This is a genomic window from Mucilaginibacter glaciei, from assembly GCF_014773245.1.
GTDB lineage: Bacteria > Bacteroidota > Bacteroidia > Sphingobacteriales > Sphingobacteriaceae > Mucilaginibacter > Mucilaginibacter glaciei.
The window spans coordinates 230,686-461,371 of the sequence record NZ_JACWMX010000004.1 but is presented as its reverse complement, the minus strand read 5'-3'; the positions used below and the strand labels follow the sequence as shown (position 1 = coordinate 461,371).

The following is a 230,686-nucleotide window of genomic DNA, read 5'->3' as shown; positions in this document are numbered from 1 at the left end:
CCTCTTGCTGGCATCGGGCTCATCGCCGTTGTTACTTGCTGCGGCTATCCATTACAGCAAAGGTGGCAAGAATATCATCACCGCCGACCCTTCTTACGACGACCTGCCCACCCAGGCTACCCGCTTTGAGGGCAAATGGGTGAAAGTGCCCCTGACTGCCGATTTTAAACTTGACCTGGATGCTATGGAAGCCAAGGTGGATGAAAACACCGGCCTGGTTTACATTTGTAACCCTAATAACCCTACCGCTACCATTGTAGATACCGAAAAGTTAAAGGCCTTTTGTGAGCGCGTATCAAAAAAAACAATGGTGTTTGTTGATGAGGCCTATATCGATTACCTGCCCGATCCTAAGGCATCCAGTATGATGGGTTGTGTGATAGCCGGGCAAAATGTAATTATAGCGCGCACCTTCTCTAAATTATACGGCTTCGCGGGCTTACGCTGCGGGTATATTGTTGGCCAGCCGGAAACGGTGAGGACTTTATCTAAATATACCTCTGCGGCCATGAGTTTATCTGCCTCCACAGTTGCAGCTGCCATTGCCGGTTACCAGGAAACAGAATTTTTGAAGGATGCTTTGAAAAAAACAAACGCTTCTAAAGACTACCTGTATTCGGTGTTGAAGAAGGAAGGATATACTTATATTCCTTCTTCAGCCAATTTTGTAATGTTCCCCTTGAAAATGGAAGGATCAAAATTTACCGGCGAGCTAATGAAACGCGGCGTAGGTGTGCGTAACTGGCGTTTTAACAACCAGGACTGGTGCCGTATCAGCATCGGCCGGATGGATGAGATGGAAGCCTTTGCAGCTGCCTTTAAAGAGATCTCTTAAATAATACCTTATCTATGAGCCTGTTGATTGTTTAATGGTTCGACAGGCTCAATATGACACCAATAGTCACCCTGAGCTTGTCGAAGGGCGCGCGGCGGGCTTGAAATACTAATGGTTCGACAGGCTGACCATGACATTATTAAAATAATAAGAATTAAAGAATACCAATACACAATGCGTAAATTATTACTTACATTATCTGCCGCTTTATTAATATCTACAGCCTTTGCGCAGCAAAAAGCCCCTAACCCGAGGCCGCTCACGTTAGACGAATACAAAAAAGCGAAAACCTACACAATTGCCGACCCGGATAAGGACACTTACGTAAAATTCGATAATGCTTATGTGCTCGACCGTTACGAGGGCCGTAAACCCTACTTTATTACCGGTAGCGATAACCTGAAAAAACGGATAGATCTTTATAAACTCATCGCTAAAGAGGGCCTGCAGGAAATTGGCACCATGGTGTTTTACACCAGCGAAACCGGTAAAAAATACCAGGCCTTAGTGCCCGATTTTACTGCCGAGGGCAAAGTATGGGAACAGTACTTTCAGGATATTGACGATATTAATAAGGTGGAGAAAAACTTCATCCTCAAGCTATCATATGTACTGTCAAAAGAACTGAGCTACCAGCAATATAAAGTGCTGAATGCGGGTAAGGATATGAAGGAAGAATCGGCTACTTATGGTAACGATATTTGTTTCCCGGGTGATGAATTGGTGGCGATGAGCAACGGGAGCAAAAAGTTTTTAAAAGATGTAAAGGCAGGCGACGAAGTGATCACTATCGATCCGGCTACCAAAACAGCCACCACCACCAAAGTAAAGGAACTGACCGTACACGCGGCTAAAAACTATGCGATCACTCAATTGGTGTTGATAGCTGCCAAAGAAAATAAATCAACCAACGCCATAAATGTAAACCTGCGTACCCAAGTATTGCAGGCCACCCCCAACCACCCCATGCTGACCAAACAAGGTAACCGCAAAATGGGCGAAGTAGCCATAGGCGAGCAGGTACTTTGCCTGAACGACAAAACCGGCCAATACGAAACTTATACCGTTTTGCAAAAGAACGAGCATGCGGGCGGCGTACAAAACGTTTACAATATTGTTGCCGAGCAAGGCAGCACGTTTGTAATGAACGGGGTAATGGTGATGCAGAAGTAGTCTTTTTAGTTTGTGCTACGTTAGGAATGAATGTGCTTTAGGTTTAGCCTGTGGATGTTCATTTCTTTTTTCTCTCAAAAAAGAAACGAACCAAAGAAAAAAGTCGCGGCTTGGTTCCGCCCTATTTAAGTTAGTGCTTTATCAATCTCACTGCCACCCGTGCGTTACGCTATGCCGCATTTTTCGCTCATCGTTCTGTCTGCGCTTTTGTTAATCAGCGTAATTCTTAAATCATTCAAATCAGCGGTTCAGAAATTGCGTTAGGGATTGTAGCGGATACCGGCCCGGAGCATAAGGCCTGCAGGCGTATGAGCGGAAAGCCCGGCCGCAGGCAACGCTCATAATTCAAAAGTTAAAATTAAAAAGTAAAAACTTAGTTGTATTACCTAATACCACCAGGTTTTGAATTTCACTTTAATCTACACACCGGATACGCTGCGCTAATCTCGCCGGAGCTTGATCAGCGTAATCCTTAAATCATTGAAATCAGCGGTTAAGACAATTTTCCTTACTTTTGCAGCCTGTTACAAACATCATGAGCGAAGAAAGATCACTGAATTTTATAGAGGAAATTGTTGAAGGGGATATTGCTGCCGGCAAGAATGGCGGCCGCGTTTTAACCCGTTTCCCGCCCGAGCCGAATGGTTACCTGCACATCGGGCATGCTAAATCGATATGCCTGAATTTTGGCCTGGCGCAAAAATACAATGGTAAAACAAACTTGCGCTTTGACGATACCAACCCTGTAAAAGAGGATGTAGAGTATGTAGACAGCATTAAGGAAGATGTAAAATGGTTGGGCTTTGAATGGGCCGAAGAACTGTACGCATCTGATTATTTTGATCAGTTATATGACCTGGCTGTCGAGTTGATCAAGCAGGACCTGGCTTATGTAGACGATAGCACGGCCGAAGAAATTGCCGTACAAAAAGGCACCCCTACCGAACCGGGCATAGCCAACCAATACCGCAGCCGCTCTGTTGAAGAGAACCTGAAGCTGTTTGCTGATATGAAAGCCGGTAAATACCCTGATGGTGCCAAAGTACTGCGTGCTAAGGTAGATTTGCAAGCGGCCAACATGCAGCTGCGCGACCCGCTAATGTACCGCATTAAGCATGCCCACCATCACCGTACCGGCGATGCCTGGTGCATTTACCCGATGTATGATTTTGCCCATGGCCAAAGCGATGCGATAGAGCAGATCACCCACTCGATCTGTACGGTGGAGTTCATTCCACATCGCCCCTTGTATGATTGGTTTATAGAGCGTTTAAACCTGTTCCCGAGTAAGCAATATGAGTTTGCCAGGCTAAACCTTAACTACACCGTAATGAGCAAGCGCAAGCTGCTGCAACTGGTAGAGGAAGGCCATGTTGATGGCTGGGACGACCCGCGCATGCCTACCATTAGCGGCCTGCGCCGCCGTGGTTACACGCCTGCCAGCATCCGCGAGTTTTGCGAACGTATTGGTGTAGCCAAGCGCGAAAATATGATTGATGTGGGCTTGCTGGAGTTTTGCATCCGCGAGGATTTGAACAAAACCGCCTGGCGCCGCATGGCTGTGCTTGACCCGGTTAAGCTGATCATCGATAACTACCCTGCTGGTCAGGAAGACATCTTCCACGGGGAGAATAACCCCGAGGTTGAAGGCGGCGACGGCAGCCGTGAGTTTCCGTTTAGCAATGAGCTTTGGATAGAGCGCGACGACTTTATGGAAGAGCCAACAAAAAAATATTTCCGCCTGGGTGTTGGCTTAATGGTGAGGTTAAAGAATGCCTACATTATTAAAGGCGAAAGCTTTACTAAAGATGCCGAAGGCAATATCACCGAGATCCATTGCTCATACATCCCCGAATCAAAAAGCGGTAACGATACCAGCGGTATCAATGTAAAAGGTACCATCCACTGGGTGAGTGTGGCCCATGCCAAAACTGCCGAAGTGCGTTTGTACGACCGCCTGTTCCAGGTAGAAGACCCAGGCAACGAGGACGGCGACTTTAAGGAATACATTAACCCCAACAGCCTGCACGTATTGCCGACTGCTTATATAGAACCCGATTTGGCCAACGCTAAAGCAGGCACACCTGTGCAGTTTATGCGCAAAGGCTACTTTACGCTGGATAAAGATGCAACCGCCAACAAACTGGTATTTAACCGCACGGTTACGCTGAAGGATGGGTGGGTGAAGAAAGGTTAAAAGCGAAGGCTGAAAGGTTAAAGCTGAAAGGCGAAAGGTTCTAAAACTTTTCGCCTTTTTTGTTTACAAAAATAGGTCATTGCGATCGATAGCGCGGCAATCTCAGCCGACAAGTCGCCGATTAATGCTTTGTTAAAATCAGCAGATAAGCTTCGGCCGAAAATGGGCAGAACATGGTCGACTGTGTGGCGAAGCGCGGGGCAAGATTACGTACCCGTGGTTCTGCCCGTTTTGCAGGGCAAGGCTGGTGCGGCAAAGAAGCCTCTCTGCTGAAAGCATTTTTTGTTATTTTTTGGTGCCTCAAAAAGTAAAAGCAATGAGCGAACTACCGTTCAATAGACCACAAACCCTTTAAAGGCTTACTGCTCTTACTCCCCCTTCAGGAAGCTGAGGGACTAATACTTCCTGTACACATTATACAACACATCCAGATCGCAGGGAGTTAATACCGGCGTATCATCTGTTTGTACAAAGTGGCGTTTAAATGCACTGATGGCCGATGGCAGGTCGCGGGTATCATATCCGATCAGTCGCAGGGCGGTGGTGCTGTCGAAGCCTTCGGGAGCAGGCAGCTGTACCACGTCGGGCCAGTAACCGAAGCCTTTTTGGGCCAGCAGCATCCATGGGAACAACTTACCCGGGTCCGGCTTGCGGGGCGGTGCAATATCGCCATGGCCAATAAAGTTTGCCGTAGGGATATTGTAAGCCCTTTTGAGCTGGGCCAGCAGCAGCAGTACGCTATTCATCTGCTTATCATTAAAAGGCTCGCGGCCGTTGTTGTCAATTTCGATACCGATAGAGCCGCTGTTCATATCGGTAACGCTCCCCCATTTGCTGATGCCTGCATGGTAAGCCCGCAGGTAGTCGTTCAGCATGTGTACTATCCGGCCATCCTTACCTACCACATAATGGGCACTTACCTGGGTACGCACCAGCGTAAAAGTACGGATGGTTTGCGCTAAAGAATCCTGCGCGGTATAGTGAATGATGACGTAGTTGGGCTTGCGTAAATTAAAGTTAACCGTGCCCACAAACTCGCTGGCAATGGCCTTGCCCAGGCTATCGGTAAGGGTAGCGGGCGTCTCTTGTTTGATCACCGCTACCAGGCTATCGGTTTGGTTGGCATACACCACCTTGGTAGCCGCATGCGGGTCGACGATCTTTTTAGCACAGGAAGCAAACACAGCTGCACAAAGCAGGGGGAACAGGAGGTAGCGAATTTTCATATTATATTGATCCTTTTGAAGCCTTTTTTTCATCACTATCTAATCTTCTTTCTATTTTCTTAACATCTTCAGATGCAGGTAATGCTTCGGGCCTAACACCTCTTTGAATAAGTATATCCCTTACAGCTTTGTTATTATCAACATGCTCTTTCGAAATCGAGTTGTTCGTATTCAAATCTTTTTCAATAACGTTATGACTGGTCAGTTCATTCGCGAAATCTTTAGCTTTAATTGTCAAAGTAGGCAAAAAATCTGCTAAAGGCTTGGCACCTGGCACACCCAGTTTTTTCTTCATGTCGTTAGTGCTAAAGCCACCAAATAACGCCTGGTCGCCCTTAGACCTTATGAGTGCAAACCCCGCACCATCAACGCCCGCTCATATAAAATGCCGGACAACTTCTTTTCAGACTTGGTTAACTTTTCGCGGGCGGATACACGCTCAACATCTATTAAACGTTGTTCAATTATTTCTTGCTTGCGGGTTTGTACTGCAAAGTAAGTTTGTGCAAATGCAATAGGCGGCTTAGACGGGTCACCATTCTGAGCAATTAGATAACAGGCGTATCTTGTCAAGGCTATATCTTCGACTTCCCTTTGAGCACCTTTTGCTATCGAGATCATTTTCGTGGCATCACGAAAATGATCTGATGCCATAGAACCGGCTATTTCACAAGCTTTTTTTGCTCTTTCAATTGCGTTGAAAAAGTTTTCCCATCGAGAATAACCCAAGATAATCTGTAAATCCCTTGCACTCCAATATTCTAACCCCTCATAGCTGTACTGCGCCTGTTCAAACTTTTCGAACAACTCTAAAATTGTTTCTTTTTTCACTTCAAATGTTTAATTCAGCAATATAGGGATTATTGAAAGCTTAAACTGCCTCTGTGGAAAAGTGTTGACGATAAACAGCGGCTAATACAAAACCAAGAATATGTTGAGGAAATGGAAATGGGAAGAAGGGTTTGGGGACAATGTAAGGCGATAAAATGACAATTGTTCTTCTTTCAATAGTTTAATAGGTTATTCTCACTATTTAGAAGACTCTTGAAATGTTCAATAAAAGAAAGATTGTTTTTGTTGTAGTCTTTATTAACTAAATTCACCGAATAAATAGCTTTAATCATTAGCCTATGTGGGTAGAAGAAATTACATTAGACAATATAAAGTGCTTTGATAAACAATATATTCGTCTTGGAACTACAAAAGAGTGTTTCCCTTGGATAACATTATTAGGGGAAAATGGCACTGGAAAAAGCACGGTACTTCAAGCGCTTGCGTTATTAATAGCAGGACCAGAAGGAGCGAAACAGTTATTAACACGACCTGAAGGATGGCTTAAGACAGAAAGTATCCCTGGAAAAATATCGATAAAAATTCATCAAAGCGAAAATGACCCCGCACAATTCGGAGCTCGAAAAGAAAGAAAACAATTTAGTTATACCTTTTACGTCACAGGGAACCAAAAATTAACAATTAATAATAAAGTATTTACAGAACCGGTGATTGCTGAAGATACTAACAATAGAATCCTTCCATGGCTGCGGGAAAACGCACTGTTACCCAAAGGGAAAGGTTGGTTCGGAGCTGGCTATGGCGCATTTAGAAGACTTACAAGAGAAAATAGGATACTTGTTCCAGCACTGCAAACGCCATTGCGATACACAAACTTTTTTACTCAATTTAGAGAAGATAGAGCTTTAGAAGCTTTTGAGACTTGGATGGTTTACCTTGATTATAGAATTTCAAAATCGAAAGATGATAAAATAGCTATTAGGCAAAAAGAATGGGGGATAAAAGCAATAAATAGCCTATTGCCAGAAGGCAATGAGTTTGACTCAATAGATGAAAATGGAAAAATCTGGTTCAAAGTTCAAGGCTCTAAAGTATCAACTGTTGCGCTATCGGATGGATTCCGTAGCATTTTGGCATTGGCGGGCGATTTAATTTGGAGGTTAATTGAAGCATTCCCTGAAAGCGACAATCCTTTGCATGAAGTTGGAATTGTACTTATTGATGAATTAGATATACACTTGCATCCAACTTGGCAGCGAACTATTGCTGGATGGCTTCGAGCAACTTTCCCGAAAATTCAATTTATAATGGCAACTCACAGTCCTTTAATTGTCGCTGGAGCGGGGGAAGATGCGATTACATATCGTTTCTTCCGAAAAAATAATAATATTGAAGTTGAACTGATTAAAAACATTCACGCTTGGAGTGTCGACAAGATTTTACAAAGCGAGGCTTTCGGATTAGTATCGACCTTTTCGCCTGAAACTCAAAAAAATATCGATAAATATTACTCACTTAAAAAGAAAAAAAAACTTAATGACGTTGAAAAAATCGAACTGCAAGCAACGATTCCATTTGTAAAAGAAGCTTATGCAGAATTGCCATCGGAAAATTCACTTGATTTGAAAATTGAAAAATTTTTGAGTGAGAAACTAAAATGATACACGTAAATAGGGCGGCTAAACCACCAATATTAAGTAAAAAAGAAGCTGTATGGGTTGCCGCTATTAATGGTGCATTACTAAAACCCCGTACACCGACTGTTAAACTCGAATTAGATAAAGCGATAAATAAATATCAGCATAATAAGATTAAAGACGCATTAGTATTGATGTTTCATGGAAAATGCGCTTATTGTGAATCCTACATAATCAATGTTGATTATGGCGATATCGAACACTTTAAGCCAAAAGGCAAGTTCCCTCTGGAAGCAGTAGTTTGGGAAAACCTTTTGCTTGCTTGCGCAAAATGTAATGGTGCTGGACAAAAAGGAGATGAATGGCCGTTATTAGCAGACGGAGGGCTTCTTATAAACCCTTGCACTGAAAACCCGGCGGATTTCTTTGAATTTGAATTCGATGTCTTGACAGATATAGCGTTGGTAAATCCGAAAAATGTTAGAGGAGAAACATCCGAGAAGATATTTGGTTTAAACAAACCAACATTAGTGAAAGATAGAAATATTGCGGTAAAAAGGTTGGTAGCATTAGCTTCATATTACCATACTGATGCACGCGCTAAAGCATATTTGGATGAAGCAGCGTTGGATAAGAGTGAATATTCAGCATTTGCGAAAATGATTATCAACACATTTGTAATCTAACATCTCTACCTTTATTTTTAAAACCACACCTACTATTGCTACGCGATTTAAAAAATTGGGTTCTTATCAGAAAGTCTATATTTCTATCATTTTAAACCAATAAAAATGCGTTTTTATAGGTAAAACCCGGTGTTCCGGTAAGCGTTCCGCAGAGTGTTCCGTTTTGCGGCCAACCGTTCCGCAGCGTTCCGTTTCAAGCGGAACAGCACACCGGAACATGCACAAACAAATTAGTACTGCCCAATACTTAACAAAACCAGCGTACAGGCGTAGTCGGTTTCTATACCGGCTTTGCGGGCCATTTGGCGCAACTCCTCGTTTTCGGTACCGGGGTTAAAAATGATACGCTTGGGTTTGGTATTCAGGATGTAATCGTACAGGGGCGGCTGGTTCATCGGCCCTACATATAGGGTGATGGTATCAATATCCGTGTGGATGGTTTCGGGCTTTTCTATGGGTACACCGGCCACCTCGCCGGCTTTAATCCCCACGTTCACAATGCTGTGTCCGCGGCCGGTTAAACGGGTGGCGGCAAGGTAAGCGTAACGGCTTGGGTCGGGCGTGGCGCCCAGTATCAGTGTTTTTTTATCGGCCATGGTTATACAACATGCAAGGTAGGGATTTGGTTTTCTTATTGGTGCGGGGAGTGAGGTGTGGGGAGCGGAGATGTTGTGCGGAGATGTTGTGCGGAGAGTAGAAAGGTGCGGGGAGCGGAGATTTTGGAAATAAGTGTTTTATCTGCGTTGTACCCGTACCTGGCTTCCCGCATCTGTCCTAAATACCCCAATACCGAATCCCCGCTCCTGAAATCCCACTCCTCCTTCCCCACGCTCCACGCACCACACACCCTGCACCCATCCTCAAAAAATAAAAATAATTTAAAATGTTTTCCAACGGCGGTCGTCTTACCTTTAAACACTTATAAAGTTGACAACCGTAACAATGCCCCAGGATAAAAACAGCCACATCATACAAACCATTGCGGCGTATGGTAAAAGCCTGTTGGGGTTTATTCGCAAGCGTGTAAAAAATGATGCCGACGCCGAAGACATTCTGCAGGATGTTTGGTACCAGTTCAGTAACGTGCTGAACGCGGGCCCGGTTGAGCAAACAAGCTCCTGGCTGTACAAAGTGGCGCGAAACCGCATCCTCGATAAACATAAAAAACATACCGAGACCCTGCTGGACGATATACTGCCCACCGATGAGGATGACGATGATGCGCCGGACTTCACCGCCATCCTGATGACGGAGGCCACTACGCCCGAGACCGAATACCTGCGCAACCTGTTTTGGGAACAGCTTTTTGTAGCGTTAGATGAACTGCCCGAAACCCAGCGACAGGTTTTTATATGGCAGGAACTGGAGGACAAATCTTTCGAGGAGATCTCCCAGCTCACCGGCGAGAACGTAAACACGCTGACATCGCGCAAGCGATACGCAGTATTGCACCTGCGCAAACGGCTGAAACAACTTTATAAAGAAATTACAGAATATTAAAAATAATTAAAGAAAATGAAAAAGATATTTTACGAAAAGCGGTTTTTCTTCATCCCTTTTGGGGTAGCCGCCATACTGGCCCTGGTAAGTTTTGTAGTCATGCAATTATGGAACAATCTGCTGCCCGACATCCTGCACGTGGGTACAATTACCTTTTGGCAGGCCATGGGCATCTTCATCCTCAGCAAGATCCTGTTTGGGTTTGGCGGCAAGGGTGGCCGCGGTGGTGGTGCGCCCTGGATGCGCCGCAAGCAAATGATGGAAGAAAAATTCAGGGACATGTCGCCCGAGGATAGGGCAAAGTTTAAAGAGCAATTGCAAGACCGTTGCGGCTGGGGCCGCCGTGGCCGCGATAACTGGCGCGATGCCTGGAAGGATGCCCCGGTTGCAGAGAAAGAAACGAGAGAAGGATAACCATTGTCAATTTGACCGATAGAGAGAAATCTTCTGCAAGCGGTAAGCAGACTTTACCGACCATAGAAGATTTCTCCTCGCTATCGCTCGTTCGAAATGACATTTTAAAAAGAGATCACCCTAAAACCCAATACTTATGGATGTGCTGATATTTAAAACAAGTGTGGCCAATGTGCAGGAAGCCAGCCGGGTAAATTACCTGTTGTCGGGATTATCGGATATCAAAAAATACAACTTCGACCTGGAGGATTGCGACAAGATCTTACGGGTAGTAAGCTCCGGTATCGAACCGCAAACCATTAACCACATGCTGGCCATTGCAGGTTTTACCTGCGAGGAATTGGCTTATTAAGAGCTGACTATTGGGCGTTGCCTGTGGCCGGGCTATCCGCTCATACGCCTGCAGGCCTTACGCTCCGGGCAGGTATCCGCTGCTATCCTTAACGCAATCTTCTGAACCGTTGATTTGATTGATTACGTTGATCCCGCTGATTCATAATCAACGCAATCCTTTAATCATTAAAATCAGCGGTCAAGATATCGTTTCGCCCCATCTGCACAATTCACCCCATCGATAGCTGCGGAGATGATCCCCCCTGCATAACCGGCGCCTTCGCCGCAGGGGAACAGTCCGGCAACCTGCGGGTGCTGAAAGGTATCCCTATCCCGGGGCACTTTAATGGGCGACGACGTGCGCGACTCTACACCCACCAATATCGCTTCGTTAGTATAATAACCTTTCATCTTTCGGCCAAAGGCGGGCAAAGCCTTTCGTAAGCGATTATGGATCCAGTCGGGTAATACTTCCTTCAGGTCTACACTTTTACAACCGGGCAGATACGAGTTTTCGGGCAGATCCATAGATACCCGTCCTTCCGCAAAATCAACCATGCGCTGGGCCGGGGCAACGAGGTTACCGCCACCTGCCTTAAAAGCAAGGTGCTCGGCCTGCTGCTGAAAGTTCAGCATCCTAAAAGGGTCGTTCAGATCTCCCTTCACATCTTCCATATTGATCTGCACCACCGTACCCGAGTTGGCGAAAGGGTTATTCCGTTTAGACGGGCTCCAGCCGTTTACCACGATCTCATCCTGCGCGGTAGCGCAGGGGGCGATGATACCACCGGGGCACATACAAAACGAGAATACGCCGCGGTCGTCTACCTGCTCCACCAGATTATAATAACTTGGCGGCAGGTCGGGGCCGCGGTATTCGCAATGGTATTGGGCGCGGTCAATAATTTCCTGCGGGTGCTCTATCCGTACGCCCAAGGCAAAGGGTTTGGCTTCTATCAAAATCCCCTGGTGATGTAGCATCCTGAAGACCTCGTGCGCCGAGTGGCCGGTAGCTAAGATCACTGCATCGGCCATTAGCTTTTCGCCGTTGGCTAATTGTACACCCTTAAGTTTGCCGAACTCAACCAGCAAGGCAGTAACTTTAGTGTCGAACAAAACCTCACCGCCGGCATTCAAAATGCTTTCGCGCATGGCGGTAATAATTTGCGGGAGCTTGTTAGTACCAATATGCGGACGGGCATCTACTAAAATATCTTCGGTAGCGCCGTGGGCCACAAAGGTTTGCAACACGCCGTTCACGTAGCCGCGCTTGGTTGAGCGGGTATATAATTTACCGTCGGAGTAAGTCCCTGCCCCACCCTCGCCAAAGCAATAGTTACTTTCGGGGTTCACCAGGCCTTGTTTGTTAATATTAGCCAGGTCGCGGCGGCGTTGTTTTACATCCTTGCCTCGCTCCAGTATCACGGGTTTTAAACCTTGTTCAATGCATTGCAGCGCGGCAAAGATCCCTGCCGGGCCTGCACCAACGATAAGCACCCGTTTGGCATCTTTTACGCTTTGGTATTGGGGCGTATAAATTTCTGTCTGTACCGGTTCATCTACAAAAACACGTACCTGCATGCGGTACAACACTTTGCGGCCTCGGGCATCTATAGAACGTTTCAGGATTTTTATCCCGTTGATTTTTTGCTTTGGAATGTTAGCTGCGGCAGAAGCTAAGGTAATTAACACCGCTTCATCTTCCTGCTGCCCGGGCGGGCACACAATTTCTATGTCTTTTGTCATGTTGTTGATGCCGGGTTTTTATCCCGGATGTTGCAAAGATAAGGAATCGGTAAGAAAATAACAGGTGCCGGTTAGCATCGTTGCACTACCGTACGGTGACTGTTCGTAAATGAACACCCAAACGGACTGATAAATTTCGTTTAACTGATTATAAGACACTTATAAAAATGGCAGCAGTTTGGCATGTGTAGGTCAAATGAACGCCACCATGACACCGAATACCGATACCCGCTTAAACACCCTTTGGGAAGGTTGCCTGCAAAACGACCGGAAACAACAGGAGCTATTATACCAGTTATTAGCGCCCAAAATGTTGGCGGTGTGCATGCGTTATGCCAAGGATAAGGATGAAGCGCAGGATATTTTGCAGGAAGGTTTTATCAAGATGTTCAAGAATATGCACAACTTCCGTGGTGAGGGTAGCCTGGAGGGATGGATTCGCAGGATAATGGTACATAGCGCTATCTCCCGTTACCGCAAGGCTAAAACCATGGTGCTGGTTGACGACTTTGCCGAACAAAACATCCCGACGATCAGCAGCTACAACAATAATGGTTTGGAAGCAAAGGATCTGTTGCGCCTGGTGCAGGCATTGCCTAATATTTACCGCTCGGTATTTAATCTATACGCTATCGAGGGTTACTCGCACCAGGAAATAGGCAGTAAATTAGGCATGACCGAACTGTTATCCCGCACTACGCTTTTCCGCGCAAGGACATTATTAAAAGAAAAACTGAATAGTTTGGCTGTAAGGGAAAGGCATTGCTTGGCGGGATAAGCCCCCTGCATGTGGGCCACAAGTGAGGACACTTGCGGCAGGGCTTAATACTAAAGCTAAAAGCTTTTAAAGTTTTAGCTTTAAGTTACGCTACGCTAAACTTAGACCAGGGAAGGCACGACATTTGAACTTTTAACGTTACACTTTTCAGGTCTGCATCATGGGCCTATTCAGGTATATTATCAAGGATAAAACCAAACCTTTAATTAGGATCATAGCTGTAATATTTAGAACAATTGTTTTTGTGTCAACTATGGAAAAGTCAATTATCTCATAAAGGATAAAGTCAACAATATAGAGTAGAATAGCAATCAGGAAAAGTGACAAATATTTCGTAAACCGATTACTAAACCTGTGATAAACTAAAGTCGCAACTCCAAGTAAAACAAACCATAAAAATAACAACAGTGAAAGATTTGTGTACGTACTAAATAGTTTTACAACAATACCTAATGCTCCACCAATTAAATACAAAAACAGGTCATTGATAAACAGGTACGCAAAAAAGTAAAGCATACTTGTAATAAGCATTGTAGTCAAAAAGCTATTTTTTATCTTCATTTTTTTCTACTGCTGGCATACGCGTACCGCGTGTGCATTATTACAATTGCTTAATTAATCCTTTAACGTCACACGCCACAGGCGTGCGCCAGTATTAACTTTAAACCACTCTCTATTCTCTAATAACTAATAACTACCGGTGCTTATTACTCATATAAAACACCATATCGCCGCCGGCCATGATCTGGTCGTGGTTAATGGATAGGCCGGTTAGCGGTTTACCGTTAAGGGTTATTTTTTGCACGTAAACATTTTTTTCGCTTTGATTTTTAACGGTGATGTTAAACGTTTTGCTATTGCCTACCTGCACTACCGCGCTATTAACGGCAGGGCTGCCAATCGCATACTCGGGCGAGCCGGGTGCCATCGGATAAAACCCTAACGAGCTAAAAATGTACCAGGCACTCATCTGCCCTGTATCGTCATTACCGCCCAAACCATCGGGTGTTGGTTTGTACATGCGCGGGAGGATCATCCGGATGCGCTCCTGCGTTTTCCAGGGTTTGTCTGTCCAGTTGTACAGGTACGCTACGTGGTGCGATGGCTCGTTACCATGCACATAGTTACCGATGATGCCATCGCGGGTAATATCTTCTGTTTCGGCAAAGTATTTATCCGGCAGGTTCATGGTAAATAATGAATCCAGATAACCTACAAAGCGCTTATTGCCGCCCATCAGCTTAATCAACCCTTCCGGGTCCTGCGGGGCAAATAGGGTATAGTTCCAGGAATTACCTTCAATAAACCCTTCGTTAATGGTGCTCAACGGATCAAACTTGGCGCGGAAGGTACCGTCAGCTTTTTTAGGGCGCATAAACCCAGCCTTAGGATCGTACACATTCTTATAATTTTCGCTGCGCTTGATGAATTCATTGTAGATCTCCGTATTCCCCAATTTCTTGGCCATCTGCGCTATCGCCCAATCATCATAAGCGTACTCTAACGTATTAGATACCGATACACCGGTCTTTTCGTCCGGCACATACCCTTTATCGATATACTCGCCGATACCCTCGTAGCTGCGGGTGCGGGCAGTAGTTACGGCAGCCATCAGCGCTTTGTTGGCGTCAAAAGGCGCATTGCCTTTCACCACGGCATCGGCTAAAACAGATACGCTGTGGTAACCGCTCATACACCAGTTCTCGTTAGCCGAGTTGCTCCATACCGGCAGCATCTTTTCCGGGCTTTGGTCAAAGTGTACCAGCATAGATTTGATCATGTCGGCATTACGCTGCGGCTGAATAATGTTAAACAACGGATGTAAAGCACGGTAAGTATCCCATAACGAGAAGGTAGTGTAGTTGGTAAAGCCTTCGGCTTTATGCACGTTTTGATCCAGCCCTTTGTACTGCCCGTCAACATCCATATAAATGGTGGGGTTGATCATGGTGTGATACATGGCAGTATAAAAATCCTGCTTGCGCTCGGTGCTGCCGGTTACGGTGATCTTGTCTAATTCAGACTCCCACTGTTGCTGGCCGTTTTTCTTTACTTTCTCAAAATCCCAACCGGGTACTTCTGCTTGCATATTGGCCATTGCGCCATCCATACTCACACCCGATAGTGCAAATTTGATCTTGATCTTTTCGCCCTCTTCAGTCTTAAAATCAAAGTAAGCACGAATCTGCTTGCCCGCTATCTCCGGGAAATCTTTCGACTGGTTAAACTTGCCCCAAAAACCGCCGTATGTTTGGCGTTTATTATATTTCTTAAAGCCGTGGTGTAAAAACTTCTTGTTAAAAGCCATGGCAAAGTACAGGTTACGGGTGCGCGCCCAGCCATTGGTTTGGCGGTAACCTACCAGGGTGCTATCGTTCAGCACCTTTACATAGGTCCAAACCGTTTTGTCGGGGTAGTTGTAGATCCCTGCCATCAGGTCTAAAATAATGTGTGACTGATCCGACTTTGGAAAAGTATACTGATGGAAACCAACACGTGTGCTGGTGGTCATTTCGGCGGTGATGTTGCTCTCGTCCAGCTTAACTTTATAGTAATTAGCCTGGCTTACCTCATTAGCGTGCGAAAACGCTGAGCGATAGCCGCTTCCCGGTTTATCTGCCGTGCCGGGGTTTAGTTTTAAAGTGCCAACGGTTGGCATGATCAGGAAATCGCCCAGATCGGAGTGGCCTGTCCCGCTAAAATGGGTGTGGCTAAAGCCTACGATGGTTTTATCCTCGTACTGGTAACCCGCGCAATACTCATAAACCTTCGGGTTATATTTTCCGTTAAGTTCGTAACTTGCGGTATCGGTTTCGGGGCTTAACTGCACCATCCCAAACGGGACTGTTGCGCCGGGGTATGTATGGCCCATCCGTTGTGTGCCGATGATGGGTTTAACATATTGCACTAAATTTTCATGCGGGGCTTGCTGAGCGGTGGCGTATAAGCCGGTACAGGTCAAAGCTATTGCTAATAGTTTTTTCATTTATAGGACGATAGTATAGAGGCGGTAAAAGAGGTTAACAGAAGCAAATATAAAATCATATACATGGTTGTCGGTATTTAATTACATTTACGTGGTTAAATGTTGCCATTATGGCGCAATTGTTACAGTTTGTAACATCGGTATGCGTTTTGTATCTAAATTGTAAATCACATCACACTAAAAAAATAAAATACAACTATGAAAAAATTATTTTCGGCAATATTGGTAGTAGTGGCAGCAATGTCACTAAGCTCATGCAGCTATAACAGCATGGTAAAGGGCGATGAAAACGTAAAAGGTAAATGGGGCGAAGTGCAAACGCAATACCAGCGCCGCAGCGATTTGATCCCTAACCTGGTATCGACTGTTAAAGGCGAGGCAAATTTTGAAAAAGGTACATTAACAGAAGTTACCGAAGCCCGCGCCAAAGCAACCTCTATCCAGGTTGACCCAACTAAATTAACACCGGAAACTATCCAGAAATACCAGGAAGCACAGGGCCAGTTAAGCACAGCCTTAGGCCGCTTGTTGGTAGCATCAGAAAATTATCCTACCCTAAGGGCTAATGATGCTTTTCGTGGCTTGCAGGTGCAATTAGAAGGTACTGAAAACCGTATCTCTGTTGCCCGCCGCGACTTTAACATTGCCGTACAGGATTATAACAGCAAGATCCGTTCGTTCCCGGCTAATATTACGGCTAAGATGTTCGGCTTTAGCGAAAAAGGCTATTTCCAATCGGAAGCAGGTTCTGACAAGGCACCCAAAGTTGCCTTTTAATTAGTGAATTAATGAGTTAGTGAATGAGTGATTTCTGAATCGCTTTTCACTAATTCTTTTAACAATCACTAACCCACCAATTCACTCCATCACTAATTAAACACATGGCAGTATTTAACGACGAAGAGCAGCAACGCATACAAAAGGCGGTGGCCGATGCCGAAAAGAATACATCGGGCGAGGTGCGGGTTTGTATTGAAAAAACCTGCAGCGACGAAGTGCTTGACCGCGCGGCCAAATACTTTACCCAGTTAGAAATGCATAAAACCAAACTGCGTAATGGCGTGTTGATCTACGTAGCTACGGTCGACCGTAAGTTTGCCATAATTGGTGATGCCGGGATCAATAAAGTGGTGCCAGCCGATTTTTGGGATATTACCAAAGAAAATATGCTGAACCACCTAAAGGTAGGTAACTTGGTTGATGGTATTGTTACTGGTGTGCAGCAGGCGGGCGAACAGTTAAAACAATATTTCCCGCATTTACTGGACGACAAGAACGAATTGCCCGATGATATTGCCTTCATGGATGGCCAATAAAACTACGATGCTGAAAAAACTCATATTATGCCTTGGTTTCCTGCTATGCTTTGCCGGGGTATTTGCGCAACAATATCCCGAAAGGCCTGCCAATAGCCCGGTTGCCGATTTTACCAATACCTTATCTGACGCCGATAAACAAAAGCTGGACGCAAAGATCAAGGCTTTTGAAGATACTACCTCCAACCAGATAGCGGTTGTTATCATTCAGTCGGTTGGTGACTATGATATTATCGAGTATGGTAACGGGCTGATCCGTAAATGGGGAATTGGTCAAAAGGATAAGAATAACGGTGTGCTGGTGCTGGTAGCCTTAGCCGACCGTAAAATGTCTGTACAAACCGGTTATGGTTTGGAAGGCGCCCTGCCGGATATCGTAACGCAACAGATCATCCAGAATGATATGAAGCCCCGCTTTAGGGAGAATGATTATTATGGCGGTTTAGATGCGGCTACAGACGATATCATTAAATACACCAAGGGCGAGTACAAATCGTCGGGCAAAAAGGCTACCGATCGCGGCGGTAAAAAAGATGGCAGCCCGATTGGGTTTATCGTAATTATCGTGGTGGTGGTTTTGATCATTATCTTCCGCAACCGCGGCGGAGGTGGCGGCGGCAAACAGATCATTGGCAGCCGTGGTGGTGCCAACCCGTTCTGGTGGTTACTTGCAGGCAACTTGCTTGGCGGTGGCGGCCGCAGCAGTGGTAGCGATTGGGGAGGTTTCTCTGGTGGTGGCGGTAGCAGCGGCGGCGGCGGCTGGGGAGGTTTCGGCGGTGGTTCGTCCGGCGGCGGGGGTAGCTCCGGCAGCTGGTAATATTAAAAAATCTATTTTAATTTATAAATCTCAGAATGCCTTTAATTATTATCTGATTAAAGGCATTCTTACTTAATATTATATCCATGGAGTGGAAAACCTGTTCATCAGAATATTTACATAAAGGCCTTTGGGCAACCCTGCGTGTCGACAAATGCGAAATGCCCGACGGCCGCAAAGTGCACGACTATTACGTTTTAGAGTACCCAAATTGGGCCAACGCGGTTGCCATTACCGCAGATAATAAAGTGCTGATGGTGCGCCAGTATCGGCATGCAGCCGGTATTGTTTCATTAGAAATCCCCGGCGGCGTAATTGAAGATGGCGAAGAGCCCGAAGCAGGCATGCGCCGTGAGTTACTGGAAGAAACAGGTTACGAATTCAGCCATATTGAACTGATCAGCACCGTATATGCCAACCCATCAACCGCCAATAATAAAACCTTTTGCTTTTTGGCTACCGGAGGCAAAAAGGTGCAGGAACAAAGTTTAGACGAGAATGAAAGCCTGGTGGTTGAGGAATATACAATAGCAGAAATAAAGCAATTACTGGCCGACAATAAAATTGCGCAGGCCCTGCACTGCACCGGGTTATTTTATGCTTTAATGAAGCTCGGCGAGTTGAAATAAGTATACCATGGATCAGGCAGCATCAAAACATGATAAGCACTTGACCCTTCTCTACTTTATCCCCCGGTTTTATTTTGATGTTTTTAACAGTTACATCTGCCGGAGATTTGATGATATTTTCCATTTTCATGGCCTCTAAGATGAACAGGTTATCTCCTTTTTTAACTTCGGCACCTTCCTCTACCAATACTTTGAGTACCATGCCCGGCATAGGTGCCTTTATTTCGCTGATTTTAGCGGCCATCAGGTTGCTTAGTCCCATCTTCTCCAACAGCAAATCGAACTGATCTTTGGCGGTAACCTTATAAACGGTGTTATTTACCTTTATTTCAGCTGTTTTCTCTTCCCTATTAAAGCTTACCACCTCAGCGTTGTAAGAGCCATTTTCATTTATAACATGGTAAAGCAGGTCGTTTAACTGCGCAATATCGGCGTTAACCACGTTGCTGTTCACCAGCAAAGCATTTGCCTGCCTGTCAATTCCAAAATCGTGCTTATTGTTAACCTTTACTGTATACATAATATTTCCAGATCAGAATTTATCAAATTTATGAGTTCACAAAAGTTTGTATCACAAAACTAATACCTATTTAGTAAATATATACTGGATCATATTTGCGCCCATTCTAAGTGCTTTTAAACGAGCGTCCTGGCTATCGCCTGCGTAGGTGCCATAATCCTCCCAACCGTTGCCCAAATCACACTCATAGGTATAAAAACATACCATTCGGCCTTTATAGATCAACCCGAAGCCTTGCGGGCGTTTGCCGTCGTGCTCGTGTATTTTTGGCAAACCAGCAGGAAAGTTAAATTTTTGATGATAGATAGCGTAATCCACCGGCAACTCCACAAAATCCAACTCAGGGAACACCTTTTTCATTTGCGGGCGAATGAATTTATCAAAGCCGTAATTATCGTCGATGTGCAAAAAGCCGCCGCCCGTTAAATACCTCCGCAGGTTTTTGGCCTCCACATCGCTAAATATCACGTTACCGTGCCCGGTCATGAATACAAAGGGATAATTAAATAGTTCCTCGCTGCCCACCTCAACCACCTCTTCATCGGGCTGGAAATTGGTTTTCAGGTTAACGTTACAGAATTTGATCAGGTTAGTCAATGCGGTGCGGTCGCCGTACCAATCGCCGCCACCGTTGTATTTCAGCCGGCCCATCTTATAACCCGGCGCAGTGAAGCTGCTGACGCATAACAGCAAGGCAAATGCAGCAGCAGCAAAAAAGGATGTTTTCATTTAGCGGTTTAAAAAGTTGGCCTCGAAGCAAGCTTCTAATGCGGCCGTTTCAGTACGCAAGCGGCTTTCACCTAAAGTTATGGCTTTATATCCGTTTTGCAAAGCGGCGCCTACTTCGGCAGGGGTAAAATCACCTTCGGGGCCTATCAATATTAAATAACGCCCGTTTAGTTCGATAGATTGCGACAGGCTTACTTTTTCGCCTTCATCGCAATGGGCAACGAATTTTTGCCCATCAAACGGTTGCTTTAAAAACTGTGCAAGATTAACGGGGGCATTTAGAACCGGGTGATAGGCCTTGATAGATTGCTTAATAGCCGAGGTAATGATCTTGTCCAGCCGTTCTACCTTAGCCTCCTTCCGTTCGGAGCGCTGGCAGATGATGAGCGAAATCTCATCGATCCCTATTTCGGTGGCCTTCTCCAAAAACCACTCTACCCTATCCAAATTTTTAGTTGGTGCTATCGCGATGTGCAGGTAGTGATTGCGCTTATTAAATTCTGTGGTGACAGACTTGATTTGCAGGATGGTGCGTTTGGGGTGAGCATCTTGTATTTCAGCTTGGTATAAGCCACCCTTGCCGTCAATCAGTGTAACGGCGTCGCCAACAGCCAAACGCAATACGCGCACCGCATGCTTGCTTTCCTCCTCGCTTAAAAAGTATTGGGGTAACGATGGGTTAATATCGGGCGTGTAAAAAAGCTGCATTTTGATTATTCTATTATACCAGATTGCAAAACCACCTCTATAGAATTATCAATGACTCGTCAGTCCAACGATTAGCATACTGAAACATAATACGCTAATAACAAGTATCCAAAAAATAGCTGTCGGTTTCCTTATTGCTAAAACGGCTATAACTATGGCGGCGATAAACCCTAAAAAAGCTTTTAAAACAAAATGTTGACTTAGCATACCAAAACCGCCGATAACTAAAAAAGCGATAATTATCAAACAAATAACTCGATATACTATAATATGTAACTTGCTAAAATCCATCAAAAAATGGCATGAGATACGTTGTTGCTGTTTCGATAGTCTCTATTAATTTTAATGTAAATCTACCGCGTCCTCTTCATTGATCAGCAACTCCAGCTTTACAGATTCAATGTTCTGATCAGATTTTTTTAGCACGGTAATGTTATAACCGTTGCTTTCCTTTTGCTCGCCTACATCAGGGATTTTACCAAAAATATGGCCTAACCAGCCGGATACGGTATCAAAGTCACCATCCTCGGGCAAATCATGTGGTAGGTGCTCGTTCACATCATAGATCGGCGCCAGGGCGTTCACCACAAATTCACGCTCGTTTATTTTCTCGACAATCGGCTTTTCCTCGTCAAACTCATCCTGGATCTCGCCTACCAATTCCTCAACAATATCTTCCAGCGTAACCATACCCGCCGTACCGCCAAACTCGTCAGATACGATAGCTATCTGGATACGTTTTTGCTGCAGCTCGGCCATCAGGTCATTGATCTTTTTGGTCTCCGGGATAAAATAAGGTTTACGGATAATATCTTTCAGTACGATCTCGCTGTTTCGGGCAAGTAAAGGCAGTATATCTTTGGCGTGTACAATACCTACAATCTTATCTATTACCTGCTCATATACCGGCATGCGCGAATAACCTTCCGTTATCAATATCTCTAATAATTCTTCTTTGGTCGTTTCCAGTTCGATACCCGATATTTTGGTACGCGGCACCATAATGTTTTTAACCACGCGTTCATTAAAATCAAACACGTTCTGGATTAGTTCGTGTTCATTAGAATCGAGCGCGCCGGTTTCCCTACCCTGTTCTAAAAGGTACTGCAATTCTTCTGAACTGTGATGTGCCTCGCCGCCTTCTAAAGTATTGATGCCAAATAAGCCCAGGATAAAATTGGCAAAGCCGTTAAGCAACCAAATGGCCGGTTTAAAAAATATGAAGAAGAACCGTAAAGGTACAGACACCGCCATAACTGTACCTGCCGATTTTTGGATGGCCAGTGACTTTGGAGCAAGTTCGCCAAAAACGATATGCAATACCGTAATAACAACGAACGAGAGAATATGGCTGGCCGTAATAAACCCCGGAGAAAGTTCAATATTAACGGACTGAAAGCCCCTCAACACAATATTGGTAACTACACCCTCGCCTACCACACCCAGGGCAAGTGAAGCAATGGTAATACCCAGCTGCGTTGCAGCCAGGTAACCATCCAAATTATGTAAAATGCCCCTTGCAACCTTGGCTACGCCGCTGCCGGCTTTTGCCCTTAACTCTATTTGCGAGCCTCGTACCCTAACCATTGCAAATTCTGCGGCCACAAAGAAACCGTTTAATAGCACCAAAAATATGGTCAGGAATATGTAGAAAACACTAATTTCGTAATGCGCGGGGTCCATTCAGTTTTTATTTGTTATCGGGGAAAGTTTTCTTGTACAGCTCTAAACTTTCGTTAATTACCTTGTGAGCGTAACGTACACCAAGCAAATGCTCAATGGTTACGTTCTTGTCCTCTAACTTTTTGTAATCTTTAAAGAAACGCACAATCTCGGTCATGGCATGCGGTGGTAATTCGGCAAGGTCGTTAATATAATTTACCGACATATCGTTCTTCGCAACCGCGATGATCTTATCATCCTGTTCACCGTTATCAACCATGTGCATTACGCCTACAACCTTTGCTTCGATGATCGACATTGGGAAAACGTCTATCGAACAAAGTACCAAGATATCCAAAGGGTCATTATCATCGCAATAAGTTTGCGGGATAAAGCCATAGTTAGCCGGATACATTACTGATGAAAATAAAACACGGTCAAGTTTTAACAAACCTGACTCTTTGTCAATTTCATATTTAGCCTTAGATCCCTTAGGGATCTCAATAATCGCGTTTACTACTTCGGGCATATTCTCTCCCGGAGATACCTGGTGCCAGGGGTGTTGTGTACTCATTTATTCAATTATATATTTTCTATTCTGTCGTTATTTACGCTTTTGCATTTCCCTTTTATAAAAGCTGCAATAAGCGGTATTGTTGTAATTACTATTAAACCTAACACAATGTATTGCAGGTTATGTTTCAACTGGGGGAACTGCAGGCCTAAAAAATAACCGGCCAGTGTTAACGTATTTACCCAGGCTATACTCCCAATTACGTTGTAAATAGTAAACTTTTTAAGATCAACCCGCACAACGCCTGCAAATATAGGGGCAAATGTCCTAACTATTGGGAAAAATCTACCTAAAATCAAAGCCATGCCACCGTATTTGGAATAAAACTCCTCGGCAACGGTCACATACTTCTTCTTAAAGAAAAAAGAATCGTTCCGGGTAAACAACATTGGCCCGGTACGGTAACCAAACCAATAGCCCATATAGTTGCCCAAAACGCCCGCTACTATTAGTGATATGACCAATACGTGGATGGGAGCATCTATCATACCGGCGGCACTTAAAACTCCGGCCAAAAACAAAAGATAGTCGCCGGGTAAAAAGAAACCAAAAAACAAGCCGGTCTCAGCAAACACTACAATAAGTAACAGATAAAATCCGCCCGTACTTAGTATAGATTGCGCATCGGTTAAATTTTGAAGGTATTCCCAAAAATTTTCCATTAAAACTATATCCGTAAAACTACAAATATTATATCAATTTGCAGTTAAGGCCTTATTATTAAATAAGAGCGGATATAATAGAGGGGTACACGCCAATTACGATAGTTGCCAAAGCTGCCGAACCCAAAACAAATTTATAGTAAGGCGGCACCTCAACTTCGGCACGGTCGGCACTACGGAAGTACATCGCGATAATGACCCTGAAATAGTAAAATATACTGATGATCGCGTTTACTACCGCGATAATCACCAGCCAAAATTTATATTGCGACAGCGCGCCCGTAAACATGTAAAACTTGCCAATGAAACCTGCGGTTAAGGGTATACCTGCCAATGAGAGCATGGCGACGGTCAATACCAATGCCAAAAAGGGATTACGCTTCGCCATGCCGTTAAAACCGTCAAAGTTATCGCTACCGGTTTGTTGCCTAACTAATATTAGGGCGCCAAAGGCAACTATCGAAGCTATGGAATAGGCGGTAGCATAAACAAAAATAGCATTGGCCGATCCTGCGCCTATCGCCACGATGGCGAACAATAAATAACCCGCGTGTGAGATGCTGGAAAAAGCCATCATCCGTTTAAAGCTTTGTTGATATAGTGCAGTAATGTTACCGATGAACAATGTGATGATAGTGATAACCATTAATACCGGCGCCCAAAAATCAGTCATCAGGATAAAGCTGGCCGAGAACAGGCGTAAAAATGCCGCGAAACCTGCCACCTTCACCACTGTAGACATGAACAGCGTGATCAACGATGGCGCACCTTCGTAAACATCGGGTGTCCAGAAGTGGAACGGGGCGGCACCTACTTTAAAGCACATCCCCACAATGATCAGCAAAATTCCCGTGAAAAAAATCGGGTCGATGTCTCTTGGGTGAAGGGCTACATAATCACGGATGTGATCCAGGTCAAATGAGCCTGACGCACCATAGATAAGGGTAATACCAAACAGTAAAAAGCCTGTAGAGAATGCCCCCATCAGGAAATATTTTAACGCTGCCTCGTTTGATGCAAAATCATTTTTGCGGATTCCGGCAAGGATGTATAAACTTACCGACATGATCTCTATCCCGATAAACATCATTACCAGGCTATGGTAAGAAACCATTACGATGATACCTGCCAATGCAAATAAAATGATCGCATAATACTCGGCAATGTGACTGCTTATCTTCTCAAAATACCCTTTAGATAACAGTAAGATCAATATGGTTGATACGATGCTAACAACAGAAAATGCGATAGAGAAGTTATTAAATAAAAGCATACCGTTGTAAATAGGCTCGGCATTATCGCCCCATTGCATCACGGCAGCAACAAGCGCAGCAAGTAAACCTAAAATGGTTACAGGTAAAAGTGCCTTTTGCATTTTATATAAACCCAGGTACAAAAGCACTATGGGTAAAACAGATATGATAATTAAAGTAGTCATTTGCTTATATCTGTATTTTAGAATTTTGAATTTATAAACTTCGCGCTTACTGTTTGCACTAAATTGGTCACTGCCGCCTCAGAGATATGCAGTAAAGGTTGCGGGTAAACACCAATAGCAATAATAAGCACGCAAATGATACCCAGAACCAATTTTTCTGAACCGTCTATATCAGCAAAAGCAACTGTTACGGCATTGGTTTCGCCCTGCATTACATTCTTGTACATCCGCAGCATATATACCGCACCGAATATGATGGTTAAACCAGCAACAGCGGCAAACCAAATATTATAATGGAATACACCTTTCAACAACAGGAATTCGCCCACAAAGCCGTTGGTTAACGGTAAAGCGACAGTGCCCAGTACGATGATCAAAAACGCGATAGAAAAGTTAGGTGCCACCTTAGCGATACCACCCATCTGACTAATATCGCGGGTGTTTAAACGACGACTGATGATGTCCCAGATAAAGAACATCCCCACTACGTTGATACCATGGCTCAGCATCTGGATCATAGCTCCCTGTACGCCCTGCGTTGTCCAGGCGAAGATACCGGCTGCGATTAACCCAACGTGGGCAATTGATGAATAAGCTACCAAACGCTTTCCGTCTTTTTGGTTAAATGCGATAAGTGACGCGTATACAATACCGATAACCGACAAGATCATTACCAGGTTTTGCCATTGCAAAAAGCCAACCGGCGCATTAGGGATCAACCAGCGGATAACGCCGTAGATACCCATCTTTAACATAATACCAGATAACATCATGGTACCGGCAGATGGTGCTTCCGTATAAGTATCGGGCTGCCAGGTATGGAACGGAAACAATGGCATTTTGATAGCAAATGCAATGAAAAACGCCCAGAACACCCAGTTTTGATGCGCAGCATCAAGGCTTAAATTATAGAATGCGTGGATATCATAAACCTTACCCGGCGTTTGCAGGTAAAGGAAAATGATCCCTAACAGCATAAACAACGACCCGGCAAAGGTGTAGATGAAAAACTTAATATTGATACGGATGCGGTTTTCACCGCCCCATAGAGTGCAGATAAAATAAATAGGGATCAAAGCGGCTTCCCAGCCTACGTAAAATAAGAAACCATCTAATGCAGTAAATACGGTTAATAAACCGGCCTGCATAAATAAGATTAAAGCATAAAATGCAGGGGCGTTTTTGTACTCGTGCTTGTAAGTGGTGAGTATAATGAGCGGCACCAGCACCGTGGTCAATAAAACCATCAGCATACTTATACCATCTATACCGGCGCTAAAATAAACCCCTACCGTTGGGATCCAGGGCACATCGATACTGTACTGGGTAGATGCATCTGCCACAAAACCCGATAAGAAAAATAAAGCAATAGCCAGTTCAACTACGGCAAAAAACAAGGCGACATGCTTTGCCACTTCGTTTTTGAATAACAACACCACAAGGGCTGCTATAATCGGTAAAAAAAGTAAAATACTAACCGTCATTTTATGGGGTAAAACGCTATCGTTTTATAGTCTTAAAAAGTTGTAAACCAAAATGCCAATGATGCCTAACACCATCATAAATATATAGAAGCCCACGTTACCTGTTTGCAGTAAACGTAAACCCTTACTTGTTTCTAAAGTGCCTTTACCAAGCCCATTCACAAAGCCATCGATACCTAATTGCTCAACCACTTTGTAGAAAAAGGTTGATAATGCATCCAAAGGCTTGCGAATGATCAGATCGTAAAGTTCATCCACATAAAACTTGTGGTAAGACAGGTTTGCCAGGGTAGGGCGCTCTTCTTCATCGCTTACCGGAACACCGGCTTTGCTTACATATTTGGTGTAAGCGTAACCCATTGCTATTAATGCGATACCAACAGAGATGCCCATTAGCATCCATTCGGTGCTGTGGCTTAACTCGTGCTCGCCTAATATTTTAAATGATGGTTCAAACACCGGGGCAAGGAATGCAGCCAATTCATGATGGCCGCCCATTACTGCAGGCACGCCTATTATACCGCCAACGGCAGATAAGATAGCTAACACGATCAAGGGGATGGTCATGTTTGCAGGCGACTCATGTAAATGGTGTTCCTGCTCATGCGTTCCGCGGAACTTGCCCCAAAATGTCAGGTACATCATCCGGAACATATAGAAAGAGGTCAACCCTGCAGTAATTACACCCACCACATAAAAGGTAGTGCTGTGTGCGAACGCAGCCGCTAAAATTTCGTCTTTTGAAAAGAAACCCGAGAATGGGGGGATACCTGCGATAGCAATGGTTCCTACCAGCATAGTAATGAAAGTGATTTTGATCTTACCTTTCAGACCACCCATTTTGCGCATATCCTGCTCTCCGCTCATAGCGTGGATAACAGAACCTGCACCCAGGAATAATAATGCCTTAAAGAACGCGTGGGTTAAAACGTGGAAGAATGCACCAGTGTAAGCGCCAACGCCTAAACCCAAAAACATATAACCCAATTGCGATACGGTTGAATAAGCCAGTACCTTTTTAATATCTGTTTGTGTCAGCGCAATCAGCGCAGCAAAGAATGCCGTAGCTAAACCTACAATGGCGATCACATGCATGGTATCGGGTGCCAGCGTGAACAAGATGTTTGAGCGGGCGATCATATAGATACCTGCAGTAACCATGGTAGCCGCATGTATCAATGCCGAAACTGGCGTGGGGCCGGCCATTGCATCGGGCAACCAGGTAAATAAAGGCAACTGTGCCGATTTACCTATAGCACCCACAAATAACAATAACGTGATCAGTACGATGGGTGCGCCTGCGGCAACGGCAGCAGGGGCTTTAGGAAAGATATCCGCGTAAGCAACGCTATTAAATGTGTTTACTAAAAGGAAAATACCTAACAGAAAACCCAGATCGCCGATACGGTTCATGATAAACGCCTTTTTAGCAGCGTCGGCATAGCTGGGATTCGTATACCAGAAACCGATGAGTAGATATGAGCATAAACCTACTCCCTCCCAGCCAATAAACATGATTACGTAGTTGCTACCCATAACCAGCAGCAGCATAAAGAATACGAACAGGTTAAGGTAAGTAAAAAACTTACCGAAGCCCTTATCATCATGCATATACCCTATCGAATATAAGTGAATCAGGAAGCCTACACCGGTAATGATGAGCAGCATGATAGAACTCAGCTGATCTACCAGGAAAGAGAATTGAATTTTAAAATCACCAACGCTTATCCAGTCGAACAGCGTAATGTTGATAGGCGCGCCGGTAGATTTGATCTGGAAAAAAGTAGCGATGCTTAAGCCAAATGCCACCAATACCAATAAACTACCGATAGCCCCGATAATACCTTTTGATAGGGTATTGCGCCCTAATCCGTTAATAACAAAACCGGCTAAGGGTAGTACAGGAATAAGCCAGATCAATTTGTCCATTTGTGTCCGTTAAACGTTATACGTTTTATGTTATACGTATTGATTGGGAAGCCCTCGCAATAACGCGTTGTTTTTAGTTCATCTATAAATCCGAAATCGAAAATCCGAAATCGAAAATCACATTACCATTTCAACCTATTCAATACGTTAATATCGATCGAGTTGGTGTTGCGGTATATCATTACTATAATAGCCAGCCCTACTGCAACTTCGGCAGCGGCCAATGCCATAATAAAAAATACAAATACTTGCCCGGCTGCATCGCCGCGATAAACAGAAAATGCAGTAAGCAGCAGATTAACCGAATTAAGCATCAGCTCTACCGACATGAATATAACGATAGCATTACGGCGTAATAAAACACCCATAACCCCTATCGAAAATATAAGCGCGCTTAATATAATATAATGATTAAGCGGCACCGCCTGAATGGCATTGGTTAAACTTTCCATATCAGTTGATAGCTTTTGTTTCTTTAGTATCTTTTGTTGCCAGCAATACCGCACCTACCATTGCCGATAGCAGCAATACAGACGATACCTCGAACGGCAATAAAAATTCATTAAATAATACCTTGCCCAGGTTTTTAACTAAACCAAGTCCGGGGTCTTTTAACACTACAGGATCTGATGTTCCTGTGATCTTTAAAGATGCCACCAAAGCCACTGCCAAAATTCCCCCGCCAAACACTGCAGCCATTTTTACCATAAAAGGTTTAACAGGTTCCGATTCCTTGTTAAGGTTGATGAGCATCAGCGTATACAGGAACAGCACCAGGATAGCCCCCATGTAAACAATAAAATTTACGATAGCCAGGAACTGGGCATTCAGCAATATGTAGTGAATAGTGAATGTAAAAAAGGTAAGTATAAGGTACAGGATACTGTGCACCGGGTTTTTTGCAGAAATAACCAGTATTGAAAAGAATATGGATAAAAACGCGATGAAGTAAAATGTAATCATGTTTATATTTTCAATATACTTTTGCCCCGCTTTAAGGTTGGGCAAAGGTATAAAACTTCTGTTATTGATTTAAAGGTGCTTCAACTAATTTGTCTTTACCGTAAATAAAATCCTTCCGCAGGTAATCTGATGGTACGATATCACCATCCAGATAGATCGCTTCCTTAGGGCATGCTTCTTCGCAAAGGCCGCAAAATATGCAGCGCAGCATATTAATTTCGTATACAGCAGCGTATTTTTCTTCTCTGTATAAATGCTCTTCACCTTTCTGGCGCTCGGCCGCGGTCATGGTTATAGCCTCTGCCGGGCATGATAAAGCGCAAAGCCCGCAAGCAGTACAACGCTCTTTGCCATTCTCATCACGTTTAAGCGAGTGCATTCCACGGAAATTTTCAGAAAACTCACGCTTCTCATCAGGATAGGCAATAGTAACCGGCTTTTTAAAAAAGTGGCTCATGGTGATGCTTAAGCCATGCACGATTGCAGGCAGGTAAGCACGCTCCCAAAAGTTGAGCGGTTTTACGGTTAATTGCTTCTTTTTATTACTTAACGATTCCATTTAATTCCTTTCTAACTTGCAAGAGTTATCCAAACACCGGTCACCACAATATTCGCGATAGCCAATGGTATTAATATTTTCCAGCCCAGGTCCATCAACTGATCGTAACGGAAACGCGGGATGGTCCAGCGTACCCACATAAAGAAGAAGATGAACAGGAATATCTTTGTAAAAAACACACCCGTACCAATCAACGGTCCTATTACAGGGCCAACATGCGCGGTAACCCAATCCATGCCCGGATAGTTATAACCACCCCAATATAGGGTTGCCATTACTGCCGATGAAATGAACATGTTGATATACTCGGCAAACAGGTAAAAACCCAGTTTCATTGACGAATACTCGGTATGGTAACCACCTACCAGTTCGGTCTCACACTCTGGTAAATCGAACGGTGTACGGTTAGTTTCGGCAAATGCACAAACCAAAAACAGGATAAAACCTACCGGTTGGTAGATCACGTTCCAATGCCAGCCGTGTTGCTGCTGAGCAATTTCGCCCAAGCTTAAAGTACCGGTAACCAATAACAGGGCGATGATAGAAAGCCCCATCGAAATTTCATAACTGATATTTTGTGATGCCGCACGGATAGCACCTAATAGCGAGTATTTGTTATTTGATGCCCAGCCGCCTATCATTACACCATAAACGCCTAACGATACCACGCCGAAGATGTATAAGATGCCCACGTTAATATCGGTAACCTGCAACGGTATAACTTTATCGCCAACGGTTAAATTTTGCCCCCAGGGTATAACCGCCGAACCGATACACGCAGTAAGGATAGCTAATGACGGGCCTACGATGAATAAAAATGGTGTAGCGTTAGTCGGGATGATCTCTTCCTTCATAAACATTTTGGCACCATCAGCCAGGGGCTGAAACATACCAAACGGGCCTGCACGGTTAGGACCAACCCTATCTTGAAAAAATGCCGCTATTTTACGCTCGGCGTAGGTAGAATACATGGCTACTACCAGGCTAATCCCAAATATAACCGCAACCAATGCGAATTTTATACCGATATCTACTAATTCCATTACAGGCGTGTCTCCCTTTCAAATTGTTCTTTATTCGCTTCCTGCAATACCAGGTTTTGTTTCACAACCGGAAGCGGCTTAAGCGTATCGTAGTGGTTAGAACTGATAACAGATTTATGAGATACTTTACGCGGACCTTCTATTACCCAGTCACTGGTTTTCTTCTTATCAAAACGGCAGGTGTTGCAGATAAATTCTTCTGCCTCGCCGTATTCATCTTTACGTGCCGTTACGCGAATAACATCCTCCCCTTTGTACCATAAGGTAACCTTACCGCAGCATTTAGGGTTTTCGCATTCGCGATGTGCTTCTACGGGTTTGGTAAACCAAACACGGTTTTTGAAGCGGAAGGTTCTATCAGTTAATGCGCCTACCGGGCAAACGTCAATCACGTTGCCGCTAAAGTCGTTATCAACAGCTTTTTGGATGTAAGTCGAGATCTCGGAGTGATCGCCGCGGTTCAAGATCCCGTGGATGCGGTGATCTGTAATCTGGTCGGCAACAAATACACAGCGGTAGCAAAGAATACAGCGTGTCATGTGTAGCTGGATCTTATCACCTATATCTATCCGCTCAAATGTGCGGCGGTCAAACTCATAGCGTGTTTTTGCTGCGCCATGCTCATACCCTAAGTCTTGCAAATGGCACTCACCGGCCTGGTCGCAAACCGGGCAATCCAACGGGTGGTTGATCAATAACATCTCCACTACACCTTTGCGCGCCTCAATAACTTCTGGCGAAGTGATATTTTTCACTTCCATACCATCCATAACGGTGGTACGGCAGCTGGCTATCAGTTTAGGCATAGGGCGCGGGTCTTTATCAGAACCTTTGGTTACCTGAACCAAACAGGTACGGCACTTTCCGCCGCTGCCTTCCAGCTTGGAATAATAGCACATAGCCGGCGGAACGATATCGCCACCTATCAGCCTTGCAGCGTTTAATATGGTCGTCCCGGCCTCTACTTCAATGGGAAATCCGTCTATTGTTACCTTCATTTGACTTTCGTCTTTTATATTTTATCGTCTGTTCAGACGCTCTATTATTTATGTCATTGCGAGCGTAGCGTGGCAATCTTAGCATCACCAAGTGTCCGATGAGATTGCCGCGCTATCGCTCGCAATGACACGGGTTCATCCGTTTTACTTTATACTGCTGCTTCTACTTTTGGCAATGGGTCTGCATAATGCGCAATACCGTAATTACGAGTAGTGGCGGATGCCGAATCAGTTACGTGCCACTCAAACTCATCCCTAAAGTGGCGGATGGCACTGGCCACCGGCCATGCTGCTGCGTCACCCAACGGGCAAATTGTATTTCCCTCAATTTTTTTAGATACATCAACCAAAAGGTCCATATCGCTCATTTTACCGTGGCCATATTCCAGGCGATGTAACACTTTTTCCATCCAGCCGGTACCTTCACGGCAAGGCGAACATTGTCCGCAGCTTTCATGGTGATAAAAACGGGCAAAGTTCCAGGTATTCCTAACAATACACTGGTCTTCGTCGTAAGCTATAAAACCACCCGATCCCATCATGGTGCCACTCACAAAACCACCATCTGATAATGATTCGTAGCTCATCAGGCGGCCTTCGCCGTTAATGGTTTTCAGGAACAGGTTAGCCGGTAAGATAGGTACGGATGAACCACCCGCAACAACCGCCTTTAAGCGTTTGCCGTTGGCAATGCCCCCGCAATATTCATCGCTGTACAAAAATTCTTCAACAGGTAAACCCAAGTCGATCTCATACACACCCGGATTTTTCAAATTACCGCCGGCCGAGATCAGTTTAGTACCCGTACTACGACCAATACCTAATTTAGCATACTCATCGCCGCCATCATTTATGATCGGCACAACTGCTGCGATAGATTCTACGTTGTTTACCACCGTTGGGCAACCGTATAAACCTGCAATAGCCGGGAACGGAGGTTTGATCCTCGGGTTACCGCGTTTACCTTCTAATGATTCTAACAAAGCAGTTTCTTCACCACAGATGTAAGCACCACCACCCGGTTGTACGTAAAGCTCGAGGCTGTAATCGGTACCTAAAATATTTTTACCTAAAAAGCCTTTTGCCTTCGCTTCGGCGATGGCTCTTTCCAGGATACGGATCTGCGGCATCATTTCGCCGCGTACGTAGATGTATGATGTTTTGGCACCCAACGCAAAGCTGGCTACGATCATCCCCTCTATTAATAAGTGGGGGATGTGCGTCATCAAATAACGGTCTTTAAAAGTGCCGGGTTCAGATTCGTCGGCGTTACAAACCAAGTAGCGTTCAACTCCCTCCGGCTTGGCCAGAAAGCTCCACTTCATCCCGGTAGGGAAACCTGCACCACCACGACCGCGCAAGCCCGATTTTTTAACCTCTTCCACCACTTCGTCGGGGGTTAAAGTCTTTAGGGCTTTTTCAACAGCAGCATAGCCGCCCTTTGAGCGGTAAACATCAAATGTGTTGATGCCGGGTACGTTAATATGTTCAAGTAAAAGTTTACGTCCCATTACTAATATATTTTGCCGTTTAGTTTATAAGCGGCTATATGATTTCTTATACAATTTGCAAAGATATTTACGGTAACTAAACCGATGATCAGGTTGTAATGCTCCGGTAATTGCAAAAATAAAAACAGGATCACCCCTGCTATCAGTGCCGCGTCCCAGCCTACCAACCTGTTTCTTTCGTTCATCTTAATTATTCGCCTTAGCAGTTAAATCACTTATCAAAGCATCAACCGACTCGTTAGTTAGCTTTTCATAAAAAGTATATTCGGGGCCAATTTGCAATACCGGGCCAAAGCCACATGCCGCCAAACATTCAACACCGCGCCAGCTAAATAAACCATCAGTGGTCACTTCGCCTTCCTTAACGCCCAATTTAGCTTCGATGTGATTCATTATAGGCGTAGCGCCAACAATTTCACACGGGCCGGTGCGGCAAACCTCTAACATATACTTGCCTTGCGGCTTTAAAAAGTACATGGTATAAAACGATGCCACCTCGTAAACTTCTATCGGCTGGATATCTAAGTACTCGGCAACCTTATCCATTGCCGGGGCACTTACCCAGCCTAATTCGGCCTGTACCAAATGCAGTATGGGCAGTAAAGCCGATTTTTGTTTCCCTTCCGGATAACGGCTAACCACATCAGCAAACTTGCTGATCAACTCCGGCGTAAAAGTTACCGGCATATCGGTGTTTTGAACACTAAGCATCTAATTCTCCTGCTATAACGTTTAAACTACTCATGTTAATAATCGCGTCTGACAACAGCATACCGCGGCTCATTGGCGCATACATCTGGTAATTGATGAAGCTTGGCCTGCGGAAATGCAAACGGTAAGGCGAGCGGCCACCATCATTGATCAGGTAAAAACCCAATTCGCCATTAGCACCTTCAACCGCGTGGTAAACTTCAGCATTAGGGGTATCAACCTCGCCCATCACAATTTTAAAGTGATAGATCAAAGCTTCCATATTGTTGTATACTTCCTCTTTTGGAGGCAGATAAAACGCCGGTACGTCCGCGTGGAAAATATCCGACGGTTCTTTTTCTATTTTGTTTAGCGCCTGCTCAATAATGCGCATGCTCTGCCACATTTCTTCGTTACGTACCAAAAAGCGATTGTAAACGTCGCCGTTCTCGCCTACCGGCACTTCAAAATCAAAATCTTCGTACGACGAGTATGGCTCCATAGCCCTTACATCATAATCAACACCGGTTGCGCGTAAAATAGGGCCGCTCCAGCTGTAGCTTAAAGCATCGGCCTGCGTAACTGCTGCTACACCTTTCGTGCGATCAACAAAGATACGGTTACGGTTAAACAGGGCTTCAAATTCTCTTAAAACCGGAGGGAACTTCACCAAAAACTTACGGATCTTATCGAAAGCGATCTTGTTAAAGTTACGCTCGAAACCGCCTATCCGGCCGATATTGGTTGTTAAGCGCGATCCGCAGATCTCCTCGTAAATTTCATAGATCTCTTCACGATACTCCATCATGTATAGAAAGCCGGTAAAAGCACCCGTATCAACACCCAATACGCCGTTACAGATAATATGATCGGCAATACGGGCAAGTTCCATAATAATAACACGCATGTAATCCACACGTTTTGGCATCTGGATGTTCAGCATCTTCTCTACCGTCATATGCCATCCCATGTTGTTAATGGGCGACGAGCAATAGTTCAACCTGTCGGTCAATGGTGTTATTTGATAAAATGGGCGGTGTTCGGCGATTTTTTCGAATGCGCGGTGAATGTAGCCTATGGTTGATACGCCGCTAACAATACGTTCGCCATCCATCTGCAAAACATTCTGGAACACACCGTGCGTTGCAGGGTGGGTTGGACCCAGGTTCAGCGTGGAATACTCCGTTTGCGGATCGTTATCGGTATATACGGGGTGGTTCTGCATTTATATTATCTCCCGAAAAAGTAATCTTTTTTATCAATACGGTTAGGATCTTCCAGCGGGAATTCCTTCCTCATCGGGAATACGGTCATGTCATCAACATTCAGTATCCTGCGCAGGTCGGGGTGTCCGTCAAATATCACCCCAAAAAAGTCGTACGTTTCGCGCTCCATCCAGTTAGCACCATCCCAAATGGTAGATGCGGTGGGGATATGGCAGTCTTCCAATGTCAGGAAAACCTTGATGCGGATACGGGTATTAGTAGTTAAGCTGTGCAGGTGATAAACTACACCTATCTGTTTTTCCTGATCAGGATAGTGTACCGCGGTTAAGTCTGTTAAAAAGATAAACTGCAGTGCTGCATCTGTTTTTAAAAAGGTAAGTACATCGGTAATAACCTCCTTATTGGTTTCTACAGTAAGCAAACCAAAATCGGCACCGGTCTCAACAACCTGTCCCGCAAATTTATCGGTTAGCTTTTGTAAAAGTATGTCGTTAGCTATCTTACCCATGCTTATTGTATACCGTATGAAGCAAGCAATGCCTGATATTTAGGCTCTTCCCTGCGGCGAAGTGTTTCTGTCTGTACTAATTTCTGGATCGCCATAAAGCCATCAATGATCGCTTCGGGGCGCGGCGGGCAACCGGGAACGTAAACATCCACCGGGATAACTTCGTCAATACCCTGCAATACCGAATAGGTATCAAAAATACCCCCGCTTGATGCACAAGCACCAACAGCCATTACCCAACGAGGCTCGGCCATTTGCAGGTAAACCTGGCGTAAAACCGGACCCATTTTTTTTGATATGGTGCCCATAACCATCAGAAGATCGGCCTGGCGTGGCGAAAAGCTTAAACGCTCGGCACCGAACCTGGAAAGATCGTAATGTGAACCCATGGTTGCCATAAATTCGATACCGCAGCATGATGTTGCGAATGGTAACGGCCATAAAGAGTGCGAGCGAGCCAAACCCACAGCCTGATCCAGCTTTGTGGCAAAAAATCCTGACCCTTCTAATCCCGCAGGAGCCTCAACTATTTGAATATCACTCATGAATTATTATCAAATAAATAAACCCATCAGCTTACGCCGATATGCAAATTTAAGTAAAATACCGTTGCAACAGGTATATGAAAAAAGCGAAGGAAGATATTTAGAATTAATCTAAACAGGATAAATTAATCCCAATTTAGGGCGCCCTTTTTAATGATATAAAAGAAACCGGCAAGTAAGGTACCCATAAATATGAACATCTCTATCATCCCATCCTTACCCAGATCACGGAAGTTTACCGCCCATGGGTACATGAAGATAACCTCGACATCAAACAACACGAAAAGGATAGCTACCAGGAAATACTTGATAGACATGGGCTGCCGTGCATTACCGATGACCTCGATACCCGACTCGAATGGGGTAAGCTTATCTTTAGTTACCCGTTTAGGGCCAATTTTGTGCGTTACAAACATAGTAGTAACAACAAAACCTAAAGCCACTATCATTTGGAAGATGATAGGCAGGTAATTAATGGGTAAACTTTGTAATTCCATATTGCAAATATACAAATGAGCGGATAATAAAAAAGGCCTCTTTTTCAAGAGGCCTTTTTAAATTTATATAGTCAAAGGTTATTTACCTTTTGCGCCACCTTTTTTGGCAAAGAACGCAGCAGCTTGTTTATTAGCAGGATCAAGTTCCCTTACTTTAGTAAAGTTTTCGGTTGCTTTGGCATCGTCCTTTTCCTTATATTGGTAAAACGCACCCAAATAGCTGTAAGCTTCAACCAACTGCGCTTTAGCTTTATCATCTGCTGGAGGGGTTGTGCCTACTAACTGAAGAAATTGTTCGTAGTATGGCTTAGCATATCCCTTGATATTATTCCTGTCTGCATCTTTGCTGTCGTTAACCCTTGCTCTGAATAAAACAACAGCCGGGATTGGCTTTCCAGATTTTTGACTGATGTAGCTAAATGCCGAATCTGCTTTAGTTAACAAAGTTGTGTCTGGCTTTTTAGAGTCAAAAGCAAAGTAGTAGCTTGTACCTTCTCTTAAATAATCATTCAAAGTTCCTTTGCGTGATTTAGTCAAATACTGACGATATGCATCACCTGCTTTTTCGTATTTCTTTTGAGCGTATAATGACTTACCAATTTCGGCATAAACATCTGCCTGGGTAGTATCCATAGTATAGGCAGTCTGTAAAGATTTAATACCTAATGAATCCTGGCCAGAAGCGATCTGTATACGGCCCAAGTAAAGGTAATCACGAGGAATTACACGTTTAGGATCAGCCTTAGTAATCCAAGTATTCATTGCAGTTAATGCTGTTGGATAATCTTTGTTTTCGTAAGCTGCATAAGCCTGGTAGCGGAAAACCCTTAAATTACCATTAGATGATTTTGCTAACGCGTTAGCCTCTTCCTGTAAAGCTTTGTAGTCACCTGCATAAGCCAGGAAGTCGGCATAACGTAAACGAGTTTCTAATGAATTATCTGTTAACGAAATATATTTACGGAACTGCTCAACACCTTCCTTCACTTTCGCTGATGCCATTTTAGGATCGCGCAGTGACCAACGGATGTCAGTTTCTGCCCACTCACGGTAAGCAGGGCCAAAGTTAGGGTCGATAGCTAAAGCTTCTTTAAATAACCTTTCAGAATCTTCGTAGTTATCAGCATATCTCCACAATACACCTGTTGCAACCTTAGCAGTAGCCAGTTTAGGGTCAAGCTCTAAAGCATTTTGGTAGTTACCCAAAGCTTCGGTGCTTTTTAACTGTGTACGGTAAGCGTCACCTAAAACAACCAATAACTCGGCATCTTTAGCGTTAAGCGCTTTACCTTTGTTAAGAATGGCAATGGCTGCGTTTGCATCTGCAGCAGCAACTTTACCATCGGTAGCGTTAAGTAAATAACCTTTACCAATGTAAACATATGGCTTGCTATCCTTACCTGCTAAGGTTACCGCCTGGTTAAAGTTGGTTGTGGCCGTGTTACGGTCCTTATCAACAAAGGCAGCTACGCCTAAACCTGCATAGTTAAGTGCAGATTTAGGGTTAACGGCAATACCTTTTTGAAAAACAGCCTTCGCCGAATCGGGATATTCCTGTAAAATGTAAACCCAACCTAAGTAAAAGAAATTCTCATCTTTTGTCCCTTGGGTAACCGTTAAATTTTTTAGCATTGATTTAGCTTTCTGGTACTGCTCGGCATCAATTGCTTTTTTGGCGTCGGCCAAACTTTGTGCAAAAACCGATGACCCAACTAATATCAGTGCTAATACTAACTTGCTTATCTTACTGATCATTTTCATCGTAGTTTTAGAATGTATGTTTAATTTAGTGTGTTATGTTTATTTCCCTCGAAGGGATAGTTTCAGGTAGTAAGCCCGATTTTAATAAGATCCGTTGCCCGCGTTCGCTGCTTAAAAAACCAGCGAAACCTGCGCCTAATCCTTTCTTCCCTGTGCAATCGATTATGTATAGAGAACGGCTTAACGGATACGTTTTTTGGACTAAAGTTGTTTGCGAAGGTTTAAAATATTCCTTCGGCGCCAGCTTACTGTTCTCATCCCTTACCCCTACAATTTTAACCTTATCAACGGCATCAGCATAATCCTTATCGGGGTCGTTCAGCCAGCTAAATCCTGTAATGCCAATCGCATCAGGATGGGTAGCTACATATTTTATAACTTCTTTGTTTGACTTAAGCGAATAGATGTTCTTCTGCTTAAAATCCTTATTACCTGATATTTGCCTCAAATACCTTACCAAACTCGAATTAGGGTTATCGAATACTATACTTTTATCAGTTTTAGCCTGACCGTTTAGCATTTTAACTATATCGCTAACTGTAATGGTGGTATCGTTTGATGCCTGGTTCACTATAAGCGCAATGGCATCGGTAGCAAATTTGGTAATAACAGGCGGCAATGTGCGCCGTTTAAAAATCCCAACTTCGACAGTGTCAAGCTCGCGGGCCAGTATAGCAACGCGTACACTATCGTTTAATAAGCTATTCAATACTAACGCTTCGGGCTTGTATTTTATTATAGGGTTCGCATCCGGATAAATGGCTCTAAAAACATAGGCCTGTTCGTCAACAATGGGCGAAAAGGAATCGTCAGCCGAAAAAGTCGCTGTACCGGCTAAAAATTTGTCGTCCTGCGATGCTTTTTTATCAGCCTGTTTACAGCCCTGAAATACGACAACAAACGCCGCACCCCACAATACTAATTTTAAATTAAGCTTCATCAACTTCATCCGGATCTTTCCTTAAATAGCGCGAAAAACGCAATACCGCATAAACCAATATCACGCCGCCAAAAATTTTTCTTTGGGTTGGGTCGCTCCCTATGGGGATATCTTTCCAAAAGATTAGGGCCAGGCCCATTATACAAAAGCAAACGAATGCGGCCCCTCCTAAAATAAGCAAAAACCGCCTTTTGGGCGATTTTTGCTCTTTGTTGTTATTTGATAACATGAATTGTTACTCTTGCGCCAGTGCAAACTGTACCGGTACGCTATATTGTACACGTACAGGGCGACCGTTTTGGATACCTGGTTTCCACTTAGGCGATGCCTTTAGTGCACGTACAGCTTCCTCATCGCAACCACTGCCAATACCTCTAACAACTTTAATATCTGTTAAAGAACCGTCTCTCTCTACAACGAAGGTACAGATAACACGTCCCTGAACGTTGTTCTCTCTCGCAATTGCCGGGTAACGGATAGCCTTACTTAAATAGGCACCAAACTTGGCATCACCACCAGGGAAACCTGGCGATTGCTCTACAGCAGTAAAGATCTGGTTAGGGTTTTCTTCAACCACTTGCTTAATGTCTGAGTTACCAACCGGCTCATCGATACGGATATCCGCATTCGGGTCACCTTTCTGGTCTTTCTGGCCAGGGTCAGCTACTTCAAGCTCTTTTACCGTTGGCGGATCTTTTTCGCGGATCTCGTTATCCGGTTTTACAACCAGAGGAGGGAAACGAACCTGATCTACCTTTGGTTTAGGCGGCTCTGGTGGCGGTGGTGGTGGTTTTACTTTGTTGTCCATTGGCGGCGGCGGCAAAACTACCTCGGTAATTTTGATCTTCTCGTCGGCCTTTGGAATGAACCCTTCAATTTTATTGATGATTGTTTTTAACGATATAATAAACACAAACACTACTATACCTATAAGCAGGGCCCTGTTGGTATGACGAGGGTTATCCTTTCTTAATTCGTAAGCACCATATGCTTTATTACGCCCGCTAAACACCACATCAATCCATTGCTGGTTTAATATGTCTAATTTTGATCCAAACATCTTTTAGGCGTTAATATTAATAATTAATTTAATGCGGTCTTTACCAATTAGTAAAGCCCATCTCTCTTTAACAATTCAACTTCCGGAGGTGTGATATCACCAATTGCGAAAGACTGAACAGCTGTGATCTTCATCTCATCAAGCGCATCAACCATGTTTTTGTAAACCGATTTATCGCTTGGTTTAATGATAACGATCATATACTTACCGCTTGCGGCCTGGATCTTTTTGCCTTGCTCGATCAACGCAGCACGTATTCCGTTTTTGCCGTAGGTATCTGGCGTAGGGGCCGATTTACCAGGCTCGCCAACAAACCATTCCAGTTTATTATTTGCGCCTAACAATATCGTCATGGTACGTGATGCCGGTACAGGTAACTGATCGGTTTGCTTTTCTTCTTTATCAGGCATGGTAACATCCATTGCCTTTGGTTTAGCCAGCGTAGTAGTCAGGATGAAGAAAGTGATAAGCAAGAACGCCAAATCAACCATTGCGGTTAAATCGATACGCGTGGAGGCTTTTTTACTTCTTACTTTCCCGCCTTTTTTCCCCCCGCCGGAGGAGGTGTCTAATTCTGCCATTTTTTATTATTTTTTAGGCGCAGCTCTAAGCGTCGTAATTAAACTAAATTTGTTAAGTTTTTGTTTCTGAAACACAGTGATCAAATCCTTGATCACCGGATACTCTTCCTTATTATCACCTTTAACCGCAATAAACAAAGCTTTGTTATGCAACGATGCACCAACTTTGCGCGCTTCCCTGATCCAGTCTGATAACTCATTGTTAGCAGTTGTATCATGCGGAATACCCGGTTGTTTAAAGTTCTTCCTTTGTTCAACATCTAAAGCAAGAAATGCTTTCAGCTGGCTGATCGGTACACCAAAAATATTGGTAACGATAAACTTTTTCTGCTCTTCGGGCGTAAAGGTGATATTGTATTTCTGACCCATCTGGATCAACGTTTGCTGACGGATATCTGCACCATCCACTGTGAAGAAAACCTTACCCTGACCAACGGTTAATAATAACACGTTCTCATCGGCAATTGGCACTTCATAGCTTGATGGCGGTATATCAACCGGAACCGGGTCTTGCGGCCTTGGCTTTGCGGTTAATATGAAGAAGGTAAGCAACAGGAAGGCTACATCGCACATAGCCGTCATGTCTATGTGGGTACTCTTTCTGGGAACTTTTACTCTTGCCATGTTGTAAAATTAAATTTATTAGTGTGAAAAAACAAATTAATCCCAAATTATATTTTGTTATAACGGGAAATCAAGCACTAATATTTTACTATCTGCTGTTTTTGTGTGATGCAGCGAATGTTTGCACGATGCTGAAACCTGTTTCGTCAATAGCGTAAGTCAATTTATCTATCTTAGAAGTAAACACGTTGTACATTACAATTGATACCGCTGATGTACCGATACCCAGTGCAGTATTAACCAATGCTTCAGAGATACTGTTTGATAATGCAGTTGGGTTAGCAGCACCACCAGAACCAAGCTCACCAAAGGCCTTGATCATACCCACAACCGTACCTAACAGACCGGTTAATGTACCGATTGATACCAATGTTGCGATAATAGTTAAGTTTTGCTCTAACATAGGCATTTCTAAAGCAGTTGCTTCTTCGATGTCTTTCTGGATAGCCAAAGTTTTTTGATCAACATCCATTGTCTGATCAATTTCCATTTCGCTGTATTTTTTCAAACCAGATTTGATAACGTTTGCTACCGAACCTTTTTGTTTGTCGCATTCTGCGCTTGCAGCTGCAATGTTACCAGCGTTTAAGAATGATTGGATTCTTTTTACAAATCCTTCAACATTACCTGTACCAGATGCTTTGCCAATTACAACCATTCTCTCGATTGAGAATACGATAACCATCAATACATATGACATGATAAGAGGTACAATTACCCCACCTTTGTGTACTGTACCGAATAAATCTGTTGGTTCGCCAGCTACCGGATCGCCACCTTTGTAGTGACTTGAATCGCCAAGGATGAATATGTAGATACAAATAGCCACCGCTATGCAAATCGGAATGGTTAAAGATGCAAATGCGCCTGATGCACTTGAGCTTTCTTTAGTTACAGGAGTAGTTGGTTTTGTTGGTGCGTTTGCCATTACTTTTAATTTTTAGTTTTCGTTTTGTTTATAATATAAGTTAATAAAAATGTGTGCGTATTAAGCGAATAACAAAAATAGAATATAAATGAAATAAAAAAACTATTTCTGCAATTCTTTATAATAAATTAATATACGGGCCGCAAGCGGTACAAATTGGTAATACATAACGTCACCACGCTTAAAAATTGTCTTTGCTACAGATAATTTTTTTACAATAAAACCCATTTTTTTTAATAATAGCAAGTTATAACACATAAAAACTATGTAACTAACCTGATATATACGTGTCTAATTGCAATTTCAATAATTTTAGCACACCACATCGGGCCGCAGTTGTTCTTCCCCAAAATTTACAAGCTAAAACCTAACACCTAAATATTTAGTTTGTTTGCAATAATCTCATTTTGGATTGTAAATGTTTTACAGCTAAGGTGTTTATCGAAATTTTATTGGGCAAACTATATCGCACTTTAGTGCTGTAACCCATAGCCGGTTGTATTTAACAGCTTTGCGCACTTGAAGGTTATTTATCCGCCGGCCTTTTTGGCCTTGTAGTTATCGGCTTGTAATAAGGTGAGCACCTTATCCCTAAAATCACCCTGGAGCAATATCTCGCCATCTTTAACAGATCCACCTACACCGCATTTGGTTTTTAGCTTTTTACCGATAGCCTCCAGGTCGGTAGTAGTACCCGAAAAGCCATTTACCCTTGTTACCAGTTTGTTTCCTTTAATACGGTCTAAAAATATCTTAAGGTTTTGTTGTTGTGGCGGCAGGGTTTGCATATCATTTCCAGCTTCCTCCTGGTACTCAAAGTCAGGGTCGGTAGAATACATTATGCCTGTATAGTTCTTCTTTGCCATTGGTATTAGTCTTTATAGTTCTCGCCAACGATGATCTTTAACGCAGCAGGCTGCACTTCAATATCGATAGCTATACCGGCCTCGCGCGGTTCGCCGTCCAGGTGGATAGGCCCCGGCTGGGTACGTGTAATAATAATATGTTTCCCTTTGATGATCTCAACAAATTGAGACCCGGGAGATGTTTTGGTAAACATCCGCACACCCATCTCCGGGAAACGATAAAGCGGGAAGGGTTTGATAATACAAACATCAAGCAAACCGTCCTGAACAGATGCCGTAGGCGATACGTGCGCATTGTTACCATATTGCGACGAATTGGCCAGGCTCAACATGAATGCCTCCCGCTGGTATTTAACCCCGTCAATATCTATCTGATATTGTTGCGCCTTATAGTTGGCAACTTCCTGCATTGATGATTTAAAGTAGCTGAAAAAACCACGTTTGTTGCTTCCTTTGGCAAATACATGGCTAATGTGGGCATCAAATCCCATCCCGGCCATATTAAAAAACCATTTGCCGTTCATCTTACCTGCATCTATCGTAATAATGCGTTCGCGGTTTAATGATTTTATTGCCCCCTCGGCGTTCATTGGTACATCTAAAAACCGGGAAAGGCCGTTGCCTGAGCCGTAAGGGATAACCCCAAGCACCGTATCTGTGCCTGCAATAGCCGATGCCACCTCGTTTATGGTACCGTCGCCGCCAACTGCTACAATAACGTCATAATCGGCAGCGCGTTCACGTGCCACATCGCGGGCATGTTTAATACCCGTGCTAAAAACAGTCTCGTACGAAAACTTCGAGTGATCGAGGTAGCTGTTGATTAACTCCGGCACTCCGTCTTTCTTCTTCCCTCCCGATACCGGGTTTATTATAAATAACGCTTTCCTTTTCAACTATATAGCTTTTCGTGGTCAAAAGTAAATGTATTTTCGGCTTTGTGAAAAATTGTTTTATTTTTACCGCCCGAAAGTGGACTGATTTATTGCCCAATAGCGGGCCAAATTGCAACCACGTAAAAAAGTGCTAAAAATTTACTTCTTTTACAACGTTTCAGATAAATCTGTACCTTTCTTTTAAACGTTTATAAATTAATATGCCATACTTATTTACCTCAGAATCCGTGTCGGAAGGGCACCCGGATAAAGTAGCTGATCAAATATCAGATGCGTTAATTGATAACTTTTTAGCTTTCGACCCCGAGTCGAAGGTTGCGTGCGAAACTTTAGTGACCACAGGCCAGGTAATTTTAGCCGGCGAGGTTAAATCAAAAGCTTATTTAGATGTACAGAAAATTGCCCGCGAGGTGATCAATAAAATTGGTTACACCAAAGGTGAGTATATGTTTGACGGCAGCTCATGCGGCGTGCTGTCGGCCATTCACGAGCAATCGCCTGATATTAACCAGGGTGTTGACCGGCAGGCAAAAGAAGAGCAGGGTGCAGGCGACCAGGGGATGATGTTTGGTTACGCTACCAGTGAAACCGATAACTACATGCCTTTGGCATTAGATATCGCGCATGCTTTGTTAGTAGAGCTTGCCGCCATCCGCCGTGAAAATACAGACATTAAATATCTACGCCCGGATGCAAAATCGCAGGTTACGTTAGAATACAGCGACGATAACGTGCCCACCCGGATCGATGCCATTGTGATATCGACACAGCACGATGATTTTGATGAAGAGGCAACCATGCTTAAAAAGATCAATGATGATATCATCAGCATATTGATACCGCGTATAAAAGCAAAATACCCAAAATACGCTCACTTTTTTGATAACGACATTAAGTATCACATTAACCCAACCGGTAAATTTGTTATTGGTGGCCCGCATGGTGATACCGGCTTAACCGGCCGTAAAATTATTGTTGATACTTACGGTGGTAAAGGTGCCCATGGTGGTGGTGCATTCTCGGGTAAAGACCCATCAAAGGTTGACCGCTCTGCCGCTTATGCTACCCGTCACATTGCTAAGAACCTGGTGGCAGCCGGTGTTTGCAGCGAGGTATTGGTACAGGTATCATACGCCATTGGTGTGGCACAGCCAATGGGTATTTACATAAACACCTACGGTACTGCTAAAGTTGGTTTAACAGACGGCGAAATTGCTAAAAAGGTAGAAACCATTTTTAACATGACCCCATACGCCATCGAAACCCGCTTAAAACTGCGCAACCCTATTTACAGCGAAACCGCAGCTTATGGCCACTTTGGCCGCCCGAGCGTAACCGTTAAGAAAACCTTCCCGGCTCACGATGGCAGCTTAATAGAGCGCGAAGTAGAATTATTTACCTGGGAAAAACTTGATTACGTTGATAAAGTAAAAACCGCTTTCGGTTTATAATAACCGAGTACACTAAAAATATCGAGGCGAGCCGTTTGGTTCGCCTTTTTTAATCGGCCATTTTTGCCCGCCTGACTATCCTAGTGGGTAACCAGGTAACGCTTTACCGCTTTTAGTGCAGGTTGTTCTACCAAATGCCATGACAGCAAACCTAAAGCAACTGTGAATGGAATGGTGATCAATAAACTCAGATAACTGGTTAATGACGGCATAAGGTGCGCTACGATCTGCTGCACCAAAAAACCGTAGATATAAATGCCGTACGAGTAGTCGCCGGGCAGCTTGATGCGTTTGGCCGGGCCCGAGATGCCGAATGCCAGTATGCTGTATAAAAAGGTGAGGTAAAAAAGCTTGTAAAACACCCGTTGCGAAAAAAACCAGGCTGCTATACAAACCAGTATTATAAAAAGTGCTGCCTTTGTATTTATGAGAATGTGCTGCCTGAACAGGTATGCAGCCATCCCTGCCACGAAAAATAAAAACTGCTGTACACCTTCCCAGCTGCCAAAAAACTGTACCAAACAAACATTATACCTAAACCTGAATGCTAACAGCAGCATTACCAGTAAAATCCATTTAAACTTAATTAACCGCGAAAGGCCTGCAATCAACACAAAAACATAACACTTGATCTCGGTAGGCAAGGTCCATAACGAGCCGTTAAGAACGGTGTTGTATAAATTAGTTTTGAATACGCTGGGCAGCATGAGCTCTAACTTCATTAACCCGATATTTTTGACTAAGTAACGCCAGCTTTGTTCCGATTTAAAATAACCCGTTAACGGCAGTGTTGTAAATAGCGGGCCCACTACCAAAACGCTGACCAGCATACAAATTATTAAGGCCGGCCAGATCCTGAAAACCCTCATCAGCCCAAATCTGAACAAGGTTTTTGAGCTGCAATAGCTCCCGGTGATGAAGATACCGCTCAGGAAAAAAAATATAGCTACGGCCAGGCTACCGCTGTAGTCGGTACCTAACACATACTTTACGGGTTCGGGGTAGCCATTGGTAGGGAACAGATAAAAAGAATGCCCGAAAATGACAAGCAGGGCAGCAACTAACCTTACCAGGTCAAAATTATTATTACTCCTGCCAAGGGCATCATTCAGGTTAATGGTCATACAATCCAACTAATATATTAAATCCGCGCTATGAGGGTAGGGTATTGGCAAAACTATTTAATTTTACCGCTTAACGGCAATCCACTATTTAATGACCGCCAAACATACTTCTCCGCTATTAGTCGCCTTTGCTTTTTTTAACATCTACATTATCTGGGGTTCAACATACCTGGCGGTTGCCTACGGTTTGCAGGGTTTCCCGCCATTTATACTGGTTGGGCTGCGCTACCTGTCGGCAGGGACACTCATGCTGACTTGGTGCAAAATTAAGGGCGAAAAATTCCCCGAATTTAAATTCATTTGGAAACAAGCACTGAGCGGCACATTGATGTTGGTAGGCGGTACCGGGATGATAGCATGGGCGGAGCAATACATCAGTTCGGGTCAGGCCGCGATATTAGTGGCTACCGAGCCATTGATGTTTTTATTGATAGACCGCAAACGCTGGGGCGAATATTTTTCTAACCGGTATATTTTGGCCGGGCTCGTAATCGGTTTTACCGGCATCTTCCTGTTTTTGAAACTGGGTGTGGCGGTAACCCATCCATCGCCTATGGCGACCATTGCCAGCGTAGTGGTATTATTCAGCGCGATGCTTTGGGTTTTTGGCTCGCTGATCATCAAAGATAACAAGGGCGATAGCAGCACTGTCATGAATGCAAGCATCCAGTTGTTAGCCGCCAGTTTTGTATGTGCTATTGTGGTGGCATGCAAAGGAGAATATGCGGGCTTTTCTTTCGGGAAAGTAAGCCTGCCGGCATGGGGCGGGCTGGTCTTCCTCATCGTGATGGGGTCATTAGTTGCCTACCTGTCTTTCATATGGCTTATCAGCATCAAACCACCGGCTATTATCAGCACCCATACGTATGTAAACCCGGTTGTTGCCGTATTTTTAGGCTGGCTTTTTATTAAGGAAAGTGTAAATACCGCCCAGCTCCTGAGCCTGTTTATAATACTGGCGGGTATCCTGCTGGTAAACGTGCCGGGTTATTTAAAGCGTAACGATACCGTGGAAAACAAGTAAACTTATTTAACCGGCACCTTTAACCCTAAAGCTTCCATATAACCCTTATTGGGTATACAGTTCACAAACTTGCTGCTCTTCAGGAAGTCGTAAAGAGCCTTTTTCATTTGCTCCCTGTCGGCAGCTGTTAAACTCACCTTACGGATGTCCTCAAAACTTGATCTCTCCTTTTCGGTATAGTCAATCACCTTATCATAATTGGCCGGTTGGTTAAAGCTCATGAAGCCCCGGGTATTGTCGAGCTTTTTGTATGGCCAGTAATGCCAGCCGATGTTATTCTTTTCGCAAACGATGCGGAAATCGCGCACCCATTCATCAGTATTTTCGCCGGTTTCGCCAACGTAGATTGGCACGTTATATTTAGTACGGAACGCGACATACTCTTCTATCACCTTTTCGGTTGGCTCTGTCCAATATTTATGGAATTGGTAAACCAGCTTAGGGTCAAACGGCGGCCCCAATGGCTTAAAGTTACTATCCCATTGCGCACTTCCTAAAAACAGGATATGGTTCTTATCCACCGTGCGGATAGCAGCTGTGATCTCTTTGTAAACAGGCTCCAGATGCGGGTTCAGATCATTCACATCAAAATAATGGGCGATGGGTTCGTTCAGCAGATCGTAACCTAATATAATAGGGTCCTTTGCATAATGTGCGGCGATCCGCTTCCAGATACCGGCCGTTAACTTGCGGCTTGCGGCACTTTTAAACAGGAAGGGAAAACCGTTGCCATCGTCAATATTATCGCCGGTTTGGCCGCCGGGTGCGCAGTGCATATCCAGCATTACGTAAAGGTTTGCCTTTTTACACCAACCAATCACCCTGTCCAGCAGTTGGAACCCGCGGTTAGGGTTGTTCTGGCCCATGTAATCCTCATTGGTGAACAACTTATAATGGAACGGTATGCGGATAGAATTGCAGCCCGATGCCTTTAAAAACCGGATATCCGCCTCGGTAACATAAATATCCTGAAATTTGCGCCAGAACAGTTTCATCTCTTCGGGGCCAACAATCTCTGTCAGTGCCTCGTTGATCAATCGCTGCGAGTTCACTTTTTTAAACTTAAACATATAACCCTCGGGTACAAGCCAGTTACCCAGGTTAGTACCCTTGATCAGGAAAGGTTTACCATCGGTACCGATGATGTTTTGCCCTTTAGTATTGATAAATTTAGCAGTTTGCGCAAAGGCGACTGTACAAGCAAACAAGGCCAGCGACAGGCTTAGTAATTTTTTCATTATTAATAAGATCTCTATTTATCAATCATTTTGTAAAAATGCACATAGTCTACATCCATCGCGGCGGGGAAGATAGTATTATCTACCCCCTTTGTACCGCCCCAGCTACCACCAACCGCCACATTAAGGATCAGGAAAAAATTCTGATCGTACGGGTAAGTAGCCGGGCCTTTGCCGTTATTGGTGTAGGTGTAGATCAGGTCGCCATCTATATAGCCCCGTAAGGCATAGGGTGTCCAGTCTACCCGGTATACATGAAAGTCTGTATTAAAACTGCTGATGACCTTTGCGCCACCCTGTCCGTTTGCGCCAAAATAGGTTTGGTTATGCACTGTAAAATGCACGTTGCCGGGATCAAACCCTACCATTTCCATAATATCGATCTCGCCGGAGTTTGGCCAGTTACCGTATTTGCTATCCTGTGGCATCATCCAGATAGCCGGCCATATGCCGGTACCTTTTGGCAGCCTTGCCTTAACTTCCACACGGCCGTATTTAGCAAGCTGCAACCCCTTAGATACTATGCGGGTTGATGTATACTCCATGCCACCCATAGTTTCCTTTTTTGCGGTAATGGTGAGTTTGCCATCGGCAACAACTGCGTTGGCCGGTGTATAATATTCGAGTTCGGCATTGCCCCAACCGCCGCCGCCATTTTCGTAGGTCCAGTTGGCGGTATTGGGCGCACCATTAACACTAAACTCATCCGCAAAATAGGGTGTGGTTTCAAAAGCCCAGCCTTTATCTTCCAGTACAGCTACGGGTGTAATTGTTGGCGCTTTGGTTGTATCGGTAGCTTGTTTAGAACAGGCGGAAAAGCAAAACGCAGCAACAAGGCATACCGAAGCAGTTTTAATATTTTTCATGATGGGTGTTAATTGGTGTTAAACTATAATTGGTGTATAGTCAAAACAAATGTAAACTATTAAGTTACATAATTTACAGGTTTACTTTGTACAGGTTTATTTATATCCGTAATTTGTGAGACACGGTTTATACCCGACCATGAAAACATCAGCCAGATCATTCAGATATATGCTTGCCTGCTTGGGGGCAATGCTCCTGCTGCAAACCAATACTTTTGCACAAAACATTAAGGTAGCTATTGCGGCCAACCTGCAGCCTGTTATTAAGGCCCTGCAGGCCGATTTTAAAAAGCAAACCAATATCAGTATAGATGCTATATCCGGCGCATCGGGCAACCTGGCTACGCAAATCAAAAACGGCGCACCCTTCGATGTATTTCTCTCTGCCGATGTCGCCTTCCCCGCCGGGCTGTATAAAGCCAAACTCGCTGCCCAGCCACCGGTTGTTTACGCGCAAGGCATATTGGTGATGTGCAGCACCAAAAAAACGGGAAACGCAAGCTGGGAAAAGATCATTACATCGGCCAAAGTTAAGCGCATTGCCATAGCTAACCCTGCCATTGCACCTTATGGCAAAGCAGCCGAAGAGGCACTTAAACACGAAGGCATTTATAATCAGGTTAAACCCAAACTCATAACCGGCGAAAGCATTAGCCAGGTAAATACCTACATTTCCACCGGTTCGGTAGAGGCAGGTTTTACCTCCCTATCATTCTTTAAAGAGAACAGCAGCAAATTTCCGTTGGTTGCCCAAACCATCGATCCTAAAATATACGCACCTATTGAGCAGGGCATGGTGATACTAAAACATGGCCAGAACAATGCCGATGCCGCTAAATTTTACCGGTATATCTTAAGCGCGCCGGCCAAAAAGATCTTGGTGCAATATGGCTATCATGTTCAATAAAACTCACCACATTTAAATGGACCTTACCCCCATTTGGCTCACCCTAAAATTAGCGGCTATCACCACCCTGATATTGTTAGCCCTTGGTTTGCCGCTGGCTTACCGGCTCTCTAAAAAGCGGTCGTTTTTTAAGATCGTTATCGAGGCCATTATTACTATGCCTTTGGTACTGCCGCCATCTGTTTTAGGGTTTTACCTGCTGCTGGCCTTTAGCCCGCAGCGCGGATTAGGCAAATGGCTCAGCGAGGTTTTTAACGTGCAATTCGTATTCTCATTCCAGGGGTTGGTGCTGGCATCTGTAATTTACAGCATGCCCTTTATGATCAGCCCTGTTAAATCAGCGTTTCAGCAACTGCCTTTATCGCTCTCGCAGGCATCATACACCCTGGGTAAATCGCAGTGGCAAACCTTACGTTATGTTTTGCTGCCCAACATCAAACCATCTTTGTTAACGGCTGCCGTTTTAACCTTTGCACATACCCTGGGCGAGTTTGGCGTAGTGCTGATGATAGGCGGTAACATCCCGGGCGTAACCCGTGTGGCATCTATTGCCGTTTATGACTCGGTGGAGCAGCAGGATTATCCATCGGCCAATTATTATTCGCTCATCCTGTTCGCCATTACTTTTGTGATGGTGATGGGTGTTTTCATCTACAATAAATACCAGGTAAAAACCCCATTGGCATGATAACGGTAAACATCCAAAAAAAGCTGAAGGCTTACAACGGGGTGCAGTTACTACACCTGCAAAAAGCATTTGTACCGGGCAGCATCACCCGTATAACGGGGCCATCGGGCGCGGGGAAGACCACATTCCTTAAAATGATAGCCGGGCTGATTAAGCCTGATAGCGGCATTATCAAAGCCTACGAAGTTTGGTTTGATGCTGATAAAAAGATCAACCTGCCACCACAACAGCGCAAAACTGGTTTTGTATTTCAGGATTATGCGCTGTTTCCTAACATGACGGTGAAACAACATCTGGAATACGCTACGGATGATGCCGCATGGATTGAACGTTTACTGGCTATCGGCGGCCTTGACACTTTTACAGCTCACAAACCAGAGTATCTTTCGGGCGGGCAGCAGCAACGGTTGGCTATTTTGCGGGCACTGGCCATTAAACCCCGGTTATTGCTGATGGACGAGCCCTTTTCGGCACTTGATATTAAAATGAAAGGCGGGTTGCTAACCGATCTGCAAAAGTTATTTAAAGAATTGCAGGCAACAGTGATCATTGTTAGCCACAACCCGCAGGAACTGGACGGGATAGCTGATGACGAACTGGTTATTGGCAGCGAGGTTTAGATCTTATCTTTCCAGGGAGCGAGTTTTGCGATGATCTGTTCTGTAGATGCATCAAAGCGGATCATTACCTGATCTTCCGGGTGGGCTTTGTAAACCCGGATATACTCTTCAAAAAACACCAGCGGGTCTTGCACAAGCATATCAGCTATGGCTTTGCGGCCACTGTACTGCTCTATCTTTTTGGCCATTTCGTAGCCCATAAAATAACCGGCTTCATCGTACGAAGTGCTAAATGCAATATTATACATACGGTCAAATGTGCGCGAGGCGGTGTCATTATAAGCTTTATAGATCATCGACTCTAATAATAAGAAATTCTCGCGCCTGCGGTTGTTATTCTTCTTTTCTTCGTCGCGCTGCATAATGGTTAGCATGCCCGATGTTTTTACATTGGCAAAGTCGCCCACCAGGTTAGCTGTACCTTCATTCCAGACATTGTAGGCCAGCCCGTATGATGCCTGGGCAAAATAGGGCATACTTTTATCCTTTACTTTTTTACGCAGCTTTTGCCCGGCATCCTGCATGCTGTGGTACAGCTCATGGGCAACCAGGTATTTCAGCCCCTCGTAGTCATTGCCAACTTTTTGCAGGGCTACATTAAAGGTATTGTCGCCACCGTTCACAAAACCCAGCGAACCGCCGCCCACCAGGAAACAAGCCCTAACTGTTGCCGTAATTTGCGGTGCCGTATAAGATTGAATGATGTTGGTAACATCAGTAATAAACGACTCTTGATTTGCTGCTATCTGCACCAGAAGTTTTTTAATTTCGGGTAATTTTGATTTAACCAGCTTCCAGTTGTACTTATCCTCTCCTTTAATAGTCCCTGTTTCTATAACCTCCCTTAAGGTTGCCTTAAATACATCTTCGCCTGCGCCGCTGTAACCTTTAACCTTAACAATCAACTGCTGGTTGCCGTGTGCTTTGGCTGCCGCATCCAGCTGCGCTTCGGTAACCTGGTTGCCCGAAAGTAAATTGGTTATTAACTGTGCGCTTTCAAAATCAAGCGCAACCTTTATTTTTTGACCGCTTTGCGCAAATACCGGCACAAGGGTTACCATTAAAGCAATTAAACAAACAAAACTGATCTTCATTTGAGGAAAATTTAGGTGAGCTAAATTTACCTAATATTCGTTTACGATAATAATTTATAGATGGTATTTTTGAGTATTTTTAACTGTCATTTAGCGCCGCCTCAAAATGAAAGTAATTAAAGAGAAACATTCGCTTTTAATGCGATGGACACATTGGGTAAACTTCCCGATACTTACCATCATGATCTGGAGCGGAATGCTCATCTACTGGTCGAGCGATACCTACTCCATCACCTTGTTCGGGCATACTTTTTATAAATTCTTTCCGCAGGGTTTTTATAACGCGCTTAACATTCCCGGCCGGCTGGCCGAAGGGATGGCCTTTCACTTTTTGTTTATGTGGCTTTTTGCCATTAATGGCGTTGTATACATTTTGTATACGCTTATCTCCGGCTCGTGGCGGGAGCTGGTGCCCCAACGCAAATCATTTAAAGAGGCCTGGCTGGTGCTGCTGCATGATCTGCACATCCGCAAAATGGCACCCCTTCAAAATAAATATAACGCCGCCCAGCGTATTGCCTATACCGCTATTATTGTGATGGGTTTTGGCTCGCTAATTACCGGGCTGGCTATTTATAAACCGGTGCAATTTAGTACGCTTACCTGGCTTTGTGGCGGCTACCACGCGGCGCGGATAGAACACTTTGTTTTGACCATTGGCTACGTGCTTTTCTTTATCATCCACATTGTGCAGGTAATACTGGCGGGCTGGAATAATTTCCGCTCGGTTATCTCCGGCTTCGAAGTGGTGAATACTAAACCTAAGCCTGCTATTGAACCCCAAAAAGATGGAGAATAAAAATAAGGTGAAAAAGGAACTAACGGTAGATCAGCAGATCAGCCGACGCAATTTTATCTCGTTCGGGGTATTTGGGGTGATGGCCTTTGCCGTTTATGAAGGCTGGCAATGGCTTTATCATACACCCAAAGAAGTTAGAGGGGTAACCGCCGGGGCTAAAGAACCTTTGCGCAGGGCCTTAAATAAAACCGAACTGGCCTTCCGTAATTTTTTTAGCAACAATCACCTCGTAAAAACCTATCCTAAAGAGCGGGCTGCTAAAAATGTGCGGGTAAACAGCAACATTGGCTTAAAAGGTAAGTTTATAATTGAAGACTGGAAGCTGAACGTTACTAAAGCCAATGGCGAAACTATGCAGGTAACCATTGACCAAATCAAAGCCCTGCCGAAAACCGAGATTGTTTATGATTTTAAATGTGTAGAGGGTTGGGACCAGATACAGCATTGGGGCGGTTTAAAAATGATAGATTTTATGGAGCACTTTAACCTGGTCGACCAAACCAAAATGAGCTACGTAGGTATGATGACGCCCGATAAAGGCTACCAGGTTGGGTTGGATATGCCCAGCGCCATCCACCCGCAAACCATACTGGCTTATGAAATGAACGGCCAGCCTATCCCCGGTAACCATGGTGCGCCATTAAGGCTAATCATCCCGGTAAAATACGGCATCAAAAATCTAAAACGGATTGGCAGCATCACTTTTAGTAACACCCGCCCGCCCGATTATTGGGCAAGGGAAGGTTATGATTATTATTCGGGGTTATAAAATTAACGGCATGCAGCCAATTCAATGCTGTACTAACAGCCAGTTTTTGGCATCATCTAACCGGGTAAATACTTTTTGAGCAACCTCCCTGGGGGCGATCTCAATTGTACGGTCGACAGATAGCTTGCTGAAAGTACTGTTAGAGTATACCCAGGCTATCTGTTTTAACCCTAACGAGGCTGCCAACGGGAACCATTCATCGGCAACCCAGTCAACAGCACTATCCCAGCTGCCTAATACATTTAAATTGCTGTTTAGCAATTTATCGCACTTGTGAAGTTCTATGGCCTCCAATATTTTCAAGGCACCCGTTTTTACTGTATGCAGCCCATGAAAACCATTCCATTCGGCAATTATAACATGCTCCTGCGCGTTATATTCAATTTCGATACCTGTATTTTTAAAAATTGCTGTGTTACGCTTACCCGGCTTTTTTGATATTGATGCACCAGCTAAAGGAAGTCGCATACTAAATGTTGACCCTTCACCTTCTACAGTTTCTACCCAAACACTCCCATTGTGGCTATTTGCGGTCTCGGCCACTTTTAGCAGACCGGTACCTAATTCGCGCGCAACTGCCTTTTTGGTAAAACTCAGGAATATCTTGTTTAACAGCGGTCTATTTATCCCTTGCCCAAAATCTTTTACAGAAAGCACCAGGTTTTTATCAATTACCTGCCTGTCTACAATTACCTTGCTGGCATTTGGCGAAAATTTAATTGCGTTATGCAACAGGTTATTTACAGCAGTAGCTATAGCCTTTTTATGGCCATAATAAATAAAATCCGCTTTCTTTTTTTGGATGATACAGTGTGTAGATTGCCGGTTAACATGCTGGCCGACTACGGTGTTAAGGAGGGCCATTATAGAAAACTCTTCCATTTCCTCTTCAGGCTCGTCAGGGTCGCCGTCAAAATTTACTTTGGCATTTACGGTTCTGATAATATCATCCAGCTCTAACGCGCAATTTTTGATGTGTACCAGGGCTTCGCTAATTTCTGTATTGCTTAATACCTTTTCGTCTAATAGGTTGGTTAACCCCAGCAGGCTGGCAACCGGTTTACGGATGTAATGAGAGTTCAGGAAAGAAACTTCAGACATCTGGATTATCTTTTCCCGGAGCTTTTCTTCAACCTTTTGTTTTGCGGTTATATCATTAAAATTAATGATAATGCCATCAGGCACCGGGTATATATCGATATTGAACCATTTCTGTATCGGCCAAAAGTATTCTGTAAACTCGACTGCCTTACGGGTTTCATTCACTTTTTCATAGTAATTATAAAAATCAGACCCTCTCAAGTCGGGGAATAATTGCCATAAATTTTTTCCGGCTGTGTATTCGCGTTTATAACCTATCAGTTTCTCGGCCGCCTTATTCCAATAGGTAATCATAGACTGGTAATTCAACTGCACAAAACCAATTTTAGTTTCTTCTAAAATTTGTTCCAGTTTAAATTCGGCAAAGTCTAACCGTCCCAGTAGCGCCTTTTTTTCGTCAATATTTTGCGCAATTACCAACCTGCTGTTTACCCCTTTAAAAGCAAAGGGGTATGACATTATTTCTACGTTGATTATCCTGCCGTTTTTGGCAATGTGCTTAAACTCCCGGTACCTTGTTTTAGTACCCCGTATATCGGGCAAAACCTTTACCAATAACGGGATATCTTCCGGTACGCGTAAGTCCATAATGGTCTTACTTAAAAATTCCTTTTTCGTATAGCCGTATTTTTTTAACGCGGTGTTATTTACCTCAACTATTTGAAGTGTATTTACATCAAACACCCACATGGCTTGCAGGCTCGAATAAAATAATATATCGAAATTATTCCCGCTCATTTCCTATCACACCAAATAATTATTATCAAATATCGTAATTAGTTGGATAAATTGTACGTGCCCCAAATTTTATTGGGATTGTTAACGCGACCTTTTTTTATCACGCTTAATATTCGCATATTGCGGATAATGCCTCCTGTTCAATTACCTCTTTCCAAACAACTCGCATACGCCTGCGGCATGGCCGGCTGGAGCACCATGACCAATATTATCATTGTGATGCTACCCTACTTTTACCTGCCGCCCAATAACGCAGGTTTACTACCCTTAATTCCGCAGTTGCTGGTGTTCGGTATCTTTAATATCATGTCTATCATAACCGCATCGGGCAGGTTGATCGATGCCTTTTTTGATCCGTTCATAGCGTCCCTAAGTGATAAAAGCAACCATAAACGCGGCAGGCGCATCCCGTTCATGCAGTGGGCCATTTTGCCGGCCGTTGTATTTTGTGCGCTTACATTTTACCCCATTGTACGCGGCGAGAGTATCTATAATGCCTGGTGGCTCACCGCTACGCTTATTTTCTTTTTTATGGGGGCTACCGCTTACATCATTCCCTACAACGCGCTGCTACCCGAGTTGACCAACACCGGGCAGGAACGGGTAAAGCTATCCTCGTTGCAGCAGGTAGGCTTTGTACTGGGCATCATCCTATCGGCTATGGTGAACAACTTTGCCGACCTGGTTGAAAAGTATGCACATATCAGCGACCGCGACACCGCCGTGCAATATACCATTTGGGGCATGGCCATATTCTCGGGCATTATCATGCTGATCCCAATTTTTGCTATCGACGAGAAGAAATATTCTAACAGCAAACCATCGCATTTGCCTTTGCTGCCCGCTATCCGTAAAACATTTCAGAACCGGAATTTTAAGTACTATCTCATATCCGATTTTTCGTATTACATGGCACTCAGCATTATTTCCAGCGGATTGCTGTTCTTTATTACCGTACTGCTCCATCTGCCCGAATCTATGGGAGGCGCCTTAATGGGGCTGATGGTGCTGGTATCGCTGGTTTTTTATCCGCTGGTGAATTACCTTTCTAAAAAGGTGGGTAAGAAACCTATCGTATTATTCTCTTTCGGGCTGCTGAGTTTAATTTTTGTGGCGATATTCTTTTTAGGAAAGCTCCCCATCAGCCCCAAGGCACAGATCTATATATTGGTGTTAAGCGCTTCGTTCCCGCTGGCATCTTTAGGGATACTGCCAAATGCTATCCTTGCGGAAATAGCCCAGAATGACGCCAAGCGCACCGGTGAAAACCGCGAGGGGATGTTTTTTGCAGTAAAGTACCTGTTTGTAAAAATGGGGCAAACTTTGGGGATAGCGCTGTTTGCATTCCTTACCGTTTACGGCAAAGACCCCGGCAATGACTACGGCCTGCGCCTGAACGGCATTTGCGGCTGCGTGCTTTGTTTATTGGCTATCGTATTTTTTAGCCGTTTTAAAGAGCGGAAGGCGGACAGGGGTTAAATAATATGTCATTGCGAACGTAGTGTGGCAATCTAACAGGACAATCGGATATGCTAGGATTGCCGCGTCGCTGGCGCCCCTTGCAATGACACAGAAAAATTAATAACTTACATTATTGGGCCTGGAGTATACCAGGTGCATTACGTTGATGTTACGCATAGCAAAGGCAGCTTCGCAGTAGCATAGATAGTAGTTCCACTTGCGGATAAAGGTATTATCAAAGCCCAGGGTTTTTGCACTGCCTAAGTTGAGGTTAAACTGATCGTACCACAGTTTTAATGTTTTGGCATAGTCGATGCCCAGGTCTTTCAGATCGACCATAGTCATATCACCCGTGCGGTTAATAGAGCCATTGATTGCCGCCACCGATGGCAATAATGAGCCGGGGAAAATATGCTTCTGAATCCAGTCGACACCCTTACGCAGGCTGTCATAACGCGAATCCGGCGAGGTAATTACCTGTATCGCCAGGATGCCGCTTTTCTTGAGCAATTCGTGGCATTTTTTAAAATATACATCCAGGAATTTATGGCCTACGGCTTCAAGCATCTCTACCGAAACGATCTTGTCATACTGGCCTTCCAGCGTGCGGTAATCGCGCAGTTCGATACTTACTTTGTGGCTTAAGCCGGCAGCTTCTACCCGTTCAACAGCCATTTTGTGCTGCTCTTCAGATATGGTTAAGGATGTTACCTTGCAGCCATACGTCTTCGCCATGTAAATGGCGTTGCCACCCCAGCCGCTGCCAATCTCCAAGACATGGTCGGTAGGTTTTAGGTGCAGCTGGCGGCAAAGGCGGTCGTATTTAGCGATCTGTGCTTCTTCTAATGATAACCCATCGCGGTAAAAATATGCACTGGAATAGGTCATGGTCGGGTCCAGGAAACTGGCAAAGAAATCGTTGTTCAGATCGTAATGCTCCGATATATTTTTACGGGAACCGTCGAGTGTATTAGCTCTTCTTGATTGCGAGAATTTGTTTAAAAATTTAAACAGGTTTAGCGCCAGGGCTTGTGTTTTACCCCCCGACACGCTTGGCGCGTTATCGATATTAAGCAATACCCATTTAATAACGTTGGTAATATTATCAGTGTCCCAAAGTCCATCGGTATAAGCCTCACCAAAGCCGATATCGCCAAACAGCATTACACGTTTGTAAAAAGCTTCATCGTTGATGATAATGTTTGCAGTAATGTTACCCTCGCCTGTGCCTATGTTTACTACCTCGCCGCTTGGCAGGATAAGGTTCAGGAAACCTTTATCCATTTTGTATAGAAAACCAAGAACAATGTTTTGATAAAAGCCGATGCTCTTTTTAGATATGGTAAGCGTGTTAAACATAGTGCAAGTATCGCTGTTGGGGGTTATTTACAAGATGTACGAATTATAATTGGTAAAAAGTTTTTTCTAAGATATATAATTTGACTTATATGGCCTAAATACTTCCTTTTGGAGTTCGATATTTTCTTCCTTTTTGTGAAAGGGGATTTTTTTTAACCACAGCTTTAAGGCCTGCCAGTGAATCATCCCCATCACTTTAAGGGTAATTAAAGGGAAGCTTACAAAGTACAATAACAGGTTAGTATCCGTTAGCGGCTTGCGTACGCCGGTTAAGGTGCTCATAAAAAAGCGTTGCCCCTGCTTGTCATAATCGTCAATTTTTACGTGTAGCTTTTCGCCGGGAATTTGCAGGTCGAAATCAAAATTGGTGTCCATCTCAATAAACGGCGACACGTAAAAGTACTTCTCTGTATTGAGTTTAAAGCCGCCCTGCTGCTGTGTACCCGCTCCTAAAAAATAGGGCTTCATTTCGCGGAAAGTATTGCAAACCTCTACTACCGAACAAATTACCTCATCCTTTTCATTATAACAAAAGTAAAACGATACCGGGTTGAATTGATACCCTAATGTACTTAGGTTGGTGAGCACCATAATGCGGCCCAGCGGCTCAGTTACCCCTTGCTCTTGCAGGTAACGGCGCAGGTGTTCGCGGGTATTTTTGGTAGTATCCGGGTTTTCGCGGGGCAGCTGCAAATGGTCTTTATCCCGAAAGTTAAACAGATTGAATTTATTGCGGCTCATTAATTTCAACCGCTTATCCAGCGTATCTATCTCATCCAGGTCCAAGTAAAACATAAAAATGTCGTAATGAAACCGGTGAACTTTCGGTGCCAAACGGTGGTGCATAACCCTCGCCTTATATAAACAGGAATTGATAGCAGCGTTTGCCATAGTTGAATATACGGATTATTCTGCCTTTTGGATCAACCCCGGGTACACCGGCTTGCCCAGTAAATGCGAACATAGGTTTACCGCGCTGGCAAAGGCATCTTCGTGAAAACCGTATTTAAAATAACTGCCGCAGAAATATATCGGGCCGGTCTCATTTATTTTATGCAATTCGGCCTGTGCGTTTATGGCGGGCACATCAAATAATGGGTGTTCGTAATCTATCTCGCGAATGATCTTCTTCGGGTCGATATTATTATGCGGATTGATGGATACGAAGTAGTTGGTTTTCTCAGATACCCCCTGCAGCCTGTTCATCCAGTAGATAGTGCTCGGCATTAGCTTTCCGTTCTGCATCTGGATGCGATAGTTCCAGCTTGCCCAGGCCAGTTTGGCTTTGGGCATAATACTTTCATCGGTATGCAGGGTGGCTTTGTTGTATTGGTATTTAAAATTAGCCAACAGGCGCTGCTCATCCGCCGTAGGAGTTTCCAGCATGGACAGTGCCTGGTCGCCGTGGCTGGCGATGATCACCCGGTCAAACACTTCAGCAGTACCGTCAGCAGCGTGCACGGTAACTTTACCATCCGCATTACGTGATACCTTTACCGCCTTGCGGCCGGTATGGATCTTATCACGGAAAGGTTTGATCAAGATCTCGCGGTACGACTGGCTGCCATCTACCGGGGTGTACCATTGGTGCTGGGTATCCAGCCCTAAAAAGCCGTGGTTTTTAAAGAAGCGAACCAGCGTAACCGCCGGGAAATCCAACATCTCTTCCATCGGGGTGCTCCACACGGCCGAACTCATGGGCACCAGGTATTTCCAAAGCATATCCTCGCCAAAGCCCATTTCCTTCACATACTGGCCGATAGAATAATTGGCGTATTTAGGGTCGTCTAGGATCTTAACGCTCTCTTTATTAAAGCGACCAATCTGGTTAAGCATTTTCAGGTAGCTTAGGCTAAAGATGTTTTTGCGTTGCGCGAATAAATGATTTACGCTGCTGCCGCTGTATTCCAGTTTGGTGGGTACGTGCTGTACACTGAACGACATATCTGTTTTTTTGGTAGGCGCGCCTATCTCATCAAATAAACGACACAGGTTGGGATAGGTTTGGTGGTTAAAAACCATAAAACCGGTATCGATAAACACGGGCTTGCCATCCTCTTCTACAGTAACGGTATTGGTGTGGCCGCCAACGTAATTATTTTGCTCGTAAAAGGTAAGATCGGTAGTTGGGTTTAAAAAATGACCGCAACCCATACCGGCAATACCGGTTCCTATAATGGCTGTTTTTTGCATGTTATTTGGTTACGGTATTTATAAACCGCTCAACAACGTAAGTGGATAGCTGGCCACCGGGGCCGTTTAAATTATAATCGAACCCGTGGGTAGCCCATGGTAATTTTAACCAAAAGTGTTTAACGTTATTTTCTGTTAGTTTTTTATCCAGTTTCATACTATGAATGGGCGATACCAGCACATCGTTTTCGCCGTGGATCAGCAGGGTAGGCGGGCTCTGTTTGCTTACAAACTCAATGGGCGAACTGGCAATGAATTTTTGCGGCACATCTTCATATGACCCGCCTATATAATTACGCATCACTAACCGCGAATCCATAATCAGCGGATTAGATGGCAGCGAATACCCCCACACCATATCTGCCGGGCCGTAAAAATCAACCACACCCTTTAAGCCGGGTTCGGGTTTCCAGTAGGCCGACAGTAACGCGATCTGCGCGCCTGCTGAGCGGCCAACCAGTACAAAGTTATTTGTATCGATATGCAGCGAATCGGCATGGGCCTTCAGGTAGGCAAACACCTTATGAATATCCTCAACGGGTGCAGGCGTTTGATACTTGGGCGCCATACGGTAATTAATAGCGGCTACTTGATATCCCTGCGCGGCTAAATGGCTGTTTAACTCGGGCAATTGTTGGGTATCGCCGCCACTCCACGATCCGCCGTGTACCACAATGATGCAGGGCCTTTTACCATCTTTAAATGAATGATAAAAATCGAGCGTAAGCGGTTCGGCTTTATCTGTATTGTAAGTCAACGTTTGATAATCTGCCTCGGGCGGGCCGCTAAACATTTTTAAAAAGCTGAAAGGCGCCTGTGTACTATCGCCATTGATATTGGCGCTGCCCTGCCCAAAAACAGCAACAAAGTTTTGCTTCACCGTTGCGGCTACTATGTAAGCCCGTACAATGGGCGATAAATAAAATATGATGGCTAATACGCCAAATAAAGTAGTAGCCATTTGATATTTATGCAGCCAGATACCTGCAATTAGCAGTATAGCCGTAATAGCAGCAAACACCAAAGGGAACTCGGTTACGCCGATAGCCAGCAGCCACAGGTAATAGGCCGGTGCCTTAAAAACCGCAAGAAGCGAAATAAGGAATAGAAGGATAAGTAGTATTAACCTGATCATGCCCCAGTTTTGTGAAATAAGTAATGGCTTACTATCCATTCGTTACCGTTGTTGTAATTCCAAAGTTCGGCACAAGCTAAGTAAAATAACCGCCAGTAAACCCACCATTTTACAGCCTGGTCTTTACCGTAAGTTTGCTCAAACAATGGCATAATTTCGGTTTTGTGGGCATCCATGTTTTGTAGCCAGGCTTCTGATGTTTTGGCGTAATGCGTACCGCTCACATGCCAGTGATCCTCTACCACCAGGTGATCGTTAAAGTACGACATCAGGTCGTCGCTCGGCATGATACCACCGGTAAAAAAATATTTACTCATCCAGTCGGTTTCGTCAATCACCTCAAACAAATAGGCGTATTCTTTATGGGTAAATATGTGGATGAACAGTTTGCCATCATCCTTAAGGCACGAAGCTACCTTTTTCATCAGCAGCTGATAATTGCGCATGTGCTCAAACATCTCTACCGATACTACGCGGTCAAATTTCTCGTCGATGGTAAAGGTGTTCATATCGGCGGTAAGCACGGTAAGGTTAGTGATACCCCGCTCCTTTGCCTGTTCGTCAATATGGATCTTTTGGGTACGCGAGTTAGATACTACCTTAAACTCGCTGCCCGGGAATTTAGCCGCCATATAAAGCGACAACGAACCCCAACCGCAGCCCAGTTCTAACACTTGCTGCCCATTCTTTAAACCGGCACGTTCGCAGGTTAGGGCAAGCATATCGTTTTCTGACGTATCAATATCGGTAACGCCTTTCTTCCAGTAACCGCTGGAGTATTTTAAGTTTTTACCCAGGCAATACTGGTAAAACCGTGTAGGTACCTCATAATGTTGCTGGTTGGCATCTACCGTGTTTACCGCTATGGGCGATGCCTTCAGTTTGGCTATCAGATCCATCAGGTGTGCCTGCTGTGCCTCAACGCCGCCCTTGTTCTCATCTATCAGGCGTTGTTTTAATAATTTGCGGATGCCTTGCCTTAATAAAAAATCAGGGACATTGTCTTGCTCTACCAGTTTATCGTACCACATTGGGGGTATAGGTTGTGTTATTAATTGTTATATAGAGGTATACGTTTTAGTTAACAATACAGATTTTAAGAAGAGAAATTTTCAGGTAATTATCCCATTACAAACGCAACCTCCGCCCTTACTTAGTTTTAAACCACGGGATAAACACACTGGTATTTTCCTGGTATTTTTTATACGCCTCGGGTTTAGAGCGCAGGGATTGCTGCTCGGTAGTAGGGATGCCGGTTACCTTTAGCAGCAGGTACAAAATAATAGCCGGACTGATGACGGCTAAAATACCATAAGGAGATGCCAGCGCGAATACGAAGTAAGACACCCACATGAGCCATTCAAAAAAATAATTGGGGTGACGCGAGTAATGCCAAAGGCCGGTATCGCAAACCTTGCCTTTATTAGTCGGGTCCTTTTTAAAGTTACTCAGCTGCTTATCGGCGGTGGCCTCGCCTACCACACTGATCGCCCAAAGCACTACGGCGGCATGTTCCAATACCGAGATCTGCGGATCGGGGTTCATCACGCTGATGAAAAAAGGTATGGCCAGCAACACGTTTGATATGGCCTGCATCTGAAAAAAACCAAACATCTTCTGCTCGGCATTAGCCCCCCATTCCTTGCGGATGTGTGCGTAGCGGGGCTCTTCTTCATACAAATGTTTTAATACGCGCGTGGCCAGGTGGGTGCCTAAGCGCAAACCGCCTAAAATAGCCATGCCGCAAATCAAATACTTGCGGGTTTCAAAACCGGGTGCGAAAATTAAAAGGATGATAGCGATGACCGGGAAATTGTACGACCAGAAAATATCGACTACCCCGGCATTCTTGATCTTGTACGACCAGAGCCAAACCAGGGCCATAATAACGCAACAGGCAATTACACTGTAAACTATTAAGCTGAGTAGTGAATGATTATCCATTACGGGCGGTAAAAAATTCTTTCAGCCCCTCGTTAGGTTTCAGGCGGAATAATTGGATTAAAACAAATGCCGTACTTGCAATGCTGCCCAACACAATTAATAAGACGAGCCAGACGATTTTAGAGAAGATGCCTTTTTCTTTATAACATACCCAAAGGTATATAACCGATACGTTGGCGTAGAAATCCCACAAGGTTGCACGCATCCAGGGGATAGACCCCAGGTAATCCCACTCTTTAAATAAGTTACTTTGAATGCTGGTACTGATCACCACATAACAAACCCAAGCAAAAAGAATGCTGAAGATAACTTTTAAAGCGGTGATCATTTATAAGAATAATATTTTATTTAGCCTGTTTTATAAACGTAAGGGCGTCGTCGGCATGTTCTTTACCCTGCAGCATTGCCGCATGTGAATATACAACTTTACCGGTTTTGTCAACCACAAAGGTTTCGCGGCCGCTCATAAACATTTTCTTCTTTACACCAAACATGTTGTAAACCTTGTTATCGGGGTCACTCAATAAAGTGAAAGGCAATTTATAATGATCAACAAACGCTTTGTGGCTGGCTACGGTACCCGAGTTAATGCCGATAACCTTTGCACCTGCTTTTGTAAACTCGTTAAAACTATCGCGGAACGCGCAGGCCTCTTTAGTGCAAACCATGCTCTCATCCTTAGGATAAAAATAAATTACAAGGGTGCTTTTACCTACTTCATTAGCCATATTAAATGTTTTACCATTTTGGTCTGTTAACGAAAACAGAGGGGCTTTCTCGCCGGTTTCTACGTGCTTTTGTGCTTGTGCGGTAAGCGCGAATAAAAATGATATAGCTAATACTACCAGCAGATATTTGATCATGGTGAACTTCATATCATCTATGTACGGTGAATTGGGGGTCTGCGATTTTTCCATTGCAATATTTATTAAGGACAGGTATGTCGTTGTACGTAACATTGTATAGTTTTGTTATACCTGAAACCCGACATGAAAACATTAAAGCAAATAGTTAGCCAAGTGAAACATATAGCAGGCGGCCCGGTGTCAACACAGGTTACCGACCTACTGTGGAAACTTATTTGTTATTCGCCAAAAATGCCCCTAAGACTGCGCCAGGAGCAATTTTTAAATAAAGCCGAACAATTTAAGGTTACCGTTTGTGACAAATATTTTACGAATACTAACCTGACAATTAATGCTTTTAAATGGGGCAGCGGCCCAAATAAGATACTAATTACTCACGGTTGGGGTTCAAAAGCGGCAGATTTTACAGAAATGATCACCGCGTTGCTCGAAAATACCGGCAACCAGGTGATCGCTTTTGACGCGCCCGGCTGCGGCAGTTCGGAAGGTGACCTATCCAGTATCCTGCTGATCGCGGAGGCTGCGGAGGCGGTGATCCAAAAAATAGGCACGCCCGATGTAGTGATAGGCCATTCGGCAGGGGCAATGGCTAACGTGGTAACTTTAGCAAAACTATCTGCACTACCCAGGTTATTGATCAGCATAACACCCATGATACTTTTGCATGAAAATTTTTTGAGAACAATGGAAACTGCGGGCGTATCACCTGAAAACCAACAGGGATTTTTAAAGAGTTTTAGTGAAAAATACGGAAGGTGGCCGGCCAGCTTTAACCTGACAGACCTTTATCAATTCTCTGCCGGATTAAATCACTGGCTCGCTTATGACCCACATGACATGACCCTGCCCGACGAATATCTGCAAAAGTTCCTGGCCGTGCATCCGGAGATCCGTACCCGTAATTACGAAGATGCCGGGCATGCCGCGATTATTAAAAATTCAGCGTTAATTAACGATGTTGTTGCCGAAATAAGTACGATTTTAGCTGAGAATAGTTAAAAAATGGATCAACTGAATTACGAAGACCAACTGTTTGATAAAGAGAACTATGCCGATAACGTGGTACGCGGCAGGGAGTTTCAAAGCTGCACTTTCCGCAACTGCGATTTTGCCAACAGCACATTTACCGGCAACAAATTCCTGGACTGCTCCTTCGACGGCTGCAATTTATCGATGATGAAGCTGGACCAGTCTACCTTGAACGATGTTGCTTTTAAGAATTGCAAGGTACTGGGCGTAAATTTTAGCAAATGCACGGATTTTTTGTTCAGCGTTGGTTTTGATAACTGCACGTTAGATTATTCGTCATTTATGGGCAAAAAGATGGTGAAGACCAAATTTGCCAACTCAAAACTAAAGGAAGTAACCTTTGCCGACGCCGTTTTAACCGGATCGACCTTCAATGACTGCGACCTGGATAACGCCATATTTAACCGTACCGATCTGGGTGCAGTTAACTTTGCCCGCGCTTTTAACTTCTCGATAGACCCGGAACTGAACAATGTGAAAAAGGCGATATTCTCCTCGCAGGGATTGGAAGGCCTGCTAACCAGGCACCAGTTAAAAGTTGTGTAAAGCAGTCATTCGCTCGGGCCCACCCGAGTGATTTATGATTACGCCGACCTGTATTATCCTTACGCTTGTTTGGAAAATCTTATCTAATAGACAGGTATCACCGTCGGATTTGGATATAACTCCTTCACTTTGCCGGCCATGCGCTTCACAAACATATAATTTGCTGTACCTCCAATAACGGCGCCTACTACCGGCACCAGCCGCTCGGCCGTGCGCACCCCGAAAGCAAGTAATAGCTTTTCGGCAATGCCTTCCATCATGGTTTTGCTCATGGCAACACCGGCTTCCACTTTGAAGGATGTTGCGACTAATCCCATAAAATCATCAAAACCAATTTTATAAGTGCCCTTGTTGTAATACATAATAGCCATGGTAACCCTAAATTGCTGGCTTATCAGGTTCACAAAATCTACCGGCATACCCACCACCATCGTGATGATACCACCGCTCCCCGCAATAGCGCCGCTTCCTGCTGCCAAGTAAGCACATTGGTTGATGAATTTATCAAGCCCCATCGTGTCAACCCCCTTTTTAATGCTGAGTTGATCAATCCGGTTAAAGATCTGTTTAAAGCCATCGTGTGATAACTTTTCTGTATACTGTTTTATATCGGTACGTGTTTTTTTGAATGGAAAGTTCATTGATTATAATTTAAATAACTTATTGCTATTTACGTGCCAGTTTTAAGTCGGCAGTTTAGTAACCTATTTGCCTCCACACTATTACTTTTCCTTTTTGTAATTTTGCTCTCCAAATAACATTTTGCCCCTTGAAAAATAACATTCTTATTGTAGACGATATCCATCCCATATTTATAGAGCAGGCCGAAGCTTTAGGTTACACTTGCGACTATCAGCCCACCATAAAACCCGAAGAGGCTTATGAGATATTGGCAGGGTATGCGGGGTTGGTTGTCCGCTCCAAATTCCAGGTGGATAAACATGTGTTGGACTTGGCGATTAACCTTCGCTTTATTTGCCGTGCCGGCGCCGGTATGGATAATATTGACGAAAATTATGCCCGTGCGAAAGGTGTAACCTTAATAAACGCCCCGGAAGGTAATATGGATGCAGTGGGTGAGCATGCTGTGGGTTTGCTGCTTAACATGATGAATAATATTAACACCGCCGATGCCGAGATACGTAATGGCAAGTGGTTGCGCGAAGCTAACCGCGGGCACGAACTGAAAGGCAAAACGGTTGGTATTGTCGGTTATGGTCATATGGGTAAAAGTTTCGCCAAAAAGCTCTCGGGCTTAGGTGTGCTGGTAATAGCTTACGACAAATATAAAACCGGTTTTAGCGACCAATATGCCCGCGAGGTAAGTATGGAAGAAATAGTACGCACTAGCGACGTGGTGAGCTTTCACATACCTTTAACTAAAGAAACCAATGGGTTGGTTGACGACGAATACCTGTTCCACTTTCGCAGGCCCATATTTCTGTTAAATACATCGCGCGGTAAAGTTGTAAAAACACAAGCGGTATTAAACGCAATTAAGCAGGGCAAAATATTAGGTGCAGGGCTGGATGTTCTGGAGGTAGAAAAATTCCCCGCTATAGCAGATCAGGCTTGGTTTGATGAATTACGCCAAAATGGCAAAGTGATACTCAGCCCGCATGTTGCCGGATGGACGTTCGACAGCTATCGTAAAATTAGCGAGGTGATGGCGCAAAAGCTTTTGGTTTTAGAGATTGGTGAGTAGTTGAGCGGGAATCGATTTTTATAAGGTAAACCTAATTATCAAGGAAATCCGACCAACAAAATTTGGATATTAAAACTTAATTCACTTATCTTCGTTTTTATACTAAACAAGACTATGCAGGCCCAGCCCACGTAGTCTTGTTCGTTTTTAAGGCCATTACGCTCTTCTATGAAAAAAGTAGGGGGGCGGTTTTTTTTGGCGTCAATTTATTATTAATACTAATTATAATTGTGTTATGGCAGAGGTATCTTACTACACCAAAGAAGGTTTAGAAAAACTAAAAGAAGAATTACAGTATTTGAAAACGACTGTGCGGTCTGATATATCAAAACAAATTGCCGAAGCTCGCGACAAGGGCGACTTATCTGAAAACGCTGAGTATGACGCAGCTAAAGAAGCGCAGGGATTACATGAAGCCAGGATCTCTCAAATGTCAGAGGTATTGGCTAACGCACGTTTGTTAGATGAATCAAAATTAGATATGTCTAAAGTGCTGGCTTTATCTATCGTGAAGATCAAGAATGTTAAAAGCGGTGCAACCATGAGCTATCAGTTGGTATCAGAAAGTGAAGCTGATATGAAAACAGGCAAAATCTCGGTAACATCACCTATAGCTAAAGGGCTGTTAGGTAAATCTGTAGGTGAGATAGCCGAAATCACTGTTCCTGCAGGTAAAATCGAATTCGAGATAATGGAGATCTCAAGATAATGAGGAGTTAGTGAATTAGTGATTTAGCGAATTAAATCACTAATTCACCAAATCACTAATTCAAAATTAAAACCAATGAGCATCTTTTCAAAAATAATATCCGGCGAAATACCCTCCCATAAAGTTGCCGAAACTAACGAGTTCCTAGCCTTTTTAGATATCAGCCCGCTTGCCGAGGGACATGTGTTGGTTATCCCTAAAAAAGAAGTTGATTATATTTTTGACTTGGATGATATCACTTACAACGAACTGCAAATCTTTACCAAGATTGTTGCTATCGGTGTAAAAAAGGCCATTCCCTGCAAAAAGGTTGGTGTTGCAATTATTGGGCTGGAAGTGCCTCATGCACACATTCACCTCATACCGATTAACCGTGTGGATGATATGAATTTTGCCCGCCCAAAACTATCGCCAAGCCAGGAAGAACTGACCGCTACGGCAGAGAAAATCAGAGAAGCGCTAAAGGTTGTTACACATGACGAAACGCCCTAAGGCATACGCATCTTTACCTTTTTGTATTCCCTTTGTATTCCGTAAATTAGTGTTTCCTTGGGTTACGCATGATTCTTTTTTACATGTTGCCTCAAGCGCACAAAAACGTAAGATATTGACAATTGCGCCCCCTGTAAGTTCATATTTTTCAGCAATTTTGTGCATATCAATTTCAGGACTGAAACTAAATTGACCTGAAAATGAATTTAGCCAAAGACGGTAGCGTTCCTCTGCTGTAGGTATGCCAAAGCGTATCATAATATCAAACGAACCTGTAAATACTTTATCTGTGTTTGCGCACAGGTTCGAAGCCAAAATCACGGCCCCTTCATAACGTTGTATTTCTTTCAACAGAAAATCTATTTGTTGATCTGCTGTTATATTGTTCCCTTCTGTGCTGAGTGTACGCTTGCCAAAGAGGGAGTCCGCCTCATCAAATAATAAAATGCCATTTTTTGTTTGCGCGGCATCAAATATCAGCGATAGGTTTTTTTCTGTGTCGCCAATATATTTGGATACGACCATCGAAAGGTCGACAAGATAAACATCCCTGCCTGATGATTTACCAATTAATGTGGCCATGAGTGTTTTACCCGTGCCGGGAGGCCCTAAAAATAATGCGCGAAAAGATTGTTGTTCGATAAGCCGGGAAGCCTGCTCTGCAATCATGTGATTAAACACCACATCGGGCCAGTCCATAATGGTAGTTATTCGTTGAGCCTCAAAGCGATTGTCTGTTTGGTTCATAGTTTTTTTTCAGTTAATGGGGGTCTTCATATATCCATTATCTCTTTCTTCTTTTTACTGCGCAGGCGTTTGGGTAGAAAGTCTAGTATCTCATTTTTTAAAGCTTCTATCATCCTGCGTTTTAAAAAGTTACGGTGCATTACTATACTTACCTCGCGTGCAGGTTCAGGGCTTTTAAAATAGCGCACGCGGTCAAGCTGCTTGTCGCTCAGGTCGGCAAGGGCCAGCTCCGGTAAAATGGTAGCGCCGTTATTCGTGTCTACCATTCGTTTCAAAGTTTCTACGCTACCAGTATTGTATTCAAAATGTTGATATCCTTTGGTGGCTTTGCGTCGCTGACAAATGTTTAGGACCTGCTCGCGCATGCAATGGCCCTCATTTAAAACCCAAATTTCTTCCATATCTATATCATCGGGGGTAATATTTTTCTTTTTAAACAGCTTACTGTTCTTTGATGCGTAGGCGACAAAATTTTCATAAAATACAGGGATCTCGGTTAGGTTGCTTTCATGTAGCGGGGTAGATAGTATGCCGCAATCCAGCACACCCATTTTAAGCTGTTGGATGATAAGCTCAGTAGTTTGCTCCCATACTACCAACTTTACGGCGGGATACTTTTCTATGAAACCGTGCATTATCTTAGGCAAAATGTAGGGCGCAACGGTAGGAATAATGCCAACCCTTAATTCGCCTGAAAGGTCTTTTTGCCTGTCGCTGATGATCTCCTTTATTTTTTCGCTTTCGGCAAGTAAAACACGTGCCTGGGCAATGATTTCAATTCCTATTTCGGTAGGGGTAACCGGCTGCTTGCTGCGGTCAAAAAGCTTAACGCCCAGCGTATCTTCCAGCTTTTGGATCTGCATACTTAGCGTAGGCTGGGTAATAAAACATTTTTCGGCAGCGGCCACAAAACTGCGGTGCGTATCAACGGCTACAACGTATTCCAGCTGGGTAAGGGTCATATTGTATAGATATTATCTATGCAAATATAGTAATAATTGATTTTATCTATTAAAATATTTCGATGATGTTTGATTACTAAAAGAAAACCAAACATCATGGAACCTATAAAAAAGAAACTCACTGCCGCATCCGGTAAGCCATATGCCGAGCATTAAATTCGCAAACAGTTTGTCCTCGCAGTTTTAGCGATATGGTAAGCAAATCCGGGCTTTTTTGCGCAAGGTTTGCAACTCGATCTTTCAGAAACCATGAAATACATGCCGGCTTAATAAGTAGCCCACTTTAGTAAATAGTAAGGGCCGCTTCGTTTGAAGTGGCCCTTGACATTTACTATTTTTTCTTCTTTTTAGGCGATGCCTTGATACAGTTGGGCACTTGCCTGCCTTTCTTTTTCTTCATCCCGGCTATTTTATAACCTGCCCAGCAGGGGCCTCTTTTGCCTTTGGTTGCCATAATAATTTGTTTTAGTTTGGGAACTTAAAACAAGTATCGGTCCAAATTATTCAACCGTTACCGATTTTGCCAGATTACGGGGCTGGTCGACGTTACAGCCACGCATAACCGCAATATGGTAAGATAATAATTGTAAAGGTATAGTAGCGAGCAGCGGTACAAATGTTTCGCCGGTTAACGGTATCTCAATTACATAATCTGCCATCTCTTTCACATCAACATCGCCTTCAGATACAATGGCGATAATCTTACCGCCACGGGCCTTAACCTCCTGTATGTTACTAACCACTTTTTCATACGATGAGTTTTTAGTGGCTATAAATATAACAGGCATCTCGGCGTCTATCAAAGCTATCGGACCATGCTTCATCTCCGCAGCAGGGTAACCTTCGGCATGGATATAAGAGATCTCTTTTAATTTAAGAGCACCCTCTAATGCAACCGGGAACGAGCTGCCACGCCCCAGGAATAAACAGTTTGTTGAATCTTTAAATCGCTCTGCAATCACTTTAACCTGGTCATTACATTTAAGCGCCTGCTCAATTAATTCAGGTATTTCGTTTAATTCGGTTAGATACTCCACAAATTTGCTTTGGGTAATAGTGCCGCGCTGCTGCGCTATATAAAAGGCCATAAGTGTTAATACCGTAACCTGCCCGGTAAAGGCCTTGGTTGATGCAACGCCAATTTCCGGCCCCGAGTGGGTATAAACACCGGCATGGGTTAAACGCGGTATGGACGCGCCTACAACATTACAAATACCAAATATGGTAGCGCCGCGTTCTTTAGCCAACTCAATTGCGGCCATTGTATCAGCTGTTTCGCCCGATTGGGAAATGGCTATTACCAGGTCCTTAGAAGTGATGATAGGATTACGATACCTGAACTCAGAAGCGTACTCCACCTCAACTGGTATGCGGGCATATTCTTCTATCAAATATTCGCCAACCAAACCGGCGTGCCATGATGTACCACATGCTACAATAATGATCCTGTCGATATTCTTAAGCTTTTCTACATACTCTTTTATACCGCCTAATTGTACAATGCCCTTGGTTGGGTAGATACGGCCGCGCAGGCAATCTCTTACAGAACGCGGCTGCTCGTATATCTCTTTGAGCATAAAGTGATCGTAGCCGCCTTTTTCAAGCATTTCCAGCTTTAATTCAAGTTCCTGAATATATGGCTCCTGAATAGTATTATCGATATTTTTGATGAGGAGGTCGTCCCGCTTGATATAGGCTATCTCGTTATCGTTAAGGTATATTACGTTTTTAGTGTACTCAACAATAGGTGTTGCGTCTGATGCAATAAAATATTCGCCCTTGCCTACGCCTATAACCATCGGGCTGCCCTTGCGCGCTGCTATCAGTTCATCGGGATGATCGGCACTCATGATCACTATAGCGTAAGCACCTACCACCCGGTTAAGCGCAAGCCTAACTGCTTCGTGCAGGTTTTTGCCTGTAGCTAATTGGATGTCTTCAATAAAATGGATAAGTACTTCGGTATCAGTATCGCTTTTAAAGGTATGGCCTTTTGCCACCAAAGCTTCTTTTAACACCGCGTAGTTTTCTATTATACCATTGTGGATGATGGTAAGCTTCCTATCACCTGATGAGTGCGGGTGTGAGTTGCGGTCGCTGGGTACACCGTGCGTGGCCCAACGCGTATGGCCCATGCCTGCCGAGCCTGACAAGTTAATGTCTTTAACAAAATTCTCCAGGTCGCTTACCTTGCCGGCCTTTTTGTAAACCTTCAAGCCGTTATCTGCCAAGGCGACACCGGCACTATCGTATCCGCGATACTCCAAGCGATGTAAACCCTTAATAATTATTGGATAAGCATCCCGGTAACCTATATATCCTACTATTCCACACATAAATATTCATTTAAATAATGTGGACAAAAATAACAGTAAAAGCATAAAATCAGTGCTTATCAACTTAATAAACACGGATGTTAAAGATGGCTTACTTATTAATTTTTGTGTAAATGATATTCAGCTTTATGCGGCTTGGGTTGTTTTTACCAAAAGAAATTAACCGTTCGGTATATTGCGCGGTTGGAGCAATATCTATACCGCTGGTGGTGCTTGATACCGGATTGACAGGGGCAATATAAGTGCCGTTATCAGTTATTTTGCCGCTTATTAAATCTTGAATAAAACCGGTAACAGTAAAGTGATACTCTCCCGTAGCGGAGTTATAATAGCCACCAAATGTTTGCCCTGCGTTTTGCCCGCGGGCATCCGCGGTCGAAGCATCCGGTATCCGGATGCGCTGTTTAGCCAAATCAGACGTGTACATGGTTAATCTTTGCGACGGCCTGTAGGGAATTGTTGTACCCGGTGCAGGTTTTATGATCAGCTCGGCACGATTAATTACCACGTTACCCACATTTGAAAAAGTGTTCTTAACGTTAGGAAAGGTTATCTTGGCCCTCAAACCAGCTCCACCTTGTAAATAGAATAATCCGGTTGTTGACGTATTATTAAGTGCAGCCTGTACCTTAGCGCTATAAGTATGCTTAATTTGAACGGCATGGGTATTTATTATAACCGGCATGCTGGTCATGGCGGTGTCAATTACCCCTGCATTGTTAACTTTGTAGTAAACCGAAATACGTAGAGAATCTAAATTGAAAGGAATGTTCCCCCCCGGTCCCGTAGTTGCATTTTTATCAAAAGTTAAATAGAGCCCTTTTACAGCATTTTGAAAGGCCGTAGTTGACAGGCGGAAGGCAGCGGCTTCGTCGCCAAGCAAATAGGTGTTAACAAACGCCTGGCTAATAGGGATACGCAATTGCGGTGCTACTTTAATAAGCGTATCAGACCGGCCCTTTAAAATATTAAGTATCTTTATAGTGTCGTGCGTCCGGGCGGTAAATGTCTTAGTTCCTATAACGGCGGCATCATAAGCCCAGGCCTTATTGTTGTAGTAAGCCGTACCGTTTGTTATTGGCTCGTTTAAGCGATGCACATCCAGCTTAAATTTCGAGGTGAGTGAATCGCCGTAGAAGCCATTAGTATAAGGCAACACTAAAATCGATGAATCAATTGTAATGGTTCCTGTGGGCAGTGTGTAAGCAATACCACTTGGCAGGGTGATGCCCGCGGCGATGTTACCCTCCGTAATACCCAATTCCGGATCTTTAAAGTAAGAAAGCACTGTTCTGGACAAGGTGGAACTTAATGCCCCGGTTGCAATAGTGTCTTCCGGCAAGGTAGTTACCAGTATATTGCTGTCAACCATTAAAGTGCCATTCAGTTGGCTACCGGCATCAACGCCTAAACCAATAGAATCCTGGTTTTTACAGCTGCTCAAAATAAAAAGACTTATTAACAGGGTTAATAAGCCTAATTTGGAAAATTTCATATATAGTTTTAAAAAGCTTTATGCAACATGCACCAATTCATCATTGGTAATTTCGTCGTAAAAATTGTAATAATTTTCGAAATCTGAAGTGGAAACGTATTCTAATACCGATTTATTGCTGTTTTTAACATTATTTAACACATCTTCATTAATATTTGCACTGCCTAATACAATGCCATCACTGTACTGAATTGCACCCGCGTACATTGCAGTGTTAGTGCCTTCTTTGTAAGCTTCGGTATGTGCTTCGGTCATATCACCCATTACGGCTTTGCGCGCAAAATCAGCATCCATTTTCTCGGTAAACTCATTATCATAAATGGAGTAAACTACTTTTGAGTTTTTAAAGGTAGGATCGTCTTTGTAGGTGGTTTTTAAATATGCCGGCACCAATGCGCTCATCCAGCCATGGCAGTGAATAACATCTGGCGCCCAGCCTAATTTTTTTACGGTTTCTAATGCACCTTTGCAAAAGAAAATCATGCGTTCATCATTATCGGCATAAAATTTACCGTCTTTGTCATTAAACACATGCTTGCGTTGAAAATACTCTTCGTTATCTAAAAAGTAAACCTGCATACGTGCTGCCGGAATAGAAGCAACTTTGATGATCAGCGGATTATCATTATCATTAATAATAATATTCATCCCCGATAAACGGATAACTTCATGCAAACGGTTCCTGCGCTCATTGATGTTACCGAAACGTGGCATTAAAATGCGTATTTCAAAACCTTTTTCCTGCATTGCTTGCGGAAGCTGGCGTGTTATTTCGGCAATTTTTGTGAGTTCCAGAAAAGGAGACATTTCATGAGTTATGAACAAAAGCTTAGATTTACCCATCACTAATCAGAATTTTAAAATGTAAAGAAGTCAAAAAATTTGAGTGTGCAAATATAAGCATTATAATATGAACTGGCAACCACATGTGCAAGCCCGTTTGGTTATTTTTAATCAAATAACCACCTTTGCGCCGGTTTTTAAATATCATTTACATTGAAGATTTTTACCACCCGTACAGATTTACAGCAGTATTTAGCTTCGCTGAACAGCAAAACTATTGGCTTTGTGCCCACTATGGGCGCATTGCACAGTGGCCATCTATCACTCATTGCGCAGGCAAAGCAGAATAATGATCTGGTGGTTTGCAGCATTTTCGTAAACCCAACCCAGTTTAACGATCCGAAAGATCTGGAGCGTTACCCCCGCCCTATCGAGGCCGATATAGACAAACTTACCACAGCCACATGCGATGTTTTGTTTAACCCGCCCGTAACCGAGGTTTATGATGACAATGAGCAATGGCATTTAAATATTGGCCAGCTGGAGTTTTTGCTGGAGGGCGAGTTTCGACCGGGGCATTACCAGGGGGTAACTCAGGTGGTATACAAGCTGCTCACTATTGTTAAACCAACTACGCTTTACCTTGGCCAAAAGGATTACCAGCAGTTTATGGTAGTAAGCCGCATGGTTGATCTGTTAAACCTCCCGGTGAAAATGGTGATGAGCCCTATTGAGCGCGAGCCGGAAGGCCTGGCCATGAGCTCGAGAAATATCCATTTATCTGCCGACGACAGATTGCACGCCCTGGTGCTTTCCCGCACATTGAACTGGGCAAAGGAAAATTTTGGAAGCAAAGCGATATTCGAACTGGAACAGGAGGCAATGGAACGTTTGCAAACAGAGCCTAGTGTAACACCCGAATACTTTGAACTGGCCGATGGAAAAACGCTTTTGCCGGCTAATGAAAATTCGCAAACCATTGTGGCGCTCACCGCTGCCAAAGTGGGCAAAACCCGGTTGATAGACAACATGATTATTAAATAACCGGCATCGTCTTCATAATGTCTGATATATTTTACGGACCATGGACTATTGACCATTGTCTGCGGACTAAATAATTCCCTACCTTTGCGTTATGATTATTGAGGTATTAAAATCAAAGCTTCACCGTGTTAAGGTAACACAGGCCGAATTAAACTACGTTGGCAGTATTACCATAGATGAAGACCTGATAGACGCGGCTAACATCATACCAAATGAAAAGGTGCAGATTGTAAACAATAACAATGGCGCCCGTTTTGAAACCTACGTAATAAGGGGCGAACGTGGCAGCGGCACGATATGCCTTAACGGCGCAACGGCAAGGCTTGCCCAGGTTGGCGATATTGTGATCATCATGTCGTACGCCTACATGGAAGCCGAAGAGGCCCGGGGTTACGAACCTATCCTGATCTTCCCGGATGCTAATAATAAGCTGATCAAATAAATTAACCGTTTATCGTATGAAATTGCTTTTTACCACTGCCCTTTTAGTTAGCAGCCTGCTTTGCTGTGCACAAAAACAAAATGTTTATTTATTAAAGAATAACGGCGAAATGGTTAACACGAAAGACAGCGCCGATTTTTTGCGCATAGTGCGCGAACCAGAAGAAGGCGAAGGTTTGTATGACGTGCTGGATTATTACCTTGATGGCAAGCAGAAACTAATTGGTAAATCCAGCCGGGTAGAGCCGGTTAAATTTGAGGGAACATGCCTAACATTCTTTAAAAATGGGAAACGTAAATCAATAACTAATTATCATTCCGGGAGGCTGATAAATGAACTTTTTGAATATTTCCCCAATGGCAAAGTACATGTGGTGAAAAAGTACCCTGCAGTAGTGAAATTTGGGAATGACGTTGATACTACTTCGCTTATTACAGAAGCTTACGACTCGTTAGGGGTAGCAAAAGTTGTTGAAGGTAAAGGTTACTATACGGGTTATAATGACGATTTTACGGAGGCAACAGAGGAAGGTCCTGTTGAAAACGGCAAAAGGACCGGCGACTGGAAAGGCGCTGACAAAAAGGACACCGTTACGTTTACAGAAAAATATGTTAATGGTGTGTTGATAACGGGCGTTGCTGTAAAAAACGGCAAAACGCTCAACTATACTAATGCCCGTGTCACAAGGGCTGCATTCGCTAAGGGAGATGCCGGGTTTGGGATGTTTCTCGCCAGGGCTATACGGTATCCGGCTGCCGCAAGAGAAAGGAATATTCAGGGAACGGTAATTTTGAAGTTTACAGTTAATAAAGATGGCTCCTTATCTAATATTAGAGTGATAAATTCAGTAGAAAAATCTTTAGATAACGAGGCTGCCAGGGCAATGGGTACTTCAGCAAAATGGGCTCCGGCTACAAAATATGGCATTCCGGTTAACATTGAATATACTGTGCCTATCCAGTTTGCGTTAGCAACTTATGGCAGGTAGTGAACAGCCATTTGGCCTTAGTGGGTTTGTGCTCCTATTATTTACGCTATGGATCTGATTAATCTCTTTAATACGCTCAATGCTATTCAGATCCTTCCGGCTGATTTACAGTTAAAGTTTCAGTCTATAGTTATCGAGGAAGCGGTCCCCAAAAAAGCACTGCTTTTAAAAGCCGGGATGGTATCACACCGGATCTATTTTATTAAGGCGGGTTTTGTACGGGCTTTTTATTACAAAGACGGCAACCCTTACACCAGTTGGTTTATGGGTAGCGGGGAGATCATTATATCTGTTTACAGTTTCTTCTCGCGCAAACCATCTTTTGAAAATATTGAAGTTTTAGAAGATTGCGTGTTGCAATCTATCAGTTGGGATCAGTTGCAGCAATTGTACCTTGCATTCCCCGCATTCAACATTACCGGGCGTTTAATTACCGAACTGTATTACATCCGCAGCGAAGAGCGCGCAATAGATCTGCAAACACTTACTGCTTCACAGCGCTATGCAAAACTATTGGCGCAATACCCAAATATTTCGCAGGTTGCCTCTTTAGGGCAAATAGCCACTTACTTGGGCGTTAAACAGGAAACCTTAAGCCGCATCAGGGCTAAATGATTATTTGACTAAAGTCAAAAGAATCCTTTCTTTTTCGGAACAACTTTACGGAAACAAAAACACAACGTTATGCTTACCGTAATTTTAATTTGCTTCGCCATTTGTTTCGTCATCGAAAAAATTGCACCAGGCTGGAAACTGCCGCAGGTCCCTACCTGGACTATCCGGGTGTTAGGGATAAACTTCATTCAATTAGCTGTAGTAACCATTGCCGGCCTAAGCTGGGAAAAATGGTTGTCGTCAGTATCCGTATTCCATTTGTCGCTTTACGTACCCGCCTGGGCCGGGGGGATCATGGCTTACGTTATAGCGACCTTTATATTTTATTGGTGGCACCGATGGCGCCACGAAAGCGACTTTTTATGGACGCGTTTCCATCAGATCCATCACAGCGCGCAGCGTATAGAGGTGATCACATCATTTTATAAACACCCGTTGGAGATGACGGTTAATTCCATCATCGGCAGCCTGCTGGTGTTCACCCTCTTAGGCTTAAGTGTGGAAGCCGGCGCGGTTTATACCTTATGCACCGCTTTGGGTGAATTCTTTTATCACACTAACATCAAAACCCCCAAGTGGGTAGGTTATATTTTTCAGCGGCCCGAGATGCACCGCATCCATCACGAATATAATAAACACACCAGTAACTACGGCGATATTGTTTGGTGGGATATGCTTTTTGGCACCTACAGCAATCCCAGGGAGTTTACAACCTCTTGCGGATTTGATACTGAAAAGGAATTACGACTGGCCGATATGCTTAAGTTTAAAGATGTACACAAAAGCTAATATTATGTTTTTACAAAAATAATGCAGAATACCTTGTAATTACTATCTTTGCACCCCGACGCTGAGGTCGGGATTTTTCGCCTTTCAGCGCATAGGATTTACGTTAAATGGACCATCCATTTTTAACTTTTGAATTTTAACTTTTTTGACTTAAAAAGAGCCCTATGCCATTAGACACTTCCATCAAATCCGTATTGATCATTGGTTCAGGACCTATTATTATAGGCCAGGCGTGTGAGTTTGATTATGCGGGTTCGCAAGCCGCACTTTCGCTTAAAGACGAGGGTATTTCCGTTTCCATTATCAACAGTAACCCCGCCACCATCATGACGGATAAGGTTATTGCCGATCATGTTTACCTGCTGCCCCTTAACTGCGCATCCATCGAGCAGATCTTACAAGAGCAAAAAATAGATGCCGTGCTGCCTACCATGGGCGGCCAAACTGCGCTAAACCTCTGTATTGAGGCCGACGAGCAGGGCATCTGGAAAAAATACGGTGTTAAAATAGTGGGGGTTGATATCGCCGCTATTGAAAAGACCGAGAACCGCGAAGCCTTCCGCCAGTTAATGGTTGATATAGGTGTGGGCGTAGCGCCATCAAAAATTGCCAACTCGTTTTTAGAAGGTAAAGAGGCCGCGCAGCTGATTGGTTTCCCGCTGGTTATCCGTCCAAGCTATACGCTGGGTGGTAAAGGCGCTGGCTTTGTGCATAAAAAAGAAGATTTTGACGCCGCTTTAAGCCGCGGCCTGCAGGCATCACCAACCCATGAGGTTTTGGTTGAGCAGGCAGTGTTAGGCTGGAAAGAATATGAACTGGAGTTGTTGCGTGATAGTAACGATAACGTGATCATCATCTGTTCGATAGAGAATTTCGACCCGATGGGGATCCATACCGGCGATTCGATAACCGTAGCACCGGCTATGACCCTGAGCGACCGCTGCTACCAGGAAATGCGTAACCAAGCCATCAAAATGATGCGTGCCATTGGTAATTTTGCAGGTGGCTGTAACGTGCAATTCTCAGTTAACCCTGCCGATGAAACCATTATCGCTATCGAGATTAACCCGCGGGTATCGCGCTCATCGGCATTAGCATCAAAGGCAACAGGTTACCCCATCGCTAAAATAGCTGCAAAGCTGGCCATAGGTTATAACCTGGATGAGATAGAAAACCAGATCACTAAAACCACATCAGCTTATTTTGAGCCGACGCTGGATTATGTGATTGTAAAGATCCCCCGCTGGAACTTTGATAAATTTAAAGGCGCTAACCGCGAGCTGGGTTTGACCATGAAATCGGTTGGCGAGGTAATGGGTATAGGCCGCAGCTTTATCGAAGCTTTACAGAAAGCCTGCCAGAGCCTGGAGATTGGCCGCGCCGGGCTTGGTGCCGATGGCCGCCAAAGCCGCAACCTGGACGAGATTATGCACAGCCTGGAGCACCCAAGCTGGGACAGGCTTTTCCATATTTATGATGCCATGAGCCTGGGCGTACCTATCGAGTCTATCCGTAAGGTAACCAAGATAGACCGCTGGTTCCTGAACCAGATCCAGGATGTGGTAAATATTGAAATTGAACTGCGCCGATACTCTTTAAATAATATCCCGGAGGATTTCTTCTTCACTTTGAAACAACGCGGTTTTTCTGACACACAGATAGCTTATGTTTTAGGTAACGTTACCGAACAGGATGTTTACCAGCGCCGCAAGGCCCTGGGCATTAAACGGGTGTACAAAATGGTGGATACCTGCGCTGCAGAATTCGCTGCCAAAACACCGTATTATTATTCTACCTACGAGGGTGAGAACGAATCTGTCGTATCTGATAGGAAGAAGATCGTCGTATTAGGATCGGGCCCTAACCGTATTGGCCAGGGCATTGAGTTTGATTACAGCTGCGTACATGGTTTATTGGCTGCTAAAGAGAGCGGCTATGAGGCCATCATGATCAACTGTAATCCGGAGACCGTATCGACCGATTTTAATATGGCCGATAAGCTGTACTTCGAGCCCGTTTTTTGGGAGCATGTGCGCGAGATCATCGATCTGGAAAAACCGGAAGGTGTGATTGTTCAGCTGGGCGGCCAAACCGCTTTGAAAATGGCCGAGAAGCTGCATCAGCATGGCATCAAAATTATCGGTACCTCATTCGACAATATGGATATTGCCGAAGACCGCGGCCGTTTTAGTGATCTGCTGAAAGAATTAGAGATTCCTTACCCTAAATATGGTGTAGCCGAAAGTGCCGAAGAGGCTATTGAGGTTGCACATGAGGTAGGTTATCCTGTTTTGGTGCGCCCAAGCTATGTGTTAGGCGGCCAGGGCATGAGCATTGTGATCAATGATGAAGACCTGGAGAAAGCGGTGGTCAATTTGTTGAAAAATTTACCCGGCAACCGGGTGCTGATAGATCATTTCCTTGATCGTGCGTCAGAAACAGAATCAGATTGTATCCATGATGGCGAGGACGTGCACATTATTGGTTTAATGGAACACATCGAGCCAGCGGGTATCCACTCAGGCGATTCATTCGCAGTATTGCCACCATTTGATCTGAGCGACAGCGTGATCAGCCAGATGGAAGAATATACTGCCAAGATAGCCCGCGCGTTAAACGTTCGCGGTTTATTAAACATCCAGTTCGCGGTAAAAGATGACAAGGTTTACGTGATAGAAGCTAACCCGCGCGCATCACGTACGGTGCCGTTTATAGCTAAAGCGTACGATGTGCCTTACATTAATATTGCGGCAAAAGTGATGTTAGGCGTTAACAAATTAAAAGACTTTACCATTGAGCGAAAGCTGAAGGGTTATGCGATAAAAGAGCCGGTATTTTCTTTCGATAAATTCCCGGAAGTAAATAAGGAGCTTGGCCCCGAAATGAAATCGACAGGGGAAGCCATCAGGTTTATACCTGACTTGCAGGATCCTTATTTCAGGCACCTGTACAAAGAAAAATCAATGTATTTGAGTAAGTAATTCGGCACTGGCACCAGTTTTGAATTGAAGATAGAGAGAGGGATTTTGTCGCCCCCTGAATTTGGGCGGCAATGATGGTTTAATTTAGTTCTATAGTATTGAAACTTAATTTAAAGAGTACCACCAACGTTATCAATCTGAATAATTTTGATGCAGAAGACATTGGTGATGTGTTATTGAAGATAGAGCGTTCTTTTGATATCAATTTTGCTGATACCGACCTCAAAGGCGTAAAAACCTTTGGCGCACTATGCGACCTGGTAGTTAACAAGATCAAACAACATCACGCAGACAGTTGCACCACGCAACAGGCGTTTTACAAATTGCGCAACGCCATTAATGCTAAAAACCCGGTAGACAGATCGGAGTTAAAACCGCAAACTAAACTTTGCGAGCTTTTCCCGAGAGATAACCGCATAGAGGTTGTTGCAGATATTGAAGCAGAGATGGGCTTTCACATGAACCTGCTGCAACCAAAGCAATGGATCATCTGGGCATTTGGTTCGTTATTGCTTGCTTCAATAGTGCTCACGTACTTTTTTGCTATCGCGGGGTACATAAGTGGTGGTATAGCTATTGTTGGCCTGATATTGGCCGGCAAATTTGGTAAAGAACTTAAAGTAAAAACACTTGGCGACCTGAGCGAAAAGATTGCGCGTGAGCATCATTTAAAATGTCGTCGCGACGCATCGACCGTTAACCGCACCGAAGTGAACCAAAAAGTGAAGGAACTTTTCGCCGATTACCTACATGTAGAGCCGTCGGTTTTAACCAAGCAGGCAAAATTTGCTTGATTAATTTTTAGCGATATTATTCTGAATAGCGATACATCAAAAATGTGTCGCTATTTTTTTTGATAAACTGAGAGTTATTTATCTATCATCAAACCCTGCACCTCAAAGGTTAACCGGCGGTTAGCATCCGGTTGCTGTTTGTGTTCCTTTGCTCCTTTAACAGTATCGCCTGCAAAGTGTTGTAAGTCGGTTGGATTAAGAACCCGCTGCGCTACACCTTCAATAATTACGGTACGGCCCGCAAGCTGTTTGGGCAGGGTTACATTATAGTTGGCAAAATGCGCGGCGATCACTTTGCCTGCTCCGGCATCCATTTCAAACCAGCCGCCTTTTTCTTTAGTAACTTTGATAATCTTGCCACTAACAGCAGTAGTCTGCCTGATCTTGCCCCCCATGGTACGTTCAAGCGTGCTGGCGGGTATAGGTGCAATAACACTTGGCTTAGTGCCGTATACCATTCCATGAGGCAGGGCAACCTTTTTTTGTGCGTAGCCCACCACTGTGCAGCTAAAACATATCATGAGCATTAAGGCACTTTTTATCGTTTGCATAGCGTTATAACACGCATAGCAGTTGTTGGTTTGCTGTTGTTTTATTTTCAACAGGTTTGCCTGCCAATAGCTTATTTTTAGATATTTGTTGAAACTATTGATTAAGCCCGGGCACATGTTATTAGCCAGATACCAACACGAATTTATTGAAGCCGGATGCGACGAAGCCGGGCGGGGTTGCCTTGCCGGGCCCGTATTTGCCGCCGCTGTAATTTTGCCCCACGATTTTGAACACCCGCTCTTAAATGATTCGAAGCAGTTAAATGAGGATGTGCGTTACCGGCTTAGGGAAGAGATTGAAAATAACGCCATCGCGCACGCTGTTGCATGGTGCGATAACCTTGAAATAGATAAGATCAACATCCTGAACGCCTCTTTTTTAGCTATGCACAGGGCTATAGAAAAACTCTTGTGCGTACCGCAGTTTCTTATCATTGATGGTAACCGTTTTAATAAATATGGCGCTACGCCACACGCTTGCATTATAGAAGGTGACGGTAAATATTTTAGCATCGCGGCAGCATCAATATTAGCCAAAACCTACCGTGATGATTATATGAAGCAAATAGCGCGGGAGCACCCTGAGTATAATTGGCACAGTAACAAGGGCTACCCCACTATTGCCCACCGCAAAATGGTTTTGGAGTTAGGCCACACGCCTTATCATCGTAAAACTTTTAGGGTAACCAGTCCGCAACTCCGCATTTTTGAGGATTAACTTTGCCATCCCTGCAAGGTTTAATACCTTTGGGCAACCAATTATTTACTCATCTTGAGGATCCTGATATTAACACACCGTGTGCCGTTTCCGCAGAATGGCGGTTACCCCATTGTTGTTGGCAATACGGTAAAAGGGCTGGTAAGCCTGGGGCACGATGTATCGTTAATATCCATCAACGTAAAAAAACGTAGTGGTAAAGTAACCGAAAGGGATGAATTGCTGGACAAGATCAGCTATACAGAGTACGATATCAACACCCGCCTTACCGTACTGGAAGCCATTAGCAACCTGTTTACCCGCAACCCTTATAATATTGATAAATATTACAATGCCGGTTTTGAAGCTTTGTTGATAAAAAACATCCAGACGCAGGATTACGACATTATCCAATTTGAAGGATTATTTTTAGTCCCTTACTTGTCGGCCATCCGCAGGGCGTCTAAAGCTAAACTTGTTTTCCGTGCACACAATATCGAGCACCAGGTTTGGCAAAAACTGGCCAAGCAAAAAAGCGACCCCATTAAACGCTGGTACCTCAATTTAATAGCCCGCCGCATTCAAGCGTATGAGTACGGCTTGCGCGATAAATTTGACGGGGTTGTGGTGTTTACTGTTCAGGACCGTAACACAATCGTAGAGCGGGGCTCACAAACCCCTATCACGGTATTACCTATTGGATTAGATCTTTCTAAATATCAGCCGGACGATACTAAAACCGAATTTCCAAGCCTGTTCTTTTTAGGGTCGCTGGATTGGCTGCCCAATAAAGAAGGGATTGAGTGGTTTATAGACAACTTCCATAAAGACCTGATAGATGGCCGCCTAAAGGTTAAATTTTATGTAGCAGGACATAATATCCCGGAGAGTTACGACGATTACGAAGTACCGGGCAAAGTATTTATACAGGGTGAGGTAGATGATGCGCTTGAATTTGTGAACAGCAAATCTATCATGATCGTCCCGCTGCTTTCTGGTGGGGGTATGCGGGTAAAGATTGTGGAAGGTATGGCCATGCAAAAATGTATCATCTCCACCTCTTTGGGTGCCGAGGGGATCAATTACTCAAACGGCACCAATATCCTGATTGCCAATAACACCGACGAGTTTTTTAGCGCAATTACAAAATGCATCAGCGATGAAAGTTTCAGCCGTGAAATTGGGCGCAATGCCCGTAAGTTGGTAGTGCAGCAACACGATATAGATAGCATTTCTAAAAGCCTGACGCTATTTTACAAGTCGATCATGTAAACTACGGTTTTATTACTTTTTAAGTTCTTCTCCTAAAGGAGAAGGGTTGGGAAGAGGCTTTATTTTACTATTTTTGCCCCCATACTAAACAACCATGAAAAATACTGCTTTAACCGACGTACATACGAAAATAGGCGCTAAAATGGTACCCTTTGCGGGTTACAATATGCCGGTGCAATATGTTGGCATTAATGCCGAACATGAAACCGTGCGTAAAGCGGTTGGTGTGTTTGATGTAAGCCACATGGGCGAGTTTATCCTGAAAGGTGATAAAGCACTAGACCTTATCCAACGTGTTACCAGTAACGATGCCTCGAAATTATACGATGGGAAAGTACAGTACTCCTGCCTGCCTAACGAGGATGGCGGCATAGTTGATGATTTGCTGGTTTACCGGATAGATGACAAAACCTATATGCTGGTTGTTAACGCATCAAACATAGAAAAGGACTGGAACTGGATCTCTAAATTCAATACCGAAGGTGTGGATATGAAAGATATATCTGACCGTACATCGTTATTGGCAGTGCAGGGCCCCAAAGCAGCTGATGCGTTGCAAAGCCTAACCGATATCGACCTGGCATCAATGGAGTATTACACTTTCACAAAGGGCAAGTTTGCGGGTATCGATAATGTAATCGTATCGGCAACGGGTTACACCGGTTCCGGTGGCTTCGAGATCTATTTTGATAACGAACACGCCGAATTTATTTGGGACGAAGTATTTAAAGCAGGCGAGCCTTTTGGCATTAAACCAATTGGTTTGGCAGCGCGCGATACTTTACGTTTAGAGATGGGCTTTTGCCTTTACGGGAACGATATTGATGATACCACATCGCCGTTAGAAGCCGGTTTAGGTTGGGTTACGAAGTTTAGTAAGGAATTTACCAACTCAGAAGCCTTACAAGCACAAAAGCAAGCTGGTGTGGAACGCAAACTGATCGGCTTTGAAATGATCGACCGTGGTATCCCTCGCCATGATTACGTTATTGTTGATGCGGAGGGTAATGCCATTGGTAAAGTAACATCAGGTACACAATCGCCATCTTTACAAAAAGCTATCGGCTTGGGCTATGTGAAAAATGAATTTGCCAAAGAAGGCAGCGAAATTTACATCAGCATCCGCGATACTAAAGTAAAGGCAAAAGTTGTTAAGCCACCGTTTTATAAATAGAATTTTCTCTTTCATTAGTCATCGAGTCATTTTACTTTGCAAACCGCCGAGGCTAATGACCTAATGACTCGATGACCCAATGACCCAATGAAAACTTTAGACGTTTGCCTTACCCCTGCGCTGATTCCCCTTTATGATGTAGAAAATTATATTGTGGTGGTAATTGATATTTTCCGCGCTACATCTTCTATCTGCTACGGCATTGAGAACGGCGCAGAAGCTATTATCCCGGTATCAGAAGTAGATGAGTGTGCCGCTTACCGCGAAAAAGGTTTAAACTACCTGTTAGCTGCCGAGCGTAACGGTGAAGTGGTTGATGGTTTTGACTTTGGCAATTCGCCATTCTCTTACACGCCCGAAAAGGTTGCGGGCAAAACCGTTGTGCTGACCACTACTAACGGCACGCACGCGCTGCATTTATCGCGTAGTGCAAAACGAATAGTAATCGGTTCTTTCCTGAATTTGACTGCACTTTGCAACTGGCTAAAAACCCAGAATGAAAACATTCTGCTGGTTTGCGCCGGCTGGAAAAATAACTTTAATCTGGAAGATACGCTGTATGCCGGTGCGGTTGTGGAGCAGTTGAAACCAAGTGGCTTTATTCTGGACGACCCTGCTATTGCCGCCAACGACTTATTCCAGCTGGGTAAAAACGATATTGGCCAATACCTTAGTAAAACATCGCACGGTGAACGGCTGAAAAAATTAGGGATCGAAAGAGACATTGCGTTTTGCTTAAAGATTGACATAACGACCGCTATCCCGGTTTTGGAAGGAGAGAAGTTGGTAAGATTAGTATAAATCCGTTTCAGACACAAGAGTACTGAATAGGTTTAACGCAATTTCGTAATCTATTGACAATCTTAATTTTAAAAATGTTCACAATGTTCATGTTGTGAACGTGAACACGCTACTTCAACTTCTCGTTATTTTGATGCCTGTCGGCATCGCGGATGCTTTTCTTTTGCATATTTTTTTCCAGAGCATCGGTCAGGTTGATACCCGTTTGATTGGCCAGGCAAATCAGCACAAACAGCACATCAGCCATTTCATCAGCAAGGTTAACGTCGAGGTCTGATTTTTTAAAGGACTGCTCGCCATATTGCCTTGCCATTATACGGGCTACCTCACCAACCTCTTCCATTAAAATGGCTGTATTTGTCAGTTCGTTAAAATAGCGAATGCCGGTAGTTTTGATCCAGTTATCAACGGCGTGCTGTGCTTCTTGTATATGCATGATAATAATTTAATTTCGCGCTAAGCCGCAAAGACGCTATTGACTTTCCTTTGCGACTTAGCGTGAATTTTTTTAATGATTTTCTTTATCCTTAGTATCCATGATGATAGTAACCGGCCCATCGTTTAGCAGGCTGATCTTCATATCTGCACCAAAAACTCCGGTAGCTATTTTCTTGCCTGTAAGCATTTCGAGTGTGCTAATCATCTTTTCATAAAGTGGGATAGCCTTTTCCGGCCGGGCAGCTTTGATAAATGAAGGCCTGTTCCCCTTTTTAGTTTGTGCAAAAAGTGTAAACTGCGAAATTAGCAAAATGTCCGCGCCAACATCGGCCAAGGCTTTATTCATCAAACCATTCTCATCGCCAAACACGCGCATGCCCACTATTTTTTGAGCCAGCCATTGCAGGTCGTCTTCTGTATCGGCATCCTCGATTCCTAATAGCACCAAAAAGCCAAGCTCGATTTGCCCTGTAATGTTACCATTAACCGTGCATGAGGCCTGGGTTACCCGTTGTAATATCGCCCGCATAATTTAATAGATTAAAGAAGTCAAGATATAAGAATCAAGACAATATTTAAATTCGTAAAAAGAGCCCCTATCTTGTTTCCTGATTCTAATAATCCTGGGGCTATTCTTAAGCCCTCGTATCGTTCCCGTTATAAATACTCAAATAACTATCGTAGCGGGATAGAGCGATATCTCCTGCCTCAATAGCTGCCAGCACTGCGCAACCTGGCTCATTAATATGCCTGCAGTTGTTAAAACGGCATTGGTTCATCAGTTCGCGCATCTCGGGGAAAAAGTGCCCAAGCTCTTGCTTCTCTATATCAATAACGCCTAATTCGCGTATACCGGGAGTGTCGATTATGTATCCGCCTTGTGGCAGGTCAAACATTTCGGCAAAGGTAGTGGTGTGCATACCCTTGTCGCTCCAGTCGGATACCATATGGGTACGCAGGTCGAGATCTGGCAATAAAGCGTTGATCAAACTTGATTTACCTACCCCGGAGTGGCCGGAAAAGAGCGTTACCTTATCTTTAAGCAGGTTTTGTACCACATCGATATTGGTGCCGTCTTTTGCCGAGACGGAGTAGCAGGGATATCCGATATTCTCGTAAATGGCCTGATAGTCGGCAAGGATCTCTAACCCTTCATCACTAAAAAGGTCAAGTTTATTAAAGATCAAACAAGCGCGAATACCATAAGCTTCAGCTGTAACCAGAAAGCGGTCGATAAAACCTAATGAAGTGCGCGGCGAAGCCAGTGTAACCACCAATAAGGCAAGATCGAGGTTTGCAGCGATGATCTGCGCCTGCTTAGACAGGTTGATAGATTTACGGATAATATAATTCTTCCGCTGAGTAAGATTAGTGATTACACCACTTTCCTGCTCAGGCTCCATTTCAAAATCCACAATATCGCCCACGGCTAAAGGGTTAGTTGTAGTAATGCCTTTGGTGCGAAATTTTCCCTTGATGCGGCAATCAATAGTTTGATCGCCGGATTTAACCTGGTACCAGCTTCCAGTTGATTTAGTGACGAGCCCCTGCATATGGGCGCAATTTAGGAAAGATAAACAGGCAATTAAAAAATAAATAGCCGCCTGCTTGTTTCTTAAAAAATAAACTACTTAATTTACCAACATTATATATGACAATTAACAACACCACAATTACAACAATTATTACCACCGGCATAAAACACGGGGGAAGATAATCGTATGGTGTAAAACATAAAACAAACCAAATGAAAGCCTTCCTCCGAAAAGAGGAAGGCTTTTTTATTAGCACAACAAATGAAAGTTTTAAAATTCGGCGGTACTTCCGTAGGTTCAGTAAGCAGTATCAAAACCTTGCTGGAAATATTAAAAAGTGAGCAAAACCAGGGCAACAGCCCGGTAGTGGTTTTAAGTGCCATGAGCGGCGTAACTAACCTGCTGCTTTCAATGGCTGAGAATGCAGCAAGCGGAAATGAGTTTACCGCGCAACTGGCCGACTTAGAGAAACGCCACTTTGATGTAGTGAAGGCTTTGCTTGACATTCAAAACCAAAACCCGGCCTACACCCGCTTAAAGATCCACTTTAATCAGCTGGAAGAATTGCTGCAAGGTGTACTGACCCTGCGCGAACTGACCCCTAAAACACGCGACCAGATTGTGAGTTATGGCGAACGCTGCTCTACCTTAATGATCAGTAAAATCGCTGCGCAACATTTTAAGAATGCTTTGTTTGTTGATGCATCTGAACTAATTAAAACCGATAGTGCCTTTGGCAACGCCAAAGTGAATATAGAATTGACCGAATTGCTGATAAAAAGTTTCCAACAGGAAAATAGCGACAAGCTTTTATTTGTGACGGGTTTTATTGCGGGTAATGATGCCGGGCAGATCACAACTCTTGGTCGTGGTGGCAGCGATTACACCGCCGCCATATTTGGCTCAGCATTAAATGCTGAAGAGATCCAGATATGGACGGACGTAAATGGTATGATGACAGCAGACCCGCGCATGGTGAAAAAGGCTTTCCCGTTGGAGGAGCTTTCGTATACTGAGGCGATGGAGCTTTCGTACTTCGGTGCTAAGGTAATTTATCCGCCAACCATGATACCGGCATTTTTGAAAAAGATCCCGATAGTGATCAAAAACACATTTGAGCCTGCGTTTGCGGGGACTGTAATCCGTCATGATTGTAAGGCGTCTAACTTGCCCATCAAAGGGATCTCGTCTATCAATAACATTAGTATCCTGAGTTTGGAAGGCAGCGGCATGGTGGGCAAATCGGGCTTTAGCGGCAGGTTGTTTTCATTACTTGCGCGCGAGCAGATCAATATCATCCTCATAACCCAATCATCATCAGAGCACAGCATCACATTTGCGGTGCAGCCGCATGATATAGAAAAGGCCAAATTACTCATCGAACAGGAGTTTGAGCTGGAACTGTTAGCCAATAAGCTGGAGCCATTAGTTGTGGAGCAAGGGCAGGCCATATTAGCTATAGTAGGCGAGAATATGAAGCAAACCCCAGGTGTGAGCGGTAAGTTGTTCCATGCATTGGGCCGTAATGGTGTAAATGTAAGGGCTATAGCGCAGGGCTCGTCCGAGTATAATATCTCGGTAATTATTTCTGCTACAGACCTTTCAAAAGCGCTCAATGCTGTGCACGATGCGTTCTTTATCGAACTGACTAAAACCCTTCATGCATTTTGCCTCGGTACGGGCAATATCGGCAAAACCCTGTTTAAGCAATTACAGGCAAACAGCGATTTCCTGCAAAAGAATAACGGCATCCAGGTAAAGATAGCAGGTATCAGCAATACCCGTAAAATGGTGTTTAACAGTGACGGTCTTTCTTTAGATAACTGGGAGGAAGAATTACAGGGATCTATGCAAACTGCCGATTTGCAGGAATTCATTAACAAAATGAAAGAAATGAACCTGCCCAATTGCGTGTTCATCGATAATACCGCCAGCCCGAAACCCATAGCGTTTTATGAGCAGGTTTTTAAAGCGAATATATCTGTAGTTACCTGCAATAAAATAGGGAACTCAGCAAGCTATAGTCAATACAAAAACTTTAGGGACACCGCCCGCCGCCATGGTGTCGACTTTTTTTATGAGACTAACGTTGGCGCTGGTTTGCCCATCATCCGCACTTTAAAAGATCTGATGAGCAGTGGCGACAGGGTACAACGCATCGAGGCTATCCTATCCGGAACGATCTCCTATATCTTTAACCACTTCAAAGGCGACGCTAATTTCCACGATGTGGTTAAAGAGGCGCAGGAAAAAGGCTACACCGAACCCGATCCGCGCGATGACTTAAGCGGAAAAGATTTTATGCGCAAGATGCTCATCCTTGCCCGCGATGCCGGCTACGAAATGGAAGAGGCCGATGTAGAAATAGAAAACATGCTACCCCAGGCTTGCCTCGACGCGCAAACTGTAGAGGAGTTTTACGCTGCCTTAAAGGCCGAAGATGCTTACTTCGCTAATTTAAAAGATAAAGCGCAGGCCGATAAAAAAGTATTGCGTTACATAGGTAAACTTGAAAATGGCAAAGCATCCATTACCCTTCAAAGTGTTGATGAAAGTCACCCTTTTTATATGCTGAGCGGAAGCGATAATATTATATCATTTACCACAGATAGGTATAAAGAACGCCCGTTAGTGGTTAAAGGCCCGGGGGCGGGTGCCGAGGTTACTGCCGCCGGTGTATTTGCCGATCTGATAAATATAGGTGCTAATTAATATGAAAGAGTCTATAAAAGTATTTGCCCCTGCCACTGTTGCCAACGTAGTTTGCGGTTTTGATGTGCTGGGTTTTGCTGTGAACGAGCCCGGCGATGAGGTGATGATGCGCCTAACGGATAAACACGGTATTACCATCAGTAAAATTACCGGAGATGATGGCCGGTTACCGCTCGACCCGAAGAAGAATACCGTAAGCGTCAGCGTGCAGCATTATCTGCAAAGCATCGATAGGGCCGATATTGGTTTGGATATCGAACTCCATAAAAAGATGCCTATTGGCAGCGGCCTGGGCAGCAGTTCGGCCAGTACGGTTGCCGGGTTATTTGCGATCAAAACCCTGTTGGGCGATGAAAGAGACCCTTCGGCACTTTTGCCATTTGCTATGAAAGGCGAAGAAATGGCCTGTGGGCATGGGCATGCTGATAACGTTGCGCCGGCATTATTAGGGGGCTTTGTACTGATCCGCAGTTATGAACCTTTAGATGTGGTGCGCCTGCCACACCCGCCGGGATTATGGTGTGCCATCGTTTTTCCGGATGTAGACGTGCCTACCCGCGAGGCCAGGCAGATCATCCGCAATAAGATCCTGATGAAGGACGCAGTTACCCAGTGGGGTAATATAGCAGGCCTGGTAAGCGGACTATTTATGCAGGATATTGACCTTATAGGCCGTAGTATGCAGGATGTTTTGGTAGAACCGGTACGTAGCATGCTCATCCCCGATTTTTACGAGATGCGTAAAATGGCCATGGACGTTGGCGCCGTAAGCTTCGGGATCTCCGGCTCGGGCCCTTCGGTGTTCGCCTTTACAAGAGATGAGGAAACCGCAAAACGTATTACTTCCAAATTACAGGCGCATCTAACGAGTATCAAAATAGGATCAAACGGATATGTATCGACCATAAATGATAAAGGGCCGAGGGTGTTGGGGTAAAAAAATATCTGAATCAGAATTTACAGGATTATTGAATTTTCAGAATCCCTGTTCTGATCAGATTATAATTCTGTTAATTGTTAAATTCTGTTAATTCTGATTCAGACAAATGAAATTCTACAGTACCAATAACACCGACCTGCGGGTTGGTTTCAAAGAGGCGGTTTTTAACAGTATGCCGCAGGATAAAGGCTTATATATGCCGGTGAGTATTCCCATTCTCGATGATAAATTTATCAATAACCTGGATCAGTACACGTTGCCGGAGATCGCTTTCCATGTAGCGCAAAACTTGTTGGGTGATGACATCCCGGCAGATGACCTGAAGGCCATTATCCACGATGCCATAAACTTTTATGCGCCGATTGAAAAATTGGAAGACAACGTTTATGTGCTGGAACTTTTCCACGGCCCCTCGTTAGCATTCAAAGATTTTGGCGCACGCTTCATGAGCCGTATAATGGGTTACTTTTTAGAAGAGGGCGAGAAGCAACTCGATGTTTTAGTGGCTACATCCGGCGATACAGGCGGTGCTGTGGCCCTGGGCTTTTTAGGTGTGCCAAATACCAGGGTAACTATTCTTTACCCTAAAGGCAAAGTGAGCCAAATTCAGGAACTCCAATTAACCACCAATGGCCAAAACATCCGCGCGGTAGAGGTTGATGGCACTTTCGACGATTGCCAGGCGTTGGTTAAACAGGCTTTTACAGATGAGGATCTGAATAAAAAATTCCGTCTCACCTCTGCCAATTCCATCAATATCGCCCGGCTGATCCCCCAAACATTTTACTATTTTAATGGCTATGCCCAATTGTTAAAAGCAGGTATAAATAAGGTTGTTTTCGCGGTGCCAAGCGGCAACTTTGGGAATATTGGAGCCGGTTTGCTGGCCTGGAAAATGGGCCTGCCCGTTGAGCAGTTCATCGCAGCTACAAACGCCAATGATACCGTACCCGAATTTTTGAAGACGGGTGTTTATCAGCCGAAACCATCCGTAGCCACACTCTCTAACGCGATGGACGTAGGTAATCCAAGCAACTGGGTTAGGATAGCCGATATGTTTAAAGATGATGCCAATGGGCTTAAAGACCTGGTGACAGGTTTCCGCTACGATGATGATGAAACACTGGAAGCCGTAAAGGCCGTTTCGGATCAATATAATTATGTGGTTTGCCCACATACAGCGATTGCCTGGAAGGCTTTGAAAGCATATCAGCAAAACCATAGCGCGCCGGATACTGCCGGGGTATTCCTGTCTACTGCGCACCCATGCAAATTCCCGGATGTGTTCATCAAAGAAATAGCCGATAAAGTTGACACTCCACCACAGGTAGCTGACCTGTCAAAAAAACAAAAACAAGCAGTAAGTTTAGGGAAGGATTTTGAAGGATTTAAAGGATATTTGCTGAACAATGTTTAGCAATATTAAAATGTTCAACAATAAGGGGTTGCAGTTGGTTTTGGGTATAGTGTTGATCGTATTAGCACTAACAGGATGCGGTAGAAAGAAATTCGACAGGCGCGAATGGGATGCCGGGGACGGCATTAGCTGGCCCAACCGTAATGGTATGTTAGATGACCTGTTGGCAACGCACAAGCTCAAGGGGATGAAATACAAAGAGGTGATCAACCTGCTGCGCTACCCGCAATGGAACAGCTATACCGACAAAAGCTTTCAGTACGAGATTAACCGGAAGATGGATAAGCTGGATACGGTATACTCCAAATACCTGGTGCTGTACTTGAATCAGGATTCGGTAGTATCTGATATTAAAGTTGTTGAAAAAGATAACTCTGACAAACTCGCTATAAAGCATAAACTGGAAAACGAACAAAAAAAGAAGAAGTGATTAATACGATAATATTTGACCTTGGGGCAGTTTTGATTGACTGGAACCCCGACTACATGTACAAAACCATTTTTGATGATGAGCAGGAGATGCGTGATTTTCTGAACAATATCACCACATCTGATTGGAACGAAGAGCAGGATGCCGGGCGTACCTTGCAAGAGGGTACGGATCTCTTAGTTAGTCAACATCCCGAGCATGAGGCGAACATTCGCGCATTCTACGGTCGCTGGGTAGAAATGCTGGGCGATGCTTTCCAGGGAACAGTAGAGATTTTTAAAGAATTGAAGGCAAGCGGAAAATATAAGATCTATGCGCTGACCAACTGGTCGGCAGAAACTTTCCCCTTAGCGCAGGAACGTTTTGATTTTCTGAATTGGTTTGATGGTATAGTAGTATCCGGTGCCGAAAAGATGCGTAAACCAACACCTGCATTTTATCACATCCTTTTGGATAGATACGATGTAAAGGCAGAGGAATCGTTATTTATTGATGATAACTATCGCAATATATTAGCTGCCGAAAAGCTGGGCATTAACAGTATCTATTTCACCTCGCCGGAGCAGCTGAAAGAAGAGTTAGAAAAGCGGAAAATATTGTAATTTTTGTCATGCTGAACTTATTTCAGCATCTCACACGCAAAGTATTAGACTCGCCTGGTCACCAGTCCATAGGGATGCCGAAATAAATTCGGCATGACACCAACCAACTAAACAGAAAAGGCGACGGGGAATACCCATCGCCTTTTCCGTTTATAAAGCTCTCTAAACCTATTACTTATTTGTGCCAAAAGGCAGATAAAACCCAAAGGTGATATTACGCCCCGGATTATAAACCCCATAAGTTGGATCTTCCTGGCTGTAACGGCCCGGCCTTAATCGGCTCAACGCATCATAATAACGTTTATTGCCCAAATTAGATGCCGAAGCATAAATTTTAAGCGGCTGCGATCCTATTTTGAATGTCGCACCAATCCCGGCGTTTATCAAAGTGTAACCATCTGCAGGTGTTTCAAATGTGGCATCAATGCGGCTTTGTTTAAAGTAGTTGTCAATACCAGCCGATATATAAAAATCTGATATCCCCTTTATCTTCGGCTCAAAACGCAAAGTATTGTGTAATACTCCTGCCGGGATCAATGGCAGCGGCCTGTCAAAACTTTCGTTTGTAGCGTGGGTATAGCTAAAGGTATTTTCAAAATGAATGAATGCTACTGGGTGCAGGGTTAAGTTACCTTCAAAACCGTAAAGATTGGCATTAACCTGTCCGTAACGATAAGCGTCATATGCACGCGGCAAGCCGGTTGCCTCATCAACTACCGTTATCTGCTCTTTGTTGGTGTTTGATGCATAAATAAAATCGTGGATATAATTCTCGTACAAACCAAAACTACCCGTTACCACGCCCGATCCGTATTCTAAAGTAGCATCAGCCTGATAACTTCTCTCCGGGCTTAAGTTGGCGTTTCCAATTTCGTAACGAGCTGTACCTTCATGCACACCATTAGAACCCAGTTCGGCAGGGTTTGGCGCACGGAATGCAGAACCCGCGTTGGCCTTAAAGCTCAGATCATCGTTGAAAACGTGGGTAAAACCTAAAGCCGCACTTACGTTAGCAAACTTGTTATCGAAGCCTGTAAATACCACATCGCCATTATCATTGTTTTGTGCCTTGCCTTTGTTTTTAATATAATCGAACCTTGCACCTGCACTAAAAGTATTTTGATCCCAGGTTTTCTTGGCATAAACAAATGCACCGGTACTCAACTCATCATAAGCAGGGATTAGCAGTTCCTCACCTAAATTTACACTGTGTCCCAAGCTGCTGCTTATACCAATAACCGGCCGCCAGCCATTGCTTTCGGGCAGGTAGTATTTAGCATCTAAAGAGTAGGTGTTCAGATCAAAAAATAAATTCGGGATAGTAGTTTCCGCTAATTCCCGGCGCTGGTTTTTCTGATAACCCAAGTCGAGTTTTAAAGAACTTGAACCGAAAATAAAATTGTTATTCAAAGCCAATTTATAATGGCGGATATCCTGACGCGGAAAATCTATCGTACGGCTTTTATTATTGGTGTAGAGTGGGTCGCCCGGCTCAGAATCATAAAAACCGATGTTGTTTTTAAAGTAAGAGAAATTCAAATGCGAATACCCCCAGCTTTTATTTACGCCTAATAAGCCGCTAAAATTAGTTTGGTTAAACCCGCTGTTAATGTAATACCCGGCAGGTGTATTAAACTCATGCGCATTTTGGTAGGTACCACGGCCGCGCCAAACAAAACCGTTTTCGTTACCACTCAGCATTACCGATGTATTGATGAGCCCGCTGTTGGTAGAGTAGTTACTTAATACTTCGCCCTTTATATTACCTTCGGCGGGAGTTGGCGGGTCAATCACATTGATCACGCCGCCTAACGCGTCAGATCCGTATTGTAATGAAGCTGCGCCGCGTAAAACTTCCACACGCTCGGCCTGGAACTGATCCATCTCAATACCATGCTCATCCCCCCATTGCTGGCCTTGCTGTTTAACCCCGTCATTTAATGTTACCACGCGGTTATAGCTTAAGCCACGAATAACAGGCTTAGATATAGCCTGGCTGGTGGTGATCTGGCTTACACCCGGCACGGCCCTTGCCAGTGCGTCGATCAAGTTGGTTGACGAACCCATTAACTGATCTTTGGTAACAACCGAGGCCGATGTGCTGTTGTAACGGCTACCCGCTGTAATTGGTGTACCTGTAATGACCACTTCATGAGTTTCAATGATGCTGGACTGCAGCTCGAAAATGATAGGTGTGGTTGACGAAAAATCGACCGTTTGAGTCAATGTTTTATAACTCAGGTATTGTACCTGTACCACGTACCGGCCACGCGCCGGGATAGCCCGGAAGGTGAACTCGCCTTTATTGTTAGTGGCGACAGATACGTGCAGATCGGGAATGCTGATCACGGCACCCGGCAGGGTCTCGTGAGTTTTAGCATCAATAACTTTACCTTTAAAATCAATGGCATTGGCAAATGCCGAAACTTGAAAAAACAAAAAAAACAGGCAACTAACTATTCGTAGTTTCATAATAAATAATTTAAAAATTCAGGAAAATGCCACACTAAGTGACGTTGAATGGATAATAAAAATTTATTATGCTGTTGGCGGGCCGCGCCCGGCTGCAAGAATGAGCGCAATACTTGTAAAATTGTATTGGAAGGTATGGAATACAAAATCAGCATAATCAACAGTGCAGTAACTGGCTGGGCTAACCAGTTCCATATTAACGTGGTGCATGCTATCGCAAACGGCACATTTTTCTGAAACGGTTGGCTGTGATGATTTTAAAGGGGAATGGCACACTGTAGTGTGCGCGCCTTTGTTAACAAAATGCTGGTGGGCATATACCATATACTGGCCGGCTATAAAGCTTAACAGCAATACCCAGGCGCAAATGATATGATAGGTGCTTTTTTTCAAACTAAGCTGATGCTTTTTGCAATACAACGTAAAAGTAATTAATAAAATATCAATTGCTTAGTTGATAAGTAACATTATTGTTAATAGGTCAGCGGCAAACCTGCAATACCATGCTTGCAACTGTTATATTTGCCGTTATGAAACCTACCGAAATTAATTTGAAATGGGCTGCGCTGCAAGAGCGGATAGCAACAGAGTTTGACAATGAAAAGCCGGATATCAAAGTGATCCTATTTTTAGTAGGTGTGCAGGAGTTGGGCCAGGGGCCGCGAAAATTCAGTAAGCGCCAAAAGGAAGAGTTGATGCATATTGCTAATTGCAAGCTATTTAGCCAAATGGGCTTTTATGAGTTGGAGGGATTGGATCAGGATGGTTGGCCGCATTGGAAGCTGGTAAACGTGGTGCCAAACTACACCATAATGGAGCAGGAGATGTTGCTAAAATCGCTGATCATTAACTATTTTGAAGACGAAATGGAATGGGATTTTAAATGATTACGATATGAAAAGACTTTTTACAATTTGTTGTCTACTGGCCGTAACGATAACCTCATTTGCTAAACCGCCAAAAAACCAATACGTGCGGGTTAAAACGAGTTACGGCGATTGTATTATCCGGTTGTATAATGAAACGCCTTTACACCGCGACAATTTTATAAAGCTGACAAAAAAAGGCTTTTACAACGGCACACTTTTCCATCGTGTTATCCAAAACTTTATGATCCAAGGCGGGGACCCGGACTCAAAGGATACCACCAAAACAAAACCGGGGGCCGAATTGGGCAATGGCGATGTGGGCTATACCGTGCCTGCCGAGTTTCGCGACAGTATATTTCATAAACGTGGTGTGTTAGCCGCTGCGCGTGATGATAACCCTAAAAAGGCATCGAGCGGTTGCCAATTCTATATTGTTGAAGGCAAACGCATTACCGATGCCCGCATGGATTCGTTAGAGAATGGCCGTTTGAAAGGTTACAAGATCCCGGCCTGGCAGCGCGAGTTTTACAAAACTGTTGGTGGCACCCCGCAATTAGATCATGGCTACACCGTGTATGGCGAGGTTGTTACCGGCATTGATATGGTAGATCATATTGCCGCCGTTAAGAAAGATGCACGTGACCGCCCTATTGAGAATGTACCAATGATGGTTGAGTTGCTGAAGAAAAAGGAATGCAAGCAACTGGATAAACTATTGGGACTGGCCAAAAAATAATATATAAGAATTATGAAGATCATCACTTATAATGTTAACGGCATCCGCTCTGCAATAAGCAAAGATTGGCTGGCGTGGTTACAGGCTACAGATGCTGATGTGGTTTGCCTGCAAGAGATCAAAGCTACGCCCGATGTGTTAAAGGATCTTGGCTTGGTAGATGCTATGGGTTACCAGCATTTTTGGTTCCCTGCCGAAAAGAAAGGGTATAGCGGTACGGCTATTTTCACCAAACGCTTACCTAACCACGTAGAATATGGTTGCGGCATCCCTGATTTTGACCGCGAGGGGCGGTGCATCCGTGTAGATTTTGATGAGGTATCGGTAATGAGTGTTTACTTTCCATCCGGCTCGAGCGGCGACGAAAGGCAGATCTTTAAATACCGTTTCCTGGACGAATTTGGCAAATACCTTACATTATTGAAAGTGCAACACCCAAAGTTGGTGGTATGCGGTGATTACAATATTTGCCACAAACCAATAGATATCCATAACCCTAAATCAAACGCCAATTCTTCGGGTTTTTTGCCGGAGGAGCGGGAATGGATGGAGACCTTCATAGAATCGGGATTTGTAGACACGTTCAGGCACGTAAATAAGGAACCGCACAATTACACGTGGTGGAGTTTCCGCGCCGGTGCAAGAGGCAAGAATTTAGGCTGGCGGATAGACTACAATATGGCCAGTAAAGAACTGGAAGATAACATTAAACGGGCAGCAATCTTATCTGAAGCCCGCCACTCCGACCATTGCCCCTTACTTCTGGAGCTGGAGTTTTAAAATGGTAAATTATCAGATACGCACCGATCTTAAAATTAACATAGTGAGGAACTTTTTGATAATCCAACAATAGAGTATGCTGTAAGCTTTTTAAATTTATCCCTTTACCCGTTCTACATAACTGCCGCTCGCGGTATCAACTTTAACTTTGTCGCCAATATTTACAAACAAGGGTACTTTAATTTCGGCGCCAGTTTCGACAGTTGCGTTTTTTAGTGCACTGGTTGATGTATCGCCCTTTACGGCAGGTTCTGTATAGGTTATTTCCAGCTCGGCCGAATTAGGCACCGAACCCATAATAGGTTCTTCGCTTTCAAAGGCAACAGTTACGTTAGCACCTTCTTTAAGGAATTTTACAGCCGGGCCGAATAATTTTTTAGGCACGTTGTGCTGATCGTACGTTTCGTTATCCATCACCACTAACGATTCGCCATCTTCATAAAGATACTGGTAGTTGCTGGTTTCAACACGGGCAATGTCAACCTCTTCATCCGTGCGGAAACGGTACTCAACCAATTTTCCACTCCTCACATTACGCATGCGGGCCTGATAAAATGCCCGCAGGTTGCCTGGTGTACGGTGTAAAAACTCTTCTACCTGCACCAATTCGCCGTTAAAGCGAAGGATATTTCCATTCTTTATGTCGGATGCTTTTGCCATGGGTTATTATAATTGAGGCACAAAAATAAATATTAGACATGAGATTGCGGACGGAGATTTGAAATTACATGTCTATTTTCCCGGCACTTATTTATAATCGGCAATACGTAGTTGCTCTTTACAGAAGCTGTATTCATGCTCCTGGTTGGAGCTAATGATGGTAAGGCGGTCGGCACTAAACTTTTCAACCAGGTTAAGGTACCAGTCGATGCCCTGGTTGTCAAGATTGGAAGTTGGCTCGTCAAGCATCAGCATCGGCGTATCGGCACAAAAGGCAAGTGCCAGTTTTAAACGCTGTTTCATCCCCGACGAAAAGTAACGGATCATTTTATCACCACTGCCTTTTAAATTCAGTATATCGGTAAGTGCTGCTTTATTGATGCCCGCTTTGTAGGTTTTAAATTTAAAATGAAAATCTACCATTTCATTCAAGGTGAATTCTTCTATCAATTCCAGGTAAGGTGCAGCAAGACTGAGGTAATTAAAAATGTCCTCAGGTTCGATATTTTTACCATCCATAAGATAGGAAAGCTTACCTGCCGACTGCACTAAGCTGCCGTTTAAAACCTGCAACAGAGTTGACTTACCTGAGCCGTTAGGCCCAAGAATGGCATAGCTACCATGTTGATTAAAGGTATAGGTTATCCCCTTGAAGATCCATTCCCGGTTAAAACGCCGGCCAATATTATCAAGCGTAATTTGCATTAGCTGCTGCCGAAACCCTTCATGATACCCCGCTGCGAATTTTGCACAAAGTTGATGATCTCGTCGCGTTCAACAGTTGGATTAAATTCGGCCTCTATAATATCCAAGGCTTTGGTCATGTTATATTTTTTCAGGAAGATAATCCGGTAGATCTCCTGGATCTCATTAATGGTAGTAGCCGAATATCCCCTGCGTCGTAAACCTACCGAGTTGATACCGATGTAGCTCAACGGCTCGCGGCCGGCCTTAGTAAAGGGAGGTACATCTTTACGCACTAACGACCCGCCAGAGATCATGCTGTGCGCACCGATCTCGACAAACTGGTGCACGGCAGACGTACCGCCTATAAAAGCATAATCGTAAACGTTGATGTGACCTGCTAACTGTACGCCGTTTGCAATGATCACATTATCGCCAATAACACAATCATGCGCTACGTGCACATAAGCCATCAGCAAGCAATTACTGCCTATGGTGGTGGTGTTTTTGTCTAAAGCGGTACCGCGGTTTAGGGTAACACATTCGCGGATAACCGTATTATCGCCTACTGTAACGGTACTTGGTTCGCCTTTGTATTTCAAATCCTGTGGCGGGGCTGATACCACCGCGCCGGGGAAAATACGGCAATTTTTGCCGATACGTGCGCCATCCATTATTACCGAGTTGGAACCCACCCAGGTGCCTTCGCCAATTTCAACATCCTTGTGGATAGTAACGAAGGGTTCGATAACCACGTTATCGGCTATCCGGGCCTGCGGATGGATGTATGCTAACGGCTGTATCATATTTTATTTGTATTTAACTATTTGTGCCATTAACTCGGCCTCAACAACAATTTTTTCTCCAACCATACCAATACCTTTCATCTGCGCTATACCACGGCGGATAGGGGCAATAAGGTCACAACGGAATATTAACGTATCGCCTGGCAAAACCTTGTCTTTAAAGCGCGCATTTTCTATTTTCAGGAATAAGGTTAACCAGTTTTCAGGATCGGGCACGGTGTTGAGTACCAAAATGCCGCCAGTTTGTGCCATGGCCTCTATCTGTAATACTCCCGGCATAACGGGTGCCCCTGGGAAGTGGCCTACAAAGAAAGGTTCGTTCATGGTAACAGCCTTTAAGCCCACCACATGGGTTTTGCTTAACTCCAATATTTTGTCTATCAACAACATTGGCGGGCGGTGCGGCAATATATTCATAATCTGAACGGTATCATAAACCGGTTTCATGTTGGGGTCATATACCTTTACATGTTTACGGCCGCGCTCTTTTTTGATCAGTGCTTTTATTTTTTTTGCAAACGCAACGTTTGCCGCGTGGCCCGGCCTTGCCGCCATAATATGGCCTTTAAGCGGCACGCCTACCAGGGCAAGGTCGCCTATCATATCCAATAATTTATGCCGGGCGGGCTCGTTCTGGTGCCTTAATTCAATATTGTTAAGGATGCCTTGCGGTGCTACGCTGATATCTTTACGATTGAATAGTTTAGCCAGATGAGCTAATTCTTCTTCGTCAACCTTTTTGTCAACTACAACAATCGCGTTGTTCAGGTCGCCGCCTTTGATTAGGTCGTGCTTTAATAAAGCCTCCAACTCATGCAGAAAGCAAAACGTACGGCTTGACGCGATCTCTTTTTTAAATTCACTAATGCTGGATATGGTGGAATGCTGGCTGCCCAAAACCTGTGAGTTATAATCCACCATGCAGGTAAAGCGGTAGTCGTCATCTAACGGCATAGCAACCATGTCAACCTTACGATCGGGCTCAGAGTAATGAATGTTGTACGGGATGTGATAATATTCCCTATCGGCATCCTGTTCGGTAAACCCTATTGCTTCAATGGCATCAATAAACTGGATAGAACTGCCATCCATTATGGGGGTTTCGGGCCCGTCCATATCTATCAGCACATTATCTATCTCCAAACCAACTAAAGCGGCTAACACATGTTCAACAGTGCTTACGCTGGCGCCATTTTGGGTGAGTGTAGTACCCCTTGACGTATCGGTCACATTATCACAATCAGCATCGATTACGGGCTGACCGGGCAAATCTATACGGCGAAATTTGTAGCCGTGTTTCTCTGCAGCAGGGTTAAACGTCATCGTGACTTTTTCGCCTGTGTGCAAGCCTGTACCAGAAATAGTTACAGGTGCCTTAATAGTTCTTTGTTTTACATTCATTGTATGCAGTTCATTGGTTCACTAGTTTAAAAGTTCATTGGTAACACTCAATTATTCAAATTAACGAACTATTGAACCAATGAGCATTGAACTATTGAACATCTTTTTTCAATTCTTTTATGATGGTTTCTAACTCTCTTACTCTCCGTTCCAATTCAGGCAGATGGCTTACTATTACGTTCGACCTCATATCGGCAGTATAACCTATGGCCGGGGAGCCGGCCCACCTTTTTCCTTCTTCGACTATTGAGCGGCTAACGCCTGCCTGTGCCTGCACTTGTGTGCCCTTAGCTAATGTAATATGTCCAACCACGCCAACCTGCCCGCCCAACATAACATTTTCGCCCAATTTGCTGCTGCCGGCAATCCCTGTTTGTGCAGCAATGACAGTATTTGCACCTACCTCAACGTTATGAGCTATTTGCACTAAATTATCAATTTTGACACCTTTGCGAATAATGGTTGACCCCATTGTGGCCCGGTCTATCGTGGCGTTAGATCCTACCTCAACATCGTCCTCAATAATTACATTGCCTATCTGTGCAATTTTATTATAAGTTCCATCGGGGTTGGGGGCAAACCCAAAACCATCGCTGCCAATAACCGCGCCCGAATGTATGATTACATTACTGCCTATCACACAATCAAAGTAAATAACTACACCAGGGAACAAGGTAACATTATCGCCCAACTTTACATTACCGGCGATATAGCAGTTTGGATATATTTTGCAGTTATTACCAATTTTTACGTCCTGGCTAATGTAGGCAAAAGCGCCTATGTATGCGTTGCTGCCAACTGTTGCTGATTCATGTACAAATGATGGCTGTTCGATGCCCTCTTTTTGCAGCTTAAAGGTATTGTAAGCTTCTAATAAAATGGTAAACGCGCTGTAGGCGTTCTCCACACGGATCAGTGTCGATTTTACAGGCGCGGCTAATTGCTGGTCGTTATTAATAATTACGATAGAGGCGTTGGTAACATATAAGTACTGTTCATATTTAGGGTTAGCTAGAAATGACAACGAACCCGCCTGTGCTTCTTCTATCTTGGCTAAATGGCTAACCTCCGCAAGCGGGTTGCCTTCTACTGTACCTTTAAGCATTAAGGCTATATCCTTTGCGGTAAATTGCATCGTACAAATTTAAATGTTAAAACCATAGCAACAAATCATTAATTAATGGTGAATGGCAGGTAATTTATATGTAATTTAATACCCTTCAAGACTGTACTTGTTTTTATTCAATACCAAACAACCTATAACAGTTCTTTGCTGTAACAAAGTATATGTTTTTTTACCGTTTTAGATAAAGCCTCCAGGTTCGAATTGTCGCTGGCCAGCGTGATATCTTTTATGCTACCGTTCTTCATTAATATATGGATATTACCATCGCCTTTATTATAAGCGTTGTTACGGATGCTATCGGTAAACACAAAGTATTCGGCTTCGTGGGCAGTTATTTTATATTTTTTCATGGCGTTAGCCCTTAAATTTTTCACCATCTCGTCATCAGGCCTTTCTGCAGTGATATCTACATGAAAAAGTTTCCGGTTGATGAGGTTGTGGCAAAGGGTCTTCAAAACAAAGTCGTCTGCATCAGCCCATATTTTAACCGCGGCCATCACATCGGTATCATCCAGCAACGCAAAGGTATCCAGGTGTTTACTATTGCTCATAAACTCGGCTTTACCAATTACATTTTCTAAAAAGTAAGCAAGGGCCGGCGTAACCGGGAATTTGCTGCCTGTCAAAGCCAGCTCGCGGCTGCGTTTAAAAATCTTGCATAAAAGCTGCTCGGCAGCGATAACGGTTTTATGAAGATACACCTGCCAGTACATCAGCCTGCGCGATATCAGGAATTTCTCTATCGAATAGATCCCCTTTTCCTCTACAGCTATGGCGTTATCCTTTACGTTAAGCATCTTAATGATCCGGTCAGAACTGATCACCCCTTCAGATACGCCGGTAAAAAAACTATCCCGGTTCAGGTAGTCCATGCGGTCCATATCCAGTTGGCTTGATACCAGTTGATGCAGGTAGTTTTTAGGGTGTGTGCCTTTAAATATACTAATGGCTGTAGTTAACCTTCCGCCAAATTCTTCGTTCAGTTTATCCATCAAGAGGATAGAAATATCCTCATGATCTATTTCTTCAACTATGGTTTGTTCCAACGCGTGCGAGAACGGCCCGTGGCCAACATCATGCAATAAAATGGCAATAGTTAATCCTTCTTTCTCTTCCGGAGTGATATCAACACCTTTATTGCAAAGTGTTTCTACTGCTGTGCCCATCAGGTGCATTGCCCCTAAGGCATGATGAAAACGGGTATGCAACGCCCCCGGGTACACCAGGTGTGTCATCCCCAATTGCTTAATATAACGCAGGCGCTGAAAATACGGGTGCTCTATCAGGTCAAACACCAGCTCCGACGGGATGCTGATGAACCCATATACCGGGTCGTTTATTATTTTCTTTTTGTTCAAAGTAGCTTTCGAGTATGCAAAAGTGTTGAATTATGACAAAACAAGCACCCTGTTAATGTTAATATATGTTAAACCTTTGTATATGTTTACAACAAAATATACTGCCTTAAGGTTATAAGGGGGTAAAATTAAATATATTATGCAGGATACCACAATATTATGGGCCGACGACGAAATTGATCTGCTTAAACCACATATACTGTTCTTAAGTGAAAAGGGCTACAAAGTCACAACCGTAACCAATGGTACCGATGCTGTCGAGGAATTTAAAAAGGGTTATTTCGACCTGGTGTTTTTAGACGAGAACATGCCGGGCCTTACCGGGCTGGAAACATTGCAGCAAATAAAAAATATAAATAACGATGTGCCCATTGTACTCATTACCAAAAATGAGGAAGAATATTTAATGGAGGATGCTATCGGATCTAAAATTGACGACTACCTGATTAAACCGGTACATCCCAAACAGATATTACTGACCATTAAAAAACTTACCGAGAATAAGAAACTGGTAGGTGCTAAAACAACCATGGCTTATCAGCAGGATTTTCGCAACCTGGGGATGAGCCTTAATGATAATTTAAGCTATCAGGAGTGGGTAGATGTTTACAAGAAATTAATTTACTGGGAGCTGGAGCTGGAAACCTTGCAGGACAGCGGTATGCACGAGATATTAACCATGCAAAAGGCCGAAGCGAACGTGCAGTTTTGCAAGTTTGTCGAGCGTAACTACCTGGGTTGGATAAAAGACCCGGAGAATGGCCCTACAAGCTCGCCACAGTTGTTTAAAAAGAAGGTGTTCCCCAAGCTGGATGGCAATGGCCCGGTTTTTTTTATACTGATAGATAACCTGAGGTATGATCAGTTCAAAATCATAAACCCCATCATATCAGAGTACTTTAGGTTAGAGGAAGAAGATACCTATTACAGTATTTTGCCAACAGCAACGCAATATGCACGTAACTCCATATTCTCTGGCCTGATGCCGCTTGAAATGGAAAGGCGCTATCCGCAAATGTGGCAAAATGACGAGGATGAGGGCGGGAAAAATCTTCATGAGTCGGATTTTGTGACCGACCAGTTAAAGCGTGTTTTACGTAAGGATATTAAGCATTCTTACCATAAAATATTAAATATTGACGAGGGCCGCGCGCTAAACGAATCTGTAAATAACCTAATGGGTAACGATCTAAATGTGGTGGTTTACAACTTTGTTGATATGCTGAGCCATGCCCGTACAGATATGCAAATGATACGTGAACTGGCCAGCGATGATGCAGCATACCGCTCATTAACCCTCTCTTGGTTTGAGCACTCGCCGTTGTTTGAGCTGCTTAAGTTTCTTGCGTCTAAACAAGCAAGGGTTATTATCACTACAGATCACGGTACTATCCGGGTGAAAAACCCCAGCAAGATCATTGGGGACCGTAACACAAATACCAACCTGCGTTACAAGCAAGGTAAAAACTTAAATTATAATGCTAAGGAGGTATTTCACGTACGTAACCCGCATGATGCTATGCTACCAAAACTGCACGTAAGTAGCAGCTTTGTATTTGCAAAGGGCGACAGCTATTTTGTATACCCTAATAACTACAATCATTTTGTGAATTTCTATAATGAGACCTTTCAGCACGGCGGTATCTCGTTAGAAGAAATGATCATCCCAATTGTAACTTACGGGCCTAAATAAGATCTTTGATTATATAAATCAGCGCGTCATTGCGAGGTATTAAGCACTCTCAAAGCTGTCCATATCAGATATGCTTGTCGGGAGATTGCTTCGTACCTCGCCATAACGCTTTAAAAAGTATCATGGATATCATCACCTCATCACCCGCAGACCTTCCCGGCGCGGCTACCAGCATCCTTGAATTCGCGAGGACTAACCGCATCCTGTTATTTTACGGTGAAATGGGCGCAGGTAAAACCACCCTAATTAAAACCATGTGCGCGCAGTTAGGCGTAAATGACTCGGTTACCAGCCCTACATTCTCAATCGTGAATGAATATAAAAGCGATAAAGGCCCTGTTTTTCATTTCGACTTTTACAGGTTAAGCAACCAGACGGAAGCACTCGATTTAGGTTACGAAGAATATTTTGACAGTGGCAATTATTGCTTTATTGAGTGGCCCGAAAAAATAGCAGGGCTCATACCCGACACATACACCGGCATTCGCATCGAAATTTTGGATGATACCACCCGGCAGATAACTGTTGAAAACATTTGAGCTTCAACAGCCGTTTTTTTCTTAACTTCATCATCCGGAAAATAGATATAACATGAGCGCAGGGAAATATAGCGGGTTTTCTGACGTTGCCAAACAGGCAATGATGCAACCCCAGGAATCAATGCTGGAAGTAAAGAGTAAGAAAAATAAACTTTATATAGGGATACCGAAAGAGGTGTCATTCCAGGAGAACCGCATTCCGTTAACGCCCCTTTCTGTAGCGTTGCTGGTTAACAACGGCCACGAAGTAATGCTGGAGAGCAACGCCGGGCAGGCCGCCAACTTTTCTGACAATAACTATAGCGAACAGGGCGCACAGATAGTTTATGATACCAAACGTGTTTACGAAGCCGATATCATCATTAAAATAGCGCCCCCTACTATGGACGAGATTGCGATGATGAAACCCGGGCAGTTACTCATTTCGGCCCTGCAAGTGTCAACCTTAAAGGCCGAGTGCCTGCACGCTTTACTTAATAAAAAGATCACGGCACTTTGTTTTGAGAACCTGGAAGACGAAGGCGGCTCATTGACTGTTGTGCGCGCCATGAGCGAAATTGTGGGTGCCACATCGATACTGATAGCGGCAGAATACCTGAGCAACATTTTTGAAGGCAAAGGCTTGATGCTGGGCGGCATAACCGGCGTGCCACCAACAGAAATTGTCATATTAGGTGCAGGCACAGTGGGCGAATATGCGGCGCGTACTGCCATATCTTTAGGGGCCGAGGTAAAGGTTTTTGATCCCTCTATTTACAAATTGCGCCGCCTGCAAAATAATATCGGCACTCGTGTATTTACATCGGTAGTGCAGCCCATCGTGTTAGAAAAGGCAATCACTACCTGCGACGTAGCCATAGGTGCCATGAGGGCAGACGATGGCCGAAGCCCACAAATTGTTTCAGAGACTACTGTAAGTAAGATGAAACCGAACTCGGTTATTATTGATGTGAGCATAGACCAGGGTGGTTGCTTTGAAACATCCGAAGTTACTAATCACACACATCCGGTTTTTCGCAAATACGATGTGATCCATTACTGTGTGCCTAATATTGCTTCGCGCGTGGCGCGTACCGCAACCTATGCACTTACCAATATCTTTGCACCGATACTGCTGGACATTGGCGAAATGGGCGGCTTAAAAAATGTGATCTGGCAAAAGGCGGGCATCCGCAAAGCCGTGTATATCTACAACGGCCACTTAACTAACAAACACATGGGCGAACGTTTTAACATCCCATGCAAAGACCTTGATCTTTTGGTAGTATCTAATCATTAAAAATGTGTGGCTGTGCCCGTAAAGGGCTTAAAGTCTAACCGTGTGGGCTGGAACTTTTCAGGCAATTCGCTGGTGTGGTGCAGGCTGCCGTAGTATAATACTTCCAGGTCAACCTTACCGTTGTCTTTAATGGTCACTTTAAATAGCATATCAAAATCTTCTTCAGACAAAGCCTCCAGCGGCCTATCGGCACCCAAAGCCTCTATTAGCGGCATTACTGTATTTGAATGTGCTACCACTAAAACTTTGGTACCCCTAAAATTGATAAGCAACGTTTTGGCGAACGCCTTAATACTATCTGTATAAACTTTTGGTAAAATGCGGGCTTGCACAGCTAAGGGCCTGGCAGTTTGGCCGCTGCGTTTGGTGTTAGTTGCATAAATCGTTTTGATATTATCGTGTTTAAGCTCTTTAGCAAGATCTATCGCGCGGGTTTGTCCGTCTTCAGAAAGACTTGGATCGAGGTTTTCGACACCAGGAGCGGCAGCCGCCTTTTCTGCATGTCTCACCACCCAAATAGTTGTTTTTTGAGCTAAGGCACTAAAATTGCTTAGTAATAAAACCAACAAGAATAGTGTAAAAAAAGGTAATGTACGCGTGACAATTTTCATACTATGGTGTTTAGGTTAAAGATATTGATAATTATACCAGGATTTTAAAATGAAATTATTCGACAAAAAATATTTAAAGCAATTATGGAAGGTAATAATTGCAACTTTTACCGGCTTTAGTGACGATAATGGGCTAAAGCTAAGTGCGTCATTAGCGTATTATACGGTGTTTTCGCTGGCACCACTTATTATATTGGTTATATCGCTTGCCGGACTGTTTTTCGGGCACGAAGCAGCAACAAACAGGCTTTATCCGCAAATTGCAAGTTATGTAGGCTCGTCGGCAGCTGCACAGATACAGGAAATGCTTAAAAATCTTGAGTTATCCGGCAAAACAACTATGGCCGTGATAATTGGTGTTGTTACCCTATTATTAGGTGCAAGCAGTATATTCATAGAGATACAAGATTCCCTTAACACTATTTGGCGGGTTAAAGCCAAACCTAAACGTGGCTGGGTAAAAATGCTTCAAAACCGCTTTTTATCATTTTCATTGATCATTAGCCTTGGCTTTTTGTTAATGGCAGCATTGGTTGTTAATTTTTTAATGACCGCGTTAAGTAACCAGATACAACATTTTTTACCTGCTGTAACAGGTCTGGTTTTAAAAGGTGTAAACCTGGGTATTACGCTAATCATTATATCTACTTTATTTGGCATTATCTTCAAGTTTTTACCTGATGTTAAGATAAAGTGGAAGGACGTTCGCTCGGGCGCATTATTTACTGCAATTATGTTTATGCTGGGCCAGTTTGTAATAGGCCTTTATATTCAATACATGGCCAAAAGCTCGGCTTATGGTGCTGCTGGTTCCCTTATCGTAATTTTGGTTTGGATTTATTATACAGCGGCCATATTATATATAGGTGCGGAGTTTACCCAAGTATATGCAGAAGCGATTGGCAGCCACATTGAGCCTGCAGAATATGCCGTACACGTACATCAAACAGAGGTGGAACGTACAGTTACCACGCTCCCGGCACAAAACCCCGAACTAAAGGGTAACCTCAAATGTGACGATAAAGACGGTTAAAATCAACATGCTTGATGCAACTGTCTGTCCGACAGGTTTTTTACTAAACTTCAAAAGGCTTTTTGTTGTATAATATTGTTAATTTTAGCTACCAATTAACACCTGTTGTTAGCACTTCAGCAATATTTTAAATCCAAACATATTTGGCTTGCCACCATATTATGTGGCATAGCTTTGTCGTCGTCTGCGCAGCACTTCGAAATTAATAATGCCCATAAAAGTGTAACTATCCCGTTTCGGCTGGTGCGCAATATGGTCGTGATTAAACTGACCATCAACGATAAAGGGCCGTTCAATTTTATTTTAGATACCGGTGTAGGGATCATGATCATTACTGATCCGCACCTAACCGACTCTATCCCGATGCCTAACAGGCGCACCATCAAATTAAGCGGCCTTGCCGAGGGAGACGACTATGAGGCTTTAGTAACGCCGGAATTGAACATACATATCCCCGGAATTAATAGCGTTGGAGTTGGCGCGGCAATTTTAAATCAGGATTACTTCAATCTTTCCGGTTTTGTAGGCATGCCTATTCACGGGCTTTTGGGGTACGATTTTTTTGCAGCCTTTGCCGTAAGGGTTAATTTTGAGGATAGTACCATAACCGTTTGTAAGCCTCAGGACCTGAAGAAAACGGGTAACATGTATAAAGTGCCTATCACTATTGAAGACAGGAAACCTTATATGGAAACTTCAATTACTTTCCCCGGCGGCAAAAAAATGAAGAACAAACTTATTATAGATTTAGGTGCCGGGCACCCGCTCTCGTTAGAAAATCTGATTGCTAAAAACGGGTTGCCGCCAAAGTTTATAGCTGCAAATTTAGGGGTGGCGCTTAACGGGCCTATATCCGGCTATATCAGTCGGATAGAAGAGATTAATATTGGTAAATATAGGGTTAAAAAGGTGATCACCTCGTTTCCGGATGTTGACTACGAAAAGCGGGGATTTGCCGTGTTGCGCGACGGAAATCTGGGCATCGGGATCTTAAAACGGTTTCATGTGGTGTTTGATTATACAAACAGTGTAATGTATGTAAAGCCCAACTCCGTTTATAAAACCCCGTACGAGTTTGATATGAGCGGAATGGAATATTACGCTGGTGGCGAAAATTACCAGCATTTAATCGTCAGCCGTGTTTCGCCTGGATCGCCCGCTGCCGAGATCGGATTAGAAAAAGATGATGAGATCGTATCCATTAACTTAAAGCCCGTTTCACAAATAGGGATAGAAGAAGTAGACGCTATTTTTAAATCGAAAGATGAGCGCGCTCTTCTATTAGAGATCTATCATGATAACCGATATGATAAAGTAGTACTCACCCTGAAACGACGTATATAGCGCTATGGTTTAAGCATATTTGTAACAAACCCATGCACGTTTTAAAAAGCCGCAATTATTATATATTTTTAGCCTTTACAACATTATTTTAAACTATTAACTATAATCAATGAACACATCTTTACGCGTAAGTGCCTACTTGCGTGTAGCTGCTGTTTCACTTGCTGTTTTTGCAAGTGCATGCGCTACTAAAAAGCAGGCCACCCAAACCGTTACCCTTAAAACCACCAACACCCCCGGTGGTACTACCGCAACCGCAACCGTAGGCGGGCCGGCAAAAAAAGAAGGTATCAAAAAATTTAGCGACCTGGTAGGCAAGGTAAAAGGCGATAACGGCCTTTTTAACACTTACAAAGTGGACGGTAAGTATTATTTTGAGATCCCGGACAGCTTGTTAAACCGCGAAATGCTGGTGATAACCCGTTTTGTGAAAACACCAACCGGCTTAAAGTCTTTCGGCCAGCAATATGGCGGCGAAGAAGTGAACGATCAGGTTTGGAAATGGGAACGCCATGATAAGCAGGTGTTTGTTCGTGTGCCAAGTTATTCGGTACGTGCTGATAGTACCAGCGACATGTATCAGTCTGTAAAGAATTCAAACCTTGATGCAGTACTGGCCTCGTTTGATATTAAAGCCTACAACAAAGATACCACAGGTGTTTTGGTTGATGTTACCGATATGTATAATGGCGATGTGGCCGCTATCAGCCTGCCTGATAACATTAAAAAACTTTATAAGGTTACGGCATTAGATGCCACCCGTTCTTACATAGATACCATCAGGAGTTTTCCGATCAATATCGAAACACGCACCCTTAAAACCTTCCGTTCAACCGAGTCGCCAACCGACAATACTAATGGTTCACTAACATTCGAGTTAAATACATCGATGCTGTTATTGCCTAAAACGCCCATGAAGGCGCGTTTAATGGACCAACGTGTTGGTTTCTTTGGACAGGGGCAAACGGATTACGGTACTGGCGCTCAAAAAGCAGAGGTAACCGCATACATACATCGCTGGAAACTGGAGCCTAAAGATGAAGCGGCTTACGCTCGTGGCGAATTAGTTGAGCCGAAAAAACAAATTGTTTACTACGTAGACCCGGCCACTCCCAAAAAATGGGTACCATATCTGATTGCAGGTATTAACGATTGGAACAAAGGTTTTGAAGCCGCTGGTTTTAAAAACGCTATTGTTGGTAAAGTTGCCCCAACCGCAAAGGAAGATCCGGAGTTTAGTACAGAAGATGCGCGTTACAGTGTGGTAAGATACTTTGCGTCTGACGTGCAAAATGCCTATGGCCCGCATATATCGGATCCGCGTACGGGCGAGATACTGGAAAGCCATGTTGGCTGGTATCATAATGTAATGAGTTTGCTGCACAACTGGTACTTTATTCAAACTGCAGCTATTAACCCTAAAGTGCGTATGGCGCAATTCTCTGATGAGCAAATGGGCGAATTGATCCGCTTTGTATCATCGCATGAAATTGGCCACACTTTAGGCTTACCGCACAACTTTGGTTCAAGCTACGCTTACAAGGTTGATTCATTACGTTCAAAAACCTTTACTGCAACACATGGTACCGCGCCATCTATTATGGATTACGCGCGTTTTAACTATATCGCACAACCCGGCGACGGCGTTACTAACCTTTACCCGCAAATTGGCGAGTATGATAAATGGGCCATCAAATGGGGATACTCTTACTTCCCGGGTAACAAAACAGCTAAACAGGAAAAGGAAATGTTAGACGTTTGGACTAAAAAGAACGCCGGCAACCCGTTATACTATTATGGCCGCCAGGGCACATCTATCGACCCGCGTTTGCAAAATGAAGATCTGGGTGACAATGCCATGAAGGCCAGTATGTATGGTATAGCTAACTTAAAAAGGATATTGCCAAACCTGGAGAAATGGAGCTACCAAAAAGGCGAAGATTTTGATGACGTACAAACGCTTTACAACGAAGTTATTGGCCAGTATAACCGTTACATAGGCCACGTTACCATGAACGTTGGTGGTATGAACGAGAATTTTAAAACTTACGATCAAACAGGCCCTGTTTACGGCTTTGTAAACAAAAGCCTGCAGCACGATGCGATTGACTTTTTAAATAAACAAGTATTCACAACACCCTACTGGCTAATTAACAATGCTGAATTAAGCCGTTTTGATAATGGTGTAGTGATTAACCGTATTAAAGCGGTGCAGGTTAACTCATTAAGCAACCTAGTTAATGCATCCAGAATGGCGCGTATGTTTGATAACGAAGCTAAGAATGGTGCCAAGGCCTATACAGTTGCCGAACTATTTACCGATTTACGCGGCGGTGTATTTGGCGCAGGTAAACCAGACCAATTTAAACGTAACCTGCAACGCGGTTATATCGATAACTTGAAGAATTTGCTCAATACTGATGCAAGCCCAAGCTTCCCGGGTGCAACAGCAGCCCAACTAGCAAATTCTGGCCTAACGCCTATCAATATCGCTTTGTCAGATATCCGCCCAATGGTGCGTGCCGAGCTGACCAAGATCAGCACAAGCTTGCCAAAAGGTGGCGACGCATTAACCGCTGCACACTATGCCGATTTGCGTTTACGTATCAAAGAAGCGTTAAACCCAACAAGGCCAATCGTTAACGTTGGCGCGGGCGCCCCCGGCCGTTTAACCGACGATTTGAATCACGAGTTTAATTACTAATCAACTGCGCTTAAGCGTTAAAGGCCTTCCGTATAACCGGAAGGCCTTTTTTATTTTAGAGGAGTAGTTAAATCTATTTTAACTGACTGATGTTTTCAAAAAATGCAGTTTGCAAATCAAGCAACGATTTTACATTTACCTTTTCACCATATACATCGAAGCATAAAAACTTTGAATGTTGCGGCTCATTTTTTTTAAAGCGTTCAAAGAAGTTAAAGGTTGCAAAAAAATAATGGCGGGTAGTAACCATACTTTTATCATTTGTTTGTGATGTGTTGAGCCGGAAGCCAATCGCATCTATCCAATTGTGCACTTTACTATGCAAAGATGTGCTGATATTATCCATAGGTTAACGTTTTTTATTGTTTAACGAAAGCATTCTTGCAAAAGTTGTGTATTCCTAAAAACCATCAACGATAACTCTGAAAACCTTATTTTTCAATAATCAATTGTAACAAAGAAATTATATTCCATTTAAGTTAATTTTCGTAACCAAATACAATTGCTACCGTACAAGCACCAACTTACTTATAAAACCATCATGATAAAATTTAGACTTTCACTTGCATTCTTACTTATCTGCGCGATAACGATCACATCTTGTGGAAAAAAAGGCGATCCCGGACCTGAAGGAGCTACTGGAGCAACAGGCGCCAAAGGTGATGCAGGAGCAACCGGGGCAACTGGTGCAACTGGCGCACAGGGCCCGCAAGGTGCCACCGGAGCCACCGGGGCAACGGGTGCTACAGGCGCAACCGGTCCTGCAGGTGCAAACGGAACAAATGGTAAAGACGGTACTAATGGAACCAATGGTGCAGATGGCGCTACAGGTGCAACCGGAGCCACGGGTGCTACCGGAGCTACAGGTGCAACCGGCGCTACGGGCGCAACTGGCGCGGCCGGTAAGGACGGCGAATCGGCAATTGTGCAAAGTTTTTTACTGAGCAACCGGAGTGTGGTTTTAACTGGCTTTAACACTTTTAATGTGCCGGCAATCACACAGGCGATAGTTAACCAGGGCATTGTTTTGGTCTACTTCCGGGCAACGGGCACCACTTCGGCCTATTACGCCTTGCCATATACAGAAAACGACCGGAGTTTAACACTTTCATCCTTCGGTGTTGGCTATATAAATATTAAAGCTAACTTTAATGGCGCAGGGTTAGATTTTAAAGTGGTGGTAATACCTGGTACATCTTTAACTAACCTGGGTTTTACCAATCCTAACCTCAACCTTAAAAATTATAGCCAGGTAGCTGCCGCACTGCATCTATCTAACTAACAGGCTGTAGTAAAATGCCGACAAGCTCTTTATTTAATAATAGATATGCCCTGCTTTGCGGGGCATACTTTTTTATGTTATGTAACAATCGCATGGCTTATCTATTATAATATGTAACAATAATATGATTTTTAAATATTTGAAATTTTTAAAGTGAACATTTGCACAATAAATGTGTACTGTGTGTGCATAACAGTCTGAATACCCTTAAAATAACACATGAAATATTTAATTTTACTTTTAACCCTTGTATCATTTAGCGTGCTGCAAACCAATGCGCAAACGCGCGTTGTTCAGGGTACTATTTTGGATACCACTAAGCTATCCCTCCCGGGTAGTAATATTAAGCTGACATCTGAAAAAGGCGATAGCGTGATCACCATTGCGGATGTGAACGGTAAATTCGCCTTCCCGGCTGTAAAGGGTACTAAAATAAACCTGGCTATTACTTCTATTGGCTATCAGGCTATCATTAAACATTATACTTTAGATGCAGCCACAACACCGGTTACCTTGCCTGTTATCACTTTAAAATCCGATACCCGCCAGTTGGCCACAGTAACTATTGTTGGCGTTAACCCGGTAGTTTTTAAGGAAGATACAGTACAATATAGTGTTGCAGCTTACAAGGTGCGCGAAAATGCACCTATTGAGGATGTGCTGAAAAAGATCCCGGGGCTTGATGTAGCTAAAGATGGTTCGATAACGGCGCAAGGCAAGGCTGTTACTAAAGTAAGGGTAAACGGAAAAGACTTTTTTGGCGGCGATGTATTAAGCGCCACAAAAAACCTGCCTGCCGATGTTATCGAGAGTGTACAGGTTGTTGATGATTACGGCGATCAGGCCGCATTAACTGGCGTACGCACCGGCGAGCCTAACAAAATATTAAACTTCACTATCCGTAAGGATAAAAATTACGGCTACTTTGGCCAGGCAACTGCCGGCGACGGAAGCGACTTGTTATCAAAAAACCCGGGCGTAACCAATGATAACCGTTATTTGGGTTTGGTGAACTTTTTTAAATTCAAAGGTGATCAGCAAATCTCTGTATTAGGAAGCCTAAACAATACCAACGTTAACACATTTAGCTTTGGCTCGGCAACGGGTGGTGCTGCAGGTGGCGGCGGTTTTGGTGGTGGTGGAGGTGGCGGCGGCCGTGGTAATGCACTGCGTGGCGGGTCAACCGGTTCAACTACAAATGCGAATGGTATAACTAATGCACATTCCTTAGGTTTAAACTTCAGGGATCAATGGGGCAAAACCCTATCTGTATATGGTAGCTACAGCTTTAGTGATAACACTACCTTTACCAATTCCACTACTTTACAAACCAACAACTTCTCTACTCCGAGTACCAGTAACCAGATCAGTCAGGAAACAAATAATCCGATCAATCATCGTTTTAACTTTAACCTGGAGTGGAAACCCGATACGCTTAACTATTTAAAAGTTACACCAACGTTTACTTATAGCGGCGCCGATGTTACCAGCTTTGATAATGTTACATCTACCCGTAGCGGAACTACTAACCTGGCTTATACCTCAAATTCTTTTAGTAATACTACATCACCCAATTACGGCATTACCGGCTTTTATAATCATAAATTTAAAGGCACAAGGCGTAATCTAAACATAGGCTTTAGCGGCAGTACATCGCCAAACTATCAGTATGATAACCCAACATATAATTATACAATAGGTGTACCTACCGCCCCAATTAACCAGGTGATATTTACAGATAGCCGTACAACTGCTTATGGAGCTAATGTATCTTACCTGGAGCCCATTGGCAAAGTATCGTTTTTGGAGTTAAGATATGATCTAAATCATTCTTTTACAACAAGTAACAAAGAAACCGACACGCTTTATACATCAAACCCTGATAGGTACCACCGTTACGATTTGTTGAGCAACAATTATAATTATACATTCACCACAAACCGTTTCGCGGTAAATTACAAGGTGATTGAAAAGAAATACAACTTTACTTTAGGCGTTGGCGCACAACCGGCAACTTTATCGGGTGTAAACTTAAAAACCAACCTATCTACCAGCATCTCAACCTTTAACATTATACCGACAGCATCATTCAATTATAACTTTTCCAGGAGCCAGTCGTTCCGCTTAAATTATAACGGTAGCAGCAACCAGCCAGCCTTTAACCAGTTACAACCGGTTATTGATTTCTCTAACGCGTTATACCCGGTACAGGGTAACCCTGATCTAAAACCCGAGTTTACTAACAACTTGTCTTTACAATACAATGCATTCAGCTTTCAGACAGGTAATATTTTCCTGATTCGCGCACAGTTTACACAAACCGATAACAAGATCGTTCAAAGCACTACCACCTATCCTTCAAGATTTTCGGCGGCAGCGTTGGCGGCTAACCCAAGCCTTGCACAATTGCAAAATACCAACTTAACAAGATACCTTAATTCAAGCGGCTATTACACAGCTACAGGTAACATACTTTACTCTAAACCATGGTCAGAACGTAAGTACACCGTGATTTTAGGTAGTGGTGTAGGCTATACCAACAATATAGGCTTCTCTGATAGTGTTAACACTAATAATGTTGAATCGCCACTTCTTAAGAACATTGCCAAGACATTTACTTTAGCCCCACAAGCACGGTTTAGAGTCAATATAACGGATGTGGTAGATGCCGAGATCAACACCAGCTTTGCCCTGAATAAAACGGTAAACTCGCAAAACGGCGCACTGTACAATCAGAATACAAATATTCGCGCCCTTAACTTAGGTGTTAACGGTAAAAACTATTTTTGGAAAGACTGGACTTTTAGCTACGATTACACCAAAACCCTTAACTACGGTTATTCGATCCCGATCAAAAACCCTAACATTTTAAATGCTTATGTGGAGCGCCGTTTCTTAAAAGATCACCGTGGTACTTTACGTTTAGCCGCTTACGATCTATTTAACGAGAACACCGGCTTCTCTACAACCACTAACGGTAGCATAGTTACCCAAACTAACGTTAACAGGCTTGGCCGTTACGCTCTCCTAACTTTCACCCTTCGATTACAGAAATTCTCTGGTAAAACCCCTGCAGCTCCTGAAAGAGGCTTTAGAGGTGATGGTGGTGGCAGGCCAGGTGGCGACGGTTTCGGCGGCCCAGGTGGCGGTGGCCCGGGTGGCCCCCCAATGTAAGGCAAAATTAAAACGGCCCTCCTTATTGCAAGGAGGGCCGTTCTTTTTGTAAAGAAAGTTTTATTTTAATTGTGTACCAGTACGGTGTTGATCACTCGTTCCAGTTCTTCCAGATCGAAAGGTTTGGCCAGGTAAGTTTCGGCACCGGCGTGGTCTGCCAGTAATTGTATATCGCTGTTAGCCGAGAAATAGATCACCGGGATATGTTTCCAATGCTCATCTTTCTTTAAACTTTGCGTTGCGATGATGCCCCCTGCGTCAGGTATCCAGTTATCCATCAGGATAACCACAGGGTCTATTCCCGAAACTTTTTCGATAATGTTATTGCAATCAGTAAAAGTAAATACCTCCCAGCCTTGCTCCTCCAAGATATAACTGCAGATAGAAAGGATGTCCTCATCATCGTCAAAAATGATGATCTTTTTTGCTTTATTATTCATTGGCTGTAGAGGTGTGAAAATAAAAAGAAGTTTTAAAAAAAGCAAATTTTTTAATTAGCACTTCAACCGCAACTTTGCTGTTGCATTAGCAATGCAATCCGGTTTAAAGGACTTAGTTTTTAATGGGATGTCTTGTATTGAGCGAGGCATTAAGCATGCTCTTAAGTTTTTTACCCAACGGCTTTTCTATGAAGGCAGTTATCAGGTAGGCCAGTAAAATGGCAGCCGGTATGGCAATTAGTAACGTAGCTATCCAAAATGGCAGGTGAAACCGCTTTTCTGCAAAACCGATTACGCCCCTAAATATATACGAGTGGATCAGATAAAGCGCAAAAGATATCTTCCCCAAAAAAACAGCCGGTGCAGATATGATAAACCGCAACTTCTCATTTATAAAAAGCACAAATAGCGTAAAGTATAGCAGCAATACACCAAAGTATTGTAATTGTGAAATATGATCTGGGTCCGAACCTGCAAACCTGTACACTGTAATTTGCGTAATGAGGCAAAAAACAAGCATGCTGTATCCGGCTGGTATGCTGATACTTTGGGTAGCTATTTTATAAAAGACTATCCCGCCGAAGAACAGGGCAAAGTGGTTCACCAACGGAAAATAAACGTTATAATTAGGGATGACAACCCTTACAACCAACGCATAGTTCACTAATATCAGTATGTTAAAAAGGCAACCTATGGTAATAATGTGCTTTAACCATTTAAGTTGATAGAGGGCAAGGATAAGGAGGTAAAAAAGCATCTCGATGATCATTGTCCAATAGGGCACATCAAGGTCTTTAATATGCAGGTAATATTGGAACATGGTTAGGTTGCCCAGGTAGTTGGCAACGCCTGCGTTGCTGTCATGCACAGCATTAAAATGGATCATTCTTAAAAACACCATTACGCCAAAGGTGATACTTACGCAAGCCCAATAGGTAGGATACAAGCGCGCCACACGATTGATCACAAACTCCCTGCCCGATGCCACATGGTTGATGCTCATGAAGATCACAAACCCGCTGATCAGGAAAAACAAGTCGACCCCGGTTACGCCGAGAGCAAAGAATTTGGTAGACACCTTGCCTTGCGTGTAGTGAAACAACATTACAAACATCGCAGCAAAGCCCCGTAAAGCATCCAGTTCCAGGTAACGTTTTGGGGAAGTTTTTGAAGGATCAGTTATCAACCGGCCCACCCTTCCCTGTCCAGGCTGCGGAAATGGATCGCCTCGGCCAGGTGTTCTAAAAGGATCTCCTCACTCCCGGCAAGGTCGGCTATGGTACGGGCCACTTTCAGGATCCGGTCATAGGCACGGGCCGAAAGCCCCAGTTTCTCCATCGCTTTTTTCAGTAAGTTTTGCCCTGCCGTAGTTATCTTACAGATCTCGCGCACCATTTGGGGGCTCATCTGCGCGTTGGCATGCAGATCGGGCTTATTGCCAAAACGATCGGCCTGGATATCACGCGCCTTGATCACGCGGTCGCGGATAAACTCACTTTTCTCGGCCAGCCGTTCTGATGAAAGCTCTGAAAAGTTTACCGGCGTAACTTCAACATGCAGGTCGATACGGTCAAGCAATGGGCCCGAGATCTTACTCAGGTATTTTTGAACTGTTCCCGGCGGGCAAATGCAATCTTTTTCGGGATGATTGTAGTAACCGCAGGGGCAAGGGTTCATGCTGGCAATCAGCATAAAACTGCTGGGATAGTCAACGGTGAATTTTGCGCGCGATATAGTTACCTTGCGCTCCTCTAAGGGTTGGCGCATTACCTCTAAGGCCGATCGTTTAAATTCCGGGAGCTCATCCAAAAATAAAACACCATTATGCGCCAGCGAGATCTCGCCCGGTTGTGGGTTACTACCTCCGCCTACTAAAGCAACATCGCTAATGGTATGGTGCGGCGACCGGAACGGCCTTGTGGTGACCAATGCATCGGCAGTAGATAGCTTACCGGCTACCGAATGGATTTTGGTGGTTTCTAAAGATTCATACAAACTCAGGGGTGGCAAAATGGACGGTAGCCGCCTGGCCAGCATGGTTTTGCCTGCACCTGGCGGGCCTATCAGTATCACGTTGTGGCCGCCTGCTGCGGCTATCTCCAAAGCACGTTTAATATTCTCCTGCCCCCGTACTTCACTAAAGTCGCTATCGTAAGCAGTGAGGCTATTGTAAAATTCTTCTCGGGTATCAACAATCTCTTTCTCTAAACTTGCTGTACCGTTAAAAAAATCGGCTACCTGTTTAATGTTCTCCACGCCGTAAACATCCAGGTCATTTACTATTGCGGCTTCGCGGGCATTTTGCTTAGGCAGTATAAAACCCTTATATTTTTCTTTACGGGCCTGTATGGCTATGGGTAACGCTCCTTTAATAGGCTGCAAACCGCCATCTAAAGATAACTCGCCCATGATGAGGTATTTGTCCAGTTCTTCAGATTCTATCTGCCCCGATGCGGCTAAAACTCCTGTGGCGATAGTAAGATCGTAGGATGAACCTTCCTTTTTAATATCAGCAGGGGCCATATTAACTACCACCTGTTGGCGGGGCATGCGGTAACCGCAATTCTTTAGGGCCGACTCGATACGGAAATAGCTTTCTTTAATAGCCACATCGGGCAGGCCAACTACAAAGTACTTGGTGCCGGGGGCGATATTCACTTCAACTGTTATGGTAATCGCCTCGATACCATATACCGCACTTCCAAAGGTTTTAACTAACACGTGTAGGTTTTATATATAGCGAAAGATATATAATTTATTTGAGCCTAACGCATGTTTTAATAACCCAAACAAAAGTCTGCTTTGCCCGGGTCTGAACCAGTTCCTGTACAACCCGAAATGTGGTAAACAAGCAACATTTAAAGTGGTTAAAAAAAACCATTAACAGTGTAAACCCATTGATTTTGCAATCATTTGACTTGTAGTCGTTTATGGTATAAAAACCTTGCAATATGTAAACCTTTGTAAACCCTTTTTACCAATAAATTTACTCACGATTGATTAAGATGATCATTTAAACTTATTCTTCAGGGCGGCCAGTTTGCTCAGCATATCCATCTCTGGTTCGGGAGCAGGTTTGTTAGCTGGCTTTTGGTTCAATGGCTTTTGCGCAGGCCTTTGCTCGCGGGGTTTGGCAGCAGTAGCCGGTTCGCGCTTCTCGTTTTCTTTCATCGATAGCGAGATCCGTTTACGGTTCACATCAACTTCAGTAACGGTAACCTCTACTTTTTGGTGCACCTTCAGCACTTCGTTAGGGTCTTTAATGAACCGGTTGGTTATCTGGCTTAAATGCACCAATCCATCCTGGTGTACGCCAATATCTACAAATGCCCCGAAAGCGGTAATGTTGGTTACAATCCCGGGCAGTTTCATGCCCGGCTTCAGATCATTTACCGAATTAACACCATCGGTAAAGCTAAACGCCTCAAACTGTTCACGCGGGTCGCGGCCGGGTTTGGCCAGCTCGGCAACAATATCATTCAGGGTAGGTAACCCTACCGAATCGGAGATGTATTTTTGCAGCGGGATAGATTTACGCAGGTTATTATCCTGCATCAAGTCCAACACACTGCACTTCAAATCTTTGGCCATTTGCTCAACCAGAGCATAACGCTCGGGGTGTACCGCGCTGGTATCTAATGGGTTTTGCGCTCCGCGGATGCGTAAAAAACCTGCTGCCTGCTCGTAGGCCTTGTCGCCCAGCCGGGCTACCTTTTTCAACTGGTCGCGGCGTTTAAAGGCGCCATTTTGGTTGCGGTAGTCTACAATGTTCTGTGCAAGTTGCGGACCCAAGCCCGACACATAGGCCAGGATCTGTTTAGAAGCAGTGTTCAGCTCCACTCCAACGGCATTCACGCAGCTGATCACCGTATCATCCAGCGAGGTTTGCAATTTATTCTGGTCTACATCGTGCTGGTACTGGCCTACACCGATAGATTTCGGGTCAATCTTCACCAGCTCCGCCAGCGGGTCCATCAAGCGCCTGCCGATAGAAACGGCGCCCCTTACGGTGATGTCTTTATCCGGGAACTCTTCACGCGCCACGTCCGAAGCTGAATATATAGACGCACCGCTTTCATTTACCATTACGATAGTCGCGCCTGGTAAATTCAGGTTGCGCACAAATACTTCTGTTTCGCGGCCTGCTGTGCCATTGCCTATCGCGATGGCTTCGATTTTGTAACGTCCAAACAAATACTGAACGGTTTTTTCGGCTTCCTTGGCCTGGCCCGCGCCGGTATGCGGGTAAATGGCGGTGTTCTCTAACAGCTGCCCCTGCTCATCCAAAATAACCAGTTTACAGCCTGTGCGGAAGCCTGGGTCGATAGCCATCATCCGTTTCTGCCTGAGCGGTGCACCTAATAATAACTGGCGGGCATTCTCGGCAAACACCCGGATGGCTTCTTCGTCGGCCTTCTTTTTAGTGAACAGGCGGATCTCTGTTTCCATCGAAGGCTTAAGTAAGCGTTTATAACCATCGCCAATGGCTAAAATAACCTGGGCTGCAGCGGCGTTGCGGGCGGTAACAAATTCCTTGTCCAGCAAGTTAAAGGCATCCTCTTCGGTGGGTTTAATGTCCAGGTAAAGGATCTCTTCCTTTTCGCCGCGGCGCATCGCCAGAATACGGTGTGATGGCGCTGATTTTACAGGCTCTGTCCACTCAAAATAATCTTTATACTTGATACCTTCCTGCTCTTTACCCGGTGCAACCTTCGATTCAAATACACCCTTTTCGGTAAACAGAGTACGCATTTTGGCGCGCGCTTCGGCATTTTCACTGATGAACTCCGCAATGATATCCCGCGCACCGGCCAGTGCTTCTTCCAGGCTCTTTACGCCTTTTTCTTCATCGATATATTTGCCGGCCTCCAATTCGGTATCGATGTTCTTTTGCGCCAAAAGGGTATCTGCTAATGGCTGCAAGCCTTTTTCGCGGGCGGCGGTAGCACGTGTTTTACGTTTAGGGCGGTAAGGCAGGTAAATATCCTCCAGCATCACCATGGTTTCGGCGGCGTTGATCTGCTTCTCCAGTTCGGGTGTTAGTTTGCCCATTTCGGTAAGCGACTTCAGGATGGCCTCGCGGCGTTTATCCAGGTCGCGTAGTTGTAGCACGCGGTCGCGGATGGCGGCTACCTGCACCTCGTCTAAACTACCGGTAACTTCTTTACGGTAACGGGATATGAAGGGAACGGTGGCGCCTTCGTCAAGCAAGGCAATAGTGGCATTAACTTGTTTGCTGCCAACAGCAAGTTCCTGCGCTATTTTAATATAATATGATTCCATTTTAAGTTTTTCACCGATTTTAGGTTGTTTTTTGATCGCACCTATTAATCGCGATTGCGAAGTTGAGGGTATTTGTGCAGAAATCAAAGATGATTAAACGCATGTTTTTTAATCAGCACTTTATGCGTAGCCGGGCGACAGCCTGTGCAGCCTTATGCGTTCAGAAATAAATTATCGCTGACTTGTGGGATAATGCCTTTCTCCAGCGCGGTATCAAATAATAGCTGAACGGCCTTTTTTCCCTCTACACCCAGGTCGATAGAAAATTCGTTTACATACAAGTCTATGTGCTTGTACATGACCTCTTCACTCATCTCCTGCGCATGGCTGCGGATGTAATCGAGACCCGATTTAGGGTTAGCAAAAGCAAACTCTATCGACCGGCGGATAACCCGGTTGATCTTTTGCTGAACGTCCGCCGGCAAGTTACGGTTAGCCACAATGCCACCAAGCGGGATGGCGCAGCCCGTGCGTTTTTCCCAGTAATCACCCAGGTCGATGATCTTGTGCAGGCCCTTGTCCTGGTAAGTAAAGCGGTTCTCATGGATGATAAGCCCTACATCAGCACGGCCCTCTATAACAGCGTTTTCGATATCCGAGAATACCAGCTCCTGTTTGTTGGTAGCTTCGGGGAAAGCCAGGCTTAACAAAAAGTTGGCTGTAGTATATTTACCAGGGATAGCTATTTGAATTGGTTTGGGGTGTGGGGTGAATGGTACCTGGTTCCTTTCCAAGTCTGCAATGGAATATCCGGCTTTCGAGATCAGTAACGGCCCTACACCAAAGCCAAGCGCACTGCCCGAATCCAGCAGGATATATTTATCAGCTGCGTAGGCAAAAGCATGATAACTTAGTTTGGTAATATCCAACTCGCCGCGAAACGCTTTTTGGTTAAGGGTTTCCACATCGTCATAAAATACATCAAAATCCAACCCTTCGGTGTCAATTTTATGGTGGATAAGGGCATCAAAAATAAAAGTATCGTTAGGGCAGGGCGAAAAGCCGATGGTTAAATTCATGTTTGTGGTATATAAGATCTGCCCAAACCTATCTTCTCAAAAGCAAACAGGTGAGCGGTAATGAGCGCAATAAAAAATAACAAGGGTAATATACGGTCGGTAAACTTAAGTGTTTTTATACAGGTAGCCAAAATTGCAAAACAAGGTACTAAGCCAACAAAAAGCAGCATGTTTATCCAAACCAATCCTTCCGAATCGTGAATTCCGCCAGAATATAGTTTAATTCCAATGTCGTTTATTGCTATAATCATGTACGTTACAAACACATGGAAATATGGATCGAACTTATCATTATTCAAGCTTATCAACCCCGTTGTTATAATTACAACAAATGGTATGCTTAAAATACCGACGGGGCAAAGTAGCGACTTATTAATATACTTAACAAAACTACAAGTATGGCAATACCCAAACCCATGCTTTTGTTAAATTTAAATTCACCCATTTCCCAATCCTTTCAACATTTCCACCGCAAAGTTATTCAGATTTTTTATGGCCAGCCCTATCTGCCAGTTATCCCTGTTACGTTTCTCTACGTAATTTGACACAGCCCTGATTTGCAAACATGGTACCCCGGCTTCTCTACAAGCGTAAAAAAAAGCAGCGCCCTCCATGCTTTCAATTTGAGGGTTTAATCTATCGCTCACTTTTTGGATGGAGTGCTCATTTCCGTGTACCGTGTTTACGGTAATCGCGTTGGCCTGTTGCAAAGGCTTTACAATATATATATCTGTTAATTTGGCGGTTGCGGCAAAAACACTTTCGCCAAAGCCCATTTGTTCTATTGGCAAAAAAGCTTCGTCATCCTCGGCACCTAATTCGGCCAGTGTATCAAGGGTTATTTCTACCAATTCGCCTAAGGCAATATTTTTGTCAAAGCTGCCGGCTATGCCCAGGTTAATGGCCAGGTCGTAATCGTTTGCAGCCAGTTCGCTACCTAATGCAAAAGCCGTGGCCACCATACCTACGCCGGTAATGAGTAGCGAGTGGTTAGTAATGAGCTGGGAGTAGTAAAGCCCTTTTCCTGAATCCGAAATTCGAAATTCGAAATCCGAAATTAAGGAAGACACCTCAAAAGCCGTCGCTACAACAAATAATATCCGCATAGAACACGTTTTTTTGACAGCTAAGATAAAACAACTGGCCTGTTTTTGTTTTGTATATTTGCACCATTAAATGCTATGATGATACATATAACACGCAAGGAACATTTTAACGCGGCACACAGGATGTACCGCGAAGAATGGAGCGCAGAGAAAAACGCTGAAGTTTTTGGAAAATGCGCCAACCCTAACTGGCACGGGCACAACTACAATTTATTTGTAACCGTAAAGGGCGAAGTGACCCATGCAACCGGCTATTTGATGGACCTTAAAGACCTGAAGGTAATCATTAACGAGTACGTTATTGAAAAGCTTGACCATAAGAACATTAATTTGGATGTTGAATTTATGAAGGGCAAAATGGCATCGACCGAGTTGCTTACCATTGAGATCTTTAACCAGTTAAAAGGCCCCATTGAAGCCTACCCGGGTGTGTTTTTACATTCGGTAAAATTGTACGAAACAGAAAACAACTCTGCCGAATACTTTGGCGGATAAACCCAGGCAATGAATAACGATAACAATATTCCCGACAGGGATGAGGGCACCAAAGGCTATCAAAAGATAGACCGCTACGACCCGGAATTGATCACTAACCTGTCGGCCAGTTACCTTGATGTTTTAACCCAGATAGGTGAGAACCCGCAACGCGAAGGTTTATTGAAAACACCCGAGCGGATAGCGAAGGCCATGCTGTACCTTACGCACGGGTATGATCTGGACGCAAAAGAGATCCTTAATTCGGCCATGTTTAAGGAAGAGTATAGCCAGATGGTAATTGTAAAGGACATTGAAGTTTACTCGATGTGCGAGCACCATATGCTGCCATTTTTTGGCAAGGCACATGTGGCTTATATTCCTAACGGCTATGTTGTTGGCCTAAGCAAAATACCACGTGTGGTGGATGTTTTTGCCCGCCGCCTGCAAGTGCAGGAAAGGCTGACCAACCAGATACGCGATTGCATCCAGGAAACACTTAACCCTATTGGCGTGGGTGTTGTGGTAGAGTGCCGCCACCTGTGCATGAGCATGCGCGGCGTACAAAAACAAAACTCGGTAACCACCACATCAGCATTTACGGGTGAGTTTTTAAAAGAAAAGACCCGGACAGAATTTTTGAATTTAATATCAGCTAAGCTGAGTTAGTTCATTGGCTCATCAGTTCATTTGTTTAAAAGTATGCAAACGCTTTTAATTAATTGACAAATGAACCAATGACCAGTGAACCAATAAACCATATAAACCATATAAAATGAAAGCATATATTTTCCCTGGGCAGGGCGCCCAGTTCCCGGGTATGGGTAAAGACCTTTATGAGCAAAGCGAGCAAGCACGCGGGCTTTTTGAAAAGGCAAACGATATTTTAGGTTTCCGCATTACTGATGTGATGTTTGACGGTACCGAAGAAGATCTGAAGCGAACCAATGTTACCCAACCGGCTATCTTTCTGCACTCGGTGATATTGGCTAATATTTTGGGCGATGATTTTAAACCGGACATGGTTGCAGGTCATTCGTTAGGCGAATTCTCGTCGTTAGTGGCGGCGGGTGCTTTGTCCTTTGAGGATGGTTTACGCCTGGTAGCTGCCCGTGCCAACGCCATGCAAAAGGCGTGCGAGATTCAACCCGGTACAATGGCTGCTATTTTAGCCTTAGATGATTTTACGGTTGAGGATATTTGCCAGCGTTTAACAGATGTGGTTGTGCCCGCAAATTACAATTGCCCGGGCCAATTGGTGATATCGGGCACGGTTGCGGGTATTGATGCAGCCTGTGAGAAAATGACCGACGCCGGCGCAAAGCGTGCTTTAAAACTAAATGTGGGTGGTGCATTCCACTCGCCGCTTATGGAAGCGGCAAGGGTGGAACTGGAAGCGGCCATTGTACAAACAGAGTTTAAAGAACCTGTTTGCCCCGTTTATCAAAACATAGATGCCAAACCCTATACAGATATTGAACAGATAAAAAACAATCTGATAGCCCAGCTTACCGGCCCCGTTAGGTGGACACAAACGGTAATGCACATGCTGGAAGACGGCGCGACCGAGTTTACCGAAGTTGGACCCGGCAAAGTTTTACAGGGACTTGTAAAAAAGGTTAACAGAGAGGTTACTACCGCAAGCGCAGTAATACAATAATTACAGGCTACCTGCAAAGTAAAAGGGTGGCTTTATTTTATTTACTAAATTCATAGCAGATTGACTACCGCCGGAAAAATACGTGTTTTGTTGCTACTGCTATTTGTCAGTTTATTATTCACGGCAATAATTGTTGAAAAAACGTACAGCCCGGCCAATAATTTGGCGCAAACAGCCCGCGTATTAGAAGATAACCTGCACAAGCGCGAAAGCCTGGTTTATAGTGCTATAAACGACAAACAATCATTTGATGCAATAAAGAACCTTACTTTTAAATCGCCGGACGCGCTTAACTACATCAGCAAATACACTACAGATAACCGCGTGTGGCTGCTGCTTTATAAGAACGACCGGTTGTACTTTTGGACAGGTATTAAAGCCCTGCCAAACCCTAATACCGTTAAAGAAGGTTGCTCTTTTGTGCGGTTCTCCAACGCTTATTTTGAGGTGATCAAAAAAACCCAGGGCGATCTGAAGGTGCTGTTCCTGATTCCGGTAAAAAACAATTATGCCTTTGAAAATAAATACCTGGAGAACAGTTTCTATGAAGGCATAAGCGATGACCGAAATATAGACATTGCGCAAATTGCTGATAAGGATGTGCAGGCCATCCATGATATCAATAACACCTACCTTTTTTCGCTGAAACTGATCAAGGGAAAGGTAAACAACCATTTCTTTTACTTCGAGATATTTATCTGGCTGCTAACAGTGCTCACCCTATGCATTCTAATACACAATATAGTTACTTACCTGGCTAACAAAAAAAACTGGGTTTACGTTTCGCTTCTTACGTTGGCGGCCTTCATCATCGCCTTCAGGTTCATCAACCTGCATTATGGCTGGCCGGCTTTTACGCAACAGCTGCCGCTGTTCGACCCGATCTTTTACGCCTCCAGCTATGTTTACCCATCTCTGGGCGATTTTTGCATTAATATACTGGCAATAAGCTGGTTTGTAAGCTTTATCTATACCCAGCGCACAAAACTCATTAACCGTGTACCCGGCAAAGCAGTTAGCTATCTGATATTCATGGCCGGGCTGGCGATATTATTCTTTTCATCAACAACCTTACTTAACCTTTTTTATGGCCTGGTTATTAATTCCAAGATCAACTTTGATGTAAACAATGTGCTTAACCTAACCTCGTTCAGCATGGTCGGGGTGCTCATGCTTTGCTTCAGTTTTATGATCTTCTTTTTAATGAGCGAGGTTGTATTGACCAGTTATAGTAAGCTGGATATACCGGCCCATCTGCAGGCTATGTTATTAATAGGGGTGATACTTTTGGTTACGGCTGTAATGGCATGGTTTGACACCTTCACCCTTTTCTACCTGTTTTGGGGGGCATTAGTATTGATGCGGGGCTATGCCTATGTTTTTAACGAGCAAAAGTTTACGGCATCGTCATTCCTTTTTATAGTGCTCATCTGCGCAGTTATAGCAGCAATAAAGCTTAATTATTTTGAATCGGTTAAGGAAAAAGAAACCCGTAAGGTACTGATACAACGGTTAGAGATCCCCGATGATATTACTGCTGATATCCTGTTCAAGAAAATAGAAAGACAGATTATCCGCGACCCTTATATTACCAAATATTTTATCACAAATGATCATGATAATGACTACCTGAAAGGCAGGCTGCAGAAACTATACTTTGACAGATATTTATCTAAATATGATTTTAAGGTACATGAATTTGACCCCGCCAACCGCCCCATCTCAAGCGACAAGAGTTACTCGTTAGAAAACTTTAAAGATCTTGTTGTATACAGTTCACTCAAAGTGTCTGACTATTTTTATCGCGAAAATGATTCATTCGGTGTTCAAAGCTACTTTGCCATACTGCCTGTTATTGATAATGGCAAAAACCTCGGCACTATCGTAATAGAACTGCGTTCGAAACCATTCCTGGCGGCGGGCACCTTCCCCGAATTGCTGATAGATAAAAACATCAAATCTGAGGCGGAATTTAAAGATTACTCCTACGCCTTCTATTCAGACAATAACCTGATAGGCCAAAGCGGCAGCTACATTTACAGCGTCGTTAACCGCGACTTTAAAGGGCACCTAAAAGAATACACGGTGCAAGCTAACCGCGGCGTTGATTCAACCGGGTTTGATAAATTTACCACCTATACCCATCTTTTATATGAGCCAAGCGCCCGCAATTTAATTGTAGTAAGTAAGCCCGAGAACCGCTTTTTATCGGTGCTTACCGCGCTTACGTTTTTCTTTGTGGTGTTACTTGCCTTTAGCGCCATTATTGTAGGTGTCCGCTTGCTTTGGATAAGAGTTAAGATTTTTAACATCAATAACGACCGTATTAGATGGAGCTTTAAGATCAACTTTGACAGGATCCTGTATAAAACCCGCATCCAGTTCTCCATGATCTTTGCTGTAGTGATCACGCTCATTCTGGTAGGTATCATCACCTTTATATCTATTAGCACCCAATATCAATCGCAACAGGATAAGCTGATCCGGACAAAAATAATACAGTTATCATCGGCATTAGAAATTGGCCCGCTTAAAGATTTTGTAAGTGGTGTTACCGAAGAGAACCGGGTAGCGTTCGACCTGTTATCAACTACCTACTCTACTGATATGACGCTGTTTGATCTGAATGGCGTACCATTGGTTTCTACGCAACCGAAAATTTATGAGGACGGGCTGCTTGACCGCCGGATGAATGCCCGTGCCTTTGTGGCCCTGAGTGCCCGGCACCAATCTGAAGTGGTGAATGAGGAACGAATAGGTAAATTAAACTATAAAGCGGCTTACGCGCCGTTGCGGAATGTTAAGCATGAAACTATCGCTTATTTGCAGTTGCCCTATTTCTCTAACGAGACGGATCAAATTGAGCGTGTAGGCTCTCTACTAAACATTATGATAAACGTTTATGCGCTGGTATTTATAGCTATCGGTCTGTTTGCGGTAATTATAGCCAGGCAAATAACTGCGCCGCTAAACTTTATCCAATACAACTTGAGTAGAACTATTTACGGTAAAAAGAACGAGCCGATAAAATGGGAGCGCGACGATGAAATTGGTGCGTTGGTAAAAGAATACAATAATATGATTGCCGCGTTGGAGCAAAGCGCCGTTAAGCTTGCACAAAGCGAGCGGGAGAGTGCCTGGCGCGAGATGGCAAAGCAGGTTGCCCATGAAATTAAAAACCCCCTCACCCCGCTTAAACTGGGCTTGCAGCTGCTTGATAAATCATGGAAGGACAAAGACCCTAAGTTTGATGCTAAGTTTGAGCGTTTCAGCAAATCATTTGTGGAGCAGATAGAAAGCTTATCCTCCATCGCTTCAGAGTTTTCGGCCTTTGCCAAAATGCCTGATACCCGTATAGAACGGATAGATATATTTGAAATGCTGAACCAGGCGGTTACCATATTTAAACATATGGATAACGTTACCATTCAGTTTGCCGTGCCCGAAACGCCCTTTTATATCAGTGCCGACCGCGACCAGCTTTTACGCTGTTTTAACAACCTGCTTAAAAATGCTATTGAGGCCACACCACAGGATACGCAATGCGTGATCGAGATCAACTCGTTGATCACCAGCAAAAATATTTTACTGACCATAAAGGACAACGGAAACGGCATCCCCGAGAATATGCGCGAAAAGATCTTTGAACCTAACTTTACCACCAAAAGCTCGGGCACGGGCCTTGGCCTTGCCTTTGTTAAAAACTCTATTGAAAATGCCAGCGGTAAGGTTTGGTTTGAGACAACTATCGGCATCGGCACAACTTTCTATCTCAGTTTCCCAGCCGCGGAGTTGACGGTGTAAATTATATAACACAAGCATTAAGAATTGCGCGTTGCCCGTTATCACTTTGTGATACGATCGCACAAAAAAGGCCTGCGGTGTTAACCGCGGGCCTTTAAATATCTCAACATTAATTTATTATTTAAGCGTAATTTCTGTTTTACCCATTGTAAAGCCATCGGTATAAAGTATCACTGTGTACGTTCCCTTTTGAAATGGCATGGGGTTAACCCAATCAATAATGTAGCCGCTGCCATCATCTTTAAAGTCGATAGCGGTTTTATAAGTGTACTGCAAATCCTGGCTGTCGGCATTAAAGGTACCTGTATCTGTTGGTGTGATTAGGTTGCCGGTTGGGTCAATAATGCGAACATAAACATCGTGCAGGCCTTTTTCTGCTACAGCGTTACTGGCAACAGTAAAGTTGATCTTTATTTTTGTAGCCTGCTTGGCTTTGGTTACATCACTTTCTTTACCACTGTTTTTAACCTTATAGGCAACAACACTTGCACTGCCAACCTTTAAAGCCGATGCTACTTTTACTTTCGTATCAAGCTCCTGGTTTTGTTTCTCTAAAGTGCTGGCTTTTTCGTTTACGGTAGCCAGGTTATTTTTTAACGTATCGCGCTCGGTAGCTAAAGTTACGTTTTGTTTTTTTAATTCTTCAATATCGGCGGTGTACTTGGTCACAAAGTAACGCAGCTGTTTGATATCCTCCTGTGCTTTGCCCAATTCGGCAACGGTGAGCTTACCTTTAGCCAATTCACTGCGCAACGTTCTGATCTTTGTGCGTAACGAATCATTTTTAGCCTGCATCGCTACCGACATTTTTGCACGGCCCGAGTTTACCTGCTCTATTTGTGCCTCCAGGCTGTCCAACTCAGTTTGCAAACGTGTTTTCTCATCGTTTTGATACACAATTTTGGTATCCGATTTATTTTTCTGTGTGTACAAGTAAACATCCGTACCTAATAAAGCAACCACAACCGCTATCAAAAAGTAAATAACGTTAGAATTTTTTTTGGGGGTAGGTTCTGCACTTTGGGGATTGTATTCCATATTTTAATAATTAAAGTTTAATTACAGTATTAACCGGTTGAGCCTGCTAACTAACTGTGGTATCTTTTTTTATTCTAAATAAATGTATGCAAAATTGAGCCAATAATGCAAAAAACTGAATGCACACTTAGCAATTACTGCTGCGGGCTAAAATAAGTACAATATGATTAAAACACAAAATGCCCCTAATTATTATACTAATAATAAAACTGCTGAACAATCAGTTTATATCTTTGCGGCTTTTAATCAAACATCTACTTAATGCGATTATACAAATATCTCCTGTCAATATTTTGTTTTACACTCCAGTTTATACCTGTTATTTCGCAAACAGTTACATCACAACCGGTTATACAAACCGAACCTAAGCGCGAGTTTAGGGGCGTTTGGATAGCATCGGTAGTAAACCTGGATTGGCCGCAAAATGCCCGGGCAACTGCCGAGCAGCAGAAAAAGGATCTTACCGATCAGCTTAACTCGCATCAGCAAACGGGAATTAATGCCATCATGTTCCAGGTAAGGCCGGCGGCCGACGCCCTTTATGCTAAGAGCCGCGAACCCTGGTCGAAATACCTGACCGGAACGCAGGGCCAGGCACCGACGCCTTTTTATGATCCGTTGGAGTTTGCAACAACCGAGGCACACAAACGCGGGATGGAACTGCATGCCTGGTTTAACCCTTACAGGGCCACGTTTGATGGGCGTTTTAATACACTCGCGGCTAATCACATCACCCGCTTACATCCAGACTGGTTTTTCATATATGAGGGAATAAAATTGTTTAACCCCGGCTTGCCCGAGGTGCGCGAGTACATTGTACAGGTAATTTTAGATGTGGTGAAGAATTATGATGTAGACGGCATTCACATGGACGATTATTTCTACCCGTACCCTGCTAAAGGGCAGGTAATTAACGATGCGGATGCCTATGCAAAATATGGAGAGGCATTTGATGACGTACGCGATTGGCGGCGTGATAATGTTGATAAGCTGGTACAAATGCTGGGAGATAGCATCCATAAATACAAACCCAATATGAAATTCGGCGTCAGCCCGTTTGGCATCTGGGCCAATATTCGCCAAAACCCTGAAGGTTCTGAAACCGCAGGTGGATCATCTTATTATGAAAACTTTGCCGATAGCCGTAAATGGATAAAGGAGGGTTGGATTGATTATATAAACCCGCAAATTTATTGGCAAATTAATCACCGGCAGGCAGCATTTGACAAACTACTTAACTGGTGGAGCTTAAATACTTATAACCGCCATTTGTACATCGGCCAGGCACCTTACCGATTTTATGAGCCACGCAGCCCGGCCTATAAAAACCCATCAGAGATACCTAATCAGCTGCGGTTAATAAGGGCTAACCCACGTGTGCAGGGCAGTGTATACTTCCGCTCGCTAAATCTCGTGGCCAATGCTAACCACCTGGCCGACTCCTTAAAAAAGGATTTTTACCGTTACCCGGCCCTGCCACCGCCGATGCTTTGGTTGGATTCTATCCCGCCTAATGCGCCGCAAAATTTTGCAGGGAGGATAGAGCGCAAAAGTATCATGCTAACCTGGGCACCGCCATTGCCCGCAAAAGATAATGAGCCTGTTTATGGTTATGTGGTGTACCGTTTCCAGGAAAGCGAAAAGTTTGACCTTGGCGATCCGAGAAACATTATCAGCATCCAATATAATACACAACCGGTTTACCTCGATACTAATGTGCTGCCGGGCAAAACCTATTTTTACGTGGTGACAGCACTGGATAGATTAAAAAACGAAAGTGAACGAACACCGACAATTGCAATTACTTCACCGTAAGGTTACTCGGCGATATTAATTAATCCGCGTTCAACGAGTTGATTGATATAAATATCCAGTTCCTTATCGCCCATGCCGTATATTTTTTGTGTGCGCCAAAATTCCCGGTAAATATCTGCTTTGGTGGTTATGCCGCTTTTGTAAATTTTTAGAAGCGCTCGATGGATTCCGTTCAAGCCCGAATCGTCGAAATCCAACCGGCTCAGGTGGGCCTGCATAGCAATAGGCAACTGTGGCATATTTCCCCAAAATGGCGTTTCATCTATCCAGCTTTGCAGACTTTTCGCATCACTCTTTACATATAAATCCCAAGCCTCTGTGGCTAAGGTAAAATCATATTCGCCTAATTGTACACGGGCGTTATCATAAAGGCCCTCTAATTGATCAGCATTCAGTTCGCCCATCCCGGCAAAGTCCTCAACTTCCGGTACCTCTACAGGGCATATCAGATATACGGCCCGTTCAGAAAGGTTGGTTTGTTGCTCCAGCAGCATCATCACCCCCAGCAGGTTTACCTGGCAATGCAGGTCGTACTCAAACCAAAGATTGATCTCGTCATAAGGTTCACTTAACTTTTCAAGCGGGATCAAAACGCTTTCCCGGTAATTCTCTTCGTTTTCATCAAACGCTACTTTAATAAACTCTAACCGCCTTTCCCAGAAACAGGCGGCAGATACATTGCGGGAAACAGGACCCTCGGACAGCACCTCCCGCCAAACCATTACATCCCCGTCCAGGCCGGTTTGCTCAAAAGCATCCAAAGTGGCATCGCCGTTTAGTACGTGCAGGATCTTACTCATTTAACAATGCTTTTAAACTATCTAAGGTATCAGCTTCTTCTTTGGGTTTATCGGTACGCCAGCGTAGTATCCGTGGGAAGCGCAAGGCAATACCCGATTTATGGCGCGATGATTTGTTGATTCCCTCAAAGCCAATCTCAAAAACCAGTTCGGGTTTTACGGTACGCACCGGGCCGAATTTCTCGAGCGTATTCCGCTTGACAAAGTAATCTACCTTATTGATCTCGGCATCTGTCAAGCCACTGTAGGCCTTGGCAAATGGTACCAGCTTATCGCCATCCCAAACGGCAAAGGTGTAATCAGTATACAAATCTGCCCGGCGACCGTGGCCTTTTTGCGCGTAAATCATCACAGCATCAACAGACAGCGGGTCTATTTTCCATTTCCACCAGTCGCCGCGCTTGCGGCCAACCTGGTAGCTGGCGTTTTTGCGCTTCAACATGATGCCTTCTGCAATCATCACCCGCGATTGTTCACGTATAGTTTCCAGTTCCTCCCAAGTTTTAAACGTTATCAACCGGGATAGATTAAACACTTCCGGAAATTTGGTTTGCTGATACAGGCCCTCCAGTGTTTCTCGTCGTTCCGATTGTGATTTGTAGCGGATGTCTTCGCCCGCATACTCCAAGCAATCGTAAACAATGGTAGCTACGGGGCTATCTGCCAGGATTTTTTTCGTCAGGTTTTTACGCCCGATGCGGGTTTGCAAAACGCTGAAAGACAGGGGCAAATCGTTTTGAAAGCTCAGGATCTCGCCATCCAGCACCGTTCCATCCGGCAGGGCATTTAAAAAGGGGTGCAACTCGGGGAATTTTTCGGTAGCCAGGTCTTCGCCACGGCTCCAGATGAAGATCTGCCCGCCGCGTTTGATCATTTGCGCGCGGATGCCATCCCATTTCCACTCCGCCTGCCACTCATCCGCAGGGCCTAATGCTGCGCCAACCTCTTCGGCATTTTTCCGTTTCTCTGATGTTTCCTGGATAGGGTAAGCCAGGAAGAAGGGGTAAGGGCGTGATATGTTATCTGCTGCGTTTTGTTCACGAATCAGTTGATCGTAGCTATAATCTTCGGGCATCCAGCTACCCATTATACGGTGGGTGAGTGCCGGTGCTTCAATGCCGGTTATATCTGCCAGTGCCTTAACAACGAGGCTTTGCGAAACCCCTATCCGGAAACTTCCCGTTAGCAGTTTATTAAACACAAAGCGTTCCTGGGCATCCAGCATGGCCCATGATTCTATGAGCCAAAGCTTACGCTCTTCTTCGGTACGGGTATATTGCTGGTTGATCTCCGCTATCCATTCCGTTAAGGTTTTACTGCTGCTGTTGGGGCTCTCGGGCATTAGAAGCGACATTGTTTCGGCAAGGTCACCAACTACATGATAACTCTCCTCGAACAGCCACTGAGGGATATTGGAAACCTCGATGGCATAAGTACGGATGAGTGTAGAATTGATTGGCCGTTTTGGTCGCCTGCCCGTAAAAAGGGCCAGCATGTGCATTTTATCACTATCAGGCACGCTGTTAAAGTAATCCTTTAAAATCCTGACCTTTTCGTTGGTTTTATTAGTTTCATCTAACGAAAGAAAGAGTTGAGCGAAAGCTTTCATGAAACAATCTCCTCCTTAACTTCATCACCGGATGGCGTAGTTTCTTTCTTTTCTTCACCCTCGGTAACCGGGGCTTCTTCTTCTTCGCCGCCGTAAAGCGTGTGAACCTCGCTGGCGTTAAAGCCGATTTCATTTAAGTAACGGGTAAACGATGCTGTGTAACCATGTGTAAGGTAAACAGATTCGCACCCGGTAGCATCAATAGCACTTACCAGTCCGTTCCAATCGGCATGATCAGACATTATAAAGCCCCGGTCGGCAGCCCTACGGCGTTTCGCCCCTCTAATAGCCATCCAGCCGCTACAATATCCAAAGCTGTAAGGCCCAAACTTGCGCATCCAGGGGGTGCCTACAGACGATGGTGGGGCGATGATAATGCCCTTACGTACCTCATCCTTAACTGATTCAAAGGTGATGCGCTCTGTTGGGTTTAATATCACACCGTTACGGCGGAGGGCCTCGTTCGTATTTTCGATAACGCCGTGTGTATACACCTTACCGATACTCAGATCAAGGTTTTGCAGTATACGCTGGGCCTTCCCTAACGAATAACCCACTATAACCGTAGCAACCCCATTTTGCACATTGGTACGCCACCAGTTATTTACCTCTGTAAAAATTTCGGACTGCGGTTTCCAGGAATACACCGGCATACCGAAGGTGCATTCTGATATAAAGTGCTGGCATTTAACGGGTTCGAAAGGGGTAGAGATGCCATCATCGTCGGTTTTATAATCGCCCGATACCACCCAAACTACGCCCTTGTATTCAACCCTGATCTGGGCCGAACCAATCACGTGCCCTGCCGGGAACATGGAGATCTTTACCCCATGCTTGGTTACGGTTTCGCCATACTCTATGGTGCGTAAGTTGATATCGCCCAGGCGATAAAGCATTACCTCGCGGGATAGATGATGAGCCAGGTAGTTCTTGTGACCTATGTAAGCATGGTCTGCATGGGCGTGGGTTATCACGGCATCGTCCACCGGTTTCCAGGGGTCGATGTAAAACCTGCCCTGCTCACAATAGATACCCCGGTCAGTAAATTCAAGCAGTGGTTTGGCCATAGTTTAATTACAACCTCTGACAAACGAATTGGTTTTAATCGAACAAAAACACCTCTAAAAATCTCTAATTTCTTCTATCTATTTCGATCTGTTTCAGATTATTTCAAAATATTTTAGTTAAAAAAAGCACTGCGAAATTTCGCAGCTCTCTTTAAAATCGATTGAATAGATTGTATTATTTTTTGATAACGCTCATTTTATTATCCATTGTGATGTAATCTGTCAAGATTTGGCCCGCTTCTTTTTTCAAGAAGTCGAGGTCTTCATTCTTTGGTTTGGTCTGGCCTTTTTTCAATGCCGGTAAACCCATGGCAGTGCGGCGAGCGTTGTTCTTCTCCAGGAATAATTTCTCGTCGTCGTCGCGTTTTTGTTTTAATGCAGCCTCGTTAAGTGTTACTGTTTTTTCGCCATCGCGTTTCTTAGCGTCGGCAATATCTGCTAATAAATATTTGTAACTATCACTGTTGCTCATCCGTTGCTCATGCAATTTTTTCAATTCGGGCAATACCGAAGTAAAGTCGCCTGCCTTGGTGAAATCTGTTTTAGCGATCACGTCATAAGGCATGGCCGATGGCTCGGTGTCTTCGCCATATTTATCTAAAGGAATAACTGAAGGGAAGGAAACATCGGGTATTACGCCTTTATGCTGTGTTGCACCGCCGCTGATACGGTAAAACTTAGCGATAGTTAAATTCAGCTGGCCAAATTTGTTCTGGCTGCCCGTAGCTACCGATTTATTTTTACCGGCGATAGATAATAAGCGATCTTTAATAGTTGGGTTAATTACCTTATCCAGGTCAATAGCGTTTTGTACAGAGCCCTTGCCATAAGTTTGGGTACCCACTATTAAGCCGCGGCCGTAATCCTGTATAGCTGCCGAGAAGATCTCTGATGCCGAAGCACTAAACCTATCAACCATTATAGCCAACGGGCCGCTGTAAGCAATGGCCGGGTCTTCGTCAGGGTCAACCTCTACCTGGTTACGGGCATCACGTACCTGCACAACCGGGCCGGTTTTGATGAACAGGCCGGTAAGTTCAATCGCTTCTATTAAAGACCCACCGCCGTTCTCACGCAAGTCAATAACTACACCGTCCACGTTTTCACGTTTCAGGGTATCTATAATCAGCCTTACGTCACGTGTGGTGCTTTTGTAGTTAGGGTTACCGGCTTTGTAATCGTTAAAATCAAGGTAAAAGGCCGGGATAGATATAATACCAATTTTAGTGATCTTGCCATTATTGTTGTAAGTGCGGATCTCTTTCTTGGCCGAGATATCCTTCAGTATGATCTTTTCGCGTGTCAGTTCTATAGTCCGTAATTTACCTGTGGCGGTATTTCCTTTGGATAACAGCTGCAAGCGTACTAATGTGCCTTTAGATCCACGGATCAAAGCGATTGCGTTTTCAATTCTCCAACCTACAATATCCTGGAAAGCGCCTGTTTTGCCTTGCGCTACACCGATGATACGATCATCGATATTTACCAATTTGCTTTTATCGGCAGGGCCGCCCGGTACGATCGATTTGATGGTAACGTACTCGCTTTCTGAAGCCAGCGTAGCACCGATACCTTCTAATGAGCGCGACATATCTATATTAAAGTTAGCCGCATTAGATGGGTTAAAGTAATTGGTATGCGGGTCGATAGCCTCAGTAAAGGCATCCATAAAGGCCTGGAAAACGTCTTGATTAGATAGCTTGTTGCTTTGCGAAAGGATGTTGGTATAACGTTTTTTAAGCGTTTCTTTGTTAGCGGCCAATGTTTTGCCGGTTAGCTGCAGGTTAAGCAAATCATACTTTACGCGTTGTGCCCAAAGCGTATGGATCTCATCTTCATTTGCCGGGTAAGGCAGACTGTCGCGATCATAAGTAAAGGTTTCGTTTTTAGTAAAGTCGAAGTCTTTGCTTAACTGTGCGATAGAAAATGTCACATATTCGTTGTAACGTTTTTGGAACACATTAAAAATGTAAAAGGCGTTATCCAGGTTACCGGCCTTAATATCATCGTCAAAAACCAGTTTGTATTTATCAAAATCTTTGATGTCGCTGGCCAAAAGGTAGCTGTGGTTCTCATCCAGTTTTTTTAAATAATGGTTATAAATGATAGTCGATATCGAATCATTTAACGGAACTTTTTTGTAGTTATAACCGGTAACCAGGGTGGCTACCTGCCTGCAAACTACACTCTGCTGCTCATCGGGTACAAGGTCTGTCCCGCCGGCTTTACGGATGTGTACAGGTTTAGAAGGCGCAGCATTACAAGCCAGCGCGGCAGCCATTATAGCCACTAAATATAATTTCTTGAACATATCTTTTACACTATTAAGATCGGACTGGGGATGAAACATCAATACTTGTGCCTTTTTTAGTTTTGCAATATAAAAAAAGAGACAGCTTAAAGGCCGTCCCACTATATACTGAATAACAATATTACAATAATGTTTGGTTTGTTTAATAATACGACGGGCATTTTACGCAATTGTTACAAAGTGCCTGTAAACAAGACTGCTTTAACTCCTATTGCCTATGTATAAATCATACATAAAACGGTTTAAACAAAGTATTTATTGTTGAGCACCGCCTGTAAGGCAGCTACCGGTTATGAAATTACTGTGCCTTATTTAAGGCTTCGATAGCTTCGGCGTAGCGCAATTCTGATTTAGGGAGCCAGATCTTATTGCTTTTTACAAACCGTACCTTGGCATCAATTAACCTTACATCGTCCATACGGCTGTTGCTGAAAGCCAGCTCGCGGGCTTCGGCCAGGTCTTGCTGTGCCTGTGCAAGGTCGCCCAGATCAGCTTTGATCATGCCCAGATTTACCAGATTAGTGATAGTATGCGGGTTATCGTTCATCTGTTTAGAAAGCTGGATACTTTGCAGGTAGTACCATTTAGCTTCAGACAGGCGGTTTTCCAATACATAGATCTTTGCCAGTTCGCTAAAATCATAACTGGCCAGGTCATATTGGCGAAAACGCATGTTATGCTGCGCCGACTTCATCACCGTACGCTCGGAAGCATCGAGGTTATAGGCGGTGCGTACCAGCGGCACTTTAGCAATTTTCTGTTTAGCAAATATTGCCGGCGAGGTACTAAGTTTAAACTTGAGCGGTTTAACCTGTGCAATGGGCAGCGCACGTTTGTGGTCTTTAAAGTCGCCGCGCCACCATTGTGCCGAAGCAGTAAGGTTAAGTGCGCAAAGGAGTACTAAAATGATATATCGCATCTAAATTTTCGTCGTGGTATAGTAAAATTAACTGGTATGCAAAAGTAAAGTTTATCCGGATGATTTACAAGAACTTAATTATTGCAATTTAACTGATTTGTGGCAGAATAAAAAATGATGATAGAGATTTAACATTGGTGGGAATAAAGGCGTAATTTTAAGGGGAGAGAAAGCCGAGTTAAATTTTCATTTGCTACCGCAAACGTCCACGCTTGTGATGCCTTTGATGCCATGCACCATGCGAAAATAATTACTTTTAATTTTACCTTAGCTGAAAAACACGCCGCCTATGCCGCAGTTATATGAAGAGTTTGTACACCTGGTGTTTATCGGCATTATCGCGTTGTTCCCGGTAGTTAACCCTATCGGTTCGGCTTTTATGGTGAGCCCTTATTTTGAAAACCTTGCCAATAAAGATAAGCGTACCGCCGTTACCCAGATCACATTTTACGCCTTTTTAGTTTGTACCGTTTCGCTTTTCGCGGGGCAATACATCCTAAGCTTATTTGGCATTTCTATCCCGGTAGTGCAGCTGGCCGGGGGCATCATGATCTGTAAAATGGGCTGGGAGTTCCTTTCATCAGATGCGCAACGCAGCTCGTCAGAAGACCTGGACAATAATCCCGAGGTATCGGCCTACAGCCACATTGCCAATAAGCTTTTTTATCCTATCACCTTCCCGGCTACCACCGGGGCGGGCACTATCTCCGTACTGTTTACCCTGAGCGCACACCGCGCCGATTTTGGTAGCGCCGACTATTATATGCACACCGGCGCCATCATGATCTCCATATTAGTATTGTGTTTGATGATCTTTTTCTTTTACCTCAATACCAAAACTATCATCCGTTACCTGGGCCCAAACGGCGAAAATATTGTTAACCGCATCTCGGCGTTCCTGATCTTTTGCGTAGGCTTACAAATAGGCATCAGCGGGTTAAAGGCGATATTTAAGATATAAGCGCGCAAACAACTCACCCCGCGGCACTCCGTGCCCGACCCTCTCTTCGCCTACGGCGGAAAGAGGGTGAGGCTACGTTTTCTTTTCTCATTTCTTAACCCTCTTTCCACTTGTGGAGAGAGGGTCGACCAGCGTAGCGTAGCCGGGGTGAGTGCAAACGCGCAAACAACTCACCCCGCGGCACTCCTTACGCGACCCTCTCTTCGCCTGAGGCGAAAAGAGGGTTAGGAAATAGAAGCGCATTCGGGTTGAGTTGCCTTGCAATTTCCCCGCCTAATCCTCAACCCTATTGCCTACCTTTGCTGCCGATGTAAGTTCTTTACTTTCCTTCATCAACCGGTATAGGTTTTGCTTAATTGTGAATTAATAGGGAATCGTGTGCAAATCACGAGCTGTCGCGCAACTGTAAGTAACACAAAAAGGTTTTTGCCAGCAATGCCCACTGTCCCAATAAAACAGGATGGGAAGGGCGGCAAAAATGTTACGAGTCAGGAGACCTGCCTTATACCGAATTGACAGTGCTTTCGCGGTTTGAAGCATTGGTCAGGTATGGTGCGTTTAATTTATTGCGAGGTTAAATTGCCTTTGCATGTACCTGCGCGCGCCTTTCTCTTTCCATCAAATCACACCCGTCGCATTGCGAAGTTGAGTTAAAGTGCTTTTAACCGATTTATTTATTTAATCATTAAAAGAAATGTTAACGCAAAACCTGGGCTACCCGCGTATTGGTGGCCAACGCGAGTTAAAGAAAGTCTGCGAGAATTACTGGGCAGGCAAAACGGGACTCAAAAATGTGCTCACCGTGGGCAAAAACATCCGTCATGAAAACTGGCAGACACAAAAGAATGCAGGGATAGACCTGATCCCATCTAACGATTTTTCTTATTACGATCATGTGCTTGATCATTCGCTGATGTTTGGCAATATCCCCAAACGCTACAACGAAGTGATCTTGAAGCAAGGCAACGAAGAACTTGACCTTTATTTTGCCATGGCCCGTGGTTATCAAAAAGATGTGCTGGATGTAGTAGCGATGGAAATGACCAAGTGGTTTGATACCAACTATCACTATATAGTACCTGAGTTTTATAAAGATCAGCAGTTCAGGCTGTTTTCTACTAAGGCCACCAATGAGTTTTATGAGGCCAAACAGTTAGGCATCATTACTAAACCTGTGCTGATAGGCCCGGTATCGTACCTGTTATTAGGCAAAGAAAAAGAGGCCGGCTTTGATAAAATAGATCTGATCAAAAACCTGCTGCCGGTTTATATGGAGATACTGAATAAATTAAAAGACCTGGGTGCCGAATGGATCCAGTTTGATGAGCCCTTCCTATCGCTCGATCTGACGGAGAAAGAACAGCAGGTTTACCGCGATACCTACCGGCAGTTGCGCAAGGCCTTCCCGAAACTGAAGTTTCTACTGACCACTTATTTTGAGCGCCTGGGCGATAACGCCGCGCTGGCCACATCACTACCGGTAGATGCCCTGCATATCGACCTGGTGCGCGCGCCGCAGCAGTTGAGCGGGGTGTTGGATCTGCTGCCGGAGAAAACTATTCTTTCATTAGGTGTGGTTGATGGCCGCAATATCTGGAAGAATGATTTTGTGCACTCGTTGGCTATCATCGCGCAGGCAACAGAAAAACTGGGCGATGACAGGGTTTGGATTACACCGTCCTGTTCGCTTATCCACTCGCCGATCGATTTGAATAATGAAAAGAACGAGGCTGTTTTGACGCCCGAAATCAAGCAATGGCTGGCCTTTGCCAAACAAAAGGTAAGCGAAGTAGTGCTGCTTAAAAATCTCGCGTCGGCAAATGCGGGTGTGGGCCATCATTATAAACTGGCCGAAAATAAGCATGCACATGCCGCCCGTAAAAGTTCGGTACTGATCCATAACCAAGCCGTGAAAAAACGCGTTGCAGCCATTACCGGTCAGGATGCCGAACGGAACAGTGCTTTTACCGCGCGTAAACTCAAACAACTGCAATTGTTGCAACTGCCGCTATATACGACTACCACAATAGGCTCGTTCCCGCAAACGGCCGAAGTACGCAGCTGGCGGGCTCAATTAAAAAAGGGTAATATTACCCAGGCAGATTACGATAAACATATTGCCGAGGAAACCGAAAAAGCCGTTAAATGGCAGGAAGAGATTGACCTGGATGTGTTGGTACACGGTGAGTTTGAGCGTAACGATATGGTAGAATACTTTGGCGAGCAGCTGGCCGGCTTCGCTTTTACACAAAATGGTTGGGTGCAAAGCTATGGCAGTCGCTGTGTTAAACCGCCCATTATTTATGGCGATGTATCGCGCCCTGTTGCAATGACCGTCAAATGGTCGGCCTACGCACAATCATTGACCCGCAAGTGGATGAAGGGGATGCTTACCGGCCCGGTAACCATACTACAATGGTCGTTTGTGCGGAATGATCAGCCCCGCTCTGAAACCTGTATGCAAATTGCGCTGGCCATAAGGGATGAAGTGGTGGACTTGGAAACTGCAGGTATCAAGATCATCCAGATAGATGAGCCCGCTATTCGCGAGGGCCTGCCGTTACGCAAAGCAGATTGGGCAACTTATTTGCATTGGGCAGTTAAGGCCTTCCGGATTTCGGCAAGTGGCGTGGCCGATGATACGCAGATCCATACGCACATGTGTTATTCGGAATTTAACGATATTATCCAAAGCATTGCCGATATGGATGCAGATGTGATCACGATAGAAACCTCGCGCTCGCAAATGGAGCTGCTGGATGTTTTTGCCGGGTTTAAATACCCTAATGACATTGGCCCCGGTGTATATGATATCCATTCGCCCCGTGTGCCTAACCGCAACGAGATGACACACCTGCTTAAAAAGGCACGCGCCGTTATCCCGGAAGCACAGCTTTGGGTAAACCCAGATTGCGGCTTAAAGACCCGCGGATGGGACGAGGCCAAAAAGGCTTTGATTGAAATGGTAGCTGCCGCTAAAGAAATGCGCGCTACGATTGCCGAGCCTGCAACTATTTAATAACCATGCCTCACCTAAGTCCTTTCGTTTAGAGCGGATTTAGGTGAGGCTTTATAAACATAAAATTATGACAGTAGAAGAAAAGATCCAGGCATCAGAAACCCGCATTTTTAAAGCGGTATTCCCCAACACAACCAACCATTACGATACCCTTTTTGGCGGCACCGCCATGCACATGATGGACGAGGTAGCCTTCATTACCGCCACCCGCTTTAGCAGGCAGGTAATGGTTACCGTAAGCAGCGATAAGATAGACTTTAAGAAAGCCATCCCGGCGGGTACAATTGTAGAACTGATTGGCCGCATCAGCCATGTAGGTAACACCAGCCTGAAGGTAAATGTAGAGATATACGTAGAGCAAATGTATGCCGAAGGCCGCGAGCTGGCTATACACGGCAGCTTCACCTTTGTAGCGATAGACGAGCACAAGAAACCGGTGCGGATAATTAAGTAGGCGGATTAAAGTTGATAGCCCAGCGCAAAGCGTAGGCTACAGCTGTTGGTATAATCCTTTAAAAATGACCATAACCGAACGGGTATTGTATCAGAACCGAACATGATCAGACTTTAGAATATGGTAAGTATTTGTTTTTTAGATGTTTATAAAAAAGGTGCTATTATTGAACATTGTTGGCATACATCGTCGTATTTGAACGTGTAAGTACCATTAACCAACGTTATTATGTTAAGAACTTATTTGAAACTCGCCTACAGAAACATTTTAAAGGACAAAGCCTACGCTGCGCTAAATATAGCGGGTTTAGCCATAGGCCTGGCAGCGAGTATCCTGATATTACTCTGGGTGCAAAATGAATTAAGTTACGATAAGTTCCATGCAAATGCCGGTCAAATTTATCGGGTAACCAGTAGCATTGGTGATTTTAAAGCAGCCATTACCCCATCAGGTATGCCAGCTGGATTAAAGGCGGATATCCCGGCGGTGAAAAATATTGTCCGCCTAAGCTCGGCCAATACCACCCTATTTGAAAAAGGAAGCCAAAAGTTTGAAGAGAAGCGAGTGTTTTATGCAGACCCGAGTTTTATGGATGTGTTTTCTTTCCCTCTTGTGCAAGGCGACCGCGCAACCGCTTTATCTAATGTAGATGGGGTTTTAATCACACAGGCGATGGCTTCAAAATATTTTGGTGATCAAAATCCCGTTGGTAGATTTTTAAGGAAGGATAATAAAGATAATATTGTAGTAACAGGTGTTTTTGCAAATATTCCTGCTAACTCAAACCTTCAATTTGACTTTATCCTGCCGATGGCGTCTTTAGCCAGAACAGATAATGGATTACAAAAAAACTCCTGGGATGATTTTAGTTTTTATAGCTTCTTGCAATTAGATAAAGACTTTAACCCTTCTGCTGCGAATTTACTGGGATTAGAGAAACATATCAATCAGATATTTCATAAACATAACCCCGGTATGAGCGCATTATTTGAATTGCAACCGCTAACCAAAATTCATCTCGCTCCCTCAAAATTAGGAGATTTTCCAGGTCAGGGGAATGCGCAATACGTTAATATTTTTTTTATAATTGCTATTTTAATAGTTGTGGTTGCCTGCATCAATTTCATGAATCTTGCTACCGCGCGGTCGGCTCGCAGGGCTAAAGAAATCGGCTTACGCAAGGTGGCAGGCGCTGTCCGCGGGCAGCTAATCGTTCAGTTTTTAAGCGAATCTGTGTTTATTTCTTTTATATCCTTACTATTTGCTTTAGCTATAGTCTCTTTATTCCTGCCTGTATTTAACCAGCTGGCCGATAGGAAACTGGCTATAGACCTATCGGATGCGAAATTTTGGATAAGTCTTTCGGGAATTGCCCTGCTAACCGGGCTCATTTCGGGTAGTTATCCTGCTTTATTCCTTTCAGGCTTTAACCCGGTCAAAGTGCTTAAGGGCAACATAAAATCTATGGGCGGTAATTTGCTGTTTCGCAATACATTGGTCGTTGTTCAATTTATGGTTTCTATTGTATTACTGGTTGGCACGGTGGTGATTTATAATCAGCTAAAGTTTATTAAAAACAGGAACCCCGGATTCGAAAAAGCGAATTTGTTATATATGCCTATAACAGGTGATACCTGGAGTAAACAGCAATCCTTAAAAGATGGGCTAAAACAAACTGTTCTTACCAGCGATTTTACAATTACGTCTGACCTTCCCACCAATCTTGCCAACGCTACCGGTGCAGATTGGGTAGGTAAAGACCCGCGTTTAAACATAGCCATACCGTGTATGGCTGTTAATGAAGATTTTACTCATGTATTTAAAATGAAGCTTTTGGCGGGCAGAAGTTTTTCTGGAACTGCTATCGCTGATTCTGCTAACTATATGGTTAATGAAAAAATGCTGAGCGTGATGGGTTTAAATGCGGCTACGGCAATAGGTAAATCTTTAACCGTACAAGGCGTTAAGGGTACTATTATCGGTGTTGTAAAAGATTTTAATTTTAAACCTATACAGCAGGCTATCGAGCCATTGGTGATGCCTTTTAATAAGATAGGCGGTTATGTAATAATACGCACACTGCCCGGTAAAACCACAGCGACTATACAGGCTTTAAAAAACATAAGCCAGAACCTAAATCCCGCATACCCTTTTAAATTTGATTTCCTTGACCAGGATATGGCAAACCTTTATAAAGAGAGCAACAAATGGGCAACATTTTTAACCTGTTTGCCATTCTGGGCATTTTTATATCCTGCCTGGGTTTGTATGGCCTATCTGCCTTTATGGCCGAGCAGCGTACCAAAGAGATTGGTGTACGTAAAGTATTGGGGGCCTCTGTTTTAAACCTTGTCTATTTACTTTCTTCTGGTATTACCAGATTAATTCTGATCGCCATTGTTATAGCCATACCCGTTTCCTGGTTTGCGGTAAATAGCTGGCTCGCAGGTTTTGCCTATCATATTCATGTAAGCTGGTTTTTATTTTTGACGGCTTCCCTGGCAGCTTTGGGCATCGCATGGATTACGGTAAGTTATGAATCTATAAAGGCGGCAATTGTAAACCCAATAAAAAGTTTGAAAACAGAATGATCGTTTTAAACAATTTCAACTCCGCCCGAATTCGCTATGCAAATGACACCCTCTTTTCTATCGCAGGCGAAGAGGATTGCGTGTGGGTGAATTGTGAGTAGTTTAACTCACCCCGGATTCGCTACGCTGACCGACCCTCTCTTCGCTAAAGCGAAAAGAGGGTAAAGAAATAAGCAGATAAAAAGAAAGAAGCTAAACCTTTTTTCGCCGCAGGTGAAGAAAGGGTCGTGTACGAAATGCCGCAAGGTGAGTAATCTGCAATATCCCTAATTCCTGTTGATGAGGAACGACAGTCCTGATGAAACGCCCAGTGTGGCATACCCGTAGCTTTGCTGAAACGAGAAATTATAATCGTCCTGCCCGCGGTAACCACCGCCAGCCATAATAGATACATCTTTAAGAAAAGGTAAGTGATAATAATATTTCAAACTTACATTAAGCCTTTTCTTGAGGTTAGTGGCATTGTAATCGTTGTATTTGTCGGCTATATAGGTAAAATCGAACTGGATGCGCTGCCAGTTGTTGAACAGGTAACTGTCAGACTTAATAGGGTCGGCATCGCGCTTGGCCAGGTTGTATAAAAACGTTCCATTAACGCGCACAAATCCATAATGGCCGGCCAAACCTTCGGCAGCGCCGGTGCCAAACAAACCAGAGTGCAGTTCCACACCGATGGTAGCATAACGGTTAATAATACGGTCGGGCTTATCGGTACGATGACCGGTGGTATAGTTAAACGAATAAAAGTTAGTGGAGAATTTGCCGCTATCGGCATTAAAGCTGCCGTCCGGCTTTAGGGTGGGGCCGCGCACGCCGTTAGAATGGTGGGTGTAACCCAGCGATAAGAACTTTGGATTGAAGGGGTCGTCATTTACCCTGGTGTACAAAATACCGCCCGGCATATAACTTGGCGATTTTACCGGTGCGCCCGGCGTAGCCAGCAGCCTGATCTTAATGCGCGTAAAGGCGTTGAAAAAAAACCTTGATTTCGGGGTGTTGAAAACTACAAAGTTAGCCACCACATCGGCTACCAATTGAGTTTTTTCCGGCTGAAAAAATTCCTGACCAAAGAACGAACTTTTTAAATTTTGCTGATAGATGCTGTTAAAGTCGCGGTTAAGGATCCTCTTGGCCATCGTTACTTTGTCGATAGTATCGCGTAGGTAAAGGGATGAATCAGCAGCTGCGCCAAAGCTCCTGCCGACGTTAAGACTTAAAATAAATACTATTATATATTGTGGGGACAGAAGTAAGCGTTTTGCCATATGCGTTGCAATACACGTTTGTGTAAATTTGGTATTAGTACAGTGTTAATACCGTATTGTTTTTGCTTAATTAGGCAAAATCCTATTCCAAAAGCATAGTTTACCTTGTCATTACACGTAAACCATCGTTTTACCTAACTAAATGCCTATCTTGCCGATCATATTTTTAACAATATTGTGACTTTTCAGGAATTCAATTTTAACGAACAATTACTTGAAGGCGTGTTAAGCATGGGTTATACCAATGCAACCCCTATACAAGAAATGGCCATCCCGGTTATCTTAAACGGCGATGATCTTATAGCCTGCGCGCAAACAGGCACCGGCAAAACAGCCTCATACCTGTTACCGGTTTTAAACTTCATTTGTAACACGCATAAACACCAGACAACCGCCTTGGTGCTTGCCCCAACCCGTGAACTGGCCCAGCAGATAGACCAGCAGGTAGAAGGCCTGGCCTATTTTACCGGCATCAGTTCGCAGGCTGTTTTTGGCGGCGGCGATGGCATGGCTTATGAGCAGCAGCGCCGAGGCATTCAAAACAATGTAAACATCATTATTGCCACACCCGGCAGGCTCATTGCACACTTAACATCGGGGGTGTTAAAGTTCAATGACGTTACCCATTTGGTGTTGGATGAAGCCGACCGAATGCTGGATATGGGTTTCTATGACGATATTATGCGTATTGTAGGTTACCTGCCAAAAAAACGCCAGACGCTGCTTTTCTCGGCTACCATGCCGGGCAGGATCCGCACGCTGGCTAAAAACATATTGAACGATCCTAAACAGATCAACATTGCTATATCGCAACCTGCCGCCGGGATAGACCAGCAGATTTACCGCGTGCACGATCAGCAGAAAACACCTTTGCTGCGGATGCTTTTAAAGGACGCTAATTATGCCAGTTCCATCATCTTTGCATCCCGTAAGGAGATCGTAAAATCTTTGTATAAAGAATTAAAACATGCGCATATCGATGCTGCAGCCTTCCACTCCGACTTGCAACAGGGCGAACGCGAAGAGATCTTGCTTCGTTTCAAGAACAAAAAACTGCCTGTTATAATAGGTACCGATGCTTTGTCGCGCGGTATTGATGTTGAAGGTATTGACCTGGTGGTGAACTATGACGTACCCGGAGACCCTGAAGATTATGTACACCGCATAGGCCGTACCGCACGTGCTGCTACAACCGGTACAGCCATTACTTTTGTGAATGACCGCGACCTGAAGAAATTAAAGAGCATCGAGCAGTTGATAGATAAACCTATTAATGAGAAAGATTTGCCTGAAGAATTGAAGGGTATTGAGCAGGTAAGGGAAGAGCGCCCGCACGGCGGCCCGCGGCATGACAGCAAACGCAGGCCTAACCGCTACAAAGGCAACAAACCGCGTCCGGCAGCAAATTAAACCTTGTAAAATAGTTGTGGTCTATTTGATTGTATAAGTCAATGCGTTACTTTTACACAAACCAAATTAAATAAACCCAATAATGACAACCAGACGTTCGTTCCTGAAAACCACCTCCATGCTATCTGCAGGGTTGCTGGTAGCCCCCAATTTGTTTGCACGCAACAAAAAGTATGTGGGCTTGCAGTTATACACCGTGCGCGATGCTATGGCTAAAGATCCCTCAGGTACACTTGCAAAAGTGGCCCAGGTAGGCTTTAACTCAGTTGAAAATGCTACCTACACCGGAACCCAGAAGTTTTACGGTATGGAGCCTGCCGAGTATGCAAAGGTTTTAAAGGATAACGGACTGATCAACCCAAGCGGCCATTATATGCTGGGCGAAGGTATGGCCACTGCAAAGGGTACTATCAGCAACGAATGGCAAAAGGCCGTTGACGATGCAGCTGCCGTTGGTATCAAGTACATGGTATGTGCTTACCTGTTAGACAGCGAGCGCGGTACTTTAACCCATTACAAACAAACTGCCGATAAATTAAACAAAGCGGGCGAGATCTGTAAAAAGGCCGGCATCCAGCTTTGCTACCATAACCACGATTTTGAATTTATAAAAGAAGACGGCAAACTGCCATACGAGGCATTGCTAAACTTTACCGATCCTAAACTGGTAAAAATGGAAATGGATATTTACTGGATGTACCGCGCCAAGCAAGACCCTATTGCCTTGTTTAACCGTTACCCTAACCGTTTCCCGCTTTGGCACGTAAAGGATATGGATAGCACACCTAAACAAATGTTTACCGAAGTTGGTAATGGTGTTATCCCGTTTAAGGATATTTTTAAACATGCTGGTACTGCCGGTTTACAATACTTTTTTAACGAACAAGATATTTGCCCTGGCGATCCGTTCGATAGCATCACCAAAAGCTACGGTTACATTAAAAAGAACCTGGTATAATTTATAACGCAATAATATTGGAGCCGCGCATTGCAAAATGCGCGGCTTTTTTGTTCACGTTCACGCACGTGAACATCGTGAACAAACATGAACACCTCATTATCAGCGGTATGCAAAATTGTGGTGTAGCAAATACTGACAAGTTCTTGTCAGTATCGTTGTAGTTTGCAGTTACCGTGTGACTATTATTATAAGGTCTCCGGCCGGCGGCAAGATGCCGCCAAATAGTCGTTACTCGGATGGACCCGAGCGACTGCTTGAGAACCTGATAAGTCAACAATTCAGGGTAACCATGGCTATTATGTATTATAGCAAGGGAACCTATAAAATTGGCTTTGATGATTTTATGGGCTTGGTAGCTACTTCATTTAAAGTGGAGGCTGGCGTAGCCATGAGCAAAACCATGATGGAAGGTATTGCGGAAAAGTTACTGCTTGCATTTGGTGTGCGTACTGCCGAGCGGCTGGTACCGGTAGTTGGCGCCGTAATTGGCGGCACAGCAAATTACATGTTTGTAAAACGTATGGCCGAAAAGGTAAAGGATTTATATCCTAACCCCACCGTGATTCCTATCGATTAAAAATTCATTTGTAAAATTGGTGCGGTTATGCTACTTTACCCTGAATGACGGTTAAAGAAGCTTTAATAGGATTTTATAAATTCAACAGCCTAAATCTTACAGACGATTTTGAATCGCATTGCGTGCGGGTTTACATCGGTTGTATTTTAGCACCAGTACCTAATATCAATGCCCGTAAAAAGTATCTGAAGTTTCATGACATGCACCACATCATGTCGGGCTATGGTATTGACAGGATAGGTGAGAGTGAAATAAGTGGATGGGAGTTAGGTTCGCGTAGTTGCCGCAAACCGCTAATTTCCGTGATGAATCTTTTTGCATTATCAACCGGCTTTATACTCAGCCCCAAAAAAGTAATAGCAGCCTTTTATAGAGGATGCCGGAGCAAGAATTTGTATTATATGAGCGACGGTATGCTTGAAGAAGATATTGATAAACTAAACCTTGCGGATGTTAAATTAAATCATTTGAAGATACGGCCAAAAGTGCGCTACAAATGGTTAAGGCAATTGGAATTTACAGGTTATGTAGCCGCCTCCATGGTGATACACATAGGGATGCTTGTTGCGGGAAAAATGCTGTTAACCGCAGAAGCCATTAAAAACAAACTTGTAAAACCTAAGGCTATCATTTAACGGTTAGCCGTTATATCATTTGTTAGTTTCACAAAATCTGCCACGCTCAGTCGCTCGGCGCGCAAGTCGAGGGTTTTATCGTCAACCATCTTTTCTTTGTTGATCAGGGATGAAAGCGCGTTCCGCAAAGTTTTACGGCGTTGGTTAAAACCTGCTTTAACAACCTGCCAAAACAGTTTCTCGTCGCAACCCAATTCCTGATTCTCATTTCGCGTTAAACGGATAACTGCCGATAGTACTTTTGGCGGCGGGTTAAATACGCCGGCCTTTACCGTGAAAAGGTATTCTACTTTATAGTAAGCTTGTAAAAACACGCTCAGGATGCCGTATTCTTTGCTACCCGGTTTTGAGGCGCAGCGCTCGGCAACTTCTTTTTGAAACATCCCTACTACCTCGGGCACCTGATGGCGGTTATCTAAAATCTTAAAAAGGATCTGGGATGAGATGTTGTACGGGAAATTACCGATAACTGCAAGGCTTTCGCCAAAAGTAGCTTTAAAGTCCAACTCTAAAAAATCGGCGTTCAGGAGGCGGTTGCCCAATGCCGGGTACTTTTTTTTCAGAAAAATAGTTGATTCGGTATCGATATCAATCAAAAAAGTTTCATAATCCGTTTTTTGTAGGAGAAAATCGGATAAAATGCCCATACCGGGGCCTACTTCCAGCACTTGCTTGTATTTGCCATCGGGCCGCAGGCTGTCAACAATTTTCGATGCGATGTTTTTATCAGTAAGAAAATGCTGACCCAAATGCTTTTTTGCCCTTACTAATGTCATTATCCATTTTTATTTAAGCAAATTAAGGCATATTTGTGCTTTAATCAGGAATGATAAACTGAAAATCTTTTTATTTGTACCTTAAGCTATAGCGTAAAAGCCTGTAGCACAAAGTGATTACAAGATCGGTGAATAAAATATCATCGGCAAAACCTTAGAATTATGAGCGATAAACCTAAAATAGGAATCAGTATAGGCGATATTAATGGGATAGGATTAGAGATCATTATCAAAACCCTGGCCGATGCTAAAATATATGAGTACTGTACCCCTATCGTGTACGGGCATACCAAAGTGGCGTCTTTTCATCGCCGGTCTACCGAGGTAGCGGAGCTTAATTTTAATGTAATCAACCATCCTGGTGAAGCGATGTTTCGCCGTGCCAATATGATTAACTGCTGGGAAGAAGATGTAAAGATAGAACCCGGAGAAGTAACTGCTGAAGGCGGCAAATATGCTTATATCTCTCTACAGCGCGCAACAGACGATCTTTTAAGCGGCGCTATCGATGGCCTGGTAACGGCCCCTATCAATAAAGATAATATCCAAAGCGAAGAGTTTACGTTTCCCGGCCATACAGAGTATTTGCAACATCGCGACAGCAAACCCGATTCGTTAATGTTTTTGGTGAGCGATACCTTACGTGTTGGTGTGGTAACCGGGCATATCCCTATCGCTAAAGTGGCGGAAAGTGTTACTACCGATAAGATCATCAGCAAATTGAAACTGATGAATGCCAGCCTGCAGGACGATTTTTGGGTGCGCAAACCCAAGATCGCTATACTTGGCCTAAACCCGCATGCAGGTGATAATGGCTTGATTGGTAACGAGGAGAAAGAAGTTATTATCCCCGCTATTGAAGAGGCCCGTAACAACGGCGTGCTCGCTTTTGGCCCGTACCCTGCCGATGGCTTTTTTGCTAACGGAACTTACATGCAGTTTGATGCTGTGCTGGCCATGTATCATGACCAGGGGCTTATCCCGTTCAAGCAGATCGCGTTTGAGTCGGGCGTAAATTACACCGCCGGGTTAAGCTTTGTACGCACTTCGCCGGATCATGGTACCGCCTATGATATCGCTGGTAAAAACCTGGCTTCAGAAGTATCTTTCCGTGAGGCGTTATTCAGTGCGATACATATAATCAGGCACCGAAAAGAAACCGCCGAATTAAATGAAAACCCGTTGGTGTTTGCTAAACTAAGCCGCGACAGGGATTAAATACCACTGTTAGGAATACTGTTTTAAAATAATTACCGTTAAGTTAAAACATTCATCTCTAAAATACATTTCCCTGTTTAATGAGTAATTTAATTAACCGCATCAGGTCAATTGATGCGTTTCGTGCGGTTACCATGTTCCTGATGATCTTTGTTAATGATCTTGACGGTGTGCCAAATACCCCTCAATGGCTCAAACATGCTGCAATAAATGCCGACGGTTTAGGGCTTGCCGATACCATATTCCCTGCATTTTTATTTATAGTGGGTTTATCTATCCCCTATGCTTTTGAGCACCGCCAAAAAAAAGAGGATGCCAAGATCCCGATGCGCATCATTACCCGGTCATTTGCGCTAATTTTTATTGGTTTTTTTCATGCCAATATGGAAACTTACGATGATGTGCACACTATTTTACCCAAACCTGTTTGGGATAGCCTGGCTACATTTAGCTTTTTCTTCATCTTTTTAGATTACAGCAAATGGACGTCTCTCACCTACCGCTATTTGCTACAAGGGTTGGGGGTTATATTGCTCATTACGATGTGTATCCTTTATAAAAGTACAGATCCAAACCATCCCTGGCTGCATTTAACCTGGTGGGGTATATTGGGGCTTATTGGCTGGGCTTACCTGCTTTGCGCTTTTATTTATCATTACAGCAACGGCGCATTATGGGTACAGGCAACGGCCTGGCTGTTCTTTATGTTTTTTAATATCGATTTCCATTTTGGGATGCTGGGCTTTTTAAGCGGTGTACAAAAGTATGTTTGGATAGCCGGCAACGGCGCTATGCAAGCCTTTACTATGGCCGGCGTTTTTGTGTCGGTGCTCTATATCCGCCTGCGGCAAAATAATGAGTTGAAGATGCTTTGGGTAGCTATGATATTGATGGCTATCATCCTGTTTAACCTTGGGTTTATTGTTCGCTACTTTAGCGGCGGTATTTCTAAGGCGCGCGATACCCCGTCATGGGTATTGATATGCACCGGTATAAGCCTTATCATTTACGCAGGGTTTGTTTTCCTGGTAGATATTAAACAGAAATATAGCTGGTTTAAGGTGATAGAACCAGCGGGTACGGGTACATTTATGTGTTATCTTATCCCATTCCTGGTATACCCGCTGTACCAAATTACAGACTTTGCCTATCCAGATTTTCTTGACCAGGGCACGGGCGGCCTCATCAGGTGTTTTCTGTTCTCGTTTGTAATTGTGTGGCTAACCGGGTTGTTGCAAAAGATCAACATCAGGTTAAAAATTTAATCAAAAGTGCAAGATTAAGTATGCATTTATGCTACCTTTAATGCGCCTTTGTGCTTTGACCTTTCGCCTTTGACGTCCCGCCAACAAGCAATGTTTATAACCTTAAAACCATTTAAAAAAAACACTTTCCACATTTAGGAAATTTACCTACATTTACGGGCTAATTGTTGCTCATTGAAATCGCTACGCACATATGCAATACCTTTTACCGGCTTAAAGCTGGGGAAGCATACTTTTGAATATGATGTTACAGACGAGTTTTTTAACGAGTTTGATTATTCGCTGGTAAAGAAAGCCGATTTAAAGTGTGTAATTGAATTGGAAAAGCAGGAAACGATGTTAATACTGGACTTTGACATCACCGGTACTATTACCGCCACTTGCGATAAGTGCTTGTCAGAGTATCAGCAGCCCATTGATATACAGGAGCAGCAAATTGCCCGGTTTACCGATGAGGAAATGGGCGAAGATGATGAGATTATTACACTCGGTAAAAACGATCACGAGATCAACGTTGCGGGGCTGATATATGAATACGTTAACGTGGCCCTGCCATTTATTGCCGAATGCAGTAATGAGGGTAACGGTAAACAGTGTGAAGAGGAAATGCTTGATAACTTGAGAAAGCTATCGGTAAATGATGAACAAGCAGAGCAGGCAGACCCGAGATGGGATGCACTCAAAAAATTAAAATAATAAAATACGCTAAGTTATGGCACATCCAAAACGGAAAATTTCAAAATCAAGAAGAGATAAACGCAGAACGCATTATAAAGCAGTAGCGCCTACTTTAACAACTTGCCAAACTACCGGCGCTGTACACTTGCCTCACAGAGCTTATACTGTTGATGGTAACGTATACTTCAATGGTAAAATTCTTATTGAGAAAGCTGTAGCATAAGTTAATTTTCTGCAATGAAGATTGGCTTAGATATTATGGGTGGCGATTATGCCCCCAAAGCAACTGTTTTAGGTGCAATTGAAGCTCAAAAAGTTTTAGCTGCAGGCCAAAAGCTTGTTCTTATTGGCGATAAAGATGTTGCAGTTTCTATTCTTCAGGAAAATAACGTAAGCCCTGATCTGTTCGAGTTTGTGCACACAACCGAAGTGATCACTATGGGCGAGCACCCCACAAAGGCTATTGTTCAAAAGCCCGATTCAAGCATTTCCGTTGGGTTTAAAATGTTGAAGGAAAATAGCATTCAGGCTTTTTCTTCGGCAGGTAATACCGGGGCTATGCTGGTTGGTTCTATGTTCAGCGTTAAAACTATACCGGGCGTAATACGCCCTTGTATGACCGCGATTGTACCCAAACTTAAAGGAGGTTTGGGTATTATTTTGGATGTAGGTGCCAATGCTGATTGCAAACCTGATGTATTGCTGCAATTTGGTATTTTAGGCAGCCTGCTGGCCGAGTCTGTTTACCATATTGATAATCCCCGTATTGCGCTGATGAATATTGGCGAAGAGGAAGAAAAAGGCAACCTGCTTTTACAGGCAACCTATCCTTTAATGCGCGATTCTAAATTATTCAACTTTGTGGGCAATATTGAGGGGCGCGACCTTTTTGAAGACAATAACGACGTGGTAGTTTGCGACGGCTTTACGGGTAACGTAATACTTAAACTTGCCGAATCATTTTACGTTATATCGCTCAAGAAAAAATTTAAAGACGAATTTTTTGACCGGTTCAATTACGAGCAGTATGGCGGCAGCCCAATTTTGGGTGTCAACGCCCCCGTTGTTGTTGGGCACGGTATCTCCAGTCCGGAAGCTATAAAGAATATGATCTTGTTGTCAAAAAACATCATCGAAACCAATCTTATAGATAAAATTAAACAGGCTTTTCAGTAAAAATATGAGTAAAATTCATGCTGCTATTACCGCTGTAAATGGTTACGTGCCCGACTATGTGCTAACTAACCACGAGCTGGAAACAATGGTTGATACTAATGACGAATGGATAACCAGCCGTACAGGGATCAAAGAGCGCAGGATACTGAAAGGCGAAGGCTTAGGCACATCAGACATGGCAGTACCCGCTGTTGAAGGATTGCTAAAAAAACGCGGCATAACTGCCGAAGAAATTGATTTGATCATTTTCTGTACCACCACGCCCGATCTGCCTTTCCCGGCAACGGCAAATATACTTGCACATAAAATTGGCGCTACAAAAGCATGGGGATATGATCTGCAAGCAGCTTGCTCCGGCTTTTTGTTCGGTTTAGCTACCGGCGCACAATTTATTGAGAGCGGCAAGCACACCAAGGTGTTAGTAGTAGGCGGCGACAAAATGTCGTCGATCATTAATTATGAAGACCGTGCTACCTGTATCATATTTGGCGATGGCTGCGGTTGCGCGTTGCTTGAACCTAATACCGATGGTTATGGTATTATGGATTCTGTTTTAAAGAGTGATGGCTCTGGGGCCCATTTATTATTCCAAAAATCGGGCGGTTCCGTTAGCCCTGCATCACATGAAACCGTTGCAGCAAAAGAACATTATGCTTATCAGGAAGGCCAGGCTGTATTTAAATTTGCCGTCACCAATATGGCCGATGTGGCTGCTGAAGTAATGGAGCGCAATAGCCTCACTTCAGACGATATTGCATGGCTGGTACCGCATCAGGCAAATAAACGAATTATTGATGCTACAGCAAGCCGTACAGGCCTTAGTGCCGACAAGGTAGTTGTAAATATTGAACGTTACGGCAATACCACCAACGGAACTATCCCGCTTTGTTTATGGGAGTGGGAAAGTAAATTCAAAAAAGGGGACAACCTTATTTTAGCAGCTTTTGGCGGCGGCTTTACATGGGGGTCTATTTATTTAAAGTGGGCGTATTAAATTAGACGTAAAATTGGGTGTGCTCACAGCATATTTAAATTAAAACATCTTAAAATTAAACGTGTTAAATAATTATATTCATTAAAAATCATTTGCACATTTGCATAGCAGCACATTTGCATATTTTATACATACTTTTATCCGAACCAATTATCGCTTACTATGGATATTAAACAAATTCAAGATCTTATACGCTTTGTTTCCAAATCTGGTGTAAATGAAGTTTCTATCGAACAAGAGAATTTTAAGATCACTATAAAAACCAATGATGCGCCAACGTATGTAAATGCGAGTATCCCTGCACCATTGGCAGCAGCACAGGCACCGCTGCCTGCGGCATTGCCCGCAAGCGCCCCTGCAACTACCGAGCCTGCGGCCGCTGTTGCAGATATTACCAACTACATCACTATTAAATCGCCAATGATCGGCACTTTCTACCGTTCAGCATCTCCGGAAAAACCGCTATTTGTTAACGTAGGCGATGAAATAAATACCGGTAGTGTATTGTGTATTATTGAAGCGATGAAATTGTTTAATGAGATCGAGTCTGAAGTATCTGGCCGGATCGTTAAGATATTGGTTGATAATGCATCGCCGGTTGAATATGACCAGCCTTTATTTTTAGTTGAACCTAAATAGTAGATGTGCCAATATGCAGATATGCGAATGTGCGGATAAATTGCATGTTCAAAAGCATCTGCACATCTGCACATTTATAATTTGCACATTGAAACTATGTTTAAGAAAATATTAATAGCTAACCGAGGTGAAATTGCCCTGCGAATCATTCGCACCTGTAAAGAAATGGGCATCAAAACCATAGCTGTATACTCAACCGCCGATCGTGATAGCCTCCATGTGCGTTTTGCCGATGAAGCTGTTTGTATAGGCCCCCCTCCAAGCCGTGACTCTTACCTCAATATCCCCAATATTATTTCGGCCGCCGAATTAACCAATGCGGATGCCATACACCCGGGATATGGTTTCTTGTCTGAGAATGCAAAATTCTCTGCCATTTGTGCCGAGTACGGTATCAAATTTATTGGCGCTACTGCCGATCAGATCAATCGTATGGGCGATAAAGCTTCGGCTAAAGAAACCATGAAAAAAGCCGGCGTGCCTATTGTACCCGGTTCTGAAGGTTTACTTTCCGATATTAAATCGGGTATTGCTATAGCCAATAAGATCGGTTACCCGATTATCCTTAAAGCAACTGCCGGCGGTGGTGGCCGCGGAATGCGGATAGTTTGGAAAGACGAAGAGTTTGAGAACGCCTGGGACAGTGCACGTGCCGAGTCTGGCGCAGCCTTTGGTAACGACGGACTGTATTTAGAAAAATATGTAGAAGATCCGCGCCACATCGAGATCCAGGTAGTCGGCGATCAATATGGCAAAGTTTGCCATTTGTCTGAACGTGATTGCTCTATACAACGCCGCCACCAAAAACTGGTAGAAGAAGCGCCATCGCCATTTATGACAGAAAAGCTGCGTAAACGCATGGGCGAAGCGGCTATAAAAGGTGCTAAAGCCGTAAAATACGAAGGTGCCGGTACAGTGGAGTTTTTGGTTGATAAGAACCGTAACTTCTACTTCATGGAAATGAACACCCGTATCCAGGTGGAACACCCGGTTACCGAAGAGGTGATCAACTTTGACCTGATAAAAGAACAGATAAAAGTTGCAGCGGGTATCCCTATCTCGGGCAAAAACTATGAGCCAACTATGCACGCCATTGAGTGTCGCATTAACGCTGAAGACCCAGCAAATAATTTCCGCCCATCCCCGGGAAGGATCACCAATTTCCATTCACCTGGAGGCCACGGTGTACGCGTAGATACACACGTATATAGCGGATACGCTATACCACCCAACTACGATTCAATGATAGCGAAGGTGATATGTATGGCTCAAACGCGCGAAGAGGCTTTAGCTACCATGGAGCGCGCCTTGAGTGAATTTGTTATTGAAGGTATCAAAACAACTATTCCATTCCATTTAAAATTATTAAAGGACCCTAACTTTAGGGCGGGTAATTTTACAACTAAGTTTATGGAAACGTTCGAATATTAAGATTTATAAAACTTTCACGGATATAAAAAACGTAAGTAGCATTCCTGCGTTGATACACAGGCTGATATTTAATATAAGCAATGAGCGACAACAAACTAATTAAGGCGATCAAAGAGAAAGGCCAAACCATGGAGGCCGAAATGTCATTTTTTGACCACCTTGAAGCTTTACGATGGCACCTCGTACGCTCTGCTATTGCTATTGTTATTTTTACCTGCTTAGCCTTTTATTTTTACGACTTTATATTTGACACCATTATTATGGGTCCAAGCAGACCCAGCTTTTGGACTTACCGCATGTTATGCGAGTTGGGTGCATGGTTACACCGCGACGGATTTTGTATTAATAAGATCAATATCGACTTGATTAATACAGATATGGCGGGACAATTTACCCTCCAAATTAATTCAGGATTATTAATTGGCATAACTGCTGGCTTCCCTTATTTACTGTGGGAATTATGGCGTTTTATTAAACCAGCACTGCATGAAAAAGAGCGCAAAGCAGCCAGCGGTTTTGTGCTTTATGCTACAGGCTTGTTCATATTAGGGGTAATGTTTGGTTATTTTATTATCACTCCCGAATCTATCAACTTCCTCTCAAACTTTACGGTTAGTTCCAAAATTCAGAATTTGTTCACTGTAGATTCTTATCTATCTTCTGTAGCAACTCTAACCCTGGCAACCGGTGTTGTTTTTGAGCTCCCTATTTTAGTATATGTACTGTCTTCATTGGGTATACTAACGCAGAAATTTATGCGCGAAACACGCCGGTATGCGGTAGTAGTAATCTTGGTTATTGCGGCTATCGTAACACCAACTCCAGATATGCTTACCATGACCATAGTAAGTATCCCTCTGTTTATTTTGTATGAAATAGGCATATTGGTAGCTGGTGTGGTAGAACGAAGAAAACTGGCCCGCGAGAACGCCGCAGTTTAAGGTTGTCTAACAAAATCTTTACCTTCGTCAACTCATAAAATTTATACATTTGAACTTGATGAAAAAGGGATTAAAAATAGCTATCGGTGCAGACCACGCCGGTTTCGATTACAAACAAGCCATATTAGGCATGTTCGGCGATGACATTTCTTTTAATGACTTTGGCACATACTCAACCGAATCTGCCGATTACCCCGATTTTTCGCACCCTGTAGCGTTAGCTGTAGAAAATGGCGACGTTGACTTTGGCATTTTGCTTTGCGGCAGTGCCAATGGTGTAGCCATGACGGCAAATAAGCACCAGGATATCCGTGCCGCTATTTGCTGGAAGCACGAACTGGCTATCCCTGCACGCACTCATAATGATGCCAATATCCTTTGCCTGCCGGCAAAACACATGAGCCTGGAAGAGGCAAAAAAAACGATCGAAACTTTCCTGACTGAAGAGTTTGAAGGCGGCCGCCATGAAAGGCGTGTCGTCAAAATAAGCTGTTAATAACCAATAAAAACTAATGAATAAATTACCCTTATGGATAACTGCGCTTGGCTTTGCAATGAACGCCTGCGCGCAGCAAAACCCAACTGCCGTTAAGTACGCTAATCTGATCACGGCTGATGATGCCCGGAAACACCTGAGCATTTTAGCATCTGACGAGTTTGAAGGCCGCGAAACCGGTAAGGCCGGCGCAGAAAAAGCCGCAAACTACATAGCTAATGAATTCAAGAAATTAGGTTTAGAAGCACCTAAAGGTTCTTACTTTTTTAATGTTCCATTGTCTCAAAACACATTAAAAATTACCGCCTTTAACGTAAACGGACAGAACTTTACTGCCTGGAAAGACTTTTTTGTACAGGGGTCTATGGTTGATAAAAGACTGACCGCTCCTAATGTTGTGTTTGTTGGTTATGGTACAGAAGAGGAACTTGCCAGAACAGACGTTGCAGGTAAAGTAGTAATAATGATCAACGAGGATAAACCCGTTGAAGGTAAAAAAACAAATACCAGCTACAGGTTATCAACCACGCGTAAAGAAATAGTCGCTGCCTTACGCGCTAAAAACCCGGCCCTTATACTGGCTGCCAATGGCGAATTAGGCGGAATGCTGAAGCGCTTTAATGGCAATGCACCTGTGGGACAGTTAGGGATTAAAAAAGATGATGCGGCAAGTACGCCGGTACCTTTATTTAACATCACCACAGAAGTAGCCGATGCTTTTGTAAAACCATCGGGCAAAACTTTCGATCAGTTGAAAGCTGCTGCTGCAACTGCTAAACAAACGCAGGTGATCCAAACTATAGCCAGCATTGCTTACAACACCGATAAGGTAGATGTTAAAGCGGTTGATGTGGTTGGCTTTATGCCTGGTTCTGACGCTAAATTAAAAAATGAGGTTTTGGTAATATCGGCCCATTATGATCATATTGGGTTAAATACCCGCCCGGGTGCTACCGACAAGGTAAATAACGGAGCTGATGATGATGGGTCTGGTACTACAGGTGTTTTAGAGATCGCGCGTGCCTTCTCTCAGGCTAAAAAAGATGGTCACGGCCCTAAACGCAGTGTGCTTTTCCTGGGGAATGTAGGCGAAGAAAAAGGCCTTTTAGGTTCTGAGTACTATACCGACCATCCTATTTACCCATTGGCTAATACTATTGCCGATCTGAATATAGATATGATTGGCCGCGTAGGCGATGAGTATAAAAACAGCCCGGATTCTGCTAATTATGTTTACCCTATAGGTTCAAACATGTTAAGCAGCGACTTGCATAAAATAGGCGATGATGCCAACAATACTTACACCAAACTAAAACTGGACTACAAGTATGACGACCTGAACGATCCTAACCAGTTTTACTATAGGTCAGATCATTACAACTTTGCCCGTTACGGCGTACCTATCATATTTTACTTTAACGGCGTACACCCAGATTATCACCAGCCCGGCGACGAAGTAAGCAAGATCAATTTCCCGTTGTTAGCTAAACGCGCGCAACTGGTATTCTACACAGGCTGGGAATTGGCTAACCGCGCTAACCGCCCGGTAGTTGATAAACCAATTGCAAAGGCAACAAGATAGTAGCATACAAAATAGACAAGAAAAGCGGCTCATGGCCGCTTTTCTTGTTCTTAAATTATGTTTCCTCGACCTTTTTCAAATTAAGGCTTCATTAATTCAGTATTAAAAATTGGTTTGTTTAATTTCGCATAAATGGGAAACACCGCTGCAGAATTTCTGGTAGCCTCGGAGCAAAAAGCTTTCGAGACAGATCATCGCCGTATTATTAATTATAATATTGGTAAGTATGATGCGGCTGTAGATAGGGGCCTGTCACGATTGATTAACCTGGATAACGCTAAGAAAAAGGGCCACGCCATTAAATGGAAGGTGATGGAAAACCTTGACAAATTTTTACCGGAGTTTGAATCGAATTTTCAAAAAAGCGGTGGTAAGGTTATCTGGGCCAATGATGCCGAAGAGGCGAACCGTGAGATCTTGAACATCATCACAAAAGCCGGTGCTAAAACAGTTATCAAGTCCAAATCAATGGCCACCGAAGAGATTCATTTAAATGATTTTTTAGAAAGCAACAACATTGAATCGTTGGAGAGCGACCTGGGCGAATACATTGTACAGTTGCTGGGCCAGCGCCCCTACCATATTGTAACGCCGGCCATGCACTTGTCAAAAGAAGACATAGCCAAGTTATTTAACGAGCGTTTCGGAACACCTTTAGATTTTACGCCCGAACAGCTAACCCAAAAAGCGCGCGAACTGCTGCGCGATAAATATTTAAAGGCCGATGTTGGCGTTACCGGCGCCAACTTTCTTATTGCCGATACCGGTAGCATCGCTATTAGCGAAAATGAAGGTAATGCAAGGCTAACAACTACTTTTCCAAAGATCCATATAGCCGTTGTAGGGATAGAGAAGATCATTCCATCAATGGCCGATCTCGATATGTTCTGGCCCATGCTGGCTACACATGGCACCGGGCAAAACCTAACTGTTTACAATACTATTTTAAGTGGCCCGCGCCAGCCTCATGAAACCGACGGTCCCGAAGAAATGTACGTGATACTACTTGACAACGGCCGGACGAACCTGTTAGCCCAAAAAGAACAGCGGCAAGGGCTGTACTGTATTCGCTGTGGCGCTTGTTTGAACGTTTGCCCAGTTTACAAGAATATAGGCGGCCATACTTATGAAACTACTTACAGCGGGCCCATAGGGTCGGTAATAACGCCGCATATGCGCGGCATGGAAGAGTTTAAACATTTGAGCTACGCATCAAGCCTGTGTGGGGCCTGTACCGAAGTTTGCCCCGTTAAAATAGATATCCATAAAATGCTGCTGCTTAACCGCCGCGATGCAGTTAACAGCGGTGTGGTTGCTACTAAAGAAAAATGGGGCTGGGCTGCCTGGAAAAATGGGATGCTTAAACGCACACTGACTGATTTTTTAAGCGGGAAAACTAAAAACTATTTTTTACGTACGTTCTTCAAAAGCACATGGGGACATTTTAAAGAAATGCCCGATGTTGCCCAAAAATCTTTCAGTCAACAAATGAAAGAGCGGGATAAATCCGCAGAATAAATATACCCAGATACATGCGCAAAATTATATTAAACCTGGCCGTGAGCCTCGACGGATTTATTGAAGGCCCTAACGGCGAGTACGACTGGTGCTTTAATGATCAGGATTACGGCATGGGCGAATTCCTGGAATCGGTAGATGCCATTTTTATAGGCCGAAAAAGCTATGATATGGTTAGTGCAGATACCAGTATGTTTCCGGTAGAAAAGGTTTATGTTTTTTCAGACTCACTTACCGACGAAAGCCACAACGCAAACGTTGAATTGGTAACATCGGCCCATTTTGATGAGGTAGTCGAGCGGGTAATGAACGCCGATGGTAAAAACATCTGGCTATTTGGCGGCGCACAACTGGTAACGGCACTGCTTAATAAAGGTTTAGTAAATACGCTGATCCTATCTATTCACCCCATTATATTAGGTGCAGGCAAACAATTGTTCAAAGATATTGCAGACCGAGTAGAACTTATTTTAACCGATCAGCAAAGTTTCCCGACAGGTTTGTTACAGGTAACTTATACCTTAAAACCTAAATTTGATATGGCGATGCTCGACTTACTTTAAGCAGCAAACAACCTTTTAATGCTTATCACCAAAACCAAACTCTTTATAGGTGTTCGGTAAATCGCTTTGGTTGCTAAAGGCAAAGGTAAAGTTAGTTGTGATGGTTTCGTAATCGGCATCTTTATTAGTCGACTCCTGAATATTTACACATCGGATCATATAAATACCCTCGCGGCTCAGCGTAAAATAAATTTGCCCAGCTGCATCTGTGTCTAATTTTTGCGGATACACATTACCCGATACCGTTTTAATATACAGATAAGCCGGGCTGTTTTTAAGTGGCTTGCCTTTATAATTGATTAAAGCGGTAATATCTTCGCCGTAACTTTTCTTGTAAGGGTTTTGCTTTAGTATAATCTCAAAATCGGTACCTAATACCTTTTCGTAAACATTACCGCCCGCGTTATCAACGGTAAACAATGTTTTTAAATAGCGGGTAGACTTTTCGGTATAATAAAGGCTGTTGCTGTTTTTTATTTTATCGGCAAGAGTTTCAAAACCCTGTTCAGTCAAATAGGTAACGAACTGGTCGCGGGGTATATCGTTACTTTCGGGCTTGCTATTCATTTCAACCAAGGCAAGTCCAGCATTATTTAGCGGGTAGCTTACCACGGGCAAAGCGTTATCTTTTGCCGTTGCAGTAAGGTCTGTTTTTTTAGAACCTTCGTAAATATTGAATTTTATAGTGTTGGCAACACTGTATTTATTTTCCCCTTCTTTTGCGAAATTCGTCCCGCTGATCACATGCAGATCAAGCTTATCACCTTTATGTAAATAAAAATTCTCAGGAAGCAAAAAGGTATCTGGTGCAAACGCCAAAAGCGCTATTACCGATAACATTACAGATGTCTTAACGTACAAATGTTTCATCATATGCCAAACATACAAAGTTTTAAAAACTTCTTAGCTTTACAGCAATGATTTTCGACAGGAAAACAATAGATAATGACGGTTTGCTGGATTTCTATAAGAAATTACTGCTACCCCGCCTTGTCGAAGAAAAAATGTTGATCCTGTTGCGCCAGGGGCGTATAGGCAAATGGTTTAGCGGTATTGGGCAAGAGGCAATAGCAGTTGGTGCGACAATGGCCATGAATGCCGAAGAATACATCCTGCCCATGCACCGTAACCTGGGCGTATTTACCGCCCGTAATATCCCTATCTCGCGCTTAATGGGGCAGTGGCAGGGCAAGGCATCGGGCTTTACCCACGGCCGAGATCGTTCCTTTCACTTTGGGACACAAGAGTATAAGATAATTGGGATGATATCGCATCTGGGGCCGCAAATGGCACTGGCAGACGGCATTGCCTTAGCTGATAAATTAAGCGGCACAAAGAAAGTTACATTGGTATTTACCGGCGAAGGTGCCACCAGTGAAGGCGATTTTCACGAGGCTTTAAATATAGCCGCCGTATGGGATTTACCCGTTATTTTCCTAATTGAGAATAATGGCTACGGCTTGTCCACACCGGTCGGTGAACAGTATCGTTGTGAATCATTGGTTGATAAAGCAGTTGGCTACGGCATAGAAGGCCGTAAAATTGATGGCAACAACATTTTAGAGGTTTACCATACTATTAGCGAGTTAGCTAAAGAACTGCGCGAAAAACCACGCCCGGTTTTAATTGAATGTATGACCTTTAGGATGCGCGGGCACGAAGAAGCATCGGGCACCAAGTACGTGCCACAGCATTTGTTTGAGGAATGGGGGACAAAAGACCCTTTAGATTGCTTTGAAAAATTCCTTTTAGATGAGCAGGTATTAAGGCCCGAGTGGGTGCCCTACCTGCGTGGAGAATTTGCTAAATTGATAGAGATAGAGATAGAAAAGGTTTTTAACGAGCCCGGCATCATACCACATCTAAGCACCGAAGTAGATAGCATGTACAGGCTATTTAAGATGCCGCAGCGCGAGTCGTCAAATGTGCTCACCAACAAACGCTATATTGATGCTATTAGCGATGCGCTGAGGCAAAGCATGCGTAAATATGATAAGCTGGTAATTATGGGACAGGACATTGCAGAATACGGCGGCGCATTTAAAATAACACAGGGTTTTATTGACGAATTTGGTAAAGAGCGTGTGCGCAATACGCCCATCTGCGAATCGGGAATTATAGGGGCTGCTATGGGCTTATCCATTAATGGCTACAAGGCCGTTGTTGAAATGCAATTTGCCGATTTTGTAAGCAGCGGCTTTAACCAGGTGGTTAACAACCTTGCAAAAACCTATTACCGCTGGGGCCAGGCGGTTGACGTGGTGATACGGATGCCCACAGGTGCAGGTACCGGGGCTGGCCCCTTCCACTCGCAAAGTAACGAAGCCTGGTTCACTAAAACGCCGGGGCTTAAAGTTGTCTACCCATCGTCGCCTGATGACGCTAAGGGGCTGCTAATGGCCGCTATTGAAGACCCCAACCCGGTGATTTATTTCGAGCATAAATATTTATACCGCAGCTTATCCGGCAATGTGCCAGACGATGATTACTACGTAGAAATTGGAAAAGCACAAATAGTAAGGCAGGGTACAAAGGCCAGTATTATCACATACGGCCTGGGCGTGCATTGGGCTGTTGAGTACGCCGAAAACCATCCTGAACATTCTATCGAAATCTTAGACCTGCGCAGCCTGCAACCCTGGGACAAGGAGGCTGTTGAAAAAACGGTGAAGAAGACATCAAAGGTAATGGTGCTGCATGAAGATACCCTGACCAGCGGCTTTGGTGGTGAGGTGGCCGCTTACATTGGCGAACATTGCTTTAAATACCTGGATGCTCCCGTAATGCGTTGCGCCAGTTTAGATACCGCCATACCGATGAATAAGGGTCTGGAAGATCAGTTTCTGGCAAAATCCAGATTGGAAGAAATGATGGATGTGCTATTGAAATTTTGAGATATCGAATTATCTCCAAAGTAAAAGCCTCCTTAAAGGAGGCTTTTACTTTATTTATTCTCGAGTTTACTTGCAGCCGGTTCATCGAGGAACCATTGCAGATCGGCACCCGTTATGAGCTGCGCAGGATAATTGGGAATGTCTTTAGCGTCCTCCAAAATATGCTTTACCGCTTCTGCCTTGCCTTCGCCGTAAACCAGGAACGCAATGTGATGTGCGTTATTGATCAATGGTGCAGTGAATGTGATCCTGTTCATCTTTACCTCGTCTATGTACAAAGCCTGCACCGACGCGGTTTCATCTGTCAGCACGGATGTGTGAGGGAATAAAGAAGCTGTGTGCGAGTTATCACCCAAGCCTAAAATTACCAGGTCGAAACTTGCGTTCTCGCCGTCAAAATAATTCATCACACTTAAAGTATAGGCTTTAGCCGCTTCTTCGGCACCCAAGCTGGTTTGCACCGGGAATACGTGCGACGGATCGATACCCAGCGGATCGAACAAGGTTTGTTTTGCCATCAGATAATTACTCTGCGAGTCTGTCAACGGCACATCGCGTTCGTCGCCAAAAAAGAAATAGATCTTTTCCCACTCAATTGTATCGCGGCACTCTTTTACCAGTAACTCATGCAGTTTCTTAGGCGAGCTGCCACCCGATAAGGCAACCGAAAAACGGTCGTTCTTTTCAATAGCTTCGGCAGCACATTGGGCAAAGTATCCGGCCAGGCTGTCCAGTACTTCGGTATCTGTATTAAATATGTTCAGTTTCATAAACTTCTACTTTTTACCGTTAACGGGCAAGGTAAACCAGTTGAAACCGTCGCGGGCAATTAGTGCTTCGGCAGCTTCAGGCCCCCATGAGTCGGCAGAATAATTAGGGAAATTCAGGCTCTTTTTATGTTGCCAGGTACTTAGTATAGGCATTACCAATTCCCACGCAGCCTCTACCTGGTCGCCACGCATAAACAAGGTCTGGTCGCCCAGCATCGTGTCTAAAATCAGTGTTTCGTAAGCTTCAGGTGCCTGATTGGTGTAGGTACCTTTGTAATCAAAAACCATGTCAACAGCATTAAGTACCATATCGATACCCGGGCGTTTAGCCTGTACCTGCAAGCGGATACTCATTTCGGGCTGGATACTGATGATCAGCCTGTTTTGCTGCCAGCTCTCGGCGGCCTCCGTCGGGAAGATCAAATGCGGTACATCCTTAAACTGAATGGTGATGACAGATGAAGATTGGTGCATCCGTTTGCCTGTACGCAGGTAAAACGGCACCCCTTGCCAGCGCCAGTTATCTACAAAGAATTTAATAGCTGCAAAAGTTTCGGTATTGGAGTTCGGATCAACCTTTGGCTCCTCGCGGTAACCCGGTACTTCCTTACCTTTCATCCATCCACTGCCATACTGACCACGAACGGCCGAGTTACGTACATCTTCCGGACTAAACCTGCGCATCGCCTTTAATACATCAACCTTGCGGTCGCGAACTTCGTCGGCATTAAAACTAACGGGGGGTTCCATGGCCACGTGGCAAAGCAATTGCAGCAAATGATTCTGGATCATATCGCGCATGGCGCCAGATCCATCGTAGTAATCGCCGCGCTCTTCTACGCCCAGCTGCTCGGTAACCGAGATCTGCACGTGTTCGATATAATTACGGTTCCACAATGGCTCCATAATGGAGTTGGCAAAGCGGAAAGCCATGATATTTTGTACTGTTTCTTTGCCCAGGTAATGATCTATCCGATAGATTTGACACTCATCAAAAATACCTTTCAATAACTCGTTCAGTTCTTTAGCGGTTTCCAGGTCGTGGCCAAATGGTTTCTCAATGATGATCCGAACGCGGTCTTTATCTTCGGCCAGTTTGGCTTTCGATATGTTTGACGCGATGATGGGAAAGAAGTTTGGTGCAACCGCCAGGTAAAACAACACGTTTGCCTTTAATTTCCATTCGGCGTTGTGCGCGTCTATGCGTTTGCCAAACTCTTTATAGGTTTCGGCATCGGTAGCATCAGATACCTGGTAATAAATACTTTTTTCAAATTCAGCCCATTTCGCAGCGTCGGCTTTACCACTACGCGAAAACTGGTCTATATCCGCATGCAGGTTTTTCCTGAATTGCTCATCTGTCAATTTGGTACGGCCTGTGCCGATAATGGAGAACTGTTTTGGCAACCAGCCATCCAAAAAAAGGTTATATAAAGCAGGAGCGATTTTGCGGGAATTTAAATCGCCGGTACCACCAAATATGATGAATATCGTAGGATCGGATTTTGTGTTTGTGCTCATGGTGATGTTTTGAAGAAGAGTTAAGAAACAAGAGCCGGGAAATTTAAGCCTGATATCCTGTTTCTTAGCTCTAAATTAATCTTTAGTAGGTGCCCATAGGGTGTGGAAGGTTCCTTCCTTGCCAATCAGCTCGTAAGTATGTGCGCCAAAATAATCGCGTTGTGCCTGGGTCAAGTTAGATGGCATACGCTCGCTGCGGAAGGCATCAAAATAACTTAAGGAGGCTGAGTAAGCCGGCATAGCAATACCCGCCGCTACAGCAGCAGATACTATTTTTCGGATACCCGGAATAGTGCCTTCAACCAACTTAGCTACGTCGCCGTCTAACAGTAAATGCTCCAGGTTTTTATCTTTACCGTAAGCACCGTAAATGTTTTCCAGGAATTTAGAGCGGATGATACAGCCGCCCCTCCATATCTTGGCGATCTCGTCTAACTTTAAGTCATATTTATATTCGGCAGACGCGTTTGAAAGCATTTGCATGCCTTGCGCATAACTGATGATCATGGTGAAATAAAAAGCCTGCTCTAAAGCCGATAAGATCTCCTCCTTGTTACCTTCAATAGCCTGGTGATCGTCGGTACTATAGATACCTGCCGCTTTGGTACGTAAGGCTTTGTATTTGGATAGATCGCGCATGGCTACCGCGGTATCAACCGTTGGGATAGGTGCCTGCAAATCCATAGCGCTTTGTGATGTCCATTTACCGGTACCCTTTGCGCGGGCCTCGTCTTTAATATCGTCTAACAGTAAATGATCAGTTCCGGGGGCCTTAAATTTAAAAATGTCTTTGGTAATATCCAGCAGGAAGGATTGTAAACGGCCTTCGTTCCATGTAGCGAATATTTCGCCCATGGCTGCGTTGTCCATTTTCAGTCCCTTTTTCATGAACTCGTAGGTTTCTGCCAGTAACTGCATTATGCCATACTCAATTCCATTATGCACCATCTTAACAAAGTGACCGGATGCACCGGGGCCAATGTAAGTTACACACGGTACGCCATCAACCTTAGCTGCAATAGCTTCAAATATCGGCTGCATCACGGCATAAGCATCTTTATCACCTCCCGGCATCATGCTCGGGCCACGGCGCGCGCCCTCTTCACCACCAGATACCCCCATCCCGAAGAAATGCAAGCCCTTAGCCTCCAATTCCTCTACACGGCGGTTAGTATCTGTAAAATGCGAGTTACCGCCATCTATCAAAATATCCCCTTTTTCTAAAAGCGGGGTTAGCTCTTCAATAACACTGTCAACAGGTTTTCCTGCCGGCACCAGCATCATAATAGCGCGTGGCGTAGTTAAGCTTTTTATAAATTCTTTAACATCCAAAAAGCCTTTTACCTGCAAGTCACCGCCTTCTTTATTCAATGAATCAACCTTGCCGGCGTCCTTATCATGTCCTGCCACTGCATAACCGTGATCGGCCATATTGAGTAATAAGCTACGGCCCATTACGCCTAAGCCAATCATGCCAAAAGCATATTTATCTGTTGTTGCGCTCATGTTATTTGAGATTTTCTTTCTTTAAATTTTCTAAAATTTTCTTTGTTTCTACAAACGAGGTATGTTGGTGGGCCTGCATGCCTAACTTATCGGCAGCAAGTGCAAACATCTTCCGGTCGTCAAAGTATACGCATTCTTGCGGGGTAGCAAGGGCTATGCCCATCGCAAGTTTAAATATCGCCGGGTCGGGCTTACGGATCTTTACTTCACAAGATGACACAAATGCGTCAAAAACCTCATGCAGCTTAAATTTTTTTACCCGGTAATCATTCAGTTCCTTACCCTCGTTATTAATGGCTATGATGCGGAAACCACAATCTTTTTTCCATTCCTTTAACCACGTCAGCATATCAGGCAATTCTTTCGATTGCTTGAACATGAAGTTTTTGAAGTCCTCGCGTGTAAAATCGCGCGGATGGTTAAAGATTACGGTATCGAGATACTCGTCAAGATCAACACCAGCCGCTTCGTATACATTAAATATAAATGTATGCAACTCGCTCAGCTCTTTATAGTCCAACCCAAACAGCCGGGCAGCTTCTTGCCGGGATTCATGCCCCCAACCATTGGTAAGCAGCACACCGCCAATATCAAAAAATAATACTTTTACAGATGTAGCTTCCACCGTATTATGATTTTGCCTTTTGGTCTTCTATCGCTTTCAGCAATTTTTCAAATGGTTTATTGAATTTCTCGATACCCTCATCTTCCAAATCCTGGGTGATCTTGTCCAGGTCGATGCCTAACGACTTCAGTTTAGCCAAAGTTTCGGTAGCCTGGTCTAAGCCTAACATTAATGTATCAGCTGCAATACCATGATCACGGAACGCCTCGATAGTTTCTAACGGAACGGTGTCAACTGTATCCGGGCCTATCAAAGCTTCAACATATTTGGTGTCTTTAAATGCAGGGTTTTTGCTGCCGGTACTTGCCCATAGCAAACGCTGTGGTTTAGCACCTTTAGCTTCTAACGCTTTCCAACGCTCTGTACTGAACACACGTTTGTAAATCTCGTATGCTTTCTTTGCTGACGCGATAGCTACTTCGCCAACTAAACCATTTTCGCCTTTTTCTTGCAATAATGGGTCAACAACTACGTCGATACGGCTTAAAAAGAAGCTGGCTACTGATGAAATGTGCTCGATGTTATGGCCTGCTGCCAGGTGATCTTCTAATCCTGAAATGTAAGCTTCGGTAACAGCTTCGTAACGCTCTAAACCAAAAAGTAAAGTAACGTTGATATTGATCCCTTTGGCGATAGACTCGCGAATAGCCTTTAAACCAGGTTTAGTACCCGGAATTTTGATCATCACGTTCTTGCGGTCAACTTGTTTCCAAAGCAGTTCGGCTTGTTTGGCTGTACCTTCGGCATCTAATGCCAAAAATGGCGATACCTCTAAACTTACATAACCGTCTGCACCTACAACACCTTCGTTGTACAGAGGATTAAAAAGATCTGCTGCGGCCTGTATATCTTTAATGGCTAACTTGAAAAATAATTCTTCTGTTGTGCCGCCGTCTTTGCCATATTTTGCAATGTCAGCATCGTAATCTGAACTGCTTGAAATCGCTTTTTCGAAAATAGCCGGGTTAGAGGTTACTCCGCGCACGCCGTCCTCGTCAATTAATTTTTGAAGGTTACCGCTGCTGATAATTTCGCGGTCGATGAAATCTAACCAGATGCTTTGGCCGAATTCGTGTATTTTTTTTACTTTATTTTCCATAGTACAATGTCTTTTTATATAATAAAGATCTTAATTAATTTATGCTGTTATGTAACGCTATTCTCCTAATTGTGTTGTAACGATGTAATTTAAGGCTATTCATTTTTAGCCATCAATATTTGCAGATCGTAACCCATAAAAAGGCCGCTTTCTATCACACCGGTTATTGCTTTAATGTCGCGCTCCATTGTTTTGCCAATGGCATCGAAACGGCAGTCCAGTATCAGGTTATTATTCTCTGTAATGATCGGGCCATCTTTTCCTACAGCCGGCCTTAATTTGATGCTGTTAGCACCCATTTTTTTCAATCCGGCCTCTACATGTAGTAACGCCTGCGGGAAAACTTCAATAGGTACAGGGAAGTTTGAGCCTATGATATCAACCTTTTTGCTTTCGTCAACTATGATGTAACTCAGCGGACTGCTGGCTATTAATAACTTTTCTTTAAACATAGCCCCACCACGGCCTTTGATCAGACTATTGTTAGGGTCAACCTCATCGGCACCGTCAAACAACCAGGTGGGCGTGTGCTCAAATAAGGTAGTCAGCGGTATGCCCAGCTTGCTGCAAAACATCGAGATCTCTAACGACGTAGGGATAGCCAACACGCTTAGCTTTTCGGTTTTGATCCTTTCGGCTATCGCTAAAAGCGCCATGTAAACCGTAGAGCCCGAGCCAACGCCCAGGATATCGCCATCCTTTACCATCGCGGCAATTTGTTGCGCTACCCTTTCTTTACCCGTGCGGTTTATAATGGTGCCAGACCATTCCAGATCGTTGATTAAACTCATTCTTCGAGAGATATGAGATATGAGATGGGAGATATGAGAAAAAAGATAAGCAATCGAAGCTCATCTCACGTCTCATATCTCAAATCTCACATCTACAACAATGCTTTCGCCTTTTTAACTACGTTTTCTACCGTGAAGCCAAAGTGCTTGTACAGGTCTTCTGCCGGGGCCGATTCACCAAAGGTGGTCATGCCTAACATATCGCCTTCGTCGGTGGTATATTTATGCCATCCCATTGGTGATGCCATTTCAACGGCTAAACGTTTGCGGCTCGCTTTAGGTAATACCGATTCTTTGTAAGCGGCATCCTGTTGCTCAAACAACTCCCATGATGGCATACTTACAACCCGTGTAGAGATCCCTTCGGCCTCTAACTTAGCCTGTGCTTCCATGATCAGGGCTACTTCAGATCCTGTCGCCATCAATATCAGGTCGATACCCTTGCTGGCTTCAGATAAAACGTATGCGCCTTTTTCTAAATTCTCTGCCTTGCCATATTTATCCTGATCTAAAATCGGTAAACCCTGGCGGGTAAAGATCAATACAGTAGGGCCACCTTTTTTCTCTATGGCAACCTTCCAGGCAAATGCAGTTTCGTTAGCATCTGCCGGGCGGATAACGGTAACATTAGGGATCACGCGCAGTGTTGCTAAATGCTCTACCGGTTGGTGCGTAGTACCGTCTTCGCCTAAACCAATGCTATCATGGGTGTAAACAAATATCGGGCTTATCTTCATGATGGCTGCCAAGCGGATCGGCGGGCGCATATAATCAGAGAATTGCAGGAATGTTGCGCCAAACGGTAACACGCCTTTGGTTAAGGCCATACCGTTTAATGCAGAACCCATTGCATGCTCGCGGATCCCGAAGTGGAAATTGCGGCCAGCCCTGTTCTCCGACGTAAATGAGGTAAACTCTTTTAAATTAGTTTCTGTAGATGGTGCCAGATCTGCCGCGCCACCAATTAAGTTTGGCAGGCTTGCTGCAACCGCATTCAGTACTTTACCAGATGCCTGGCGGGTTGCCATTTTAGGGTCGGATGCTTTAAATACCGGTAACTTATCTGCCCAGCCTTTAGGTAATTCGCCTGCAAAGGCAGCTTCGTATTCGGCAGCTAACTCAGGGAATTTCTCCTTGTATTTTGCGAAAAGCTCGTTCCATTTGGCTTCGGTTTTTTCACCACGTGCGCCTTTTTCGTTGTAGTATTTTAATACTTCGGCAGGCACCTCGAATGATTTTTCAAGGTCGAAACCAAAGAACTCTTTTACTAGTTTGATCTCATCAGCACCCAGCGGCGAACCGTGTGAGCCCGCAGTGCCCGATTTATTTGGGCTGCCATAAGCGATCAATGACCGAACACGGATCAATGATGGTTTCTGTGTTTCGGTTTTAGCGTTGATCAATGCCAACTCTAAAGCGTGGGTATCGTTAACATCTGCTACCTCCTGCACCTGCCAGCCGTATGCACGGAAACGCGCGGATACATCTTCATTAAAGGCAATATCCGTACTGCCTTCGATAGAAATGTGGTTATCATCATATAGATAGATCAGGTTGCCCAATTGCAAGTGGCCCGCTAATGAAGCCGCCTCAGATGTTACACCTTCCATCATGTCACCATCACTGCAGATGGTATAGATATTATAATTAAACAGGTCAAATCCCGGCTTGTTATAACGTGCAGCTAAATGCTTTTGAGCGATGGCAAAACCAACACCATTTGCAAAACCCTGGCCTAACGGGCCGGTAGTTACATCAACGCCCGGTGCCAATCCGTATTCGGGGTGGCCCGCCGTTTTGCTGTTTAACTGGCGAAATTGCTTGATATCATCTAAAGAAAGATCGTAACCTGTTAAATACAAGAAGCTGTATTGTAAGATACAAGCGTGACCTGCAGACAAGATAAACCTATCGCGGTTTGTAAAATCAGGGTTCTTTGGGTTATAATTTAAAAACTTTGTCCACAATACGTGGCCCATTGGTGCTAAAGCCATTGCCGTGCCCGGGTGGCCCGAATTTGCTTTTTGTACAGCATCAGCAGAAAGTATCCTTACGGTATCTATTGCTAATTTTTCCAGTTCTTGGTTCTGTTTCTCCATTGTATTTATTAAGAAAGGTAATTATTTTGATGGTGTGGCCATTGCTGTATGCGTAACCGGGTGCTTGTCTTCCTGCCACAAACGTGCCCCGCCTTTAATGCCATCGGCATTGGTTACTATTTTCATATTCTTATCCAACTTAAAATCGAGCAGATCGGAATTGCCGCCGCCTATATATAAAGTGTCGTAATTGAATACTGTTTTCAGGATCTTAAAAACCTTACGGATGCGTTTATTCCATTTTTTTTCACCTATCTCATCAAGTGCTTTATCGCCAATGAATGCATCATAGTCGCGCCCCTTTGAAACCGGGTGATGTGCTATCTCTAAATGTGGCAGCAGGTGCCCGTCCATTAGCAAAGCCGTCCCAAAACCGGTACCCAGGGTGATTACCATTTCCAGCCCCTTACCGCTCACCACGCCAAGGCCCTGCATGTCGGCATCATTAACCACTTGTGTTGGTTTACCTAAAGCAGCTTCCAACTGTTTACGAAAATCAATATCCTTCCAAAAGCTGTCGCCCAAATTAGGTGCGGTTTTAACCACCCCATTACGTACATAACCGGGGAAACCAACAGATACGTAATCGTACCCGGGGAATTTCTCTACTAACACTTTAATGGCTTTAATAACACTTTCGGGATTGGCAGGCTTTGGCGTTACAACTTTGTTGTAATCCATTTTAAGCTCGCCTTTATTGTTAAGGATTGTTGCTTTGATGCTGGAACCACCGATATCAATGGAAAGGATCTTTACTTGAGCAGGTATAGTTTTCATGCAGACGGTGATAAATGTTTTTGAACGTCCGTTCAGGTTTGTGGTGTAAATATCACATTTTTAATATTAAATAGATATTATTTAGCTATAATATTAAACACCCTATCAATTATGTTAAAGCAGCCAAATTAATGCAAGTTCGTTTGGCTGTGATGCAACAATGCAATAGTAACCCCTTTATAACAAAAAAGGTTTTTGATGATTAAAATGAGTTGTTTTTATGACATTGGCTAAACTTAAACGGAGTAAGCGAATTTATGTTATCGGCTAACAATCCCAATTCTATATCCGCAAGGCGTTCCTGCCAGTTTTTAAAGGGTAGCTTTTTCCTTTCCAAACAAAGGTACCTGTCGTTTTAACCGGCAGGGTTAAGTCCATCAGCCATTTGCCGTCAATATTAGCATAACTTACAATTACCTTTCCGTTGGGATGAGGGATCTGGCCGGATGCGGATTGCATTTGGCCAAGGTGCGGTTCTATTTTTATTTTGGCAAAGCCGGGCGCATAGCTATCTATCCCTAAAACGGTACGGTAGAATTCAATATTAGGACTGGCACCCCAGGCATGGCAATCCGACCGTACGTGCTCCAGGTCACTGATCTCGGCCCAGGTGGTCAGGCCCATTTTGATGTTGTTGCGCCAAACATCCATCCAGTTCATGTAGTCGTCACCCAAGCCGCCTTTAACCAAAGCTTGGTGCAAGTAGTATTTAAAGTAGATGGTGCACTGCGTTAAAGCGGTATCCTTTTCCAGCTTTTTAGCAAAGGGGGCCAATGCAGAGCCGCTTACCATACCGCTCAGAATGGCTAATGCGTTAGCATGTTGAGAAAAGCTTTGCTTGTCCCTTGTGTCTGCGTAAAGCTTTTTGCCGGCATCCCAATACTTTTTTTGGATGGTTGCCTTTAACTGCGCCGCTTTTTCACGGTACATTTGCGCGTAAACCGGCAAGCCTAATTGGGCCTCCAATTCGGCGGCTTGCCGGTATGTCCATAATAGCTGCATATCCAATATGGCCGAGTTGCCGTTTGCATCCTTTGGCGGCTGACCAAAGAACCACCCTGTGTTACCTACCCAATCTACAAATCGCCAGTAGGGCGGGTTTTTTAAGGAGCCGTCGGCCTGCTGATATTTGCTGAAGAAGGCCAGCACCTGCCGCACACCATCCATTTTGTTTTTTACAAAGTCGGCATCGTTGCGGTACATCCAATAATCATGCAGCATGGAAATATACCATAGCGAAAAGGTAGATATGATCTGCGGGGTGGATGACGGGTGCCTGCTCAAAGTGATACCCTCTGCCAGGCGGGAGTGATCCATTTGGTTAAGGGCACTACGGGCCAGCCGGTCGTCGCCGCTATTATAGTAAGATATCAGTGCCTGTATGCGCCCATCGCCAATGTATTGCAATTGTTCGTAATAAGGGCAATCGAAGTAGGTTTCAACCGCGCAGGAGCGGGCGGTTCGCCAGCCTATATCCAGCATCTGTTGCAGCTCGGGATTGGCGGTTTGCAGCATTGCGTTTTGTTTGAAGGGGTAGCCGGTAAAAGTGCCGTAAAGGTCTTCGATAACCAGCGGTTGCTCGTGCGTGGTGATGTTAACCAGTATATACCTGAAGGTACGGAATGCCAGCGTAGTAAAGGTTTGATTGGTAGTACCGTCGGCGGTGATGCTATCCTTACGGCCAACAAATTTATAGCCTTCCACCTCGTTACGGTTAGGTTTGACCATCTGGTAAGTGTTCCCCACATTCACCATCGGCGATTCGGCATAGGTAAGCGAGATCCCTGCCTTGTCGCCGCCACTCAGGTTGAGGGTAACGTAGGCATTGGTCAGGTAGGATTGATCCAACAGGATGGAAGCAGTTGTATTGGCCGAGATCGTAACCGCCTGCCTGGTTGCCGGGAAAGCTGCCGGCAATGTGATACCCTTCGCCCAACGCGTGGTAGCCAAACGTTGCCCTTTCAATTCCATTTGTGGTAATGATGATGGTACCAGCATCCACCCGGACGCATTGACTGTTCCTTTGGGGTTGCCATTATCTATCCGCGAAGCATTTAGCCAGCTGTTATCGTCAAAGTCATTTACCATCCACCCTTTTGTGGTTTGGTGCTGATCCACCATTTCGCCGGGCCCGGCCACGTAATAAGTAGAGTAGCCAATGCCCGTAAGGGGTTGATAAGCTTTGTTACGAATGCATTTCCAGGTCTTATTGGTATTTAGTATTTCCTCCGCTTCGGTGTCCCCTTGCAGAATAAAACCGGTCCGGTCAGAGATCTGGGCTTCGGCGCGTACATCACCCTCATTCCATACAATGGCCGCTATCGTATTTTTCCCTGCCGATAGGTAAGGTGCTATGTCAACCGTCTCGAAGTTCCAATAATAGAGGTCGCCACGGGCAGGGCCTAATGATACCAGGCGTTCGTTTACATAGAGCTTGTACCGGTTATCTGCCGATACGTGGATGATGAACCTGGCCGGCTTCGCCGCCAGATCAACACGTTTGCGGAAATTGTAAACCCCATATCCCTTAGCCGGTTCGTTGGGTGCGGCTATCCATTGGGCTTTCCAGGGGCTACTCAGAATAGCCGGATTGATGGTTTGTGATAGGGCAGGATTAACGATAAGAAAGCACAGCAGGCCTGTTGCCAACCCCAAAATGGGTTTACAAAGGTTTACATATTTCACTAACTTTATCATTTAAATAATTGACAATCAATTTATTATAAAAACAGTAGGTTTACACAAAGCAACATCCTTTTGAAACTTAATTGCTGACAGCGGCTTACTTCATAATCTCTTTCACTGTATAGTCTAATGCGGCTTTATCGGGTAGCGTTACGGCTGCAGGCTTCTCACCAAGAATCATGGTTTGAGCGGTAGTTGTATTATACTCCGGCCAGTTAGGCAAGACCGGGCCATTTGGGTTGCCTGTGCGGGCAAAATTCACCCAATAGCTTGAGATGGTTTCGGCCAGTTGCTGGTCTACCTGTTCAAAAGGGCGGTTCAAAAATTTGAGGTTATTGAATACATAACCCACCTCGCCGGTGTGGAACGCGCCATATTTTTTAAACGCTTCGGTAGCAGGCATGCGGCGGGTAAAGCGGTACAGGTAAACCTTGGTTTTACCTTTGGCACTTTGCTGATTTACCCAGCTGTAGTTTTGTACGCCAAACATTCCATCGCGCGACATCCTGATCTGGGATCTTTCAGCGTCGGCATCCGTAGCCCCGGGATAGAGTTTTAAAACCTGCGGGGCCTTATCGCCAAAGCGCTTATTGATACCTGCGGTGTAGTCGGCAGCATTTTTTACTGTGCCGATAAAAGCGTCGTCTTCGTTCCAACCGGTAAGTAAAGGTACCTGGTTCTCTTTATTCGATGCGAAAATATCCGCAGGCACTTCCGGTAAAAAGAGGCCATCAATTATAGGGCGGAAATTATTCTGTTTAAGCAGTTCTTCAGCCGGTAGCTTTCTTAAATCAGCAAGGGTAGCCGCATGCAGATCGGTTGCGGTTGATACCCCACCTTTTTCTGCTTCAGCTAAGGAAACCCCGCTTCCTTTTCCGGGTAACATATGCGCACCGCTTTCGGCTATTGCCTTATTAAAATAGCCTTTAGTTAAAGGTGAAGCCACTAAATAATTTACACTCATCGACCCGGCAGACTGCCCGGCTATGGTCACATTATTGGGGTTGCCGCCAAATGCTGCGATGTTTTTTTGCACCCACTTTAATGCCGCCAGTTGATCCATTAACCCGTAATTACCGGATGCATGGTTAGGCGACTCTTTAGTTAATTCCGGGTGTGCAAAGAATCCAAATATCCCAACACGATAGGCAACGCTCACCAATATCACCCCTTTGCGGGCTAGTGCTTCGCCATCATAAATAGGCACATTGGTGCCCCCGCTTACAAAGCCGCCGCCATAGATCCAAACGATAACCGGGCGTTTTTCTGCCGCTGTTTTAGCGCCTGTCCATACATTCAGGTAAAGGCAGTCTTCGCTTAGCGGCTCATCTTTGATCAGGAACTCCCGGGTATAAACGCCAAATTCGTTAGGCTTGGCCTGCATGGGGCTTTTGGCAAACTCGGTACAGGCCTTTACATCTGCCCAGGGCTTAACCGGTTGTGGTGCCTTCCAGCGCAAATCGCCAACGGGTGGGGCGGCAAAGGGGATGCCTTTAAATATATGTACCACGCCATCGCTGCTTTGTGTACCCGAGATTGGCCCCGCATCCGTTTTTACAACTTTAAACGACTGGGCATAAGTAAATAGCCCGATTGACAGGAGCGTGAGCAGCGACAGGAAGCGTTTCATATAATAGGTTTAATGTAAATATATGTGGTTTTATTTATGTTTTAACCAAAGAGAACCCAAAGAATAGAATATTGATTAACCACAGAGGGCACAAAGCATAGCACGCGTTCTACCACAGAGAATAATTAATAGCATCTGCTTTAACCACTAAGAGCACAAAGTTTATTAAATCTCTGTGCCCTTTGTGAAATCTCTGTGTTCTCTGTGGTAAAAATAACAGACTATCACATTACTGTTTCAACGACGTATTTAGCAATGCGAAAGCTGATTTTCGCCTGTTTTTAACTAAAAAAAGAACAAATCTTTAAAAATCTCTATAATTTATGTGTTTTTTTGACAGAAATTCTATAAAGCTTCGACAACTTTTAAAAAGTTGTCGAAGCTAAACTATCAAATTATGGCTTCGCCGATGCCTTTACATATTTAGCGGTGCGGGCATCTTTTATAACGCCTTTCCAGTTTAGGCCGTAACCAAAATCATACGTGTGGCCTTCGCTATCGGTAAAGCATTTCATATCATGCGGTACATCCTCAAACTGGGTTTCTACTATGTCCATATTTAATGGCATTTGCAATGGTAACAATGCCGATGGTTCTGCTTTGCCGGTCAGGATATCTAAGGTAGCCTGGCCCTGCACACCAAAGTCGGTCAGGATAGCGCTGGCTTGTTTTTCCAGTTCGGCAAAAACCATTGGGTTGCTCATATTCACAGATACGATGACCGGTTTGCCCTTCATTTTGGCGTAAGTATCGTTCACCATCGCCAGGTCGGTTACATTGGTCGATACTTCCGACTTACCCTTGTAACTGCGGTTAGTTGTTTTCTCCAAAGGGTCGCCACCGGCCAAACTTACCGCGCGGGCTTTATCGGCAGTGTACTTGCCGTATTGTAAAGACACCGGCAGATAGCCGTTTCCGCCATTCTTAACATCGTCGGCATCATACCCGCCGTGGCCTATCGGGCTGGCAATGAATACCAGTGCATAATCGGCTTCATCCGGATTGTCGGTCACCTTAAAGTATTTTTTAACGGTTTCTATATTTACCGGGTATTCGTTCTTTTCCGGATACGGTATACCCAGGAAATTTTTGCCTGCGGGGGTGAACCGTTTAGGCACGTACACCGTTTTGCCGCTTTGCAAAGGCAATACGCCGCCTTTGTTTTTTAGCATCACTATAGATTTTAATTGTGTTTGGTAACCCGCGGCCATAAATTCAGGCTTACCAACAGTGGCTTTGGTTTCCTCTCCATCCAGGTATGGATTTTCGAACAAACCCGTGCGGAAGATGCCCCTTAACAAACGCACCGCCGATTGTTCGAAACGCGCGCGCATAAACGCTTCGCCATGTTCTTTAACGCCCATCTGGTAGGCACCCATCACCGGGGCCAAATCGTTATTGCCACCAAACTGATCTACGCCCGCCATCAGGATCTTGTAATGGCGTTCGGCAATAGTCGCCTTTTCCATCCCCCATGATTTACCCGACAAAAAACTATTGATCACGGTCTCGTCGCCGGTTACCAGCCAGTCGGTACAAACCACACCGTCGTAATGGTACTTGTTGCGCAGCAGATCGGTAATGATGTATTTGTTGTAGTTGTTAGCCACGTTTTCGTGGTTTTTGGTATCCTGGTTAAAGCTGATGGTATAGTAAGGCATTACCGCAGCAGCCATCCCTGTTTTACCATTGAGTTTAAATGCACCCTGGGTAAACGGCACAAAATGCTGTGCAAAATTATTCCCCGGATAAACCGCGTATTTACCAAAACCGTAATGTGCATCGCGGCCACCTTCGCCAGCGCCGCCGCCCGGCCAGTGTTTTACCATGGCGTTAACACTGTTGTATCCCCAGCCATTAGCAATTTCCTTTGTACCTGCGGAGGTTTGGAAACCATCGATATATGCCCGTGCCATGTCGGCGGCCAGTTGCGGGTCTTCGCCAAAGGTGCCGCTTACGCGGTTCCAGCGTGGGTCGGTTGCGATATCTACCTGTGGCGACAAGGCGGTTGCGATACCCAGCGCACGGTATTCCTGCCCGGCTATGGTGCCGAAATTTTGTGTAACGGCAGGATCGAACGTGGCAGCTAACCCTAACGAACCCGGCCACATAGAAATGTTACCGCCTGCACCGGCGTTAAACTCGGCACTGGCCACGGTACCATGCCGAGGATCTGAACTATTATTATTAGGGATACCCAGGCCAATACCTTCTACATAGGCCTGCGCGTTGTTGTTCCATTTGGCGGCAACTTCGGGGCTTTGTACCGATGTGATGAGCACGTGGCGCACGTTATCCTCCTTTAAGAATTTCTTTTGCTGATCGGAAAGATCGGAAGCGGCCGCGCCGCTTTCGCCAAATGCCTTGCCGTTGTAAAACCCTGCAAAGGGGCCGCCCGGCATGGTTGGGATAGATTGGTGGCGGCTATACAGCATCAAGCCCCCAATTTGCTCCACGCTCATTTTTGAGGCCAGGTCTTTGGCCCGCACATCCACCGGCAAACGCCAGTCTTCATATTTATCCAGTTTGCCGTTCTTGTTCAGGTCTTTAAAGGCCAGCCCATCAGCGGTTATCACTTTAACCCCCGATGTTGCCGAGTAGCCGATGGTTTGGCCGCCTTTGTTGGTCACCTTCACCACATCGCCGCTCTTCGTTTCGGCCCATTTGGTTTGTGCCGATGCAACGGCAGGTACCAATGCCATCAGCAATAAATATTTACTTTTCATTATGCTTTGCATTTGAATTTACTTCTTCAACTCGTTAATGTGTACTTGCGGCACTAAAACTTTATTTACTTTCTCGGTAATAATATCTGTGGCGAGGTTAAATGTAACCGATTGGGTGTTTCTTGATGATGAACCAACCTTTACCGTGTAGGTACCGGCATCCGCCATCCAGGCTTGTTTATCTGTATAGAATGAAGCCAGATCTGTAGCGCGGATCCGGAAGCCAACCGTTTGCGATTCGCCGGGTGCCAGCAGTTTGGTTTTAACAAAGCCCTTTAATTCATCCTGTGGCTTATCCATTGTTTTAACCGGGGCACCCAGGTACAACTGTACCACCTCTTTACCAGCTACCGAACCGGTATTGGTGACTGTCACGTTGATATCCATACTGCCTGTAAAAGTTGGGGCACTTAGTTTTAAATTGCTGAATTTAAAGTTGGTGTATGATAAGCCATAGCCAAACTCAAAAGACGGCTTGATATCAAATGTATCGAAGAACCGGTAACCCACATAAACGCCTTCTTCATAAGTAACCTCGGTTGGTTTATCTGCAGGCAGGCCCGGGAAGTTTTTAGATGAGGCGATCTCGTTATAATCAACCGGGAAGGTAGTTGCCAGCTTACCCGATGGGTTTACCTTACCGCTAATGATATCGGCAATGGCGTTGCCTGCTTCCAGGCCCGGCTGCCACGCTAATAATATAGCATCTACATTGTCTTTCCAACTGGCGGTTTCAATAACGCCGCCAATGTTTAGCACCACGATCACCTTTTTTCCCTTGGCATGAAAAGCGTCGGCGATTACCCGGATAATTGCCTTTTCGGCATTGTTTAAATTAAAGTCACCCTCTATTTTACGGTCGGCGCCTTCGCCTGCGTTACGGCCAATGGTAATGATCGCAGCCGCTGCATCATCTGCTTGCTTCTCTACCATTCCATTCAGGTCCATTTCTGGTATCGGTGGGGGCAGCATAAAAATATTACGGGCTTTAGGCTGTTTTGCCTTGGCAGCCGTTAAGTATGCGGTATAGCTGTTTTTAAGATTTTCATTGACGTTGTACCCGGCATTGGTTAATCCCTGCACTAACGATACAGTGTACGCTTTATTCACATCGCCGCTGCCACTGCCGCCGGCAATTATATCATAAGAGGTGTTACCAAATACCGCAATGCTTTTGTTGGTGCTAACCGGCAGGGCCTTGTCGGTATTTTTTAATAAAATCATGCCTTCTGCTGCGGCCATACGTGCAACTGCAGCGTGTGCTGCCAAGTCGGGCGCGTCAGAATAGTTATACTTTTTAAATGATTGCGATTTTACAATCAGGTTCAGCATATGCTCAACATTGGTGTTCAGGTCGGCTAACGGCAATTTGCCACTTTTTACAGCTGCCACAATATCGTCCGACTGCTGCGGGCCGCCAGGCATCAGCAGATCATTCCCGGCGTGCATTTGTGCAACGGCATCCTTACCGCCAAACCAATCGGTCATCACCAGGCCTTTAAAGCCCCATTCGCCACGCAGGATGGTAGTCAGCAGGTCGCGTCTTTCTGATGTGTACACCCCCTGCAGTTTGTTGTATGACGACATTACTGTCCAAGGTTGTGCACCTTTGATACCAATCTCGAAACCTTTCAGATATAGCTCGCGCATGGCGCGTTCGCTTACCACGGTGTTGATGCTATTACGGTTAGTTTCCTGATTATTGGCTACAAAGTGTTTGATGGATGTACCCACACCATTGCTTTGAATACCATTAACGATGGCAGCAGTCATCCGGCCGGATACCAATGGGTCTTCTGAATAATACTCAAAATTACGGCCGCCAAGCGGGTTGCGGTGAATGTTTAAGCCCGGTGCCAATAAAACATCTACACCGTACTCGCGTACTTCGTTACCGAAGGCTACACCAACCTGGCGCACCAAAGCGGTATCCCATGACGATGCCAGTAACGTAGCTACCGGCCATGCAGTTGCATAATAAGTTTTTAAAGAATCTTTCCCACCACGTTTTGGGGAGATGCGTACGCCTGCGGGGCCATCGGCTACAGTGATAGACGGGATGCCTAAGCGGGGGATGGCATGTGTTCGGCCCGCGGCTCCCGGCACTTTTTCCGGTATATTATATGCGTCCGGATCTGAAGGGGGCAGTTTAAAGCCGCCAATGTCAATCCCTTCTTTCATTTGTTTTGGGGTAGGCGTTGGCATACCGGGCATTTTAAAACCCATACCTACTACCAGTTTGGCTTTTTCTTCCAAAGTCATGGCAGCCACTACTTGTTTGGCATTGTTAGCGTTTAGTTGCACTACGCGTTTTTTTGTTTGCGCGTAACTTGTTACCTGCAGCAGGCAGGTGATAATGACCATAGCGATAGCCGGGGCCGAGGGGTAATTTTTTTTCATAAACACTTTATGCATTAAGCGGTTTGTTCATAAAGCCTGTGGGCCTCATGCTATAATAATTGGTTTTGTGCAGACAGCGCCTGAATGGCTTTGTGTCAACAGTACACAATAGTATATACTTTTATTTTAAATAACAAGGTTTTAAGCATTTAGCTGATATTTATTTTTTATCAGCTATAATTGATAACCTTTACAACAGACCACAAACACATGCTATCAGATAAATTAAAAGAACAAACCAAAAGCAATCATCAGCAACTGGAAAAGGTGCTTGTAGGGAAATTAAGATCAATACGCTCAAAGGAAGAATATGCCGCTTTGTTAAAGTTGTTCTACAGTTATTTTGGCGGACTGGAAACAGAGATCAATAAAGTGATAGACCCAACGCTTTTACCGGATAGCACCGAGCGCCGGAAAACACAGTCGCTTGCCGACGATCTGGAATTTTTGGGCAGCACCACTCCTGAAAAGGCAACCGGTGATTCATTGCCGACACTGCATAGCCATTTACAGGCATTGGGCGCCCTGTATGTAATCGAAGGATCTACCCTTGGCGGTAAGATCATCAGTAAAATGATGCAGCAGCATTTGGGCTTAAATGGCGGGGGATTGTCATTCTTTACCAGCTACGGAGACCGCACCGAACAAATGTGGGATACCTTTAAAGAAACACTGAACTACCAGGCAACCAACCCCGAGCAGGAAGCCGTTGTGATAGCCGCCGCTAACCAAACCTTCCTGAAGTTTGGTGATTGGTTTGAAAAAAGCGCTACGTAAAAGGTTGCATTTGTTAGACCAGCTGTTCATAATTAAATAGCATCTCTCAATATCAGATACTTATAATATAGATTTTATCTATGTCCAATAGATATTTTGAATAAATCTGCATTCATTAAAACCATACCTTTGTTGCATAAACTTTAATAAAACAATCACTATGTTAACAATAGGACAACAATTCCCTCAATTTTCTAAAATAGCGGTAACAAACCTTGAAAAAGGCAAAGAGTTTGAAACAATAACATCAGACTATTTGGTTAATGACGATAACGTTTGGACGGTAATGTTCTGGTGGCCAAAAGATTTCACTTTCGTGTGCCCGACTGAAATTGCTGAGTTCAACAAAAACTTCGGTGAGTTTCGTGACCGCGAAACCCGCCTGATCGGCGCATCTACAGACAGCGAGTTTGTACACGCAGCCTGGAGACGTGACCACGACGATCTGCGTGACCTTAAATTCCCGATGCTGGCCGATACTTCAAAATCATTAGCAGAAGACCTGGGCATTTTAGAGCCAAACGAAAAGGTTGCTTATCGTGCTACTTTCATTATCGACCCGACAGGCATTATCCGCTGGGTATGTGTGAACGACCTGAGCGTTGGCCGTAATGTTAAAGAAGTTTTACGTGTACTGGATGGTTTACAAACCGATGAGCTTTGCCCTTGCAACTGGGAAAAAGGCCAGGAGACTTTAAACGCGTAAGTATCGATGTGCAGATTTCGAATTTGCAGATGTGCAAATTAGCAACATCTGCACATCTGAAATCTGCACATTTTCATATCTACATTCATGAACGAGAGTACCGAGATCATACAAGAACTGTTACAAGCCATCGGCGTGGACACCGCTTACCGCACATCAAGCCTTACCTTACTGGAAAAAGGCGAATCGCGCTACCTGCGCGACTTTAAACTGAACTTTACCAGCACGCTTACCTCCGCACACCTGGATAACAGGGAATGCGCCTTATTAGGCCTGAGCACTGCCATTAATAATACCAACGAGCCGCTAATAGGCTACTATACCAAATACGCCGAAGAGCAAGGTGCTACTGCCGCAGATATTGCTGAGGCTGTAGGCTGCGCGTCATTACTGGCATCAAACAATATTTTTTACCGTTTTCGTCATTTTACGCAAAAAGAGAAGTACACTCAAATACCAGCACGGATCCGCATGCAACTGATGATGAAGCCGGTAACGGGTAAAGAATTTTTTGAACTGATGAGTTTAGCCATATCGGCCGTTAACGGCTGCGAAATGTGCGTAAATGCACACGAAGATTCATTAATAAAATTAGGGGCAACCGAGGAAAGAATTTTTGATGCCGTGCGCATTGCATCGCTGGTTACAGCAACCGGGAAGGTTATTTTTTAACCTGCTGTAAAATATTACCAAGGTTGTGTAAAATAATATGATATAAAATTTGGCTTTGTTAAATTAAAACCATTAATTTTATAGCTTAAGATTACTACTAACCCCTGTTACATAATATCTACACCTAAACTTTTTGTGAACCCAGGGGGGATTACAAATTTAATTGTTGATTTTTTTGGAGAAAGCCGTTCCGCTATTATAGCAGAACGGCTTTTGCTTTTAGTGAGCGTCTGTAACCGCTTTTAATTTTTTAAACGGCTGCAGATACAGCAATGGTATAGAGAATAGCATGACCAAACCCGAGATCCAGTAAGCATCATCGTACGTTAAAAGCATAGTTTGCCTGATAACCGTGCCTTCAATAGCGCCATAGGCCATGTGTGTGGCATCCAGTACCGATTTACCTTTAGCTACAAAGCCTTGTGTTAGCATATGTAAGCGTTCGGTAAATGCAGGATTGTATGGGTTAACATGCTCTATTAATGTACTGCGGTGAAAACCCTGGCGGATGTGGATAATGGTAGTCAAAGCTGCGATACCAAATGAACCGCCTAATTGACGCATCATATTGTTTAAGCCCGATCCTTGTCCAATTTCCGGCCCTTTCAGGTCGGCCATTGCTAATGTGGTCAATGGCACAAATAATAAAGCCATCCCTACACCACGGATCAATAACGGAACCAACACATCTTTCTCTCCGGTTGCCAGGGTCGAATTGCTCAGCATCCAGGTAAATACAAAGAACAGGAACATACCGCCCGTAGCCATAAACTGCGCAGGAACGCCTTTATTCAGCATCTTACCAATAAACGGCATCATAAATATAGTACATAAACCACCGGGGAATAGTAATTCGCCTGTTTGCTGCGCGTTAAAGCCCAGCAGGTTTTGACAGAACACCGGGAATACGAATACGGAACCATATAATCCAAACCCAAGGATAAAGGAGGTAAACATCCCGACGGAAAAACTCCGGTGCCGCATGATACTAAAGTTTACAATCGGGTGGTCGGTACTTAATTCGCGCCATATAAACAGGATCACGCCTATCACAGCGGTTACAGTCAGTATCAGAATATAGGTTTTTGAAAACCAGTCTTCCGATTCACCTTTTTCTAATATAGTTTGTAAACTACCTACAGCTACAGCAAGCAAACCAATACCCCACCAGTCGATGGGCTTTTTCTCGGATTTGGGCGTCTCGTTGATAAACGTGTAAGTGAGGAATATAGCCAATACACCAACCGGGATATTTACATAGAATATCCACTGCCAGGTATAGGTTTCCGTGATCCAGCCGCCAATGGTAGGGCCAACCGTAGGCCCTACAACCGCACCTAAACCAAATAACGCGGTTGCTGTTCCAATTTGCTCACGCGGCCAGGTCTCTATCAAAATGGTTTGCCCGGTAGATATCAAGCCACCACCGGCAAGTCCCTGCAGGATACGGAATATCACCAATTCTTCCAGCGATGTAGCATTGCCGCAAAGGAAAGATGCTATTGTAAATACAATTATGGACGTAAGAAAGTATTGTTTACGGCCAAAGCGCCCGCCCAACCAGCCCGACATAGGCAGGATGATAACGTTTGCAACGGCATAACCGGTAACCACCCACGCTATGTCCTCAAGCGTTGCACCAAGGTAACCCTGTATTTTAGGTATAGCAACGTTTACAATAGTTGTATCGATCAGCTCAAGCAGCGATGCCATGATTACCGTAATGGTAATGATCCATTTTTTAAAGCCAGTTTCAGCCATTTTATTTAGTCTTTTGTAATTACCGAAACATCAACGCTCATACCCGGGCGCAGTTTCGCAAGTTCTTCTTTGCTGCCTGATAATTTAATTTTAACAGGGATGCGTTGTACAACCTTAACAAAGTTACCGGTGGCATTATCCGGCGGTAGTAAAGAGAATTTAGCACCTGTAGCAGGCGAAAAATTATAAACTGTACCTTCTACCTTAAGTTCAGGATAAGCATCAACCTTTAAGTCAACCTTTTGCCCGTTCTTAATCTTATCCAGTTGCGTTTCTTTAAAGTTAGCGGTAATGTAAAGGCTGTTATCGTTCACAACAGCGAACAAAGTTTGACCGGCCTGCACCAGCTGGCCTACCTGTACATTCTTTTTAGCAACAATGCCGCTCGCCGGCGATTTTACATTGGTATAGCTTAATTGCAATTTAGCGTAATCAATATCCACTTTCTTTTGGTCAATACCGGTATTAGTCACCTTTAACTGGCTGCGGCTGGTTGCAATTTGTTGTGCGGCAGCCTTGAATTGGTCTTTTGCAGCGTTATAGTTTGCGCGGGCAACATCCAGATCGGCTTTGGCTTGGTCAAACTGCTGCTGGGTAACAGATCCGTCCTTAACCAGGTTGGCATAACGGGCATAATCTTTCTCTACTTTCTCTAACCTTGCAGCTGCAGATGAAACCTGTGCCTTAGCACTTGCCGAGTTTGCAGCGGCAGTTGTTATTTGCGATTCGCCCACATTGGTATTCGCACTTGCGCCCACCTGTGCGGCCTGGGCCTGCTCTAATTTTACTTTGTAATCGCGGTCGTCAATCCTCACCAAAAGCTGGTTTGCGTTAACGTGAGTGTTCTCTTCAAACATAATGCTGTCAACGTAACCGCCAACGCGCGCTACAACCGGGCTAATGTCGCCATCTATCTGGGCATCATCTGTATCAACGTGCTTGCTGAAGTATATATATTCTTTTACACCAAAAATAATACCGCCTAACAAAACTATCCCAAGGATAATCGGCAGGACTCTGTTTGGTTTCTTTTTGGTTTCTGTTTCTTGTGTTGCCATTGCTGTATTTATTGTAATTATTTGTTAAGTTTTCCTGTTGATTTTATTAATGTGTAGTACGCTAAACCGGCATCGGCTTTTGCCAACTCCAAATTAATTTGCGCCTGGTAAAGCAAGGTTTGCGCATCTGCGCGGTCTGTGGCCGATGATATGTTGCTTTTGTATTTCGATTCCAGGATCCGGTTGTTTTCCTGTGCCTGGTTAATAGAGGTTTGCAGTAAGGTGATCTTATCCAGAGCGGCTTTATAATTTTGGTAGCTTTGATTTACATCATTCCTCACATTATCTGCAGTGATGCCTTTGTTAATGATCACCTCCTCGCGTTGCAGGCGGGCCTCATTTACCTTATTCTTGTTAGTCCATAGGTTACCAAAATTCCAGCCCAGCGTTAGGCCTAATGATATTGGGGTAATAAAATTACCGCTCTTAGGTATCGGGTTGGCCGATATGCCCACATAATAAGCACTGCCCGCTGCCGAAAGGGTAGGCGATAAGTTGGCCTTGATGCTTTTGATATTCGTTTCTGCAGCCTGGGTACGCAAATCTAATTGTTGCAATTCGGGGCGGTTAGCCATGGCCGTATCCAAATAGTTAGCTAACGGTGCGGCATCGTGGTTTGGCTCTACAATCTGTGCGATGGTTAGCTGGGTATTCTCAGGTAGGCCCAAAAGGATATTCATATTATAGTTAATGATGCGACGATTATTTTCCAGATCTATACCGTTCAGCTCGATGTTTGAGCGTTGCAGTTGGAAACGCAGCACATCGTTCTTGGTAACCAGCCCCTGGTCAAAAAAGCGCTGCGATTGTTTGATCTGTGCATCAATGGTAGCAATGTTGGCCTCAACAACCTTTTTGCTTTGCAGCACTTTATAAAGGTTATAGTATGAGTTGATAACCATGTACTTGATCTGATCTTTATCATTCACGGCATCTAAGCGGGCTACCTGGGTAAGCAGGTTGGTTGATTCGCGGGCGTAACGTAATTTGTTACCTGCCCATATCACCTGGTTTATTGATACCGTACCTAAATAGGCGTTAGCACTGGTCGGTAACACTAAGCTTTCCTGGCCAAATGCTAATTTGTTAGCCGGGATCTGCGCGCGGTTATAACCAAAGCTGGCAGATGCACTGGGCAATGCCTGGTCTTTAGCCTGCTCAAACCGGGATACGGCCTGGTCAATACGCGATTGCGAAAGCTTTAAGGTTTTACTGTTTTCCAATCCAAGCTTTACAGCTTCGTCAAGAGTGATGATTCGGTCCTGAGCGGCGGCGGGGGTTGTAAACAGCATAACTATGAGTAGCATAGCAATACTGCCCGCGGCCCCGACGGTTCTTTTGTTGAGATAAGGTTTCAAAGGGCTATTATTTATTGTTGTCATTTTAATTTTGTAAATAAGCTTTTAACAGTTTTTTCAGATAGGTTTTTAAACGCGGCTTCAATAGTTTTTCTTGGTTATCTTGCTCCATAACATCGTAACCAATTACGCGCGACGATATGTGGGGTGTATTGATCAAATAGTTTTTAGTACCGAAAATGGTTGCTACTAACAGCTGCTGATCAACATCTTTATTAAACTCGCCTGTTTTGATGCCGGTTGCGATGATATCCTGAAAAACAGTAACATTCTTCATAATGATTGTAGTGATCTGATCGGTCATATCTGTTTTCTTAGATTTCGAGATTTCCCTGTTAAGCATAATATGAAAACAGTTATTGTTCACCACCCGCTCTACATAACTATCTACATACATATCCAGTTTATCCCAGGTATTAGCAGTATCGTCATTGCCTATCGCTAATAATGAAGATTGAAACGTAGCAATCCGTCTTTCAAAAATGGCCAGGAATACGCCCTCTTTACTGCCGAAGTAATAATTAAGCATAGCCATATTCACACCGGCCTCGCCGGATATTAACCTGGTAGAAGCACCGTCGTAACCTAATTCCGCAAAAACTTTTTCAGCAACATCCAGGATATGATCCTTTTTATCTGTCTTATCTTTTTCCATTGTCTGATTCATTGCGGTGCAAAATTAATCAAACGATTGATTAATTTAAATTTTGATTGTCAGTAATTTGTAAGACATTGACTGATAAACAAAAAAATCAATCGATTGATTAAAAAAACTGATGAAATATTATTTTAGTGTGATATAATATTGTGGCTACCCGTATGGCGCAATACATCTTTACAATATATTTGCTGATATGAAGCGCTCCCTGCCCTTAATTCTTACCGGTATTCTGTTTTGCTATACGGCATTTGCCCAAACTGCGCCGCCTACAGACATAGGTACCATACAGCAAAACCTTAAAAAATTAAATGTTTTAGGCAGCGTACTTTATATAGCCGCACACCCGGACGATGAGAACACGCGCCTTTTAGCTTACCTGGCGCAAGAGAAACATTACCGCACCGGCTATTTGAGTTTGACCCGTGGCGACGGCGGGCAAAACCTGATAGGCACCGAGCAGGGCGAATTATTGGGACTGACCCGCACGCAGGAATTATTGGCCGCCCGCCGGATAGATGGTGCGGAGCAATTTTTTAGCCGCGTAAATGATTTTGGATTTTCTAAAACGCCAGAGGAGACTTTGAAGTTTTGGGACAAGGATAAAGTATTGGGTGACATGGTATGGGTGATCCGTCAGTTCAGGCCCGATGTGATGATCTGCCGCTTCCCTACAACGGGCGAGGGCGGCCACGGTAACCATACGGCATCGGCCATATTAGCGCAGGAAGCTTTCAGCGCAGCTGCTGACCCAAAAAAATACCCGGAGCAGTTAAAATATGTGCAGGTTTGGCAAGCCAAACGCCTGTTGTGGAACACCTTTAATTTTGGCAACACCAATACCACCTCGCCAGATCAGTTTAAGATCAATGTAGGCGGCTACAATTCGCTGTTAGGTAAAGGCTACGGAGAAATAGCTGCCGAAAGCCGCAGCAGCCATAAAACACAGGGCTTTGGCAGTGCCAAACAACGCGGCGATGCCTTTGAATACTTTAAAACCATTTTAGGCGATGCCCCTAAAACCGACCTAATGGACGGCGTAACCACCACATGGGCACGTGTGCCAAAAGGCGAGGCATTAACCGCAGAGATCAACGCAATCAGCAAAAACTTTAGCAGTGATGCACCTCAGGCCTCAGTACCAGCTTTGGTGGCGCTATTGAATAAGGTAGACCTAACCATCGGTACCGACAAAGCTTTACAGACCGTACGCTTAACCGCCACAGCCGCCGCAGATTACGAATACTGGCATAAGCAAAAGACTAAAGAATTGAAAGATCTGATTGCTGCTTGTGCGGGTTTGTGGTTTGAGGCTTATGCTAAAGAACCATCGTATGCATTAGGGGAGAAAATTGAAATTGTTGCTCAAATTTATACGCCTAATACTCTTCCCGTAAGCGCATTAGAAATTAATCCCGGAAATGGTATACTAAGAAAGGTTACTACCCCACACGGTTTGATTCTCGAATCGAATAAATTAACGAGTTATACTTTTGTTGATAAGGAAGCTCCTGTAGCCGATAAAATAACCCAACCTTACTGGATGGAATCACCGCATGGCATCGGCGCTTATAAAATTAACGACGACCTTAAAGTTGGCAACCCGGAAAACCCCGACGCTCCCAAAGTTACCTATACCTTCACGATTGCCGGTAAAGAGATCAGTTACGACCGTAAATTAGTTTACAAATATACTGACCCTGCCCGTGGCGAGGTTTATCAGCCGCTGGTTATAGCCCCGCCCGTAACTGCTGATATCCAGAATAAGGTTTATATCTATAATAACATTCAGACGCAAACCGTGCAGGTAAAGCTCAAAAGCTTTACAAATACATCGGGGAGCATCAGCCTGAAACCTGTTGAGGGGTGGAAGATCAGCCCCGCCAAGATTGATTTTACGGGAAAGAAAAAGGGCGATGAATGGTCTGTAGCATTCAGCGTTACGCCTGCCAATGGCAAAACCAATACCGCTGTTTTAGAAGCGGTGGTTTCGGCTAACGGGCAAACATCCTCGTTAGGCTTACAGCAGATCCGCTATCAGCACATCCCGACTATCACTTTATTCCCGCCGGCGCAAGCCAAACTGGTTAACCTTGATATTAAAACCGAAGGCAAGCGCATTGGCTACATAGCCGGTGCCGGCGACCTGGTGCCCGAGGCTTTACAACAGGTAGGTTACGAGGTGCACGTATTATCAGAAAACGAGGTGCTGAACACCGATCTATCCGGCTATGATGCCATCGTTACCGGTGTGCGGGCTTATAACGTGAACGAGCGTTTGTCGTACGAGCAGCCAAAACTGTTGGAGTATGTAAAAAATGGTGGCGTGTTAGTGGTACAATATAATAACAATAACGGACTGGTTACGCAGCAATTGGGCCCGTATCCGTTTAGGGTAGTGAATGAACGGGTTACTAATGAGGATGCACCGGTTACCATTTTTGATGCTACAAACCCTGTTTTAAATTACCCTAACAAAATAACCGCCGATGATTTTAAAGGCTGGGTACAGGAACGCAGCGTTTACATGGTCAACAACATCGACCCGCTATATAAGGCGCCTTTACAGATGAATGATCCCGGGCAATCGGCACAAAATGGCTCGCTCATTGTTGCCGATTACGGTAAAGGCCGCTATGTGTACACCTCACTGGTATTCTTTAGGGAATTGCCCGCCGGAGTACCGGGTGCTTACCGCCTTTTTATCAATTTGTTGAGCAAACCTAAAAAGTAATATTTGCATTAGGCATCAACCGTTTAATAATATAAATTTGCAACCACATATTTAATACTACATACTATGTCACATCATCACGAAGAAAAAGAAAATTACGATTACATATTTTACCTCATCGCTTTGGTTAGCGGCATGTTTGTAGGCGCAATTATTGAAAGAGGTTTTATCTGGATCCCGGTAGGTGGTGTGTTCGGTTTACTTACTGCAGCCATTTTCATTAAGTTTTTGGTGAAAGGCCGTGAAAACGTCTGAGGACAATAGTCTCCCGTCTTTTATACGTAACTGGAACCAGTTTTACGGCATGGTTGTCGTGTGGCTGGTTTTTTTAATTTTTGTATTTTGGCTCATTACCAAATCATTTGAATGAGCTTAACCGATTGGATAGTTTTAGGCGGCACCCTGCTGGCTATCGTGTTATACGGTGTTTTTAAAAGCGGCAGTAACAAAAACATCGATCAATATCTGGGCAGCCGCTCGTTACCGTGGTATCATGTGGGCCTATCGGTAATGGCCACCCAGGCAAGCGCCATTACCTTCCTTTCAGCACCCGGCCAGGCCTATGGCGATGGGATGCGCTTTGTACAGTTCTATTTCGGGTTGCCGCTGGCCATGATTGTGCTATGCGTAACTTTTGTGCCCATTTTCCATAAATTAAAAGTTTATACCGCGTATGAGTTTTTAGAGCAACGCTTTGATCTGAAAACCCGAACCTTAACCTCCCTGTTATTTTTGATCCAGCGGGGGCTGTCTACCGGTATCACCATCTATGCGCCATCAATCATTCTATCGGGTATCTTACATATTAACACTACTTACACCACGCTATTTATAGGCGGGCTGGTGTTATTCTATACGGTTTACGGCGGCTCAAAGGCGGTATCGTACACGCAACTGCTGCAAATGTCTATCATTTTTTCGGGCATGTTCCTGGCTGGTCTGTTTGTGGTCATGCTGATGCCTGCAGATGTCGGCTTTATCAAATCCATCAAAATAGCTGGCAACCTGGGCCGCATGAATATTATCGACTGGAAGTTTGACCCGGATAACCGATATAACATCTGGAGCGGCATTATCGGCGGCTTCTTTTTACAGCTATCCTACTTCGGTACAGATCAAAGCCAGGTTGGGCGATACCTAACCGGCAGCACCGTTGGCCAAAGCCGCCTGGGGCTGATCATGAACGGCCTGTTGAAGATCCCTATGCAGTTTTTGATCTTGCTGGTTGGCGTGCTGGTATTTAGCTTCTATCAATTTAACAGGCCGCCGGTATTCTTTAATAATTATGAGGTAGAGCAGGTGAAGAAAAGCACCTACGCCCCGCAATTTAATTACCTGGAGCGCCAGTACACCGAGGCGTTTAAACAGAAAAGGATCAAGGCTGATGAACTGTCTAAAGCCATCGACAGCAATAACCCGGAAAACGTCGCGCGCGCTAAGGACGCCTTAAAGTTGGCCAATGTGCAGTCGGGCATTATCCGGCAGGATGCCATAGCGGTAATTAAAAAGAATAATGAGAAGGCTAATGTGGATGATACCAATTACGTATTCCTCACTTTTGTTACGCATTACCTGCCAAAGGGATTAATAGGCTTATTAATCGCCATTATATTCCTGGCTTCTATGGGCTCGACGGCAAGTGGGCTCAACTCACTGGCATCAACCAGTGTGATAGATTTTTACAGGCGCATCATTAACCCCAACGCCGCTGATAAAAGCTACGTGGTCGCATCCCGATTGGCCACCATATTCTGGGGACTGGTTTGTATTGCTATGGCGCTTTATGCCAGCAAAATTGGCAACTTGTTAGAAGCCGTTAACCAGTTAGGGTCATACATTTACGGAACCATTTTGGGGGTATTTGTGGTGGCCTTTTACATTAAACGTATTAACGGCACATCGGTATTCATAGCTGCGGTAATTACCGAGGTGATCATCTGTGTGATGGGTTATTACAACGCTGTAGCCTATCTGTGGTTAAATGCTATCGGCTGTTTCGGGGTGATCATCATCGCGGGGATTTTTACAATCTTCAGTAAGCCAAACTTACCTGCACCTAAAACCGAAGCCTGATTAACTGCATTGCGTACTATGATAGAACCCTTCTTATCGCAAAAAAAATATACAAAAAAAGGAGGCGCAGTTTCTTGCGCCTCCATATATTGTAAATATACGCTCTTAGTTTTTTGCCTGCCCTATCACCGCTTCGTTTAAACGAACGTATTCATCATCATTGCTTTCCTTTGCTAAACGTACGCCTTCCTGCGCGGTTGCAATAGCCTCGGCCTTTTTACCCATTTTTAACTGAATGCGGGCCTTCCATAATTTGTACCAGGGGCCTTTAGGTTCCAGTTTTTCGGCTTCTAAGGCCCAGGTCATCGCTTTATTCAGGTCTTTATCGTTTTCATAATAATACTGTATAGCATTAAAATAGGGGCGTTTTTTAACGTCGCCCTGCATTAACTTCTCAATGTTGGCAGTAATTTGCAAATCATCATCAGTTTGCATATGGATAGGCACGCCGGTGTGGTCCCAAACGATATACAAGTCGGTGCTTTTAGTGGTCGAGTTTGCAAACTGCATGGTCAGCGATTCGCGTTTTTCTTTTACATCAATAGGTTTTACTTTAAAGCGCAGCAAATCATCTGATTGTTTGTAGCTGTAGGCACCCCATTGCTTTGCGGTTTTATTCAGAATAATGGTCCATTCCTTTTCGCCGGGGATGCTGAATAAAGCATACGTACCCATGGGTACCTTATTACCTTCAACAATTACATTTTCGCTAAAACTAATGGTGGTTGCAGCATTGGCACCGGTGCGCCAAACTTCGCCGTACGGGTTAATACCACCGAATATTTTGCGGCCCTTTACATTTGGGCGCGAGTAGGTGATCGTGATCTTCCCCAGGCCAAAATCCTGAATTATCGTTTGGGTAGAGCTTGCTTCGGGTATGCGGGGCTCCTGAGCGTATGTTTTTAAAGTGGCGCACGCCATTAACATTATGCACAGGTATATAAAGCGTTTTTTCATTGGTCGAATTTTACCACTAAGGTAATAATTGTTGAATGAATTTTTAATGAAATAGAAAAGCCGGGCTATCAACCCGGCTTCTATCGTTAACTACAGGTATGTTTACATATCTCTGATGATTTACATCCCTTACCGCATGTTTCTAAACAAGTTGGTTTTGAGCAGGTTTTAATACATTTTGTGCACTTATTCATTTTACTATTGCAGCAAGGTGTATTTGCTGATGAAACTGCGCATATAGAGAACATCATCATCATTGTGATGAAAATAAATTTTTTCATGATTTTTTAATTAGACTGTTTATTAAAGATTATACTTTACGGTAAATAAATACCGCCATAATGAACCTTAATTAAACTTTTGGAGGGTTCCAGCAAGACCGCGAATAATCTGTAATGCTGCCTGATGGATGAGATAAACTGTTTAATTCTAATGCTTGCGCCATTACCGGTTGGGTAATTATTGGATTAACCTCCCAACAGCAACAGAAATTGCAAGTTACCAAGTTAAAACAAACGCCCTTTGCACAACTGTTATTTTCATTATGCGGAATTTTATTCTTCGTACAGCATTGCGCGTCAGATCTGTTATTACCAATAAATGCTTTGCCTGGTGTTACCGAAACAGTTAGCACACATAACGCTAATAAAAAGCAGATCAATTTCATTGCTTAAAAAACGTTGAACATGGCTTTATATTATTAATCTGTAACAAAAAAGGCGTAAAAAATAAAAGCCCCCCAGACTTGCTCCGGGGGACTTTCAACCTAAACCTTATCACAATTAACCGGTAAGTTTACCGGTCCGTACTAATTAATACAAATACTATACCAATTGATACCATAAATTTAAACTTGTGCCAAAAAATGCTTTTGGCTCGTTTACAGGCATTAGTAATTTTTTTACTTTAGTGTCATTAAGACACATTTTTAAAAACTGCGCTGTTTTTTGTATTTCAAATACCACACTTTATGGATGCTTTGCCACACTTTTGCGTCGCAGGTAGGCATCCAGTAAAAACAACCCCAATACCACATCAAAAAACAAAAAGCCTTTAACAACCGGGGCGGTAAATAAATCGGGTACTTTGTTAATACTTACGCTATCCGGCAATTTCATGTTTGCTGTGGCATGCCAATCTGCACTGCCGAAGGCAAAGATTACTAACGCGGTAATGGTCAATATAAAGAAAGCGGCTATCCCCCAAATAATACGCCTGTTCACAGTTGCCTTTAATGGTTGCTGCGCATGCTCCGTACGGATTGTTTCCATCACCTTGTAAGTAAATGCCATTGACGGCTCATCAACTTCTATCGCTGCAAATTCGGCGTTCAGTTTTATCAGCCCTCTGTATTTATTGCCGTACGCCTCATCATCAGCTATCAATTTAGCAACGGCTTGCCGTTCTTCGGCTGTGCCGAAACCGTCAATATAGTCCCAAAGTTTCTCTTCTATGCTGCTCATATCAGTTCATTAACTTCATGTTTTAAATTACGCTCCAGCCTGTCTTTTAAACGCTGGCGCGCCCTGAATAGTTTTACCTTAACGGTATTGGCCTCCATGCCCGTGGCCTTTGCTATTTCCTCCAACGATTGTTCGCCCTGGTAAAATAGGGTGATGATAGTGGCATCATCGGGAAGTAACTGGCCTATCGCCTGGTTAAGATAATACGACCTTGATTTGTTCTCAACATTATTTTCGTCATAACTGCCCGGCTTGCTCTCTATTTGCAGAAAAGATTCTTCTTCATCTATAGACGCTGTATTAACCCGTTTCTTTCGCAAAAAGGTCATGGCCGTGGTATAGACAATGCTGTACAACCAGGTGCTAAATTTTGACTGCTGCTGAAACGAGCTTAAAGATCTGTACGCTTTTATAAAGCAATCCTGCGCAATTTCTTCTGCATCCTCGCGGCCTTTAGCAAAACGCAAAGCCAGGGTAAATACAAAACGCTGGTGGCGTTTTACCAGGTCGGCATAGGCCGATTGGTTGCCATCAAGCGTTTGCTGTATCAATTCTATATCGGTAAGCTTGCTTTGCATATTATACACACCCTCTGACGACACAAAGAGGGTTAAGGTTACAGGCGAAATTTACGATTTTAGAATTTAGATATTAATTGCCTCAATAAGGTATACACAGACCAGTATGCCATTGCCCAAATCGTAAATCTTAATTCTAAAATATTTTCCTATCAGGGTGTAACCTCTTCAAAAAACCTGTGGTCATAGCATACAAATACACCGTGGTGGTGTAGTTTAGAATCAAAATATTTACACTTAAACTTATATATTATGGACGAAAAAGTTTTAATCCCTATTTTAATATCACTTGGCTTATTTGCAATGGTATTTGGGATAGTTTATCTCAGGAACCGCGAACGCATGGCAATGATTGAACGCGGCATGGATCCCCGCAGCTACAAAGCACAACCCGCACCTTATCAAAACTTAAAATGGGGCTTATTACTTATCGGCTCGGGCTTTGGCTTGTTTTTAGCCTACTTGCTTGACTATACTTTGTTTAGCAGCAGCCGTAATGAAAATGAGGCGATTTACTTTGCACTGATAGCGATATTTGGGGGATTAGGCTTGGTGCTATCTTACCGGGTTGAGAAAAAAGAGCTTTACAACAATGATAGCAAACTATAATTGATTAAGCTTAAAATAAAAAGAGGCCTTCGCAGTGTGCAAAGGCCTCTTTTTATTTTAAAGATATTTTTCTTTAAGAATTTGCAGGTGGTGCAGTTCATGCCCGGCGCAAATATAAACTAACGCTTTAACAGATACCGGGTGATTGTTGGCCGTTCCCAAACGATCTAACTGCTGCAGGCTAAATGATCCGAACAAATAAAGAGTAGATTCGCGTACCGTCCTGAATTCGGCTGCAAGGCTTTGTATGCTCCGCGCATTAAAATCCGTATTATCTACATAAACATCCTGATCAAAGCCCGGCAGGACAGCGTTTTCTCTCGAAAAACACAAAGCGCGGAAAGCAAACACGCGCTCGGTATCTATCATATGGCCAAGCACTTGCTTAATAGTCCATTTACCATCGGCATAGGCGTAGCTGCCCTGCTCTTCCGTAAAGTTACTAAACAGGTTATACGTGGTTGTTTGCAGCTGCTCTAACAGTTCCATTACGTCGGCGCCTTGCGGCACTTTTGATACGTAGGTTTCGGCATATGCCTGGTACTCGTCAGGCTGTGGTCGGTTTATCATTGGTTAAACTTTTTAATACGATCCTAAATGTAGTCCCTTTACCCAGTTCACTATCCTTCACAAATATCTGCCCGTTATGGTAGTTTTGGATCATCCTTTTGGTGAGCGATAAGCCCAGCCCCCAGCCGCGTTTACGTGTAGTATACCCCGGCTGAAAAACGGTATCGAACTTTGAGCGGGGGATACCTTTACCTGTATCGGTAACATCAATATAAACCAGCTTTTTAGCCCTGCTGCCGCTAATTTCAACCTTGATACTACCGGTGCCATCAATAGCGTTAACAGCATTTTTTAAAAGGTTTTCTATCACCCAGTCAAATAACGGGATATTGAGGCCGGCAATCAGGCGCCTGTTACCGGTAAGTTCAAAGCTGATCTTGTTGCTTACACGCACCTTAAAATAATCCACAAAATCTTTTACAACCTCGTAAACCGAGTGTTCCTCCAATTTGGGTTTCGAACCTATTTTTGAGAAACGGTCGGCCACTATTTCCAGTCGCCGCACGTCGTTCTCCATCTCGGCCATCAGTGGGTCGTCTTCGGCATTAAACTTATCTTTTATCAGCTCTATCCATGCCATCAGCGATGATATGGGTGTACCCAACTGGTGGGCGGTCTCTTTAGCTAAACCCACCCAAACCTGGTTCTGCTCCGATTTCCTTGACGAACTGAATGCCGTATAAGCCACCATCAAAAATATGGCAATTACCGATAACTGGATGTATGGAAATATCTTAAGTTGCGTTAACAGATCCGAATCTTTATAATAAACCAGCGACGGAACGTTAAATAATACCAGTTTAATAGGTTCGTGCTGCTTTTTCATATAATCCAGCTCGTCCTTAAAATATTGCGGATCGTAGGTGATTTTTCTCAGTTTAAGCTCCTCGGGACTCATCTTGATATACGTTTTGGTGGTATCCAGGCCACGGAACGTGGTAATATCCCCTTTGTCATCTATAACGATGGCCGGTACTGCCGAGCTATCGCGAACGGCCAATACATAACTCAAAAAATCATTATCGTCTGATGCTGTGACCTGTTTCATACTCAGCGCCCAGATCTGCGCCCGGGTCCGCTCGGACCGGGCTATGTTTTTAACCAGGTAGCTGGTATAAAACAACGACCCGCTGGCAATAACAATCGCGAAGCTGAGCAGCAAATATTTCCATCGGCGTTTTTGTTGGTACGGGTTCATACTTTAGTCCGGAAGTCGGAAAGTCCGAAGTCGGGGCAAATTACGTAAAATGTTTTTTACTTGTGCTGGAAACCTGCTATGTAAGTATAAAGTAAGGTATTCTGCCAAAAAGCTTTCCAACTTCCCGACTTTCGGACTAAACCCTATCTTTGCTGTGCAATGTCAGATAAAAAAGTAAGAGTCCGTTTTGCGCCTAGCCCAACAGGTGGTTTACACCTGGGTGGTGTGCGTACCGTATTGTTTAACTACCTTTTTGCTAAAAAGCACAACGGTGATTTTGTTTTACGTATCGAGGATACCGACCAAACCCGCTACGTGGATGGTGCGGAGCAATATATTTTAGATTGTTTGAAATGGTGCGGCATTACGCCCGATGAGAGCCCGGTTGCCGGCGGCAAATACGCGCCGTACCGCCAAAGCGAGCGCAAGCCTATCTATCGTGAATACGCCGAAAAATTAGTGGCAGAAGGCCACGCTTATTACGCATTTGATACGCCCGAAGAACTGGACGCCAAACGTAAGGAATTGCCCAACTTTCAGTATGGCCATGCGCACCGGTACGAATTGCGCAACTCGTTAAATTTGCCTTTACATGAAGTTGAAGCTTTACTACATGCCAATACTCCGCACGTTATCCGCATAAAAATGCCGCAGGACGATACCATTAGCTTTAATGATATGATACGCGGCTATGTAAGCTTTGATACTAACCAGGTTGATGACAAGGTATTGCTTAAGGCTGATGGTATGCCCACCTACCACTTAGCCGTGGTAGTTGATGATTATCTGATGAAGATAACCCATGCCTTTCGAGGTGAAGAGTGGCTGCCGTCCGCCCCGGTACATTTGTTACTATGGGAATACTTAGGCTGGAAGGCCGATATGCCCGAGTGGGCCCACCTCCCACTGATCTTAAAACCCGACGGACACGGTAAATTAAGCAAACGAGATGGTGCGCGCCTGGGTTTCCCGGTTTATGCCATGAACTGGCTGGATAAAAAAACAGATGAACTAACCCCCGGTTTTCGTGAATTGGGCTTTTTGCCCGAGGCATTCCTGAACTTGCTGGCTATGCTGGGCTGGAATGATGGCAGCGACCAGGAGATCTTTTCGCTGGATGAGCTGATAGAAAAATTCTCTATCGAGCGCATCAGCAAGGCCGGTGCTAAATTCGATTTTGAAAAAGCTAAATGGTACAATGCCGAGTGGATCAAACGAACCGCTGCCGAAGATTTAAAAGTTAGGGTTTGGGAAGTGTTACGGTCAAACGGCGTTAATGTTACCAATGAGGCTTACTTGCTTAAAATAATTGATGTAGTGAAAGAGCGTTGCGTGGTACTGCCCGATTTTTATCAGCAGTCGGCTTATTTTTTTCAACAACCGGCACAGTATGATCTTGCTTCTGTTAAACCAAAGTGGACTGATCCTAAGACCGAATATTTTAATGCTTTAGTTACCGCTATAGCACAATTGGAAGTTTTTGAACCAGCTGCTTTAGAGACGCGTTTTAAGGCCCTGGCCGAAGAAAAAGCGATAAAAGTAGGCGATGTGATGCTGCCCTTCCGCATTATGCTGGTAGGTGGTAAATTTGGCCCGCATGTTTTTGATATAGCCGCACTGCTTGGCGAAAGCGAAACGATCATCCGGATTGAAAAAGCCCTGGAAGCTTTTACGGCTTAAGGTCGTTTTTAAAAATACAACATAGATTAAAGCAAAACGCCGGACAATTGATATTGCCCGGCGTTTGCTTTTGCCCGGTAGTTAAGCGGGCGGTTTTTAGTAGTTAAAGTAAAATTTTTATTCCAAAGTGATCTGTCTTTTAATGCTTTCTTCTAACGATATAAATGTTTCGGTACGCTGAATACCTTTCACACTCTGGATTTGCTCGTTCAATACTTCACGCAAATGGTTGGTATCGTGGCAAACAATCTTAGCGAAGATACTCCAGCTGCCGGTGGTATAATGCAGCTCAACAATCTCTGGGACCATCTTTAACTGTTTAACGGCTTCGTTATACTGCGAGCCCTTTTCCAGGAAAATACCCAGGAAGGCGGTAACATCATAACCCAGCTTTTGCGGGTTAACTTCCAGGCTGGCCCCTTTAATAACACCTAACTCCTCCAATTTCTTCATCCGCACGTGTATGGTTCCGCCGGAAACGATCAACTCTTTTGCTATTTCCGTATAGGGTGTAGTAGCATTTTTCATCAATATTGATAAAATCTGAATATCCAGATTATCAATTTCTAAATTTTGGGGTTTCCTGTGAGGCATAAATTTTAATATCTATATTGAAATACAAGTATAATTATAATTAAAATAAAAATAAAAATATTTTGTTGAAATATTTGCAAGAAAAGGTCAACTCTACGATATTTGTATAAAGCAAATGACAATTGCTCTATTGTTCTTTAAAAAACAAACATTGTTGGGTGGTGAAATTTTTGGCAGACACACCTCCTTGTCCCGGTGGCGGAGAATATGGAAAACCCGAAGCGGGCTAACCACTCTGTGAAGGTTCGAACCCTTCCCCAACAGCATTTCCGACTTGAGAAATCGGATCTATATCCTGTAGGATGGTGAAATTTTTGGCAGACACACCTCCTTGTCGCGGTGGCGGAGATATTGGGAAACTCTTAGCAATAAGAATAACCACTCTGTGGAGGTTCGACCCCTTCTCCTACAGCTCTTCTCATAATTTAGGTTTATAATTGGTTAGTAAAAGCCCCTGCCCATCAGGGGCTTTACTTTTTTAAAAGATTTTTAAACCGGTAAATTCAAAAAATTTTTATTGAACGTATTTACAGTAACATAATTAGCACACACGCGGTTTCTGCGCTGCTACCAGTGCACTCACTTGTGTGGCATGCAATTAACCATCCGGCTTGTCTAAATTAGCATCACATGTTTACCTAAATTACCTGCAGAAATTATTGCTTAGTCAAAAACTCATAATCTGTATATTCTTTTTAGCGGGCTTATCGGCATAAGTTCAATAGGGGATAGCGGGCTCTTCAAATCTATCTTGTAGCCCTTTATCCAGGCAAGCTTGTTAAAACCAGCTGTATCAATCGAGAAAAATTTACTGATCGTTCCATCTTTATTGCGCTTTTTTGATGTAGCAACAAATTCGTTTAGCCCTTTTAAAATCAAGTCTTCATCCGCAGCTTTAAAACCAGTTAGTATATCTATTACACCGCCAAAGCTTTCAAATTGTTTCATTTTTACAAATCGTTGCAGGCAATGTATATTCCAGTCAAGCTTTTCCCAATCCTCCAGTAAAATATTCTGCACACTGTTTGAATATTGATAAGGCATGCTGGTTTCATTATTTATCTTATTTCTCAATTTACTATACCGGATTATCAACGCCTCATTGTCTGAAAGCATGGCATAAGTTATTTGAGACATGCCGTTATCCATTACGCGCCAGTCGTAAACGTTACTCATATGTTCCGCCACCCGGGCCGCTTTATAAAAACAATCTTTAGCCTTTTCGAAGTCGCAATCCACATACATATTATATAAGGCAATCGCGACATAGTCGTATTCAAAAAACGGAATTATATGATACGGATCTTCGCCCTTATCAAGTTTACTGAAAGCTATTATTTGATTATTTAATAAATTATTAACAATAGCTTTCAAATTTTCTATGTTTTCCATTTACACTAATAACTATTTAATTTTAACACCACAATTTCGCCGGTTGTTTTATCAACTGCTGTCACGGTTTTTGTTATTTTAGAAACATTCTGTTGTAACGTATTTCCTAAAGATGTTAATCCTGGTGTGTCCGTCATTTTAATTATCATATTTGTTATCCATGCGTCGCTCATCTGTGCAGGCAGCGTTGTACTTATATTTCCAGGGTTTAATTTGATGTTTCCTGTTGATTTTATCTGCTTCGCCTCGTTAATAATAATATCTGTAGGACTTGAAAGACTGCGTTTTATATAAACACCGTCGAAGCCATTGTTACTACCAATTTTAGATTCGTATTTAACGTATCCCTCTTTCTGAAAAAGGATATCGGCAAGTTGTTCGGTTTTTGTGCCCAAAGCATCGCTGTTGGCGATGATGTCACTATTACTTATCACATTAGGCCCCTTTGAATAATACTTTTGAGCTTTTAACTTAAGTGTTACTGCAAGCAGGTAATCTTTCAGTATAACCTATCTTATTAAGGGAATTATAAACTTAAATCCAAATATCCTATCCGCACAATCAAATCCACAATTAAGTCTACCTTTTTGGCCGTCCATTTATTACTATTAAAATTAATTGGCTCTTTTGCCAATTAATTAATAAATAAAATACCATTATTTTGATAAACTCATTTATTATTATAATTTTAGCATATGGCTTTAAGGAAATTTAAATGCTTCTTTACATTTCTACTGCTCCTGGAGGTGGTTTCCTTAATATTTCTTCCTTTTTTTGAAACATCAGAAGTTTACGCATCAAATTCCTTTATTAATTACCGTAAAAAACAAACCAAGCGAAATATAAGTGCAGTTTTTACCATAAAAGCTCACGGATGCCCGCTTCAAAACCATAGAGACCGTTTCCAATCTATATTTAAGGAAGCTTCTTCCGCTTTAACATCAGGTTTTTTAACCCTGGATAGTGATTACCATCAGTATAACCTATCGGCCGAACGGCTGACCAAGCTGATGTTATTTCCGTACCACTCTTTTTGGTAGCAAGGCAAAGGCGTAGTGCTATAACTGCCCTTTCAACCCTAACCTTTAAAAAAGACTGTTTCGTTTATAAATCACTTATCACAAAAAACTAAAAAATGAAAAAAATTGTACCTTTCGGCATACTTGCAATAGTAGTTATCCTGGCATTGCTGTTCCCCGGTAATGTAGCTGCTGCTAAACCCGCAACAACCTATAATGGCGCCGACATTGCTTGGATGCTTATCTCGACTGCGCTGGTATTATTGATGACACCCGGCCTGGCTTTCTTTTATGGCGGTATGGTGCGTAAAAAGAACGTTATCTCCACCATGTTACAAAGCTTTGTATGTATGGGCCTCATCACTATCATTTGGGTAGTATTCGGCTTCAGCATGGCTTTTGGCGATGATGTTGGCGGCTTGGGTATCATAGGTAACCCTAAATCGTTCTTCATGATGCAAAACACATTGGGTGTAGCCTGGTTAGGCGGCACTATCCCGGTTATTCTTTTTGCGATGTTTCAATTAAAATTTGCGGTTATCACCCCCGCACTTATCACCGGTGCATTTGCAGAGCGTATTCGTTTTAACTCTTACCTTATCTTTATTACCCTTTTCATTGTAATTATCTATATCCCGCTTGCCCACGCCACCTGGCACCCGGAGGGCATCTTCTTTAAATACGGAGTGCTTGATTTTGCAGGTGGTACCGTTGTACACATGAGCGCAGGCTGGGCCGCATTGGCATCGGCATTATATCTTAAAAAACGTACCGGCGCCGAAGAGGTGCACACCCCGGCACGTATCAGTTACGTAATATTAGGTACCGGCTTACTTTGGTTCGGCTGGTTTGGTTTCAATGCAGGTTCGGCATTAGGATCGGGCGAATTAGCTGCAACCGCGTTAGCTACTACCACTACCGCATCCGCAGCAGCAGCCATGTCATGGATTTTCTTTGATATCCTGCGGGGTAAAAAACCATCTGCAATGGGTGCCTGTATCGGTGCCGTTGTAGGTTTGGTTGCCGTAACACCTGCTGCAGGCTATATTACTGTATCCAGCTCACTTATAGTAGGTATTGTTGCTGCTGTAGTCAGTAACCTGGTAGTGTTATGGAGAAGCAAAACGAATATTGACGATACGCTTGATGTATTCCCCTGCCACGGTGTAGGTGGTATGGTTGGTATGCTTATGACCGGTATCTTTGCGACCAAAGCGGTCAACGCCGCCGGTGCCGAGGGTTTGGCTTATGGCGAAACAGCCTTGTTTATCAAACACGTTGTTGCCCTGGTGGCCGTATCGGCGTTTGCCTTTGTGGGTGCATTTATCCTGCTAAAGGTTACTGACCTGATCAGCCCGTTACGTGTAACTCCTGAAGAAGAACTTGCCGGCTTGGATGTTTCCCAACACGACGAAGAACTATAAGAACTCAACTAAAACTAACTAACAAAGAAAAGGGGGTGCGAAAGCATCCCTTTTTTATTTAAAGCACTATCTCACCTATATTTTAGAACGAATAGAAGGACTTATACCAGCGATATGCAGAATTTACCGGCTGTAGAGATTTAGACTATTACCCTTCGTACAAAATGACCTCTCAATTTCTTAGATTTTTAATCCCAACCCGGCCTCATTGTTCAATATCCATTTGCCATTTTCAAAACCAGGAATTTGGTAAGGGTTGTTTGATACCAGGAACGGGCCATCCAGGTCGGCCCAATCGCATTGCGGGGCCAGGGCCGCGGCGGCCAGTGTAGCGCAACTGGTTTCGCTCATACAGCCAATCAGGATGCTTAAATTCAATGCTTTAGCTTTATCGATCATCAACTGTGCCTCGTGCATCCCGCCCGATTTCATGAGTTTGATATTGATGCCATGATAAACCCCGGCAGCTTTAGTCACGTCGGGCAGGCGTTGTACAGCTTCATCGCCTATAATAGGGATAGGGCTACGTTCGGTTAGCCAGGCGTTGCCTTCCACATCGGTTTTCAGCATGGGCTGCTCTATCAGCATAACACCTTGCTCCTTAAGCCAGTACACCATATCCAGGCTTTGCTGCCGGTCTGTCCAGCCCTGGTTGGCATCAACATAAAGCGGCACGTCGGTAACCGAGCGGATGGTTTGGATCAGCTGCTTATCGGTATCGCGGCCCAATTTTACTTTTATCACTTTTAAACCGGCAGTTTCTTTTACCTTTTGCAGGATAATCTCTTCCGTATCGATGCCGATAGTAAAACTCGTCACAGGCATCAGGCCGGGTTCACTGCCCTGCAGCTGCCAGCAGGGTTTGCCCTGCAATTTGCCATCCAGGTCATGCAGGGCAATATCAATAGCCGCCTTTATAGCAGGCTGCCTCGGCGCAACGCTATCCAGGTAATTAATGATTACGTCAAAATCAAAGGGATATTTGAACTGCCCGGCGTCTACCTTATTTAAAAAATCCGTTGCCGTTTGGTAGCTCTCGCCCATGTAAGGCACCATAGAGGCTTCACCGAAGCCGGTAAAGCCCTCATGCTCCAACTGCACCAGCATTACAGGGGTTGAGCTGCGCGAAAATTTGGCAATGGTAAAGGTATGCTTAAGCAGTAGTTCGTATGGTTGGTAAGTAAGCTGCATGTCAAATATCAAAGCTAAAGTTTTACAATTAAATTCCTGCTTATCTTTGCCGCTATGCCTGCAAAAATTTATTCCCCGTTCGAGAAGTTTAACTTCAGCAATAAACAGTGTTTTTTGAGCGGGCTGGCCTTAAACAGCGAGGAAGAAAAGATCCAGGTTTTCCCGCAATGGTTAATGAGCCTTTACGGCCTGGAAGACCAACCGTTTAAGTTACTTGACGAAACAATTGCTACCTATAAGGACCTCAAAATCCCCTGCTCGGCTACTATCAACGAGGAATATTTAGAACCGCTGGAGAAAGAAGTCGCAGCCGCGTTTGCTGCCGGTTACGAGGGCGTTATGGCTTTAGACGAGCTGAAAATTTACCAATGGGCAGGTAAACTATTGTACGGAATTATTTTTAACGAGATCCAGTCGGGCATCCGGTTAATGCATTCGCAAGGCGAGGAGTTTAATATTTCGCAATCCATCATCCACAAATTCAGCCATTTACACATGATGCTGCAAAGCATTAATCTGCCTTTGCACTTTGAAGGTTTTAAGCCCTTCAGCCTGTTTTTATTTAAGGTAGATAACAACGAGAAAGAATTTGGGTACCGCGATGAGATAAATACCCAAACCTTTGCCTTGCGGATAAAGGATTTTGGCCTGGTGATATGCCTGCAGGATAACCGCGCCAACAGCTTATACCACCGGGAGGTTTTTGAGAAGATAAAGGGCGATAGGCTGCACCCTATACAATTTGAAGAATTTTCGGCCAGGGTGTTCTATTCTAACTATCTGTTTAACCGCCTGCCCGAGTACAATATTTTACCGGTTGGCGAAGAAATTTATATAGAAGCCATGCCGCTACGCGGGATGAGCAGCAAACCACTATTTGACGACTGGGTGAATAAAACCTACGGCCAGGTGTTAGAAAACTTCTGGAAAAACTGGGGATTTCTGCTACTGGAGATCATCAAGAACCCCGAGCACCCTATGAGCTTTTTGTTTGCTAAAGACGGCGAAAAAATTATCGCTGTAACGATTGAATTGCCTCGCTAAACTTCCCGATAAAATCATGTACGATGCGCGGGTTCAGCGCAATGGTGATAATGATACCGCTTAACGCGCCAAATAAGTGGGCATCGTGGTTAACGTTATCCCTGGCATGTTTGGATGCGAAATGGCAATAGATGAGGTACAAGGCCCCAAAAACAAATGCCGGGAAATGAATACCGGGAATGATCAATAGCCCCATTTGCGCAAACGGATTGTACATAATAGCACTAAAAACTACTGCACTTATCGCCCCGGACGCCCCGAGACTGTTATACCAAATATCGTTTTTATGTTTTTGGATAGAGGGCAGGTCGCTTAGTATTAAGCTTATTACATACAACACTCCAAACTGCCAGTGCCCTAACACAGCCTCCAGCTGAAAGGCAAAAAAGTAATAGGATAGCATATTAAAGAACAGGTGGTTCCAGTCTTTGTGAATAAGGCCGCTGGTGATCACCGTATAAACCCGTTCGCCGCGAGATACGTTGTATGGATTGAGGATAAAACGGGCGTAAATATCCTCGTCGTTAAAAGCCCAAAGCGTTGTAGCGATGGTGAGCACAAATATGATGGATGCCACCGGGGCATATTGCAGGTATTCTAACATTATTTCAGATCGAGTTTAGCATCGGTTAATAAGCGGCCCACCGGGTAACGTAGGTATGTTTTTTCAAAGTACGGCGAATTGCGATAAACAAAGTTCAGCTGTTGCGCTGCACTCTTTGCCAATGCCGGGTTAGCAGCCTTTTCATCGTCCAGCTTTTGGCGCAGTGCAGGGTCTTTTTTCAACAGGTCGGCGGCAATATCTTCAAAAACATAATCAGAAAAATATTCCTTTTGGCCCAAAATCGAATCAAAAAAGTTCCAGGCGAAAAATGAATCGACACCCTGCGGTTCCAGCGTTTCAATTAGGTAACGGTTTATGGGTTGGTTTACGTACACCACGTAATCGCCCTCGTAAAATTTAATTTTGCTATCTACCGGGTTAAGCTTAACACCGGTATGTATGTAGTGCCCCTCAAACGGGCGCGTGCCCGTTTTATAATCGGCTATATAATACATTTGCAGGTTAAGGGTCGTATCATGGATCAACCTGCTCATAGCTACCTTATTCAGCTTAAACAGATCAATCACCTTACCCCATGCCTGCGGGATCACATAGGCTACCGGTTTTTCAGCCGTTGCGGTTGTTTTATACGTGTTAAAGAATTTGATAGTACGGGTGTAGGGTTTGTTCCTGTCGTAAAACAGGCGCTTTAATCCGCTTACTTCGCTAATTTTATAGCTCGCTTCGTAACCTTTAAAGCTGATGGTATCAACCTTATTTTCATCAAGTGCCCAGGCCAGGCCAAAAGTTTTTTGTTGGCTTACTTCTGCATCAACCCTTTTCTTTAACTCGCCTATTTGTTTGGCATCACGCTGGCAAATATTGATCAGCTCCTGCATAAAGTTGTAGGTAGCTTGCAGGCGTTTATCAAAGGGTTTCAGCATGTGCGTTTCGGTCATGTAGCTGATGATGTTATGCTGCGCCGCAAACCCGGTAGAAAAGCGCGGCGTTTCCATAAAACTCACAATACCCGAATCAGGTAGCCCGCCTTCGCCTGCGCCGTAAGGGATCATTTCATAACCGCTCTTTTTCATACCTTTGTATAAATCGGCAGTCATCACCTTTGTGGTATAATCTGCCAGCAGCGGGTTTTGCTTGTCCTTCTGAGTTTCAATCAGGGTCATTACGTACTGGTAGTCGGCACCGTCGCTTACGTGGTTATCCAGTAACACTTCGGGCATCCAGGTATTCAGGATCTGGGTAAAGGCAAGTGCATTCTTACTATCGGCCTTTATAAAATCGCGATTAAGGTCCAAGTTGCGGTAGTTGCCCCTAAAGCCATAAGCCCGCGGCCCGTTTTGATTCGCGCGGGATATGCCCCGGTTCATATTGCCATCTATATTATAAACAGCGATAAAACAGAGCACAACATCTTTAGGCAGGCGGTTGTTTTTAAGCAGATCACGCGCCAGCATCATACTTGCATCTATGCCTTCCGGTTCACCGGGGTGGATGCCGTTGTTAATGAGCAGCACCCGTTTGTTTTGCTTTTTGATGAGAGCAGGGTCGAAAACCTTATCCTTTGAAAGCACCACCAGCGTAAGCGGTTTGCCAATATCGGTAGAGCCGTAATTGACCAACCTCATTTGCGGCTGTTGTTTGGCCAGGTTTTGATAGTATTTAATTACCTCGGCGTAGGTAGCCGTATAGTTTTTATCCTTACTTAATTCAAATGGCGTAAGCTGTGCCGATGCGTTGATGCAGCAAAAAATGATAAGCAACAGTAAAAAATGTCTTTTCATATATGGTAGGGCAAATATAACCGCTTACTAATCAAGCGCGGCTATTTCTGCCTGTTGTTTTTTGGGGAGGCTGCCTAACACCAGGTTGTAAGAGTGATCTATCATGTCGCACAGCTGTTTATTGGTTAACGCTCCGTCGGTATGCACGGTATTCCAGTGTTTTTTATTCATGTGAAAGCCGGGCTTAACATCGTCATGCTGTTCGCGCAGTTCAACAGCGTGTTCGGGGTCGCATTTTACATTAAACCGGTTTTCGCCTAAGCTGGTCAGTAAAAAGATCTTATCGCCAACTTTAAAAACAAGCGTTTCCTCGCCAAACGGGAAACCCTCGCTTACGCCGGGTTTACCCAGGCAATAATCGCGTAGTTCTTCGATATTCAATTGTTGCCCCCCCGGATAGATTTTGAATACGATACCTCATTACCAAAGTTAACCCGCAGGCCAACCGTTATTTGCCTGTATTGGCTTAAGGCATTGTTTTTAAACTTACTTGAAGGGTCATCATAACCGTCTAAGCCTTCGCCAAACACAATGTTATGATTGTAGCCCAATATCAACCCAACAAAAGGCTGGTCATAAGCGCCGTACAGCCGTATCTCATAACCCGCGCGCAACGGGATCATAATATTTACCCCGCTATTATCACCGGGGAAAACATAATTAGGGTCGTCTAAACTGGTGCGTTGCACGGTTAAATTATTAGCTATTAAGCCGAGGCCCGTCCCTACGAAAAAGTTTTTAAGGAAATTCTTAAAAAAGCTGTCCTCGTAATCCATTACTTCGCCTGCGTAAATATCGGCGTGTAAAATAACAGCTTTGTAATTATTTGAATATTGGCGGCGGTATGGGTCACGGTCAACAGTTAGCCCACCGCCTGTTAATTTGCCAAATTGAATTTCGGCAGCCACTGGCACATAGGGGCTGTAGTTATAAATAAAATTCAGATTGTAGGCCTTTTCATCGTAATTGCGCTTCACATTGGTGTAGCCTTTAACACTGCTAAAGCCTACGCCTAACCCAAAAGTATTGTAAGTATATTGCGCATTGGCCGCAAAAGCGGTAAACACTGCTGCGGTAAGTAAAATGAACTTTTTCAATATGATATGTTTTAGGATATTTACAAATTGCGCACTGTAAAAACGGTAACGCACACAAAAATAAGATTTTCCTCTAATATAAGCTTTTATGGTTTTTAACACGCCGCTACGTTTTACTGCAACCGAAAGATTTTTACGATATGTAATCATTGATACGCAATCTGATCCATTGTCGCCGACATGCCCATCAACCGATAAACAAAAAGACCTGGGCCGCCTACTGGTAAAGGAGTTGTTAGAGATAGGTATTATCGATGCCCATTTAGACGAGCATGGCTATGTTTATGCCACCATCCCTGCTAATACCGCTAAGGCAGACGTACCGGTTATCTGTTTCTGCTCGCACATGGATACCTCGCCCGATTGTAGTGGCCGGGATGTAAAGCCCATCATTCATCAAAATTATACCGGTGCCGACCTGGTGCTACCAGATGACACGACGCAGGTACTGCGGATGAAGGACCACCCCGACCTAAAGAACCAAATCGGGAATGACATAATTACGGCTTCGGGTACTACCTTGCTGGGCGCCGATAATAAAGCCGGCGTTGCCGAGATAATGGATGCCTGTTACCAACTTATCAACCACCTTGAAATCAAGCACGGGGTAATCAAGATACTTTTTACGCCCGATGAAGAAATTGGGCGCGGGGTTGATAAAGCCGATGTGGCCAAAATTAGTGCTTTTGCCTGTTATACAATTGACGGGGAAAGCGCTGGCAATATGGAAAATGAAACTTTTAGCGCGGATGGGGCGAAGCTGATCATTAACGGCATCAGCGCACACCCGGGCTTTGCCAAGGGTAAAATGGAAAGCGCCATCAAAATTGCCGGATTGATTATCGCAGCCCTGCCGCACGAACTGTCACCGGAAGGTACCGAAGGCATGCAGGGATTTGTACACCCGGTTGATGTAAGCGGGCATGTAGAAACGGCTACGATTGATTTTATTATCCGCGATTTTGAAGAAGAACAACTGGTTGTGCATGCAGACGTGATCCGTACTGCTGCAGAAGGTGTGTTGCAGAATTTCTCAAATTCTACGTATACGCTTGATGTAAAACCGCAGTACCGTAATATGAAAAACATTTTGGCGCAGCACCCGCAAATTGTTGCTAACGGGATGGAGGCCATTAAACGCGCGGGCATGGAGCCTAAACTTTGCAGTATCCGTGGTGGTACCGATGGCTCACGATTATCATTTATGGGGCTACCAACTCCCAACATATTTGCCGGCGAGCATGCGTTTCACGGCAAGGAAGAATGGGTATCTGTACAAGATATGCACAAGGCTGTAGAAACCATTTTGCACCTGTGCATGGTTTGGGAAGAGGGGAGCATCACCTAAATCAATAAAGTTCTTGTCATTGCTGTAAGGAGCGTAGTGACGCGGCAATCTCAGCATATCCGCTTGTCCTCTGAGATTGCCGCGCTATCGCTCGCAATGACATGACACATTTATTAAACGCTCTTAATACAGCAAATTATCATACGGGTACCTTTCTGTATGAACTTTCTTAACGTACTCATACAAAAGGTCCCTGAATTCGTCAACGTTTTCTTTTTGTGTGGCCGATATGAATATGGCCGGGCTGTTGTTTTTGGCCATCCAGCTGTGCCTGAAATCGTCGAGCGTTAGCGGCTCTTCCGTTACATCCACATGGTGCTGCTCAGGCACAAAGGCATCTATCTTATTAAATACGGTAATAATGGTTTTGTCGATAGCACCAAGTTCCTTTAATGTTTCATTCACCGTACGGATCTGATCTTCAAAGTTTTGGTGCGAAATATCTACCACATGGATCAGTATGTCCGCCTCACGTACTTCATCCAGGGTCGATTTAAAGCACTCTACCAAATGGTGAGGCAACTTGCGGATAAAGCCAACCGTATCTGACAGCAGGAAGGGCACATTCTCAATCACCATCTTCCTCACGGTAGTATCTAACGTGGCAAATAGCTTATTCTCGGCAAATACCTCAGATTTGGAAAGCATATTCATGATGGTAGATTTACCCACGTTGGTATAACCTACTAAAGCCACACGAATGAGTTGCTGGCGGTTCTTGCGCTGCGTTTCATTCTGGCGGTCAATCAGTTTTAAACGTTCCTTAAGTAAGGATATCTTATTCAGGATCAAACGCCTGTCGGTCTCTATCTGGCTTTCACCGGGGCCACGCATACCAATACCACCCTTTTGGCGCTCCAAGTGAGTCCACAAACGGGTAAGGCGGGGCAGCAGGTACTGCAATTGTGCCAGCTCCACCTGCGTTTTTGCTTGCGCGGTTTGCGCCCGGCTGGCAAAAATATCAAGGATCAGGTTACTCCTGTCCAATATCTTAACCCCTAACTCACGCTCAATATTACGTAGCTGCGACGGCGACAGTTCATCGTCAAAAACAACAATGTCTATTTCTTCCGCAGTAACAAATTCTTTTATCTCTTCCAGTTTACCGGTACCTACAAATGTCGATCGTTCCGGCCGCTGCAATTTTTGGGTAAAGTTCTTCACCGTATCGCCACCTGCGGTAGCAACCAAAAATTTCAACTCCTCTAAATATTCCTTTTCTCGCTCTTCGGTTTCGTTGGGAGTAATTACCCCCACCAGCACAACACGCTCCTGCTTCACAGCAGTATCAAAAAACTTTGGCTTCATTTAAAAATGATTAACTATTAATATGCAAATGTAAGCATAAAGTATGCCGCGTTATAACCCGTTCAAAAGTGTGTTTGTTCAAATATATTTTACTTAACTTTACGTTATGACATTAGTAGAGCTAAAAAAATCGATCCACAAAAAAGTGGATGAATTAGATGATACCAATTTTTTAGAACTTGTAAACGCCATGATGGATAACAAAGACCAGATTTTCCAAATACCTGAAAACCATCTTACTGATATTAACCAAGGGATGCAAGACATTAAAAACGGAGATTTTTTAACCATCGACGACTTTGAAAAGCGATACGAGAGATGGCTTACAGATTAATAGTCTCTCGCGCGGCATACATTACAATTGATAAAATTGTTGATTTTAATAACACAAGAAACCAATCCAACAAATATTCACGCAAATTCCTTTTATCGCTTTTTAAGCAATTCAGAGTCATTCAAAAATTCCCCTTTATTGGTATTCAAACGGATCACGAAAACACATATTTGTTAATTTGGAATAGCTTTTATATTTACTACTTAATAAATGATGGGTTGATTCAAATCTTATCAGTTCATCACCAAAAAGAAAACGTACGTTAATCGTCACTGCTATTTTATCCACCAGTTATTCTCCAGGTTCAATTGTACACGGGCACGGGTGATCGAGGTGTACCACCATTTACATAGCTCCAGCTTGTCCATGCCGTACATGCTTTTTTCCAAAAACAAAAACACGTTATCCCACTCGCCGCCCTGGGCTTTATGGCAGGTAACGGCGTACCCATAAGTAGCCTTTAAACAACCCAAATACTCATCCTTGCGCATGGCCGAATGATATTCGCCCGAGTTCAAAGTTATTTTCTTATCGCTCATACGGTAACTAAAATCAACCATCAGCTCGCGGGTTTGGTCTTCGGTCAAATTTCCTTTGATATGGTTTACGGCATCTAAAGACAGCATCAGCGTAAATTCAATCTCTGTAGCTATCAGCCGTACTTTTACCTTCTGAAACCGCATCCCCGCTTTGTTGGTGATAGAACCCAGTTCGCGTACCTCTACAAAATCGCCGTTAGATAGCGGCACCGTGTAATTGTTTTGTGTTACTAAAAGCACCTCGCCAATTTGCAGCGGCATGTGCTCATCGCCAAAAAGCTCACGGCGCATAGCTCTGTTTATTTCCTGCACAGCGCGGTTACTGCGGGCAATGGCCAATGTTTCATTAGGGCCCGATGCTTTGTAGGCTTTAACATAAGCCTCAAAAAGAGCATCACGCGAGGGCTGCAATTTAACATTGTTCAGGCCGGCCGCAGGCAATTTGGGGAAACGCTCCCAGGTGGTTTGTTCGCTCAATTGCCGGATTGCAGCCGCCAATCTTAAAATATCGTTGCCGGCGGTTACCCGCTCAATTTTTTGTAAGGTGAACGATACGGCTACCCGGTTTTGCCCCGCAAGCCAGTTAGTATCTAAAGCCGGACTGATATTTTGGCCCACCGGGGGGAGCTGGCATGGGTCGCCCACAAAAATGATCTTGTTGTTCCCGGCAACGGTAAAAAAATCATCAAGCAGGTTACCTGATCCAAAATTGGTAAACGAGGCATCAGCCGACGCTTCGCTGGAGAGCATGGACGATTCATCAACAATATAAACCCGTTTATCCTCATCTGCCGAACGCACCAGGAATTCTAAACTCATCTGGTTTGCATCAGCAGACGCGTAGTTACCGGGCGTTAGGTGATCCATCCCGTCTACCTTGCTAAAATTATACAGTTCGCCGTGTACGGTCTTGGTTTCGAAACCGGTTTTACCTTTTAAAACGGTAGCCGCGCGACCTGTAGATGCCAGCATACAAAACTCCTGTTCGGTATCGGTAAGCATTTTGGCCAGCCGCTGCATCAGGAAGGTTTTACCGGTACCGGCATACCCCTTTAGCACGAAAACGTTGGCAGACGGATGCTCCAAAAACTTCTCGATAGCCTTGAAGGCTGCCTTTTGTTCTGTATTTAAAGTGATCCCGGCCGACATTGCGGCTAAGATATTGATTTATAACAAAACTAAAAATATTAGCAATAATTATTTTAACCCTTTAACAAATTCCTTCATCGCGGCACCGGGGTCTCGCTGCTTCATAAAATTTTCGCCAATTAAAAATCCGTTGAAGCCTGCTTGTTTCAATTGCTTAATGGTTTCGGTATCACTGATGGCACTTTCAGAGATTTTTAAAAATTCTGAGGGAATATGCGCTGCCAACTTAAAGGAGTTCTCTACCGTTACCGTAAAATCGGCCAGGTTGCGGTTATTTACGCCGATAGCATCCAGGTTAGGGTCGATGCTGCGTTCCAGCTCTTCCAGGTTGTGGACCTCTAATAGTACATTCAGCTCGAGGCTTTTAGCCAGTGCTGCCAGGTTTTTGATCTCGGAAGGGGTTAGGATTGCGGCGATCAGCAGGATGATATCCGCACCTAATGATTTGGCTTCTATCACCTGGTACTCATCTATCATAAAATCTTTACGCAGCACCGGGATGTTTACCGCACGCCTTGCCCTGGTTACGTCCATTTTGCGGCCCATAAAAAAGCCGTAATCTGTCAATACCGAACATGCCGAAGCACCAGCGGCTGCGTAATCTTTGGTCACGTCCTTCACCAGCGCATCATCGTTAATGATCCCCTTTGAGGGCGACTTCCGTTTAAACTCGGCAATAATACCGGTACGTTCAGGCGCTAACAGGAAATCTTTAAAAGAATATGTTTCCCTGTGGAAATATTCCGATTCTTCCAGCTGACTGTACGTTGTTCGTACCTTATCGCGTTCAACTTCAATTTTTTTATGAGCAACTATTTTATCGAGTATGTTCATGGTAGTTCAAATTTAAAATAACCCAATTTTGTAAGTACCTGTAAATTAAACAGATGGTTTTGTTCACGATGTTCATGTTGTTCACGTGAACATCGGTGAACAAAATTTATCTTAATCCTTTAACCAGTTTTGCATCATTTCCTTCCCGTACTCGGTCAGTACCGATTCCGGGTGAAATTGCACGCCGCGTACGTCGTATGTTTTATGCCTTAAAGCCATAACCGAGCCATCCTGCTCATCAATCGCCGTAATTTCCAAAACTTCGGGTAAGTCCTTTTCAACCACCCACGAGTGGTAGCGGCCCACCTTAAACGTTTCGGGCAGGCCGATGAAAAGTTGCTCGCCGGCATCTGTTACTTTTATCGGCGTAGCGATGCCGTGCATGGGCTGTGGCAGGTTATATAATTTACCACCAAACACTTCAGCAATGGCCTGCTGGCCTAAGCATACGCCAAACATGCTTTTTGTCGGTGCATATTTTTCGATCACCTCCAGCAGTAATCCTGCTTCGCTCGGGATGCCCGGCCCCGGCGAAAGGATAATGTGGCTGAACGCATCCACATCGGCAATATCGAATTTATCGTTACGCCATACCTCGCACTGCAAACCAATTTCGTTTACTAAATGCACCAAGTTATAAGTGAACGAGTCGTAATTATCTATGATTAATATCTTTTTCATTTATCTGAACCTTGATTTATGGGATCTAAGGATTACCCTAATCTCATTTATTAAGTAATCGCTAATCTCTACCTAAAGCGTCTCCGCCAGCTCTATCGCTTTGCGTAAAGCGGCAATTTTATTATCTACTTCTTTTAACTCGCTCTCGGCCACCGAGCCAGCTACGATGCCTGCCCCTGCCTGGTAGTGCAACGTATTATTCTTACTCAAAAATGAGCGGATCATAATGGCATGATTAAAATCGCCGTTAAAGCCAAAAAAACCGATGGCACCGCTGTAAAAGCTGCGCTTGCTTTTCTCGTTCTCGTCAATAATTTCCATTGCGCGATATTTAGGTGCACCACTCAAGGTACCAGCCGGGAAAGTATCTGCTACGATCTTAAATGAGGAGGTACCCTCTTTTAATTTACCGCTGACGTGCGATACCAAGTGGATGAGATGAGAGTAATATTGCACTTCCTTAAATGCCTTTACGCTTACTTGCTCGCAATGGCGGCTCAAGTCGTTGCGGGCCAGGTCAACCAACATCACGTGCTCGGCACTTTCTTTTGGGTCGGCCTCCAACTGGCGGGCCAGTTCGGCATCCTTTTCATCATCGCCGCTGCGTTTAAAGGTGCCCGCGATGGGGTAAATACCCGCGATGTTATTTTTAACGGTGATCTGTGCCTCTGGCGATGAGCCGAAGATCCGGAAATCGCCAAAATCAAAATAAAACAGGTAAGGCGATGGGTTGATAGATCGCAATGCCCGGTATACGTTAAATTCATCGCCCAAAAAGCTGCGCGAGAATGCCCTTGAGGGCACTATCTGGAAAACGTCGCCGCGGTAAATATGCTGCTTCATTTTCTCCACTATGGCAATGAACTCTTCGTTGGTCAGGTTTGATTTTTCGGTCTCGCTGCTCTTAAAGTTATACTCCGGGAAGTTTTTGTTCTTGATCAGGTCCGCTATTTTTTCCAGTCCGTTCGTTTCGGGCTGGCCGGCTACCTGGTTATGAAAAATATACAGCTCGTTCTTAAAATGATCTACGGCAATGATGTATTTGTAAATGTGATACTGCATCACCGGGATCTTACGGGTGGTATCATCAGATTTTTTAAGTTTAATGGTCTCGAAATGCTCAACCGCCTCATGGGTAAAATAACCAAATAACCCGTTCGATATGATCTTGCCGGCATTTTCATCAGCTTCAAAACGGCCCAAAAAGTTAGTGATCTCATCCGTCAGTTCAAAGGTGCCGGGGGCTTTAACTTCCGAAGTGCCATCCGGGAATTTCATGGTCAGCTGGTCGTCATCCAGTATAAAGCCACTCAACGGCGAGCAGCAAATATAGCTCAGGCTATTCTCCCGGCTATGGTAGTCGGAGCTTTCCAGCAGCAGCGAATTAGGGAACACGTCGCGCAGGCGCAGGTATATGGCTACCGGCGTAGTGGTATCGGCTAAAAGCTTCTTTTGGGTGGTAGTTATTTTAAAGGTATTCATTTTTCTATCAGGGCATTAAACAAAAAAAACCGGCGAATTGAGCGTTCGCCGGTTTCAAAATAGGTTTATATTTGGTTAGTGTACTTTATATCAAAAACTATTCCGGCTGCTATGTTTTGCATAGTGCCACCAATTGGTATTAAGAGTAGTTTTTTTCATATCGTGGCGACAAATTTATAAAGAAAATTGAATTAACAAATTTTTTGTCGACTTTTTTACTGGGTAATACCAAAAAACGGCCTATGGCTCTGTATAATAGCTACTACCACTACCAAAAACGCCAGTGAATAAAATATCGCGATGGTGCGGTGCTTGCCTACGGGCAGGGTAATCCGTTTAGATTTTGCATGGCCAATGGTTACTAAAACAATGGCAAAAATCATCATCGTGATGTGCTCAACCGTCCAGTAACGGGCCATCGGGTCTTTCATGGTCGTTTTCGCGAATACAACAAAGGGGCTTAGGAAATAAAGCACCAGGCCTATCAATAGCTGTGTATGGAACAGTATCATGGCTATTAAATTGGTTTTGCGGTTGGCTTCGGTGTATTGTTTTTTACCAAACCAGCCGGCAAAAGCGCTGATGATGGCCAGCAACACAACAATGATCACAAAATATCTGAAACCCGAGTGGAAGTACTTAAAAAAGCTATACGCGTTCATGTGCTTAATTTTTTTACCGCGAATATAATGATAAAAATATTTCGCCCTGTTTATTGTAACAAACTTATATAACTGCCACGGCTAAAACGTGAATAATATTGATTATTTATATATTTAAAGCAATTAACTTAAACTGACTAACTCAATGAAAAAACTTTTACTTTTTTGTTTTTCCCTGTTGACGTTTCACCTGAGCTATTCGCAGGAAACCTTTCCTGTAAATGGCGCGTGGGATATCCGCCCCGGGGCCTATGCATTTACCAACGCGACTATTGTAACCAGTGCCGATGCCAGTATCAAAAACGGAACCTTATTGGTTAAAGACCGTGTGATAGAGGCCGTAGGAGCCGATGTTAAAGTACCTAAAGGCTACGTAGTAGTAGACCTGAAGGGCAAATTCATTTACCCCGGCCTGATAGATGCCTACACCACCTACGGTATGCCCGAAGCCCCCCGCCAGGCTTTTGCTGCAGGTGGTTTTGGCGGTGGCCGTGCGTCTGTGCCGGTATCAACCAAACCCGGCGCTTATGGCTGGAATGAGGCCATTAAACCCGAAATGAATGCTAAAACCGTATTCCATGTTAACGCTTCGGCTGCCGAAGCTTTAAAAAAGAATGGTTTCAGCACCGTGCAATCGTTAATCCATGATGGCATTGCCCGTGGCACATCTATCACCGTTAGTTTGGGCGATGAGCGCGACAACTTTGTAATGCTGAATGACAATACAGCGGCCCATTACTCATTCAGTAAAGGTACGGCAGCAACCAACTATCCATCATCATTAATGGGCAGTATAGCCTTATTACGCCAAACTTATTACGATGCAAGCTGGTACAAAACGCAAAAAAACGAGTACAACATCTCGTTAGACGAATTTAACCGCACGCAAAACCTGCCGCAGATCTTTGAGGTGAGCGACCCGCAAAGCATTTTGCGCGCTACCAAGATCGCTAAAGAATTCGGCAAAACATACATTTACAAAACCGATGGTTTGGAGTATCAGCGGATAGCCGCCGTTAAGGCAACCGGTGCAAGTTTAATTATCCCGTTAACCTTCCCAGCCGCCTTTGATGTAGAGGACGCTTTGGATGCACGTACCATATCGTACGAGCAGCTAAAAGGGTGGGAATTGGCCCCAACCAACCCTGCCACATTAGAAAAAGCAGGTGTTAAATTTGCTATCACCTCTTACGGTATTGCTAACGCACGCGATTTCTGGACCAACATCCGCACCGCGATAACTTATGGTTTGACAGAAAAACAAGCCTTAAACGCCTTAACTACCGTGCCTGCAGAAATGCTTGGCGTGAGTGATAAGGTAGGTACGCTTGCTAAAGGCAAAATGGCCAGCTTCCTGATCACCTCCGACAGCCTGTTTAAGGCTGAGAATGTGATCTATGAGAACTGGGTAGAAGGACGCCAATATGTGGTATCGAAAATGGATGTAGCCG

At 44.1% G+C, this 230,686-nt stretch carries 216 protein-coding genes, 1 tRNA gene and 1 riboswitch (2 of these 218 running past the window's edge); of the genes, 96 read left to right on the top strand and 121 right to left on the bottom strand.

Features of this window, described 5'->3' with window-relative positions:
* The 3 genes from IDJ76_RS12055 to IDJ76_RS12045 all read left to right on the top strand — a co-directional run.
* A protein-coding gene (locus IDJ76_RS12055; protein WP_191163566.1) for a pyridoxal phosphate-dependent aminotransferase crosses the window boundary here: on the top strand, positions 1 to 835 show its 3' portion. Its footprint begins 332 nt before the window's first position; the window shows 835 of its 1,167 coding nt (coding positions 333-1,167); the start codon falls outside the window, past its left edge; it ends in the stop codon at positions 833 to 835.
* Between the two features lie 174 nt (positions 836 to 1,009).
* Positions 1,010 to 2,008, top strand: a complete 999-nt coding sequence (locus tag IDJ76_RS12050; RefSeq protein ID WP_191163565.1) for a Hint domain-containing protein — start codon at positions 1,010 to 1,012, stop codon at positions 2,006 to 2,008.
* Positions 2,009 to 2,543: 535 nt separating this feature from the next.
* Complete coding sequence (locus IDJ76_RS12045; RefSeq protein WP_191163564.1) at positions 2,544 to 4,205, top strand: glutamine--tRNA ligase/YqeY domain fusion protein; 1,662 nt, start codon at positions 2,544 to 2,546, stop codon at positions 4,203 to 4,205.
* Positions 4,206 to 4,600: 395 nt separating this feature from the next.
* Here the strand turns inward: IDJ76_RS12045 and IDJ76_RS12040 are convergent, their stop codons facing one another.
* From IDJ76_RS12040 to IDJ76_RS20805, 3 genes are read right to left on the bottom strand one after another with little or no spacing between them, the layout of a single operon-like run.
* On the bottom strand, positions 4,601 to 5,431 hold the full coding sequence (locus IDJ76_RS12040; protein WP_191163563.1) for an N-acetylmuramoyl-L-alanine amidase: 831 nt from the start codon (positions 5,429 to 5,431) through the stop codon (positions 4,601 to 4,603).
* A gap of 1 nt (position 5,432) precedes the next feature.
* On the bottom strand, positions 5,433 to 5,726 hold the full coding sequence (locus tag IDJ76_RS20810) for a hypothetical protein (RefSeq protein WP_224746295.1): 294 nt from the start codon (positions 5,724 to 5,726) through the stop codon (positions 5,433 to 5,435).
* Positions 5,727 to 5,773: 47 nt separating this feature from the next.
* Positions 5,774 to 6,262 (bottom strand): BRO family protein, encoded by a 489-nt coding sequence (locus tag IDJ76_RS20805; RefSeq protein ID WP_317173965.1) that lies wholly within the window; start codon positions 6,260 to 6,262, stop codon positions 5,774 to 5,776.
* 299 nt (positions 6,263 to 6,561) lie between these two features.
* Here IDJ76_RS20805 and IDJ76_RS12030 point away from each other — a divergent pair, with 299 nt between their 5' ends.
* Entirely contained in the window at positions 6,562 to 7,884 is a 1,323-nt protein-coding gene (locus IDJ76_RS12030; protein WP_191163562.1) for an AAA family ATPase, read from the top strand.
* On the top strand, positions 7,881 to 8,546 hold the full coding sequence (locus tag IDJ76_RS12025) for an HNH endonuclease family protein (RefSeq protein WP_191163561.1): 666 nt from the start codon (positions 7,881 to 7,883) through the stop codon (positions 8,544 to 8,546). The genes IDJ76_RS12030 and IDJ76_RS12025 overlap by 4 nt, the downstream gene beginning before the upstream one ends.
* A 230-nt stretch (positions 8,547 to 8,776) precedes the next feature.
* Here the strand turns inward: IDJ76_RS12025 and IDJ76_RS12020 are convergent, their stop codons facing one another.
* Positions 8,777 to 9,142, bottom strand: a complete 366-nt coding sequence (locus tag IDJ76_RS12020; protein WP_191163560.1) for a CoA-binding protein — start codon at positions 9,140 to 9,142, stop codon at positions 8,777 to 8,779.
* A 331-nt stretch (positions 9,143 to 9,473) separates the two neighbouring features.
* On the opposite strand from IDJ76_RS12020, the gene IDJ76_RS12015 reads away from it, so the two are divergent.
* The 3 genes from IDJ76_RS12015 (at position 9,474) to IDJ76_RS12005 (ending at position 10,812) form a co-directional block, all read left to right on the top strand.
* Entirely contained in the window at positions 9,474 to 10,046 is a 573-nt protein-coding gene (locus IDJ76_RS12015; protein WP_224746294.1) for an RNA polymerase sigma factor, read from the top strand.
* A 15-nt stretch (positions 10,047 to 10,061) separates the two neighbouring features.
* Positions 10,062 to 10,460: a hypothetical protein gene (locus tag IDJ76_RS12010; protein ID WP_191163559.1), complete on the top strand. Its 399-nt coding sequence runs from the start codon at positions 10,062 to 10,064 to the stop codon at positions 10,458 to 10,460.
* 136 nt (positions 10,461 to 10,596) lie between these two features.
* The gene (locus IDJ76_RS12005; RefSeq protein WP_191163558.1) at positions 10,597 to 10,812 is read left to right on the top strand and encodes a hypothetical protein; all 216 of its coding nucleotides are present in this window, start codon (positions 10,597 to 10,599) and stop codon (positions 10,810 to 10,812) included.
* A gap of 173 nt (positions 10,813 to 10,985) precedes the next feature.
* On the opposite strand, the gene IDJ76_RS12000 is transcribed toward IDJ76_RS12005, so the two are convergent.
* Positions 10,986 to 12,539: an NAD(P)/FAD-dependent oxidoreductase gene (locus tag IDJ76_RS12000; RefSeq protein ID WP_191163557.1), complete on the bottom strand. Its 1,554-nt coding sequence runs from the start codon at positions 12,537 to 12,539 to the stop codon at positions 10,986 to 10,988.
* A gap of 208 nt (positions 12,540 to 12,747) precedes the next feature.
* Between IDJ76_RS12000 and IDJ76_RS11995 the strand changes: the two genes are divergently transcribed.
* Positions 12,748 to 13,317 (top strand): RNA polymerase sigma factor, encoded by a 570-nt coding sequence (locus IDJ76_RS11995; protein WP_191163556.1) that lies wholly within the window; start codon positions 12,748 to 12,750, stop codon positions 13,315 to 13,317.
* 694 nt (positions 13,318 to 14,011) lie between these two features.
* Here the strand turns inward: IDJ76_RS11995 and IDJ76_RS11990 are convergent.
* Entirely contained in the window at positions 14,012 to 16,303 is a 2,292-nt protein-coding gene (locus IDJ76_RS11990; protein ID WP_191163555.1) for a GH92 family glycosyl hydrolase, read from the bottom strand.
* A gap of 198 nt (positions 16,304 to 16,501) precedes the next feature.
* Between IDJ76_RS11990 and IDJ76_RS11985 the strand changes: the two genes are divergently transcribed.
* From IDJ76_RS11985 to IDJ76_RS11970, 4 genes are all read left to right on the top strand, one after another.
* Positions 16,502 to 17,080, top strand: coding sequence for a LemA family protein (locus IDJ76_RS11985; protein WP_191163554.1), 579 nt, complete (start codon positions 16,502 to 16,504; stop codon positions 17,078 to 17,080).
* A 104-nt stretch (positions 17,081 to 17,184) separates the two neighbouring features.
* Positions 17,185 to 17,619 carry a TPM domain-containing protein gene (locus IDJ76_RS11980; RefSeq protein ID WP_191163553.1) on the top strand — a complete coding sequence of 145 codons (435 nt, stop codon included), beginning with the start codon at positions 17,185 to 17,187 and terminating at the stop codon, positions 17,617 to 17,619.
* On the top strand, positions 17,591 to 18,436 hold the full coding sequence (locus IDJ76_RS11975; protein ID WP_224746293.1) for a TPM domain-containing protein: 846 nt from the start codon (positions 17,591 to 17,593) through the stop codon (positions 18,434 to 18,436). Before IDJ76_RS11980 ends, IDJ76_RS11975 begins: the two co-directional genes overlap by 29 nt.
* Positions 18,437 to 18,522: 86 nt before the next feature.
* The gene (locus IDJ76_RS11970) at positions 18,523 to 19,065 is read left to right on the top strand and encodes an NUDIX hydrolase (RefSeq protein WP_191163552.1); all 543 of its coding nucleotides are present in this window, start codon (positions 18,523 to 18,525) and stop codon (positions 19,063 to 19,065) included.
* Positions 19,066 to 19,087: 22 nt separating this feature from the next.
* Here the strand turns inward: IDJ76_RS11970 and IDJ76_RS11965 are convergent, their stop codons facing one another.
* From IDJ76_RS11965 to IDJ76_RS11820, 30 genes are all read right to left on the bottom strand, one after another.
* Entirely contained in the window at positions 19,088 to 19,585 is a 498-nt protein-coding gene (locus tag IDJ76_RS11965; protein WP_191163551.1) for an acetyl-CoA carboxylase biotin carboxyl carrier protein subunit, read from the bottom strand.
* Between the two features lie 66 nt (positions 19,586 to 19,651).
* Positions 19,652 to 20,314: a DUF4159 domain-containing protein gene (locus IDJ76_RS11960; RefSeq protein WP_191163550.1), complete on the bottom strand. Its 663-nt coding sequence runs from the start codon at positions 20,312 to 20,314 to the stop codon at positions 19,652 to 19,654.
* Entirely contained in the window at positions 20,315 to 21,022 is a 708-nt protein-coding gene (locus tag IDJ76_RS11955; RefSeq protein ID WP_191163549.1) for a 16S rRNA (uracil(1498)-N(3))-methyltransferase, read from the bottom strand.
* Positions 21,023 to 21,364: 342 nt separating this feature from the next.
* On the bottom strand, positions 21,365 to 22,705 hold the full coding sequence (locus tag IDJ76_RS11950) for a hemolysin family protein (RefSeq protein WP_191163548.1): 1,341 nt from the start codon (positions 22,703 to 22,705) through the stop codon (positions 21,365 to 21,367).
* Between the two features lie 7 nt (positions 22,706 to 22,712).
* Positions 22,713 to 23,258: an inorganic diphosphatase gene (locus tag IDJ76_RS11945; RefSeq protein ID WP_191163547.1), complete on the bottom strand. Its 546-nt coding sequence runs from the start codon at positions 23,256 to 23,258 to the stop codon at positions 22,713 to 22,715.
* 8 nt (positions 23,259 to 23,266) lie between these two features.
* On the bottom strand, positions 23,267 to 23,920 hold the full coding sequence (locus tag IDJ76_RS11940) for a DedA family protein (RefSeq protein WP_191163546.1): 654 nt from the start codon (positions 23,918 to 23,920) through the stop codon (positions 23,267 to 23,269).
* A gap of 58 nt (positions 23,921 to 23,978) precedes the next feature.
* Positions 23,979 to 25,358, bottom strand: coding sequence for an NADH-quinone oxidoreductase subunit N (locus tag IDJ76_RS11935; RefSeq protein WP_191163545.1), 1,380 nt, complete (start codon positions 25,356 to 25,358; stop codon positions 23,979 to 23,981).
* Positions 25,359 to 25,375: 17 nt separating this feature from the next.
* On the bottom strand, positions 25,376 to 26,842 hold the full coding sequence (locus tag IDJ76_RS11930) for a complex I subunit 4 family protein (RefSeq protein WP_191163544.1): 1,467 nt from the start codon (positions 26,840 to 26,842) through the stop codon (positions 25,376 to 25,378).
* A 24-nt stretch (positions 26,843 to 26,866) separates the two neighbouring features.
* Positions 26,867 to 28,771, bottom strand: a complete 1,905-nt coding sequence (gene nuoL, locus IDJ76_RS11925) for an NADH-quinone oxidoreductase subunit L (RefSeq protein ID WP_191163543.1) — start codon at positions 28,769 to 28,771, stop codon at positions 26,867 to 26,869.
* Between the two features lie 122 nt (positions 28,772 to 28,893).
* Positions 28,894 to 29,223, bottom strand: a complete 330-nt coding sequence (nuoK, locus tag IDJ76_RS11920) for an NADH-quinone oxidoreductase subunit NuoK (RefSeq protein ID WP_191163542.1) — start codon at positions 29,221 to 29,223, stop codon at positions 28,894 to 28,896.
* A gap of 1 nt (position 29,224) precedes the next feature.
* Positions 29,225 to 29,734, bottom strand: coding sequence for an NADH-quinone oxidoreductase subunit J family protein (locus IDJ76_RS11915; RefSeq protein WP_191163541.1), 510 nt, complete (start codon positions 29,732 to 29,734; stop codon positions 29,225 to 29,227).
* A 61-nt stretch (positions 29,735 to 29,795) separates the two neighbouring features.
* Positions 29,796 to 30,293, bottom strand: a complete 498-nt coding sequence (locus IDJ76_RS11910) for a NuoI/complex I 23 kDa subunit family protein (protein WP_191163540.1) — start codon at positions 30,291 to 30,293, stop codon at positions 29,796 to 29,798.
* Between the two features lie 11 nt (positions 30,294 to 30,304).
* Positions 30,305 to 31,336 (bottom strand): NADH-quinone oxidoreductase subunit NuoH, encoded by a 1,032-nt coding sequence (gene nuoH, locus IDJ76_RS11905; RefSeq protein ID WP_191163539.1) that lies wholly within the window; start codon positions 31,334 to 31,336, stop codon positions 30,305 to 30,307.
* Positions 31,336 to 32,334 (bottom strand): 2Fe-2S iron-sulfur cluster-binding protein, encoded by a 999-nt coding sequence (locus tag IDJ76_RS11900; protein WP_191163538.1) that lies wholly within the window; start codon positions 32,332 to 32,334, stop codon positions 31,336 to 31,338. Before IDJ76_RS11900 ends, nuoH begins: the two co-directional genes overlap by 1 nt.
* Before the next feature lie 149 nt (positions 32,335 to 32,483).
* Positions 32,484 to 33,845 carry an NADH-quinone oxidoreductase subunit NuoF gene (gene nuoF / locus IDJ76_RS11895; protein ID WP_191163537.1) on the bottom strand — a complete coding sequence of 454 codons (1,362 nt, stop codon included), beginning with the start codon at positions 33,843 to 33,845 and terminating at the stop codon, positions 32,484 to 32,486.
* Positions 33,846 to 33,847: 2 nt separating this feature from the next.
* Positions 33,848 to 34,030, bottom strand: a complete 183-nt coding sequence (locus IDJ76_RS11890; protein ID WP_191163536.1) for a hypothetical protein — start codon at positions 34,028 to 34,030, stop codon at positions 33,848 to 33,850.
* A gap of 1 nt (position 34,031) precedes the next feature.
* Positions 34,032 to 34,532, bottom strand: a complete 501-nt coding sequence (locus tag IDJ76_RS11885; protein WP_394367925.1) for an NADH-quinone oxidoreductase subunit NuoE family protein — start codon at positions 34,530 to 34,532, stop codon at positions 34,032 to 34,034.
* 16 nt (positions 34,533 to 34,548) lie between these two features.
* Entirely contained in the window at positions 34,549 to 35,760 is a 1,212-nt protein-coding gene (locus IDJ76_RS11880; protein ID WP_191163534.1) for an NADH-quinone oxidoreductase subunit D, read from the bottom strand.
* A 5-nt stretch (positions 35,761 to 35,765) separates the two neighbouring features.
* The gene (locus tag IDJ76_RS11875) at positions 35,766 to 36,269 is read right to left on the bottom strand and encodes an NADH-quinone oxidoreductase subunit C (RefSeq protein ID WP_191163533.1); all 504 of its coding nucleotides are present in this window, start codon (positions 36,267 to 36,269) and stop codon (positions 35,766 to 35,768) included.
* Positions 36,270 to 36,271: 2 nt separating this feature from the next.
* Positions 36,272 to 36,814: an NADH-quinone oxidoreductase subunit B gene (locus IDJ76_RS11870; protein ID WP_191163532.1), complete on the bottom strand. Its 543-nt coding sequence runs from the start codon at positions 36,812 to 36,814 to the stop codon at positions 36,272 to 36,274.
* A 125-nt stretch (positions 36,815 to 36,939) separates the two neighbouring features.
* Positions 36,940 to 37,311: an NADH-quinone oxidoreductase subunit A gene (locus IDJ76_RS11865; RefSeq protein WP_191163531.1), complete on the bottom strand. Its 372-nt coding sequence runs from the start codon at positions 37,309 to 37,311 to the stop codon at positions 36,940 to 36,942.
* Between the two features lie 78 nt (positions 37,312 to 37,389).
* Positions 37,390 to 39,072 carry a tetratricopeptide repeat protein gene (locus IDJ76_RS11860; protein WP_191163530.1) on the bottom strand — a complete coding sequence of 561 codons (1,683 nt, stop codon included), beginning with the start codon at positions 39,070 to 39,072 and terminating at the stop codon, positions 37,390 to 37,392.
* A gap of 25 nt (positions 39,073 to 39,097) precedes the next feature.
* Entirely contained in the window at positions 39,098 to 40,012 is a 915-nt protein-coding gene (locus tag IDJ76_RS11855) for a PstS family phosphate ABC transporter substrate-binding protein (protein WP_191163529.1), read from the bottom strand.
* Positions 40,002 to 40,241 carry a hypothetical protein gene (locus IDJ76_RS11850; protein ID WP_191163528.1) on the bottom strand — a complete coding sequence of 80 codons (240 nt, stop codon included), beginning with the start codon at positions 40,239 to 40,241 and terminating at the stop codon, positions 40,002 to 40,004. The genes IDJ76_RS11855 and IDJ76_RS11850 overlap by 11 nt, the downstream gene beginning before the upstream one ends.
* A gap of 6 nt (positions 40,242 to 40,247) precedes the next feature.
* Entirely contained in the window at positions 40,248 to 41,072 is an 825-nt protein-coding gene (locus tag IDJ76_RS11845) for an energy transducer TonB (RefSeq protein ID WP_191163527.1), read from the bottom strand.
* Between the two features lie 47 nt (positions 41,073 to 41,119).
* Positions 41,120 to 41,653, bottom strand: coding sequence for an ExbD/TolR family protein (locus IDJ76_RS11840; protein WP_191163526.1), 534 nt, complete (start codon positions 41,651 to 41,653; stop codon positions 41,120 to 41,122).
* Positions 41,654 to 41,659: 6 nt separating this feature from the next.
* On the bottom strand, positions 41,660 to 42,277 hold the full coding sequence (locus IDJ76_RS11835) for an ExbD/TolR family protein (RefSeq protein ID WP_191163525.1): 618 nt from the start codon (positions 42,275 to 42,277) through the stop codon (positions 41,660 to 41,662).
* An 88-nt stretch (positions 42,278 to 42,365) separates the two neighbouring features.
* Entirely contained in the window at positions 42,366 to 43,205 is an 840-nt protein-coding gene (locus IDJ76_RS11830; RefSeq protein WP_191163524.1) for a MotA/TolQ/ExbB proton channel family protein, read from the bottom strand.
* A gap of 530 nt (positions 43,206 to 43,735) precedes the next feature.
* Entirely contained in the window at positions 43,736 to 44,071 is a 336-nt protein-coding gene (locus tag IDJ76_RS11825; protein WP_191163523.1) for a translation initiation factor, read from the bottom strand.
* A 5-nt stretch (positions 44,072 to 44,076) separates the two neighbouring features.
* Entirely contained in the window at positions 44,077 to 44,967 is an 891-nt protein-coding gene (locus tag IDJ76_RS11820; protein WP_191163522.1) for a diacylglycerol/lipid kinase family protein, read from the bottom strand.
* Between the two features lie 200 nt (positions 44,968 to 45,167).
* On the opposite strand from IDJ76_RS11820, the gene metK reads away from it, so the two are divergent.
* Complete coding sequence (gene metK, locus IDJ76_RS11815) at positions 45,168 to 46,418, top strand: methionine adenosyltransferase (RefSeq protein WP_191163521.1); 1,251 nt, start codon at positions 45,168 to 45,170, stop codon at positions 46,416 to 46,418.
* Positions 46,419 to 46,498: 80 nt separating this feature from the next.
* Here metK and IDJ76_RS11810 read toward each other — a convergent pair whose 3' ends face one another.
* Positions 46,499 to 47,542 carry an acyltransferase family protein gene (locus tag IDJ76_RS11810; RefSeq protein ID WP_191163520.1) on the bottom strand — a complete coding sequence of 348 codons (1,044 nt, stop codon included), beginning with the start codon at positions 47,540 to 47,542 and terminating at the stop codon, positions 46,499 to 46,501.
* 91 nt (positions 47,543 to 47,633) lie between these two features.
* Between IDJ76_RS11810 and IDJ76_RS11805 the strand changes: the two genes are divergently transcribed.
* Positions 47,634 to 48,566: an EamA family transporter gene (locus IDJ76_RS11805; RefSeq protein ID WP_191163519.1), complete on the top strand. Its 933-nt coding sequence runs from the start codon at positions 47,634 to 47,636 to the stop codon at positions 48,564 to 48,566.
* Between the two features lie 2 nt (positions 48,567 to 48,568).
* Here IDJ76_RS11805 and IDJ76_RS11800 read toward each other — a convergent pair whose 3' ends face one another.
* Complete coding sequence (locus IDJ76_RS11800; protein ID WP_191163518.1) at positions 48,569 to 49,804, bottom strand: glycoside hydrolase family 5 protein; 1,236 nt, start codon at positions 49,802 to 49,804, stop codon at positions 48,569 to 48,571.
* A 14-nt stretch (positions 49,805 to 49,818) separates the two neighbouring features.
* Positions 49,819 to 50,670, bottom strand: a complete 852-nt coding sequence (locus tag IDJ76_RS11795; RefSeq protein ID WP_191163517.1) for a glycoside hydrolase family 16 protein — start codon at positions 50,668 to 50,670, stop codon at positions 49,819 to 49,821.
* A gap of 139 nt (positions 50,671 to 50,809) precedes the next feature.
* On the opposite strand from IDJ76_RS11795, the gene modA reads away from it, so the two are divergent.
* The 3 genes from modA to IDJ76_RS11780 are packed head-to-tail and all read left to right on the top strand — an operon-like array spanning position 50,810 to position 52,885.
* Positions 50,810 to 51,577 carry a molybdate ABC transporter substrate-binding protein gene (gene modA, locus IDJ76_RS11790; protein ID WP_224746292.1) on the top strand — a complete coding sequence of 256 codons (768 nt, stop codon included), beginning with the start codon at positions 50,810 to 50,812 and terminating at the stop codon, positions 51,575 to 51,577.
* 16 nt (positions 51,578 to 51,593) lie between these two features.
* Positions 51,594 to 52,265, top strand: coding sequence for a molybdate ABC transporter permease subunit (gene modB, locus IDJ76_RS11785; RefSeq protein ID WP_191163516.1), 672 nt, complete (start codon positions 51,594 to 51,596; stop codon positions 52,263 to 52,265).
* Positions 52,262 to 52,885, top strand: coding sequence for an ATP-binding cassette domain-containing protein (locus IDJ76_RS11780; RefSeq protein ID WP_191163515.1), 624 nt, complete (start codon positions 52,262 to 52,264; stop codon positions 52,883 to 52,885). Before modB ends, IDJ76_RS11780 begins: the two co-directional genes overlap by 4 nt.
* Here IDJ76_RS11780 and IDJ76_RS11775 read toward each other — a convergent pair.
* Positions 52,882 to 53,979, bottom strand: a complete 1,098-nt coding sequence (locus IDJ76_RS11775; protein WP_191163514.1) for a DUF5700 domain-containing putative Zn-dependent protease — start codon at positions 53,977 to 53,979, stop codon at positions 52,882 to 52,884. The two genes, IDJ76_RS11780 and IDJ76_RS11775, sit on opposite strands and share 4 nt — an antisense overlap.
* 106 nt (positions 53,980 to 54,085) lie before the next feature.
* Here IDJ76_RS11775 and IDJ76_RS11770 point away from each other — a divergent pair, with 106 nt between their 5' ends.
* A complete protein-coding gene (locus IDJ76_RS11770; protein WP_191163513.1) occupies positions 54,086 to 54,778 on the top strand; it encodes a cytochrome b/b6 domain-containing protein in 693 nt (230 codons plus the stop codon).
* A complete protein-coding gene (locus tag IDJ76_RS11765) occupies positions 54,768 to 55,547 on the top strand; it encodes a molybdopterin-dependent oxidoreductase (protein WP_191163512.1) in 780 nt (259 codons plus the stop codon). Before IDJ76_RS11770 ends, IDJ76_RS11765 begins: the two co-directional genes overlap by 11 nt.
* A gap of 21 nt (positions 55,548 to 55,568) precedes the next feature.
* On the opposite strand, the gene IDJ76_RS11760 is transcribed toward IDJ76_RS11765, so the two are convergent.
* Positions 55,569 to 57,386, bottom strand: coding sequence for a PAS domain S-box protein (locus IDJ76_RS11760; RefSeq protein WP_191163511.1), 1,818 nt, complete (start codon positions 57,384 to 57,386; stop codon positions 55,569 to 55,571).
* A 129-nt stretch (positions 57,387 to 57,515) separates the two neighbouring features.
* Here IDJ76_RS11760 and IDJ76_RS11755 point away from each other — a divergent pair, with 129 nt between their 5' ends.
* Complete coding sequence (locus IDJ76_RS11755; RefSeq protein WP_191163510.1) at positions 57,516 to 58,865, top strand: MFS transporter; 1,350 nt, start codon at positions 57,516 to 57,518, stop codon at positions 58,863 to 58,865.
* Between the two features lie 99 nt (positions 58,866 to 58,964).
* Here the strand turns inward: IDJ76_RS11755 and IDJ76_RS11750 are convergent, their stop codons facing one another.
* The 8 genes from IDJ76_RS11750 to IDJ76_RS11715 all read right to left on the bottom strand — a co-directional run bounded on the left by IDJ76_RS11750 (position 58,965) and on the right by IDJ76_RS11715 (position 66,395).
* Positions 58,965 to 60,206, bottom strand: coding sequence for an SAM-dependent methyltransferase (locus IDJ76_RS11750; protein ID WP_191163509.1), 1,242 nt, complete (start codon positions 60,204 to 60,206; stop codon positions 58,965 to 58,967).
* Between the two features lie 66 nt (positions 60,207 to 60,272).
* The gene (locus IDJ76_RS11745; protein ID WP_191163508.1) at positions 60,273 to 61,097 is read right to left on the bottom strand and encodes a DUF1365 domain-containing protein; all 825 of its coding nucleotides are present in this window, start codon (positions 61,095 to 61,097) and stop codon (positions 60,273 to 60,275) included.
* 15 nt (positions 61,098 to 61,112) lie between these two features.
* Complete coding sequence (locus IDJ76_RS11740; RefSeq protein ID WP_191163507.1) at positions 61,113 to 62,399, bottom strand: NAD(P)/FAD-dependent oxidoreductase; 1,287 nt, start codon at positions 62,397 to 62,399, stop codon at positions 61,113 to 61,115.
* A gap of 1 nt (position 62,400) precedes the next feature.
* Positions 62,401 to 63,573 (bottom strand): alpha/beta hydrolase, encoded by a 1,173-nt coding sequence (locus tag IDJ76_RS11735; RefSeq protein WP_224746291.1) that lies wholly within the window; start codon positions 63,571 to 63,573, stop codon positions 62,401 to 62,403.
* Entirely contained in the window at positions 63,531 to 64,565 is a 1,035-nt protein-coding gene (locus tag IDJ76_RS11730; RefSeq protein ID WP_191163506.1) for an SAM-dependent methyltransferase, read from the bottom strand. The genes IDJ76_RS11735 and IDJ76_RS11730 overlap by 43 nt, the downstream gene beginning before the upstream one ends.
* A 118-nt stretch (positions 64,566 to 64,683) precedes the next feature.
* Complete coding sequence (locus IDJ76_RS11725; RefSeq protein WP_191163505.1) at positions 64,684 to 65,478, bottom strand: DUF1295 domain-containing protein; 795 nt, start codon at positions 65,476 to 65,478, stop codon at positions 64,684 to 64,686.
* Positions 65,471 to 65,806, bottom strand: a complete 336-nt coding sequence (locus tag IDJ76_RS11720) for a DUF1475 family protein (protein ID WP_191163504.1) — start codon at positions 65,804 to 65,806, stop codon at positions 65,471 to 65,473. Before IDJ76_RS11720 ends, IDJ76_RS11725 begins: the two co-directional genes overlap by 8 nt.
* A gap of 16 nt (positions 65,807 to 65,822) precedes the next feature.
* A complete protein-coding gene (locus tag IDJ76_RS11715; protein WP_224746290.1) occupies positions 65,823 to 66,395 on the bottom strand; it encodes a peroxiredoxin in 573 nt (190 codons plus the stop codon).
* A 72-nt stretch (positions 66,396 to 66,467) separates the two neighbouring features.
* Here IDJ76_RS11715 and IDJ76_RS11710 point away from each other — a divergent pair, with 72 nt between their 5' ends.
* Positions 66,468 to 67,343, top strand: a complete 876-nt coding sequence (locus tag IDJ76_RS11710) for an alpha/beta fold hydrolase (protein WP_191163503.1) — start codon at positions 66,468 to 66,470, stop codon at positions 67,341 to 67,343.
* 3 nt (positions 67,344 to 67,346) lie between these two features.
* On the top strand, positions 67,347 to 67,919 hold the full coding sequence (locus tag IDJ76_RS11705; protein ID WP_191163502.1) for a pentapeptide repeat-containing protein: 573 nt from the start codon (positions 67,347 to 67,349) through the stop codon (positions 67,917 to 67,919).
* Between the two features lie 83 nt (positions 67,920 to 68,002).
* Here the strand turns inward: IDJ76_RS11705 and IDJ76_RS11700 are convergent, their stop codons facing one another.
* On the bottom strand, positions 68,003 to 68,560 hold the full coding sequence (locus IDJ76_RS11700; RefSeq protein ID WP_191163501.1) for a hypothetical protein: 558 nt from the start codon (positions 68,558 to 68,560) through the stop codon (positions 68,003 to 68,005).
* 128 nt (positions 68,561 to 68,688) lie between these two features.
* Between IDJ76_RS11700 and IDJ76_RS11695 the strand changes: the two genes are divergently transcribed.
* The 3 genes from IDJ76_RS11695 to IDJ76_RS11685 all read left to right on the top strand — a co-directional run bounded on the left by IDJ76_RS11695 (position 68,689) and on the right by IDJ76_RS11685 (position 70,825).
* Positions 68,689 to 69,624 (top strand): NAD(P)-dependent oxidoreductase, encoded by a 936-nt coding sequence (locus IDJ76_RS11695; protein ID WP_191163500.1) that lies wholly within the window; start codon positions 68,689 to 68,691, stop codon positions 69,622 to 69,624.
* A gap of 235 nt (positions 69,625 to 69,859) precedes the next feature.
* On the top strand, positions 69,860 to 70,333 hold the full coding sequence (gene greA, locus IDJ76_RS11690) for a transcription elongation factor GreA (RefSeq protein WP_191163499.1): 474 nt from the start codon (positions 69,860 to 69,862) through the stop codon (positions 70,331 to 70,333).
* A 75-nt stretch (positions 70,334 to 70,408) separates the two neighbouring features.
* On the top strand, positions 70,409 to 70,825 hold the full coding sequence (locus IDJ76_RS11685) for an HIT family protein (RefSeq protein WP_191163498.1): 417 nt from the start codon (positions 70,409 to 70,411) through the stop codon (positions 70,823 to 70,825).
* On the opposite strand, the gene IDJ76_RS11680 is transcribed toward IDJ76_RS11685, so the two are convergent.
* The 6 genes from IDJ76_RS11680 to IDJ76_RS11660 all read right to left on the bottom strand — a co-directional run bounded on the left by IDJ76_RS11680 (position 70,793) and on the right by IDJ76_RS11660 (position 77,208).
* The gene (locus tag IDJ76_RS11680) at positions 70,793 to 71,572 is read right to left on the bottom strand and encodes an ATP-binding protein (RefSeq protein WP_191163497.1); all 780 of its coding nucleotides are present in this window, start codon (positions 71,570 to 71,572) and stop codon (positions 70,793 to 70,795) included. The genes IDJ76_RS11685 and IDJ76_RS11680 overlap by 33 nt on opposite strands.
* Before the next feature lie 26 nt (positions 71,573 to 71,598).
* Positions 71,599 to 72,534, bottom strand: a complete 936-nt coding sequence (locus IDJ76_RS11675; protein ID WP_191163496.1) for a hydrogen peroxide-inducible genes activator — start codon at positions 72,532 to 72,534, stop codon at positions 71,599 to 71,601.
* Positions 72,535 to 72,865: 331 nt separating this feature from the next.
* Positions 72,866 to 72,988, bottom strand: coding sequence for a hypothetical protein (locus IDJ76_RS20985; RefSeq protein ID WP_262892220.1), 123 nt, complete (start codon positions 72,986 to 72,988; stop codon positions 72,866 to 72,868).
* A gap of 46 nt (positions 72,989 to 73,034) precedes the next feature.
* Positions 73,035 to 74,870, bottom strand: a complete 1,836-nt coding sequence (gene glmS / locus IDJ76_RS11670) for a glutamine--fructose-6-phosphate transaminase (isomerizing) (RefSeq protein WP_191163495.1) — start codon at positions 74,868 to 74,870, stop codon at positions 73,035 to 73,037.
* Between the two features lie 91 nt (positions 74,871 to 74,961).
* Entirely contained in the window at positions 74,962 to 76,365 is a 1,404-nt protein-coding gene (locus IDJ76_RS11665) for a DUF4270 family protein (RefSeq protein ID WP_191163494.1), read from the bottom strand.
* Positions 76,366 to 76,383: 18 nt separating this feature from the next.
* Complete coding sequence (locus tag IDJ76_RS11660) at positions 76,384 to 77,208, bottom strand: glycogen/starch synthase (protein WP_191163493.1); 825 nt, start codon at positions 77,206 to 77,208, stop codon at positions 76,384 to 76,386.
* 153 nt (positions 77,209 to 77,361) lie between these two features.
* On the opposite strand from IDJ76_RS11660, the gene panC reads away from it, so the two are divergent.
* From panC to IDJ76_RS11625, 7 genes are all read left to right on the top strand, one after another.
* On the top strand, positions 77,362 to 78,192 hold the full coding sequence (gene panC, locus IDJ76_RS11655; RefSeq protein WP_191163492.1) for a pantoate--beta-alanine ligase: 831 nt from the start codon (positions 77,362 to 77,364) through the stop codon (positions 78,190 to 78,192).
* Between the two features lie 91 nt (positions 78,193 to 78,283).
* On the top strand, positions 78,284 to 78,634 hold the full coding sequence (gene panD / locus IDJ76_RS11650) for an aspartate 1-decarboxylase (protein WP_191163491.1): 351 nt from the start codon (positions 78,284 to 78,286) through the stop codon (positions 78,632 to 78,634).
* A gap of 16 nt (positions 78,635 to 78,650) precedes the next feature.
* A complete protein-coding gene (locus tag IDJ76_RS11645) occupies positions 78,651 to 79,622 on the top strand; it encodes an energy transducer TonB (RefSeq protein WP_191163490.1) in 972 nt (323 codons plus the stop codon).
* A 48-nt stretch (positions 79,623 to 79,670) separates the two neighbouring features.
* Positions 79,671 to 80,237, top strand: a complete 567-nt coding sequence (locus IDJ76_RS11640) for a Crp/Fnr family transcriptional regulator (protein WP_191163489.1) — start codon at positions 79,671 to 79,673, stop codon at positions 80,235 to 80,237.
* A 69-nt stretch (positions 80,238 to 80,306) separates the two neighbouring features.
* Complete coding sequence (locus IDJ76_RS11635) at positions 80,307 to 81,026, top strand: sterol desaturase family protein (protein ID WP_191163488.1); 720 nt, start codon at positions 80,307 to 80,309, stop codon at positions 81,024 to 81,026.
* 164 nt (positions 81,027 to 81,190) lie between these two features.
* The gene (gene carB, locus IDJ76_RS11630; protein ID WP_191163487.1) at positions 81,191 to 84,007 is read left to right on the top strand and encodes a carbamoyl-phosphate synthase large subunit; all 2,817 of its coding nucleotides are present in this window, start codon (positions 81,191 to 81,193) and stop codon (positions 84,005 to 84,007) included.
* Positions 84,008 to 84,105: 98 nt separating this feature from the next.
* Positions 84,106 to 84,801 (top strand): hypothetical protein, encoded by a 696-nt coding sequence (locus IDJ76_RS11625; protein WP_191163486.1) that lies wholly within the window; start codon positions 84,106 to 84,108, stop codon positions 84,799 to 84,801.
* 74 nt (positions 84,802 to 84,875) lie between these two features.
* On the opposite strand, the gene IDJ76_RS11620 is transcribed toward IDJ76_RS11625, so the two are convergent.
* Positions 84,876 to 85,352, bottom strand: a complete 477-nt coding sequence (locus IDJ76_RS11620; RefSeq protein ID WP_191163485.1) for a DUF4920 domain-containing protein — start codon at positions 85,350 to 85,352, stop codon at positions 84,876 to 84,878.
* A gap of 115 nt (positions 85,353 to 85,467) precedes the next feature.
* On the opposite strand from IDJ76_RS11620, the gene IDJ76_RS11615 reads away from it, so the two are divergent.
* The 4 genes from IDJ76_RS11615 (at position 85,468) to IDJ76_RS11600 (ending at position 89,296) form a co-directional block, all read left to right on the top strand.
* Positions 85,468 to 86,070 (top strand): ribonuclease HII, encoded by a 603-nt coding sequence (locus tag IDJ76_RS11615; RefSeq protein ID WP_191163484.1) that lies wholly within the window; start codon positions 85,468 to 85,470, stop codon positions 86,068 to 86,070.
* Between the two features lie 54 nt (positions 86,071 to 86,124).
* Entirely contained in the window at positions 86,125 to 87,321 is a 1,197-nt protein-coding gene (locus tag IDJ76_RS11610) for a glycosyltransferase family 4 protein (protein WP_191163483.1), read from the top strand.
* A gap of 94 nt (positions 87,322 to 87,415) precedes the next feature.
* Positions 87,416 to 88,495 carry a glycine cleavage system aminomethyltransferase GcvT gene (gcvT, locus tag IDJ76_RS11605; protein ID WP_191163482.1) on the top strand — a complete coding sequence of 360 codons (1,080 nt, stop codon included), beginning with the start codon at positions 87,416 to 87,418 and terminating at the stop codon, positions 88,493 to 88,495.
* An 87-nt stretch (positions 88,496 to 88,582) separates the two neighbouring features.
* Positions 88,583 to 89,296, top strand: a complete 714-nt coding sequence (locus IDJ76_RS11600) for a 2-phosphosulfolactate phosphatase (RefSeq protein WP_191163481.1) — start codon at positions 88,583 to 88,585, stop codon at positions 89,294 to 89,296.
* Between the two features lie 109 nt (positions 89,297 to 89,405).
* On the opposite strand, the gene IDJ76_RS11595 is transcribed toward IDJ76_RS11600, so the two are convergent.
* The 3 genes from IDJ76_RS11595 to rsgA form a co-directional block, all read right to left on the bottom strand.
* Positions 89,406 to 89,732: a nucleotide pyrophosphohydrolase gene (locus IDJ76_RS11595; RefSeq protein ID WP_191163480.1), complete on the bottom strand. Its 327-nt coding sequence runs from the start codon at positions 89,730 to 89,732 to the stop codon at positions 89,406 to 89,408.
* A 72-nt stretch (positions 89,733 to 89,804) separates the two neighbouring features.
* Positions 89,805 to 90,263, bottom strand: a complete 459-nt coding sequence (dtd, locus tag IDJ76_RS11590; RefSeq protein ID WP_191163479.1) for a D-aminoacyl-tRNA deacylase — start codon at positions 90,261 to 90,263, stop codon at positions 89,805 to 89,807.
* 106 nt (positions 90,264 to 90,369) lie between these two features.
* Complete coding sequence (rsgA, locus tag IDJ76_RS11585) at positions 90,370 to 91,287, bottom strand: ribosome small subunit-dependent GTPase A (protein WP_191163478.1); 918 nt, start codon at positions 91,285 to 91,287, stop codon at positions 90,370 to 90,372.
* Between the two features lie 243 nt (positions 91,288 to 91,530).
* On the opposite strand from rsgA, the gene thrA reads away from it, so the two are divergent.
* From thrA to IDJ76_RS11560, 5 genes are all read left to right on the top strand, one after another.
* The gene (gene thrA / locus IDJ76_RS11580; RefSeq protein ID WP_191163477.1) at positions 91,531 to 93,981 is read left to right on the top strand and encodes a bifunctional aspartate kinase/homoserine dehydrogenase I; all 2,451 of its coding nucleotides are present in this window, start codon (positions 91,531 to 91,533) and stop codon (positions 93,979 to 93,981) included.
* 1 nt (position 93,982) lies between these two features.
* A complete protein-coding gene (locus tag IDJ76_RS11575) occupies positions 93,983 to 94,918 on the top strand; it encodes a homoserine kinase (protein WP_191163476.1) in 936 nt (311 codons plus the stop codon).
* 109 nt (positions 94,919 to 95,027) lie between these two features.
* Complete coding sequence (thrC, locus tag IDJ76_RS11570; RefSeq protein ID WP_191163475.1) at positions 95,028 to 96,338, top strand: threonine synthase; 1,311 nt, start codon at positions 95,028 to 95,030, stop codon at positions 96,336 to 96,338.
* 10 nt (positions 96,339 to 96,348) lie between these two features.
* A complete protein-coding gene (locus IDJ76_RS11565) occupies positions 96,349 to 96,768 on the top strand; it encodes a hypothetical protein (RefSeq protein WP_191163474.1) in 420 nt (139 codons plus the stop codon).
* Complete coding sequence (locus IDJ76_RS11560; protein ID WP_191163473.1) at positions 96,765 to 97,370, top strand: HAD family hydrolase; 606 nt, start codon at positions 96,765 to 96,767, stop codon at positions 97,368 to 97,370. Before IDJ76_RS11565 ends, IDJ76_RS11560 begins: the two co-directional genes overlap by 4 nt.
* Before the next feature lie 171 nt (positions 97,371 to 97,541).
* Here the strand turns inward: IDJ76_RS11560 and IDJ76_RS11555 are convergent, their stop codons facing one another.
* Together IDJ76_RS11555 and IDJ76_RS11550 are read right to left on the bottom strand one after the other, a co-directional pair.
* Positions 97,542 to 99,842 (bottom strand): TonB-dependent receptor, encoded by a 2,301-nt coding sequence (locus IDJ76_RS11555; RefSeq protein ID WP_191163472.1) that lies wholly within the window; start codon positions 99,840 to 99,842, stop codon positions 97,542 to 97,544.
* A gap of 66 nt (positions 99,843 to 99,908) precedes the next feature.
* Positions 99,909 to 100,235 carry a hypothetical protein gene (locus IDJ76_RS11550; RefSeq protein WP_191163471.1) on the bottom strand — a complete coding sequence of 109 codons (327 nt, stop codon included), beginning with the start codon at positions 100,233 to 100,235 and terminating at the stop codon, positions 99,909 to 99,911.
* A 137-nt stretch (positions 100,236 to 100,372) separates the two neighbouring features.
* Between IDJ76_RS11550 and IDJ76_RS11545 the strand changes: the two genes are divergently transcribed.
* Genes IDJ76_RS11545 through IDJ76_RS11535 form a run of 3 tightly spaced genes read left to right on the top strand, consistent with a single transcriptional unit; the run spans position 100,373 to position 102,227 of the window.
* The gene (locus IDJ76_RS11545) at positions 100,373 to 100,729 is read left to right on the top strand and encodes a hypothetical protein (protein WP_191163470.1); all 357 of its coding nucleotides are present in this window, start codon (positions 100,373 to 100,375) and stop codon (positions 100,727 to 100,729) included.
* Between the two features lie 7 nt (positions 100,730 to 100,736).
* Positions 100,737 to 101,447 carry a peptidylprolyl isomerase gene (locus tag IDJ76_RS11540; protein WP_191163469.1) on the top strand — a complete coding sequence of 237 codons (711 nt, stop codon included), beginning with the start codon at positions 100,737 to 100,739 and terminating at the stop codon, positions 101,445 to 101,447.
* Positions 101,448 to 101,459: 12 nt separating this feature from the next.
* A complete protein-coding gene (locus IDJ76_RS11535) occupies positions 101,460 to 102,227 on the top strand; it encodes an exodeoxyribonuclease III (RefSeq protein ID WP_191163468.1) in 768 nt (255 codons plus the stop codon).
* A 96-nt stretch (positions 102,228 to 102,323) separates the two neighbouring features.
* Here IDJ76_RS11535 and efp read toward each other — a convergent pair whose 3' ends face one another.
* The 6 genes from efp to IDJ76_RS11505 all read right to left on the bottom strand — a co-directional run bounded on the left by efp (position 102,324) and on the right by IDJ76_RS11505 (position 108,262).
* The gene (gene efp / locus IDJ76_RS11530; RefSeq protein WP_191163467.1) at positions 102,324 to 102,887 is read right to left on the bottom strand and encodes an elongation factor P; all 564 of its coding nucleotides are present in this window, start codon (positions 102,885 to 102,887) and stop codon (positions 102,324 to 102,326) included.
* 87 nt (positions 102,888 to 102,974) lie between these two features.
* On the bottom strand, positions 102,975 to 103,592 hold the full coding sequence (locus tag IDJ76_RS11525) for an ABC transporter ATP-binding protein (protein WP_191163466.1): 618 nt from the start codon (positions 103,590 to 103,592) through the stop codon (positions 102,975 to 102,977).
* Positions 103,592 to 104,377, bottom strand: a complete 786-nt coding sequence (gene lpxA, locus IDJ76_RS11520) for an acyl-ACP--UDP-N-acetylglucosamine O-acyltransferase (RefSeq protein ID WP_191163465.1) — start codon at positions 104,375 to 104,377, stop codon at positions 103,592 to 103,594. The genes IDJ76_RS11525 and lpxA overlap by 1 nt, the downstream gene beginning before the upstream one ends.
* Positions 104,378 to 104,380: 3 nt before the next feature.
* Positions 104,381 to 105,778 (bottom strand): bifunctional UDP-3-O-[3-hydroxymyristoyl] N-acetylglucosamine deacetylase/3-hydroxyacyl-ACP dehydratase, encoded by a 1,398-nt coding sequence (locus IDJ76_RS11515; protein WP_191163464.1) that lies wholly within the window; start codon positions 105,776 to 105,778, stop codon positions 104,381 to 104,383.
* Positions 105,779 to 105,869: 91 nt separating this feature from the next.
* A complete protein-coding gene (lpxD, locus tag IDJ76_RS11510; RefSeq protein ID WP_191163463.1) occupies positions 105,870 to 106,913 on the bottom strand; it encodes a UDP-3-O-(3-hydroxymyristoyl)glucosamine N-acyltransferase in 1,044 nt (347 codons plus the stop codon).
* 122 nt (positions 106,914 to 107,035) lie between these two features.
* Positions 107,036 to 108,262, bottom strand: coding sequence for an HD domain-containing protein (locus tag IDJ76_RS11505; RefSeq protein ID WP_191163462.1), 1,227 nt, complete (start codon positions 108,260 to 108,262; stop codon positions 107,036 to 107,038).
* A 139-nt stretch (positions 108,263 to 108,401) separates the two neighbouring features.
* Here IDJ76_RS11505 and porX point away from each other — a divergent pair, with 139 nt between their 5' ends.
* The 3 genes from porX (at position 108,402) to IDJ76_RS11490 (ending at position 111,773) form a co-directional block, all read left to right on the top strand.
* A complete protein-coding gene (gene porX, locus IDJ76_RS11500) occupies positions 108,402 to 109,955 on the top strand; it encodes a T9SS response regulator signal transducer PorX (RefSeq protein WP_191163461.1) in 1,554 nt (517 codons plus the stop codon).
* Positions 109,956 to 110,077: 122 nt separating this feature from the next.
* Complete coding sequence (gene tsaE, locus IDJ76_RS11495; protein WP_191163460.1) at positions 110,078 to 110,494, top strand: tRNA (adenosine(37)-N6)-threonylcarbamoyltransferase complex ATPase subunit type 1 TsaE; 417 nt, start codon at positions 110,078 to 110,080, stop codon at positions 110,492 to 110,494.
* Between the two features lie 52 nt (positions 110,495 to 110,546).
* Positions 110,547 to 111,773, top strand: coding sequence for an alanine dehydrogenase (locus IDJ76_RS11490; RefSeq protein ID WP_191163459.1), 1,227 nt, complete (start codon positions 110,547 to 110,549; stop codon positions 111,771 to 111,773).
* On the opposite strand, the gene IDJ76_RS11485 is transcribed toward IDJ76_RS11490, so the two are convergent.
* A complete protein-coding gene (locus IDJ76_RS11485) occupies positions 111,770 to 112,384 on the bottom strand; it encodes a phosphoglycerate mutase family protein (protein WP_191163458.1) in 615 nt (204 codons plus the stop codon). The two genes, IDJ76_RS11490 and IDJ76_RS11485, sit on opposite strands and share 4 nt — an antisense overlap.
* A 49-nt stretch (positions 112,385 to 112,433) precedes the next feature.
* Between IDJ76_RS11485 and IDJ76_RS11480 the strand changes: the two genes are divergently transcribed.
* From IDJ76_RS11480 to IDJ76_RS11470, 3 genes are all read left to right on the top strand, one after another.
* Positions 112,434 to 113,417, top strand: a complete 984-nt coding sequence (locus IDJ76_RS11480) for a YihY/virulence factor BrkB family protein (protein ID WP_191163457.1) — start codon at positions 112,434 to 112,436, stop codon at positions 113,415 to 113,417.
* 105 nt (positions 113,418 to 113,522) lie between these two features.
* Entirely contained in the window at positions 113,523 to 114,761 is a 1,239-nt protein-coding gene (locus IDJ76_RS11475; RefSeq protein ID WP_191163456.1) for an aspartyl protease family protein, read from the top strand.
* A gap of 109 nt (positions 114,762 to 114,870) precedes the next feature.
* Positions 114,871 to 117,465: a zinc-dependent metalloprotease gene (locus IDJ76_RS11470; protein WP_191163455.1), complete on the top strand. Its 2,595-nt coding sequence runs from the start codon at positions 114,871 to 114,873 to the stop codon at positions 117,463 to 117,465.
* A 73-nt stretch (positions 117,466 to 117,538) separates the two neighbouring features.
* Here IDJ76_RS11470 and IDJ76_RS11465 read toward each other — a convergent pair whose 3' ends face one another.
* On the bottom strand, positions 117,539 to 117,811 hold the full coding sequence (locus tag IDJ76_RS11465) for a hypothetical protein (protein ID WP_191163454.1): 273 nt from the start codon (positions 117,809 to 117,811) through the stop codon (positions 117,539 to 117,541).
* A gap of 195 nt (positions 117,812 to 118,006) precedes the next feature.
* Here IDJ76_RS11465 and IDJ76_RS11460 point away from each other — a divergent pair, with 195 nt between their 5' ends.
* Both IDJ76_RS11460 and IDJ76_RS11455 read left to right on the top strand, forming a co-directional pair.
* A complete protein-coding gene (locus IDJ76_RS11460) occupies positions 118,007 to 118,747 on the top strand; it encodes a hypothetical protein (RefSeq protein ID WP_191163453.1) in 741 nt (246 codons plus the stop codon).
* Between the two features lie 219 nt (positions 118,748 to 118,966).
* Positions 118,967 to 121,921: an outer membrane beta-barrel protein gene (locus tag IDJ76_RS11455; RefSeq protein WP_191163452.1), complete on the top strand. Its 2,955-nt coding sequence runs from the start codon at positions 118,967 to 118,969 to the stop codon at positions 121,919 to 121,921.
* 65 nt (positions 121,922 to 121,986) lie between these two features.
* On the opposite strand, the gene IDJ76_RS11450 is transcribed toward IDJ76_RS11455, so the two are convergent.
* The 7 genes from IDJ76_RS11450 to mqnB all read right to left on the bottom strand — a co-directional run bounded on the left by IDJ76_RS11450 (position 121,987) and on the right by mqnB (position 129,769).
* On the bottom strand, positions 121,987 to 122,361 hold the full coding sequence (locus IDJ76_RS11450; RefSeq protein WP_191163451.1) for a response regulator: 375 nt from the start codon (positions 122,359 to 122,361) through the stop codon (positions 121,987 to 121,989).
* Between the two features lie 112 nt (positions 122,362 to 122,473).
* A complete protein-coding gene (locus IDJ76_RS11445) occupies positions 122,474 to 123,547 on the bottom strand; it encodes an acyltransferase family protein (protein ID WP_191163450.1) in 1,074 nt (357 codons plus the stop codon).
* Positions 123,544 to 125,082, bottom strand: a complete 1,539-nt coding sequence (locus IDJ76_RS11440) for a YifB family Mg chelatase-like AAA ATPase (protein ID WP_191163449.1) — start codon at positions 125,080 to 125,082, stop codon at positions 123,544 to 123,546. The genes IDJ76_RS11445 and IDJ76_RS11440 overlap by 4 nt, the downstream gene beginning before the upstream one ends.
* A gap of 288 nt (positions 125,083 to 125,370) precedes the next feature.
* Positions 125,371 to 127,644 (bottom strand): Tex family protein, encoded by a 2,274-nt coding sequence (locus IDJ76_RS11435; RefSeq protein ID WP_191163448.1) that lies wholly within the window; start codon positions 127,642 to 127,644, stop codon positions 125,371 to 125,373.
* Between the two features lie 152 nt (positions 127,645 to 127,796).
* Positions 127,797 to 128,663, bottom strand: coding sequence for a menaquinone biosynthesis family protein (locus tag IDJ76_RS11430; RefSeq protein WP_191163447.1), 867 nt, complete (start codon positions 128,661 to 128,663; stop codon positions 127,797 to 127,799).
* Positions 128,660 to 128,914, bottom strand: coding sequence for a hypothetical protein (locus tag IDJ76_RS11425; protein WP_191163446.1), 255 nt, complete (start codon positions 128,912 to 128,914; stop codon positions 128,660 to 128,662). Before IDJ76_RS11425 ends, IDJ76_RS11430 begins: the two co-directional genes overlap by 4 nt.
* 186 nt (positions 128,915 to 129,100) lie before the next feature.
* Complete coding sequence (gene mqnB / locus IDJ76_RS11420; RefSeq protein ID WP_191163445.1) at positions 129,101 to 129,769, bottom strand: futalosine hydrolase; 669 nt, start codon at positions 129,767 to 129,769, stop codon at positions 129,101 to 129,103.
* A gap of 78 nt (positions 129,770 to 129,847) precedes the next feature.
* On the opposite strand from mqnB, the gene IDJ76_RS11415 reads away from it, so the two are divergent.
* From IDJ76_RS11415 to IDJ76_RS11400, 4 genes are all read left to right on the top strand, one after another.
* Positions 129,848 to 130,264 (top strand): 6-pyruvoyl trahydropterin synthase family protein, encoded by a 417-nt coding sequence (locus IDJ76_RS11415; RefSeq protein ID WP_191163648.1) that lies wholly within the window; start codon positions 129,848 to 129,850, stop codon positions 130,262 to 130,264.
* A gap of 9 nt (positions 130,265 to 130,273) precedes the next feature.
* On the top strand, positions 130,274 to 130,912 hold the full coding sequence (folE, locus tag IDJ76_RS11410) for a GTP cyclohydrolase I FolE (RefSeq protein ID WP_191163444.1): 639 nt from the start codon (positions 130,274 to 130,276) through the stop codon (positions 130,910 to 130,912).
* 106 nt (positions 130,913 to 131,018) lie between these two features.
* Positions 131,019 to 131,903: an ACP S-malonyltransferase gene (gene fabD / locus IDJ76_RS11405; RefSeq protein WP_191163443.1), complete on the top strand. Its 885-nt coding sequence runs from the start codon at positions 131,019 to 131,021 to the stop codon at positions 131,901 to 131,903.
* Between the two features lie 60 nt (positions 131,904 to 131,963).
* Positions 131,964 to 135,707 carry an ATP-binding protein gene (locus IDJ76_RS11400; RefSeq protein WP_191163442.1) on the top strand — a complete coding sequence of 1,248 codons (3,744 nt, stop codon included), beginning with the start codon at positions 131,964 to 131,966 and terminating at the stop codon, positions 135,705 to 135,707.
* A gap of 117 nt (positions 135,708 to 135,824) precedes the next feature.
* Here the strand turns inward: IDJ76_RS11400 and IDJ76_RS11395 are convergent, their stop codons facing one another.
* Positions 135,825 to 136,745, bottom strand: a complete 921-nt coding sequence (locus IDJ76_RS11395) for a hypothetical protein (protein WP_191163441.1) — start codon at positions 136,743 to 136,745, stop codon at positions 135,825 to 135,827.
* A 261-nt stretch (positions 136,746 to 137,006) separates the two neighbouring features.
* Between IDJ76_RS11395 and IDJ76_RS11390 the strand changes: the two genes are divergently transcribed.
* Positions 137,007 to 138,560 (top strand): glycoside hydrolase family 10 protein, encoded by a 1,554-nt coding sequence (locus IDJ76_RS11390; protein WP_191163440.1) that lies wholly within the window; start codon positions 137,007 to 137,009, stop codon positions 138,558 to 138,560.
* A gap of 2 nt (positions 138,561 to 138,562) precedes the next feature.
* Here IDJ76_RS11390 and IDJ76_RS11385 read toward each other — a convergent pair whose 3' ends face one another.
* The 5 genes from IDJ76_RS11385 to IDJ76_RS11365 all read right to left on the bottom strand — a co-directional run bounded on the left by IDJ76_RS11385 (position 138,563) and on the right by IDJ76_RS11365 (position 145,266).
* Positions 138,563 to 139,360 (bottom strand): DUF1835 domain-containing protein, encoded by a 798-nt coding sequence (locus tag IDJ76_RS11385; protein ID WP_191163439.1) that lies wholly within the window; start codon positions 139,358 to 139,360, stop codon positions 138,563 to 138,565.
* On the bottom strand, positions 139,353 to 140,969 hold the full coding sequence (locus IDJ76_RS11380) for an ATP-dependent DNA ligase (RefSeq protein ID WP_191163438.1): 1,617 nt from the start codon (positions 140,967 to 140,969) through the stop codon (positions 139,353 to 139,355). Before IDJ76_RS11380 ends, IDJ76_RS11385 begins: the two co-directional genes overlap by 8 nt.
* Positions 140,966 to 142,036 (bottom strand): ligase-associated DNA damage response exonuclease, encoded by a 1,071-nt coding sequence (locus tag IDJ76_RS11375; protein ID WP_191163437.1) that lies wholly within the window; start codon positions 142,034 to 142,036, stop codon positions 140,966 to 140,968. Before IDJ76_RS11375 ends, IDJ76_RS11380 begins: the two co-directional genes overlap by 4 nt.
* 175 nt (positions 142,037 to 142,211) lie before the next feature.
* Entirely contained in the window at positions 142,212 to 144,347 is a 2,136-nt protein-coding gene (locus tag IDJ76_RS11370; protein WP_191163436.1) for a carboxy terminal-processing peptidase, read from the bottom strand.
* A 298-nt stretch (positions 144,348 to 144,645) separates the two neighbouring features.
* Complete coding sequence (locus IDJ76_RS11365; protein WP_191163435.1) at positions 144,646 to 145,266, bottom strand: tetratricopeptide repeat protein; 621 nt, start codon at positions 145,264 to 145,266, stop codon at positions 144,646 to 144,648.
* Between the two features lie 289 nt (positions 145,267 to 145,555).
* Here IDJ76_RS11365 and IDJ76_RS11360 point away from each other — a divergent pair, with 289 nt between their 5' ends.
* The 5 genes from IDJ76_RS11360 to IDJ76_RS20800 all read left to right on the top strand — a co-directional run bounded on the left by IDJ76_RS11360 (position 145,556) and on the right by IDJ76_RS20800 (position 152,291).
* Complete coding sequence (locus tag IDJ76_RS11360; RefSeq protein WP_191163434.1) at positions 145,556 to 146,227, top strand: MarC family protein; 672 nt, start codon at positions 145,556 to 145,558, stop codon at positions 146,225 to 146,227.
* 326 nt (positions 146,228 to 146,553) lie between these two features.
* Positions 146,554 to 146,747: riboswitch (cobalamin riboswitch) on the top strand.
* 174 nt (positions 146,748 to 146,921) lie between these two features.
* The gene (gene metE / locus IDJ76_RS11355; RefSeq protein WP_191163433.1) at positions 146,922 to 149,246 is read left to right on the top strand and encodes a 5-methyltetrahydropteroyltriglutamate--homocysteine S-methyltransferase; all 2,325 of its coding nucleotides are present in this window, start codon (positions 146,922 to 146,924) and stop codon (positions 149,244 to 149,246) included.
* A gap of 67 nt (positions 149,247 to 149,313) precedes the next feature.
* On the top strand, positions 149,314 to 149,700 hold the full coding sequence (locus IDJ76_RS11350) for an acyl-CoA thioesterase (RefSeq protein ID WP_191163432.1): 387 nt from the start codon (positions 149,314 to 149,316) through the stop codon (positions 149,698 to 149,700).
* Positions 149,701 to 149,928: 228 nt separating this feature from the next.
* Positions 149,929 to 152,046: an ABC transporter permease gene (locus IDJ76_RS11345; protein WP_224746289.1), complete on the top strand. Its 2,118-nt coding sequence runs from the start codon at positions 149,929 to 149,931 to the stop codon at positions 152,044 to 152,046.
* Entirely contained in the window at positions 151,986 to 152,291 is a 306-nt protein-coding gene (locus IDJ76_RS20800; RefSeq protein ID WP_224746288.1) for an ABC transporter permease, read from the top strand. The genes IDJ76_RS11345 and IDJ76_RS20800 overlap by 61 nt, the downstream gene beginning before the upstream one ends.
* Positions 152,292 to 152,557: 266 nt before the next feature.
* Here the strand turns inward: IDJ76_RS20800 and IDJ76_RS11340 are convergent, their stop codons facing one another.
* Positions 152,558 to 153,556 (bottom strand): hypothetical protein, encoded by a 999-nt coding sequence (locus IDJ76_RS11340; protein ID WP_191163431.1) that lies wholly within the window; start codon positions 153,554 to 153,556, stop codon positions 152,558 to 152,560.
* Positions 153,557 to 153,733: 177 nt separating this feature from the next.
* Here IDJ76_RS11340 and IDJ76_RS11335 point away from each other — a divergent pair, with 177 nt between their 5' ends.
* From IDJ76_RS11335 to IDJ76_RS11320, 4 genes are all read left to right on the top strand, one after another.
* The gene (locus IDJ76_RS11335) at positions 153,734 to 154,966 is read left to right on the top strand and encodes a DEAD/DEAH box helicase (RefSeq protein ID WP_191163430.1); all 1,233 of its coding nucleotides are present in this window, start codon (positions 153,734 to 153,736) and stop codon (positions 154,964 to 154,966) included.
* Between the two features lie 82 nt (positions 154,967 to 155,048).
* Positions 155,049 to 155,924, top strand: coding sequence for a sugar phosphate isomerase/epimerase family protein (locus IDJ76_RS11330; protein ID WP_191163429.1), 876 nt, complete (start codon positions 155,049 to 155,051; stop codon positions 155,922 to 155,924).
* Positions 155,925 to 156,102: 178 nt separating this feature from the next.
* On the top strand, positions 156,103 to 156,504 hold the full coding sequence (locus IDJ76_RS11325) for a hypothetical protein (RefSeq protein WP_191163428.1): 402 nt from the start codon (positions 156,103 to 156,105) through the stop codon (positions 156,502 to 156,504).
* A gap of 44 nt (positions 156,505 to 156,548) precedes the next feature.
* Entirely contained in the window at positions 156,549 to 157,139 is a 591-nt protein-coding gene (locus tag IDJ76_RS11320) for a hypothetical protein (protein ID WP_191163427.1), read from the top strand.
* On the opposite strand, the gene rsmA is transcribed toward IDJ76_RS11320, so the two are convergent.
* On the bottom strand, positions 157,136 to 157,915 hold the full coding sequence (gene rsmA, locus IDJ76_RS11315; RefSeq protein WP_191163426.1) for a 16S rRNA (adenine(1518)-N(6)/adenine(1519)-N(6))-dimethyltransferase RsmA: 780 nt from the start codon (positions 157,913 to 157,915) through the stop codon (positions 157,136 to 157,138). The two genes, IDJ76_RS11320 and rsmA, sit on opposite strands and share 4 nt — an antisense overlap.
* A 162-nt stretch (positions 157,916 to 158,077) precedes the next feature.
* Here rsmA and pdxA point away from each other — a divergent pair, with 162 nt between their 5' ends.
* From pdxA to IDJ76_RS11250, 13 genes are all read left to right on the top strand, one after another.
* On the top strand, positions 158,078 to 159,133 hold the full coding sequence (gene pdxA / locus IDJ76_RS11310; protein ID WP_191163425.1) for a 4-hydroxythreonine-4-phosphate dehydrogenase PdxA: 1,056 nt from the start codon (positions 158,078 to 158,080) through the stop codon (positions 159,131 to 159,133).
* Positions 159,134 to 159,213: 80 nt separating this feature from the next.
* Positions 159,214 to 160,398 carry a DUF5009 domain-containing protein gene (locus IDJ76_RS11305; RefSeq protein WP_191163424.1) on the top strand — a complete coding sequence of 395 codons (1,185 nt, stop codon included), beginning with the start codon at positions 159,214 to 159,216 and terminating at the stop codon, positions 160,396 to 160,398.
* Between the two features lie 174 nt (positions 160,399 to 160,572).
* Complete coding sequence (locus IDJ76_RS11300) at positions 160,573 to 161,094, top strand: YceD family protein (protein WP_191163423.1); 522 nt, start codon at positions 160,573 to 160,575, stop codon at positions 161,092 to 161,094.
* A 16-nt stretch (positions 161,095 to 161,110) separates the two neighbouring features.
* Positions 161,111 to 161,299 (top strand): 50S ribosomal protein L32, encoded by a 189-nt coding sequence (gene rpmF / locus IDJ76_RS11295; protein WP_191163422.1) that lies wholly within the window; start codon positions 161,111 to 161,113, stop codon positions 161,297 to 161,299.
* A gap of 14 nt (positions 161,300 to 161,313) precedes the next feature.
* Positions 161,314 to 162,252 carry a phosphate acyltransferase PlsX gene (plsX, locus tag IDJ76_RS11290; RefSeq protein ID WP_191163421.1) on the top strand — a complete coding sequence of 313 codons (939 nt, stop codon included), beginning with the start codon at positions 161,314 to 161,316 and terminating at the stop codon, positions 162,250 to 162,252.
* Positions 162,253 to 162,256: 4 nt separating this feature from the next.
* Positions 162,257 to 163,246 carry a beta-ketoacyl-ACP synthase III gene (locus IDJ76_RS11285; RefSeq protein ID WP_191163420.1) on the top strand — a complete coding sequence of 330 codons (990 nt, stop codon included), beginning with the start codon at positions 162,257 to 162,259 and terminating at the stop codon, positions 163,244 to 163,246.
* Between the two features lie 162 nt (positions 163,247 to 163,408).
* Entirely contained in the window at positions 163,409 to 163,885 is a 477-nt protein-coding gene (gene accB, locus IDJ76_RS11280; protein ID WP_191163419.1) for an acetyl-CoA carboxylase biotin carboxyl carrier protein, read from the top strand.
* A gap of 96 nt (positions 163,886 to 163,981) precedes the next feature.
* Positions 163,982 to 165,316 (top strand): acetyl-CoA carboxylase biotin carboxylase subunit, encoded by a 1,335-nt coding sequence (gene accC / locus IDJ76_RS11275; protein WP_191163418.1) that lies wholly within the window; start codon positions 163,982 to 163,984, stop codon positions 165,314 to 165,316.
* An 80-nt stretch (positions 165,317 to 165,396) separates the two neighbouring features.
* Complete coding sequence (gene tatC / locus IDJ76_RS11270) at positions 165,397 to 166,257, top strand: twin-arginine translocase subunit TatC (protein WP_191163417.1); 861 nt, start codon at positions 165,397 to 165,399, stop codon at positions 166,255 to 166,257.
* A 58-nt stretch (positions 166,258 to 166,315) separates the two neighbouring features.
* The gene (locus IDJ76_RS11265) at positions 166,316 to 166,753 is read left to right on the top strand and encodes an RpiB/LacA/LacB family sugar-phosphate isomerase (RefSeq protein ID WP_191163416.1); all 438 of its coding nucleotides are present in this window, start codon (positions 166,316 to 166,318) and stop codon (positions 166,751 to 166,753) included.
* 16 nt (positions 166,754 to 166,769) lie between these two features.
* Positions 166,770 to 168,335 carry a M28 family peptidase gene (locus IDJ76_RS11260; RefSeq protein WP_191163415.1) on the top strand — a complete coding sequence of 522 codons (1,566 nt, stop codon included), beginning with the start codon at positions 166,770 to 166,772 and terminating at the stop codon, positions 168,333 to 168,335.
* A 132-nt stretch (positions 168,336 to 168,467) separates the two neighbouring features.
* Entirely contained in the window at positions 168,468 to 169,853 is a 1,386-nt protein-coding gene (locus IDJ76_RS11255; RefSeq protein ID WP_191163414.1) for a LutB/LldF family L-lactate oxidation iron-sulfur protein, read from the top strand.
* Between the two features lie 14 nt (positions 169,854 to 169,867).
* On the top strand, positions 169,868 to 170,416 hold the full coding sequence (locus tag IDJ76_RS11250; protein ID WP_191163413.1) for a dihydrofolate reductase family protein: 549 nt from the start codon (positions 169,868 to 169,870) through the stop codon (positions 170,414 to 170,416).
* 15 nt (positions 170,417 to 170,431) lie between these two features.
* Here the strand turns inward: IDJ76_RS11250 and IDJ76_RS11245 are convergent, their stop codons facing one another.
* Entirely contained in the window at positions 170,432 to 171,256 is an 825-nt protein-coding gene (locus tag IDJ76_RS11245) for a DUF4198 domain-containing protein (RefSeq protein ID WP_191163412.1), read from the bottom strand.
* Positions 171,257 to 171,333: 77 nt separating this feature from the next.
* Between IDJ76_RS11245 and IDJ76_RS11240 the strand changes: the two genes are divergently transcribed.
* Positions 171,334 to 173,310 carry an alpha-ketoacid dehydrogenase subunit alpha/beta gene (locus IDJ76_RS11240; RefSeq protein ID WP_191163411.1) on the top strand — a complete coding sequence of 659 codons (1,977 nt, stop codon included), beginning with the start codon at positions 171,334 to 171,336 and terminating at the stop codon, positions 173,308 to 173,310.
* Positions 173,311 to 173,360: 50 nt separating this feature from the next.
* Here IDJ76_RS11240 and pgl read toward each other — a convergent pair whose 3' ends face one another.
* The 12 genes from pgl to IDJ76_RS11180 all read right to left on the bottom strand — a co-directional run bounded on the left by pgl (position 173,361) and on the right by IDJ76_RS11180 (position 191,939).
* Positions 173,361 to 174,080, bottom strand: coding sequence for a 6-phosphogluconolactonase (gene pgl / locus IDJ76_RS11235; RefSeq protein ID WP_191163410.1), 720 nt, complete (start codon positions 174,078 to 174,080; stop codon positions 173,361 to 173,363).
* A 6-nt stretch (positions 174,081 to 174,086) separates the two neighbouring features.
* Positions 174,087 to 175,601 carry a glucose-6-phosphate dehydrogenase gene (zwf, locus tag IDJ76_RS11230; protein WP_191163409.1) on the bottom strand — a complete coding sequence of 505 codons (1,515 nt, stop codon included), beginning with the start codon at positions 175,599 to 175,601 and terminating at the stop codon, positions 174,087 to 174,089.
* A gap of 75 nt (positions 175,602 to 175,676) precedes the next feature.
* Positions 175,677 to 177,107, bottom strand: a complete 1,431-nt coding sequence (gene gndA / locus IDJ76_RS11225; protein ID WP_191163408.1) for an NADP-dependent phosphogluconate dehydrogenase — start codon at positions 177,105 to 177,107, stop codon at positions 175,677 to 175,679.
* A 1-nt stretch (position 177,108) separates the two neighbouring features.
* Positions 177,109 to 177,732, bottom strand: a complete 624-nt coding sequence (locus IDJ76_RS11220) for an HAD family hydrolase (RefSeq protein WP_191163407.1) — start codon at positions 177,730 to 177,732, stop codon at positions 177,109 to 177,111.
* A 4-nt stretch (positions 177,733 to 177,736) separates the two neighbouring features.
* Positions 177,737 to 178,831, bottom strand: coding sequence for a transaldolase (gene tal / locus IDJ76_RS11215; RefSeq protein ID WP_191163406.1), 1,095 nt, complete (start codon positions 178,829 to 178,831; stop codon positions 177,737 to 177,739).
* A gap of 95 nt (positions 178,832 to 178,926) precedes the next feature.
* Positions 178,927 to 179,622 (bottom strand): ribose 5-phosphate isomerase A, encoded by a 696-nt coding sequence (gene rpiA, locus IDJ76_RS11210; RefSeq protein ID WP_191163405.1) that lies wholly within the window; start codon positions 179,620 to 179,622, stop codon positions 178,927 to 178,929.
* A 92-nt stretch (positions 179,623 to 179,714) separates the two neighbouring features.
* Positions 179,715 to 181,721, bottom strand: coding sequence for a transketolase (gene tkt / locus IDJ76_RS11205; RefSeq protein WP_191163404.1), 2,007 nt, complete (start codon positions 181,719 to 181,721; stop codon positions 179,715 to 179,717).
* A 21-nt stretch (positions 181,722 to 181,742) separates the two neighbouring features.
* The gene (locus IDJ76_RS11200; RefSeq protein ID WP_191163403.1) at positions 181,743 to 182,498 is read right to left on the bottom strand and encodes an ROK family protein; all 756 of its coding nucleotides are present in this window, start codon (positions 182,496 to 182,498) and stop codon (positions 181,743 to 181,745) included.
* A gap of 282 nt (positions 182,499 to 182,780) precedes the next feature.
* The gene (locus IDJ76_RS11195) at positions 182,781 to 185,195 is read right to left on the bottom strand and encodes an alpha-L-rhamnosidase-related protein (RefSeq protein ID WP_191163402.1); all 2,415 of its coding nucleotides are present in this window, start codon (positions 185,193 to 185,195) and stop codon (positions 182,781 to 182,783) included.
* Between the two features lie 85 nt (positions 185,196 to 185,280).
* Positions 185,281 to 186,813: a carboxylesterase/lipase family protein gene (locus tag IDJ76_RS11190; RefSeq protein WP_191163401.1), complete on the bottom strand. Its 1,533-nt coding sequence runs from the start codon at positions 186,811 to 186,813 to the stop codon at positions 185,281 to 185,283.
* A gap of 395 nt (positions 186,814 to 187,208) precedes the next feature.
* Positions 187,209 to 189,539, bottom strand: coding sequence for a glycoside hydrolase family 3 protein (locus IDJ76_RS11185; RefSeq protein WP_191163400.1), 2,331 nt, complete (start codon positions 189,537 to 189,539; stop codon positions 187,209 to 187,211).
* Positions 189,540 to 189,557: 18 nt separating this feature from the next.
* Positions 189,558 to 191,939, bottom strand: coding sequence for a glycoside hydrolase family 3 C-terminal domain-containing protein (locus IDJ76_RS11180; RefSeq protein ID WP_191163399.1), 2,382 nt, complete (start codon positions 191,937 to 191,939; stop codon positions 189,558 to 189,560).
* Positions 191,940 to 192,149: 210 nt separating this feature from the next.
* On the opposite strand from IDJ76_RS11180, the gene IDJ76_RS11175 reads away from it, so the two are divergent.
* The 3 genes from IDJ76_RS11175 (at position 192,150) to IDJ76_RS11165 (ending at position 194,094) form a co-directional block, all read left to right on the top strand.
* Complete coding sequence (locus IDJ76_RS11175) at positions 192,150 to 192,716, top strand: biliverdin-producing heme oxygenase (protein WP_191163398.1); 567 nt, start codon at positions 192,150 to 192,152, stop codon at positions 192,714 to 192,716.
* Positions 192,717 to 192,876: 160 nt separating this feature from the next.
* Positions 192,877 to 193,422 (top strand): peroxiredoxin, encoded by a 546-nt coding sequence (locus tag IDJ76_RS11170; RefSeq protein ID WP_191163397.1) that lies wholly within the window; start codon positions 192,877 to 192,879, stop codon positions 193,420 to 193,422.
* Between the two features lie 87 nt (positions 193,423 to 193,509).
* Entirely contained in the window at positions 193,510 to 194,094 is a 585-nt protein-coding gene (locus IDJ76_RS11165) for a carboxymuconolactone decarboxylase family protein (protein WP_191163396.1), read from the top strand.
* Between the two features lie 219 nt (positions 194,095 to 194,313).
* Here IDJ76_RS11165 and IDJ76_RS11160 read toward each other — a convergent pair whose 3' ends face one another.
* The 4 genes from IDJ76_RS11160 to IDJ76_RS11145 are packed head-to-tail and all read right to left on the bottom strand — an operon-like array spanning position 194,314 to position 198,926.
* On the bottom strand, positions 194,314 to 195,855 hold the full coding sequence (locus IDJ76_RS11160; protein WP_191163395.1) for a DHA2 family efflux MFS transporter permease subunit: 1,542 nt from the start codon (positions 195,853 to 195,855) through the stop codon (positions 194,314 to 194,316).
* A gap of 5 nt (positions 195,856 to 195,860) precedes the next feature.
* The gene (locus IDJ76_RS11155; RefSeq protein WP_191163394.1) at positions 195,861 to 196,913 is read right to left on the bottom strand and encodes an HlyD family secretion protein; all 1,053 of its coding nucleotides are present in this window, start codon (positions 196,911 to 196,913) and stop codon (positions 195,861 to 195,863) included.
* Between the two features lie 17 nt (positions 196,914 to 196,930).
* Positions 196,931 to 198,271, bottom strand: coding sequence for a TolC family protein (locus IDJ76_RS11150; RefSeq protein ID WP_224746287.1), 1,341 nt, complete (start codon positions 198,269 to 198,271; stop codon positions 196,931 to 196,933).
* 25 nt (positions 198,272 to 198,296) lie between these two features.
* Positions 198,297 to 198,926 carry a TetR/AcrR family transcriptional regulator gene (locus IDJ76_RS11145; RefSeq protein WP_191163392.1) on the bottom strand — a complete coding sequence of 210 codons (630 nt, stop codon included), beginning with the start codon at positions 198,924 to 198,926 and terminating at the stop codon, positions 198,297 to 198,299.
* A gap of 199 nt (positions 198,927 to 199,125) precedes the next feature.
* Here IDJ76_RS11145 and IDJ76_RS11140 point away from each other — a divergent pair, with 199 nt between their 5' ends.
* The 3 genes from IDJ76_RS11140 to IDJ76_RS11130 all read left to right on the top strand — a co-directional run bounded on the left by IDJ76_RS11140 (position 199,126) and on the right by IDJ76_RS11130 (position 203,736).
* A complete protein-coding gene (locus tag IDJ76_RS11140) occupies positions 199,126 to 201,663 on the top strand; it encodes a PIG-L family deacetylase (RefSeq protein WP_191163391.1) in 2,538 nt (845 codons plus the stop codon).
* Positions 201,664 to 201,729: 66 nt separating this feature from the next.
* A complete protein-coding gene (locus IDJ76_RS11135; protein ID WP_191163390.1) occupies positions 201,730 to 201,918 on the top strand; it encodes a hypothetical protein in 189 nt (62 codons plus the stop codon).
* A gap of 111 nt (positions 201,919 to 202,029) precedes the next feature.
* On the top strand, positions 202,030 to 203,736 hold the full coding sequence (locus IDJ76_RS11130) for a sodium:solute symporter (protein ID WP_191163389.1): 1,707 nt from the start codon (positions 202,030 to 202,032) through the stop codon (positions 203,734 to 203,736).
* Between the two features lie 105 nt (positions 203,737 to 203,841).
* Here IDJ76_RS11130 and IDJ76_RS11125 read toward each other — a convergent pair whose 3' ends face one another.
* The 3 genes from IDJ76_RS11125 to IDJ76_RS11115 form a co-directional block, all read right to left on the bottom strand.
* The gene (locus IDJ76_RS11125; protein ID WP_191163388.1) at positions 203,842 to 204,693 is read right to left on the bottom strand and encodes a DUF2911 domain-containing protein; all 852 of its coding nucleotides are present in this window, start codon (positions 204,691 to 204,693) and stop codon (positions 203,842 to 203,844) included.
* A gap of 968 nt (positions 204,694 to 205,661) precedes the next feature.
* Positions 205,662 to 206,156, bottom strand: coding sequence for an anti-sigma factor (locus IDJ76_RS11120; protein WP_191163387.1), 495 nt, complete (start codon positions 206,154 to 206,156; stop codon positions 205,662 to 205,664).
* Positions 206,153 to 206,734, bottom strand: coding sequence for an RNA polymerase sigma factor (locus IDJ76_RS11115; RefSeq protein WP_191163386.1), 582 nt, complete (start codon positions 206,732 to 206,734; stop codon positions 206,153 to 206,155). The genes IDJ76_RS11120 and IDJ76_RS11115 overlap by 4 nt, the downstream gene beginning before the upstream one ends.
* Before the next feature lie 252 nt (positions 206,735 to 206,986).
* Here IDJ76_RS11115 and IDJ76_RS11110 point away from each other — a divergent pair, with 252 nt between their 5' ends.
* Positions 206,987 to 207,343, top strand: coding sequence for a DUF6249 domain-containing protein (locus tag IDJ76_RS11110; protein ID WP_191163385.1), 357 nt, complete (start codon positions 206,987 to 206,989; stop codon positions 207,341 to 207,343).
* A gap of 57 nt (positions 207,344 to 207,400) precedes the next feature.
* Here the strand turns inward: IDJ76_RS11110 and IDJ76_RS11105 are convergent, their stop codons facing one another.
* The gene (locus IDJ76_RS11105; protein ID WP_191163384.1) at positions 207,401 to 207,913 is read right to left on the bottom strand and encodes a DinB family protein; all 513 of its coding nucleotides are present in this window, start codon (positions 207,911 to 207,913) and stop codon (positions 207,401 to 207,403) included.
* Positions 207,891 to 209,111 (bottom strand): sensor histidine kinase, encoded by a 1,221-nt coding sequence (locus tag IDJ76_RS11100; protein WP_191163383.1) that lies wholly within the window; start codon positions 209,109 to 209,111, stop codon positions 207,891 to 207,893. The genes IDJ76_RS11105 and IDJ76_RS11100 overlap by 23 nt, the downstream gene beginning before the upstream one ends.
* A 159-nt stretch (positions 209,112 to 209,270) precedes the next feature.
* Between IDJ76_RS11100 and gltX the strand changes: the two genes are divergently transcribed.
* Entirely contained in the window at positions 209,271 to 210,791 is a 1,521-nt protein-coding gene (gltX, locus tag IDJ76_RS11095; RefSeq protein WP_191163382.1) for a glutamate--tRNA ligase, read from the top strand.
* Between the two features lie 117 nt (positions 210,792 to 210,908).
* On the opposite strand, the gene IDJ76_RS11090 is transcribed toward gltX, so the two are convergent.
* Positions 210,909 to 211,385: an Lrp/AsnC ligand binding domain-containing protein gene (locus IDJ76_RS11090; protein WP_067188338.1), complete on the bottom strand. Its 477-nt coding sequence runs from the start codon at positions 211,383 to 211,385 to the stop codon at positions 210,909 to 210,911.
* 152 nt (positions 211,386 to 211,537) lie between these two features.
* Between IDJ76_RS11090 and IDJ76_RS11085 the strand changes: the two genes are divergently transcribed.
* Positions 211,538 to 211,649, top strand: a tRNA-Asp gene (locus IDJ76_RS11085).
* 411 nt (positions 211,650 to 212,060) lie between these two features.
* Here the strand turns inward: IDJ76_RS11085 and IDJ76_RS11080 are convergent.
* Both IDJ76_RS11080 and IDJ76_RS11075 read right to left on the bottom strand, forming a co-directional pair.
* The gene (locus IDJ76_RS11080; RefSeq protein ID WP_191163381.1) at positions 212,061 to 212,777 is read right to left on the bottom strand and encodes an immunity 49 family protein; all 717 of its coding nucleotides are present in this window, start codon (positions 212,775 to 212,777) and stop codon (positions 212,061 to 212,063) included.
* A gap of 5 nt (positions 212,778 to 212,782) precedes the next feature.
* Complete coding sequence (locus IDJ76_RS11075; RefSeq protein WP_191163380.1) at positions 212,783 to 213,211, bottom strand: hypothetical protein; 429 nt, start codon at positions 213,209 to 213,211, stop codon at positions 212,783 to 212,785.
* 261 nt (positions 213,212 to 213,472) lie between these two features.
* On the opposite strand from IDJ76_RS11075, the gene IDJ76_RS11070 reads away from it, so the two are divergent.
* Positions 213,473 to 213,817, top strand: a complete 345-nt coding sequence (locus tag IDJ76_RS11070; protein ID WP_191163379.1) for a hypothetical protein — start codon at positions 213,473 to 213,475, stop codon at positions 213,815 to 213,817.
* Positions 213,818 to 213,912: 95 nt separating this feature from the next.
* Positions 213,913 to 215,220 (top strand): ammonium transporter, encoded by a 1,308-nt coding sequence (gene amt, locus IDJ76_RS11065; RefSeq protein ID WP_191163378.1) that lies wholly within the window; start codon positions 213,913 to 213,915, stop codon positions 215,218 to 215,220.
* 180 nt (positions 215,221 to 215,400) lie between these two features.
* Here the strand turns inward: amt and IDJ76_RS11060 are convergent, their stop codons facing one another.
* Positions 215,401 to 216,411 (bottom strand): dipeptide epimerase, encoded by a 1,011-nt coding sequence (locus IDJ76_RS11060; RefSeq protein ID WP_191163377.1) that lies wholly within the window; start codon positions 216,409 to 216,411, stop codon positions 215,401 to 215,403.
* A gap of 54 nt (positions 216,412 to 216,465) precedes the next feature.
* Here IDJ76_RS11060 and IDJ76_RS11055 point away from each other — a divergent pair, with 54 nt between their 5' ends.
* Positions 216,466 to 217,455 (top strand): hypothetical protein, encoded by a 990-nt coding sequence (locus IDJ76_RS11055; RefSeq protein WP_191163376.1) that lies wholly within the window; start codon positions 216,466 to 216,468, stop codon positions 217,453 to 217,455.
* Here IDJ76_RS11055 and IDJ76_RS11050 read toward each other — a convergent pair.
* From IDJ76_RS11050 to IDJ76_RS11035, 4 genes are read right to left on the bottom strand one after another with little or no spacing between them, the layout of a single operon-like run.
* Positions 217,424 to 218,059 (bottom strand): rhomboid family intramembrane serine protease, encoded by a 636-nt coding sequence (locus tag IDJ76_RS11050; RefSeq protein WP_191163375.1) that lies wholly within the window; start codon positions 218,057 to 218,059, stop codon positions 217,424 to 217,426. The genes IDJ76_RS11055 and IDJ76_RS11050 overlap by 32 nt on opposite strands.
* Complete coding sequence (locus IDJ76_RS11045; RefSeq protein WP_191163374.1) at positions 218,059 to 219,801, bottom strand: M14 family zinc carboxypeptidase; 1,743 nt, start codon at positions 219,799 to 219,801, stop codon at positions 218,059 to 218,061. The genes IDJ76_RS11050 and IDJ76_RS11045 overlap by 1 nt, the downstream gene beginning before the upstream one ends.
* A 27-nt stretch (positions 219,802 to 219,828) precedes the next feature.
* On the bottom strand, positions 219,829 to 220,182 hold the full coding sequence (locus tag IDJ76_RS11040; RefSeq protein WP_191163373.1) for an MmcQ/YjbR family DNA-binding protein: 354 nt from the start codon (positions 220,180 to 220,182) through the stop codon (positions 219,829 to 219,831).
* Positions 220,179 to 220,898, bottom strand: a complete 720-nt coding sequence (locus tag IDJ76_RS11035) for a hypothetical protein (protein ID WP_191163372.1) — start codon at positions 220,896 to 220,898, stop codon at positions 220,179 to 220,181. Before IDJ76_RS11035 ends, IDJ76_RS11040 begins: the two co-directional genes overlap by 4 nt.
* An 88-nt stretch (positions 220,899 to 220,986) precedes the next feature.
* On the opposite strand from IDJ76_RS11035, the gene pepT reads away from it, so the two are divergent.
* Positions 220,987 to 222,246: a peptidase T gene (gene pepT / locus IDJ76_RS11030; protein ID WP_191163371.1), complete on the top strand. Its 1,260-nt coding sequence runs from the start codon at positions 220,987 to 220,989 to the stop codon at positions 222,244 to 222,246.
* A gap of 123 nt (positions 222,247 to 222,369) precedes the next feature.
* Here the strand turns inward: pepT and hflX are convergent, their stop codons facing one another.
* Positions 222,370 to 223,554 carry a GTPase HflX gene (hflX, locus tag IDJ76_RS11025; RefSeq protein WP_191163370.1) on the bottom strand — a complete coding sequence of 395 codons (1,185 nt, stop codon included), beginning with the start codon at positions 223,552 to 223,554 and terminating at the stop codon, positions 222,370 to 222,372.
* A gap of 106 nt (positions 223,555 to 223,660) precedes the next feature.
* Here hflX and IDJ76_RS11020 point away from each other — a divergent pair, with 106 nt between their 5' ends.
* Positions 223,661 to 223,888, top strand: coding sequence for a hypothetical protein (locus IDJ76_RS11020; protein ID WP_191163369.1), 228 nt, complete (start codon positions 223,661 to 223,663; stop codon positions 223,886 to 223,888).
* Between the two features lie 275 nt (positions 223,889 to 224,163).
* Here IDJ76_RS11020 and IDJ76_RS11015 read toward each other — a convergent pair whose 3' ends face one another.
* The 5 genes from IDJ76_RS11015 to IDJ76_RS10995 form a co-directional block, all read right to left on the bottom strand.
* Complete coding sequence (locus IDJ76_RS11015) at positions 224,164 to 225,576, bottom strand: ATP-dependent DNA helicase (protein ID WP_191163368.1); 1,413 nt, start codon at positions 225,574 to 225,576, stop codon at positions 224,164 to 224,166.
* Positions 225,577 to 225,624: 48 nt separating this feature from the next.
* On the bottom strand, positions 225,625 to 226,410 hold the full coding sequence (gene trpC / locus IDJ76_RS11010; RefSeq protein WP_191163367.1) for an indole-3-glycerol phosphate synthase TrpC: 786 nt from the start codon (positions 226,408 to 226,410) through the stop codon (positions 225,625 to 225,627).
* A gap of 111 nt (positions 226,411 to 226,521) precedes the next feature.
* Positions 226,522 to 227,091 carry an anthranilate synthase component II gene (locus IDJ76_RS11005; protein ID WP_191163366.1) on the bottom strand — a complete coding sequence of 190 codons (570 nt, stop codon included), beginning with the start codon at positions 227,089 to 227,091 and terminating at the stop codon, positions 226,522 to 226,524.
* Between the two features lie 72 nt (positions 227,092 to 227,163).
* A complete protein-coding gene (locus tag IDJ76_RS11000; RefSeq protein ID WP_191163365.1) occupies positions 227,164 to 228,573 on the bottom strand; it encodes an anthranilate synthase component I family protein in 1,410 nt (469 codons plus the stop codon).
* Between the two features lie 215 nt (positions 228,574 to 228,788).
* Positions 228,789 to 229,235: a cytochrome B gene (locus IDJ76_RS10995; protein ID WP_191163364.1), complete on the bottom strand. Its 447-nt coding sequence runs from the start codon at positions 229,233 to 229,235 to the stop codon at positions 228,789 to 228,791.
* A gap of 145 nt (positions 229,236 to 229,380) precedes the next feature.
* Here IDJ76_RS10995 and IDJ76_RS10990 point away from each other — a divergent pair, with 145 nt between their 5' ends.
* Positions 229,381 to 230,686, top strand: partial view of an amidohydrolase family protein gene (locus tag IDJ76_RS10990; protein WP_191163363.1) — the 5' end (the start) only. The gene runs 1,781 nt beyond the window's last position; only the first 1,306 of its 3,087 coding nucleotides appear in the window; it begins with the start codon at positions 229,381 to 229,383; its stop codon lies off the right edge, out of view.

Coding starts and splice junctions, on each gene's coding strand:
- IDJ76_RS12050 (WP_191163565.1), top strand. CDS start 1,010: ATGCGTAAATTATTACTTACATTATCTGCCGCTTTATTAATATCTACA.
- IDJ76_RS12045 (WP_191163564.1), top strand. CDS start 2,544: ATGAGCGAAGAAAGATCACTGAATTTTATAGAGGAAATTGTTGAAGGG.
- IDJ76_RS12040 (WP_191163563.1), bottom strand. CDS start 5,431: ATGAAAATTCGCTACCTCCTGTTCCCCCTGCTTTGTGCAGCTGTGTTT.
- IDJ76_RS20810 (WP_224746295.1), bottom strand. CDS start 5,726: ATGAAGAAAAAACTGGGTGTGCCAGGTGCCAAGCCTTTAGCAGATTTT.
- IDJ76_RS12030 (WP_191163562.1), top strand. CDS start 6,562: ATGTGGGTAGAAGAAATTACATTAGACAATATAAAGTGCTTTGATAAA.
- IDJ76_RS12025 (WP_191163561.1), top strand. CDS start 7,881: ATGATACACGTAAATAGGGCGGCTAAACCACCAATATTAAGTAAAAAA.
- IDJ76_RS12020 (WP_191163560.1), bottom strand. CDS start 9,142: ATGGCCGATAAAAAAACACTGATACTGGGCGCCACGCCCGACCCAAGC.
- IDJ76_RS12010 (WP_191163559.1), top strand. CDS start 10,062: ATGAAAAAGATATTTTACGAAAAGCGGTTTTTCTTCATCCCTTTTGGG.
- IDJ76_RS12005 (WP_191163558.1), top strand. CDS start 10,597: ATGGATGTGCTGATATTTAAAACAAGTGTGGCCAATGTGCAGGAAGCC.
- IDJ76_RS12000 (WP_191163557.1), bottom strand. CDS start 12,539: ATGACAAAAGACATAGAAATTGTGTGCCCGCCCGGGCAGCAGGAAGAT.
- IDJ76_RS11995 (WP_191163556.1), top strand. CDS start 12,748: ATGACACCGAATACCGATACCCGCTTAAACACCCTTTGGGAAGGTTGC.
- IDJ76_RS11990 (WP_191163555.1), bottom strand. CDS start 16,303: ATGAAAAAACTATTAGCAATAGCTTTGACCTGTACCGGCTTATACGCC.
- IDJ76_RS11985 (WP_191163554.1), top strand. CDS start 16,502: ATGAAAAAATTATTTTCGGCAATATTGGTAGTAGTGGCAGCAATGTCA.
- IDJ76_RS11980 (WP_191163553.1), top strand. CDS start 17,185: ATGGCAGTATTTAACGACGAAGAGCAGCAACGCATACAAAAGGCGGTG.
- IDJ76_RS11975 (WP_224746293.1), top strand. CDS start 17,591: ATGATATTGCCTTCATGGATGGCCAATAAAACTACGATGCTGAAAAAA.
- IDJ76_RS11970 (WP_191163552.1), top strand. CDS start 18,523: ATGGAGTGGAAAACCTGTTCATCAGAATATTTACATAAAGGCCTTTGG.
- IDJ76_RS11965 (WP_191163551.1), bottom strand. CDS start 19,585: ATGTATACAGTAAAGGTTAACAATAAGCACGATTTTGGAATTGACAGG.
- IDJ76_RS11960 (WP_191163550.1), bottom strand. CDS start 20,314: ATGAAAACATCCTTTTTTGCTGCTGCTGCATTTGCCTTGCTGTTATGC.
- IDJ76_RS11955 (WP_191163549.1), bottom strand. CDS start 21,022: ATGCAGCTTTTTTACACGCCCGATATTAACCCATCGTTACCCCAATAC.
- IDJ76_RS11950 (WP_191163548.1), bottom strand. CDS start 22,705: ATGGACCCCGCGCATTACGAAATTAGTGTTTTCTACATATTCCTGACC.
- IDJ76_RS11945 (WP_191163547.1), bottom strand. CDS start 23,258: ATGAGTACACAACACCCCTGGCACCAGGTATCTCCGGGAGAGAATATG.
- IDJ76_RS11940 (WP_191163546.1), bottom strand. CDS start 23,920: ATGGAAAATTTTTGGGAATACCTTCAAAATTTAACCGATGCGCAATCT.
- IDJ76_RS11935 (WP_191163545.1), bottom strand. CDS start 25,358: ATGACTACTTTAATTATCATATCTGTTTTACCCATAGTGCTTTTGTAC.
- IDJ76_RS11930 (WP_191163544.1), bottom strand. CDS start 26,842: ATGACGGTTAGTATTTTACTTTTTTTACCGATTATAGCAGCCCTTGTG.
- nuoL (WP_191163543.1), bottom strand. CDS start 28,771: ATGGACAAATTGATCTGGCTTATTCCTGTACTACCCTTAGCCGGTTTT.
- nuoK (WP_191163542.1), bottom strand. CDS start 29,223: ATGGAAAGTTTAACCAATGCCATTCAGGCGGTGCCGCTTAATCATTAT.
- IDJ76_RS11915 (WP_191163541.1), bottom strand. CDS start 29,734: ATGATTACATTTTACTTCATCGCGTTTTTATCCATATTCTTTTCAATA.
- IDJ76_RS11910 (WP_191163540.1), bottom strand. CDS start 30,293: ATGGAATCGTTAAGTAATAAAAAGAAGCAATTAACCGTAAAACCGCTC.
- nuoH (WP_191163539.1), bottom strand. CDS start 31,336: ATGGAATTAGTAGATATCGGTATAAAATTCGCATTGGTTGCGGTTATA.
- IDJ76_RS11900 (WP_191163538.1), bottom strand. CDS start 32,334: ATGAAGGTAACAATAGACGGATTTCCCATTGAAGTAGAGGCCGGGACG.
- nuoF (WP_191163537.1), bottom strand. CDS start 33,845: ATGGGACGTAAACTTTTACTTGAACATATTAACGTACCCGGCATCAAC.
- IDJ76_RS11890 (WP_191163536.1), bottom strand. CDS start 34,030: ATGAACGAAAGAAACAGGTTGGTAGGCTGGGACGCGGCACTGATAGCA.
- IDJ76_RS11885 (WP_394367925.1), bottom strand. CDS start 34,532: ATGCCGGTAACTTTTACGCCGGAGTTGATCAGCAAGTTTGCTGATGTG.
- IDJ76_RS11880 (WP_191163534.1), bottom strand. CDS start 35,760: ATGCAGAACCACCCCGTATATACCGATAACGATCCGCAAACGGAGTAT.
- IDJ76_RS11875 (WP_191163533.1), bottom strand. CDS start 36,269: ATGGGTAAGATAGCTAACGACATACTTTTACAAAAGCTAACCGATAAA.
- IDJ76_RS11870 (WP_191163532.1), bottom strand. CDS start 36,814: ATGAGTGATATTCAAATAGTTGAGGCTCCTGCGGGATTAGAAGGGTCA.
- IDJ76_RS11865 (WP_191163531.1), bottom strand. CDS start 37,311: ATGGAATTACAAAGTTTACCCATTAATTACCTGCCTATCATCTTCCAA.
- IDJ76_RS11860 (WP_191163530.1), bottom strand. CDS start 39,072: ATGAAAATGATCAGTAAGATAAGCAAGTTAGTATTAGCACTGATATTA.
- IDJ76_RS11855 (WP_191163529.1), bottom strand. CDS start 40,012: ATGAAGCTTAATTTAAAATTAGTATTGTGGGGTGCGGCGTTTGTTGTC.
- IDJ76_RS11850 (WP_191163528.1), bottom strand. CDS start 40,241: ATGTTATCAAATAACAACAAAGAGCAAAAATCGCCCAAAAGGCGGTTT.
- IDJ76_RS11845 (WP_191163527.1), bottom strand. CDS start 41,072: ATGTTTGGATCAAAATTAGACATATTAAACCAGCAATGGATTGATGTG.
- IDJ76_RS11840 (WP_191163526.1), bottom strand. CDS start 41,653: ATGGCAGAATTAGACACCTCCTCCGGCGGGGGGAAAAAAGGCGGGAAA.
- IDJ76_RS11835 (WP_191163525.1), bottom strand. CDS start 42,277: ATGGCAAGAGTAAAAGTTCCCAGAAAGAGTACCCACATAGACATGACG.
- IDJ76_RS11830 (WP_191163524.1), bottom strand. CDS start 43,205: ATGGCAAACGCACCAACAAAACCAACTACTCCTGTAACTAAAGAAAGC.
- IDJ76_RS11825 (WP_191163523.1), bottom strand. CDS start 44,071: ATGGCAAAGAAGAACTATACAGGCATAATGTATTCTACCGACCCTGAC.
- metK (WP_191163521.1), top strand. CDS start 45,168: ATGCCATACTTATTTACCTCAGAATCCGTGTCGGAAGGGCACCCGGAT.
- IDJ76_RS11810 (WP_191163520.1), bottom strand. CDS start 47,542: ATGACCATTAACCTGAATGATGCCCTTGGCAGGAGTAATAATAATTTT.
- IDJ76_RS11805 (WP_191163519.1), top strand. CDS start 47,634: ATGACCGCCAAACATACTTCTCCGCTATTAGTCGCCTTTGCTTTTTTT.
- IDJ76_RS11800 (WP_191163518.1), bottom strand. CDS start 49,804: ATGAAAAAATTACTAAGCCTGTCGCTGGCCTTGTTTGCTTGTACAGTC.
- IDJ76_RS11795 (WP_191163517.1), bottom strand. CDS start 50,670: ATGAAAAATATTAAAACTGCTTCGGTATGCCTTGTTGCTGCGTTTTGC.
- modA (WP_224746292.1), top strand. CDS start 50,810: ATGAAAACATCAGCCAGATCATTCAGATATATGCTTGCCTGCTTGGGG.
- modB (WP_191163516.1), top strand. CDS start 51,594: ATGGACCTTACCCCCATTTGGCTCACCCTAAAATTAGCGGCTATCACC.
- IDJ76_RS11780 (WP_191163515.1), top strand. CDS start 52,262: ATGATAACGGTAAACATCCAAAAAAAGCTGAAGGCTTACAACGGGGTG.
- IDJ76_RS11775 (WP_191163514.1), bottom strand. CDS start 53,979: ATGAAGATCAGTTTTGTTTGTTTAATTGCTTTAATGGTAACCCTTGTG.
- IDJ76_RS11770 (WP_191163513.1), top strand. CDS start 54,086: ATGAAAGTAATTAAAGAGAAACATTCGCTTTTAATGCGATGGACACAT.
- IDJ76_RS11765 (WP_191163512.1), top strand. CDS start 54,768: ATGGAGAATAAAAATAAGGTGAAAAAGGAACTAACGGTAGATCAGCAG.
- IDJ76_RS11760 (WP_191163511.1), bottom strand. CDS start 57,386: ATGAGCGGGAATAATTTCGATATATTATTTTATTCGAGCCTGCAAGCC.
- IDJ76_RS11755 (WP_191163510.1), top strand. CDS start 57,516: ATGCCTCCTGTTCAATTACCTCTTTCCAAACAACTCGCATACGCCTGC.
- IDJ76_RS11750 (WP_191163509.1), bottom strand. CDS start 60,206: ATGTTTAACACGCTTACCATATCTAAAAAGAGCATCGGCTTTTATCAA.
- IDJ76_RS11745 (WP_191163508.1), bottom strand. CDS start 61,097: ATGGCAAACGCTGCTATCAATTCCTGTTTATATAAGGCGAGGGTTATG.
- IDJ76_RS11740 (WP_191163507.1), bottom strand. CDS start 62,399: ATGCAAAAAACAGCCATTATAGGAACCGGTATTGCCGGTATGGGTTGC.
- IDJ76_RS11735 (WP_224746291.1), bottom strand. CDS start 63,573: ATGGATAGTAAGCCATTACTTATTTCACAAAACTGGGGCATGATCAGG.
- IDJ76_RS11730 (WP_191163506.1), bottom strand. CDS start 64,565: ATGTGGTACGATAAACTGGTAGAGCAAGACAATGTCCCTGATTTTTTA.
- IDJ76_RS11725 (WP_191163505.1), bottom strand. CDS start 65,478: ATGGATAATCATTCACTACTCAGCTTAATAGTTTACAGTGTAATTGCC.
- IDJ76_RS11720 (WP_191163504.1), bottom strand. CDS start 65,806: ATGATCACCGCTTTAAAAGTTATCTTCAGCATTCTTTTTGCTTGGGTT.
- IDJ76_RS11715 (WP_224746290.1), bottom strand. CDS start 66,395: ATGGAAAAATCGCAGACCCCCAATTCACCGTACATAGATGATATGAAG.
- IDJ76_RS11710 (WP_191163503.1), top strand. CDS start 66,468: ATGAAAACATTAAAGCAAATAGTTAGCCAAGTGAAACATATAGCAGGC.
- IDJ76_RS11705 (WP_191163502.1), top strand. CDS start 67,347: ATGGATCAACTGAATTACGAAGACCAACTGTTTGATAAAGAGAACTAT.
- IDJ76_RS11700 (WP_191163501.1), bottom strand. CDS start 68,560: ATGAACTTTCCATTCAAAAAAACACGTACCGATATAAAACAGTATACA.
- greA (WP_191163499.1), top strand. CDS start 69,860: ATGGCAGAGGTATCTTACTACACCAAAGAAGGTTTAGAAAAACTAAAA.
- IDJ76_RS11685 (WP_191163498.1), top strand. CDS start 70,409: ATGAGCATCTTTTCAAAAATAATATCCGGCGAAATACCCTCCCATAAA.
- IDJ76_RS11680 (WP_191163497.1), bottom strand. CDS start 71,572: ATGAACCAAACAGACAATCGCTTTGAGGCTCAACGAATAACTACCATT.
- IDJ76_RS11675 (WP_191163496.1), bottom strand. CDS start 72,534: ATGACCCTTACCCAGCTGGAATACGTTGTAGCCGTTGATACGCACCGC.
- IDJ76_RS20985 (WP_262892220.1), bottom strand. CDS start 72,988: ATGGCAACCAAAGGCAAAAGAGGCCCCTGCTGGGCAGGTTATAAAATA.
- glmS (WP_191163495.1), bottom strand. CDS start 74,870: ATGTGTGGAATAGTAGGATATATAGGTTACCGGGATGCTTATCCAATA.
- IDJ76_RS11665 (WP_191163494.1), bottom strand. CDS start 76,365: ATGAAATTTTCCAAATTAGGCTTATTAACCCTGTTAATAAGTCTTTTT.
- IDJ76_RS11660 (WP_191163493.1), bottom strand. CDS start 77,208: ATGGGTAAATCTAAGCTTTTGTTCATAACTCATGAAATGTCTCCTTTT.
- panD (WP_191163491.1), top strand. CDS start 78,284: ATGATTATTGAGGTATTAAAATCAAAGCTTCACCGTGTTAAGGTAACA.
- IDJ76_RS11645 (WP_191163490.1), top strand. CDS start 78,651: ATGAAATTGCTTTTTACCACTGCCCTTTTAGTTAGCAGCCTGCTTTGC.
- IDJ76_RS11640 (WP_191163489.1), top strand. CDS start 79,671: ATGGATCTGATTAATCTCTTTAATACGCTCAATGCTATTCAGATCCTT.
- IDJ76_RS11635 (WP_191163488.1), top strand. CDS start 80,307: ATGCTTACCGTAATTTTAATTTGCTTCGCCATTTGTTTCGTCATCGAA.
- carB (WP_191163487.1), top strand. CDS start 81,191: ATGCCATTAGACACTTCCATCAAATCCGTATTGATCATTGGTTCAGGA.
- IDJ76_RS11620 (WP_191163485.1), bottom strand. CDS start 85,352: ATGCAAACGATAAAAAGTGCCTTAATGCTCATGATATGTTTTAGCTGC.
- IDJ76_RS11615 (WP_191163484.1), top strand. CDS start 85,468: ATGTTATTAGCCAGATACCAACACGAATTTATTGAAGCCGGATGCGAC.
- gcvT (WP_191163482.1), top strand. CDS start 87,416: ATGAAAAATACTGCTTTAACCGACGTACATACGAAAATAGGCGCTAAA.
- IDJ76_RS11600 (WP_191163481.1), top strand. CDS start 88,583: ATGAAAACTTTAGACGTTTGCCTTACCCCTGCGCTGATTCCCCTTTAT.
- IDJ76_RS11595 (WP_191163480.1), bottom strand. CDS start 89,732: ATGCATATACAAGAAGCACAGCACGCCGTTGATAACTGGATCAAAACT.
- dtd (WP_191163479.1), bottom strand. CDS start 90,263: ATGCGGGCGATATTACAACGGGTAACCCAGGCCTCATGCACGGTTAAT.
- rsgA (WP_191163478.1), bottom strand. CDS start 91,287: ATGCAGGGGCTCGTCACTAAATCAACTGGAAGCTGGTACCAGGTTAAA.
- thrA (WP_191163477.1), top strand. CDS start 91,531: ATGAAAGTTTTAAAATTCGGCGGTACTTCCGTAGGTTCAGTAAGCAGT.
- IDJ76_RS11575 (WP_191163476.1), top strand. CDS start 93,983: ATGAAAGAGTCTATAAAAGTATTTGCCCCTGCCACTGTTGCCAACGTA.
- thrC (WP_191163475.1), top strand. CDS start 95,028: ATGAAATTCTACAGTACCAATAACACCGACCTGCGGGTTGGTTTCAAA.
- IDJ76_RS11565 (WP_191163474.1), top strand. CDS start 96,349: ATGTTCAACAATAAGGGGTTGCAGTTGGTTTTGGGTATAGTGTTGATC.
- IDJ76_RS11555 (WP_191163472.1), bottom strand. CDS start 99,842: ATGAAACTACGAATAGTTAGTTGCCTGTTTTTTTTGTTTTTTCAAGTT.
- IDJ76_RS11545 (WP_191163470.1), top strand. CDS start 100,373: ATGAAACCTACCGAAATTAATTTGAAATGGGCTGCGCTGCAAGAGCGG.
- IDJ76_RS11540 (WP_191163469.1), top strand. CDS start 100,737: ATGAAAAGACTTTTTACAATTTGTTGTCTACTGGCCGTAACGATAACC.
- IDJ76_RS11535 (WP_191163468.1), top strand. CDS start 101,460: ATGAAGATCATCACTTATAATGTTAACGGCATCCGCTCTGCAATAAGC.
- efp (WP_191163467.1), bottom strand. CDS start 102,887: ATGGCAAAAGCATCCGACATAAAGAATGGAAATATCCTTCGCTTTAAC.
- IDJ76_RS11525 (WP_191163466.1), bottom strand. CDS start 103,592: ATGCAAATTACGCTTGATAATATTGGCCGGCGTTTTAACCGGGAATGG.
- lpxA (WP_191163465.1), bottom strand. CDS start 104,377: ATGATACAGCCGTTAGCATACATCCATCCGCAGGCCCGGATAGCCGAT.
- IDJ76_RS11515 (WP_191163464.1), bottom strand. CDS start 105,778: ATGAATGTAAAACAAAGAACTATTAAGGCACCTGTAACTATTTCTGGT.
- lpxD (WP_191163463.1), bottom strand. CDS start 106,913: ATGCAATTTACCGCAAAGGATATAGCCTTAATGCTTAAAGGTACAGTA.
- porX (WP_191163461.1), top strand. CDS start 108,402: ATGCAGGATACCACAATATTATGGGCCGACGACGAAATTGATCTGCTT.
- tsaE (WP_191163460.1), top strand. CDS start 110,078: ATGGATATCATCACCTCATCACCCGCAGACCTTCCCGGCGCGGCTACC.
- IDJ76_RS11490 (WP_191163459.1), top strand. CDS start 110,547: ATGAGCGCAGGGAAATATAGCGGGTTTTCTGACGTTGCCAAACAGGCA.
- IDJ76_RS11485 (WP_191163458.1), bottom strand. CDS start 112,384: ATGAAAATTGTCACGCGTACATTACCTTTTTTTACACTATTCTTGTTG.
- IDJ76_RS11480 (WP_191163457.1), top strand. CDS start 112,434: ATGAAATTATTCGACAAAAAATATTTAAAGCAATTATGGAAGGTAATA.
- IDJ76_RS11470 (WP_191163455.1), top strand. CDS start 114,871: ATGAACACATCTTTACGCGTAAGTGCCTACTTGCGTGTAGCTGCTGTT.
- IDJ76_RS11465 (WP_191163454.1), bottom strand. CDS start 117,811: ATGGATAATATCAGCACATCTTTGCATAGTAAAGTGCACAATTGGATA.
- IDJ76_RS11460 (WP_191163453.1), top strand. CDS start 118,007: ATGATAAAATTTAGACTTTCACTTGCATTCTTACTTATCTGCGCGATA.
- IDJ76_RS11455 (WP_191163452.1), top strand. CDS start 118,967: ATGAAATATTTAATTTTACTTTTAACCCTTGTATCATTTAGCGTGCTG.
- IDJ76_RS11450 (WP_191163451.1), bottom strand. CDS start 122,361: ATGAATAATAAAGCAAAAAAGATCATCATTTTTGACGATGATGAGGAC.
- IDJ76_RS11435 (WP_191163448.1), bottom strand. CDS start 127,644: ATGGAATCATATTATATTAAAATAGCGCAGGAACTTGCTGTTGGCAGC.
- IDJ76_RS11430 (WP_191163447.1), bottom strand. CDS start 128,663: ATGAATTTAACCATCGGCTTTTCGCCCTGCCCTAACGATACTTTTATT.
- IDJ76_RS11425 (WP_191163446.1), bottom strand. CDS start 128,914: ATGATTATAGCAATAAACGACATTGGAATTAAACTATATTCTGGCGGA.
- mqnB (WP_191163445.1), bottom strand. CDS start 129,769: ATGCGGATATTATTTGTTGTAGCGACGGCTTTTGAGGTGTCTTCCTTA.
- IDJ76_RS11415 (WP_191163648.1), top strand. CDS start 129,848: ATGATACATATAACACGCAAGGAACATTTTAACGCGGCACACAGGATG.
- folE (WP_191163444.1), top strand. CDS start 130,274: ATGAATAACGATAACAATATTCCCGACAGGGATGAGGGCACCAAAGGC.
- fabD (WP_191163443.1), top strand. CDS start 131,019: ATGAAAGCATATATTTTCCCTGGGCAGGGCGCCCAGTTCCCGGGTATG.
- IDJ76_RS11395 (WP_191163441.1), bottom strand. CDS start 136,745: ATGGAATACAATCCCCAAAGTGCAGAACCTACCCCCAAAAAAAATTCT.
- IDJ76_RS11390 (WP_191163440.1), top strand. CDS start 137,007: ATGCGATTATACAAATATCTCCTGTCAATATTTTGTTTTACACTCCAG.
- IDJ76_RS11385 (WP_191163439.1), bottom strand. CDS start 139,360: ATGAGTAAGATCCTGCACGTACTAAACGGCGATGCCACTTTGGATGCT.
- IDJ76_RS11380 (WP_191163438.1), bottom strand. CDS start 140,969: ATGAAAGCTTTCGCTCAACTCTTTCTTTCGTTAGATGAAACTAATAAA.
- IDJ76_RS11375 (WP_191163437.1), bottom strand. CDS start 142,036: ATGGCCAAACCACTGCTTGAATTTACTGACCGGGGTATCTATTGTGAG.
- IDJ76_RS11370 (WP_191163436.1), bottom strand. CDS start 144,347: ATGTTCAAGAAATTATATTTAGTGGCTATAATGGCTGCCGCGCTGGCT.
- IDJ76_RS11365 (WP_191163435.1), bottom strand. CDS start 145,266: ATGCGATATATCATTTTAGTACTCCTTTGCGCACTTAACCTTACTGCT.
- IDJ76_RS11360 (WP_191163434.1), top strand. CDS start 145,556: ATGCCGCAGTTATATGAAGAGTTTGTACACCTGGTGTTTATCGGCATT.
- metE (WP_191163433.1), top strand. CDS start 146,922: ATGTTAACGCAAAACCTGGGCTACCCGCGTATTGGTGGCCAACGCGAG.
- IDJ76_RS11350 (WP_191163432.1), top strand. CDS start 149,314: ATGACAGTAGAAGAAAAGATCCAGGCATCAGAAACCCGCATTTTTAAA.
- IDJ76_RS11345 (WP_224746289.1), top strand. CDS start 149,929: ATGTTAAGAACTTATTTGAAACTCGCCTACAGAAACATTTTAAAGGAC.
- IDJ76_RS20800 (WP_224746288.1), top strand. CDS start 151,986: ATGGCCGAGCAGCGTACCAAAGAGATTGGTGTACGTAAAGTATTGGGG.
- IDJ76_RS11340 (WP_191163431.1), bottom strand. CDS start 153,556: ATGGCAAAACGCTTACTTCTGTCCCCACAATATATAATAGTATTTATT.
- IDJ76_RS11330 (WP_191163429.1), top strand. CDS start 155,049: ATGACAACCAGACGTTCGTTCCTGAAAACCACCTCCATGCTATCTGCA.
- IDJ76_RS11320 (WP_191163427.1), top strand. CDS start 156,549: ATGACGGTTAAAGAAGCTTTAATAGGATTTTATAAATTCAACAGCCTA.
- rsmA (WP_191163426.1), bottom strand. CDS start 157,915: ATGACATTAGTAAGGGCAAAAAAGCATTTGGGTCAGCATTTTCTTACT.
- pdxA (WP_191163425.1), top strand. CDS start 158,078: ATGAGCGATAAACCTAAAATAGGAATCAGTATAGGCGATATTAATGGG.
- IDJ76_RS11305 (WP_191163424.1), top strand. CDS start 159,214: ATGAGTAATTTAATTAACCGCATCAGGTCAATTGATGCGTTTCGTGCG.
- rpmF (WP_191163422.1), top strand. CDS start 161,111: ATGGCACATCCAAAACGGAAAATTTCAAAATCAAGAAGAGATAAACGC.
- plsX (WP_191163421.1), top strand. CDS start 161,314: ATGAAGATTGGCTTAGATATTATGGGTGGCGATTATGCCCCCAAAGCA.
- IDJ76_RS11285 (WP_191163420.1), top strand. CDS start 162,257: ATGAGTAAAATTCATGCTGCTATTACCGCTGTAAATGGTTACGTGCCC.
- accB (WP_191163419.1), top strand. CDS start 163,409: ATGGATATTAAACAAATTCAAGATCTTATACGCTTTGTTTCCAAATCT.
- accC (WP_191163418.1), top strand. CDS start 163,982: ATGTTTAAGAAAATATTAATAGCTAACCGAGGTGAAATTGCCCTGCGA.
- tatC (WP_191163417.1), top strand. CDS start 165,397: ATGAGCGACAACAAACTAATTAAGGCGATCAAAGAGAAAGGCCAAACC.
- IDJ76_RS11265 (WP_191163416.1), top strand. CDS start 166,316: ATGAAAAAGGGATTAAAAATAGCTATCGGTGCAGACCACGCCGGTTTC.
- IDJ76_RS11260 (WP_191163415.1), top strand. CDS start 166,770: ATGAATAAATTACCCTTATGGATAACTGCGCTTGGCTTTGCAATGAAC.
- IDJ76_RS11255 (WP_191163414.1), top strand. CDS start 168,468: ATGGGAAACACCGCTGCAGAATTTCTGGTAGCCTCGGAGCAAAAAGCT.
- IDJ76_RS11250 (WP_191163413.1), top strand. CDS start 169,868: ATGCGCAAAATTATATTAAACCTGGCCGTGAGCCTCGACGGATTTATT.
- IDJ76_RS11245 (WP_191163412.1), bottom strand. CDS start 171,256: ATGTTATCGGTAATAGCGCTTTTGGCGTTTGCACCAGATACCTTTTTG.
- IDJ76_RS11240 (WP_191163411.1), top strand. CDS start 171,334: ATGATTTTCGACAGGAAAACAATAGATAATGACGGTTTGCTGGATTTC.
- pgl (WP_191163410.1), bottom strand. CDS start 174,080: ATGAAACTGAACATATTTAATACAGATACCGAAGTACTGGACAGCCTG.
- zwf (WP_191163409.1), bottom strand. CDS start 175,601: ATGAGCACAAACACAAAATCCGATCCTACGATATTCATCATATTTGGT.
- gndA (WP_191163408.1), bottom strand. CDS start 177,107: ATGAGCGCAACAACAGATAAATATGCTTTTGGCATGATTGGCTTAGGC.
- tal (WP_191163406.1), bottom strand. CDS start 178,831: ATGGAAAATAAAGTAAAAAAAATACACGAATTCGGCCAAAGCATCTGG.
- rpiA (WP_191163405.1), bottom strand. CDS start 179,622: ATGAGTTTAATCAACGATCTGGAATGGTCTGGCACCATTATAAACCGC.
- tkt (WP_191163404.1), bottom strand. CDS start 181,721: ATGGAGAAACAGAACCAAGAACTGGAAAAATTAGCAATAGATACCGTA.
- IDJ76_RS11200 (WP_191163403.1), bottom strand. CDS start 182,498: ATGAAAACTATACCTGCTCAAGTAAAGATCCTTTCCATTGATATCGGT.
- IDJ76_RS11195 (WP_191163402.1), bottom strand. CDS start 185,195: ATGATAAAGTTAGTGAAATATGTAAACCTTTGTAAACCCATTTTGGGG.
- IDJ76_RS11190 (WP_191163401.1), bottom strand. CDS start 186,813: ATGAAACGCTTCCTGTCGCTGCTCACGCTCCTGTCAATCGGGCTATTT.
- IDJ76_RS11185 (WP_191163400.1), bottom strand. CDS start 189,539: ATGAAAAGTAAATATTTATTGCTGATGGCATTGGTACCTGCCGTTGCA.
- IDJ76_RS11180 (WP_191163399.1), bottom strand. CDS start 191,939: ATGAAAAAAAATTACCCCTCGGCCCCGGCTATCGCTATGGTCATTATC.
- IDJ76_RS11175 (WP_191163398.1), top strand. CDS start 192,150: ATGCTATCAGATAAATTAAAAGAACAAACCAAAAGCAATCATCAGCAA.
- IDJ76_RS11170 (WP_191163397.1), top strand. CDS start 192,877: ATGTTAACAATAGGACAACAATTCCCTCAATTTTCTAAAATAGCGGTA.
- IDJ76_RS11165 (WP_191163396.1), top strand. CDS start 193,510: ATGAACGAGAGTACCGAGATCATACAAGAACTGTTACAAGCCATCGGC.
- IDJ76_RS11160 (WP_191163395.1), bottom strand. CDS start 195,855: ATGGCTGAAACTGGCTTTAAAAAATGGATCATTACCATTACGGTAATC.
- IDJ76_RS11155 (WP_191163394.1), bottom strand. CDS start 196,913: ATGGCAACACAAGAAACAGAAACCAAAAAGAAACCAAACAGAGTCCTG.
- IDJ76_RS11145 (WP_191163392.1), bottom strand. CDS start 198,926: ATGGAAAAAGATAAGACAGATAAAAAGGATCATATCCTGGATGTTGCT.
- IDJ76_RS11140 (WP_191163391.1), top strand. CDS start 199,126: ATGAAGCGCTCCCTGCCCTTAATTCTTACCGGTATTCTGTTTTGCTAT.
- IDJ76_RS11135 (WP_191163390.1), top strand. CDS start 201,730: ATGTCACATCATCACGAAGAAAAAGAAAATTACGATTACATATTTTAC.
- IDJ76_RS11130 (WP_191163389.1), top strand. CDS start 202,030: ATGAGCTTAACCGATTGGATAGTTTTAGGCGGCACCCTGCTGGCTATC.
- IDJ76_RS11125 (WP_191163388.1), bottom strand. CDS start 204,693: ATGAAAAAACGCTTTATATACCTGTGCATAATGTTAATGGCGTGCGCC.
- IDJ76_RS11120 (WP_191163387.1), bottom strand. CDS start 206,156: ATGAGCAGCATAGAAGAGAAACTTTGGGACTATATTGACGGTTTCGGC.
- IDJ76_RS11115 (WP_191163386.1), bottom strand. CDS start 206,734: ATGCAAAGCAAGCTTACCGATATAGAATTGATACAGCAAACGCTTGAT.
- IDJ76_RS11110 (WP_191163385.1), top strand. CDS start 206,987: ATGGACGAAAAAGTTTTAATCCCTATTTTAATATCACTTGGCTTATTT.
- IDJ76_RS11105 (WP_191163384.1), bottom strand. CDS start 207,913: ATGATAAACCGACCACAGCCTGACGAGTACCAGGCATATGCCGAAACC.
- IDJ76_RS11100 (WP_191163383.1), bottom strand. CDS start 209,111: ATGAACCCGTACCAACAAAAACGCCGATGGAAATATTTGCTGCTCAGC.
- gltX (WP_191163382.1), top strand. CDS start 209,271: ATGTCAGATAAAAAAGTAAGAGTCCGTTTTGCGCCTAGCCCAACAGGT.
- IDJ76_RS11090 (WP_067188338.1), bottom strand. CDS start 211,385: ATGCCTCACAGGAAACCCCAAAATTTAGAAATTGATAATCTGGATATT.
- IDJ76_RS11080 (WP_191163381.1), bottom strand. CDS start 212,777: ATGGAAAACATAGAAAATTTGAAAGCTATTGTTAATAATTTATTAAAT.
- IDJ76_RS11070 (WP_191163379.1), top strand. CDS start 213,473: ATGGCTTTAAGGAAATTTAAATGCTTCTTTACATTTCTACTGCTCCTG.
- amt (WP_191163378.1), top strand. CDS start 213,913: ATGAAAAAAATTGTACCTTTCGGCATACTTGCAATAGTAGTTATCCTG.
- IDJ76_RS11060 (WP_191163377.1), bottom strand. CDS start 216,411: ATGCAGCTTACTTACCAACCATACGAACTACTGCTTAAGCATACCTTT.
- IDJ76_RS11055 (WP_191163376.1), top strand. CDS start 216,466: ATGCCTGCAAAAATTTATTCCCCGTTCGAGAAGTTTAACTTCAGCAAT.
- IDJ76_RS11050 (WP_191163375.1), bottom strand. CDS start 218,059: ATGTTAGAATACCTGCAATATGCCCCGGTGGCATCCATCATATTTGTG.
- IDJ76_RS11045 (WP_191163374.1), bottom strand. CDS start 219,801: ATGAAAAGACATTTTTTACTGTTGCTTATCATTTTTTGCTGCATCAAC.
- pepT (WP_191163371.1), top strand. CDS start 220,987: ATGGTTTTTAACACGCCGCTACGTTTTACTGCAACCGAAAGATTTTTA.
- hflX (WP_191163370.1), bottom strand. CDS start 223,554: ATGAAGCCAAAGTTTTTTGATACTGCTGTGAAGCAGGAGCGTGTTGTG.
- IDJ76_RS11020 (WP_191163369.1), top strand. CDS start 223,661: ATGACATTAGTAGAGCTAAAAAAATCGATCCACAAAAAAGTGGATGAA.
- IDJ76_RS11015 (WP_191163368.1), bottom strand. CDS start 225,576: ATGTCGGCCGGGATCACTTTAAATACAGAACAAAAGGCAGCCTTCAAG.
- trpC (WP_191163367.1), bottom strand. CDS start 226,410: ATGAACATACTCGATAAAATAGTTGCTCATAAAAAAATTGAAGTTGAA.
- IDJ76_RS11005 (WP_191163366.1), bottom strand. CDS start 227,091: ATGAAAAAGATATTAATCATAGATAATTACGACTCGTTCACTTATAAC.
- IDJ76_RS11000 (WP_191163365.1), bottom strand. CDS start 228,573: ATGAATACCTTTAAAATAACTACCACCCAAAAGAAGCTTTTAGCCGAT.
- IDJ76_RS10995 (WP_191163364.1), bottom strand. CDS start 229,235: ATGAACGCGTATAGCTTTTTTAAGTACTTCCACTCGGGTTTCAGATAT.